This window comes from Mucilaginibacter lutimaris (genome assembly GCF_042676625.1).
GTDB lineage: Bacteria > Bacteroidota > Bacteroidia > Sphingobacteriales > Sphingobacteriaceae > Mucilaginibacter > Mucilaginibacter lutimaris.
Genome location: NZ_JBHTIA010000003.1, coordinates 57,672 through 288,357, shown reverse-complemented (window position 1 = coordinate 288,357; position 230,686 = coordinate 57,672). Strand labels below are relative to the sequence as shown.

General features: G+C 43.3%; 188 protein-coding genes, 1 tRNA gene and 1 riboswitch (2 of these 190 only partly in view). Of the genes, 80 read left to right on the top strand and 109 right to left on the bottom strand.

All coding sequences use genetic code 11. From position 1 onward, the window contains the following. Both ACFQZI_RS01980 and ACFQZI_RS01975 read right to left on the bottom strand, forming a co-directional pair. Positions 1-23 carry the start of a family 20 glycosylhydrolase gene (locus tag ACFQZI_RS01980; RefSeq protein ID WP_377137844.1) on the bottom strand. Its footprint begins 2,527 nt before the window's first position, so the window shows 23 of its 2,550 coding nt (coding positions 1-23); the start codon lies at positions 21-23; its stop codon lies beyond the left edge, outside the window. A 71-nt stretch (positions 24-94) separates the two neighbouring features. After that, positions 95-1,021: a cobalamin-binding protein gene (locus ACFQZI_RS01975; protein WP_377137842.1), complete on the bottom strand. Its 927-nt coding sequence runs from the start codon at positions 1,019-1,021 to the stop codon at positions 95-97. Between the two features lie 682 nt (positions 1,022-1,703). Between ACFQZI_RS01975 and ACFQZI_RS01970 the strand changes: the two genes are divergently transcribed. Beyond that, positions 1,704-2,330, top strand: coding sequence for a LysE family translocator (locus ACFQZI_RS01970; RefSeq protein WP_377137840.1), 627 nt, complete (start codon positions 1,704-1,706; stop codon positions 2,328-2,330). Positions 2,331-2,533: 203 nt separating this feature from the next. Here the strand turns inward: ACFQZI_RS01970 and ACFQZI_RS01965 are convergent, their stop codons facing one another. From ACFQZI_RS01965 to ACFQZI_RS01940, 6 genes are all read right to left on the bottom strand, one after another. Next, positions 2,534-3,601 carry a DUF2157 domain-containing protein gene (locus ACFQZI_RS01965; protein ID WP_377137838.1) on the bottom strand — a complete coding sequence of 356 codons (1,068 nt, stop codon included), beginning with the start codon at positions 3,599-3,601 and terminating at the stop codon, positions 2,534-2,536. Positions 3,602-3,713: 112 nt separating this feature from the next. After that, positions 3,714-4,664 (bottom strand): bifunctional riboflavin kinase/FAD synthetase, encoded by a 951-nt coding sequence (locus ACFQZI_RS01960; protein WP_377137836.1) that lies wholly within the window; start codon positions 4,662-4,664, stop codon positions 3,714-3,716. Between the two features lie 57 nt (positions 4,665-4,721). Next, positions 4,722-5,447: a tRNA pseudouridine(55) synthase TruB gene (gene truB, locus ACFQZI_RS01955; RefSeq protein ID WP_377137834.1), complete on the bottom strand. Its 726-nt coding sequence runs from the start codon at positions 5,445-5,447 to the stop codon at positions 4,722-4,724. Positions 5,448-5,458: 11 nt separating this feature from the next. Continuing rightward, on the bottom strand, positions 5,459-6,253 hold the full coding sequence (locus tag ACFQZI_RS01950; protein ID WP_377137832.1) for an undecaprenyl-diphosphate phosphatase: 795 nt from the start codon (positions 6,251-6,253) through the stop codon (positions 5,459-5,461). Further along, entirely contained in the window at positions 6,253-6,513 is a 261-nt protein-coding gene (locus tag ACFQZI_RS01945) for a DUF3098 domain-containing protein (RefSeq protein WP_377137830.1), read from the bottom strand. The genes ACFQZI_RS01950 and ACFQZI_RS01945 overlap by 1 nt, the downstream gene beginning before the upstream one ends. An 80-nt stretch (positions 6,514-6,593) precedes the next feature. After that, complete coding sequence (locus tag ACFQZI_RS01940) at positions 6,594-7,472, bottom strand: cell division protein FtsX (RefSeq protein WP_377137828.1); 879 nt, start codon at positions 7,470-7,472, stop codon at positions 6,594-6,596. Positions 7,473-7,704: 232 nt separating this feature from the next. On the opposite strand from ACFQZI_RS01940, the gene ACFQZI_RS01935 reads away from it, so the two are divergent. Beyond that, on the top strand, positions 7,705-7,956 hold the full coding sequence (locus tag ACFQZI_RS01935; RefSeq protein ID WP_377137826.1) for a hypothetical protein: 252 nt from the start codon (positions 7,705-7,707) through the stop codon (positions 7,954-7,956). On the opposite strand, the gene ACFQZI_RS01930 is transcribed toward ACFQZI_RS01935, so the two are convergent. Beyond that, positions 7,957-9,765 (bottom strand): ABC transporter ATP-binding protein, encoded by a 1,809-nt coding sequence (locus ACFQZI_RS01930; RefSeq protein ID WP_377137824.1) that lies wholly within the window; start codon positions 9,763-9,765, stop codon positions 7,957-7,959. Between the two features lie 85 nt (positions 9,766-9,850). Further along, positions 9,851-10,603, bottom strand: a complete 753-nt coding sequence (gene truA / locus ACFQZI_RS01925; protein WP_377137822.1) for a tRNA pseudouridine(38-40) synthase TruA — start codon at positions 10,601-10,603, stop codon at positions 9,851-9,853. Positions 10,604-10,682: 79 nt separating this feature from the next. Here truA (ACFQZI_RS01925) and ACFQZI_RS01920 point away from each other — a divergent pair, with 79 nt between their 5' ends. Beyond that, on the top strand, positions 10,683-11,150 hold the full coding sequence (locus ACFQZI_RS01920) for a DUF4293 domain-containing protein (RefSeq protein ID WP_377137820.1): 468 nt from the start codon (positions 10,683-10,685) through the stop codon (positions 11,148-11,150). 332 nt (positions 11,151-11,482) lie between these two features. Here ACFQZI_RS01920 and ACFQZI_RS01915 read toward each other — a convergent pair whose 3' ends face one another. Genes ACFQZI_RS01915 through ACFQZI_RS01905 form a run of 3 tightly spaced genes read right to left on the bottom strand, consistent with a single transcriptional unit; the run spans position 11,483 to position 12,563 of the window. Continuing rightward, positions 11,483-11,734 (bottom strand): hypothetical protein, encoded by a 252-nt coding sequence (locus tag ACFQZI_RS01915; RefSeq protein WP_377137818.1) that lies wholly within the window; start codon positions 11,732-11,734, stop codon positions 11,483-11,485. A 38-nt stretch (positions 11,735-11,772) separates the two neighbouring features. Further along, complete coding sequence (locus ACFQZI_RS01910; RefSeq protein WP_377137816.1) at positions 11,773-12,186, bottom strand: alpha/beta fold hydrolase; 414 nt, start codon at positions 12,184-12,186, stop codon at positions 11,773-11,775. After that, complete coding sequence (locus tag ACFQZI_RS01905) at positions 12,183-12,563, bottom strand: alpha/beta fold hydrolase (RefSeq protein ID WP_377137814.1); 381 nt, start codon at positions 12,561-12,563, stop codon at positions 12,183-12,185. Before ACFQZI_RS01905 ends, ACFQZI_RS01910 begins: the two co-directional genes overlap by 4 nt. Before the next feature lie 389 nt (positions 12,564-12,952). On the opposite strand from ACFQZI_RS01905, the gene ACFQZI_RS01900 reads away from it, so the two are divergent. Beyond that, positions 12,953-14,794 carry a DEAD/DEAH box helicase gene (locus tag ACFQZI_RS01900; RefSeq protein WP_377137812.1) on the top strand — a complete coding sequence of 614 codons (1,842 nt, stop codon included), beginning with the start codon at positions 12,953-12,955 and terminating at the stop codon, positions 14,792-14,794. Positions 14,795-14,908: 114 nt separating this feature from the next. Here ACFQZI_RS01900 and ACFQZI_RS01895 read toward each other — a convergent pair whose 3' ends face one another. From ACFQZI_RS01895 to ACFQZI_RS01875, 5 genes are all read right to left on the bottom strand, one after another. Next, entirely contained in the window at positions 14,909-15,229 is a 321-nt protein-coding gene (locus tag ACFQZI_RS01895; protein ID WP_377137810.1) for a hypothetical protein, read from the bottom strand. Between the two features lie 53 nt (positions 15,230-15,282). Continuing rightward, positions 15,283-15,627 (bottom strand): hypothetical protein, encoded by a 345-nt coding sequence (locus tag ACFQZI_RS01890; RefSeq protein WP_377137809.1) that lies wholly within the window; start codon positions 15,625-15,627, stop codon positions 15,283-15,285. A gap of 31 nt (positions 15,628-15,658) precedes the next feature. Next, entirely contained in the window at positions 15,659-16,666 is a 1,008-nt protein-coding gene (locus ACFQZI_RS01885) for an NAD(P)H-dependent glycerol-3-phosphate dehydrogenase (protein WP_377137807.1), read from the bottom strand. 411 nt (positions 16,667-17,077) lie between these two features. Continuing rightward, entirely contained in the window at positions 17,078-18,412 is a 1,335-nt protein-coding gene (locus ACFQZI_RS01880; protein ID WP_377137805.1) for an efflux RND transporter periplasmic adaptor subunit, read from the bottom strand. A gap of 22 nt (positions 18,413-18,434) precedes the next feature. Further along, positions 18,435-19,817, bottom strand: a complete 1,383-nt coding sequence (locus tag ACFQZI_RS01875; RefSeq protein WP_377137803.1) for a TolC family protein — start codon at positions 19,815-19,817, stop codon at positions 18,435-18,437. An 87-nt stretch (positions 19,818-19,904) separates the two neighbouring features. Here ACFQZI_RS01875 and ACFQZI_RS01870 point away from each other — a divergent pair, with 87 nt between their 5' ends. From ACFQZI_RS01870 to ACFQZI_RS01850, 5 genes are all read left to right on the top strand, one after another. Then, positions 19,905-20,528 (top strand): polysaccharide deacetylase family protein, encoded by a 624-nt coding sequence (locus ACFQZI_RS01870; protein WP_377137801.1) that lies wholly within the window; start codon positions 19,905-19,907, stop codon positions 20,526-20,528. A gap of 265 nt (positions 20,529-20,793) precedes the next feature. Beyond that, positions 20,794-21,912 (top strand): PQQ-dependent sugar dehydrogenase, encoded by a 1,119-nt coding sequence (locus ACFQZI_RS01865; RefSeq protein ID WP_377137799.1) that lies wholly within the window; start codon positions 20,794-20,796, stop codon positions 21,910-21,912. A 197-nt stretch (positions 21,913-22,109) separates the two neighbouring features. After that, the gene (locus ACFQZI_RS01860; RefSeq protein ID WP_377137797.1) at positions 22,110-24,377 is read left to right on the top strand and encodes an aconitate hydratase; all 2,268 of its coding nucleotides are present in this window, start codon (positions 22,110-22,112) and stop codon (positions 24,375-24,377) included. Between the two features lie 225 nt (positions 24,378-24,602). After that, entirely contained in the window at positions 24,603-25,427 is an 825-nt protein-coding gene (locus ACFQZI_RS01855; protein WP_377137795.1) for a glycine-rich domain-containing protein, read from the top strand. Positions 25,428-25,495: 68 nt separating this feature from the next. Continuing rightward, positions 25,496-26,419 carry a TonB family protein gene (locus tag ACFQZI_RS01850; protein WP_377137793.1) on the top strand — a complete coding sequence of 308 codons (924 nt, stop codon included), beginning with the start codon at positions 25,496-25,498 and terminating at the stop codon, positions 26,417-26,419. Between the two features lie 221 nt (positions 26,420-26,640). Here ACFQZI_RS01850 and uvrA read toward each other — a convergent pair whose 3' ends face one another. Further along, positions 26,641-29,610 carry an excinuclease ABC subunit UvrA gene (gene uvrA, locus ACFQZI_RS01845; protein ID WP_377137791.1) on the bottom strand — a complete coding sequence of 990 codons (2,970 nt, stop codon included), beginning with the start codon at positions 29,608-29,610 and terminating at the stop codon, positions 26,641-26,643. A 431-nt stretch (positions 29,611-30,041) separates the two neighbouring features. Here uvrA and ACFQZI_RS01840 point away from each other — a divergent pair, with 431 nt between their 5' ends. From ACFQZI_RS01840 to ACFQZI_RS01810, 7 genes are all read left to right on the top strand, one after another. After that, on the top strand, positions 30,042-30,626 hold the full coding sequence (locus tag ACFQZI_RS01840; protein WP_377137789.1) for an RNA polymerase sigma factor: 585 nt from the start codon (positions 30,042-30,044) through the stop codon (positions 30,624-30,626). 364 nt (positions 30,627-30,990) lie between these two features. Then, the gene (locus ACFQZI_RS01835) at positions 30,991-31,140 is read left to right on the top strand and encodes a hypothetical protein (RefSeq protein ID WP_377137787.1); all 150 of its coding nucleotides are present in this window, start codon (positions 30,991-30,993) and stop codon (positions 31,138-31,140) included. Positions 31,141-31,779: 639 nt separating this feature from the next. After that, complete coding sequence (gene nth / locus ACFQZI_RS01830; RefSeq protein WP_377137785.1) at positions 31,780-32,541, top strand: endonuclease III; 762 nt, start codon at positions 31,780-31,782, stop codon at positions 32,539-32,541. Between the two features lie 117 nt (positions 32,542-32,658). Continuing rightward, on the top strand, positions 32,659-33,666 hold the full coding sequence (recA, locus tag ACFQZI_RS01825) for a recombinase RecA (RefSeq protein ID WP_377137783.1): 1,008 nt from the start codon (positions 32,659-32,661) through the stop codon (positions 33,664-33,666). A gap of 147 nt (positions 33,667-33,813) precedes the next feature. Beyond that, entirely contained in the window at positions 33,814-35,454 is a 1,641-nt protein-coding gene (locus ACFQZI_RS01820) for a DUF6734 family protein (protein ID WP_377137781.1), read from the top strand. A gap of 47 nt (positions 35,455-35,501) precedes the next feature. Further along, complete coding sequence (locus tag ACFQZI_RS01815; RefSeq protein ID WP_377137779.1) at positions 35,502-35,714, top strand: hypothetical protein; 213 nt, start codon at positions 35,502-35,504, stop codon at positions 35,712-35,714. 140 nt (positions 35,715-35,854) lie between these two features. Beyond that, positions 35,855-37,921, top strand: coding sequence for an IPT/TIG domain-containing protein (locus ACFQZI_RS01810; RefSeq protein ID WP_377137777.1), 2,067 nt, complete (start codon positions 35,855-35,857; stop codon positions 37,919-37,921). A 73-nt stretch (positions 37,922-37,994) separates the two neighbouring features. Here ACFQZI_RS01810 and ACFQZI_RS01805 read toward each other — a convergent pair whose 3' ends face one another. The 3 genes from ACFQZI_RS01805 to tsaD all read right to left on the bottom strand — a co-directional run bounded on the left by ACFQZI_RS01805 (position 37,995) and on the right by tsaD (position 39,648). Beyond that, positions 37,995-38,393, bottom strand: coding sequence for a contact-dependent growth inhibition system immunity protein (locus ACFQZI_RS01805; RefSeq protein ID WP_377137775.1), 399 nt, complete (start codon positions 38,391-38,393; stop codon positions 37,995-37,997). A 4-nt stretch (positions 38,394-38,397) separates the two neighbouring features. Continuing rightward, positions 38,398-38,568, bottom strand: coding sequence for a hypothetical protein (locus ACFQZI_RS01800; protein ID WP_377137773.1), 171 nt, complete (start codon positions 38,566-38,568; stop codon positions 38,398-38,400). Positions 38,569-38,646: 78 nt separating this feature from the next. Next, positions 38,647-39,648, bottom strand: coding sequence for a tRNA (adenosine(37)-N6)-threonylcarbamoyltransferase complex transferase subunit TsaD (gene tsaD / locus ACFQZI_RS01795; RefSeq protein ID WP_377137771.1), 1,002 nt, complete (start codon positions 39,646-39,648; stop codon positions 38,647-38,649). A 185-nt stretch (positions 39,649-39,833) separates the two neighbouring features. Between tsaD and ACFQZI_RS01790 the strand changes: the two genes are divergently transcribed. Further along, positions 39,834-44,294, top strand: a complete 4,461-nt coding sequence (locus tag ACFQZI_RS01790; protein WP_377137769.1) for a translocation/assembly module TamB domain-containing protein — start codon at positions 39,834-39,836, stop codon at positions 44,292-44,294. 2 nt (positions 44,295-44,296) lie between these two features. On the opposite strand, the gene ACFQZI_RS01785 is transcribed toward ACFQZI_RS01790, so the two are convergent. From ACFQZI_RS01785 to ACFQZI_RS01775, 3 genes are all read right to left on the bottom strand, one after another. Continuing rightward, positions 44,297-45,502 (bottom strand): bifunctional 3,4-dihydroxy-2-butanone-4-phosphate synthase/GTP cyclohydrolase II, encoded by a 1,206-nt coding sequence (locus tag ACFQZI_RS01785; RefSeq protein ID WP_377137767.1) that lies wholly within the window; start codon positions 45,500-45,502, stop codon positions 44,297-44,299. Positions 45,503-45,604: 102 nt separating this feature from the next. After that, positions 45,605-47,023 carry an LptF/LptG family permease gene (locus ACFQZI_RS01780; RefSeq protein ID WP_377137765.1) on the bottom strand — a complete coding sequence of 473 codons (1,419 nt, stop codon included), beginning with the start codon at positions 47,021-47,023 and terminating at the stop codon, positions 45,605-45,607. A 98-nt stretch (positions 47,024-47,121) separates the two neighbouring features. Beyond that, positions 47,122-47,502, bottom strand: a complete 381-nt coding sequence (locus ACFQZI_RS01775; RefSeq protein WP_377137763.1) for an START-like domain-containing protein — start codon at positions 47,500-47,502, stop codon at positions 47,122-47,124. A gap of 155 nt (positions 47,503-47,657) precedes the next feature. Between ACFQZI_RS01775 and ACFQZI_RS01770 the strand changes: the two genes are divergently transcribed. The 7 genes from ACFQZI_RS01770 (at position 47,658) to ACFQZI_RS01740 (ending at position 57,141) form a co-directional block, all read left to right on the top strand. Then, positions 47,658-47,731: transfer RNA gene (locus tag ACFQZI_RS01770), tRNA-Met, on the top strand. A gap of 390 nt (positions 47,732-48,121) precedes the next feature. Next, the gene (locus tag ACFQZI_RS01765) at positions 48,122-48,721 is read left to right on the top strand and encodes an RNA polymerase sigma factor (RefSeq protein ID WP_377137761.1); all 600 of its coding nucleotides are present in this window, start codon (positions 48,122-48,124) and stop codon (positions 48,719-48,721) included. Between the two features lie 137 nt (positions 48,722-48,858). Continuing rightward, complete coding sequence (locus ACFQZI_RS01760) at positions 48,859-50,022, top strand: FecR family protein (protein ID WP_377137759.1); 1,164 nt, start codon at positions 48,859-48,861, stop codon at positions 50,020-50,022. A gap of 282 nt (positions 50,023-50,304) precedes the next feature. Then, positions 50,305-53,487: a TonB-dependent receptor gene (locus tag ACFQZI_RS01755; RefSeq protein WP_377137757.1), complete on the top strand. Its 3,183-nt coding sequence runs from the start codon at positions 50,305-50,307 to the stop codon at positions 53,485-53,487. Positions 53,488-53,508: 21 nt separating this feature from the next. Next, positions 53,509-55,002, top strand: coding sequence for a RagB/SusD family nutrient uptake outer membrane protein (locus ACFQZI_RS01750; protein WP_377137755.1), 1,494 nt, complete (start codon positions 53,509-53,511; stop codon positions 55,000-55,002). Between the two features lie 40 nt (positions 55,003-55,042). Continuing rightward, positions 55,043-56,047, top strand: coding sequence for a TolB family protein (locus ACFQZI_RS01745; protein ID WP_377137753.1), 1,005 nt, complete (start codon positions 55,043-55,045; stop codon positions 56,045-56,047). Between the two features lie 89 nt (positions 56,048-56,136). After that, positions 56,137-57,141: a hypothetical protein gene (locus ACFQZI_RS01740; RefSeq protein WP_377137751.1), complete on the top strand. Its 1,005-nt coding sequence runs from the start codon at positions 56,137-56,139 to the stop codon at positions 57,139-57,141. A 147-nt stretch (positions 57,142-57,288) separates the two neighbouring features. Here the strand turns inward: ACFQZI_RS01740 and ACFQZI_RS01735 are convergent, their stop codons facing one another. After that, entirely contained in the window at positions 57,289-57,636 is a 348-nt protein-coding gene (locus tag ACFQZI_RS01735; protein WP_377137749.1) for a Crp/Fnr family transcriptional regulator, read from the bottom strand. After that, positions 57,608-57,871: a cyclic nucleotide-binding domain-containing protein gene (locus ACFQZI_RS01730; RefSeq protein ID WP_377137747.1), complete on the bottom strand. Its 264-nt coding sequence runs from the start codon at positions 57,869-57,871 to the stop codon at positions 57,608-57,610. The genes ACFQZI_RS01735 and ACFQZI_RS01730 overlap by 29 nt, the downstream gene beginning before the upstream one ends. A gap of 295 nt (positions 57,872-58,166) precedes the next feature. On the opposite strand from ACFQZI_RS01730, the gene ACFQZI_RS01725 reads away from it, so the two are divergent. After that, entirely contained in the window at positions 58,167-59,030 is an 864-nt protein-coding gene (locus ACFQZI_RS01725) for an SDR family oxidoreductase (protein ID WP_377137745.1), read from the top strand. 102 nt (positions 59,031-59,132) lie between these two features. On the opposite strand, the gene ACFQZI_RS01720 is transcribed toward ACFQZI_RS01725, so the two are convergent. Beyond that, entirely contained in the window at positions 59,133-59,954 is an 822-nt protein-coding gene (locus tag ACFQZI_RS01720; RefSeq protein WP_377137743.1) for a hypothetical protein, read from the bottom strand. A 327-nt stretch (positions 59,955-60,281) separates the two neighbouring features. On the opposite strand from ACFQZI_RS01720, the gene ACFQZI_RS01715 reads away from it, so the two are divergent. From ACFQZI_RS01715 to ACFQZI_RS01695, 5 genes are all read left to right on the top strand, one after another. Next, positions 60,282-61,100, top strand: a complete 819-nt coding sequence (locus tag ACFQZI_RS01715; protein WP_377137741.1) for an AraC family transcriptional regulator — start codon at positions 60,282-60,284, stop codon at positions 61,098-61,100. Positions 61,101-61,145: 45 nt separating this feature from the next. Then, positions 61,146-61,613 (top strand): FAD-dependent oxidoreductase, encoded by a 468-nt coding sequence (locus tag ACFQZI_RS01710; protein WP_377137739.1) that lies wholly within the window; start codon positions 61,146-61,148, stop codon positions 61,611-61,613. Then, the gene (locus ACFQZI_RS01705; protein WP_377137737.1) at positions 61,571-62,293 is read left to right on the top strand and encodes an FAD-dependent oxidoreductase; all 723 of its coding nucleotides are present in this window, start codon (positions 61,571-61,573) and stop codon (positions 62,291-62,293) included. Before ACFQZI_RS01710 ends, ACFQZI_RS01705 begins: the two co-directional genes overlap by 43 nt. 78 nt (positions 62,294-62,371) lie before the next feature. Beyond that, on the top strand, positions 62,372-64,726 hold the full coding sequence (locus ACFQZI_RS01700; protein ID WP_377137735.1) for an alpha-L-rhamnosidase-related protein: 2,355 nt from the start codon (positions 62,372-62,374) through the stop codon (positions 64,724-64,726). Positions 64,727-64,777: 51 nt separating this feature from the next. Continuing rightward, positions 64,778-67,438, top strand: a complete 2,661-nt coding sequence (locus tag ACFQZI_RS01695) for a glycoside hydrolase family 2 protein (protein WP_377137733.1) — start codon at positions 64,778-64,780, stop codon at positions 67,436-67,438. Between the two features lie 39 nt (positions 67,439-67,477). Here ACFQZI_RS01695 and ACFQZI_RS01690 read toward each other — a convergent pair whose 3' ends face one another. From ACFQZI_RS01690 to ACFQZI_RS01600, 19 genes are all read right to left on the bottom strand, one after another. Then, on the bottom strand, positions 67,478-68,515 hold the full coding sequence (locus ACFQZI_RS01690) for a LacI family DNA-binding transcriptional regulator (RefSeq protein ID WP_377137731.1): 1,038 nt from the start codon (positions 68,513-68,515) through the stop codon (positions 67,478-67,480). An 80-nt stretch (positions 68,516-68,595) separates the two neighbouring features. After that, positions 68,596-69,831 (bottom strand): L-fucose:H+ symporter permease, encoded by a 1,236-nt coding sequence (fucP, locus tag ACFQZI_RS01685; RefSeq protein WP_377137729.1) that lies wholly within the window; start codon positions 69,829-69,831, stop codon positions 68,596-68,598. 71 nt (positions 69,832-69,902) lie between these two features. After that, a complete protein-coding gene (locus ACFQZI_RS01680) occupies positions 69,903-72,173 on the bottom strand; it encodes a GH92 family glycosyl hydrolase (protein WP_377137727.1) in 2,271 nt (756 codons plus the stop codon). Between the two features lie 100 nt (positions 72,174-72,273). Beyond that, on the bottom strand, positions 72,274-72,936 hold the full coding sequence (locus ACFQZI_RS01675) for an SGNH/GDSL hydrolase family protein (RefSeq protein ID WP_377137725.1): 663 nt from the start codon (positions 72,934-72,936) through the stop codon (positions 72,274-72,276). 78 nt (positions 72,937-73,014) lie between these two features. Next, a complete protein-coding gene (locus ACFQZI_RS01670; protein ID WP_377137723.1) occupies positions 73,015-74,193 on the bottom strand; it encodes a DUF4185 domain-containing protein in 1,179 nt (392 codons plus the stop codon). Positions 74,194-74,214: 21 nt separating this feature from the next. Beyond that, a complete protein-coding gene (locus tag ACFQZI_RS01665) occupies positions 74,215-75,381 on the bottom strand; it encodes a prolipoprotein diacylglyceryl transferase (RefSeq protein WP_377137721.1) in 1,167 nt (388 codons plus the stop codon). Positions 75,382-75,504: 123 nt separating this feature from the next. Further along, on the bottom strand, positions 75,505-78,621 hold the full coding sequence (locus ACFQZI_RS01660; RefSeq protein WP_377137719.1) for a SusC/RagA family TonB-linked outer membrane protein: 3,117 nt from the start codon (positions 78,619-78,621) through the stop codon (positions 75,505-75,507). 39 nt (positions 78,622-78,660) lie between these two features. Then, positions 78,661-80,367 carry a RagB/SusD family nutrient uptake outer membrane protein gene (locus ACFQZI_RS01655; protein WP_377137717.1) on the bottom strand — a complete coding sequence of 569 codons (1,707 nt, stop codon included), beginning with the start codon at positions 80,365-80,367 and terminating at the stop codon, positions 78,661-78,663. Between the two features lie 26 nt (positions 80,368-80,393). After that, a complete protein-coding gene (locus tag ACFQZI_RS01650) occupies positions 80,394-83,369 on the bottom strand; it encodes a SusC/RagA family TonB-linked outer membrane protein (RefSeq protein WP_377141712.1) in 2,976 nt (991 codons plus the stop codon). Between the two features lie 216 nt (positions 83,370-83,585). Further along, positions 83,586-84,593 (bottom strand): DUF4961 domain-containing protein, encoded by a 1,008-nt coding sequence (locus ACFQZI_RS01645; protein WP_377137715.1) that lies wholly within the window; start codon positions 84,591-84,593, stop codon positions 83,586-83,588. A gap of 21 nt (positions 84,594-84,614) precedes the next feature. Then, entirely contained in the window at positions 84,615-85,052 is a 438-nt protein-coding gene (locus ACFQZI_RS01640) for a DUF5004 domain-containing protein (protein WP_377137713.1), read from the bottom strand. 17 nt (positions 85,053-85,069) lie between these two features. Then, positions 85,070-86,821 (bottom strand): RagB/SusD family nutrient uptake outer membrane protein, encoded by a 1,752-nt coding sequence (locus tag ACFQZI_RS01635; protein WP_377137711.1) that lies wholly within the window; start codon positions 86,819-86,821, stop codon positions 85,070-85,072. A 291-nt stretch (positions 86,822-87,112) separates the two neighbouring features. Beyond that, positions 87,113-87,940 (bottom strand): alpha/beta hydrolase, encoded by an 828-nt coding sequence (locus tag ACFQZI_RS01630; RefSeq protein ID WP_377137709.1) that lies wholly within the window; start codon positions 87,938-87,940, stop codon positions 87,113-87,115. Positions 87,941-87,952: 12 nt separating this feature from the next. After that, positions 87,953-89,377 (bottom strand): SGNH/GDSL hydrolase family protein, encoded by a 1,425-nt coding sequence (locus ACFQZI_RS01625; RefSeq protein WP_377137707.1) that lies wholly within the window; start codon positions 89,375-89,377, stop codon positions 87,953-87,955. Positions 89,378-89,429: 52 nt separating this feature from the next. Then, complete coding sequence (locus tag ACFQZI_RS01620; RefSeq protein ID WP_377137705.1) at positions 89,430-91,571, bottom strand: glycoside hydrolase family 31 protein; 2,142 nt, start codon at positions 91,569-91,571, stop codon at positions 89,430-89,432. A 6-nt stretch (positions 91,572-91,577) separates the two neighbouring features. After that, entirely contained in the window at positions 91,578-93,905 is a 2,328-nt protein-coding gene (locus tag ACFQZI_RS01615) for a GH92 family glycosyl hydrolase (RefSeq protein ID WP_377137703.1), read from the bottom strand. Positions 93,906-94,092: 187 nt separating this feature from the next. Further along, complete coding sequence (locus ACFQZI_RS01610) at positions 94,093-96,663, bottom strand: glycoside hydrolase family 38 C-terminal domain-containing protein (RefSeq protein ID WP_377137701.1); 2,571 nt, start codon at positions 96,661-96,663, stop codon at positions 94,093-94,095. Continuing rightward, positions 96,644-98,068: an SGNH/GDSL hydrolase family protein gene (locus ACFQZI_RS01605; protein WP_377137699.1), complete on the bottom strand. Its 1,425-nt coding sequence runs from the start codon at positions 98,066-98,068 to the stop codon at positions 96,644-96,646. The genes ACFQZI_RS01610 and ACFQZI_RS01605 overlap by 20 nt, the downstream gene beginning before the upstream one ends. Positions 98,069-98,235: 167 nt before the next feature. Next, positions 98,236-99,057 carry an alpha/beta fold hydrolase gene (locus ACFQZI_RS01600; protein WP_377137697.1) on the bottom strand — a complete coding sequence of 274 codons (822 nt, stop codon included), beginning with the start codon at positions 99,055-99,057 and terminating at the stop codon, positions 98,236-98,238. A 257-nt stretch (positions 99,058-99,314) separates the two neighbouring features. Between ACFQZI_RS01600 and ACFQZI_RS01595 the strand changes: the two genes are divergently transcribed. Then, a complete protein-coding gene (locus tag ACFQZI_RS01595; protein ID WP_377137695.1) occupies positions 99,315-99,563 on the top strand; it encodes a hypothetical protein in 249 nt (82 codons plus the stop codon). Positions 99,564-99,568: 5 nt separating this feature from the next. Beyond that, on the top strand, positions 99,569-100,372 hold the full coding sequence (truA, locus tag ACFQZI_RS01590) for a tRNA pseudouridine(38-40) synthase TruA (protein ID WP_377137693.1): 804 nt from the start codon (positions 99,569-99,571) through the stop codon (positions 100,370-100,372). 77 nt (positions 100,373-100,449) lie between these two features. On the opposite strand, the gene ACFQZI_RS01585 is transcribed toward truA (ACFQZI_RS01590), so the two are convergent. Then, the gene (locus tag ACFQZI_RS01585) at positions 100,450-101,250 is read right to left on the bottom strand and encodes a glycoside hydrolase family 16 protein (RefSeq protein ID WP_377137691.1); all 801 of its coding nucleotides are present in this window, start codon (positions 101,248-101,250) and stop codon (positions 100,450-100,452) included. 378 nt (positions 101,251-101,628) lie between these two features. On the opposite strand from ACFQZI_RS01585, the gene ACFQZI_RS01580 reads away from it, so the two are divergent. Beyond that, positions 101,629-102,981, top strand: coding sequence for an APC family permease (locus tag ACFQZI_RS01580; protein ID WP_377137689.1), 1,353 nt, complete (start codon positions 101,629-101,631; stop codon positions 102,979-102,981). Here the strand turns inward: ACFQZI_RS01580 and ACFQZI_RS01575 are convergent. From ACFQZI_RS01575 to ACFQZI_RS01480, 20 genes are all read right to left on the bottom strand, one after another. Continuing rightward, positions 102,969-103,799, bottom strand: coding sequence for an amidohydrolase family protein (locus tag ACFQZI_RS01575; protein WP_377137687.1), 831 nt, complete (start codon positions 103,797-103,799; stop codon positions 102,969-102,971). The genes ACFQZI_RS01580 and ACFQZI_RS01575 overlap by 13 nt on opposite strands. A 133-nt stretch (positions 103,800-103,932) precedes the next feature. Further along, entirely contained in the window at positions 103,933-104,760 is an 828-nt protein-coding gene (locus ACFQZI_RS01570) for an OmpA/MotB family protein (RefSeq protein ID WP_377137685.1), read from the bottom strand. 21 nt (positions 104,761-104,781) lie between these two features. Further along, entirely contained in the window at positions 104,782-105,444 is a 663-nt protein-coding gene (locus ACFQZI_RS01565; RefSeq protein WP_377137683.1) for a DUF2461 domain-containing protein, read from the bottom strand. A gap of 68 nt (positions 105,445-105,512) precedes the next feature. Then, positions 105,513-105,788 (bottom strand): hypothetical protein, encoded by a 276-nt coding sequence (locus ACFQZI_RS01560; protein ID WP_377137681.1) that lies wholly within the window; start codon positions 105,786-105,788, stop codon positions 105,513-105,515. Positions 105,789-105,799: 11 nt separating this feature from the next. Beyond that, positions 105,800-106,375 carry a DUF420 domain-containing protein gene (locus ACFQZI_RS01555; protein ID WP_377137679.1) on the bottom strand — a complete coding sequence of 192 codons (576 nt, stop codon included), beginning with the start codon at positions 106,373-106,375 and terminating at the stop codon, positions 105,800-105,802. A 106-nt stretch (positions 106,376-106,481) separates the two neighbouring features. Further along, positions 106,482-107,162 (bottom strand): SCO family protein, encoded by a 681-nt coding sequence (locus ACFQZI_RS01550; RefSeq protein ID WP_377137677.1) that lies wholly within the window; start codon positions 107,160-107,162, stop codon positions 106,482-106,484. A gap of 17 nt (positions 107,163-107,179) precedes the next feature. Continuing rightward, entirely contained in the window at positions 107,180-107,536 is a 357-nt protein-coding gene (locus tag ACFQZI_RS01545; RefSeq protein ID WP_377137675.1) for a cytochrome C oxidase subunit IV family protein, read from the bottom strand. Positions 107,537-107,555: 19 nt separating this feature from the next. Next, positions 107,556-108,269 (bottom strand): cytochrome c oxidase subunit 3, encoded by a 714-nt coding sequence (locus ACFQZI_RS01540; RefSeq protein WP_377137673.1) that lies wholly within the window; start codon positions 108,267-108,269, stop codon positions 107,556-107,558. Positions 108,270-108,278: 9 nt separating this feature from the next. After that, positions 108,279-108,851: a cytochrome c oxidase subunit 3 gene (locus ACFQZI_RS01535; RefSeq protein ID WP_377137671.1), complete on the bottom strand. Its 573-nt coding sequence runs from the start codon at positions 108,849-108,851 to the stop codon at positions 108,279-108,281. After that, positions 108,851-109,741 carry a heme o synthase gene (gene cyoE, locus ACFQZI_RS01530; protein ID WP_377137669.1) on the bottom strand — a complete coding sequence of 297 codons (891 nt, stop codon included), beginning with the start codon at positions 109,739-109,741 and terminating at the stop codon, positions 108,851-108,853. The genes ACFQZI_RS01535 and cyoE overlap by 1 nt, the downstream gene beginning before the upstream one ends. Beyond that, complete coding sequence (locus tag ACFQZI_RS01525; RefSeq protein ID WP_377137667.1) at positions 109,738-110,799, bottom strand: COX15/CtaA family protein; 1,062 nt, start codon at positions 110,797-110,799, stop codon at positions 109,738-109,740. Before ACFQZI_RS01525 ends, cyoE begins: the two co-directional genes overlap by 4 nt. A 111-nt stretch (positions 110,800-110,910) precedes the next feature. Beyond that, entirely contained in the window at positions 110,911-112,797 is a 1,887-nt protein-coding gene (locus tag ACFQZI_RS01520) for a cytochrome c oxidase subunit I (RefSeq protein WP_377137665.1), read from the bottom strand. 19 nt (positions 112,798-112,816) lie between these two features. Continuing rightward, positions 112,817-114,016: a cytochrome c oxidase subunit II gene (locus ACFQZI_RS01515; protein WP_377137663.1), complete on the bottom strand. Its 1,200-nt coding sequence runs from the start codon at positions 114,014-114,016 to the stop codon at positions 112,817-112,819. 48 nt (positions 114,017-114,064) lie between these two features. Next, entirely contained in the window at positions 114,065-115,321 is a 1,257-nt protein-coding gene (locus ACFQZI_RS01510; RefSeq protein WP_377137661.1) for a quinol:cytochrome C oxidoreductase, read from the bottom strand. Between the two features lie 12 nt (positions 115,322-115,333). Next, the gene (locus tag ACFQZI_RS01505; RefSeq protein WP_377137659.1) at positions 115,334-115,909 is read right to left on the bottom strand and encodes a c-type cytochrome; all 576 of its coding nucleotides are present in this window, start codon (positions 115,907-115,909) and stop codon (positions 115,334-115,336) included. Beyond that, on the bottom strand, positions 115,902-116,438 hold the full coding sequence (locus ACFQZI_RS01500) for a DUF3341 domain-containing protein (RefSeq protein WP_377137657.1): 537 nt from the start codon (positions 116,436-116,438) through the stop codon (positions 115,902-115,904). The genes ACFQZI_RS01505 and ACFQZI_RS01500 overlap by 8 nt, the downstream gene beginning before the upstream one ends. Positions 116,439-116,440: 2 nt before the next feature. Continuing rightward, positions 116,441-117,913 (bottom strand): NrfD/PsrC family molybdoenzyme membrane anchor subunit, encoded by a 1,473-nt coding sequence (nrfD, locus tag ACFQZI_RS01495; RefSeq protein WP_377137655.1) that lies wholly within the window; start codon positions 117,911-117,913, stop codon positions 116,441-116,443. 27 nt (positions 117,914-117,940) lie between these two features. Further along, a complete protein-coding gene (locus ACFQZI_RS01490; protein ID WP_377137653.1) occupies positions 117,941-121,024 on the bottom strand; it encodes a TAT-variant-translocated molybdopterin oxidoreductase in 3,084 nt (1,027 codons plus the stop codon). Between the two features lie 41 nt (positions 121,025-121,065). Next, on the bottom strand, positions 121,066-122,340 hold the full coding sequence (locus ACFQZI_RS01485) for a cytochrome c3 family protein (protein WP_377137651.1): 1,275 nt from the start codon (positions 122,338-122,340) through the stop codon (positions 121,066-121,068). Between the two features lie 372 nt (positions 122,341-122,712). Further along, positions 122,713-123,693, bottom strand: a complete 981-nt coding sequence (locus ACFQZI_RS01480; RefSeq protein WP_377141709.1) for a deoxyhypusine synthase family protein — start codon at positions 123,691-123,693, stop codon at positions 122,713-122,715. 113 nt (positions 123,694-123,806) lie between these two features. Here ACFQZI_RS01480 and ACFQZI_RS01475 point away from each other — a divergent pair, with 113 nt between their 5' ends. Next, positions 123,807-124,943: a polymerase gene (locus ACFQZI_RS01475; protein ID WP_377137649.1), complete on the top strand. Its 1,137-nt coding sequence runs from the start codon at positions 123,807-123,809 to the stop codon at positions 124,941-124,943. Between the two features lie 11 nt (positions 124,944-124,954). Here the strand turns inward: ACFQZI_RS01475 and ACFQZI_RS01470 are convergent, their stop codons facing one another. Beyond that, positions 124,955-125,623 carry a hypothetical protein gene (locus ACFQZI_RS01470; protein WP_377137647.1) on the bottom strand — a complete coding sequence of 223 codons (669 nt, stop codon included), beginning with the start codon at positions 125,621-125,623 and terminating at the stop codon, positions 124,955-124,957. Beyond that, entirely contained in the window at positions 125,623-126,408 is a 786-nt protein-coding gene (locus ACFQZI_RS01465) for an O-methyltransferase (RefSeq protein WP_377137645.1), read from the bottom strand. The genes ACFQZI_RS01470 and ACFQZI_RS01465 overlap by 1 nt, the downstream gene beginning before the upstream one ends. Positions 126,409-126,462: 54 nt before the next feature. Here ACFQZI_RS01465 and ACFQZI_RS01460 point away from each other — a divergent pair, with 54 nt between their 5' ends. The 5 genes from ACFQZI_RS01460 (at position 126,463) to ACFQZI_RS01440 (ending at position 132,156) form a co-directional block, all read left to right on the top strand. Continuing rightward, complete coding sequence (locus ACFQZI_RS01460; RefSeq protein WP_377137643.1) at positions 126,463-127,323, top strand: transglutaminase-like domain-containing protein; 861 nt, start codon at positions 126,463-126,465, stop codon at positions 127,321-127,323. Positions 127,324-127,790: 467 nt separating this feature from the next. Beyond that, positions 127,791-128,147, top strand: coding sequence for an endonuclease domain-containing protein (locus tag ACFQZI_RS01455; protein ID WP_377137641.1), 357 nt, complete (start codon positions 127,791-127,793; stop codon positions 128,145-128,147). A gap of 631 nt (positions 128,148-128,778) precedes the next feature. Next, complete coding sequence (gene dnaG / locus ACFQZI_RS01450; protein WP_377141706.1) at positions 128,779-130,713, top strand: DNA primase; 1,935 nt, start codon at positions 128,779-128,781, stop codon at positions 130,711-130,713. After that, on the top strand, positions 130,713-131,081 hold the full coding sequence (locus tag ACFQZI_RS01445) for a YraN family protein (protein ID WP_377137639.1): 369 nt from the start codon (positions 130,713-130,715) through the stop codon (positions 131,079-131,081). Before dnaG ends, ACFQZI_RS01445 begins: the two co-directional genes overlap by 1 nt. Continuing rightward, a complete protein-coding gene (locus ACFQZI_RS01440) occupies positions 131,056-132,156 on the top strand; it encodes a glutaminyl-peptide cyclotransferase (protein ID WP_377137637.1) in 1,101 nt (366 codons plus the stop codon). Before ACFQZI_RS01445 ends, ACFQZI_RS01440 begins: the two co-directional genes overlap by 26 nt. Before the next feature lie 76 nt (positions 132,157-132,232). On the opposite strand, the gene ACFQZI_RS01435 is transcribed toward ACFQZI_RS01440, so the two are convergent. Next, positions 132,233-133,204 (bottom strand): GlxA family transcriptional regulator, encoded by a 972-nt coding sequence (locus ACFQZI_RS01435; protein WP_377137635.1) that lies wholly within the window; start codon positions 133,202-133,204, stop codon positions 132,233-132,235. Positions 133,205-133,338: 134 nt separating this feature from the next. On the opposite strand from ACFQZI_RS01435, the gene ACFQZI_RS01430 reads away from it, so the two are divergent. From ACFQZI_RS01430 to ACFQZI_RS01410, 5 genes are all read left to right on the top strand, one after another. Beyond that, positions 133,339-133,899, top strand: a complete 561-nt coding sequence (locus ACFQZI_RS01430) for a dihydrofolate reductase family protein (protein ID WP_377137633.1) — start codon at positions 133,339-133,341, stop codon at positions 133,897-133,899. Positions 133,900-133,925: 26 nt separating this feature from the next. Beyond that, positions 133,926-134,468, top strand: coding sequence for a dihydrofolate reductase family protein (locus ACFQZI_RS01425; protein WP_377137631.1), 543 nt, complete (start codon positions 133,926-133,928; stop codon positions 134,466-134,468). Between the two features lie 315 nt (positions 134,469-134,783). Continuing rightward, positions 134,784-135,209 carry a hypothetical protein gene (locus tag ACFQZI_RS01420; protein WP_377137629.1) on the top strand — a complete coding sequence of 142 codons (426 nt, stop codon included), beginning with the start codon at positions 134,784-134,786 and terminating at the stop codon, positions 135,207-135,209. Positions 135,210-135,233: 24 nt separating this feature from the next. After that, complete coding sequence (gene rlmD, locus ACFQZI_RS01415; protein ID WP_377137627.1) at positions 135,234-136,658, top strand: 23S rRNA (uracil(1939)-C(5))-methyltransferase RlmD; 1,425 nt, start codon at positions 135,234-135,236, stop codon at positions 136,656-136,658. Positions 136,659-136,813: 155 nt separating this feature from the next. After that, positions 136,814-138,604, top strand: coding sequence for a response regulator (locus ACFQZI_RS01410; RefSeq protein WP_377137625.1), 1,791 nt, complete (start codon positions 136,814-136,816; stop codon positions 138,602-138,604). 180 nt (positions 138,605-138,784) lie between these two features. On the opposite strand, the gene ACFQZI_RS01405 is transcribed toward ACFQZI_RS01410, so the two are convergent. Beyond that, a complete protein-coding gene (locus ACFQZI_RS01405; RefSeq protein WP_377137623.1) occupies positions 138,785-139,753 on the bottom strand; it encodes an NAD-dependent epimerase/dehydratase family protein in 969 nt (322 codons plus the stop codon). A gap of 156 nt (positions 139,754-139,909) precedes the next feature. Here ACFQZI_RS01405 and ACFQZI_RS01400 point away from each other — a divergent pair, with 156 nt between their 5' ends. The 3 genes from ACFQZI_RS01400 to ACFQZI_RS01390 are packed head-to-tail and all read left to right on the top strand — an operon-like array spanning position 139,910 to position 143,498. Continuing rightward, complete coding sequence (locus ACFQZI_RS01400; RefSeq protein WP_377137621.1) at positions 139,910-141,091, top strand: formimidoylglutamase; 1,182 nt, start codon at positions 139,910-139,912, stop codon at positions 141,089-141,091. 50 nt (positions 141,092-141,141) lie between these two features. Then, positions 141,142-142,314 (top strand): redoxin domain-containing protein, encoded by a 1,173-nt coding sequence (locus ACFQZI_RS01395; protein WP_377137619.1) that lies wholly within the window; start codon positions 141,142-141,144, stop codon positions 142,312-142,314. A gap of 53 nt (positions 142,315-142,367) precedes the next feature. After that, complete coding sequence (locus ACFQZI_RS01390) at positions 142,368-143,498, top strand: redoxin domain-containing protein (RefSeq protein WP_377137617.1); 1,131 nt, start codon at positions 142,368-142,370, stop codon at positions 143,496-143,498. Positions 143,499-143,640: 142 nt separating this feature from the next. Here the strand turns inward: ACFQZI_RS01390 and purD are convergent, their stop codons facing one another. Continuing rightward, positions 143,641-144,915 (bottom strand): phosphoribosylamine--glycine ligase, encoded by a 1,275-nt coding sequence (gene purD, locus ACFQZI_RS01385; protein ID WP_377137615.1) that lies wholly within the window; start codon positions 144,913-144,915, stop codon positions 143,641-143,643. A 190-nt stretch (positions 144,916-145,105) separates the two neighbouring features. Between purD and secA the strand changes: the two genes are divergently transcribed. The 5 genes from secA to ACFQZI_RS01360 all read left to right on the top strand — a co-directional run bounded on the left by secA (position 145,106) and on the right by ACFQZI_RS01360 (position 152,487). Continuing rightward, positions 145,106-148,414 carry a preprotein translocase subunit SecA gene (secA, locus tag ACFQZI_RS01380; protein WP_377137613.1) on the top strand — a complete coding sequence of 1,103 codons (3,309 nt, stop codon included), beginning with the start codon at positions 145,106-145,108 and terminating at the stop codon, positions 148,412-148,414. Between the two features lie 121 nt (positions 148,415-148,535). Next, complete coding sequence (locus ACFQZI_RS01375; protein WP_377137611.1) at positions 148,536-149,006, top strand: SPOR domain-containing protein; 471 nt, start codon at positions 148,536-148,538, stop codon at positions 149,004-149,006. Further along, entirely contained in the window at positions 148,999-150,183 is a 1,185-nt protein-coding gene (locus ACFQZI_RS01370; protein WP_377137609.1) for a M20 metallopeptidase family protein, read from the top strand. Before ACFQZI_RS01375 ends, ACFQZI_RS01370 begins: the two co-directional genes overlap by 8 nt. Positions 150,184-150,256: 73 nt before the next feature. Next, positions 150,257-151,189 (top strand): hypothetical protein, encoded by a 933-nt coding sequence (locus tag ACFQZI_RS01365; RefSeq protein WP_377137607.1) that lies wholly within the window; start codon positions 150,257-150,259, stop codon positions 151,187-151,189. Between the two features lie 77 nt (positions 151,190-151,266). Then, on the top strand, positions 151,267-152,487 hold the full coding sequence (locus tag ACFQZI_RS01360; RefSeq protein ID WP_377137605.1) for an MFS transporter: 1,221 nt from the start codon (positions 151,267-151,269) through the stop codon (positions 152,485-152,487). Here ACFQZI_RS01360 and ACFQZI_RS01355 read toward each other — a convergent pair. The 6 genes from ACFQZI_RS01355 to ACFQZI_RS01330 form a co-directional block, all read right to left on the bottom strand. Then, positions 152,471-152,935: an SRPBCC family protein gene (locus tag ACFQZI_RS01355; RefSeq protein ID WP_377137604.1), complete on the bottom strand. Its 465-nt coding sequence runs from the start codon at positions 152,933-152,935 to the stop codon at positions 152,471-152,473. The two genes, ACFQZI_RS01360 and ACFQZI_RS01355, sit on opposite strands and share 17 nt — an antisense overlap. 77 nt (positions 152,936-153,012) lie before the next feature. Continuing rightward, positions 153,013-154,449, bottom strand: a complete 1,437-nt coding sequence (gene asnS / locus ACFQZI_RS01350; RefSeq protein WP_377137602.1) for an asparagine--tRNA ligase — start codon at positions 154,447-154,449, stop codon at positions 153,013-153,015. A gap of 93 nt (positions 154,450-154,542) precedes the next feature. Then, positions 154,543-155,025, bottom strand: coding sequence for a hypothetical protein (locus ACFQZI_RS01345; protein WP_377137600.1), 483 nt, complete (start codon positions 155,023-155,025; stop codon positions 154,543-154,545). 79 nt (positions 155,026-155,104) lie between these two features. Then, positions 155,105-156,025: an alpha/beta hydrolase gene (locus tag ACFQZI_RS01340; protein WP_377137598.1), complete on the bottom strand. Its 921-nt coding sequence runs from the start codon at positions 156,023-156,025 to the stop codon at positions 155,105-155,107. 119 nt (positions 156,026-156,144) lie between these two features. Beyond that, positions 156,145-157,237, bottom strand: a protein-coding gene (gene prfB, locus ACFQZI_RS01335; RefSeq protein WP_377137596.1) for a peptide chain release factor 2 whose coding sequence is annotated in 2 segments (ribosomal slippage) — positions 156,145-157,176 and positions 157,178-157,237 — 1,092 coding nt in all. Because the reading frame shifts where the segments join, the coding sequence is not laid out codon by codon here. Positions 157,238-157,333: 96 nt separating this feature from the next. After that, on the bottom strand, positions 157,334-157,774 hold the full coding sequence (locus ACFQZI_RS01330) for a hypothetical protein (RefSeq protein WP_377137594.1): 441 nt from the start codon (positions 157,772-157,774) through the stop codon (positions 157,334-157,336). A 264-nt stretch (positions 157,775-158,038) separates the two neighbouring features. On the opposite strand from ACFQZI_RS01330, the gene pgi reads away from it, so the two are divergent. Beyond that, positions 158,039-159,685: a glucose-6-phosphate isomerase gene (pgi, locus tag ACFQZI_RS01325; RefSeq protein ID WP_377137592.1), complete on the top strand. Its 1,647-nt coding sequence runs from the start codon at positions 158,039-158,041 to the stop codon at positions 159,683-159,685. 171 nt (positions 159,686-159,856) lie between these two features. Here pgi and ACFQZI_RS01320 read toward each other — a convergent pair whose 3' ends face one another. From ACFQZI_RS01320 to kbl, 9 genes are all read right to left on the bottom strand, one after another. After that, complete coding sequence (locus ACFQZI_RS01320) at positions 159,857-160,300, bottom strand: hypothetical protein (protein ID WP_377137590.1); 444 nt, start codon at positions 160,298-160,300, stop codon at positions 159,857-159,859. 10 nt (positions 160,301-160,310) lie between these two features. Next, a complete protein-coding gene (locus tag ACFQZI_RS01315) occupies positions 160,311-161,063 on the bottom strand; it encodes a ferritin-like domain-containing protein (RefSeq protein WP_377137588.1) in 753 nt (250 codons plus the stop codon). A gap of 111 nt (positions 161,064-161,174) precedes the next feature. Continuing rightward, positions 161,175-162,530: a cell envelope integrity protein CreD gene (creD, locus tag ACFQZI_RS01310; RefSeq protein ID WP_377137586.1), complete on the bottom strand. Its 1,356-nt coding sequence runs from the start codon at positions 162,528-162,530 to the stop codon at positions 161,175-161,177. A 54-nt stretch (positions 162,531-162,584) separates the two neighbouring features. Further along, entirely contained in the window at positions 162,585-162,890 is a 306-nt protein-coding gene (locus tag ACFQZI_RS01305; protein WP_377137584.1) for a winged helix-turn-helix domain-containing protein, read from the bottom strand. Beyond that, positions 162,887-163,525: a hypothetical protein gene (locus ACFQZI_RS01300; protein ID WP_377137582.1), complete on the bottom strand. Its 639-nt coding sequence runs from the start codon at positions 163,523-163,525 to the stop codon at positions 162,887-162,889. Before ACFQZI_RS01300 ends, ACFQZI_RS01305 begins: the two co-directional genes overlap by 4 nt. Positions 163,526-163,745: 220 nt before the next feature. Then, the gene (locus tag ACFQZI_RS01295) at positions 163,746-164,327 is read right to left on the bottom strand and encodes a TetR/AcrR family transcriptional regulator (protein WP_377137580.1); all 582 of its coding nucleotides are present in this window, start codon (positions 164,325-164,327) and stop codon (positions 163,746-163,748) included. After that, the gene (locus tag ACFQZI_RS01290; RefSeq protein WP_377137578.1) at positions 164,327-164,743 is read right to left on the bottom strand and encodes a Rieske (2Fe-2S) protein; all 417 of its coding nucleotides are present in this window, start codon (positions 164,741-164,743) and stop codon (positions 164,327-164,329) included. The genes ACFQZI_RS01295 and ACFQZI_RS01290 overlap by 1 nt, the downstream gene beginning before the upstream one ends. Continuing rightward, positions 164,743-165,777 carry a phenylalanine--tRNA ligase subunit alpha gene (gene pheS, locus ACFQZI_RS01285; protein WP_377137576.1) on the bottom strand — a complete coding sequence of 345 codons (1,035 nt, stop codon included), beginning with the start codon at positions 165,775-165,777 and terminating at the stop codon, positions 164,743-164,745. Before pheS ends, ACFQZI_RS01290 begins: the two co-directional genes overlap by 1 nt. A 41-nt stretch (positions 165,778-165,818) precedes the next feature. Beyond that, complete coding sequence (kbl, locus tag ACFQZI_RS01280) at positions 165,819-167,009, bottom strand: glycine C-acetyltransferase (protein WP_377137574.1); 1,191 nt, start codon at positions 167,007-167,009, stop codon at positions 165,819-165,821. A 128-nt stretch (positions 167,010-167,137) separates the two neighbouring features. Here kbl and ACFQZI_RS01275 point away from each other — a divergent pair, with 128 nt between their 5' ends. From ACFQZI_RS01275 to ACFQZI_RS01235, 9 genes are all read left to right on the top strand, one after another. Continuing rightward, a complete protein-coding gene (locus ACFQZI_RS01275) occupies positions 167,138-169,618 on the top strand; it encodes a DUF5686 family protein (protein WP_377137572.1) in 2,481 nt (826 codons plus the stop codon). A 121-nt stretch (positions 169,619-169,739) separates the two neighbouring features. Continuing rightward, positions 169,740-170,702, top strand: coding sequence for an oxygen-dependent tRNA uridine(34) hydroxylase TrhO (gene trhO, locus ACFQZI_RS01270; protein WP_377137570.1), 963 nt, complete (start codon positions 169,740-169,742; stop codon positions 170,700-170,702). 202 nt (positions 170,703-170,904) lie between these two features. Next, positions 170,905-173,790 (top strand): ligand-binding sensor domain-containing protein, encoded by a 2,886-nt coding sequence (locus ACFQZI_RS01265; RefSeq protein ID WP_377137568.1) that lies wholly within the window; start codon positions 170,905-170,907, stop codon positions 173,788-173,790. Positions 173,791-174,048: 258 nt separating this feature from the next. Then, positions 174,049-177,084, top strand: a complete 3,036-nt coding sequence (locus tag ACFQZI_RS01260; protein ID WP_377137566.1) for a SusC/RagA family TonB-linked outer membrane protein — start codon at positions 174,049-174,051, stop codon at positions 177,082-177,084. Between the two features lie 68 nt (positions 177,085-177,152). Further along, the gene (locus ACFQZI_RS01255; RefSeq protein WP_377137564.1) at positions 177,153-178,571 is read left to right on the top strand and encodes a RagB/SusD family nutrient uptake outer membrane protein; all 1,419 of its coding nucleotides are present in this window, start codon (positions 177,153-177,155) and stop codon (positions 178,569-178,571) included. A gap of 21 nt (positions 178,572-178,592) precedes the next feature. After that, complete coding sequence (locus ACFQZI_RS01250) at positions 178,593-179,426, top strand: LamG-like jellyroll fold domain-containing protein (RefSeq protein WP_377137562.1); 834 nt, start codon at positions 178,593-178,595, stop codon at positions 179,424-179,426. 92 nt (positions 179,427-179,518) lie between these two features. Beyond that, positions 179,519-181,195, top strand: a complete 1,677-nt coding sequence (locus ACFQZI_RS01245; protein ID WP_377137560.1) for a glucoamylase family protein — start codon at positions 179,519-179,521, stop codon at positions 181,193-181,195. 41 nt (positions 181,196-181,236) lie between these two features. Beyond that, positions 181,237-182,595 (top strand): glucoamylase family protein, encoded by a 1,359-nt coding sequence (locus ACFQZI_RS01240; protein WP_377137558.1) that lies wholly within the window; start codon positions 181,237-181,239, stop codon positions 182,593-182,595. 62 nt (positions 182,596-182,657) lie between these two features. Further along, a complete protein-coding gene (locus ACFQZI_RS01235) occupies positions 182,658-183,458 on the top strand; it encodes a carboxylesterase family protein (protein ID WP_377137556.1) in 801 nt (266 codons plus the stop codon). Between the two features lie 58 nt (positions 183,459-183,516). Here the strand turns inward: ACFQZI_RS01235 and ACFQZI_RS01230 are convergent, their stop codons facing one another. From ACFQZI_RS01230 to ACFQZI_RS01215, 4 genes are all read right to left on the bottom strand, one after another. Further along, positions 183,517-184,047 (bottom strand): hypothetical protein, encoded by a 531-nt coding sequence (locus tag ACFQZI_RS01230; protein ID WP_377137554.1) that lies wholly within the window; start codon positions 184,045-184,047, stop codon positions 183,517-183,519. Between the two features lie 136 nt (positions 184,048-184,183). Further along, complete coding sequence (locus ACFQZI_RS01225; protein ID WP_377137553.1) at positions 184,184-184,816, bottom strand: response regulator transcription factor; 633 nt, start codon at positions 184,814-184,816, stop codon at positions 184,184-184,186. A 146-nt stretch (positions 184,817-184,962) separates the two neighbouring features. Then, positions 184,963-185,232 carry a hypothetical protein gene (locus ACFQZI_RS01220; RefSeq protein ID WP_377137552.1) on the bottom strand — a complete coding sequence of 90 codons (270 nt, stop codon included), beginning with the start codon at positions 185,230-185,232 and terminating at the stop codon, positions 184,963-184,965. Positions 185,233-185,740: 508 nt separating this feature from the next. Continuing rightward, complete coding sequence (locus ACFQZI_RS01215; RefSeq protein ID WP_377137551.1) at positions 185,741-187,144, bottom strand: tetratricopeptide repeat protein; 1,404 nt, start codon at positions 187,142-187,144, stop codon at positions 185,741-185,743. 234 nt (positions 187,145-187,378) lie between these two features. Between ACFQZI_RS01215 and amaB the strand changes: the two genes are divergently transcribed. Continuing rightward, positions 187,379-188,920: an L-piperidine-6-carboxylate dehydrogenase gene (gene amaB, locus ACFQZI_RS01210; protein ID WP_377137549.1), complete on the top strand. Its 1,542-nt coding sequence runs from the start codon at positions 187,379-187,381 to the stop codon at positions 188,918-188,920. A gap of 126 nt (positions 188,921-189,046) precedes the next feature. After that, a complete protein-coding gene (locus tag ACFQZI_RS01205; RefSeq protein ID WP_377137547.1) occupies positions 189,047-190,690 on the top strand; it encodes a S8 family serine peptidase in 1,644 nt (547 codons plus the stop codon). 228 nt (positions 190,691-190,918) lie between these two features. Here ACFQZI_RS01205 and metF read toward each other — a convergent pair whose 3' ends face one another. From metF to murQ, 6 genes are all read right to left on the bottom strand, one after another. Next, positions 190,919-191,875 carry a methylenetetrahydrofolate reductase [NAD(P)H] gene (metF, locus tag ACFQZI_RS01200; RefSeq protein ID WP_377137545.1) on the bottom strand — a complete coding sequence of 319 codons (957 nt, stop codon included), beginning with the start codon at positions 191,873-191,875 and terminating at the stop codon, positions 190,919-190,921. A 35-nt stretch (positions 191,876-191,910) separates the two neighbouring features. Beyond that, positions 191,911-192,273, bottom strand: a complete 363-nt coding sequence (locus ACFQZI_RS01195) for a four helix bundle protein (RefSeq protein ID WP_377137543.1) — start codon at positions 192,271-192,273, stop codon at positions 191,911-191,913. 44 nt (positions 192,274-192,317) lie between these two features. Next, the gene (metH, locus tag ACFQZI_RS01190; protein ID WP_377137541.1) at positions 192,318-196,034 is read right to left on the bottom strand and encodes a methionine synthase; all 3,717 of its coding nucleotides are present in this window, start codon (positions 196,032-196,034) and stop codon (positions 192,318-192,320) included. Between the two features lie 137 nt (positions 196,035-196,171). Continuing rightward, a riboswitch (SAM riboswitch) is annotated at positions 196,172-196,283 on the bottom strand. A 386-nt stretch (positions 196,284-196,669) separates the two neighbouring features. Beyond that, positions 196,670-197,413, bottom strand: coding sequence for a Bax inhibitor-1/YccA family protein (locus tag ACFQZI_RS01185; RefSeq protein WP_377137539.1), 744 nt, complete (start codon positions 197,411-197,413; stop codon positions 196,670-196,672). A gap of 103 nt (positions 197,414-197,516) precedes the next feature. Next, a complete protein-coding gene (locus ACFQZI_RS01180; protein ID WP_377137537.1) occupies positions 197,517-198,083 on the bottom strand; it encodes a hypothetical protein in 567 nt (188 codons plus the stop codon). A 43-nt stretch (positions 198,084-198,126) separates the two neighbouring features. Further along, positions 198,127-198,936: an N-acetylmuramic acid 6-phosphate etherase gene (murQ, locus tag ACFQZI_RS01175; RefSeq protein ID WP_377137535.1), complete on the bottom strand. Its 810-nt coding sequence runs from the start codon at positions 198,934-198,936 to the stop codon at positions 198,127-198,129. 206 nt (positions 198,937-199,142) lie between these two features. Here murQ and ACFQZI_RS01170 point away from each other — a divergent pair, with 206 nt between their 5' ends. Beyond that, complete coding sequence (locus ACFQZI_RS01170; RefSeq protein WP_377137533.1) at positions 199,143-200,729, top strand: S41 family peptidase; 1,587 nt, start codon at positions 199,143-199,145, stop codon at positions 200,727-200,729. On the opposite strand, the gene ACFQZI_RS01165 is transcribed toward ACFQZI_RS01170, so the two are convergent. Then, a complete protein-coding gene (locus ACFQZI_RS01165; RefSeq protein WP_377137531.1) occupies positions 200,726-202,447 on the bottom strand; it encodes a glycoside hydrolase family 3 protein in 1,722 nt (573 codons plus the stop codon). The genes ACFQZI_RS01170 and ACFQZI_RS01165 overlap by 4 nt on opposite strands. 180 nt (positions 202,448-202,627) lie before the next feature. On the opposite strand from ACFQZI_RS01165, the gene ACFQZI_RS01160 reads away from it, so the two are divergent. Then, positions 202,628-203,317, top strand: coding sequence for a porin family protein (locus tag ACFQZI_RS01160; RefSeq protein WP_377137529.1), 690 nt, complete (start codon positions 202,628-202,630; stop codon positions 203,315-203,317). A gap of 56 nt (positions 203,318-203,373) precedes the next feature. Here the strand turns inward: ACFQZI_RS01160 and ACFQZI_RS01155 are convergent, their stop codons facing one another. Then, on the bottom strand, positions 203,374-204,327 hold the full coding sequence (locus tag ACFQZI_RS01155) for a nucleotide-diphospho-sugar transferase (protein WP_377137527.1): 954 nt from the start codon (positions 204,325-204,327) through the stop codon (positions 203,374-203,376). 116 nt (positions 204,328-204,443) lie between these two features. Here ACFQZI_RS01155 and ACFQZI_RS01150 point away from each other — a divergent pair, with 116 nt between their 5' ends. After that, positions 204,444-205,262 (top strand): class I SAM-dependent methyltransferase, encoded by an 819-nt coding sequence (locus tag ACFQZI_RS01150; protein WP_377137525.1) that lies wholly within the window; start codon positions 204,444-204,446, stop codon positions 205,260-205,262. A gap of 4 nt (positions 205,263-205,266) precedes the next feature. On the opposite strand, the gene ACFQZI_RS01145 is transcribed toward ACFQZI_RS01150, so the two are convergent. The 4 genes from ACFQZI_RS01145 to ACFQZI_RS01130 form a co-directional block, all read right to left on the bottom strand. Further along, on the bottom strand, positions 205,267-207,093 hold the full coding sequence (locus ACFQZI_RS01145) for an ABC transporter ATP-binding protein (RefSeq protein ID WP_377137523.1): 1,827 nt from the start codon (positions 207,091-207,093) through the stop codon (positions 205,267-205,269). A 53-nt stretch (positions 207,094-207,146) separates the two neighbouring features. Beyond that, positions 207,147-208,280: a glycosyltransferase family 9 protein gene (locus ACFQZI_RS01140; RefSeq protein WP_377137521.1), complete on the bottom strand. Its 1,134-nt coding sequence runs from the start codon at positions 208,278-208,280 to the stop codon at positions 207,147-207,149. A 93-nt stretch (positions 208,281-208,373) separates the two neighbouring features. Further along, a complete protein-coding gene (locus ACFQZI_RS01135) occupies positions 208,374-209,135 on the bottom strand; it encodes a hypothetical protein (protein ID WP_377137519.1) in 762 nt (253 codons plus the stop codon). Positions 209,136-209,215: 80 nt separating this feature from the next. Then, the gene (locus ACFQZI_RS01130; protein WP_377137517.1) at positions 209,216-209,974 is read right to left on the bottom strand and encodes a glycosyltransferase family 2 protein; all 759 of its coding nucleotides are present in this window, start codon (positions 209,972-209,974) and stop codon (positions 209,216-209,218) included. Between the two features lie 45 nt (positions 209,975-210,019). On the opposite strand from ACFQZI_RS01130, the gene ACFQZI_RS01125 reads away from it, so the two are divergent. Beyond that, positions 210,020-211,135, top strand: a complete 1,116-nt coding sequence (locus ACFQZI_RS01125; RefSeq protein WP_377137515.1) for a glycosyltransferase family 2 protein — start codon at positions 210,020-210,022, stop codon at positions 211,133-211,135. Here the strand turns inward: ACFQZI_RS01125 and ACFQZI_RS01120 are convergent. Together ACFQZI_RS01120 and ACFQZI_RS01115 are read right to left on the bottom strand one after the other, a co-directional pair. Continuing rightward, the gene (locus ACFQZI_RS01120; RefSeq protein WP_377137513.1) at positions 211,120-211,917 is read right to left on the bottom strand and encodes a glycosyltransferase family 2 protein; all 798 of its coding nucleotides are present in this window, start codon (positions 211,915-211,917) and stop codon (positions 211,120-211,122) included. The genes ACFQZI_RS01125 and ACFQZI_RS01120 overlap by 16 nt on opposite strands. 18 nt (positions 211,918-211,935) lie before the next feature. Continuing rightward, the gene (locus ACFQZI_RS01115; RefSeq protein WP_377137511.1) at positions 211,936-212,820 is read right to left on the bottom strand and encodes a glycosyltransferase family 2 protein; all 885 of its coding nucleotides are present in this window, start codon (positions 212,818-212,820) and stop codon (positions 211,936-211,938) included. Positions 212,821-212,920: 100 nt separating this feature from the next. Between ACFQZI_RS01115 and meaB the strand changes: the two genes are divergently transcribed. Beyond that, positions 212,921-213,814: a methylmalonyl Co-A mutase-associated GTPase MeaB gene (meaB, locus tag ACFQZI_RS01110; protein ID WP_377137509.1), complete on the top strand. Its 894-nt coding sequence runs from the start codon at positions 212,921-212,923 to the stop codon at positions 213,812-213,814. A 57-nt stretch (positions 213,815-213,871) separates the two neighbouring features. Here the strand turns inward: meaB and ACFQZI_RS01105 are convergent, their stop codons facing one another. After that, positions 213,872-215,164, bottom strand: a complete 1,293-nt coding sequence (locus ACFQZI_RS01105; protein ID WP_377137507.1) for an aminopeptidase P family protein — start codon at positions 215,162-215,164, stop codon at positions 213,872-213,874. 149 nt (positions 215,165-215,313) lie between these two features. On the opposite strand from ACFQZI_RS01105, the gene ACFQZI_RS01100 reads away from it, so the two are divergent. The 7 genes from ACFQZI_RS01100 to ACFQZI_RS01070 all read left to right on the top strand — a co-directional run bounded on the left by ACFQZI_RS01100 (position 215,314) and on the right by ACFQZI_RS01070 (position 224,137). Beyond that, positions 215,314-216,669, top strand: a complete 1,356-nt coding sequence (locus ACFQZI_RS01100) for an OmpA family protein (protein WP_377137505.1) — start codon at positions 215,314-215,316, stop codon at positions 216,667-216,669. Positions 216,670-216,743: 74 nt separating this feature from the next. Further along, complete coding sequence (locus ACFQZI_RS01095) at positions 216,744-216,887, top strand: DUF6728 family protein (RefSeq protein ID WP_377137503.1); 144 nt, start codon at positions 216,744-216,746, stop codon at positions 216,885-216,887. 21 nt (positions 216,888-216,908) lie between these two features. Further along, a complete protein-coding gene (locus ACFQZI_RS01090; protein WP_377137501.1) occupies positions 216,909-217,289 on the top strand; it encodes a RidA family protein in 381 nt (126 codons plus the stop codon). Positions 217,290-217,301: 12 nt separating this feature from the next. After that, complete coding sequence (gene recG / locus ACFQZI_RS01085) at positions 217,302-219,410, top strand: ATP-dependent DNA helicase RecG (protein WP_377137499.1); 2,109 nt, start codon at positions 217,302-217,304, stop codon at positions 219,408-219,410. 52 nt (positions 219,411-219,462) lie between these two features. Continuing rightward, the gene (locus ACFQZI_RS01080; protein WP_377137497.1) at positions 219,463-220,851 is read left to right on the top strand and encodes a M20/M25/M40 family metallo-hydrolase; all 1,389 of its coding nucleotides are present in this window, start codon (positions 219,463-219,465) and stop codon (positions 220,849-220,851) included. A gap of 68 nt (positions 220,852-220,919) precedes the next feature. Further along, complete coding sequence (locus ACFQZI_RS01075; RefSeq protein WP_377137495.1) at positions 220,920-222,248, top strand: MFS transporter; 1,329 nt, start codon at positions 220,920-220,922, stop codon at positions 222,246-222,248. Positions 222,249-222,376: 128 nt separating this feature from the next. Then, positions 222,377-224,137: a tetratricopeptide repeat protein gene (locus ACFQZI_RS01070; protein ID WP_377137493.1), complete on the top strand. Its 1,761-nt coding sequence runs from the start codon at positions 222,377-222,379 to the stop codon at positions 224,135-224,137. A 536-nt stretch (positions 224,138-224,673) separates the two neighbouring features. Here ACFQZI_RS01070 and ACFQZI_RS01065 read toward each other — a convergent pair. Next, positions 224,674-225,996 carry a polysaccharide deacetylase family protein gene (locus tag ACFQZI_RS01065; RefSeq protein WP_377137491.1) on the bottom strand — a complete coding sequence of 441 codons (1,323 nt, stop codon included), beginning with the start codon at positions 225,994-225,996 and terminating at the stop codon, positions 224,674-224,676. A gap of 160 nt (positions 225,997-226,156) precedes the next feature. Here ACFQZI_RS01065 and ACFQZI_RS01060 point away from each other — a divergent pair, with 160 nt between their 5' ends. The 3 genes from ACFQZI_RS01060 to ACFQZI_RS01050 are packed head-to-tail and all read left to right on the top strand — an operon-like array spanning position 226,157 to position 228,267. Further along, on the top strand, positions 226,157-226,747 hold the full coding sequence (locus ACFQZI_RS01060; RefSeq protein ID WP_377137489.1) for a TetR/AcrR family transcriptional regulator: 591 nt from the start codon (positions 226,157-226,159) through the stop codon (positions 226,745-226,747). Between the two features lie 3 nt (positions 226,748-226,750). Then, a complete protein-coding gene (locus ACFQZI_RS01055) occupies positions 226,751-226,981 on the top strand; it encodes a hypothetical protein (RefSeq protein WP_377137487.1) in 231 nt (76 codons plus the stop codon). A 5-nt stretch (positions 226,982-226,986) separates the two neighbouring features. Further along, positions 226,987-228,267, top strand: a complete 1,281-nt coding sequence (locus ACFQZI_RS01050) for an MFS transporter (RefSeq protein WP_377137485.1) — start codon at positions 226,987-226,989, stop codon at positions 228,265-228,267. 302 nt (positions 228,268-228,569) lie between these two features. On the opposite strand, the gene ACFQZI_RS01045 is transcribed toward ACFQZI_RS01050, so the two are convergent. Then, positions 228,570-229,283 carry a hypothetical protein gene (locus ACFQZI_RS01045; RefSeq protein ID WP_377137483.1) on the bottom strand — a complete coding sequence of 238 codons (714 nt, stop codon included), beginning with the start codon at positions 229,281-229,283 and terminating at the stop codon, positions 228,570-228,572. A gap of 70 nt (positions 229,284-229,353) precedes the next feature. On the opposite strand from ACFQZI_RS01045, the gene ACFQZI_RS01040 reads away from it, so the two are divergent. Further along, positions 229,354-230,686, top strand: partial view of a prolyl oligopeptidase family serine peptidase gene (locus ACFQZI_RS01040; RefSeq protein ID WP_377137481.1) — the 5' portion only. The gene runs 737 nt beyond the window's last position; the window shows 1,333 of its 2,070 coding nt (coding positions 1-1,333); it begins with the start codon at positions 229,354-229,356; the stop codon falls past the right edge of the window.

Here is a 230,686-nt window from a genome sequence, read left to right as displayed (position 1 = left end):
AATAGGGTAAATAAACGGCGCATTAGTTTATATTTAGGTTTGTAACCGTAAATATACTGCTTTTAAGATGTAGTAATACTTTTTAAAAGTTTTTTTAAAGTGCAAACTTGATCCACCCCTCACCCTCGTAGCCAAATATAAATTGCTTGGGATGGATGATCTCGGCCAGTATCTCTACCGAATCCACTATCCTTGGGCCGGGGCGGTTAAAGTAATGGTTGCCATCGGCAATGTAGATGCGATTGTTTTTAACCGCCTTTAAATCCGAGAAAGCGTGTTGCTCTAACAGGATATTAATCTCGCGAATGGTACGCTCAATAGAAAAACCGCAAGGCATCAGCAGGATAATTTCGGGGTCGCTTTCGCGGATATCATCCCAGCTTACATAGGGCGAATGTTTGCCGGCCTGTGCCAATATGGGTGTACCGCCTGCAATCTGCACCAGTTCGGGGATCCAGTTACCCGAGATCATCATTGGTTCCAGCCATTCCACGCAGGCAACGGTGGGCTTGCTTTCCATAAACTTTAGCTTATGGCGAATAATGTCGACACGCTCATTCAGGTCTTCTAACAGGCGTTCGCCATCTGCTTCAACATCAAGGGCTTTGGCAACGGTACTTATATCGTTAAAGATCTCATCGAGGCTGTTGGGTTGCAGGGAAATGATCTGCGCCTGCTTATCTAAATAGTTTTCTAATGCCTGCTCAACCTCAGGCAACGATACCGCGCAAACCTCGCATTGTGCCTGGGTGATCACCACATCTGGAGAGAGTTCTTTTATTACCTCGCGTTTAACCGTATAAACAGATAAAGCATCGGCCAAAATCTCTTTCACTTTTACATCTATATCGGCACTGCTCAAGCCGTTAGGGAAATTAGCCTCAGAACAAACAGGGAGTTTTTTTACACCTTCCGGGTAATCGCACTCATGCGAACGGCCAACCAGGCTGCTTTCTAATCCTAATGCGCAAACTATCTCGGTAGCGGCGGGTAATAACGATACTATTTTGTGAGCAGACATATTGGATGCAAATATGCGAAATATAGCGGAATAGTATCAGACAAGAGTTCCCCTCTTGAGAGGGGTTAGGGGTGTGTTATACGCCATGTCATTATGAACGATAGTGTGGCAATCGCACATAAGATAGGTTTGTGCTGCTATTAACGCCGGCCCGCTCATTCGCCGCGGAGGGCTACTTCTTTTGTCTTGAAACAAAAGAAGCAAAAATCGAGCGATAGCGAGCTCATGAACACCAATAAAAACAGTAATAGTGAATAATTCAAGTCAGCAGAAAGGCTTCTTTGCCGCACAAGCCCTACGCCGCGAACCGCTCAGAACCACGGGCCGGAAATCTTTTGCCCTACCGCACTTTGTCAACCCTTCTGCAAAAGTCCCCAATGCCCCTGCCGCGCACACAGCCGCCATCGTTCTTCACACTTTCGGACGAAGCTGTTCTGCTGACGGCGTAAAATCTTTCAAATTATTTAATTCTGTAACTTAAGGTTATCATTTTTCCTCTTGAGAGGGGTTAGGGGTGTGTTATGTGAGTGTTGTGCTTTTTATTTTAAGTAGCGATGGGTTTTAAACCCATCGCTACGGCTGGCATTTTGTAAATTTTTTAATTCTGTAATTCAGGTTCAGACATTCTCTTTAATTCGCTCAATCCCGTTTGATTTCCCCTTTAAATATTACCTTTACCCTAATGATATTTCTAACCTTTTTTATCGGGATCATCGCCAACTTTATTGGCTACGTCCCTCCCGGTAATATTAACCTTACCTTAATGCAGATAACCATAAACCGCGGCATGAAACAGGCGCTGCAGTTTATTATCGCGTTTAGTTGTGTAGAGTTCTTTTTCACCTATGTGGTGATGCAGGGCGCCAAATGGCTGTCTGAAGAAGTTAGGCTGGATACCATTATAGACTGGGTGATGGTAGTGCTGTTTGGCACGCTGGGTACTATTACCTGGCTTAACCGTAACAAACCGCCCAAAACAACTTACAGCAACCACGCCAGTATTAAATACGGCATACTGCTTGGCTTTTTAAACCCCATGCAAATCCCCTTTTGGATGGTAACGGGCACTTATTTAATAACGCACGAGTGGATCGAAGATGGCAGGTTAGCGCTGGTTATCTTTAGTATTGGTTCGGCAGCGGGCGCCTTCATTGCTTTGTACCTGTACGCTAAGTTTGCCAAATACCTCCAAAAGAAATTTGAGCTGAGCAACAGGGCGGTAGATATAGGCATTTCAATACTTTTCTTTTCGTTTGCTGCTTACCATATTTTTAAGCAGATCTACCTGGTATATTTTAAGCATCGGTAAGGTGTCCCATTCCGTCCCGTTTTTTAACAAGTGGGACACCTCTGCCAAAATATACAAGTCATTACATTAAAGAATTTTCTGTATTTTACTTAAAGAAACGATTTAAATAAAATTTAAATTCTAATTAAATTAACCTACTGATTTTCAATTGATTATCTACAAAACGCTGTTAGTGTCTCAATTAGTGGGACACCCTGAGAAAGTTAAGCGTTCTCTTCTGAGATCTGTGGTTTGGAAGTATTAATGTTCCAGATCTTTTCGGCTTTGCGGCCAACCAACCAGAAAGACAGCGCCAGTATACCAAAGAAAAGCGTTTTATTAGTACCATCCCAAAAATACTCGAAGTATTTGGTGTACAGAAATATAATGAGGAACGTGATACCGAACTCGCGGGCTATAGCGTCTTTAAACTTCAACCCGTACAGCAGGAATAAGCCGGCCACCACAGCCGAAATAATGCCCCAGTAAAACAGGCTGATCTGTTTAATTTGCCACCAAACATCCAAGCTGCCATAATTACCAAAAATGCTTAGCAGCCACAGCGACATGAACAGGTAAAGCATACCTACAACGTAGGTTAACTCCCAAAAGTAGGCGAACCACTTTTTACCTTTAAGCAGGTGGCATGCCCCTACCAGCAGCAACCCGAATAATACAAAGCGCAGCGGGTAGTTCATGCCCAAAAAGTAGAGCGCCCAATTGGTTTGATAACCTGTTTCGGTACCAAACCAGCTGCCTAATGATACCAGCGCGAACAGCCATATTAAACGCGAGCTCATGCGGTAGGCCAAAAAGCCATACACAAATACCGATACCAGGAACAGGATAGAATAATGGCCCGAGCCGTTATCGAACGTTTTGCCCAGATAGGCTATACAGCTTGCGGTGCAAAAAACGCCTAAAAAAATGGTGGCTTCGTTGCTAAAGATTTTCTCGGGGAATAACCGCTCGCGCCTGCGGCCTAAATAAAATAACCCTGCCGCGGTTGCGCCTGATAGGATGCTGATGACAATATCGGGCGTATCGTACAGGTTTTTAATCCAGTTTATAACGGCATCATCTACAATAAGCGAGCCTATGGCGATGGCGCCGCAAAACAGCGCTACCCAAATACTGTATTTGGCCAGACGCATCCAATCGAAACCTTTTACTTCGTAAGAGTTGCGGAGTTTTTCTGCCTGGGCCGCATCAAGCAGGTGGTGTTTTTCCCAATGCGCGATGGTGTCGTTCAAAAACTCACTTTCCTGCTTGTCGATATTCAGTTTAGCCATAATACAGATACACGAATTTAGAAAATAAGCCATAAGAAACAATGTTACTTAACACTTAATTAATAAATAACGGTACGGGAAATTAAGGCGCTATGATGAAAATAAAATGAAACTACGTATTGAATTGCGGGCCGTTGATAACTAATAATGCCTGCACATCTTCTTTATCTTTCCCTAACTGCACCACCAATTGCTCAAGCGATTCAAATTTAATATCGCCGCGCACAAAGTGCAAAAACTCCATCCTGAGCTGCTGGTTGTAGATCTCGGCATCAAAATCAAAGATATTCACTTCGATGTTACGTGTCATGCCGTTAACGGTGGGGCGGTGGCCTATGTATGCCATGCCTGTGTAATCCTTACCTGCAACTTTTACCTTTACAGCAAAAATACCATCGGCAGGGATCAGCTTGTAACCTTCTTCGATAAGCAGGTTGGCAGTAGGGTAACCCAACTCCCGGCCTAACTGATCGCCGCGGATAACCTTACCGGTAATAAAAAACGGGTAACCAAGGCATTCGTTGGCTATGTTAATATCATTATCCAGCAATGCAGTACGGATGCGGGTTGAGCTGATGGCCACATCGTTGATGTCCTGCTCAGGAATTTCAACCACATCAAAATTATATCGAGGGGCAAGGGTAAGCAAGTCATGCAATCCGCCCTGCCTGTCTTTACCAAAGCGGTGGTCGTAACCTATAACAATGGTTTTGGTGCCGATTTTATTCACCAGTACATCGCGGATATACCCCTCGGCAGTTTGGTTAGAAAAATCGCGCGAGAACGGGGTGATGATGAGGTGATCGACACCCAATTGCTCCAGTAGCTCAGCCTTTTCGTTTATGGTGTTGATCAGTTTCAGGCTTTCATCCTCTGGATGCAGGATCATCCTGGGGTGCGGAAAGAAAGTTAGGATCACCGTTTCGCCACCGGTTGCTGCAGCCAGTTCCTTAATACGTGAAATAATTTTTCGGTGGCCAATGTGAACACCATCGAACGTACCAATGGTAACTACCGCGTTTTTAACGGCCGTAAATTCGTCGATATGGTGGTAGATCTTCATTGTTTCGGCACAAATGTAAAAGGAGTACGGGGCTTTTTGTTTATTGAAGTGTAAAATTTACAAAGCAGGCCTGCCTTGCTCACTCGCCTTTAGCTCACGGATGGTATTTACCAGCTCCATAACCTCATGAGCATCCTCTATCCTGTAGTTACCACTTCGAGTGCGCCTTAATGCCAACATGTATGCGCAGTTATCAAGTGCCTTCCCAAAATCATTTACCAACGAGCGGATATAGGTGCCCTTGCTGCAAACCACACGGAAATCAACCTCGGGTAATTCTATCCTTGTTATTTCAAATTCGGAAATGGTTACGTTGCGGAGTTTTAGTTCAACTTCTTCTCCACGGCGAGCCTTTTCGTAAAGGCGCTCTCCGTCAACTTTTATAGCTGAGTGGGCAGGCGGATATTGCTGTATATCGCCAATAAATTGCGTACAGGCGGCTTTTATTTGTTCGTGAGTAAGATGGCTTGTTTCAAATAATTTTTCCGGCTCGCTTTCCAGGTCATACGTGGGGGTAACCGATCCAAGCACCATAGTACCGGTATATTCCTTTTCCTCGGCCTGGAAGGTGTCTATCTGCTTGGTCATTTTGCCGGTGCAGATAATGAGCAGCCCGGTAGCCAATGGGTCCAGCGTGCCTGCATGCCCCACTTTAAGTTTTAAGGGCTTAAAAGAGTTGCGCAGCTTGCCTACCACATCAAAGCTTGTCCACTCTAAAGGTTTATTGATAAGTAGGAGTTGCCCGTCGGCAAAGTCTTGTATGGATGAAAAGGAAGTGCTCAATACGGATGGATTTATATCACCTGTAAATTATGGCCGCTTAGGTAAAGGATAATTATCACACCGCCTACCAATATACGGTACCAGCCAAAAAGCTGAAAGCCACGGCGCTCTAAAAAGGTGATGAATGTTTTGATAGCCAGTAGTGCTACCACAAATGCTATAACGTTACCAATTGCCAGCAGTTTCATTTCTTCGCCGGTAAAAGTGTGGCCTTCTTTATAAAAATCATATAATTTTTTACCTGTAGCGGCAAACATGGTTGGCACGGCTAAAAAGAAAGAAAACTCGGCAGCGGCCTTGCGGCTAAGCTTTTGGCTCATACCACCTACGATGGTTGCAGCGGAGCGTGAAGTACCCGGGATCATGGACAAACACTGAAAGAAACCGATCTTTAAAGCTGTTAAATAGCTTACCTCTTTTTCTTCCTCAACATTGGGTTTATTAAACCATTTATCTACAAAAAGCAAAATAACACCGCCGATAAACAGGGTAATACCAACCGTTAAAGCGCTTTCCATTAACGCGTCGATCTTTTTGCTAAATAGCAGACCAAAAACCGCAGCAGGTAAAAACGCCACAAATAGTTTATAGTAAAAATTTATCGACTGAAAGAAGCGCTTAAAGTATAATACCACTACAGAAAGGATAGCACCTAACTGTATTGCTACCGTAAAAAGCTTTACAAAATCATCAGCCTGGATGCCCATTACTGATGATGCGATGATCATGTGGCCTGTAGAAGATATAGGCAAGAACTCGGTGATGCCCTCAATAATAGCAAGGACAATTACGTGAATGATATTCATTACTTAGCGGCCGGCTTTTTTAAGATAGCATAAAAGCCTAAACCAAAACCTGCCAGCACTACAATTGGTGCAATTACAATTTTGGTAGTACTGTAAATATCGGTAGTACCGCTCATCAGTACAAAACCAAAAGCAACCACAGATATGCTGATGATAAGCCACATGTAATTGTCTTTACCGAATATGAACTGAGAAGGCGCGGTTTCGGCAACCGGGGCCTGTGTTTTGTTTGCAGCTGTTTTTGATTGTTGCAGTGCCATATTTTATTTAGTGATTTATCGAATTAGTGAATTAGTGATTGCTTAGGACTTTAATGACTTAATGACCAATGACACAATGACTACCTGTACAGATCGTATATTTTTAAGCGCAAAAACTTGTTAACCGCCAGGAACGTGCTAAAGGCCGATATAAAGATGCCCAATATCACAATACCTACAAATACCATCCCAAATTCGGCAGGGCTTTGCAGGATCACCAGGTCCGGTATCTGTTTGTTAGCAACGAATAGCGTGCCTATTAATATAACAATAGAGATAAGCGCGCCCAACAAGCCATGCCAGATACCGTAAAGCAAAAACGGCTTGCGGATGAACCCTTTAGTTGCGCCTACCAATTGCATAGATTTGATAAGGAAACGTTGCGAGTAAATGGCCAGCCTGATGGTATTGTTAATTAACGCTACTGACAGGACTATAAAAATGCCGGCGAAAGCCAGTATAATTAAGCTGATAGAGGTAAGGTTAGCATTCATTTGGTCTACCAGTGATTGCTGATACTTAACCTCTTTAACCAGTTTGTTTTTCAGTAGTTCGGCTTTAAATTTTTCGATGCCCGCATTATTGGCATAATCTGCCTTCAGGTAAATATCTAATGATTGAGATAACGGGTTGTACCCTAAAAACTTTACAAAGTCTTCGCCAAGGTCTTTCTGCAAATTGCGCGCGGCAAGTTCTTTACTTACATACTGGGTTTGCTTAACCATGGGGTTGCCATCCAGCTGTTTCTGCAGTTGCAGTACATCTGTCTCGTGCGCCGAATCATCCATAAAAATGTTCAGCACAATATTTTCTTTTACATAGCGCGACAAATTATTGGCATGCACCAATATTAAGCCCAGCAACCCTATCATCAATAAAACCATGGCAATCCCAAAAACGGTAGATATATATATCGTTTTGGTTTTTTTTGCCGATGCACTTGCTTCAAATTCTTCCATGCGTTTTGTAGATAATTTGCGAAATTAACAAACCTGCTCTAAAGGTAAAAGTTTACAGCAGATAATTAACAATTATTAACGTGAGTAACCTATGTGTCATTGCGAGGAGCGTAGCCACGTGGCAATCTCGTAGCCTTACATTGCCGCTCTGCATACTACGAGATTGCCACGCTATCGCTCGCAATGACATGGTTGTAAATAAACAAAACCCTCCCCTAACTGTTATCTCATCATGACAAAGCCAGCAAACGACCACAATAAACCATCACCATCAGACACCCCTACCAACAGGCCTAATGATAAAGGGCACGAAAGTGTAGTGAAAAAAGAAGATAAGCAGTATCATGCTGACGAACCCGAACAGGAAAATGTAGCGAAATACTATGAAAACCGAGAGCAACCGGTAACACCTGTTAAAAACCCGCCGAAGGAAGATCAGCCGGATGCGTCTGACGATGATGCAAGACGCCTGGAATCTAAATAGTTATTCAATAGGTTTGGCTATACCCGCCGAGTTAAATTGCAGATCGTACAATTTGCGGTAGTAACCGTTATCTATTCTTAGCAATTCCTGGTGGGTGCCTATTTCTTTTATCTCGCCATGGTCCAGCACAATTATTTTATCGGCGTTTTGAATGGTTGATAAACGGTGAGCAATAACAATAGCGGTACGGCCCTGCATCAGTTTGTTAATGGCGTTCTGTATCAGCAATTCTGTTTCGGTATCTACCGATGATGTAGCTTCATCAAGCACCAGTATGGCCGGGTTGTATACCAGCGCGCGGATAAACGAGATCAACTGGGCTTGCCCTGCCGACAGCGTCGCCCCGCGTTCCATTACATTATAATCATAGCCGCCCGGCAGGCGTTCAATAAAATCGTGCGCGCCCACATCTTTTGCCGCCGCGATGATCTGCTCGCGGGTTATGTCTGGATTGTTCAGGCTGATGTTATTGCCAATGGTATCGGTAAACAAGAACACATCCTGTATCACGGTGGCAATTTGAGAGCGCAGGTAATCTACCTCGTATTCGCGGATGTCGTGCCCGTCAACTTTAACTTCCCCCCTGCCAATATCATAAAAACGGTTTAAAATATTAATGGTTGATGATTTACCTGCACCTGTAGCCCCCACCAAAGCCAGCGTTTCGCCGGGCTTGATATGAAAGTTAATATCTTTCAAAACCCAGTTCTCCTCGTTATAAGCAAACCAAACGTTTTTAAACTCAATGTCACCTTGTAAGGCTGCAGGTGCAAGTTTGCCATCGTCGGTAGCCACCTCGTCGGTGTCCAAAACTTTAAATATCCGGTCGGCGCCTACCATACCCATTTGCAGGGTGTTAAACTTATCGGCCAACTGGCGTATCGGGCGGAAAAGCATGTTCAGCAATACGATGAAACCTGTAATTACACCAGGTGTAATGCCATTTGGCGATGCCGATAAGGCGTGCATCTGCTGGTCGTTCAGTATCCTTTTACAACCATACCAAACCAACAGGGCGATACATATAGCAAATAAGATCTCTACTACAGGGAAGAAAATGGAATAATACCAGTTAGAGCGAATGTTAGCATCGCGGTACTTCAAATTCACAGCTTTAAATTTGCGCATCTCCTGCTCTTCGCGGGCAAAGTACTGAATGATGCTGATGCCGCTGATATGCTCGGCCAAAAAAGTATTCAATTGCGCCACCTGCGTGCGCACTTCCTGAAAGGATGATTTTATGGCTTCCTTAAATACGTAGGTGGACGCGAAAAGCAGCGGCATAGGAATAAGGGTAATTAACGCCAGTTTCCAGTCCTGCCACAGCATATAACCAATAACGGCTACAACCAATAACAGGTCTCCCATAATGGAGATCAACCCTTCCGAAAAAATATCCGCGATAGTTTCCAGGTCAGACACCGTACGGGTAATAAGCATACCGATAGGCGTACGGTCGAAATATTTTAAACGCAGGCTGGTGATGTGGTTAAAAACATCCTTACGCAAGTCGCGAATTACCGACTGGCCAAGCGAGTTAGTTAAATAGGTTTGATAATACTGCGCAATGGTTTGTACAAACAGTTGCGCTATCATTAGCCCAACCATAAAAACAAGGCCGTTGTAGTCGTTCGCTAAAATGTTTACGTCAAGCGTCCTTTGAATCAGGATAGGTTGTACAATGGCGATAGCAGCCAAAAAAATGGTTAGAAAAGCCGCCACCACAAAAGTGCGATTATAGGGCTTTACGTAGTGCATAACCCTGCCCAATAATTTCCAGTCGAGCGCTTTGCCGGTAACTTCTGCCATTCTGTTTATTTATGTGAAACTTCGAATGTTCAATTTCGAAATTACGTTTTTGTATAGTAGCTTTTTTAAATCCGAATTCGCAATCCTACAAATACGGATACTTCACCTCCGTTAAATATAACCCACATGCCGGTACACTTGTACCTGCCTTGCTGCGGTTTTTACTTTCTATTACCTTACGGATCTCTTCGGGCTGCATATCCCCGCGACCTACCTGCAATAGTGTACCTACAATAGCACGTACCATGTTACGCAAAAACCTATCGGCAGAGATATGAAAAACTATGCCATTCTTTGCTTCTACCCATTCCGCCCTGACAATTTTACAATTATTGGTTTTAACCTGCGTATTGCTTTTGCTAAAACAGCTAAAATCTGTGTATTCCATGACTATTGCCGCCGCCCGGTTCATCAGCTCAATATCGGGCTTGTCGCGTATCAGCCACGAGTAACCGTTTAAAAACGGGTCTTTATCAAAGTGGATATGATATTCGTAAGAGCGCTGCGTGGCATCAAACCGGGCATGTGCATCGGCTTGTACAGGAATAATATTTAAAATGGCAATTGCCGGCGGAAGCAGGGCGTTTAAACTACGTTTGTCCACGGCCACTGGTCTATGGTCTATAGTCGTAACATCAATATGCGCAAAATATTCCTTAGCATGTACGCCGGTATCCGTACGCCCGCAGCCAACGGTTTCTATAGGCTGGCGCAGCAAAGTAGTAAGTGCTTTGTCTAACACCTCCTGAACGGTGATGGCATTTGGCTGTACCTGCCAGCCGTGGTAGTTTGTACCATCGTAAGCCAGTTCAAGAAAGTATCGTTGGATGTTTGCCACAGGGCAAAGTTAACATCATTTAGCATTTTAGTTTTACCAATTACCATTCTATATTTGCTTGTAACTTATAATCAATAAAATGCTACAACGTATCCAATCTATATACCTGCTGTTTGCTTCGCTCGTGCTTTTCGCGCTGTTTGTGTTCCCGCTTGCACACAATATTTTTGTGGATGGCAAACTGGTTAATGTAACCGTTACCGGCGTTTACGAAATTGTGAACGGCGTCGACCATCAGATCCAATCGTTCCTGCCGTTAACTATTGTTACGGTTATTGCGGCTTTGATCCCACTGGTGCTGATATTCCTTTTCAAGAACCGCAAGCAGCAAATAACTATTAGCTATGTGGCCATATTAGTATTAATAGGCTACAGCTTTTGGATGGCCCAAACCGTTAAAAGGGTAGTTGGCCCTATAACCCTCGAATACAAAAATATGGGCATCGGCCTGTTCCTTACTTCGCTAAGCATCATCCTCATCATATTTGCTATAAAGGCTATTCAGCGTGATGAGAAGCTGGTAAGATCGACAGACAGATTGAGGTAACAAAAAACGCCCGGTCGTTAACCGGGGCATTTTTTTATTTAAAATATTCTATTGAGTTTTTCAGGATTTTGTCGTGTATCGAAAACGTCAAGAATTACAATCTCATTGTTATCATCCCTAAAATAAATAACATTTTGCTTTGTTAAAACGCACCTTTGTATTCGTTTCGAAACATTGATAAATGGATATATTTCTGGCGTTTTTATTAAAAAATCGCAAACTTGATGAAATCTATCATAAAACTATTGGCTTCCTTTACACTCCATTCGCTTAGCAAATATTTAACTACTGCTTCGTAACTTTCTTCAGCAAAATCAGTAATAACTAATTTTCTAACCATCTAATCCGAATTTTTCGCGGATTTTCTTAGTAACATCGCCAAGAGGTTTCACTAACCCCGCATCTGCCTGTTCTAAACTTTTATTCAATCTATCCTGCTGATATTTTGGAAGCATATCCCATTCCTCAATATCATTATGCCCATTAAAGTAATTTAGCATTAGCCCATACAGTTGCTTTACTTGCACATCATCAGCATGCTCAATTCTATCTATTAACTCACTTTTAAGTTCGGCCGTGCTCATATCATTATCTCCTCTAAACAAATATAACGGTTTATTTTTTAGTTAAACCTTCCTGTTTTCTCTATCGTACGGAAAGGCTTTGCAAAAAAGTCGCCTACTATCTGGTTAAACATATCTTTATAAAATATCGGTGTAGAGTGGCCCGAGTTTGGCAAGATCCACAGGTAGGCATTCTTAATACCCTCAAAAATTTCCAGTGTATGGCGGGTGGTAATTACGTCATGGTCGCCGCCTATAACCAGGGTTGGGCAAGTTATCTTTTTCAGGTCCGAGGTTTTAATGTTTGGCTCGTAAGATAGCAGGTGCATAAGCTTCAACTGGTTCTTCATCTCGGCAGGCACGTTCTTCATCCTTTTCAGTGAATCGGCACCTTTGATGTTTTCGGCTAATACCATCTTCTGAACAAAGGGGTCAACGGCCGTGGTATCCGGCCTCAGGTTGGCGCCGGTCACGGCAAGTTTTTCACCTTATCCGGGTGGTACATGGCAAGTAATAACCCTTCTATTCCGCCATCGCTCCACCCTATTACATTGGCGTTTTTAATTTTCAGGTGATCGAGTAAACCATTAAGGTCATCGGCAATCATCTCATAACTCAATGAGTCGGCGTTATCAACGGTTTTACCCTGCGCGCGGCTATCAGCCAGTATTACCCGGTACTTTTGCGCGAAGTAAGGGATCTGGTAAACAAAGTTATTGATGGAGCCACCGTTACCATGAATGATCAATAAGGGCTCGCCCTGGCCATAAACTTCGTAATATATTTTTATACCGCGGATGTTAGCGTACTTGCCCACTGCCGTGTTGCGGCCGTAGATGGTAGATGCCATATCTTTTTGGGATCTTGCTGGGCATAAACTGCTATCGAGGTTAATAACAACGCGACTGATAACAGCGCTTTACTCATATATTTCATGATGGTAAGGTTTTACGTGTGCCTAAAGATATGAATTACAGCCGATGTGCAATAACTTTAGTACAACCACTTAACATTTTCTAACTTCTTTTTAAAATCAACCAAAATACAACAAAGTGTACATGTAACACTATCAGCAAAATCAATTGCGTAAAAAAGTTGTTGACTTTTAATAACTTACAGCTAAATAAGGGCTTAAAATTAGGATAATTTTAAATTTAAAAATCAGTGTTTGATTTATAAAGTATTAATTGTACTTTTGCAGCCGATTTGGCGATGTAGCCAAATACGTTATTTTAATTCATGAACCCATTTATCAATCTGGGAATCCGTCATGATATTGTTAATGCCATCTCTGAGTTAGGATTTGAAAATCCTACACCAATCCAGGAACAGTCAATTCCGGTATTGTTAACAGGCAGCAACGATTTTGTCGGATTAGCCCAAACAGGGACCGGTAAAACAGCTGCTTTTGGACTGCCGCTATTAGAACTGCTCGATTTCGAAGAAAATCATCCGCAGGCGCTTGTTTTATGCCCAACACGTGAACTTTGTTTACAGATCACGAACGACATTAAGAACTACGCCAAGCACATGAACAACGTTAACGTTGTTGCCGTTTACGGTGGTGCAAGTATACAAGATCAGTTACGCCAAATTAAACGTGGTGTACAGATAGTTGTTGCTACCCCGGGCCGTATGCTTGACATTATTAACCGAAAGGCGATCAATTTTTCGCAGGTTAGGTACGTAGTATTGGATGAGGCTGATGAGATGCTCAACATGGGCTTCCAGGAAGACATTGACAGTATTTTATCTACCACTCCGGACGAGAAAAAAACCTGGCTATTTTCGGCCACCATGCCTTCTGAGGTTAGAAGGATCGCTAAAAAATACATGGATAACCCTTTTGAGTTAACCATGGGCGAAAAAAACACTGGTAATGTAAATATCGAGCACGAGTATTACGTTGTACGTGCCCGCGATAAATATGCTGCCTTTAAACGCATTGTTGACAATAACCCCGAGATTTTTGGTATTGTATTTTGCCGTACCAAAATAGAAACGCAGGAAATTGCCGAATCGCTTATTAAAGATGGTTATAATGCCGATGCTTTACACGGCGACCTTTCACAGCAACAGCGCGATAAGGTAATGAAACGTTACCGCGAACGCAGCCTGCAATTATTAATTGCTACTGATGTTGCAGCACGTGGTATTGATGTTAATGATGTTACACACGTTATTAACTACAGCTTGCCCGATGAGATTGAGAACTATACCCACCGTAGCGGCCGTACAGCCCGTGCAGGTAAAATGGGTGTATCTATCGCTATCATCAACAGTAAGGAGCTTGGTAAAATTCGCCAGATAGAACGCGTAATTGGTAAAAAGTTTGTAAAAGCCGAAATACCTACAGGTTTTGATGTTTGCGAAAAACAACTCTTTGCCCTGATACATAAAGTACACAAAGTAGAAGTTAACGAAGCGCAAATTGAGCAATACATCCCACGTATTATGGACGAGTTTGCTGAGTTAAGCAAAGAAGATGTAATAAAACGTTTTGCATCGTTAGAGTTTAACCGATTTTTAGATTATTATCAAAATGCACCAGACCTTAACGCGCCTGCAGATGATTTCCGCAGGGATGGCGAAAGGGGCGAGCGCGGTATGCGCGCTTCTGGCGGCAAATCAGAATATACACGTTTGTTTATCAACTTAGGCAGTGTTGATGAATTTAACCGCGGCGACCTGCTGGGTTATATTTGTAACAACTCTAAAATAAGCGGCCGCAACGTTGGTAAAATTGATGTTAAAGGCGTTTACTCGTTTTTTGAAGTAAACAACGGCGATGTTGACCAGGTAATTAATAACTTTAAAGGCGTTGAGTTTAAAGGCCGCGAAGTTAGGATAGAAATATCTGGCGAAGGCACCAGTAGCCCGAGAAGCGGCGGTGGCGACAGACGTGAAGGTGGTTACCAAAGACGCGAAGGCGGCGGCGGTTACAACCGCGATAGAAATAGTGGTGGCGGACGCCGCGACGGTGGTTTTAACAGGGACAGGAACAGCGGCGGTAGCGGCGGTTTCCGTGATTTCTCCGGCAAACCCCGCGAAGAGCGCCCCGAACGCCGCAGAAGATTCTAAGTTTAGTTAGTTAGTTTCATAAGAGCTTTCGGATTAGTTACCCGAAAGCATAGTTTTAGTTTAGTTTTGTTTACAAAGCCTCTCGTTTGTTCATCATCCGGGAGGTTTTTGTTTTTAACGGCTAAACTCAACCAATACAGAATCCGGGTATAGCAGGTGCATGTGTTGCCCGTCAAGCTTTTTTATTACAAATTTGGTATAGGGCTGGTTGCCTTCAAAAGATGTAAAAATGGTGTCGCCTTTTGTGAAATAGTCTTCGGCATTTTGCGCGTCGCCATCTATAATAAATTTTTTATCGGTTATTTTAAGTGTAGTGCTTGCATCTTTCGATTTCCATTCGCCCTGCACTTTTTTATTCGATTCCTTTTTTTCGCAGGCGGATATCAGCATAGTTGATGCGAAGAGCATAGCCAATATTAAAGCATGTTTTTTCATATTGCAGAAAAGATAATAAAAAAGCACCGACTGTAGCCGGTGCTTTTGATATTTTATTTTACAGGCTTATCAACCAGTTTGGCTTTAGGCACATAAATATGGCGGCCTTTTTTATTTACGTAATAGTAATATGAGTTTTTATCGATGTAAATGGTTTGACCTCCCGGCCCTACTTTTTCATCGTACTTTTTATCAGTAACTGCCGATGCGCCTTTTGAGGCAACCTCCGCGGTCTTGTTACCTACTGCGCTACCTGCCTTTTTTGTAGCGTGCCAACCTTTTTTAGCCGTGGTACCAATTTTTTGGCCCAGCGTAGTATCTTTATGTGTTTGCGCGAAAGCCGACGATGCTGCAAATAATGAAGCGGCAAACATGGCTGATTTAAATAGCTTTTTCATCTGAAATTATTTGGTTAAGTATCTGTCTTAACTAACTCAATTTCTCTGCCAGTTTCTGCATTTCAAGCACGGGGTGGCTTTTCTTGTATAAAATAGCGTAAACAGCCTCGCAAATGGGCATATCAACATTGTATTGCCTGTTTACCTGGTGTAGGCAATTTACTGCATAATATCCCTCGGCAATCATATTCATCTCCAACTGGGCCGATTTTACAGTGTATCCTTTACCTATCATATTACCAAACGTGCGGTTGCGGCTAAATTGCGAATAGGCGGTAACCAACAGGTCGCCCAGGTAGGCCGACTCTTTTATATCGCGGTCAATAGGGTGCACTTTATCTACAAAACGCTCCAGTTCACGTATAGCGTTTGATATCAATACCGACTGGAAGTTATCCCCATACCCTACGCCATGGCAAATGCCACTGGCAATAGCGTAAACGTTCTTAAGCACGGCGCCATACTCGGTACCGTATATATCGTCGGATACGATGGTTTTAATATAACGGGTGCTTAGCATATCGGCAAACTCGGCAGCGAGGGCTTCATTCTTTGAGGCGATGGTGAGGTACGACAGCTTCTCTAACGCTACTTCTTCGGCATGGCAGGGGCCGCTAATAACCAGTATATGATCAAACGGAATATTATAATGCTCGTTTAAAAATTCGCCAATTATCTTATTCTCATCAGGCACTATCCCTTTAATGGCCGACACTATTTTTTTACCTTCTAAGTCCGCCGGGGTAATGCCCGCCAGAGCCTCTTTTAAAAAAGCGGCCGGTACATTCAAAAGTATATAATCGGCAGTATGTACCAGTGCTTTAAGGTCGGTTGAGATATTTGCGGCAGGCACTTTTATCTCCACCGAACTTAAGTAGTGCAGGTTATGCCCAAATTTACGAATGTGCTCTACAGCTTCACCGTTACGCATCCACCAAAAAATTTCTTTCCCGGTAGTGTTATCGGTAAGCATTTTGATATTTGCCGTGGCCCAGCTTCCGCCGCCCACAACGGCAATTTTGTTTTTTTGCTTAAGCATTAAGTCAGTAATGAACCAAACGGGCAATTGGTTTTCCCGTGATGCAAATTAATGAAATATTATGCAGAAAGGCTAAGGTGTAAGCAAAGGTTAAAGGCAAACGGCCTTTCCGGGTTGGTTATATAAGTACATTTACGACGTCCTGTGTTCATGTTCACGTTTGCACAACCATGGTCGTTTTTCACAATTAACTCATAATGAATGTATTGAGCCTTAAAATGGTGACACAACTCTGACACCATTTTATATGAAAGAAATGTTATTGAAAAACATATACAGATATTGGCCTAAGCTTGTCGAAGGGTATATACGGTTTGCAGATAGTTCGGCAAGCCCACCTCTGGCAACATCCGTTAAACGAAAAAGGCGAAAGGTGTAACCTCTCGCCCTTAACTTTTTCAGTCTTTAAAATTATTTCTTAGCCTCTCCGGTAAATAGTTTCGATTTATCTACCTTTTCTACTATCATGCCATCGTTTAATGTTTTTGATATGGCCGCGAACGGTGCAGATACTACCTCTTCGCCTCCTTTAAGCCCGCTTAAGATCTGGATGTAGGTATCATCCTGTATACCGGTTGTAACCTGTACCTGTTTTACCTTGTTACCCTGCAACACAAACACATACTCTTTTGATGGTGCAGCGCCTGTCTTTTTAGTATCGTCTTTCTGGTTGTCGGCCGGTTTAACGTCTTTTTTCTCATCGCGGGTAGTTACCGATTGGATAGGTACCGATAATGCTTTCACGTGATTGGTTTGAATATCAACCGTAGCGGTTAAACCCGGGCGGAACGGCGAGTGGTTCGCTGCATTTTTCTTCAACAAATCAATATATGATTGCGCGGTGATACGTACTTTAACAGTGAAGTTGGTTACCTGGTCGGCATTTGTACCTACCACGTTGGCCGAGCTGCCTATCTCAATAACCTCACCAGCAAACTTCTTGCCCAGGAAAGCGTCAATCTCTATCTGAGCCTGGTTGCCAATAGCAATGCGGTTAATATCGTTCTCGTTCACGTCAACATTTACATCCATTTTGCTTAGGTCAGATATGGTCATGATCTCGGTACCGGCAAATTGCTGGGTTCCTAAAACGCGCTCGCCTTGTTCAATAGATAGTTTTGACACTACGCCATCAACAGGTGCGTAGATGGTTGTTTTAGCAAGGTTGTCCTGCGCTTCTTTAACAGATGCCTGTGATTGCTCCAGCCCAAATTTAGACCCTACCACGTTTTGCCTGGCTGCTTCAAGCGCTGCCTTAGCACCGTCATAATCGGCCTTAGCCTTTTCAAATTCAGCTACAGTAAGCACTTTTTTATCAAAAAGCTCCTTGCTGCGTTTGTATATCGATTGCTGGTTGGTAAATGTAGCTTCAGATTGCTTTAACATCTGCGCCGAATTGCCCACCGATGCTTTTTGTGTATTGTAAGATGCCACCGCGCGGTCGTAACCCGATTTTAAGATATCCGGGCGGATGCGGCAAAGCAGCTGGCCTTTTTTAACCACATCGCCTTCTTTAATAGGCAACTCAACCACCTCGCCGGATACTTCGGGGCTAATTTTAACCGCGATGTGCGGCTTTATTTTACCGCTGGCAGATACCGTTTCGTTAATATCGCGGCTATCGGCTTTTTCAACAGCAACCTGCGTTACCTGCGGCTTGCCAATTATGCCTGTGGCTTTGCCCACTATTAATAGCACCACCAGCCCCACAAGGCCAAAAAGAATATATTTAGTAGTTTTTCCCATGATAATTCAGGATTGTTTTTGTTTAAAGTGTTATAGGGTTTCCGAGATAATAGTCAATTACTTTGTTTCTGAACACAACTTCATATTGCGCGTTGATCAAATCGAATTGCGATTTATTAAGGTTGGTTAATGAAGTATTATAATCCAGCGAGTTTACCAAGCCCACATTATAGCGTTGTTGTATAACGTTAAAGGCATCCTTGTTGGCGTTATAGGTTTGCAGCGTACTTTGGTATTTTTTATTGGCGGCTTTAACATCCCATACAGCCTGGTAAATAATTTTACTCAGATTGTTTTTGGCAAGCTGCGATGCTACGATGGCATTCTCATTAGTGATCTTTGCCTTACGCACCGATGTACGGGCGCTAAAACGGTTAAAGATCGGGATCTGTAAGCTTAAACCTACCGATTGGTTAAAGTTATCGCTCAGTTGCCTGAAGAATGGGTAGTTTGAATAAATAGGATCTATACCGTTTGGTGCGAGTGTAACATTTTTTCGCGCATCAGAATAATTAGAGCCCGCCTGCCCAAATAGCACAATCGTTGGGAAATAGTTCCCTCTTGCAACTTTAATATCCTGCTCAGCGGCTTTTTGCCTTGCATCGGCCAGCATCACATCAGGGTTAACGGCTAAAGCTGTTTTTAAAACTGCTTCAGGATCAAGCAAAGCCTGCATATTTTTAAACTTACTGATATCAGGTTTCTCAAAGGTAATATTTGTTGCCGGCGGCATCTCCATATATTGCTTTAGAGTAAGTATAGATAGCTCGAGTTGGTTCTCTGCAGTGGTGTAATTAAGGTCGGCGGTTGACTGCGAAGCCTTAGCCTGCGAAAGATCGGCCTGGGTTTGGTTACCCACATCAAAATTTTTCTGTGCCCTGTCCAAAGTTATTTTAGCGATATCAATTTGTTGCTGGGCTGCTGTCACCAGATCCTGATTGGTAAGTATTTGCAGGTATTGGGTAACTACATTAAGTATAAGGTCATTTTTTACCTTGGCGGTATTACTACGGTCGGCACCAAGTAACAATTTATTTTCTATGATCTGGTTGCGTAACTGCCCTCCCTGAAAAAGTGTTAACTGCGATGATACGTTACCACTTAAGGCAAAAATACGCTGGTTAATGAACTGGTTGGTAGATGGGTCGATGTTACGGCCAAAATTGAATGACGCCTGCGGCCCCGCGGTTAAATTTGGCAGCTGGTTATATTTGGATTGCTTTAAATTCTCTTCAGATATCGCTTCGCTAAACTGCGCTTGTTTGATGGTTAAATTACGTTCGAGCGTTAGGTCTATGGCTTTTTGCAAAGTAATTACCTCTTGCGCTTTAACGGCGAAGTTTGCCGTTAAAATTAATATGAAGCAAGCAATAGTTACTTTTGTGATTGGTAAGTTTAGTTTCATGATAATTGTATACAATTGTAGTAAGGCAATTTACTTTGCAAGCTCTGATTTATTGTTAAAAAAATAAAATACTTAAACGCTTTACGAATGTATTTGGTAAAAACCCCCTGGTGGCTAAAAAAGCTGTATCCTCAATTAATATGGGATACTAAACCGGGTGCCCGTAGCATTTATTTGACTTTTGACGACGGCCCTATACCCATTGTTACACCATACGTATTAAATATTTTAAAAAAGTATGATGCAAAGGCCACATTCTTTTGCATTGGCGATAATGTACGCAAGCACCCCGATGTATTTGCCGATGTTAAAAAAGCCGGCCATGCTATTGGCAACCATACCTATAACCACTTAAGGGGCTGGGCAACGGATAACCAAACCTACCTCGAAAATTTTGAAAAAGCTAACCAGGTTTTAAATACCCCGCTGTTTCGCCCGCCCTATGGGCGTATAAAACGACAACAAATAAAACTACTGAAGCAGGCCCGCCCCGACCTGCAGATAATTATGTGGGATGTGCTTTGCGGCGATTTTGATATGGCCCTTAAAAAAGAAGACGCGCTCAAGAACGTACTAAACAATGTAAAAGACGGCTCGATTGTGCTGTTTCATGATAGTGTAAAGGCTTTCCATAAACTGGAATATGTGCTGCCTTTGGCTATGGAGCATTGGAGTAAGGAAGGGTATAGGTTTGCAGCTTTAAGCTGTTGAAATGGATTTTAATAGGTGGGCAAACCGAAGATGTTGACTCATCCCCTGCCCCTTCTCTGCTGCGCAAAGAGGGGTGGTTATTTCATATATACTTATTGAACGCTTTTTCTCACCCTCTTTGCGCGCAGCGAAGAGAGGGTCACGCACGAAGTGCCGCGGGGTGAGTAAACTATAAGGAATGCTTTTCAGGCCTCCCCTTTGGAGAAGACAACAATTCCCGTCCATCCCTGTTACCTAACTATCAGTACATTAAAACAGCAGGATCATGAGAGCATGGATAGCGTTAGCAGCATTAGCAGGCACCTTATTATTTAGCGCCTGTAAAAAAAGTTCGACCGATAACAACAACGGAAATACTCCCGAAACACCTGGCAGCACGGCAGAACTTACCGATAAAGTTTTGACCGATAAGCTCACTTTCCCATGGGAGGTTTTGTGGGGGCCCGACAATAAGTTGTGGGTAACAGAACGTGGCGGCAAGATCAGCAGCATCGACCCTTCCACAGGTGGCATCACACTGATTAAAAACCTAACCGACGTAGTTTCGCAAGGCGAAGGTGGCCTGCTGGGCATGGTGCTGCACCCCGACTTTGCCAACACGCCCGAAGTATTTGTCGCTTATAACTACAGCAAAGGCGGCACATACACCAAAAAGGTAGTAAAGTTTACCTACAGCGGCGGCACATTGATAAATCCGGTGGTTTTGCTGGACAATATCCCTGCGGCAAGTACCCATAATGGTACAAGGTTGGCTATCTCGCCCGATAAAAAACTGTTTATCACCAGCGGCGACGCGGCCACGTCATCAAGGGCTCAGGATATGAATAACCCCGCCGGTAAAATCCAGCGTATTAACCTTGATGGCAGCATCCCGGCCGATAACCCGTTCCCGGGCAGCCCGGTGTGGACCTTTGGTCACCGCAACCCGCAGGGCCTGGTATTTGTTGGCGACAGGCTTTACAGTTCGGAACATGGTAACGCTACCGATGATGAGATAAACATCATACAAAAAGGCCGCAACTTTGGCTGGCCCAATGTAGAAGGTTATTGTAACACTGCCGATGAAAAAGGCTTTTGCCAGGTAAATCAGGTTGCCGAACCCATACAGGCATGGACACCAACCATTGCTCCCTCGGGCCTGGATTATTATAATAACAATGCCATACCGCAATGGAAAGGCTCGTTGCTGTTAGCCGTGTTAAAGAACAGCGAATTATTACAGCTAAAGTTAAATGCAGAAGGTACAGGCGTAACCACCATCAGTTCATTTTACAAGGGCAAATATGGGCGCATGCGCGATATTGCTATCTCTCCCGATGGCAAGGTTTACATAATTACCAGTAACGGTGGCAATGATAAATTAATTGAGGTGGGCGGGAAGTGAGCGGCAACTTGAATTGGCTGCTGGGAGTTTAAAATGTACTTCAATTAATAACTATTATTAATGAAGGCTTATTTAGAACATATCCAAATAACAATTGTACAAAGGCCTGACTGTGAATAAACTTTATATTTTGTAAATTCGCCGCAAGTCGGCCAATAGGCTGATCTTATTCTATTACCTACTAAAAATCAAACATTATGGCTTTTGATTTAGACATGATCAAAAAGGTTTATGATCGCTACAGCACCCGCGTGGATGCTGCCCGCAAAGCGACCGGTAAACATTTAACACTAACCGAAAAAATATTATACGCTCACCTGTCTGAAGGTGATGCTCAAAAAGCATTTGAACGCGGTACCGACTACGTTGATTTTGCACCAGACCGCGTTGCTATGCAGGATGCTACCGCGCAAATGGCGCTATTGCAGTTTATGCAGGCAGGCCGCCCGCAGGTTGCAGTACCATCAACCGTACATTGCGATCACCTGATACAAGCAAAAGTTGGCGCAGTTGCCGATTTAAATACCGCGGTTGATATTAACCGCGAGGTTTACGATTTCCTTTCATCTGTATCTGATAAATACGGCATCGGTTTCTGGAAAGCCGGTGCAGGTATCATCCATCAGGTTGTTTTAGAGAACTACGCATTCCCGGGTGGTATGATGATAGGTACCGACTCGCACACACCTAACGCGGGTGGTTTGGGTATGGTGGCTATTGGTGTTGGCGGTGCCGATGCATGTGATGTAATGGCAGGTTTACCATGGGAGCTAAAATTCCCTAAGCTGCTTGGTGTTAAGCTAACAGGTAAACTTTCCGGCTGGACATCAGCAAAAGACGTCATTTTACGTGTTGCGGGTATCCTTACCGTTAAAGGTGGTACCGGCTTTATTGTTGAGTATTTTGGCGAGGGCGCACGCTCTATGTCGGCTACCGGTAAAGCAACCATCTGTAACATGGGTGCCGAGATCGGTGCGACTACCTCTATCTTCGGTTACGACGAAAAAGCTGCAGAGTATCTGCGCGGTACCAAACGTGAAGAAATTGCCGCCATGGCTGATGCAGTTGCAGAACACCTAACCGGCGATGAAGAGGTTTACAATAACCCTTCAGCATACTTTGACCAGGTTATAGAAATAAACCTGAGCGAGTTGGAGCCGCATGTTAACGGCCCTTTCACCCCGGATCTGGCATGGCCTATCTCTAAATTCGCGCAGGCGGTTCGCGAGAACAACTGGCCCGAAAAATTAGAGGTTGGTTTAATAGGTTCCTGTACCAACTCATCTTATGAGGATATTACCCGCTCGGCTTCTATTGCCCAGCAGGCTATTGATAAAAATCTGGTTACTAAAGCCGAATTTACCATCACCCCAGGCTCTGAGCAGGTACGCTACACCGTAGAGCGCGATGGTTATTTAGACACCTTCGCTCAAATGGGCGGTGTTGTATTGGCAAACGCCTGTGGCCCTTGTATTGGCCAGTGGGCACGTCATACAGATGATCCTACACGCAAAAACTCTATCATCACATCGTTTAACCGTAACTTCGCTAAACGCCAGGATGGTAACCCTAATACACACGCGTTCGTAGCATCACCCGAGATCGTTACCGCGTTTGCTATTGCGGGCGACCTTACCTTTAACCCGCTTACCGATACCCTGCCAAATAAAAATGGCGAACAGGTAAAACTGGATGAGCCTCAAGGTATTGAGATGCCGGTACGTGGTTATGCGGTAGAGGATGCCGGTTACCAGGCACCTGCCGAAGATGGCAGCCAGGTTGAGGTTTTGGTTAGTCCAACTTCATCGCGCCTGCAATTATTGGAGCCGTTTACCCCTTGGGAAGGTACCGATATTACAGGTTTACGCCTGCTGATAAAAGCACGCGGTAAATGTACTACCGACCACATTTCGATGGCAGGCCCATGGTTGAAATTCCGCGGTCACCTGGATAACATATCTAACAATATGCTTATTGGCGCTATCAACTATTTCAACAATACTGCCGATAGCGTTAAAAACGAACTGACCGGGGAGTACGGCCCGGTTCCCGCTACACAGCGCGATTACAAGGCCGCAGGCATTGGTACCGTTGTTGTGGGCGACGAGAATTATGGTGAAGGTTCATCACGTGAGCACGCTGCCATGGAACCACGCCACTTAGGCGTACGTGCCATACTGGTAAAATCTTTCGCCCGTATCCACGAGACCAACCTTAAAAAACAAGGTATGTTAGGCATCACTTTTGCCGACCCTAACGACTACGAGAAAATACAAGAGGACGATGTTATCGACATTACCGGCTTAACCACCTTTGCCCCGGGCAAACAGTTAACCGTAGTGTTACACCATGCAGATGGTACAACAGAAAGTTTCCCGGTAAACCACACTTACAATGCACAACAAATTGAGTGGTTTAAAGCCGGCGGCGCGTTGAACATTATCCGCAGGCAAATGGCTAACTAAGCTAAAAGCCGAAAGCAAAAAGTAAAAAGCCTTTCCGTTTGGAAAGGCTTTTTACTTTTTATTCGCTATGACGTCTTTGCGGGTGATAGCGTGGCAATCTTCGATATGCGTGTGGTCAATTTCGACGGAGGATTTTTCCATAGCAATGAATATTCGCAATATCTCTTGTATATGTTTTTTATAAACCACTTTGTTTTGTATATCTTTAAGTGATTTATATCTTAAATGACATCGATAGAAAACGAGCTTTGGCTACGGATAGAGCAATTTGAGTTGGATGAGCCGGGAGTGGCTTTCAAATTTTCGGACAGGCTTGCCCGAGAGAACGGCTGGACTAAAGCCTATGCAAAACGGGTTATTGAAGAATACAAGAAGTTCATTTTTCTGTGCTGTGTTTCAACACAGGGCGTAACCCCTTCAGATCCGGTGGACCAGGCCTGGCACCTGCATTTAACTTACACCCGGTCATACTGGATAGATCTTTGTAAAAACACTCTTGAGCGCGAGATCCATCATACCCCTACCAAAGGGGGCAAAAAGGAGGCCGAAAAGTTTGACGACTTTTACACCTCATCGCACCAATTATACGCCGATAAATTTGGAGTTAAGCCCCCTGCAGACATCTGGCAAGACAATCAAACCCGCTTTAGCGATATCAATTTTCAAAGAGTAAACGTATCAAAGTATTGGCTGATTAAAAAGCCGCGTATAACTGTTTACAGCGCCGCTATTATAAGCTTAGTTACGGCATGCGCTATTTTCATACAGGCTACCGATGGGATCTTTTCCGGGATTTTGATAATTGGTATTGTGATAGCCGCAATCGTAGGAGTTTATAAATTAGAATCGAACCCGGATTGGTGGAAGAATAAGGATGGGAGAGGCAATAGCGGGTGCAGCACTGCCGGCGGCGGATGTAGCGGCGGCGATTGGAGTTCGCATCATAGCGGGCACCACGGCGGTCATGATAGCGGTGGCGACAGTGGCTGTGGAAGCGGATGCTCCGGCTGTTCCGGTTCGGGATGTAGCGGCTGTGGTGGCGGCGATTAAAACTTTTCCAATATCAAAATTGTAATCATAAACATTAAAACCATCTAGTCAAAAATCCTGCTCCCCCCATGAAAATCCTAAAACTTACCATCCTTTTCCTACTCTTAACAAGCTCCCTTTTCGCCCAAACCAACAAGAAACTGGCTGCCGAGTTAGCTGCTATCTATAAGGATGACCAGCAGTACCGTGTGGCGGCTATCGCGGCGGCTAAAAAATACGGGCGGGGTTCTAAAGAGGATAACGAGTTGATGAAGAAACAGGATATTGCCGACAGGGCTAACCTGGCTAAGATAGAAACCATCATCAGCGAATATGGTTATCCCGGCAAAACTTTAGTTGGCGCCGAATTGAGTAAGGTAGCTTTTATGGTGATCCAGCATAATGATACCGATGCGCAGGAGAAATATCTGCCCATACTGACCGCCGCTGCTGATAAAGGGGAACTCAATCCGTCGCTGTTACCTTTAATGGTCGACAGGTTACTGACAGGCAAAGGCCAGCCGCAGGTTTATGGCACACAGCTGCATGAAACACCCGGAGTAGGGATACAAATCTTCCCTATTGGCGACGAAGCTTTTGTAGACGTTCGTCGTAAAAAGATGGGGCTGCCGCCTTTGCACCAATATTTAAAGCAATGGGGCATCAATTACAAAGTGCCCTCTTCTACAGATAATCCCAATCCAAAAAGCCTGTATTATGTGGCGGTGCCGAAGGATGAGTCGCCAATTATGCCTGTTGGTGGTAACGATGCCATCTTTAGTAAATTGGTTTATCCGGAGCAAGCTAAAGCCGCCAATATCACCGGCTTTGTAACGGTGGAACTAACCGTTACCGGCAGCGGCGGCACTAAAAATCTTTCTGTTGTTAAAGGCTTAGGCTATGGCTGCGATGAGGAGGCACTCCGCGTAATGAAGGAAGCAAAGTTCACCAATAAAGCAGGTGAGGATGCGGATATCAGGATAAAGGTTCCGTTTCCGTATGTGAAGAAGTAAGATCACAAAATAAATAACCATGTCATTTCGAGGGAAGCGCAGCGACGAGAAATCTTGTTAGACCATCTTGTCGGACGTGCAGGCCGTAAACATTTCATAACTAACAAGATTGCTCCTCGCTATCGCTCGTTCGAAATGACAGAAATTTTTAAATAACAAAGGCGATGAGTGATGCTCATCGCCTTTATTTAACCTAATATTTAATTTCTGTTTTCCAATCTCTAACTCTCAAATCTCTCCGCCAGAAACTTACCGGTAAAGCTGTCTTTAACTTTTATAAGCTCTTCGGGGAGGCCTTCGAAAACCACTTTACCGCCGCGGTCGCCACCTTCGGGGCCGATGTCTATCACCCAATCAGCGCATTTTATCACGTCCATATTGTGTTCTATTACAATGATGGTATTGCCATGCTCCAGCAACGCGTCGAATGATTTTAGCAGCTTCTTGATATCCGCGAAGTGCAAACCTGTGGTAGGTTCATCAAATATGAATAAGGTTTTGTTGGTGTTATTACCCTTTACCAGGAAGGATGCCAGTTTAATACGCTGTGCCTCGCCGCCCGATAATGTGTTCGACGATTGGCCCAACTGCACATAACCCAAACCAACATCAACCAACGGTTTTATTTTGGCCAGGATCTTCGGCTCTTTGGCGAAGAACACGAGGCCTTCGTCAATGGTCATATCCAACACCTCAGATACATTTTTCTCGTTGTAGGTAACATCCAGGATGTGCTGTTTAAACCGCTTGCCGTTACAGGCTTCGCAGGTAAGGAAGATATCCGCCATAAACTGCATCTCTATCTTCACCTCGCCCTCGCCCTGGCAAACATCGCAACGGCCACCCTCTACGTTAAAAGAGAATGCCGATGGTTTTAAGCCCGCGGCCTTGGCAGCAGGTAAACCGGCGTAAAGGTTACGGATCTCATCCCAGGCCTTTACGTAGGTAACCGGGTTAGAGCGTGATGAACGGCCTATTGGGTTTTGGTCAACAATTTCTACCTGCTCAATTTTATTATAGTCGCCCTCAATGCTGTCGAAAGCGCCGTTTTGCTCACCATTGTAGTTACCCAGGGTCTTTTGCAACGCAGGCGCGAAAATACGTTTAACCAAACTGGTTTTACCCGAGCCGGATACACCTGTTACAACGGTAAGCACCCCAAGCGGGAACTTTGCACTGGCATTTTTCAGATTGTTTTCGCGCGCGCCTTTTATCTCAATATAATCGCTCCATTTACGGCGACTTGGCGGAATGGCTATTTCTTCGCGGCCGCTCAAGTATTTCCCGGTAAGGCTATCGTCATCAACAATGATCTGGTCGTACGTACCGGTAAATATCAGGTTACCGCCATGCGTGCCGGCTTCGGGACCAATATCAATAATATGGTCGGCCGCTTTCATAATTTCTTCTTCGTGCTCTACCACTAAAACGGTATTACCTACATCGCGCAGCGATTTTAACACGGTAATCAATCGCTGGGTATCTCGCGGGTGCAAGCCGATGCTTGGCTCGTCCAAAACATATATGGAACCCACCAGGCTACTACCTAATGAGGTTGCCAGGTTAATACGCTGCGACTCGCCACCCGATAACGTGTTGGATAACCGGTTAAGTGTTAAATAGCTCAACCCAACATCATTTAAAAAGCTTAAACGGTTGGTTATCTCCATAAGCAGGCGTTTACCAATTTTAGCGTCTGTCTCGCTCAGTTGCAGGTTGCTGAAAAACTCTAAAGCAGTATCTAAAGGCATCAGCACCACATCAGTTATGGATCTACCCTCAATTTTCACATAAGTGGCATCCTTTCGCAGGCGGCTTCCCTTGCACTCCGGGCAGGTTGTTTTACCGCGGTAGCGCGATAGCAGCACACGGTATTGAATTTTATAGGTTTGCTCCTCCATTTCCTTAAAGAAAGCATTTAACCCACGGAAGTATTGGTTGCCCGTCCACAACAACTCTTGTTGCTGCTCTGTCAATTGATTATACTGGCGATGGATAGGGAAATCAAATTTCAGCGAACTTTTCACCAAAACATCATTCCACTCGCGCATTTTTTCGCCGCGCCACGGGGCAATAGCGCCTTCGTAAATGCTTTTGCTTTTATCGGGGATAACCAGGTCGGCATCGATGCCGATTACCTTGCCATAGCCTTCGCATTTTTTGCAGGCACCGTATGGGTTGTTAAAACTGAAAAAGTTTGGCGTAGGCTCTTCAAAACGGATACCGTCCAGTTCAAAACGGTCGCAGAAGAAACGTTCGGAAGCCCCACCCAAACCCTCCCCGAAGGAGAGGGCTTTAGGATTTGAAGTCTCCCCTATCGGGGGAGATTTAGAGGGGGCTGACGTTGTATCATATTGCACATAGCAATCGCCCTTACCTTCAAAAAACGCTGTCTGGATGCTATCTGCAAGGCGGCTAATGGTTTCGTCGTCCTCGCTTTTGCTGATACGGTCTATTACAATACGAACTACAGAAACCGCAGGCAATGAAGATACTTCCTCTTCGCCCTTTTTGGTTTTTGCTTTTTTGGTTTTAGCAGCAGGCGTTGCCTCTTCGTCCATCACCATAGATGCACCGTCGATGGTTTCGTCTTCCAATAAGGTTTCGATGCGCGATACCTGGCCGTTAAATTCAACCCTTACAAATCCTTTTTGCATTAAAACAGCCAGCTCCTCTTTAATGCTGCGGTTGTTATGCGGATGCAACGGGCAAAGTATGGTTACCTGCGTATCATCAGGCAGGGAAGTTATAAAATTTATAACATCGGTAACGCTGTCCCTTTTTACTACGCCGCCTGATATAGGTGATATAGTTTTACCGATGCGCGAGAAAAGCAGCTTCAGATAATCGTAGATCTCGGTGCTGGTACCAACGGTAGAGCGCGGGTTGCTGGTGATAACTTTTTGCTCTATCGCGATGGCCGGGGCGATGCCTTTTATATAATCTACATCGGGCTTGTTCATACGGCCCAAAAACTGGCGCGCGTATGACGACAGGCTCTCTACGTAACGGCGCTGACCCTCGGCGTAAAGGGTATCAAATGCAAGAGATGATTTGCCCGAGCCCGACATGCCCGTAATAACCACCAGCTTATTTTTGGGAATGGCCACATCCATATTTTTAAGGTTGTGCACCCTCGCCCCTTTTATAATGATATTTTTTTGCGGATCTTTTTCTGCTTCTTTGATCATAACTATAATTGATGGCGCAGGTTGGTAGATCATGATAGGAAATTACGAACATGATTAAACCCTGGCCACAGATGAAAGTCTAACCCTAAAGCGGTTAAACTTGTTTTGATTTTACGCTATCGGACTATGAGCCATGAACTATCATCCATGAACATTTTCCGGCTGCAAAAATCCTAAAATATTTAGCTTAATCCAAATGGGTTTGGGTAATTGTAGAAGTTAATTAGTTATTAATAAAAGAGTTTGCATTCGAGTGACTTATTGGTCTCAAAATAAAACGTACGATACCCGGTTAAAAAATATTTGCTTTTATTTTTTAAGATCATTATATTTGAGGGTAACATTTTTCTTAACCCTAAAAGAAACGCTATCGATAGAACTCTACTTTTAATAACGACAAAAAATTTAATTTAGTTTATTAGTAGCTTTCTATGGATTTTCAATTGAAAAGTGATCAGGATCTAATCCATCTGTACATTGGCGGCGATGAGGCCGGGCTTGTTGAACTCATCAGGCGGTACCAATCAAAAATTTACACTTCTATTTATTTGCTTGTTAAGGACGAAGCCCTTGCCGAGGATATTTTCCAGGATACGTTTATTAAAGTTATTAATACACTAAAAGCCGGTAAATATAACGAGGAAGGTAAGTTTTTGCCATGGGTAACCCGTATTGGGCACAACCTGGTAATAGACCATTTTCGCCGTGAAAAACGCGCGCCTATGGTTAGCAACGGCGACGACTTCGACATTTTTGAAGTACTTGGCAACTATGACGAAAGCGCCGAAGACAAGCTGGTGCGCGAGCAAACGCATAAGGACCTTAAATCGCTTATACAACTTTTACCATCCGAGCAAAAAGAAGTACTCATTATGCGCCACTTTGGCGATATGAGCTTCAAAGAAATTGCCGACGTTACCGATGTGAGCATCAATACCGCGCTGGGCCGTATGCGTTACGCCCTAAACAACCTGCGCAAAATGATGCAGAACAAAGAGCTAAGCCTGAAGAATTAGGTCAATAACCCGTTATCCCGAACTTGTTTCAGTAACTCTCGGGATCAAGGAAATAAGTTATAATAATATTGTTACAAAGCCGCCCCTCATGGGGTGGCTTTTTTTATTACGACCGTAACAATATCCCAATGCTTCCTGTCGTTTAAAACTCGAATTTAAAATGAAATTTCCATTGCCTGAGTTAATATTCTTAATTTGAAACGTACAGATCAAACTAAAATTAACCCCTAAAAAAAATTTCATTTAATTTTCATCTTTATAAAATATTAATAAATAATTCTCGTTACTTTTATAATTAAACAAACAACAGCTTATGGGTGAAACCTTTACTTCAATTTTTAATGCGGTTACTAACAAAGCTCAGGTGAAACAATCAGAGGTAATTCAAGAAAACCTGGATGTGGATGATGTGATGTTTTATCATTCTATCCGTGCAGATCTGGACCTTCTCAAAAAGAAGCCCAAACTGCAAACCATCCACCACATCCTCGATTATTCGAAAAGCCGTCGCTAAGTAGTACTACGCCAAAGTACTGGTTCATAAGTCATCCCACCGGGTATAACGCTCATGGTTTGGTTTATGAACCTTTCTATTTTATAGTGGTTTATTTGTTTATTGGTTCATTAGTTTATTGGTGGGATGGTTTCAGTTATTGGGGGGTTCCCTGCGGGCGGGCTTCTCACTCATACGCCTGCAGGCCTTAGGCTCAAGGCTGGTATCCGTTTCAATCCCTAACGCTTTTACTCACCCCGACTTCTCTACGCTGGTCGACCTTCTCTCCGCAAGCGGAAAGAGGGTAAGAAATTTATTTGCTTTACGATTGTGCAATTCTTTCATTGCCCCCCTTTTAAGGGACGGATAAAAATTATACCAGGCAGGCTTTAGCCAAAAAGCGTCATAGTTTGGCTAAAGCCGGGAATTATATCTCATCAACCGTTGGCTAAGCCAACGGCAATGAATTCTTCAATCCTCTTCCACGCAGTGAAGAGAGGGTGGTCGAGCGAAGCACTGACCGGGTGAGTAAATCGCCACGGTGCTCCCATTATAAACCTGCTATTTTAGTACATTAGTTTATAAGATAGTTAATAATTTTGCACCATTGATATTTACACCACGCAAATACCAATGAACAATTGAACTAATGAACTAACCATGCTTAAAGCCGAACGCTACCGCCATTTTGTAGAATACTTTTCAAAGAACCAGCCCGCGGCCGAAACCGAGCTGCATTATACCAACCCCTATGAATTGCTGGTGGCGGTTATCCTGTCGGCGCAGTGTACTGATAAGCGCATTAACCAGGTTACCCCTGCCCTTTTCCAGCGTTTCCCGGATGTTGCCGCGCTCGCCGCTGCTGATGCCGACGAGATCTTCCCTTATATCCGCAGTGTGAGCTATCCAAATAACAAGGCAAAACACCTGGCCGGCATGGCTAAAATGCTGATGGATGTTTTTAGTGGTGAGGTGCCTTCTGATATTAACGATCTGCAAAAGCTGCCGGGCGTTGGCCGTAAAACAGCTAATGTAATTGCCTCTGTAGTGTTTGATGCGCCGGCCATAGCGGTAGATACACATGTATTTAGGGTTGCCAACCGCATTGGGTTAACTATACGTGCCACTACACCACTGGCTGTTGAAAAACAACTGGTACAAAACTTACCCGAAAATACCCTTGCTATTGCCCACCATTGGTTGATATTGCATGGCCGCTATATATGCGTGGCCCGTACGCCCAAGTGCGAGATCTGCCCGCTTACCTGGTTCTGCAAATACTATGAGCAACAAAACACCGAAACAGCCCTGCTGCGCGCCGAAGCAGCCCGAATACGTAAGACCAAAGACATAAAGAAGAAAAAAGCGCTGAACGCCATTAGTAAGGAACTGGCAAAGCGCAGTGTTGATAAAGATATTTGATTGGATGTAGCCGGTTAGGTAAGTTTACAACACCACTTTTAAAACACTTAAAAATAAATACTAAAAATATTAGTATTTATAAATAATTGTATTATATTTGTTTCACAATAATTTAAGATGAGCAACGCAGATAAATTAAAGGCATTACAGCTAACATTAGATAAGCTGGAAAAATCATACGGTAAAGGCACCATCATGAAAATGGGCGAAACCGCTGTTGAAGCAACCGAAACCATATCAACAGGTTCATTAGGCCTTGATATTGCTTTAGGTGTAGGTGGCTTACCAAAAGGCAGGGTAATAGAGATCTATGGCCCGGAGTCGTCTGGTAAAACTACGTTAGCTATACATGCCATAGCCGAATCCCAACGTAAAGGAGGCATAGCAGCATTTATTGATGCTGAGCACGCCTTCGACCGCTTCTACGCTAAAAAATTGGGCGTAGATGTAGAAAACCTTTTGATATCGCAACCAGACAATGGCGAGCAAGCCTTAGAGATAGCTGATAACCTGATCCGTTCGGGCGCTATTGATATATTAGTTATCGACTCTGTTGCGGCATTGGTGCCAAAGGCCGAGATAGAGGGCGAGATGGGCGATTCTAAAATGGGTTTACACGCCCGTTTAATGTCGCAGGCCTTACGTAAGCTTACCGGTACCATCAGCAAAACCGGTTGCTGCTGTATCTTCATCAACCAGTTGCGCGATAAAATTGGTGTGATGTTTGGTAACCCCGAGACCACTACCGGTGGTAACGCTTTAAAATTCTATGCTTCGGTACGTTTGGATGTACGCCGTATCTCACAAATTAAAGATACCGATGAAGTATCGGGTAACCGCGTTAAGGTAAAGATCGTTAAAAACAAGGTTGCACCACCGTTCCGAATTGCCGAGTTTGATATTATGTTTGGTGAGGGTATTTCTAAAGCAGGCGAGATCATTGACCTTGGGGTAGAGTACAACATCATTAAAAAGGCAGGCTCGTGGTTTAGCTATGGCGAAACCCGCTTAGGCCAGGGCCGCGATGCGGTTAAACAATTAATATTGGATAACCCTGAGCTGGCTGAAGAACTGGAAGCAAAGATAAAAGAGACCGTTACAGGCGAAAGCTTAACTGAAGTTTAAATAAAATCAATACTTGTTTACAAAAAAGCCTTCATGTTTAATACATGAGGGCTTTTTTTGTGTCCGCGCAAATCATAGTAGCAGTTTATCTTAAGGTTTAACTACATTAGATAAAACAAGTCTATACGTATTCCTAAGAATATATTTATGAAGATTTTACAGACCTTTTGGACCGGGCCGACACAAGTAAACAAAAAGGATGTATTAAGTATGAAAGCAGGCTGGCTATCGTGCGAGTATCATTGGATGAGTTGGGCGTTAAGCTGCCTGCAGGCTAAAAGTGTATTTGGTTCTGTTAACCTGGTAACTGACAAGGCTGGAAAAGAAGTTTTGATTGACTTGTTACAATTACCTTATGCCAATGTATCCATAGCTTTAGAAGGCACGCTCAATAATTATCATCCGGAATTGTGGGCGCTGGCAAAAATATATACTTACAGCACCCAAACCGAACCTTTTCTGCACCTGGATGGTGATGTTTATTTATGGCAGATACCTCATCAAGATTTGTTAAATGCCCCACTTATAGCTCAAAACTTGGATAAGGGTCTTCCATTTTATGCCGAGATATTAGACAATATAAATAATCAGCTTTCCTACGTTCCCGAACTGTTTTCACGCGAATATTTTGAGTTTAAAGAAGCCCGGGCAAGTAATGCCGGTTTGTTGGGCGGGCATAACCTGGCTTTTTTTAAAGAGTACTGCAGCAAAGCCTTCGAATTTATTGACAACAATACATCAGATTTAGAGAAAATGAACACCGGCAGCCTAAATCTTATTTTCGAACAATATCTATTCTGTCAGCTTGCCCAAAAATTGAATATTCCAATTACTTATTATAATGCCCCGGTAGAAGACCCGGTATTTAAAGATTACATCAGGTTTGAGGATTACCCCAACCTGAAAATGATACACCCGGTAGGTGGGTTCAAACAATATGCGCATGTGTGCGATCATCTGGCAAAATTGCTTAGAAACGATTATCCCGACTACTACTACCGTATAATCAATTTAATGCGCAATAAAGGTGTTAAAATGCGGTCGGTCATATACAATACACCTGGTTTTAGCTTACACGGCGTATTAAAATCAAACTCATCTGCATCAACAGCGCAGCCCGCATTTCATCGCACACAGGCGGTTGTTAACTATCTGAATAAGAAGTTGCATATTCACCAGCTAATAGATTTCGATAAAAACATCAGGCCACACATCTTTAATAAGCTGGTAAATTTAAGTGCGCTAAATAACGATGATAAAGAACGCCTGCTTGAGGTTTTTAACATAGAAACAAAAAGCAATTATCTGTCAAATAACATCTATAGCGATGCTGAAGCTATAAACAAGCTGTACATACAAAACATTAACGCCTATAAACTCATACGGCAAACCTTTTCGCTACCTAAGCATCTCCTGCTGCAAACACGAGTTGATATTCAGGAACCTTATAAGCAATTTGAGGTTGGCTGGGACTGGAAATACGATTATCATAAAGACATTCCCTCAATTGTTGAAAGAAATTTCGGGCAGGAAAAATTGGCGCTGACAGTAATATTATTACCCGATGTATTGCAGGCAGGTATAAAAGAATATTACCCTGATGGATTAGACCTAATAGTTGTTGAAACGCTTAAAACTTCATTTTCGGTTGAATTACTCTTAACAGAAATGAAACAATACTTTTCTGAAGAAGAAATAGAAGAAGATTATCCTGCTTATGAAACCTTAATAATTGATGTAGTTAAAAGGCTGCTTTACTTTGGGTTACTCAAAATTAATTTGCATTAATGGAAACTATATTCTTAAATTTAATTATAAACCAATAATTAAATATTATGAGCACATCAAAACCAATTGGAAAATTAAGTCTTAAAAAAGAATTATCCAGAAACGAACAGAAAGAGATCAGAGGAGGTGTTGGCACAACCCAAACTTATTGCGATGGCGTTGGTGGTTCAGCATTCCCTGTAGGGGGCAGCACAGCAATTGGGTGCCAGCCTGCTTATTGCAGGGCTGCGGGCCATGGCAATTTCCTGTATTGCGCTTAAACGTTATCAACCGCAAAAGCCCTCCTGTTTAGGGGGGCTTTTTTGTGCGTACCGGCACGTATATAAATATGCCGGGAACGCGGTATTTGGGCAAGGCTTTAATTTATTGAGTTTTATACAAAAATTAATGCCTTACAACCATGAACCAAAACTTACAAAAACTGCTAAAAAAATCGGGCCTTATTTTACTTTTAATGGGGGTTATCTCATCATGTAAAAAAGAGACCACAATAAAGCCCATTCCAACAGAACCGGAGGTAAAAACATCGTCTGTAAAAGGAAAGATTGACGGAAAAGATTTTTCCATTAGTCAGAACAATATTAAATCAACCCTTTACGCCACCAACGGGGATGCGGTGAAATCCTTAGAAACATCGGCCACGCTTGATGCCAACGGCAATAAACTCACATTTTTTATAGATGATCTTAAAAATGGCGCAATTGCCCTGAGCAAAAAAGCAGGTACCTCATTAAACCCGGGTACTAAAACCATAAAATTAAATGCCGCTACCAGCCAAACCTATGTACAATACTATAACGAAGGTAATGCCTACTATGCGCTATCGGGTTCTATAAGCATTACTGTTACCGATACTTACGTCACTGTTAAATGGGATATCAAATTTAAAACTGCGGATGGACGCGAGTTTAGCTCGGCAGGTGAATTTACCATCACCTTCGCCTCGGTGGTAACCAAAGAAAAATCGGAAATTAAAGACCCTACCCCTGTTGCAGACAAACCTACCATTGAAAACATTGCCCCTACTAAAGGCCGCGCGGGCGATGTTATTTCAATTACCGGCGTAAATTACAGTGCCACAACCGCAGATAATATTGTAGAGTTTAACGGCACCAAAGCAGAAGTTGTATCTGCAACTACAACCAAGTTAACAGTTAAAGCACCTGTTGCAGGTACTACCGGTGCTGTATCTCTAAAAGTAAAAAACAGCGAAATTACCACAGGCCCTGCATTTACCTATATACAAGCCGCAACGTTTACTTCGTTTACACCTGCATCTGCCAAGGTTGGCGAAACGGTTACTATTACCGGCAGTAATTTTAGCACCGAAAAAAGCGAGAATATAGTAAAATTTAGCGGGGCCCAGGGTACAGCAGTTACAGCAACGGTAACCGAAGCAACCGCAACCCAAATAAAGGTTACCGTTCCGCAATCAGCTATTACTGGCAAAATAACCTTAAATGTGCTAAACGGCGGCGAGCTTACAAGTCCATCTAATTTTACGCTTCTTAACCCAACAACAAATACCGGCGACTGGCAGGATATGGATTTTACCGCCTCTATACAAGAAAGTAACATCTCCGCTGCAATGGGCAATGGCTTTATGTTTGCAGGTGGTGCCAATTCAACGTATTTATACTATAGCGAAAACGGAACGTCATACACCAACGTTTACAATAAAATGCAATCGGCAAATGGCGCGGCAATTGAAGTACATTTAATAAAAACCGATGGCGTTTACTATTATATAACCACCAACCAGGGTATATTTCGTACTGATGGTACCGTATGGAAAAAACTTTCGCCGTGGCCGGCATCTCCTAACATGAGTGTAACCGGGCTTATAGCAGCACGCGGTGGTAACTTAGCCTGTATGCAGGGAGCCCTGTTATTTACCTCGTCAGATTCGGGCGATAATTGGACCTTATCTCAGGCTACCAAGCCAAACGGGAACACGTTAGATTATCTTACATCAGACAGTTTTGGTAAATACTGGTACGCGGTTGATATGTCAAGCAATTATTTAAGCAGCCCTACGCAACCTAAAATTTATAAATCAGCTGATCAGGGTAAATCCTGGACGGCAGGAGCGGCTACAACAGGTCTGTACTTTTTTGGCAGCGGCAATCAGGATTTTATAACCGCTTCTGGGTATAACATCTTCTGCTTGTTTAGCCCGTCAACCGCATCAATGACAGATCAGCGCCTTTACAAGACAAGCGACCAGGGTGCTACGTGGACAAAACTGAGCGATGATAACGTTTATTACGTCAAATCTTTCGGAGATTTTGTCGTGTACGGCGACGGGCGTTTTAATGTATCGGTAGATGGGGGCGCGACATTTAAAAATTACGACGTACCTACAGGCTATCGGGTTGGTGGTGTAGAAAGATCTAACGGGTACTTTTACATATTTACCTTCAACAGCAATACAGGCCAGCGCCGCATTTTCAGAAAGAAAATCTAACTCAGAGCAGAAAACTGGTTAAATATTTTGTAAGTGTTTTTTTTCTCAATGGCCCTCGCCGCAATGCGGGGGCTTATTGCTGATAATATTGCCCTAATAAATGTACTGGAATTTCTGACTTGAATAATACTTTCTGGTTACTTTTGATCAAATCAATCAATTCTTTTAATAACAAATTATTCTTTGTCCAAAAGGTAATATTAACTTTTAAAATTGCGGTCAATAAATCACCTGGATAATAATCCCCTTCTGAGAGGATGTCGATTTTTAATTGTTCGAGGACTAAAGGAATTAAATAATCTAAACCAAATTGCTGGCCAAGCATAATCCGCATATCTTCAATGGAGTATTCATTTAATGGCTTACCAAAAAGTTGCGTGCAACGCTTAACTACAGTAGTAGAATCTTTGGCTACTGTAACCCGGCGGTTTTCAAGGTTTTCTAAAGACTTATATCTCCAGTTATTTTCCATTTTTTTACTTACCACCCGTTTTCCAGTACATATAAGCAATACAGCCTACAACGGTTATGGCCAATACAATAAGGCCGGTAATGCCTTTACGTTTATCCTGGCGCATCAGCCAAACTAAAAAAGCAACCAGCGGTAGTACAAATACAGCCCAAAATATAAGTGAAGGAATGTTCATAGTAATTAGTTCATGGTTAATAGTTCATGGCGTTTTGCAGATGGCCGTTTGCTATGAACCATCAACTATACGCCCAAACTACATCGGCATTCTTGCCAACGGGGCTATCTCCTGCCCGGCAAACTCGCCTTTTAAATATTTATGGTAACCGGCAATGGCAATCATGGCCGCGTTATCGGTACAGTATTCAAATTTAGGGATGAAAACATTCCAGCCATTATCCACACCCATTTTCGTCAACCCCTCGCGTAAGCCTGTATTGGCAGATACCCCACCGGCCAAAGCAATGTCGGTAATATTATATTCGCGGGCAGCGCGCTTTAATTTATTAAGCAGTATGGTAGCTATACGTTTTTCTACCGAGGCGCAAATATCATTCAGGTTCTCTTGTATAAAATTGGGGTTATTGGCAACGTTATCCCTTATAAAATACAGTATAGCTGTTTTAACCCCGCTAAAGCTAAAATCAAAGCCGGGTATTTGCGGCTCGGGGAATGTATAAGCATCGGGGTTACCAGTGCGCGCGTATTTATCTATCAGCGGCCCGCCGGGATAAGGCAAGCCAAGTATCTTGCTGGTTTTATCCATCGCCTCACCGGCCGCATCATCAAGTGTTTGGCCTATCACTTCCATATCAAAATAGTCTTTAACCAAAACTATTTGCGTATGCCCGCCGGATACGGTAAGGCAAAGGAACGGGAACGATGGCTTTTTTTCGGCAATAAAATGCGCCAGTATATGCGCCTGCATGTGGTTAATGTCAATAAGCGGCAGGTTTTTAGCCAGCGCGAATGCTTTGGCAAAGGATACACCCACCAAAAGTGAACCTAAAAGCCCCGGCCCGCGTGTAAAAGCTACTGCATCAATATCATTTTTATTTACTTTTGCGTTTAATAGTGCTTGTTGTACAGCAGGAACAATATTTTGCTGATGAACCCTTGAAGCAAGCTCGGGTACAACGCCACCGTAAAGTTCATGAATGGTTTGATTGGCAATAACATTGCTCAGTATCTGCCCATCCACGCAAACAGATGCGGAGGTTTCATCACAAGAAGATTCGATAGCTAATATTACAGGCACATTTATAAAGTCAAAAATCAAAAGGTAAAAAGTTAAAACCGGTCGCCTTTTGAATAAGTCATAAATAAATTCAAAAAGTAAAACACTTAGTGCATTTTTGAATTTTTAGTTTTGAATTCTATTTAAAATACAAAGTTATTAAAAAAGTACTCAAAATAGCGTTAAGCATCGTATTGATAATTTTGTTGCTGATAAGCATAACGCTATTGCTTTTTCAGTACAAGCCCGTGCAAACATGGGCTGCAAAAAAAGCTACAGCTTACCTTTCTAAAGAACTTCATACCACTGTTGATATTAAAAGCCTTTATATCAAACCGTTCTCATCGGTGGTGTTAGAGGGTTTGTACATACTTGATAAGCAACAGGATACCCTGCTAAGCACCCCAAAGCTGGCGGTAGAGCTTAGCGAATTTTCAATATTCAACAGCATTAAACAAAAAAAGATAAATTTCGCGTCTATACAGCTGGATAACGGCTCGTTTAACCTTAAAAAATTAAAAGACAGCACCACCAACCTAAAGTTTGTGCTCGATTATTTTAACTCGGGCGATACTACAAAAACCAAGAGTAAACCCTGGACACTTACTTTCGATAAGATAGCTATAAACAATTTCCACTTTAAGTATAAGAACAACCTGCGCACCGAGCTGGTAAAGGGTGTAAATTTTAACGACATCGATATTCGTAATTTCAGCACCATTATCCGCAATATGGACCTAAAGAACCACCTTTTTAAGGCACGTGTTGGTGGCTTAACTTTAAAAGAAAAGAGCGGATTCTTTGTAAGAAATTTCAACTCGAATGTTACGATAGATACCAATCAGATATTACTTCAAAACCTTAATATTCAAACGGCGAATTCAAACGTCAGGAATTTTTTCAGGATGAAATTTAAATCGTTTAATGACTTTGATGATTTTGAGAACAAGGTAAATATGGATGCCGATTTTAAAACATCGCACCTGTCTTCAAAAGACATAGCCTACTTCACCAGTTCGCTTGATAAAACCACTTTTGAATTAGGGATAGATGGCCGGGTACGCGGCCTGGTAAATAACCTTAAAGCCAAAAACGTAACTATTACCGCCGCACAGGCAACTTTTATTAAGGGAGATTTTAACCTTACGGGTTTGCCCGATTGGGAGAACACCTTCCTGCAGCTAAAATTTGACCATATCGCTACCAACAAAAAAGATCTCGATTATTTGTACCAGCATTTTACAGGGAAACCAAACGCTAAAGTACCCGCCATTGTAAGCAAATTTGGCAACGTAAACTTTACAGGGCGGTTTACAGGTGTGCAGAATGACTTTGTAGCTTTTGGAACCTTTAAAACCAAATTGGGCCGCTTTGACCCCGATATAAACCTTAAAATAAACAAGGCAGGTGTACCAAGCTACAGTGGCAAGATAACTACCAATAATTTTGACCTGGGCGCTTTGTTAGATAACAACTCTGTTGGCCGTACTACCCTATCGGCAAATGTTACCGGCCGTGGCGACGATCTTAAAACACTTGACGCGCGCGGCGACGCCAGGATCGCAACCTTTCAGTTTAAAGGTTACACCTACAGCAACATTGTAACCAACGGCACATTCAACCATAAAACGGCTGCAGGTAAATTATCTATTTATGATAAAAACCTGCAACTTGCCCTTGCAGGAAGCGTTAACCTTAACCCAAAGCTGCCAATTTATGATTTTAAGGGTAATATTACCAACGCTAAACTTCGCCAGCTAAAGCTGCTTAAGGATACCATTACCATTAGTACAGATCTCAACACCAATTTTTCGGGCAATAACCTGGATAACCTGGATGGCAGCATACTGTTAACAAAAATACGTATTGTAAACCCGCAGAATAATTATGTGGTAGATACCGTAGCGTTGACTGCAAAAGGCAAAGGCGACGCGAGGGTTATCTCTCTTAAATCCGACCTGGCAGATGGCAGCATTAAGGGCACATATGACCTGGCCACCCTGCCATCTTATTATAAAACCATCGCCAAAAAATATATCCCGTCGCTTAAAACAGATATTACGCCACCTAAGCCGCAAAACTTTGATTTTAATCTTACGCTTAAGAATATTGACCCCTTTACGGCCATATTTATGCCCGACCTGAAGATACCGGAGCAGGGTACTTTTGTAGGCAAATTTAACTCGGGTAATAAAACCGCGACCCTTAACGGATATATTAAAACCATTAAACTGGGTAAAATTGTGTTTCACGATTTTATTATTGATGAAAGCACAAGCGATGATATGCTGGGGCTGAACGTATCCCTTAACCGGATAGACCTAACGGATAGCCTTTACATTAAAAACATCAACATCACCAACTTTTTGAAAAACGACAGCCTGAACTTTAACGTGAAGTTATCTGATAAAGACGCAGCCAACCAGTTAGACCTCTACGGCCTGGTAGAGTTTGGCCGCGACACTACAGCTAAGCTAAAAATCCTCCCATCAGACGTGGTGCTGGAGCGAGAGAACTGGAAAATACAGGAACAGGTGCGTATCCGTTTGCTGGATGGCAAAACACAAATATCAGGCTTTGAACTTTCTAACGGCATACAAAAAGTGCGGATAAACGGCTTTGTGTCTGATAATGCTGCGGATAAACTAAAAGTGCAATTTGAGAAGTTTAGCATGGCCACGCTTAACCAATTGACCAAGGCATCGGGCATTTTACTAAAGGGCTCATTGAATGGTGATGTAGTGCTTACATCCATCACCAAAAAACCAGGCGTGGAAGCCAACCTGGGCGTCGACTCGTTAATGATGAATAAGACGCTGGTGGGCGATGTAAAGATAGTATCCAACCTGGATAACGACCGGGGGCAGGCCAATGTAAAGCTTAACATCAATAACCGGGGTACCGAAACCATGAACATTGCCGGTATTTATACCCTTGGCAAACAAACGGATGATAAGCTGGACTTTGATATAAAAATGGACCATACAGAGGCTATTATATTTGAGCCATTCATAAAAGACCTGGTATCTGATGTAAAGGGGGCGGTATCTGCAGATCTTAAACTCACAGGCACGCCATCAAAGCCCGAATTAAACGGTTCGTTATCATTAGACAATACAGGCATTACTGTAAATTATCTTAAAACAGCCTATACGGTTAACGATAAGCTAACGGTTAGTAACAGCGTTATCAAGATAGATAAAATGATTTTGAAGGATATACGCGGCGGCACAGGTGAGGCAAATGGTACCGTAGACCTCAATAACATATCTAACCCTACACTTAACATAGTGCTGGATGCAAAAAACCTTATGGCGCTTAATACAACGTTTAAAGACAACCACCTGTACTATGGCACGGCTTATGGCAGCGGTACATTTAGTTTTACCGGGCCTATAGATAATATGAACATTGATATTAAGGCCAGTACCCAAGCCGGTACGGTATTTAATATCCCGCTTAATACATCATCAACCGCGGCCGATTATGATTTTATACGATGGATTGACCACAACGATACCACTAAAAAAATAATAGAAAAGAAAAATGCTTTTAATGGCGTTACCCTGAACTTTGACCTGACCGTTGATGAGCAAACCACAGTAAGGATAAGTACTGATTACGGTGTTTTAGAGGGCACCGGGCAAGCCAGGAACTTAAACCTAAAAATAAACAGCTTGGGCGATTTTGAGATGTTTGGCGACTTTGGCATTACATCGGGTAAGTTTGAGTTTACGGCAAAGGACTTTATCAGTAAAAACTTTGTGGTGAACCAGGGCGGTAACATCAGGTGGACCGGGAACCCTTCAAACGCCGAGATTGACCTGAAGGCAGTGTACGAGGTGCGCACCAATATAGCGCCGCTTTACACGGCAGCAGGTTTACAGGCGCCACAGCCTAAGCAGGTATTGGTACAGGCTGAGTTGATCCTGACCAAATCCCTGTTACAGCCAAACATTGATTTTAACTTCAACTTCCCTGTTGATCCGTCCATTAAGGATGATTTGAACACTTACCTTGCCGATAATAACAACCGCAGCCAACAGGCACTAAGCATTATTGTAAGGCGAAGCTTTGCATCCGGCACGGGCAGCAATTTAACTAACCAGGTATTGGGTACAGCCGGCGAGGCCGTTAGCGAATTTGCCTTTAATAAGCTTAATAGTTTCATCTCCCAGTCCAACATCAAATATTTCGATTTGAACATACGATCTTTTAATGACGCGAGTGCATCTTTAAAATTCCTGAACGATCGGTTGATCATCAACGGTAGTTTATATTCTAACAGCGGCACCAGCGACCTGTTCAATAACCGCCAGAGTTTACTGAATACCGATTTCAGGACGCTGACAAAAGATTTCGAGATCCAGTACCTGATCCGCAAGGATGGCAACTTAAGGGGCCGCTATTCGTACCGAGCGCTAAACAGCACCACGTTAAACAGCATTAACGACCAATTGGGGGTACAGTATGTAAATGGTATTGGTTTAGTTTACCAGCGGGACTTTGACACCTTTGGCGAGTTCCTGAGAAACATTTTCAGGCAACGCCGCCGCGACAGGACACCAGCAAATACACCTCCGGTGCCGGCAACAAGCACACCAACGCCCACCCCGTCTAAACCGTCAGACGATAAGAACAATGAAGATACAGAAGGTGACGACTGAAATTAATGTTCGCGCATAATGGCGTGGTCCATCTTGTCGCGTTTGGTACGCAGGTACGCCTCGTTATGTGGGTTTGACGCTATCTCTATAGGCAGGTTCTCAACTACCTCTAAACCATAGCCAATAAGGCCCGCACGCTTTTTGGGGTTATTAGTTAATAAGCGCATTTTGGAGATACCCAGGCTGCGTAAAATTTGCGCCCCTATACCATAATCACGCTGATCCATCTGGAAACCAAGTTTGATGTTGGCCTCAACCGTATCCAAGCCGTTTTCTTGTAAATGATATGCCTTAAGCTTATTGATAAGGCCAATGCCACGGCCTTCCTGGTTCATGTAAATAATAACGCCTTTACCCTCTTTGCTGATGATCTCCATAGCTTTGTGCAGCTGCGGGCCGCAATCGCACCGGCACGACCCAAATATATCACCTGTAACACAAGAGCTGTGTACACGCACTAAAACAGGCTCATTTGGCCCCCATTCGCCCTTAACCAGGGCAAGGTGATTTTCGCCAGTATCCAGTTGGGTGTAGGCTATCATATCAAAATCGCCCCACTCGGTAGGCATCTTTACAGATACTTCCTTGCGCACCATCGATTCGGTATTCAAACGGTAAGCGATAAGGTCTTTTATAGAAACTATCTTAAGGTCTAACTCTTTAGCCATTACCAATAACTCGGGCAGGCGGGCCATGTCGCCGTTCTCCGTCATTATTTCGCATATAACGCCCGCCGGCTCAAAGCCCGCTAATACAGACAGGTCAATTGCTGCTTCGGTATGGCCCGAACGGCGTAAAACGCCACCCTCTTTAGCTATTAATGGGAATATGTGCCCCGGTCTGCCTAAATCTGCCGGTTTGGTTGCCGGGTCAATTAAAGCTAATGTAGTTTTTGACCTGTCGGTTGCCGAAATACCGGTTGTACAACCATTGCCCAGCAGATCTACCGATACCGTAAAATTAGTTTCGTGCGATGTGGTGTTATGGCTTACCATTGGCTCAAGCTCAAGCTCGTACGCGCGCTGTTTGGTTATAGGTGTACAAACCAGCCCACGGCCATATTTAACCATAAAATTAATGGTTTCCGGGGTAGCATTACGGGCGGCAGTTAAAAAGTCACCTTCATTTTCGCGGTCTTCGTCATCAACTACAATAATGGTTTTACCAGCTTTAATGGCTTCAATGGCTTCCGGTATAGTATTTAGCATCTTAGTTTTTCTTAATGGAGGTCAGCTGAGGTAATAATACCTGCGCTGATGCAGTACAAATTTATACGATAATAAGTTTAATACAGTCGGTATTTTGTAAAACTATGCCGGCTTGGTTTTACGCAGACTAAAGCGCTTAAAGAAACGTCTATACAGGTCCGTATCAAACAAGGCCGAGTCTGTTGCTGCTTTGTAACTCAGGAACAGGCCTATCGGGAACAAAATAACAATAGAGATCCACGCTCCTACCAACGGGGAAAGATCGCCCTCCTTGGCAGACTTTTCGCCAATGGTGCCAATAATATAATATATAAGGAAAAAGATAACCGACACCACCACAGGCAGGCCAAGCCCGCCTTTACGAATAATTGCCCCAAGCGGCGCACCTATTAAAAACAATACGATACATGCCGCGCCAAGGGTAAACTTTTTTTGGTACTCCAGCACGTAGCGGCGTATGCCTCGGTTGGTTTCCTTATGCATTTCGGCACGGTTCCTTAATACATCGAGTATCTGGTGTACCTCGCTCGACGCGTTATTTAGCATGTTGATCTTATCGCTTTGGCTGTTCATTTTTACACTATCGGCCGGCAGTGCCTTAACTTTTGATTTAGCCGGAACGGTAGTATATTTCATATAGGCCGATAGCAGGGCATAATTTATTTTAACATTGCTGTCAACAACCTTTCTTGTAGAATCTACATAATGCTGCAATTGCCGCAGGTTCATCATCTGCGATGCATTCCTAAACTCGCTTTGATCGGTGCGGGTCATTTTAAAGTCGGAAAGGTCGAACTTGTACTCGGTTTCTCCAAACCTGAAGCGCCTTAAACGCTGCCTTGGCATACTGTTGCCCTGGTCGCCGGGTTCTTCCTGATACATTATGCCATCTTTTAGTTTTAGTATCAGAAAAAGATCGTCTTTAGAACGGTACATTAAGCCCGATTTTGCAAAGGTAACGTTCATGTTGGTCTCGGGTATGCCCTTTTGATATATCATAATATCGTGCAGGGTCTGGCCATCGGGGTCTTTGTGCTTTACGCGGATAGTGTACCCCGGGAAGCGGTTACTAAAGATATTTTCGGGAAGTAAGTCGGCCGATTTTTGCTTACGGGCATCGTACAGCAGCGAATAATATTTAAGGTTAGCTACCGGGAGCATATAATCTGAGAAGGCGAAGGCGGCGATGCTTAACACAAAAACCACCACAACCATTGGGTACATAGCCCTGCGTAATGATATGCCTGCAGATTTTATTGCCACAAGCTCGTAGTTTTCGCCGAGGCTGCCGTACGTCATGATAGAAGAAAGCAATACAGATAGCGGCAATGCCATTGCCAGATTGGTGGCCGAGTTGTACATCATCAACTCCAGGATAATATACCATTGAAAACCCTTGCCAATAAGGTCATCGATGTATTTAAACAAAAACAACATCAGCAATACAAACATCACTATTAATAAGGTCACTATAAAAGGCCTTATAAATGATTTAAGCAGTAACAGATGTATTTTTTTCATCAGGGCAACTGTATACAGGGACAGAAACGTTTACGCGCGTAAATAATTGCATACGCGCCGCGCAGTTTCGGGATACAAAAATAAGGAAATATAAATTCTTAAGCGCCCAGTGTACTTATCAGGTAATCGATCTGGTTATCCCATATCTGCTTACGCTCTGCAATGGTTTCTTCGGTAGCAAAATCGGTAATGCTAAGGGCTACATCATTGGTTAACTCGTCCTGTATAATTTCCATTTCAAAATAACATTGAGGCTCGTCGTCAATCCATTTAAAACGCACCAGCTTGTTCTCTTTTAAGGCTACCAGTTTGGCATTTTGCTTCTCATCATCCCAGGTAAAAGTGTAGATCTGGTCGCGAACGCTTACATCATCTGCAAACCATTGGGTAAGGCCGTTTGCTTCATTCAGGAAAGTGTATAGTATTCTGGGTGACGATTTTATCTCGTACTCAATATTAAATTTCTTCTTCTCGGACATAGGGGTTCAACAGTTACAAAAATCAATCGGGGGTAAAAGTTAACATTTTTTCTAAAGGAAGCGAATTTCTACTATATTTGCAAACCTTTTTCGGAAGTATCATTGATACGACTGCAAAAGACAGCTAAAGTAAATTTAGTTAACCATATTTTTCCGGCGGGGTAGCTCAGATGGTTAGAGCGTAGGATTCATAACCCTAAGGTCGGCAGTTCGATCCTGCTCCCCGCTACTTGAAAATCAGCCTGTTACGAGAACCCGTAGCAGGCTTTTTCTTTTTGTTAACGGTTTCTTAGCTGCACTTGCTTGCTTATAGATAAAAAAGCAACTAAAGCTTGCAAGTTAAATAATGGTAAGTGGATTAATTTCAGTTGAAGTTAGCCATGTCAAAAGCCATTCTCGGGCTCATAACCCGAAGGTTGCAGGTTTGAGTCCTGCTCCCGCTACCTAACAAAGCCTATAAACTCGAATATTTAAGTAGCAGGAGTCGAATCATATAATTGACCAGCCAATTTCTTTAATTCTTCCAGGAAAGGGTTCGAGAGCTTCCTTCATTTCTTATCATCCTAAATATGCGTTGAGTTCACAGTTTTTAATTAAATTAGCTCTAAATATTTCTATTTTGGCAATTAAAAGCGTACATAATGAAAGTGAATTACTAGTAGAGATTGGTAAAGGTAATGAAAAAGCCTTCGCATCACTTTTTTATGCTTACCATAACCAAATTGCTGAATACGTGGTGTTACTTACTGCCTCAACAGAATTGGCAGAGGAAATTGTGCAGGATGTATTTGTTAAGATATGGCAGAATAAGCACAAGCTGCATGAGGTAGAAAAATTTACGGCTTATTTATTTATACTTACCCGCAACTATACGCTAAACAGTATACGAAAAAATGTTGGCGACAAAAAAAAACAGGATGCCTATAATTTATCGATAGTGAATGATGAAGAGGTGATAGCTTTGGATGACCCATTATCAGATCCTGAAAACCAAAACTTAATCGAAAGAGCCATCGCTCAACTGCCTCCCAGTCAACATCGAGTTTTTCTACTCAAGCAAGAAGGCCGAAAAAACGCCGATATAGCGAATGAGCTTGGGTTATCTGCCGAATCTGTAAAAAAATACCAGCAATGGGCTATTAAATCTGTAGCCGAATTTGTGCGGGCCCATAAAGAACTTTCCGCGATTTTTATTGCTATCGGCATTATGGGAAAGTAGCGGGGCTAGCTGCTTAATAATGAGTAAATAAAAAGTTCACATTTTTTTATTTCTATATCCCCTTTTTACAAATTCTGTGTCTTTAGTGCAAATAACGCTTTGGTAAACACACCGGGCGCTGCTTGTAATCTAATAAAATGCCGAATTTAAGACTGACTTATTTGTTTGATCTGCTAAACTCAAACAAAATATCTGCGGAACAACGTGCCGAGCTATTATCATTAATGGCCGACCCGGCGAATGAACCGCAGGTAAACAACTTGCTAAAAGATAAATGGGAACTATTTAAACCCGATAAAGCACCTTTCAACGAAGATGAAAGCGAGAGCCTTTTAAATCGAATCAATACAATATTAGCGGTTGAAAGACCGCGGAGCCTGTTCAGCATGTGGCAGCGCATTGCAGCAGCAGCATCTATCATGTTGATGCTTGGCGTGGGTGGTTATATCTTTTACAATAAAACATCGACTAAACAACTTGCTGTTGCCGTACAGCGCACCGTGCCTAAGCAACAAGGTATTGAGCTGACCCTTGCTAACGGGAAGAAAATAACAATAGATCCGTTAAAACAGGATGCTACCTATAATTCAGACGGTATACAAATAGATCAACAAAAAGGTGGGCTTGTTTACGAAGCTCAAAGCAGCACAGACACGGCGGTATCAATGCATACCTTGGCCAACAACAGCGGTAACAAATACAAACTAATTTTATCTGACGGGACAGAAGCTTATCTGGATGCGCAATCATCAATCTCTTATCCCGTGCAGTTTGCAGGCAAACAACGTAAAGTAAACATAACCGGGCAAGCTTATTTCAAGGTAAAACACAACGCCGAAAAACCATTCATAGTAACAGCCAGGGACCAGACCATAGAAGATATAGGGACCGAGTTTAACATACGCGCCTATGATGATGTGGCTACAACAACATTGTTAGAAGGGGCGGTGCGCATCAATTCCGCAGGTGTCAAAAAAAGCGTTTTACTTAAACCAGGCGAGCAGGGTGCGCTTGTTGGTCATGAGTTGGATGTTAAAGCCGGCGATCTGGAAGAAGTAACTGCATGGTTGCAGGGCAAACTGGTGTTCAATCACCAATCATTAGAAAGCGTGTTAACCCACGTTTCGCGCATATATGATGTAAAGTTTACCTGGCAAAATGATGATCTCAAAAATATCAAATTTACCGGGGCGGTAAGCCGCACGAGGCAATTAAACACCATCATTAACTTTTTCCGTGCCACAGAACGGGTCGATTTCAAATTCGAAGGAAATTCAATCAAAGTGATCAGGCATCAATAAGATAAAACTAATTCCTAACCTAAATAACTATTATATGAGAAGAATTTTACGCTGGTAGCTATACGCTGAGGTGAACGAATAAAAAACGTACCCCGACTTGGACCTCGGGATACGTCACTCATTCAGGTCACCCTTTCTTTGCGGCAAGGCCGCATAAGGAAAATCAATTCGTGTGTGAAAACAAATTATTGACCCGAACAATTCAAACTTATGAATTTTAATGCACTATGCATAAACGCGCACCGTTTATACCCTCCGCGCATAATTATTTTAGTCATGAAGATGACCACATTACTGCTGCTTATCTCAGTTATGGCTGTTAGCGCAGCAAGCTACGCACAAAATATCACCATTAAAGAGGAGAAAGCGAGCCTCGACCTTATCCTGAAAAAGATCAGGCTGCAAAGCGGCTACGATTTTGTTTACAGCGACGATATTTTACGCCTTACAACACCTGTAACTATAGATTTGAATAACGTTTCGATAGAAGAGGCGTTAAGGCAATCGTTAAAAAATCAACCGCTGTTATACCGTATAGAGGACAGATCTGTTATCATTAGAATTGACCATGCTTCCGGTTCAACGGTTACCAGTCAAAGCATTGATCTGCGCGGTAAAGTAACCGATGAAAATGGGCACCCATTACCAGGCGCTACAGTCACCCTGAAAAATAAACCTGCAAAAACTACTTTAACTAATGCACAGGGAGAATTTTTGCTAACGGATGTTAATCCGGGTGATGAGATTATTATCTCTTATGTTGGCAAAATATCCCAAACAATTATAGTAGGAACCAACCAAAACATATCCGTTTTTTTGCAGTCCGACTCAAAAGAGTTGAACTCGGTGGTAGTGGTAGGTTATGGCACGCAGCGCAAAAAGGACCTTACCGGAGCGGTTAGTATTGTAACTTCAAAAGACCTGGAAAATCGCCCGGCCACAAATTTTGGATATTCATTGGAAGGAAAGGCGGCGGGTGTTGAAGTTATCCGGCCATCGGGTAAACCACAGGCAGGAATCTCTATCAGGGTTCGTGGAACAACTTCTATCACAGCAGACAGCGAGCCGTTATATATAGTTGATGGCGTGCAAAGCGCTACAACATATGACCTGAACCCGGCAGATATAGAATCCATCACGATACTTAAAGATGCCTCTTCCGCAGCAATTTACGGAGCATCGGGCGCTAATGGTGTAGTTTTGATCACTACCAAGAGAGGAAAAAATCAAAAACCAACCTTAACACTCTCAACGTATGGCGGGGTGTCAAAAGTTGTCAAAAAATTGAATGTTCTGGACAGAAGCCAATATATCGACCTGATGACTGAATTGAACGAGGTGGCTGATTGGAGCAAGTACAAGGCCAATACCAACTGGCAGGATGTGATCTTCAGGGATGCCTACGCGCAAAATTATCAAATGGCATTAAACGGCGGGAACGAGAATACGCAGTACTATATGTCGGGCGGGTGGATAAAAGAAGATGGCGTGGTACGCAATAATTCTATTAACCGCTACAACTTTAAGGTGAACTTAGACCAAAAGGTAGGCAAGATAGTAAAGGTAGGTACAAGCGTACTCTTTTCAAGATGGTTTGACAGTAACATTGTTGATAGCAGATGGTCCGGCAAAGGTGGTGTAATCATGAACCTTTTAACATCATCACCGGTCATCGATATCTTTAACCCCGACGGTTCGTTCACAGCTAATCCTTTACGTTTATCATTCAACAACCCTGCAGCTTATACTGATGGCTCGGTTAACGGGTATAACAATTCAAGATTTTTTGGAAACGCCTATGCAGAAGTTAATATCCTGAGCTCTCTTAAAGCCAAATCTCTCTTTGGTTATGACTATGCAACTAACCGCTACAACTATTTCCTTGATCCGTTTAAAACAGATTACGGACGGGTAAATAACGGGTTGGCCAATTTAAATATTAACCAAAATAATTACTGGCTTAACGAAAATACGCTGACCTTTAAAAAGTTAATCGGCAAGCATTCCATTGAGGCTTTTGGCGGTTTCTCCATGTCCAGATCGGCTGCTGAAAGTTCGGCAATAGAAACAAAAAACTTCTCTTCATCAACGGTAACAACCGTTAACGGCGGCTCAGTCATCAATTCCGCAACAGGCTCAAGAAGCGCGAGAACAAACCAAGCCATCATTAGCCGCATTAATTACGCCTTCGACGACAAATACCTGGTAACAGGAAACTTCCGCGCCGATGCTTCATCTGTATTCGGGCCGGATAACCGATGGGGTTATTTCCCGTCATTCTCTGTTGGATGGAGGCTGTCGCAAGAAGATTTCCTAAAGGACATATCTTTTTTGAGCGACCTTAAGATAAGATATGGCTGGGGTAAGGTAGGAAATGACCGAATTGACGCTTATTCATATTTTGGGCAGGTTGGCGTTGGGTATAACTACGTTTTAGGCGGCGTGCTTAGTTCTGGTACCGGCCCCAATACACCGGAAAACAGAAACCTGAAATGGGAAACAACTATTCAAAATAACCTGGGTATAGATATTTCGCTATTTAACTCAAGAGTTAACCTATCTGTTGATGCCTATAAAAAGCAAACCCGCGACCTTTTATTTGATAAGCCTGTGGCATTATCAAGTGGTTTCAGCGGCGCTTTGCAGAATGTGGGTAACCTCGAAAATAAAGGAATCGAATTTGCCCTGGGCACAAAAAACCTTGTTGGTGATTTGAAATGGGAAACCAATTTAAACTTATCTGTTAACCGCAATAAGGTTGGTTACATAGCAGACCAGGTGTTACCTGTTGGCGCAATTGAGCAACGCGAAGAAGCCTCTATCATTAAAGAGGGATACCCTTTAGGAACCTTCTTTGGATATGTCGCCAAGGGTGTTGACCCACAAACCGGTATGGAGCAATATGAAGATTTTGATAACAACGGCGTGTTGAACAATGATGATAAACGGGTTATAGGAAACGCCAATCCGAAGTTTACTTACGGCGTAAGCAATTCCTTAACTTATAAAAATTTCAACGTCAACATCTTCTTCCAGGGGGTGCAGGGCAATCAGATTTTTAATGCAACCCGGATAGAAACAGAGAGCTTAAATGATTTCAGGAACCAGTCCTCAGTCGTTTTAAACCGCTGGACTACCCCCGGCCAAATTACCAATATTCCCAAAGCTGTTGCTGATGATGTAACCAACACCAGGATCTCATCAAGGTTTATTGAGAATGGCTCGTACCTGCGCCTTAAGTCGGCCACTATCGGGTATTCGTTTTCACAGGCAATCACCCAAAAACTGGGTATTCAAAAGCTGGGCTTATACGTAACTGGTGAAAACATTTTCACATCATCTAAATACAGTGGGTTCGACCCGGAAGTAAGTGCTTTTGGTGGCCGAAACGGTGTGTCCGGGATCGATTTCGGAACGTATCCACAGGTGAGGGCCTTTATTGTTGGATTAAACGTCACACTATAACATCATTAAATTTTCAAGAAAATGAAAAATATAAGAAAATACTTTACCTACATGATGTGTATAGTGCTATGCGCATCATGCAAGAAATTCCTGGATGTTAAGCCGGAATCAAGCGCTACTACAGGCAATGCTTACCAAACTGCAAAAGATATGGAGGCAGCGCTTACAGGTGTGTACAATACCTTGTACCAGGAATATTTTATCTGGGATAGGGTTTTACTGGGCGATGCACGATCTGATAACGCCTATTCAGGCGGTGATGATCAGGAGATCAATCAGTATGACGCGCTAAATATATCCTCTTCAAATAGCCGCGCAACGTTTGATTACAGGCAGCTTTTCAACGGTGTAGCCCGCGCAAACTTGGTTATCGATAAGATACAAGGGGTAAACGACCCGCAGCTAACCGCTGCCAGGAAGGCGCAAATTACCGGAGAAGCGAAATTTTTAAGAGCTTACTATTATTTTGAGCTGCTTAAGCTATTTGGTAACATCCCGCTTGTAACTGATTTTGGCTCTGTCGACCCATCTAAAGTAAATGTCCCGGCAGCACCCCGTGATGCAATATACAAGCAAATTATTGCTGATTTGAACGACGCGCTTGTTTTGCCGGACGATTACGGTCAGGGTGCTTCTTTAAACAAATCAAGGGCTACTAAAGGTGCAGTAAATTCACTTTTAGCGCAGGTGTACGCCCAAATGCCTAATCCCGATTATAGCAAAGTTGTGCAGTACTGCAACGCGGTTATTAACAGCCCGGCCGGTTACGATCTGCATCCTATTTATAACCAATTATTTGATGGAGCGCATTACATCAATTCCGAAGCCATCTTCGAGGTGCAGTTTATTGCTAACACGCCCCAGGCTAACTGGGGGCCGCAATTATTCTTACCACCATCACTTACCGGGGACGACTGGAGAAAATATTGTACTCCATCTGTAGACTTGGTTAAAGCTTATGACAACGAAGGCGATAATGAGCGGAAGAATACCAATATTTTGATGGCCAACGCTGAGTGGGCTGATGAGTATTGGAAGCCATGTGCCTCTGCAGGTCAACTACCTTTCGTTTTCAAATGGGAGCATGCTAACGCCTATGCAAGCGGTGATTATACCTACCTGATCCGCCTGGCTGATATTATATTATTAAAAGCCGAGGCACAAAGTGAATTGGGCAATATTTCAGGAGCCGATGGCGCGGTTGCACTTTTAAATAAAATACGCAGCCGTGTCCATTTAGCCGGCAAAACCATCAGCGATAAGGAGACCGTAAAAAATTACATCCTGAATGAGCGCCGTTTAGAGCTTGCTTTCGAGGGTACAAGGTTTAACGACCTTGTGAGAACTGGGAAATTCACCAGCACGATGAACGCCTTGAAGGAGTACAAACTAAACTGCGGAAACGCCAACCGCGAACTGGTTAATTACGCAGCCAACAACGATAAAATGTTACTTCCTATCCCCGCAAGTGAACTTAACAGAAACAATCAATTGAAGCAGAACCCCGGCTATTAAAGTAACCGTTCATCTGTAAACTTTATTAAACTTAAGTAAAATGAAAAAAAATTTAATAATGGCACTGGTTTTAATAACCGGGGTACTGGGTGCTTGCCAAAAAGAATTAAAAAACAGTATACCCTTTGATCCTGAAGATCTGAAACCGGCGATTGATACACCTTTAAATAGCACAAACCCGAAACCTGCTATTACCGGTAAACTGGTGTATCATAGCTACTCTTGCTATGCGTGCGAAGGCACAAAGATGTATATATACAATTTTAATAATAATACCGTAACCTGGATTAGCCAAAACTGGAATATCGATTACCCAATGAATGCCCATTTCAACCCGGATGGTACTAAGATCGTATTTATGGGCCAGCCGGCAGGCTCCGGCGACTGGGATATTTACCTTTGGAGGGTTGGGGATACAGATGCTCCAACAAATCTTACTGCCGGTAATGGCTTAAAAGATGAAGACCCCAAATTTTCACCTAACGGTTACAGGATAGCGTTTAAACAAGACGGCGACCTTAAATTATTAGACCTTGATGCTAATATAACAGATGTTATCACCAATACGCCATCAATCGAAGAAGGCATGCCTTACTACAACGATGACGCTACAGGCTTACTTTTTGCCCAGGGGGCAGGCAGCAATTCTGATATTTTCCATATTAATCTCGATGGTACAAATAAAACTGCTTTGGCAAATGTTGCCAATGTGCAGGAGTATTACCCTATAAAGCGCGACCAAAACACTTTCTTATATAGCAGGTGGTATAGCGCCGACGATCATCACGATCAGATTTATATGGGATATTTTGCAAATAATACCCGCACCCGCCTTCCATTCAATAATAACAATGCAGAATATGCCGATGCTTATCCCTGCGGAACAGGCTACGTGATTCTTTCCAGCACCCGGGCAGGGACCTCTGGTGGGTACGATCTGTACATAGCAGATATCACAAGTAAAAATATATGGTCGTTGGCAAGTTATAATGCCGGTATCAATTCGTCTTTAAACGAGTTGGGTGCAGCCTATACCCCTAATTAACGTGATCTGAATTACTTTTTTAAAATAGTCATAACTAAAATCAAGAGCTACACATCATCTTAATTAAACCATATTAAAATTTATATAACATGAAAAGAATTGCAATATTAACCCTTGTTTTCTTAACAGGAATGCTTGGCTCATGCAAAAAAGATTCCAAAAGCCAAACTGTTGCTGAGAAAACACAAAGCGCGATAGTTACGCATCCAAAAACAAATGCTGTACAGGCGCAACCTACCATCTCCGGAAAACTTGTCTACCACAGCTACTCTTGTTATGCTTGTGCAGGTACTAAGATGTACATATACAACTTTAATACAAACACCTTAACATGGGTTAGCCAAAATTGGAATATTGATTACCCAATGAATGCTCATTTTAGCCCGGACGGGACTAAGATCGTGTTTATGGGCCAGCCGGCGGGTTCTGGCGACTGGGACATTTACTTATGGACGATAGGGTCTTCCAGCGCGCCAACAAATCTTACTGTGGGCAATAATATAAGGGATGAGGATCCTAAGTTTTCCCCTAACGGATACAGGATAGCTTTTAAGCAAGCGGGCGATCTTAAATTAATGGAACTTACGGGTAATATAACCAATACCGTAACAAATACACCGGCTATTGAAGAAGGCATGCCATATTACAATGATGATGCTACGGCCCTTATATTTGCTCAGGGAGCAGGAAGCGCGTCAGATATTTACAAGATCAATATTGATGGAACGAACAAAACCGCATTGGCAAATGTAAGTGGCGTGCAGGAATACTATCCAATTAAACGCGACCAAAATACCTTCCTATACAGCAGGTGGTACAGCAGCACTGACCATCATGATCAGGTTTACCTGGGATATTTCGCAAATAGCACCCGTACCCGTCTTCCGTTTAATAACAACAATGCCGAGTATGCCGATGCTTACCCTTGCGGTACTAATAATGTGATCCTTTCCAGCACCCGTTCCGGAACTGTTGGAGGATATGATTTGTATATAGCCAATATTACAAGCGGCGCAATCTGGTCGTTAAGTAATTACAATACAGGCATAAATTCATCTGAAAATGAATTGGGCGCTGCATATACGCCCAATTGATTTGTTTTGTATGATGTAGCGTTGATTTTAGTTGATTATAAGAGAGCGTATCCAACTCGGTGAGTCGGTGCGCTTTTTATAATTACAGATTTTTGCCCTATAATATACAAAGGGAAGCCCCTTTCTTTTATGCGATACACTTTCTTATTATTTTTTATACACATAATGATTTCTGACTCGGCTTAGGGTTTCTCTTGAAAAGCCCAGGTAGGAAGCAATCATATGGTGAGGGACTCGGTTAAAAAAATCAGGATAAGTCTCAATAAAACTTTGATATTTTTCTTCAGCTGAAAGACTAATATTGTTTAGTATTCGCCGTTGACTAGCTTCGAAACTACGGGCCTTAAGCTTTTCAACCAATTGACGGAACTTTGGAATATCCTGTTGTAAAGTTAGGTAATTGGTTTGACCGATTAGGATCACTTCCGAATCCTCTAATGCATCTATATTGTTCTTAGAGGGCTTGTTATTGTTTAGGCTCTCTTGATCGCTCATCCACCAATTCTCTATCGCAAACCCTCAACATATGCTCATTACCGTCTTCCCCTACGCTATATAAGCGCAAGCACCCTTTTACGACGAAACAGTTGTTGATGCAAATATCCCCTTCCTGAAGCAGATAATGTCTTTTGCGTAGCTTTCTGCTTACACTAACCGCTTTCACAGTGGCAAGTTCCTGCTCATTTAAGCCGGCTTTTTCGATCAGATATTGTTCAAATACTTCAAACATAATTTGCGCTGATCAAAAATATTCTAAATCACGATTCAATTTGTGTTTTTAAAGAAAATGCAAATATTATGACAGTTATAACCACATGTGATCAATGTATTTGCTTTGGTACAAACAATCCAAAAACAGTCATTTATAATTGGCGCCTAGGCCTCGCTATATATTATATATTTATCATCACCTGTGATATTTATCACAGGTATTTTGCTTCAAATGTCATCGTCTGTAACCCGTTAGATATGCCAAATTTGCTTAATAAATTTAATAGCAAAAATATAAATAAGGATCACAGAAGATGTCAAAAACAATTTTAATAACCGGCACAAGTGCTGGATTTGGGAAGATAATGGCCATTGACCTGGCTAAAAAAGGCTATAACGTTGCAGCAGGAATGCGCAATGTAAGCAGCAAAAATGCAGAAGTAGCAAAAGAATTAAGCGCGTTGCCGAATGTTATCGTTGTTGAAATGGATGTAACTAGTACAGATTCGGTGAATACTGCGGTAGAGCAAACAGTAGCTAAGTTCGGAGGCATCGATGTGCTGGTAAACAATGCGGGTATCGCCGGATATGGGTTATTTGAAGCTTTTTCCGTGGAACAAATGAAACGCTTATTTGAAGTCAACCTTTGGGGTACTGTTCGGGGTTATCTGGCAGTTTTGCCTCTTATGCGTGAGCAACGTTCAGGATTGATCATTAATATAACCAGCGGCCTGGGTATTATCTCCGCACCATATATAGCTCCCTATACAGGAACTAAATACGCTATTGAAGGCATGACTGAAACGATCCGTTATGAAGTTCAGAATTTCGGCATTGAAACTGTTACGCTACAGCCAGGGCCATTCCGGACCGGTATTACTGAAAAGGAAGGTGCCCAGCCGGACCGCACAGAGATCTACGAAGCTTACGGGGAAGGCTTCACTGATAAACTTCAGAAATTAGGCGGGATCATGTCAGGTAAAATGGATGAATATGCTATGGATCCTCAGGAAGTTTCGGATGCTACAATTAACCTGATCGAAATGGAACCGGGAACCAGGCCGTACTATACGGTGGTCAACCGGGTAACTGATAACCTGGAACAAGAATATGCCGATTCAAAAGATCCGATCAGAAAGGAATGGATGAAACGCATGGGCTGGGGAGAATGGTTATAAAAGCTCTATTCCTGCTTTTAATAATAATTTCAACGATCGGCAGCACAGTTACCCCAAGTAAAAGCCCCTGATATTCAGGGGCTTTTATTTAAAATATATTCCTTAAAGTTCTTTGGTTTCGCCGGTTAAAAGGTTTGTTTGAAATACTTTATAACTGCCATTTTTAAGGTCGAAAAATGCTTTCATGGTGTCATTAGAATAAAATTCCATATAACCATTATAAGCATTTGCTACGCCTTTAGCGCCGGTAGAAGAATCTGTATCCAAAGTTTTGGTAGAAAAGTACACCCTGCCATCAACATATTTTGGGTTCCATGCGGTGCGGAACGCGCTAATTCTTAAAAGGCTGTAAACAGTTTCCATCTTATGCGATTCTGTGACAACACCGTTACTTATTTTAGATTTGTAAGAAGATGTTGTAGTAACGCCGTTTATGCTGATTTGCCTGTAGCCATAATCAAGCGCCCTTACGTCGTAATTTAAGGTTACATCGTAAATGTTGCTAAAGCCGTTACCCTTTTCTGTTGTTTTTAAAGTATCGGCTAATAAATACGCGTCAACATTCCAGTTGTTGTTATATACACCATTGCACATACTTGTAAAAATAGTTTTGCCCTTGTAAGCGCGTGTTGTATCGCCATGTACACCTGTAGAATCTGTAAAATAAACAGATGGCAAACCACATTCCTGTGTGGTATTCACCGCCGTTTTGCCTTTTTGTGAGGCATCTGTTTTAAGTATGTTATTGTTTTTAACACCGCCGCTCACAGAACGGTATAGGTCCATCGCAAGCTGTTTACCCAACGCGCTGCTAATGGTTTCTTTAGCTGTTACAAATTCTTGTGTAGTACTTTTTTTGCAGGATAAGCTGGTAACGGCTGCTAAAACCAAAGCCGTTGCTGTAATTTTAAAGGAGAATTTCATGAATGCTTAGTAAATTTTTTTTCAGATTGCGATTTGCCCTGTAAAGACAAATACAATACCAGTTCAATTACTTGCTTATAAAGCAAACATCAATATTTTTTGCGAGGTTATAATTCCCCAAAGTGTAGAGTTCCTGCCGCCGGGGTTTTAAATCAATCGATTTAAAATAAAAATAAAAAATAATGTTACGATTAATCTTGAACCGCATCTTTTAGATAAAAATGTTTAACTGGTCTTCAGAATAGCCGAAACTTTAAAGGGTCGCTTTTGCTACTCTCTTAACACTATAACTTAAATAGTATCAACAAAAGAATTGTATCTTTAACTATGTTCCATCAAGAATTTGCACCTCCTGAAGAGTTACGGAATACCATTAAATGCTTTTGGCATAACATAAGAGAGGCCAATGAACAACAACCGGCATTTGAGGTTGTGCCTGATGGTTACGCTGAAATTATTTTTTATTTCGGGGGCGATCTTAGCATAGTGCTTAACGGCGAACCGCAGCCATTGCCATCGCCTTTTATGATGGGCCTTATGGACCAGCCTGCTCATTTTTTTGCAAAAGATCGCTTAGAGATCATTGGTGTAAGGTGCTACCCATGGACGGTATTTAACGTACTTGGGTTGCCGCCCGCTAAAGATGGAATACGCTTATTAGAACACCCTGTCGCACAACATCAGGGTGCATTAAAGAAATTGACAGAGGCTAACAATGTAGCCGATGCGATAGCCCTGGTTGTAAAATATTTTGTGGACGCGAGGATAGGCATTGCCCCTAACAATTTGCTTTTAAAAGCCGGGGCGGCCATGAGCAGGGCAAACGGCACTATACTGGTAAGCCAGGTGGCGGAAGCGGCACATGCAACAGTGCGTACGCTCGAACGTAATTTTAAGTCATCATCCGGCTATAGCGTTAAAGATGTATCTGGCCTAATGCGTTTTGAACAGGTGCGAAATCATTTATGGCAAAACCCCGGTGTTAACCTGGCGGGCCTGGCGCACGAGTTAGGCTACTCAGATCAACCTCACTTAAGCCGTGAATTTAAACGGTACAGCGGCACTACCCCATCGGCATTTGCCCGGCAGGCAAAAAAACAAAAGCCTATGATAAGCAATAATTTCGTCGCGTTTATACAAGCGTAGCAGCCCGGCATTACTGAATTTTGTACTCAACATAAAAATTCAATTATGCTGATACAAAATAAACATATAGCCATTGTTGGCGCAGGCCCTGGCGGGTTAACATTAGCGAGGCTTTTACAGCTTAAAGGCGTAAACGTAAAGGTGTATGAAAGAGATATAAATAAAGATGCGCGTGTACAGGGCTCTCCGCTTGATATGCACGAAGGTTCGGGCTTAACCGCGATTATTAAAGCGGAATTATCAGATCAATTCAGGAAGAATATCCACCACGGTGCCGATAAAAAGATAATCGTGAACGAACAGGCCGAAATCATTTTCAGCGATCATGGTATTGAACCTACAAAAGAAGCCCCTAATCCCGAGATAGATCGGGGTGTGTTACGAAAGATATTTTTAGACTCGTTACAACCCCAAACTGTTGTATGGAACAGCCAATTTATTAGTTTAGAAAACAGGATAACGGCTGGTTATTGCATTTTAAGAACGGTTCGACTGCATACGCAGATCTTGTAATTGCAGCTGATGGCGCAAATTCCAGGATAAGGCCATACGTTACAAACATTAAAGCTTTTTATACAGGCATTACAATGGTTGAGGTAAACGTTTTTGATGCGGCAAAAGCAATACCTCATATCTACACGCTATTAAATGGTGGTAAAGTAATGGCGTTTGGCAATGGTAAAAACATTTTAGGCGGCCAAAAGGGCAATGGCCACCTGGGGTTTTACTTGAGCATAAAAGCGAAAGAGCATTGGACAAAGGATGGCGGCCCGGATTTTACGGATAGAACGCAACTGCTTGTATGGTTTAAAAAAGAATACAGCGAATGGAGCAGCGTTTGGCACCAGCTTATTAAAAACGCGGCAATGCCCGCTATACCACGCTTGATCTACTGTATGCCGCCGGATCAAACCTGGGAAGCCCTGCCTAATATAACATTACTTGGCGATGCCGCGCATGTGATGCCGCCCTTTGCAGGCGAAGGGGCCAACACAGCTATGTTTGACGCGCTGGAACTGAGTGAAAGCTTAACATCCGGCAAGTACAACACCATACAGGAGGCCATAAGCAATTACGAAATAAATATGTGTAAAAGGGCAGCAACAGCAGCACAACGATCTTTAGAGAACGGCGAAAGGATGCATAGTGAAGGTGCTCTCCAAAAGATAATGGCTGTTTTTAACAAGAGGTAAGTAACTGATAATATATTTTGCTAAATCGATTTATAAAACTAAATTACACCCGCAAAACCAATTGTAAACACATTCTTAATGAAACAAATTTTCGCTGTAATATTAGTAGTTGTCGGCATGTTATCGGCAAAAAGTAGTTATGCCCAGGCTACAAACGGTACTATTACCCGCCCATGGAACGCTAACTGGATCGCTGCCGCATTTGACGGCGGTAAGGAATATGGTGTTTTTTACTTTCGTAAAAGTGTTAATCTGCCATCTAAACCGGCAAATTTCCGCATCCATGTATCGGCAGATAACCGTTATAAATTATATGTGAACGGTACGCTGGTATCCCTTGGCCCGGCGCGTGGCGATACTTATTTCTGGAATTACGAAACGGTTGATATTGCGCCTTATCTTACCGCTGGTAAAAACGTGGTATCGGCACTTGTTTTTAACGAAGCGGATTATCGCCCGGAAGCACAAATTTCTGTACGGACTGCATTTATAGTACAGGGAAATTCTGCTGCAGAAGAGATACTGAATACTGATAATACATGGAAAGCCGCGCGGGATGTTGCTCACCAGCCTGTTCCGGGCTACTTTTTTGCCGCTACAAAAGGCGAAATGGTAGATATGAATAAAACCATTAAAGGTGACTGGCGCGCTGTAGATTATGACGACAGCAAATGGCTTGCCGCAGGCAAAATAATGGAGGGAAAACTTAAAGGTATGGCCTGGGGTATCGACTGGGCTTTGGTACCCTCATCGCTGCCACAAATGGAAATGACCTATCAGCGCATACTTAAATTACGCAAAGCCACAGGCATTAAAGCCCCGCAGGGTTTTCCCGAAACTAAAAGCCCGGTAACAATCCCGGCCAATACTACTGCTACCTTATTGCTCGATCAAACTTTTGAAACCAACGCTTACATAACATTAAATTTTAGCGGCGGTAAAGATGCGGGCATATCCTTAGGTTATGCCGAATCGCTTTATGAAAAGGGGCGTACCGATAGTCGCAAAGGCAACCGTGACGTGATAGAGGGTAAAGATTTTATTGGCCGCATAGATAGCCTTATCTCTAACGGCGATAAAGGGCAATCGTTTACAACCCTAAATTTTAGAACGTTCCGCTATATTAAGGTAACCATACAAACCAAAGATGAGCCGATTACCATTGATGACCTTTACGGTACATTTACTGGTTATCCGTTTAAACAAACCGCGGTGTTTAATACGGATAATGCCGAAATAAAAAAGATATTGGAAATAGGCTGGCGAACAGCAAGGCTCAACGCGTGGGAAACCTATACAGATTGTCCTTATTACGAACAATTGCAATACATTGGCGATACCCGTATACAGGCCATGGTATCGTATTTTAACACCAATGATGACCGCTTACAACGCAACGCCATCAATTTAATTGATCATTCCCGCTTAGCGGAGGGTATCACCAAAAGCTGTTATCCTACTAAAGGTACGCAAATAATTTCTCCGTTCTCGCTATGGTACATCGGCATGCTGCACGATTATTTTATGTACCGCAACGATATGGCCTTTATTAAAGATAAGCTGGTTGGCGAAAGAACCGTTTTAGATTTTTTCAGCAAATACCAGCAGGCCGATGGCTCGTTAAAAGATACGCCATACTGGGCCTTTGTAGATTGGGCCGGTAATTTATGGGGCGAAGTGAAAGGCCCGGATGGCAGCGCGGCCATATATGACCTGCAACTGCTTTGGGCATACCAATGGGCTGCAGAAATGGAGGCTAAAGCAGGTATGCAGGGCTATGCCGATTTGTACATGAAAAAAGCCGCGCAGTTAAAAGCGACAATCCACCGCAAATATTGGGATCCGGTTAAAAAATTATATGCCGATACCAAAGAGAAAAAAGGTTACTCGCAGCATGTTAACGCGTTAGCCATACTTACGGGAATTGTAAGCAAGGCTGATATGCCTGCGGTAGCCAACGGCATGGCTAACAATAAAAGCTTAACCCAATGTTCAGTTTATTTTAAATATTACCTGAACCAGGCCATGGTAAAAGCAGGCCTGGGGAACGATTATATGAGCTTAATAGGCATATGGCGGGAAAACATCGCCATGGGTCTTACCACCTGGGCCGAATATTCTGATATCGCCACCTCCCGCTCGGATTGCCACGCATGGGGCAGCAGCCCAAATGTTGAGTTTTACCGCACCGTTTTAGGTGTTGACAGTTATGCACCGGGTTTCGCTAAAATTAAGGTAGAGCCTCATTTGGGCACCATCAATAACGTAAGTGGCGAAGTACCCCACCCTAACGGCAAAGTGATAGTGAAGTACCTTACACAAGGCAGCAAGTGGAAGATAAACATTAGCCTGCCGGCAAAAACCCCGGGAATATTTGTATGGAAAGCCAAAACGCATCCGCTTAAGCCCGGCGCAAACACTTTTGTAATTTAATATTTACCTAAAACAAGCCTAACGGGCTTTATCCGCCTCGATGATATTGAAATGCGATCTACTTTAAAACTTTTATTCAGCTCCTTATTTTTATTACTTATACATGCTGCAAGCTTTGCACAATCTGTAAACCTTAATTGGAAGCTATTTCCGCAGGATGATATCCGTTTTAAGCTAAAACAAATTGCAGCCCCGGGCTTTAAAACCAATACATGGATTAATGCAATTGTTCCGGGAACGGTATTCTACTCATATGTAAAAGCGGGCAGAGAGAAGAACCCGGATTATGCCGATAATATTTATAAGGTTGATAAAGCTAAATACAACAAGCCGTATTGGTACCGTGCCGAATTTTCGGCCGCGGCGTTTAAACCCGGAAAAACAGTATGGCTTAAGTTTAACGGCATCCATAAACGCGGCGAGCTTTATATAAATGGCGAACATATTGGCACTGTTAAAGGCATTGTGGAACGTGGCATCTACAACATCACTAAAAACCTGAATAAAAAAGCGCCCAACGTAATTTTGGTATTAGTGGTACCTCCGCGTAACGACCCCGAACATAACCACCCTATGGCCAATTGGGAAGCCCCTACCTATATTAGCAGCGGTAGTTGGGACTGGATGCCCGAAATACCCGGTTTAAATAGCGGCCTTACCGATACGGTTAGCCTAACCACCACAGGCCCGGTTGCTGTGTCAGATCCATGGATCCGCACACAGATGAAAAATTTAAATGCAGCCGACGTATCACTGAAGGTTAGCCTGAACAACACATCCGCTAAACCGGTAACAGGCTCGGTTAAGTTTGTGATAAGCCCGGGTAATATATTAGTTAACGGGCCGCAAATAACGCTAAAAGCCAATAGTAATGAAACAGTTAGCTATGATAAAGAACAATTTGCACAACTGCATATAAAAAACCCAAAGCTATGGTGGCCAAACGGCTACGGTGGTAAACCTGATGGAACACAAAACATCTACACCTGTAAGGTAAGTTTTGAAGTTGCAGGCATGGGTGTTTCAGACAAGGTTATTAAAACATTTGGGATAAGAAAAATAAGCTCGGACACCACATCGGTTAACGGGCCATTAAGGGTTTACGTAAATAATGTACCTATACTATTAAAAGGCGGTAATTGGGGCATGAGCGATTATATGCTTAAAGTACGCGGCAAGGATTATGATACCCGCATCCGTTTTCATCAGGATATGAATTTTAACATCATAAGGAACTGGACGGGTGAAGTTACCGACGAGGCCTTTTACAACTATTGCGACAAATATGGCATAATGGTTTGGGACGACTTTTGGTTGAACAACTTTGGCCAGATAGATAGCCTGGGAATTTTTAAAAGTAACGCTATTGAAAAAGTTAAAAAATACAGGCATCATCCGTCTATCGTAATATGGTGTGGTGCAAACGAGGGTGTGCCGGGCGGTGACCCCAACGGGGTGTTAAACAATACCATTAAAGCCGCAGTAAAGGATAATGACGCCGACGACAGGTTATATCTGGCCCGCTCTAATGCCGGCGAAACTAACCCCAACTTTTCTATCCACGGCGGCAGCAAAATGCTATCGGGCAGCGGCATATGGAGCAATGTAGACCCGAGAACTTATTTTACTGACCCGCATAACAGCTATCTCTTTTCAAAAGATTCATACGGGATGCGCAGCGAACTGGGCACTGCAACGTTTGTGAATGCAGAAAGCTTTAAAAAATTTATGCCGAAAGAATATTGGGTGGCCCCTACCCCCGAAGCCGTGAACAGCAAAACCAACATGTGGGCAAAGCATTACTTTAGCACTGATGGCGCGCTGGGTGGCGGCTCAGACCCGGTTAAGTATATCAATACCATCAGCAATAGTTATGGCAAGGCAATATCCCTGGAAGATTTTACTAAGAAAGCCCAGATGTTGAATGTGGAAACCATGAAAGCCATGTTTGAGGCCTGGAACGACCATATGTGGAAAGACGCCACCGGTATGCTCATCTGGATGAGCCAATCGGCCTGCCCAAGTATGATATGGCAAACGTATGATTACTATTACGACTTAACAGGCGCTTACTTTGGTGCCAAAACCGCCTGCGAACCGCTGCATATTCAATGGAACGCCGCTACAAATTCGGTTAAAGTAATTAACAATTATCCACACGATATAAATGGACTTACTGCCGAAGCCAAAGTTTACAACATAAATGGACAGGTAGTATCCGGCTATACTCAGACCAAGAAACTGGATGTAAAATCTACTTCCCTTGCCGAAGCGTTTGTGGCATTCTCTGATGACAAATTGCCTAAATTATCCGACATTCATTTCCTTAGACTGAAGTTGTACGATGCTAAGGGGAATATCGTATCTGAAAATTTTTATTGGATAGGTAATACTTATTTAGATTATACCGCCTTAAACAGAATGCCCGTTGTAGGCAAAAGCTTGCAGGTAAGCAAACCCAAAATTAGTTTAGCTAAGAATGGCGTAAACAAGCTGCTTACTTATAAAATCACCAACCACTCTAAAATTACGGCGGCCTTTGGCATCAGGGCGCAAATGCTAAACAATAAGGGGGAACAAATTTTACCGGCTTTATACAGCGACGGCTACTTTTCTTTAATGCAGGGCGAAACTAAAACACTTGTTGTGGAGGTTGACCCTAAACTGCTTGGTAAAAGATATAGCTTACAGGTAAAAGCTTACAACAATTAATATTAGCGCAGTGCGGTTAAAATTGCACTGCTCAATTAATTATTTGGTAATAGCTACTTTAAGCATACTCCTCGATGAATCCCGGGTGTTAAGCGTGGTAGACAACGTAATTTTTTGTGTGGTTTGGGTATGGTTGGCATCAAGCTTTTTCAAAAGCAAACTTATAACGTTGTCGGCAATTGCTTCTATAGGCTGGGCAATGGCCGTAACAGGCGGCGAATAAAGCTTAAATACATCGTAATCATCAAATGATACTACAGCCAAATCGGCAGGTACCTGGAGACCTAAATGCTTAATAACTTTTAAGCCACAGGTGCCAATATGGTCGGTTCCGAATAGCACGGCGTCAAAGTCTGGGTTCCTTTTAAGATACGCGGTTAAGGGCTCTATAATCAGTTCCTCGTTGCGGTTAAAATCTATCTCTCTCAGGTATGGTTTTAACCTGGCCTCCTTCAGGGCATTCTTGTAACCTTCAACACGGTCGAGCATTTGCGTTTGCTCGGATGCGAATGTTATAAATGCTATTTTACTGTACCCCTGCTCTATTAAATGGCGGGTAGCATTGTAAGTACTAAACTGGTTATCAACAACAACGTAATCGGTATCAACATTGGGAAGGTAACGGTCAAACATCACTACAGGCAAGCCGCTTTTTATCAGGGCGGCTACATCATCCTCAATATTTTTAGGCGGAGCAATAATGTATCCATCCACATGCCTGTCCTGAAACATGGTTAACAGGTCCTGCGTTTTCTCGGTATCGTTATCGGTGCTGCAATAAATTATACGGTAGCCTTTTTCGTAAGCACGGTCCTCAATCAGGCGGGCTATATTGGCAAAGAACGGGTTAGAAATATCCTCAACCATTAAACCAATGATGTTTGATTTACCGGTTCGCAAACTTTTGGCCAGTGAATTTGGCTTATACCCCACCTCTTTCACCAATTTCAACACACGTTTAACTAATTCTTCGCTTATTCTTTTTTCCTGGGCACGGCCGTTTAATATGAACGAAACAGTGGTTTTTGAGATATTTAAAGCGTTTGCAATATCAACTATGGATATTTTCTTATTCATTACTAAACCGATTTATTACAAATGCAATGTAAATATTAAATTTTTAAAAACGGCAATGGGTATTAAGGCAATAATAATACTTATGATGCGCGTTTCCTCAACTTACTATAACTATAAGCAAACGTAAATATAACGGCGTAACAAATTATAGGTAAAAGGTACGAAGTGGCTACATTTTTATTAGCTATTAACCCCATAAGCGGGGGGAACAAAGCGCCGCCCACAACCCCCATCACAATAAATGACGAGCCCTGTTGCGTATGTTTGCCAAGATCTTTTAGGCCAAGGCTAAATATGGTTGGGAACATGATGCTAAAGAAGAAATTGATCATAATAAGCGCGCCGAACGATATCCAGCCTAAACCTTGTGATACGATAATACACATTGCTATGTTGCAGGCTGCAAATATGGCCAGCAGTTTATTAGGGGCAATATAACGCATCAGGAAGGTGCCCGTAAAGCGCCCTATCATCATCATAAAAATGCTTAAGGCGAAATAATTAGCGGCATGTGCATCGCTTAAATGCATAACCTCGTGCCCGTAATTGATAAAGAAGGCCCACGTACCACCCTGTGCAGCAACGTTAAACAATTGGGCAATGGCAGCAAATACAAAATGCTTGTGCTGAAAAAGTTTTTTATCGGCATAAGGCATCTCGCCTGTTGCGTAGGTATCAGTAGTTGTTACATGCGGGTCTGCAAGCGCGGGTACTTTTACAAACGCGAATGCTATACCAACAAGTGTAATAACCGCTCCTATGGCAATGTACATGTGCTTTACAGATACCAGATCGTTGGAGTGCCCGGCCTCGGCCCTGAGAATAAAATAGCTCCCTAAAAGTGGGCCAACAATGCCACCTACCCCATTAAAGGCCTGTGCAAAGTTTATACGTTGGTCGCTGGTACGCTGATCGCCGAGGGAGGCCACAAATGGATGGGCAACGGTTTCTAAAGTGGCTAAGCCACAGGCCAAAATAAATAATGCTATCCTGAAAAAACCAAACGACTCGGCATCGGCGGCGGGCACAAATAAAAACGCGCCGCACGCGTATAAAAAAAGCCCCAGCAATACACCTTTTTTATAACCAAACCGTTTCATGAATAAACCCGCGGGGATACCTACCACCCCATAAGCCCCAAAAATGGAAAGCTGTACCAACCCCGAGCTTGATTTAGAGATATGTAATACGTTTTGGAAATGCTTGTTCAGCACATCGCCCATTGTCATGGCTACGCCCCATAATAAAAAAAGGAGGGTAACAAAAGCAATAATTACATAATACTTTTTCTCGGTGAATGCGGGTTTAATGTACATTACGAGGGTTTAATTAATTGGTTCACAATTATACCATAATAAGCCCTCCATAACAATACCCTACTGTTTCATTATTTTGCTGTGGATACCGAAAATGGCTTATCAGCCTGTGTAACACCTCTTTTATAATTTGGCTTGCTCCCCATTTTAAAATGTAATGTACCGCCATTAGTTATGGCTGAATGACTTAGCCAGTTATGTGTGTAAGGTTTGCCGTTTAGTGTTGCCGACTGGATATATACGTTTTGCTTACTGTTATTATCCGCCTGTATCACAAATTTCTTCCCGTTCTCCAGCGTAATGGTCACCTTTTTAAATACCGGGCTGCCAATTGCATATTGCGGTACACCGGGGGTAACGCTGTAAATGCCCAGGGCGCTAAGTACATACCACGACGACATTTGGCCCTGGTCTTCATCGCCCGGGTATCCGTTTTGGGTAGAATTATAGATCTTCTCCATAATATTACGGGCATGGCATTGTGTTTTCCAGGGCTCGCCGGCATAATTGTATAAATATATCATGTGCTGTATGGGTTGATTACCGTGTGCATACTGCCCCATCTTTATCAGAGCCATCTCGGTCATCTCGTGTATAACCGAACCATAGCCGCCCGGCACAATAGTAGATGGTTGTGAAAATACCGAATCTATCTTAGCGGTAAAATTTTTATTGCCACCCATCAGGTTTATCAGCCCCTGCACATCATGAAAAACCGACCATTGCCAATGCCACGCGTTACCCTCTGTGTACGGCCCGCCCCACGATAACGGATCGAAAGGTTCTATCCATTTACCGTTCTCATCCTTAGCGCGCATAAAGCGGGTGCCCGGGTCGTAAAGGCTTTTGTAGTTATACATATTTTTACCGAATTGCGACATATATGGTTTATTGCTAATAGCCTTGGCGAGGTTATAGCCGCAAAAATCGTCGTAAGCATATTCGAGCGATTGCGCTGTTGCGCCCTGCGTACGTTCGGAGTACGGTACATAGCCATTCGTGTTATACTCCTTAGCATTTCCGCGGCCATTCGCGCTGCCCCATGGGCCTTTGTTGTTGGCTTCATGATCATAAGCCTTGAGGGCCTTTTGCGGGTTGAACGTGCGGATGCCTTTTACCCAGGCATCAGCCAATAGCGATATGGCGTGGTTGCCGATCATCCCGCCGGTCTCCGCCGGAAACGACCATGACGGCAGCCACCCGCATTGTTCTTGTGCGGCTAACAATGCCTGCATATATTGCCCCTCCATTGTTGGATGCAGTATGGTATTTAGCGGGAATTGCGCGCGGAAGGTATCCCAAAAGCCGTTATCGGTATACATATAGCCATCATGGATCTTGCCATCATACGGGCTGTAATAATAGGGCTTACCCTGCTTATTGTACTCAAACACCCGGTGCGAAAATAAGTTAGCCCGGTAAAGGCACGAGTAAAAAGTAGCCCTTTGCTCTTCGGTACCACCCTCTACCAATACACGGTTAAATAGCTTGTTCCATATTTTGGTAGATGCCGCTTTGGTATCTTCAAAAGTTTTAAATTCCCCCAACTCGGTAGTTAGGTTTAATGTTGCCTGCCCGGGGCTGATGTATGACGATGCCACCTTTGCCTGCACAACCGTGCCCGGTGCAAATTCAATGTAAGCGCCTTTGCCCTCCCCTTCGTCAGTTTTGTTGTTGGGGTTTATAACGCCCTTTTTATTCTCCCAGGTACCGTAAGCTTTAAACGGCCTGTCAAATACTATCTCAAAATAATTCTTAAAGTTTTCTGGCGCCCAGCGGCAGTTATTTACCCAACCTGTAATTTTACGCTCTGCCATATTGATACTAACCCGGCTCATTTTGGTGTAACCATCCAATACCAGATAGGCCGGGGCCGATGCCGGAAAACTAAACCTCAAATGTGCGCCACGCTCGGTAGTGGTCATCTCGGTTACAATGTTATTATCCAGCTTTACACGGTAATAGTTTGGCTGCGTAATCTCGTTCTTGTGCGAAAAACTTGTAGCGCGGTCGTCATCGGTCACCACTAATTTGCCTGTTACGGGCATTAACGAAAACACCGCGTAATCGTTAACCCACGAGCTGCACTGGTGCGATTGCTGAAACCCGCGAATTTTATTTTCAAAATACTGATATTTCCATCCTTCGCCATTTTTACCTGTTTGAGGTGTCCAGGTGTTCATGGCAAATGGCACACTGGTGGCCGGGTAAGTATTACCGTATGATAGTTCGAATTTGCTGTTTGTACCTTGTAAAGTATTGGCATAATGCACCAGGTTGGCGTGCTGGCCATGTGCAACACCGGCAATAAGCAGGGTAAGAAAGACTAAAGATCTTTTCATTTTAAATTAGCGGATGAATGTTGCGGGAGACGGATTTGAAAAAGGGGGCACACACCCCCTTTTTACTCTTAACTCAAATATAAAACCAAAAACCAATCTCCTATTTAATAAGGGCATCATAAAACGCATCGGCTACAAACTTGTTCCCGGCTACGTTTAAATGCACCCCATCCCCGGTCAGGATATTTTTATCAAGATTCTGCGGATTGTTCTTCAACCCATATTCATGAAAAGTTTTTCTGAAATCTACAAGTCCGCAATTATTTTGTGCGGCAATGTCCCGTATTATCTGCGAGTATTTATTGAGGTCACCGTCAAGCTCATTACTGTAATCGGTTTTTTCGCCAACAGCTGCCGGTGTACAAATGGTAACCTTTATGCCCTTAGCCTGAAACTTTTTGATGAGCGCGGTATAAAACTTACCAAATTTATCCCAATCGGTACCGGTGCCAAAAAGGCGTTTGTGCCAAACATCGTTCACGCCAACCCATATTACAACAACATCCGGGTTTTTAGATAATACATCTTCCTCGTAACGTAAGTACAAATCGTAAATTTTGTTGCCGCCTATACCTGCGCCCGCTACCTCATAATTTGCGGCTTTGTTATTATCCTTTAACTTTTGCTGAAACAGCGTAATATAGCCATCCGGCCTTACACCGTACTCGGTAATTGAGTCTCCGAAGAAAACGATCTTAACAGGTTTTTGCGCCTGAAAAGAACACATTATGATAATCAATATCAACAATAAATACTTTTTCATAACCGGTTTATCAGCAAGGATGCTAAATTGATTTAGCTAATGTAGTTATTATTTCTAAATAACCAAATAGCATTTACATTAATTAAATTTTACGCGAATAAAACGTGGCCTGTATAGGTTAGGGTGCTTTTTAAGATCTTTATCAAACTCAACCGAATTGATGTTGTAACTTATTATCAACTCGCCGGGTTTAGATAAAGTTGGATGGGCTTTAGCGTTGTACACCACAAATGTTTTCTCCGTTAGATCGGGTTGGCAATCCCAAAGTTTTATGATGGGGCCAAACGGGCCTATGGGGCTTGCTCCTATACGCATGCCAACTGTTGTACTCATTCCGTTTTGTTGGAAAACAAGCGCATACCGCCCATCAGGAAGAGCGGAGATACTCAGTTCGTTTGATACACCTGTAGTAAGTACAGCTGCTTTATCTATTTCTGCAACCCATGCCTTCCCATCCCAAAACCTCCATTTTTTAAAGTTCTCAAAATCGGTTGGCAACACACGTGCAGCATATAAGTTTTTTGCAAGTCCGCGCACACCATATATATATATATACCCATCAGGAGTAGCCGCGCCGGCAGCTTTGGTATTTACATAAACAGCGGCACCATATGAGCCTATATCATCTTTACCATCTGTAAGGTAAAACGGGGTATCCATTTGCTTATTTGCTTTGTACGGCGGATTAGTACCCGGGGTAAGTTTAATAAGCGTATTGCCCACCTCTCTAAAACCAAACGGCCCCTGGTACATGTTGCGTACCCTGTAACCAAATATGTATGTAGCCTTATTTGCCTGGTTTACAAAACCATCGCCCAGCCAGTAATAATCGGTACTGTCGGCTTTTGGTGTGGCTGGTACAAACAGCGATTCTGCTCCATTCTTTTCATCTGTATTCCAGTAAAACTTCATGTTACCGGTAACAGGCTTGTTACCGTTTAATACCGCTGCCGAATTATGGATCATTCTATACCCTGGCATTAAGGTATTTTCCCTTATCTCCCCTACCATACTATCGCTAAATATAAAAAGGGTTTTACTATTTGGCCCGGTATATTTCCCCTCAACCCCATTCATGGGAATGGTGTAAATACCATCGCCGCCAAACCAGCCCGAATTACGCTTTAACAGTGCCGACCATTCAGGCGCTTCCGCTACTGTAAACTTAACGTCAGTAAGGTTTACCGCTTTTTTTTGGGCGATGCTTTGCGATAACGCAGTACAAAGGCATATGCAAAACATCGCAAATCTTTTCATCAAAATAATTATTAAACAGGTTTAACGGATATTACGGGCAGGTTTATAGCGCTTGTATGCAATGGAAATTATTCCGGCTATGCCGCCAAGCAGCATAAGTACGCCAATTAATTCTGCTTGTGTAAATGTAATACCTAAAAACCTGTAATTAAAATTTATACGGATATGTTCTATTAAAAAACGCTCGCCACCGTTAAGGATCAGGTATATGGAAAACATTAAACCCGGTGTCTTTATCTTTTTCCGGAATGCCCACATCAACCCAAACATAGCCAGGCAAAGTACCAACTCGTAGAATGGCGTTGGGTATACGCCCTGTAGTAATTGGTTACAATAGTTGCCCGTGCAGCCAGGTATAGGGATACCCGCGTTAATAGCATTATGCGGGTATTTAAAACTCCACATCCAATCGGGTAACCAGGTAAGTGCTGCTGGCTTGGGGTGTATGTTAACCCTCCCCCAATCGCCATCACCTGCAAGCTGGCAACCTATGCGGCCTACACCATAAGCCAGCATCATACCCGGCGACCCTATATCTGCCAGGTGTACCTGTTTCATTCCGTAGCGGTAACCAATATACAAATAAGTAAGCGCGCCAAATATTAAGCCACCATAATAAGCAAAGCCATTTGATGAAAAGAACACGCCTATCGGGTCGTGTACAAATAGGTTAAAATTGTCGGCCGCATCAAATAACTTTGCCCCTATAAACCCAAAGAAACCTACACTAAACACAATAAGGCCCATTAGCTGGTATGGGTGTCGGGTTTCTTCAACAACCTTTGGTTTATTTAACCGGTGGCTTTTTCTGTCGATATAGATCCACACGGCAAAGCAAATACCCGTAAGCAAACCTATAAAAAGGTTGCCATTTGCAGATAACAGATAGGCACGCGGGTTCTTAGCAAACAGATCGTAGTTAAAAAGCGCGCCGAAAGTTTTAAAGCCAAAAAGAAACCCTAAGATAAAATTAGCCGCGATGTCTAACATCGATGCCGGCCGGCCAATTACTATTTTACGTTTAAAAGCATGTATCTTACCATTGGCTTCGTACCTTTTAAACTCGGCTGTAAAAACAATGTACGCCCCAAAAAAAGCCAGGGCCACAAAAAAGCCGAAAGTTTGTATGGGGAATGCCAGCCGGATGTGGAACAGGTATTCAACCAGGTGACCAATGGTAGGGAACATACTACTAATGTATAAAATACGTGGTGAATGAAGGCTGGTTTAGGTTGAAAGCCGCATAAACATTCATAAAAAAGGCAGGGATAAACACGTATTTGCGTTAACCCTGCCTCTTAAATAGTTTACTTAAAAGCCCAGTTGTACACCTAAGTTTATAACACGCTGGTTGATGTAAGCGTCACCGGCGGTATTTGTAGATATTTCGGGGTCTTGCTGGTACTTATTGTAGTTATTCCAGGTAAACAAGTTGTAAGCGCTCAGGTAAACCCTGGCATTATTTATTTTGAAAGGCAATAACCTGGTAGGCAACTGGTAACCAACATCAATCGTTTTTAAGCGGATGTAGTAGGCATTAACCAACCAGTAATCGCTAAAGTATGATGTTGGGCTGTTTACTGATGTTGGGTTAAGCCCTAACCTTGGGAAATTGGCAGTAGCCGCGGTTGCCGGCGTCCATCTTTCCTGGTGTATTGGCTGAAACTGGCTCTGGAATGGTTCGATACCTGTGCCAAGTACAGCAAAACTGTAATTGAACGACCCCTGCAGTAATACGCTTACGCTAAACCCTTTGTAAACACCTTGTAATGAAAGCCCCAGGATAGTGTTTGGCAGGTTTGGATTACCTATGGCGCGTTTATCAAATACGTTTATTACACCATCACCATTAAGGTCCTGGTAGCGCAGGTCTCCGGGTTGCAATTGTATACCATTATCGGGTATGGCAATTGAATTACCCGCGTTTGAGCCGTTAACTGACTGGTAGGCATTGATGGCTGCGATATCCTGTGCGGTGTAGTAACCCAGGAAATGGTAACCATATTGCTGGCCAATAGAGTAGCCGGTTTGTGCAAGCCATGGGTACGCGGGGGCGGCTTCGTCTTTAAACAATATTTTGTTTTTGGCATATGAGAAAACCAGGCCTGTATTGTATTGGAACTTGCCAATATTGCCATGGTAACTTATTTGCCCGTCGAAACCCCTGTTTTGGGTTTTACCAAGGTTAACGGCAGGTAAGTCAACACCTAACACTAACGGTATACTGCCCGGGGTTATCAGCTGTTTGTCGCGCACATCCCTGAAATAATCAAACGTTACCGAGATCTTATCGTTAAATAAGTTCATATCCAAACCAATATCAAGTTTGCGGGCGCGTTCCCAAACAACGGTTGGGTTGCCCAACGAACCTTCATAAATGGTAGTATAAGGCTGCGGCGATTGGCCAAAGTTGTAACCACCACCATTATTATAAACCTGATTATATACATAACGGTTACCCGGTGCAGCATCAGAACCTACTAAACCGTAGCTGGCCCTTAATTTAAATAAGCTAAAGAATGGCAGCGCTTTGTTAAAGAAATCTTCCTTTACAAGGTTATACCCCAAACTTACTGCCGGGAAGATACCAAAGCGGTTGCTTGCGGCGAAACGGTCGGTTCCGTTATAAGCCACGTTAAAATCTATCAGGTATTTTTGTTTGTAATCATAACCTAACTTACCCGATACACCCCTGAATTTTTGAGGTACACCAACCAGATCTCCTGATAAAGAATTGGCCGCGTATAATGTATTGGCTGTTTGATTAAACAACACCAGGCCCGAGAAGTGATGCGTATTGCTGAATGTACGGTCGTAATTTAAAAATAACTGTAAGTTGTAGTTATTCGTATTCTGATCGGTATTTCCGGTTAAACCATAGTTTTGATACACATATGTACCACCCGGGCGTAACGAATATTGGTCGGTAACGGGATCGTAATGGTAGGATGGGATGCCCTCGTTAAATATTTGTTTAGTGTACTGCTCGATGCTTGAGTAAGCGATACGGCCTGTAAGCGATAAACCATCTGTTATGGCATCTAACTTTTGTGTAGCCCCAAATAAAAAGTTAAAGTCTGTTCTGCGTGAGTGCTGATAACCGCCTGTTGCCAGCCTTGCATTTAGCGTAGGCAGGTGATCGGGGTTAAACGGCGAATAAGCGTAACTATAACTGCCATTAGGGTTTAAGTAAGGCGATGTAAACGGAGTTTGCTTTGCAAAATTATATACCTCGCCCACTGCATTTTGGTTATATGGCTGGTTAAGGTCAGAGAAGCGGGTGGTTACATCTAAACGCAGATCAAGTGTTTTGTTGACCTTAAGATCCAGGTTAGAGCGGAAGTTGTACCTGCGGAAATAGTAGTTAGTATTTACAAGGCTTTGCGGGTCGGCAAAATCGCGTACCAAACCAGTCTGGTTTAACGCACCGCCAGATATAAAGTATTTTAAAGCGTTGGTACCGCCAGATATATCCAGGTTGGTATTCGCCTGGTAACTCTGCTTTTTAAAGATCTTTTCGTACCAGTTCACGTTAGGGTGGCCATATGGGTCGTTACCATTTCTAAACGCATCAAGATCGGCCTGGGTAAAGCTTTGTGGTATGCCATCATTTAATTGCGCTTCGTTTATTAGCAAAGCCGAATTATAAGCATCTAAAAATTTAGGCGTTCTTGTAGGCTGCTGCATACCGCCTTCAACCCTAACATTTACCTTTGGCGCGCCGCCTTTACCACGGCGGGTAGTAACTACAAGCACACCGTTGGCACCTTTAATACCATACACCGCTGTTGATGATGCATCCTTTAAAATAGAGATGTTTTCAATCTCGTTAACGTTAATTTGCTGTAACTGGTCATAGTTGTACTCAATATCGTCAACAATAATAAGCGGCTGGTTACCCGCAGGGTTTAACGAGCTTACACCACGGATATAAAAGTCTGATGCATCTTTACCCGGCTGGCCCGACCCTTGCTGCGAGAAAAAGCCCGGTAATTTACCGGTAAGCGCGTTCTGTACATTCGCTGTTGGCACAGTACGTATTTCGCCGGCCGATATGGAGCTTACAGCGCCTGTACTGGTGATACGTTTACGCGTGCCGTATGCAACTACCGATACTTCGTCCAAACCATTAGTACTGGTTTGCATGGTTATATCAACCGTTGTTTTATCGCCTATTTTTACTTCCTGGCTGGTGTAACCAATAAAACGTACTATAATAGTTCTGGACTGGCCTTTTAATGTGATAGAAAACCTGCCGTTTACATCAGTAATACCTCCATTGGTGGGGATGCCTTTTTCTACAACCGATACACCCGGCAAAACCCCGGTTATATCGCGCACCCTACCCGTAACCACTGTGTTTTGTGCAAACAAAGCCCCCGGTAGCAACATGAATATTATTTGAAAGAAAAGTATTATTTTTCTCATAACTGCTTAATTAATTGGTTTAAATTGCCGTTCTGGTAATTACCATCCGGGGTTTTGTTTCATATTAGGGTTCTTTTGCACTTCGTCGTACGGTATAGGGTACAAATACATCTTGGGCGTAACAAACTTTGTTGTAAGCACATTAACAGGATTGTAATTGAGAGCAGTACCTGCTTTTACGATGCTTAAGCCTGTGCGTGGCTGGTTCATAGTGTTTTCCGCAAGTTTCCATCTGCGTATATCCCAATAGCGGTTTTCTTCAAAGGCAAGTTCAATACGGCGTTCATTTTGTATTACTGTACGCATCTCATCTTTTGTGATACCTGCTTTTAAGCCGTATAGGTTATCGGCGCCGGCATTAATACCCGCACGCTTGCGTATGCTTATTAAAGTATTGTAAACATTGGTTGTTGGACCCTCAAACTCGTTTAATGCTTCAGCGTACCCTAATAAAATGTCGGAATAGCGCATGATCACCCAGTCGGTACTGTGCGCGGTATAGTTGTTGGTGCCTTCAAAATTGCCCATGAACTTACGCATGTAGTAACTGGTTTTGGTTTGCTGTAGCGAGCTGTTTGGTTTACTTAGCCCGCCCTCAAATGTTTGTATCTGAGTGTTTAACCATTGCGCGCCGTTGTAAAGAATGGTTTTAGCAAGCCTTGGGTCGCGGTTATTATAAGGGTTGTTGATATCGTAGGTGGATGATGCGTTGGTAATAGGTAAACCATTAGCCATTGGGAACGCGTTAACCAGATCTTGTGTGGGACTGGTTTGACCTTTGCCATTTGCTCCAGGGAAGCCAACCGGGCCGTTTGCAGATTCTACACTGTTACTGTTATCGCCCTGGCGAATAAATAATACCTCGGGGTTATTTTGCGTTAAAAACACATCCTTAAACTCAGATACTAACGAGTATGTGCCCAGGTCTATCACATCCTTAGCGGCATTAGCAGCAGCGGCCCATCGCGAAGACTGGAAATCGGTATATCCCGTTAATGGATTTGATGCGTCGATGTTGCCGCCGTTAAACAGCGGGCTTGCAGCGTATAACAACACCTTTGCCTTTAATGCTAAAGCAGTTCCTTTGGTAACACGATGGCTGTCGGCTTCCGGGTCGGCTATCGGGAATGTTAACAGGCTGTCCTGTACAGCATCGCACTCGCTTACAATATATTTTATACAATCGTCGAACGAGTTGCGTGGTAATGTGAGGTCGTTGGTAATGGTATAAACCTTATTACCCATTAATGGTACACCGCCATAACGCTTTACCAATTCAAAATAAAAGTATGCTCGTAATAACCGGGCTTCGCTCTTCCATACATATTTCATGGAGTAGCCCTTGTACTTGGCAAGTACAGGTACAACATCAATATGTGTAACAAACTCGTTTGCCTGGCGGATGCCCGCGTAATAAGCGCCAAAAAGGTTTTCTTCGTTAGGCAAATTATAAGAGTTGTACGAGCCTGTGGATAGTATAGTAACTATATTAGAGGGGCTGGATGCAGAAGATACAGCATCATCAGACGCTGCGTCGAGATAATCACCGCCAACGCGGTTGTGGCCGTTCTTTAATACAGAATATATCCCGTAAAGGTATTTCTGCGCGTTTGTACCTGCCGAGTCGCGCGGGTCAAATATCTTATCTATCCCAACTTTATCAACAGGGAACTGCTCATATTTTTTGCACCCTGCAATAGCCAGTATTAGCGCTATTGCCGCTATAATATTTTTTTGATGTTTCATGATCATAATTTTACGATGGCCAAAAATTAAAGCTTAACAGTAACACCTGCATTTATTACCCTTTGTATCGGGTAAGCGCCGTTGTTTACTTCAGGATCTATCTCTTTGTAGCCGTATAACGTTACCAGGTTTTCGCCATTCGCAAACAGCCTTACGCCTGCTAATTTCAATTTACGAACCCATTGGTATGGCAGGTTGTAACCTATTTCTGCATTTTTAAGCCTTAAATAGTCGCCTTTGCGCAGGTAAAGTGTTGAACTTGGCGAATTATTGGTATTACCTAACGACAGGCGTGGAAGCGTAGCTGTTTCAGCGGTTTCAGGTGTCCATCTGCCGGTTAAATTATCGTAAGCCTGGCCTACGTAATTATTACCGAATAAACCCACACCTACAAAGCCGGTCAGCATAGAGTTGTTAAACATAACCTCGCGGTTTTTAACACCCTGAACAATCATGCTGAAGCTAAAGCCCTTATAGTTAAAACCCATTGACGCTCCATAAAACAGCAGCGGTTTTTTATTGCCAATGGCCGAAATGTCAAACTGGTTAATTACGCCGTCATTGTTTAGATCCTTATACTTTACATCACCGGCCTGTGCTGTGTAACCTGTTGTGGTAGCACTTGTTGCCGCTTCCTGTGCATCCTTAAAAAAACCCAGTGCTGTGTAACCGTATATAGCACCGGTTGACTGGCCTGTGCGGCGCAACCATGGGTAAGGTGTTGGGGTTTCATCGCTATATACATTTTTTGAATATTGCAACGATGCATTACCGGATATAAAGTAGTTAAAGTTATCAACGTGGTTTTGATAGGTTAATGTAAGTTCTTCGCCCTGGTTCAACACTACGCCAATATTTTCAACCGAGTAAGGCGTACCCAGCAATAAGCTGCTTCGGCCACGCACCTGTAAAAGGTCTTTATACCTGTCGCGGTAATAATCGGCGGTAATTTTAAAGTGGTTATCAAACAAGGCAATATCCATCCCCACATCAATCTTGTCGGCCTTTTCCCAACTAATAAGCGGGTTAGCCAACTGATCGGCAAAAACACCCTGCACACCGGCGCGCAGTGTACCTGTAGCATATTGATAGCCATTTGGCGAGCTGTAGGTTTGCAGGAAGTTATAGTAACCAAAGTTATCTACGTTGGCATTACCTGTGCGTCCATATGTGGCGCGCCATTTCCACGAGTTAATCCAGCTTGCGTTATCTTTAATAAAGCTTTCGTTAGCCATTTGCCAGCCTAAGCCTCCGGCATAAAACAACCCAAATTGTTTATTTGGCGGGTACCTGTCGTAACCGCTGCGGTTTACCGCACCTTCAATAAAGTACTTACCATCGTAGTTGTAACCTGCTTTAAAGGCTTCATTTGTAGTAGTGCTGGTTAAATCGAAATTCAGGTTAACCGAACGGGTATCATATAACAACATACCGGTAACGTTATGTTTACCAAACGTCCTGTCGTAATTAAGTGATAGTTGCGCGAACGAATAGCGGGCGCTCGATACGCTGTTAAACGTATTTATTTGTGCTACTGATGAACCTACAGGTGCGTAACCATCATCGGCTTTTAATGCGAACGTATTATTTTGTAATGATCTGTTTAAAACCCCTTGTGATGAAAGCGCCATGTTACCTTTTGCTTTGCCGGAAAGGCCCGGGGTAACACTACTCATATCATAAGTAAGATCAAGGTTTGCCAATACATCGTTACTTGTTGTACGCTGGTAGCCAGAATATTGCGCCTGCGCCAAAAGGTTATTTGCAAATGTTGTTGAACCACCAAAAGAGTTATCGGGGTTATAAACAGGATAAGCATTATTTGGCGTAGAGTATAATTGGGCGAGTATGTTACCATAACCCGCGCCCGGCTGTGTGCCAGATTGGATGCGGCCAAACAATTGCAGATCTACCACAAATTTTTTGGTAACGTTAACTACCAGATCTGAGTTGATGATGTAACGGCTTAGGTTGTTGTTTGTATTGTATGGCGATTCTGATGCTGTTTTAAACATCCCATCCTGGTTAAGGTAGTTTAACGATACATTATACCTCGCTATCTCGGACCCTCCGTTCACATTCAGCTTGTAACTGTTCATAGGTGAATTTTTACGGAGTAATGTGTTATACCAGTTCACATCAGGGTGACGTATCGGGTCGGAGTGGTCGCGGTAGGCGGTAATGTCAGCACCGCTGTAAATAGGTAGCTTGCCATCATTCTGCAATGCCTCGTTATATAGGTAAGCGTATTGATAAGCAGGTAAAACTGTTGGCAAACCCAGTGGTGTTTGCAAGGCGGTTTGCGCGGTAAACGAGATGCGCGGTGCGCCGGCAACAGCATGTTTGGTAGTAATTAACAATACCCCTCTTGAGCTGTTTACACCTAAAAGGATGTTAGAAAGCCCGTCTTTTAAAACCGATACAGATTCGATGCTCTCCGGGTCAAGCGAAGCAATCTCGCGCTGCACACCATCAATAATGGTTATAGGCGACTGACCACGCAAGGCTAAGCCAAACTCAGTATTATCATTTGCCGAATAGTTATTGTGCAACACAACGTTACCAATAAAATCGCTCTTGGTTTGCGGGGTAGTTTGTGGAGCTGCAAAACCACTGAACTGCTGCGTGTACAATCCCGACAGCTGGCCTGGTAACGCATAAGTATAAAGCGTAGCAGGCGTAGTTGTTAGTTGGTTTGTATAAATTGTAGATATGGCGCCAAGGTTTTTGCTTGCATCGGCAGTACCGTATAATACGTCAATCTTTTCCGGAGACTTAATATAGGTATCAATCAGCCTAACCCTAATTTCGCGGTTACCTTTTACTGTAACTTGCTGTACGTTATAATTAGGATGCATAAATACCAATACCGCGTTATTTTCGGCAGTAATTTCAAAGCGGCCCGCGGCATCGGTGGTTACCATATCGGTTTTACCCTTTACAGATACTTTTACACCTTTAAACGGCTTGCCGTATTCGTCAAGCACAACACCGCCGGCCATCCCGGCCCGGGCAACATACATTGCCGTAGTATCCTGCTGCATGGCGCGGCCGGTTGTTACCAGCGCCAGCATCAGTATTACTAAGGCCGTAAAATATTTACTTAAGTAGCATTTAGCCATTGTATAAAGTTTAAATTGTTGGCAAAAATTAAAATATCGTTTTAGCAACGCGTTAATTGCTTATCATAAACGCGTTGATGTGTTATTATAGGCTGTTTATTGGCACTTAAAGGTGTAAACAAATGGGTCTTTTGTGTTACCATACCCAACGCTTTTCGCGCCCGATTTATCGGTAACGAAGTACTCCATCTTAGTTATGGTTTGCGTATCGCTTGTATTAAAGAATGCCTTAGGCCAAAACGTAATACGGAACCTTTTACTGTTTGCCGGTGATTGCGACATGCGGGTTTTATCGGTTTGCTCGCATACCTTTATGGTTTTACCATCGTTGGTGTAAGCGGTGGCACATAAGTATACTTCTGAGAGATTGCTAACTTCGGTATCCACAACTGTACCATCAAAGGTTAGCGTTACAAAATCATTGTCTAATGACTTTGGCGGATCCACAACTGTTAGCTGAGGGTTACAAAAATCTATCAGATCTCCTGTCCCGCCTGTAACTTCAAAACATGACGGAGAATCTTTTTGGCTGTAATAAGTACCAAACTCGTTGCTTGTGTAGGCGTTATTGGTATCAGATATTACATAGCTCAATTTAACTATTGTAGGGTTATTGTCTGCGGCAACTTTCATGTTTACCGTTACGTTGCCTTCAAATGTATAGCCGTTGGCATAATCATACTTATTCGACGATTGGTAAACTACCCACTCCAAATCGTCGATAAGGTTACCCGCGTTGCCAAACATTTTTTTGGTATACGCCGGCCAGTTTAATCCACCACCATTTTTAGGAAGGTTATTAGCAGGTATAAGATCCATTGTACCGCCGCCTAAAGCCTGGCTATTATAAGTAACCTTGGCATTTTCGGCCATTTTCCATCCCTTGGGTACCAGCATGGCAAATATGAGGTAGTTGTTTGTACCCTCGCCGGCGGTAGGGATCCTAAAGTTAACCTTAAAGGTTACATTCTGTCCAACTGTGGCGGTACCAGGCATTTCAACTGTAGTTATTTCCTCGCCGCAGCAAGCAAGCATAATGCCTATTACAAGGCAGGCACATGCCCTCCATAAGCTTTTACCTTTTATATGTAAATATGATATCATAGTATATTTTTTGCTGGTGTATTAATTAGTTTGTTGCAACACGTACACATATGTGTTGTTGGTACAGCCGGGGCTAAAGGTTAAAGTAAGTTGCCTTTTACCATTTACAATAGGGTATGTAAATGCTGTTGACAATGGCTCGGCCCCCGCAGCAGTAAATGTTATTTTAAACGGATACATGGGGTCGTCAAGCGCGAAGGCACCATCCTTGTTCACTATGAACGGCAGCTTATCTATCAATTTGTAAGTACCGTTTTGAAACTGGATCCTGAACTGACTAAAATCAACCAGGCCGGCCAGGTCAGTACCGTTACGGGTTGCCTTAATAACCTGCCAGCTTCCGCTTATGTCCTTTAGCGCTTCCTGCTTTGGAAACACCTTTTCTGTTTTGCAGGATGCGGCCATTAGCACCACAACAAGCAGCAAAAGTATTCTTTTTATAGTATGATTATTTTTCATTAAATTATGTATAAACATTAATAACCAGGGTTTTGGATCATTTCGGGCGATTTAGCTACCTCTGCCTGTGGTAAAGGCCATAAGTACATTGCCGGGCGGAAGTTGCGCTTACGCACATCAAAAATTTTGTAAGTAACGTTACTGCCATCGCGGTTTACCTCCATGCCTTTGGTTTGGATGTTATCGGTTTGTTCGGCAATTTTCCAACGGCGTACATCCCAAAAACGGTGCTCTTCAAAGGCAAGCTCAATACGGCGCTCATTTTGGATCACCTGGCGCATTTCCGTTTGGCTTAAGCCCGAGGGTAATTTAAACGGCGACAAGCCTGCTCTCTCCCTTATCGATTCAACTGCCTGGTACACTGTAGCATCAGGCCCGCTATATTCATTAGCCGCCTCGGCATAGTTTAGTAATACTTCGGCGTAGCGTATCAAAGGCAAACACCTTTCTGTACGGTGCATAAAATCATTAGCAACCGCGTTTGGCGATAACATTTTGTTAGTGTAATACCCTGTTGATGTGCCAACGTGTACCGCATCAGGCCCGGTTTTTAAGTTATTGTAATTGCCCTGAAAGATATTCACCGGAGAAAAGCCCGATATAAGCCTGTTTTGCATAGGCGTTTGATCGCGCACTACAGTATAATCTAACCGGGGATCGCGGCCTGCATATGGGTTTTGCGGGTTATAGCCCGAAGATGGGTCGGTAATTGGTTTACCGTTCCTCATCGGGAAAGCATCAACCAGCCCCTGTAAAGGGAAGGCACCATTTTTACCTGTACGCGATGGCGGCTGGAATAAGTTTTCCAGGTCCACGTTATCATTCGGCCTCATTAACTGGAAAATATACTCGGTATTATATCGCTTGGTAAACAGGTCGCGGAAACCAACACCGGGGGTAGAATTATCGGTGTTTAACGAGTAAGCGCCAAGGCCAATTACTGCAGCAGCCGCATCTCTTGCAATTCTCCATCTTTCTAAACTATATTCTTTGTAGCCTACTAATTCAACGTTTTTAATGTCTTTTAATGGAGATTGGTTAAATAACGGGCTTGCAGCATATAGCAATACGCGAGATTTCAGCGCTAAGCACGCCCCTTTAGATGCCCTGCCGTAGTTTACGCCACTCTGTGCATTTGGCAGGTCCTGGGCTGCAAGGTCACATTCGGCCAGAATGTAGTTAACACATTCCTCGTATGTATTACGCGCGGCCGGTATTTTATCGGTATAGTTATATATACTATCGCCAACCAGATGCACCCCGCCATAATGTTTTAATAAAATAGCGTAATACCACGCCCTTAAAAAATGCGCTTCGGCTGTCATTTGTGTTTTAACAAAGGCTACTATGGGTGCTTTGGGCAAATTTTTAAGCAGCTGGTTAACCGCCCTAATATTGTTGTATGAAGTTTTATAAGCATCATCGGTAATTACAGCAGCATTAACAGTACCCGTTTCCCAGGCTAAAGCTGTAGAACCGCCCGAGCTAAAAACCTCTGCCTCGTCTGACGAGGCATCAAGCCCGCCGTTAGGCGTTTGATGGAATATGTCCGGCCCGTAAGTAAAACGGCTTGCAGACGCGCTAAACCCAACATTTGCATAAATGCCGGCCAAAAAACGTACCGTATTGGCACTATCTTTAAAAACGGTTTCTTCTGTTAAGTTAGATGTGGTTGTTTGCCCCAGGAAACCGTCCTTTTTGCACGATGCAAGTAAAAACAGCGCCAGAAAGAAGGAATAAGCAACCACCTGAAAGTAAATTTTTCTCATACTATAAGGTTAAAACATTAAAGGCGCAAAAGCCCCCGATATTGTAGTTAGCCGTAAAATCGTTTTAGCATTAGCAATGACTACTCCGAACTTAACTGCCTTAAAATTTAATAATTGGTTATAACTGTTGGTTTATAATTATGTGCTAATATAACTCATAAAAACGATTTAGCAAAGTTTTTATGATATTTTTTTTATTTTGACAAAAAACGCTCCGCGCGTTCATATATTTAACATTTTAATAAGTTTTATAGCCGAACTTAACAATGTTTTTAAAAGTATGGCACCCGGTTACTTTTGGTTATTAAAATATCTGCTAAAAAACAACGCCTGGTAGTTTACAGAGTTACCCCAATACTCCCATGTATGGCCACCCGGCCTAACCGTGTAATCATGCGGGATTTTCCGTTCAATTAATTTTTCATGTAACTCCTGGTTGCCGCTATACATGGCGTCGTCATAGCCGCAATCAAATGTTAGGGCGAGTGCATTAGGTTTTATTAAATGTATAAGGCTAACAACACAATGTTGTTCCCAAACATCTGGATGTTCGCTGTATTTACCCAAAACCTGCTCTATGCCATAACTATCGGCAAATTGGCGTATATCAACCACCCCGCTCATGCTGCCCGCGGCACCAAATACATCCTGGTGCTTAAAGGCCAAAAAGAATGCGCCGTGGCCGCCCATGCTAAGGCCTGTAATGGCCCTGCCCTTTCTATTGGCTATAGTAGCATAATGTTTATCTATGTAACTAACCAGTTCGTTTGCCACGTAGGTTTCGTACATCCACTCCTTGTTCATTGGGCTATCAAAGTACCAGCCGGCAAAATTGCCGTCGGGACAAACTATAAGCATATGGTAGGTATCGGCCAGTTTGGCAATAGCCGGTATTTTTTTGATCCAGTCGCTATAATTTCCGCTAAACCCATGCAATAAATACATTACCGGGTATTTTTTTGCAGCAGAATAGTCGGCAGGTTTTATAACTACCGCTTTCATATCTTTATTCATGGCTGCACTATGGGTTAAGGCGGTATCAACCGTACCGGCGGTTGCTTTTAGCCAAAACGAACCGGCGCAGATCAATAGAAGTGTACTAAGCTTTTTTGTGTGCATTTTATAGTAGTATTATTTTGAGGCGACAATCTGTATACGGTGGGTTTGCGGTTTGTTAATAGCGTAGATCTGGTCAGTTAGTACGTCCATTTGTTTTTGCCATGCGTCGCGCACATTTTTATAGCGGGCACGTGTATAATTATCTTTATTGCCGTTCACAAAAATATCTTTCAAGGCGTACTTTTTAACCGTATCCATAGCCGCGTTATTATCTTTATATAATAATCCCTTACCTTTTAAAAGGTCATATTCCATCCACATGTAGTTACGCAGGCGGCGTTCGATCTCCCAACGTTCTTCGTTCAATTCACGAATTTGGATAGCCTGCTGGTATTGCGGCGTAGTGGTTATTTCGGCAAGGTTTATCCCGTTTGAAAACTCCGTTGCCGACCAGCTACCCATGCGCTCGCCATCTATTAAAAGATCGTAACGGCCGTTTGACAGGTTTTTTACAGTTAACATTTCGCGGTTAAACTCATCATTAAAGGGTACTACCTTTAAAGCGTCGGATTGCTTTTTGATGTTACCCCAACCGCGCGGAATGGTATCCAGCGGATAAGGCAAAGATTTTGACAGATAATTAAAGGATAATGATTTGGCACTACCCACTAAATTTAAAACCGTGCAGTTTGCAGCCTTTAGCACCTTTTTGTTTGAGGCGTTGATATTAACGTCGGCCACTACCTTGTTGCTTAGCCCCTGTGTTTTTAGAAATATATAGGCCATTACCAGGTGCCCGTTATTATCCGGGTGGATGCGATCACTTGGGGTTAAACTAAATGTGCTGTCTTTTAACTGCTCACGTTTGTTAATGGCATCCATTGGGTGAAAGAAATCTACAAAGTCCCAGCCATTCTTCCTGGCCGATTCCTGCTGATGGGCTATTACTTTTGCAAGGGCTTCGCCTTTGTGCGGGTAAATATTTTTCTTGGTAAATTTTGTTGTTTCGTCATACGGCGAGCCGCCAATCAAGATCTTACGGATCCCGGTTTGCTTTTTCAATTTCTGTTCGAGATCAGCGTATGTTTTATAGCTGTTTACCAGGCGCTTATCAATAAAGTCTTGCGCATCGCTGCGGTACCATTCAAAATACCCGGTATCGTTCATTCCCCAGGTAAGGGTTAGTACGGTAGGTTTTCTTGCAATTGCGTCAGCGTCAATACGTGCTGCTATCTGGTTAATATCGTCGCCGCCAATACCTACGTTATAACAAGTCATACGTTGGTTGGGGAAATGCGTCATATAATATAGCCAGATGTAGGAGTGGTAATGGCCCCCATCGGTAATGCTATTCCCTACAAAGGCAATACGATCGCCGGTTTTAAAAGGTGCTATTTGCTGCGCTTTAACGGTAGATTTTAAACCCAACGCGGTAAATAATATGGCAGCAAACGCAAAACGTTTTGTTGCCGATGTTGATCTGATATGGTTATTCACTTTCTTGTTAATCGATTTAGTTGTTAGTCAGTATTGAATATTTCTAAGATTTTTAATTGATTTTAGACCAGCTTTTAATGCGGTACCTGATCTGTTTGTAATTGCCCGAACGCTTGATCTTTCCCTTACCATTTTCCCAGCTGAGGCTTATGGTATTATACGCACCCTTTTCAAAATTGAAGGACAGGCCGTCGTCCTCAAAAAGATTTGCTGTTTTGGCATTAGCGCCATATACTTTGCAATCTACATCAAACACGGTGGCAGCGTTAGTAAACTGCACAGGCTTAGCTAATGGTAAAATTGCACCTTCTTTAATAAAAATAGGAAGTTGGTCTACCTTATTGGTGATGGTATATTCCTTGCCACCAGCGTATTTTTGATCAGTATTATAATCGTACCAGTTACCGGCAGGCAAATAAACCTTGCGCTGGTTGGCGTCGCCCGTAAGCGGTGCAGCCAACACGCTTTCGCCTATCATATATTCGTTATCGATGTTGTATACATTCTTATCTGCCGGATAATCTACCACCAGCGCCCTGAACGGCGGCACTCCTTTAAACTTGTATTGGGCGAAGGCATTGTATAGGTAAGGTATAAAGCTCATCCTAAAGTTGAGCAATTGTTTAACTGTTGCTTCAACTTCTTTAGCATCAGCCATAAATTCGTTGCGGTTATTTTTTTGTTTATCAAACTGCAGCCACGGCGGGTTTTGCAAATACCAGCTATTAAATAAGGTTTGTGCCGATAATACCGCGGTTTGTGTGCGCCTTAACAATTCTGTAGAAGAAGATGATTCCCTTACCTCGGGCGACCATAGCAATCCCGAAAACCCGGCATTGGGTATCATCTGGATATAATTTTGATGCCCGTAGATATCGCTGTATAAAGATGCAGCGTAAGATGATGCAAAGGCGTTAGACGATCTTACATCCAATAATGTGCGGGTGTTATTTTCCCGGAACATCTTCAACATTGTTTTTTGATACAGCAAGCCGAATAACTGGTGCATCTGCTCACCATCAATGCCCGACGGGAACTCGCTCAACTCAGGAAAACTCCAGGTAGCATCGCCTGTGGTAAGATTTGAGTTGTCGCACTCATCCAGCTTAAAACCGCTTATCCCTTTATCAGCAAAAGTGGTTTTATGATACGCCGCAAATTGGTTGCGTGTATTCTCGGCAGCAAAATCGGGCACCAAACCGTTCCACACCGCGTAGTTACCGGATGCATTTTTCAAGGGGCTGTACAGCGGGCTTTTCTCATTCACAAACGCGTGCTCCCACAGATTGATATGAAAGTTGTTGTTCTTTAAACTATCGATCAGGTTTTGCGGATTGGGGAATAGCTTATTGTTCCAAACATACGAGCAGCTATAAGCGGCCGTTTGCCATTGCGGTTCGAGGCCTAAAACATCGCAAGGGATCTGGTTATCTCTAAAATAGTTGGCCATTTTATAAACCTGCCCGGCATTAAAATCGGCCTTTACCCTATATTTCACACCCAAAGCCCAAAGTGGCGGAATAACGCCACCACCCGAAAATAGATTATAACGCTGAATAGCGGTACGCAAATCGGGGCCTTCAAAAACAAATATCTCCGCGCCTTTTGCACCTGGTATATCAATTGTTACATAACTGCCTGCCGCATTATTGCTGTACAATTCATTGGTAGACTGGGCATTTTTAGGACCGTTTGAAGTAAGCCCGCCTTTAACTTTCTCGGTTGTGCCGCAGTAGAATGTAGTATAGCGGGACGTGTTGATAAGAATGCCGTAGCCACCTGTAGAAACATAGTAGGGCATTGGGGCATGGCTGTAACCTACGTCGTTCAACGGATTATCATTTACAATCGGCCTTTTACGCAACCCGCGCTGGTTAAACGAGCCTATTTGCATACCAAAGCCGTAAAGCTGCTCGCTATCCTGTAGCGGAATTTCTACTACAGTGCCACGCCCGGTTACATGAATTCTAATGTCACCTACTTTAAAGGGAATGCTCCCTGCCGGTAAATTCAAGAGGGCTTTGCTATCCGGCGGTGCCGCACAAAAGCTGTAGGGCGAAAATTTATCGGGCACACCAAACGAGATCTTTTTTACCCCTGATGCGGCATCAGCTAACTGCAATTGCTGCGCAAAGCACATCATTGCAAGCAGGTTAAAAATTATTAAAAGAGTAAGGTAACGTTTGGTTTTCATAGGCTGTTAATTTACAATCCCCCAATTTTTGTTTGGCTGAGCGCCCATGGTTAACTCCAGGGTACCGCCAGCCGCTACATCTTTGTAATCGAGGTAACATTTGTTATACGCTCGGCCATTTAGCTTCGCGCTTTGAATGTAAATATTTGCAGCCGAATTATTCTTAGCAACTATTGTAAATGATTGTCCTTTGGCATATTTAGGGTCGAGCTTTAAGGTAACTTTATCAAAAACAGGGCTTGTGATCTCCTGACGGGTATCGCCCGGGGTTACCGGATGCAAGCCTGCTGCTGCCAAAACGTACCAGGCCGACATTTGGCCAACATCCTCATTCCCCACTAACCCTTCAACCGAATTTTTATAGGCACGGCGGCAGATCTCGCGCGTCCATTTTTGGGTAAGCCATGGTTGGCTTAAACGGTTATACAAAAACGGGACATGATGCACAGGTTCGTTAGCATGGTTATAGTAATCGTTCCACATCATGTTATCTGGCGTTTTGGCAAACAGGTTATCCAGGTCGGCTAATACTTTTTCTTTGCCGCCCATTAGCTTTACCATTCCATCCACATCATGCGGTACAAACCATCCCTGCTGGTAAGGGTTGGTCTCAAAGGTGCCGTACCATTGTGTCATCCGGCCAGAATCCGGCCAGGCAACCCATTTACCGGTTTCATCTTTAGGGCGGAACCATCCTTTATCCTCATCAAAAATGTTTTGGTATGATAAACTGCGGGCGGCGTATTTTTGCTCGTCTGCCGGATGATTTAACCATTTGGCTAATTGCGAAACGCACCATTCGTTATAAGCATACTCTAAAGTTTGGGCTATGCCTATACCGCCCGGGGTATAGCCTTTCTCCCCATTACCAAATTTTTCTACCGAACCTACCGAGAGCGCATAAGCCTTATTCACATCATAATTACGAATGCCTTTTGCATAAGCATCGGCAAAAACGGATGTCATGGGGTTGCCCAGCATACAGCCGGTATAGGCATTTAACAGTTCCCAACGCTCAAAATAATTCTTCTGCTTTTGATCGGCCAGTGTCACCATCGAGTTCATCAGATCGTTCACCAATGATGGATTAATGATGGTTTGCAGAGGCATCTGGCTGCGGAAAACATCCCAACCGCTAAAAATTGTGCGTTTTTTAAACGCTGTAGTGTAATGTGCTTTGCCATCACCTCCGGGATATTTGCCGTCTACATCGCTGATGATGCGCGGGTCTATCATGGTATGATACAGCGCGGTGTAAAACACTGTCTTTTGATCTGTAGTCCCGCCTTGTATGTTTACTTTGGCTAAAGCCTTATCCCATAAGGCCACGGCACGCTGATAGGTAGCTTCAAAGTTCCAGTCTTTGATTTCGGTCAGCAGGTTATTTTTTGCACCGGCAATACTTACGAATGAAATCCCCGATTTCATCAGCACCTGCTCGCCTGCTTTGGTGGCAAATTGCGTATAAAAACCAAGGTGTTTGCCCTGCTTTTCTTTAATACCCTTTAAAATGGCCGCGCTGGCTATCCTATCCTGGTACTTATCGCTGCCAACCTCTTCGCGCTTGCGCACCCAGTCGTTAGGTATATCGGCACTCCAAACGCCAAAATCCTTTAGCGGCTTACTAAATTTGGCATAAAAATAAACCATATAATCTGCATGACCATCGCCATTACCCCAGCCCCCGCCGTCAGGCGTACACTTCATCCAGCCTTGTATGGTATAATTATCAACCACCTTTACATATTGCAAGATTGAGGTACCTCCTACCCTGCGCGCAAGATCTATCTGGATGCGCGACTGATCATTTTTTGGGAAGGTGAAACGCAGCATACCGCTGTGCGGAGCGGCTGTCATTTCGGCTTTGATATTATAGTCGGTTAGTTGGGTGCTGTAATAGCCTGCCGAAGCCTTTTCGGTTTTTTTATCGTATTGAGAACGGTAGCCGCCTTCGGGATGAGCTATGGTTCCGGCTTTTGTTTTTAGCCTGCCTGTGGTTGGCAGCACCAGGAAGTTACCCAGATCTCCGTACCACCCAATGCCGCTCATTTGAGTAAATGCAAACCCTTCGATGCTTTTTTGTTCGTAACTGTAACCTGAGCCATTATCGCCCCCTGTAATGGTATTTGGGCTTACCTGCACCATACCATAAGGCGTGGTTGCACCCGGGAAAGTTTTACCAAGGCCGTGGTAAACCCCTGCATCGGCAGTACTGGTACTGGCACCTATAAAAGGGTTAACGTATTTTGCCAGGTTTTGCGCATAAATGGGTTGCACCGCGGCAAGGCCGAGCGCAACACTTGCTGCAAAGTATTTTTTTATATAACGAAACATTGTTAGAGCATAATTTGGTTGCCCGAAATTATAAGGCAAATAGCTTTAATACTATTTCCTATTCCTGCCATCAAATTTCAGAGATGATGAGGTTTAAAATCCGGTTGTTATTAATTGGTATTAATACGCCAAATTATGGAAGAAAAAACGATTTAGCAAATTTTAGGAATTTTTTTTATAAACTACGCTATTGCTTTAAACCGCGTGCATTAACTAAACGGATGGTACGGAAGCCAAATTTTGGCATAGTTACATTTACTCTCGTACCGCCATTTTTTGTTTCGGAAGCAGCAAGCGCTTGTTTAACCCTGCCATCCAACTCACATAAAACAACTTTATCAGCCTGGCAATTAATAGTAACCGTGCTGTTTTTATTATCAACACCTACATTAAACAGGCGCACGATCAAATCCTTGCCGTCAAAATTTAGGGCAGAGATTTCATATCCGGTGGGTACTGTAATTAACGACCTGACAGCTAATTCTGGAGCAGACGAATTTGTTGATACCAGTAGCGGCTCATTCCAATTGGTACTTTGCTGTTGAATAGCGGCCTTGTCCCATTTACCTGCATGCGGTACCAGTGCATAATTAATGGTTGTTGGGCCGGTAATAGTATGGTCGCGGTTCCATAAGCCCATGCCCGAGTATTGGATGTTTAGCCCCAAAGGAAAATCCTCGCCATGCGCATAACTGGTGGTATGATCGGTAAATAAGGCCATGCCGTATTTATTATCTCTATCGGTAACGTCTACCCAGTTTAAAATAACATTGTTTTTAATGCTGTCCCAACGGGTAAAAAAGGTATTCTTCAACTTGCTTTCTGTAACATCAAATGGGGCATTCTTGTAAACTTTTTGCTGCGCGAGGCTAAGCGGGAAATAAGCCAGCAATTTTTCGCGGTCGTTGTAAAAGGCCTTTTTAGGATTATCGAGCCTGTAGGTGTTTGGCAAGGTTGGCTGACCTATACCAGGGTTGCCCTTCCAGTTAATAGTTATCCTGAGCTCAATACGTGGCTGCCCCTGTGCTACGGTAAGTAATTGGGTACAATCGCTGCCATTAATAGTACCCTTTATAGCGAGTTTTATTTGCAGCGGGCCTTGCTCCAAGATCTCGACTTTTGCCGGATTGTCAGTAGTAGATTTGAACCCGCCTTCGTTGTAAAAATTACCCCTAAGTTCGTTAAAGGCACGCGCGTTATTCTGATCTACAAATTCTTTGTTATTTAAGGCTTTGGCTACAATGCTCTTTACAGCTCCCCCCCGTGCAGGGTCGATAATTATTTTATACAGATCGGTTTCGAGCACATACTTTCCGTCTACTAAGGCAATTGCTGCCCCTTTTGCTGTTGCCGGTGCCTGTTCTTTTATGCTGTAAACAGCATATCCCATAGGTGGCACCTGCGCATTAAAAAGGATTTTAGTTTTATCGCCATTTAACTGTGCCGGCACGGGAATGCCTTTATTATTAAAAACCACGTACTGTTTGCCGCCAGCGGGGATGTTAACAGAAACCGTTTCGTTACGGGCCACCCCCGTAGTGTTGTAAACGGTAATATATTTGCCATCGCCGCTTTTGTTTATGGCGCTAACCGCCCCGCTAATTATGCTATCGCAAATGGCATTGGTGCTGGCTGTCCAATTCGTTACTTTATCTGCCCATGTATCGCCTTTTTTTCCATTGTAGGGTACTATCCAGCAATCGTGGTGTTGAGACAGCATCAATGTGCGCCATGCCGAATCGAGCTGGGCCTGCGGCCACATATACCCTGCATATAACCGGGCCATGGCCGCCATTTTTTCGGCTTGGGCCAATTTATTTTCAGACACCCGTACTTCCCGGGCTATTTGCTGCATAACCTGCGAACCCCAAACCAGGCTTACCTGTATGTCTTCCTGCGATAGCTTCCAGTCCTGGCGCGCGTCGTTTTTTGCTATGTTGCCAAAGTAATTGCGCCATGTGGTGTAAATGCTGGTTATACCGTTTTTTACACCCTTGCCTATAAATGGGCCGTTCTTCCACCCGGCATCCTGCAGGGTCATCCCAACCGGGTGCTGCATACCGGCTGCAAAGGCGGCATTAACGTATTGGGGCGAATTATTCCAGGCTATCGTTTGCCATGTAGATTTTTGCGCAAAATCCTCGCCCTCATATCGGGGAGATGTGATAATGGCGCTGCCATCGGGCCCTATCCAGTTTACCAGTTCGCCACGGTGACCGCGGGTATAGCCGCCCCAGCAGGTATTAGGGTTTTTTAATGACGCGTATTTAAACCCGAACGATTTTAAGATCTGCGGTAATGCGCTTGTAAAACAAGGTTCTTCTGAGGAGTAAGTGCTAAACACAGCCGTTGGAAAATGTTGTTTTACCAGGCCTATACCGTAACTAAACTGCCGGATAATGCTCTCGCCGGATATGTTATAATTATAGCTTTGCGCATAAGCTGGGTTTACATACTCGATACGCCCATTAACGGATTGATCTGCAAACAATGCCTTAAAATCGGCATATGCAGCCGGGTCTACCGCCCGTGCCCTCGCCCAGGTTTCGGGTTCCAGCTCAATGTTTATTTTCCATTTAGGTTTGCTCTTGAGCAGGTCGGCCATGAAGCGGGTGTTCCAATCGGGGTAATGGCCCCAGATCCCGCCATGATAACCATCAATATAATATGCCGTTTGAGCCAACGCATTGTTGCCGATAAATAATGCCCCGGCGGCTGTTGCAATAAATTTTACGATCTTATTTTTGAGTGAGTACATGCTGGTTTGTGTTAGCCGCCAGTATCTCTACTTTGCGGGCCACCGGGCGGTTTATAAGGTAAATTTGATTGGTGAGCAGGTCCATTTCTTTTTGCCATGCATTACGCACGGTTTTAAAGCGAGCCTTGTAATATGTATTGAGCACGGCACCTACAAAAAAATCTTTTTGAGCGTAGCGCTGTACCGAATCTATAGTTGCCTCGCCATCATTATGCAGCAAGCCATGTGGTTTTAATATCGAATAATGCAGCCACCAATACTCGCGCAGGCGGCGTTCTATTGCCCAGCGCTCTTCATTTAAGTGCATTACGGCAAGGGCTTGCTGGTATTGCGGGGTGGTTTTTACCTCGGCCAGGTTAACACCTTTTTGCAGCTGGCTGGCTGGCCAGGTTCCTATTAGCTTTCCGTCGATCTTTACGGCATAATTGTTCCCCGGCAGGTTTTGTACCTGTAATATCTCCTGGTTAAATTCCTGCTGAAAAGGGACCAGTTTTAGCCCATCTGCTTGTGAGCGCCCCTGTTTACCAATATTTTGTACAATAGTGTCTATAGGGTAAGGCAAAGCGTTTGCTTTATAAGTATAGCTCACCTCATTTTTGGTAGATACCAAGTTTGTTATTACACAATTCTCGCTTTTTACAGCTGCATTTTTTTCGAGGTTGATATTAACAGCGGCAACTTTTTTATTTGCAAAGCCTTGTGCCTTTAAAAATAAGTAGGCCATTACCATGTGGCCATCTACGGTTGGGTGGATCCTGTCGAAACTTTGCATCGAAAAGGTAGAATCGTGCAGTTGTTGCTGCTCGTTTATGGTTATCATAGGTTTGCTAAAATCTACAAACTCCCATGCGTTTGCCTTAGCCGCATCTTTTTGAAAACTTACAATGCGCTGCATAGCCTCATTTTTATTGAAAATAATGCCCGGCTTAATTTTAGCAGTACCATCATAGGGCGACGAGCCTATCATGATATTACGCACGCCGGGGTGTGCCTTCAAGTGTTTCTGTATCTCTAAAAAGCTATTGTAGGATGCAGCCACTTTTATCTTGTAATTTGAATCGGCCTTAGCGCCGGTAAGCCATTGGTACCCCGTGTCATTCATGCCGAAGGTTAACGTTACCACTGTTGGGTGCTTATCAAATACATCCTCCTGCAAGCGTTCATCAATTTGTCTGGCAACATCGCCGCCTATGCCGGCGTTAATAAAATCTACCCGTGTATAAGGCATGCGAGTCATATAATACAACCATATGTAAGAATGGTAATGGCCGCCATCAGTAATACTGTTACCTACAAAGGCCACTTTATCCCCCGCCTTAAATGGCTTTACCTGCTGCGCATGAACAAGAAATGATTGTGCAAAGCAAAGAATTACAGCAAGTAGCCTGAATATATAGTTGGACATTTAAAATCGTTTTAGCGACAAGTTGTAAAAGTATATAAAGCTTTTGTAATTAACTAAATCAATTTAGCAAAATTGAAAAATTATACTATCTGCTATACCCTAAAAAACAAAAACGCCTTGAAAATTAATTCAAGGCGTTTTATGTAACTAAGTTGGTTTGATCCTCTTTAGCTCTTTATAAATGCTAACAGATCTTTATTAATAGTAGCCGCCTCGGTTGTTGGCATGCCGTGAGGGAAACCAGGGTAGGTTATAAGTTTACCATTCTTAACCAGTTTCGCCGCTTTTAGAGCGGTAAGTTCATACGGAACAATCTGGTCGTCTTCGCCATGTAAAATAAGAACCGGTACGTCAACACTTTTAAGATCTTCAGTAAAATCTGTTTCCGAAAAAGCCTTTACACAATCATAATGCGCTTTAATACCGCCCATCATTCCCTGTCGCCACCAATTATCCCTCACCCCTTGCGATACCTTGGCGCCTTCGCGGTTAAAGCCATAAAATGGCATTGTAAAATCCTGGAAGTATTGCGGCCTGTTATAAGCCGTCCCCTGGCGTATCTCATCAAAAATTTCCATTGGTATACCATCAGGGTTACTGTCGCTTTTGGCCATGGTTGGCGTAACAGCGCTTATTAGAACAGCTTTTGCAACACGCCCTTTACCATATTTGGCAACGTAACGGATCACTTCGCCGCCGCCGGTAGAGTGGCCAACATGTATGGCATCTTTTAAATCAAGTGCCGCTGTTAGTTCGGCTACATCAGCCGCGTAGGTCTCCATATCATTCCCTACTGCTGTTTGGCTCGACCGGCCGTGACCGCGGCGGTCATGGGCTATTACGCGGTATCCTTGCTCCAGGAAAAACATCATCTGGCCGTCCCAATCATCACCGGATAGTGGCCAGCCATGATGGAAAACGATAGGTTGCCCTGTTCCCCAATCCTTGTAATAAATTTCGGTTCCGTCTTTTACTTTGATCGTGCTCATTTTTAAATTTTTTTAAGGTGATTGATGTAGATAAATGTCCAAAGCCCTAAGGGCAATTCTTTTTTCATTTGGCTAATTATCCAAGTGTACTTTGGACACATAAATATACTATACAAACACCAACAACCATATTTTAATTACCTACAATTGCTCAAAAAATAATATTAATTGACAATATCGCTTAATCTGCCATCTCAATGTTGTGCTTAAAAAGATGGCATTTCTTATTGCTATCTTTGTGGCTATAATTAATACTTATGAAGCACGAAGAAGTGGTTGCAGCCCTAAAGGTTATTGCCGAAAAAGGCATGGCCATAAACATAGCCAAGCCCGACCTGCAAGACCTCAAAAAATATAACCTTATAGAAATTGGCAAAGGCGAAGAAACCAAACGTTCGCCGGCGTGTACGCTTACTAAAAAGGGCCGGGTGATGCTTAAGGCTAACCTGCCTAAGCCGGATAAAGCTAATGAGGCAGAAACTGGGGCCAACGAAATAACCGATTGATACCTTTGCGCTATTTTTTTCACATCGGTTATCACGGCACAAATTACAGCGGGTGGCAAATTACGCCCAATGGTATTGGCGTACAACAAATTCTTGAGCAGGCTTTAAGCCGTATTTTTAAACGGCCAATTCATATAGTAGGATGCGGACGTACCGACGCCCATGTGCATGCTAGTCAGTTCTTTTTTCACCTGGACATTAATGAGCCCTGGGACTTTGACCTCGTGTTCCGCTTAAATAATGTTTTGCCAGACGATATTGCAGTTTTCGACATTATCCCGGTTGATGATAAGCATCACGCCCGTTTTGGCGCCACCTCCCGCAGTTACGATTATTTTATCCACTCGTATAAGGATCCCTTCTTAAGTCGGTTTAGTTCGATGTATATCGTAGATAACTGGGATGTTGACAGTATGGGCCGCGCCGCGAAACTGCTTTTAAATTATAACGATTACCGTGCTTTTTGTAAAATGCCCGACAGGAACCTGCACAACCTTTGTGAAATAAGCGAAGCAGGGTTTTTTATAAACGATGCCGGCGACAGGCTGCGCTTCCGCATATCAGCAAACCGTTTCCTGGGTAAAATGGTGCGCATTATTACCGGTAAGCTTATTGATATTGGCAGCGGCAAATTAAGTGTTGATGAATTTGAATCTTACCTGATAGACCCTCAACTTCCACAGGTTATTAAACCGGCCTACCCGCAAGGCTTATACCTTAGCAAGGTTACATATCCATACCTAAATATACCGGCTCGCAGCAAATTTACGCATATACTTGCCGATTATTCAATGCAGAACAGACCATAATTAAATTGAAACATCACTATAATTAAAATGCCGCCTATTGTTTAGCGGGCGGCATTTTAATCAAGAGATTTATGATGTTAGTTTGCTGTGAAGGTAAAACTATGTATCACTACTTCTACGCTTTGTCCGTTTGATGGGGCAAGGCCATTGTAGCACCATAGGTTTAGCAATACCGGCATGCTTTTATTGCTGATAGATGTGCCGGGGCTGTTGAATGTTTTGGTGAGGAACAGGTTGGTATCACCATTCTGGAAACCATACAAGCTTTTAAACACTACGCTGGTTGCCGTGCGTTTAAAGCGATGGGTGCTGTATGTGCCCCCCGGTAGAGAAAACTCCTGCGAGTAACTTGCCGGTGCAGGCGCATCGCCCACTTTAGGGAAAATGGTGTAGTTTAAGTTTGGCCATGCCGAGTTTCCCCATCTTGCAAACTCAATATCTATCTCGTCGCGGCCATCAATGCCCGAGTAATCAAACAAGCCTAAAACAATATTCTTATCGAGGTTGGCAATTGGTCCGTCAATTTGCCATTGGTAAGTACCATACCCAAAGTTGGTGGTGCTTGAAATTTCGGCACACTCCCAATGGTTGTTTGACGGGTTTTTAGAAACCCTTAAGTGCAGCCACCCGTTGGCATCAACCCAAACGTTGTTACCACTCCAGTAGTTGGGGCCGGGCCCCTGCGTTCCGGTTGGTGCTTTAACATTCCAGGTGTACCCGCTCCAGGAAATGGTGGCCTGGTCGCGTTGGCTGCCCTGTGTTACAGAAGCGGTGCTCTCGGGGGCTTTTGCGCTTTGCGGTGCAATAGTCGCCGTTTTTTCTTTGGTACATGCCGCCGCAAATAGCGCTGCAAATACAATGCAATAGATTTTTTTCATGGTTATGAATGATTTAAAGGGTGAAAAATTCAAATGCAAAAAAATCAGAACATGCAAACCAATATCGTTTACACCGGCACTTTGCGTTATTTATAAGTTTAATACATTGCTTTGCAAGGCAAACAATATTATATTGATTAACTTATATTTAATACTTTTTCTAACAAGTGCAGCAATGCAGATGCTTTTACCAATAGTTTTTAAATTATTTTTTAATGTCTAAATACTTATCCCAATTGTTTAATAAGTGTAACGTATACACCTTTGTATGTACGCGCTTAAAACTCCTTACAAATAACTGACCCAATAAATTTTGCACCTTGATGCTTAAGAGTACTTTTGTATTATTAACTGAATTATCCGCGTAGATAAACACGCATGGCTGAAAACTCACTGGTACGCCGCCTTGGCCTTGCACAAGCCACCGCGATAAATATGACCGATATGGTTGGCATAGGCCCGTTTATAACATTGCCAATGGTTATCAGCATGATGAACGGGCCATATTTTTTATATGCCTGGCTTGCCGGCGCACTCCTCTCCTTTATTGATGCCATGGTTTGGAGCGAGCTGGGCGCTGCATTCCCCATGGCGGGAGGATCATACAATTTCCTGAAAGAAACCTATGGCAAAAATGGCCCGGGCAAGCTCATGAGTTTTTTATTTGTGTGGCAAACCATGATACAGGCCCCGCTGGTTATTGCTTCGGCGGCCATTGGTTTCGCGTCTTATTTTTCGTACCTCTTCCCGCTAAATAACATTGAAGCTAAGATGATGAGCGGCGGTGTAGTAATATGCATTGTAGCATTGTTGTACCGCAAAATAGAATCGATAGGTAAAATAAGCGTGATGCTTTGGGTAGGCGTTTTGCTTACCATGGTGTGGATAATAGCCGGAGGTTTGGCACATGGCAATTTCTTATCCCCCATTAAACACATTAATGATAGTTTAACGGTAAACTACGCCTTTGTGGCAGGGATTGGCTTTGCCAGTGTAAAAAGCGTTTACAGCTATTTAGGCTACTATAACGTTTGCCATTTAGGTGGCGAAATTGTTAACCCTTCCAAAAACATACCAAAGAGTATGTTTATTTCAATAGCGGGTATTGCCATACTTTATATGCTCATGAATGTAAGCGTTGTAAGTGTGATACCCTGGCAACACGCTAAAGACAGTAAGTTTGTTGTAAGCGAATTTATGGAGCAATTATCCGGCGATACTTCGGCAAAAATTGTTACCTGCTTGATACTATTGGTCGCGTTCTCTTCGGTGTTTTCGGCTACACTGGGCTATAGCCGTATCCCCTACGCGGCAGCTGCCGACGGCGCATTTTTTAAGGTGTTTGCAAAGTTGCACCCCACCGGTAATTTCCCATATGTATCGTTGCTGTTCCTGGGCGGGGTGGCATTCGTTTTTAGCTTGTTGTTTAAACTGAGTGACGTGATCAGCGCTATATTGGCAATGCGGATACTCATCCAGTTTATATCGCAGGCTTTAGGCTTATACCTGCTGCGCCGAAAAAAAAGTGAGACCAACTTCCCCTATAAAATGCCCTTGTTCCCTATACCTATCTTTTTGGCGATATTGATGTGGGTGGCCATATTAATATCAACGGGCTTCCACATGGTATTGGGTGGGTTAAGCGCTATTGCTTTAGGTACTGTGGTTTACCTCATCAAAGCCAATATGAAAAAAGAATGGCCCTTTAAACCGGTTAATTATAAACCGTAAAAAGCTACGGCGTTTTTTCCCCAGAATAATTCCTGCTCGTTTTGGGCTAAACTGTTAATATAGCTTTCCACACTTTTTATCACCCCTGCGTAACCGCCAGCTAAGTTACATACCGGCCAGTCGGAGCCAAACATCACGCGTTTAGGCCCAAATGCGTTAAAGACTACATCAAGGTAAGGTATAAAATCCTCGGCTTTCCAACCGGTCCAATCGGCCTCGGTTACCATCCCCGATATTTTGCAGGATACATTAGGATGGCTTGCGATCGCCTGTATATTTTTATCCCACCCCTTTATATCACCAGCCTTTATGTTTGGTTTGGCAAGATGATCTACCACAAACCGCTGTTGGGGGAAAGCCTTAACAAATGTTTTAGCGTAAGGCAAGTGGTTTTGCTTTATCAGGAGATCATAAGTGCAATTATATTTATTTAGCAGGCTAATGCCATGCATAAATTGTTTATTCAGCATATATTGCTCGTCAGGTTCAGCTTGCAGGATGTGGCGGAAACCTTTTATAAGTTTTATATCACTATAGTATGCTAACCGCTCCTCTATATCTCGCGCGTTAAAATCTACCCAACCTACAATACCTTTTATAAAATTGTGCTTTTCGGCCAATCCCAATAAAAAGTCATTTTCCGCTTCCGATTGATCGGCCTGCACAGCTACACATCCTGAAATGTTGTATTCCGGTAATATCGGTTCTACATCATTTGGCAGCAGGTCGCGCTGAATAACTTTTAGGTCATCAGTTATCCAGGCATCTTTTACAGGGTGATATTTCCAAAAATGCTGATGGGTATCAATTTTTAACATGGCTTGTATCGATACCTCCCAATATCGAAATAATAAGGCAAAAAAAATCCCCCAATAAGCCTCACCTAAATCCTCTCCAAAGGAGAGGACTTTGTTGTCCCTCTCCTTTGGAGAAAGGTTTGAAATAGGATCCTTATTTGGTTATCAAATTATACAGTTCGTCCAGTTTGGGCGTAAGCACAATTTCAATTCGCCTGTTCTTAGAAAGCGCTTCGGGTGTATTGGCGGTATCGATAGGTTGAAACTCGCCTTTACCTGTAGCGGTTAAACGTTTAGGATCTATATTTTCGGTCTCGGTAAGGTAACGGGTTACCGATGTGGCACGCAACACGCTAAGGTCCCAGTTATCTTTTATCTGGCCAAGGTTTTTTATCTTCTTGTTATCTGTATGGCCTTCAACGGCAATGTTAATATCGGCTTCTTTGTTAAGCACCGCGGCCAATTGTTTAAGGGCTTGCTTACCCTTTTCATCAATCACAATACTGCCCGAAGGGAATAACAACTTATCTGTCAACGATACATATACCTTGCCGTTGCGGATATCGACCGTTAAGCCGCTTTGCTGAAAACCCAGCAGGGCTTTTTGCAGCTTATCTTTCAACGCATTAGTAGCTTCATCGCGCTTGCGCAATATTTCTTCTACCTCCTTAAGGCGCGCTTCGCGTTTTTGCAGATCTGTAGATAGCTGGGTTACTTTTGATGAACTCGCGTTGTAATTTTTGTCGAGCGCGTTATACTTATCGTTAAGGCCGCTATAATTACCTTTTAGCGTGGCCAGTTCCTGGCGTATGCGGGAGGTATCGGCTATCAGCTTTGATACTTGTTCTTCTAACGTGGCTGTGCGGGTAGCTAATGAATCGCGCTCGGCCAGCAAGGCCTTATGCTTTTTGGGCGACATAACCACACATGATTGCAACGCAGACGCAAACAGGGCTATTATAAGCAGATGTTTAAGTTTCATATTATATAGGGTTTAAGGGTACTAAGCAATCGCATTCTTCAGGAACACATTCAGCGGGTATAATTTACTGCATATATCCACAATATCCTGTGCCGCACTTGCAGCCATCACTTCTTTATCTTTTAATTGGTGTGCTACTATAAAACTCTTTAGTTTTAGCAGGTCGATGTTTTCGTTATCGGCATCGTAACCTTTGGGAGTGGTTTTTAGCTGGTCCTGTTTCCTGAAATCGCCAAATAGCTTCACAAACTTTTTATTGTCAATTATCTTTTTCAGGTCGGCCGCGTTGTAATCGATTTCCTGGCGGATAGCTTTCAGATGTGCGGCTTCTGGCATCCAGTAACCACCGGCTATAAATGATTTTCCCGGCTGTATCTGCAGGTAATATTCTACCCCACCCAGCTTAGAACCTAATGTTGGTAAACTAATGCCAAAATTATTTTTGTAAGGTGTTTTGTTTTTGCTGAAGCGGATGTCGCGGTAAATACGCATCACGCATTTTTTGGGGTCGAGGTCGGCGCTAACGGTGGGGTCTATTTTGTGCAGTTTCTCAATCACACTCGCGGCAAACTCAACCATGTTTTCGCGTGCCTTGTCGTAACGCCCCTTATTAGCCTGAAACCACTCGCGGTTGTTATTATCAACAAGCTCTTTTAAAAAATCAAGCGTTTTAGCCTCTATCATTCAATAAAATCTATTTTACTTTTAGCACATAGCAATTCTACTATGAACTATGATCCATGAACAATTAACTAATTCAAATTAAGCTTTTGCGGATGTATGTTCAGATCAACATTTTTACGGCGATACTTTTTGTACCAGATATATCCTACCACTGCAACAGCCAGGTATGGCGCGGCCAGCAAATACATAATCCCGTTATTTAAGCCCTTGGTTTTATTATCGCCGCTTTTGCTGTTGGTTTCTACATTGGCGCTACACATAGCACACTGGGCACGGGCAGGCACAACGCTCATCACCATTAAACCAAAAGCTAATACGAAGTATAAATATTTTAACTTTTTCATGTTTTTAACCTTTAAAAGTGGTAGTAAGGTTTGATCATCAAATATACAACAACACCCGATAATGTAACGAACAACCATATAGGAAACGCCCATCTTACCAGTTTCTTATGTTTTACTACCTGCATTTGCAAACCACGGTAAAAGCTTAGCAATATTAAAGGCAAAACACCTGCTGCCAATATAATGTGTGGGATCAATAATGATAAATAGATAGTGCGTGAACTTCCTGCGGCTGCGCGCTCATCGCCAGATAAAATACCATCGCCATTAAGATCGCCATAGATGGTGTCGTGCTGCATCAGGTAATGGAACAGGATGTACGATACCAGGAATAACGACGACAAGCAGAACGTTAAAATATTTAACCTTTTGTGTACGGTTATATTACCCTGCTTAATAAAGTATAATGATGTTAACAGCAACACACTGCATGTACCGTTCAATATGGCATTAAGCAACGGCAAATAAGGTGTAAAGGCAGGTGGAGTTGCCGGGCCGGGTATAAGATGGCGGTTTAACACTATTACTACGGCAATAACAAATATGGTTACGCCGGCTACGAATCGGAATATGAATTTATCGGTCATTTTATTTGGGAGTCGAGAATCAAGACATTAGCGTCAAGATCCTGTTTTATTGTAATTGTTTGAGGCAAGCATCCCTGTCCTGTCTCTGATTTCTCATTCCTTAAGTCTAATAAAGTGCTTTATCAACCTTACGCAGCTCTTCTGCTATCAGCACTTTTATTTCGTCGTTAAGTTTGGTGATATCGGCTGCTGACGTGCCTGAGTAATACCCGCGGATGCGTTTTTCGGCATCTATTAGTATTAGTTTATCGCTATAGATAAAATCGTCGTTACCGGCTTGTACAGCGTTTACCAAAAAACCATTGCGTGCCAGGTTATAAGTGGTTGAAGTGTCACCCGAGAGAAATAACCATTTCCGGGTTTCCTCAAATCTACCCGCGTATTTTTTTAAAGCCTGCGGCGTATCGCGTGTTGGGTCAACCGTTATACTGGTAAAATATATCATGGGGTTTTTACGATAAGCATACACCAGTTCGCTTATGTTCTTATTTACTTCGTTACAAACACTTGGGCAGTTGGTATAAAAAAAACTGGCCACAAAAATCTTTTTATCAAAGTTTTTTAATGATACCTCTTTGCCGTTCTGATCGGTAAGTGTAAAGTTGTTTAGCTTATGATAAATGGTATCGGGTATGTAATTACCATGAAACTTGTGCCCTGTTTTAGCCACCTGTTTAGGCCCAAAAAACGACAGCGGTTTATACCTGTTCTTACCCTTTGCAGTTAGTAAATAATATAAAAATCCCGGTAGCGCTAATATGGCTACCAGGATCAATACTTTTTTCAAGAAAGAAGTGTTACGCATTATCCTATTTTCGGTCTCAGGTCTACCCAGTAGTGGCTTTCGTTGGTAAGCACCAATATTAAACCAATAATAAATAATATAGGTACAATGATGCTTAATGCTAAACCTATCTTCTCGAACTTTAAGTGCATAAAGTAAGCTACAATGTAAAATGCTTTTGCAAGTGTTAAAATTATATAGATGGGGTTAGCCCAATGCAAAGGCACTTTACCGGTAGGTACTAACCAAAGCGCTATAATAAACTCAATTACAGTAATACCTAAAAGTACCAGGAAAACCTGTACAATTTTTTTGCGGCTCATGCCTTCGCCATGCTCGTGGTCGTCGTGGTGAAGTTCTGTTGATTCTGATGACATATATTTATCAGTTAATTTTTTAAACTAAGTAAAAGAATGTAAATACAAATACCCATACAAGGTCTACAAAGTGCCAGTAAAGGCCTACTTTTTCTACCATTAAATAGCTGCCGCGTTTTTGGTAAGTACCGGCCAATACATTTATGGTAATAATGATATTGATGATAACCCCGCTAAATACGTGGAAACCGTGGAAACCTGTAATAGTGAAAAATAAATTTGCAAACTGTTGGGTATACGTGGTAGAAAGCGCATCGCCATGGCGGAAATACTCTCCTAATTCGTGAGGGATGCTGCCCCACCAAAAACCTTCGTGGTGCAGGTGGCTCCACTCAAGCGCCTGGCAACCCAGGAACATAAAACCACCAATAATAGTGGCTATCATCCATCCAACTACTTCTTTTTTAGCCATACGGTGACCGGCCTCTACAGCCAACACCATGGTAACAGAACTTAGGATAAGGATGAATGTCATTAAACCCACAAATACAAGTGGTGCGCCGTGGTTAATAGATGTACCCGGTACAGATTGGAAAATAAGATCGGCAGCAGGCCAGCTGTTTGAGCTGAAACGCAGCGCGCCATAGGCAATTAATAACGACGAAAAGGTAAAGGCATCTGATAACAGGAAGAACCACATCATCATTTTACCATACTCAACTTTAAACGGCGATCTGCCACCAGACCACGGCGTTGTCTTTACTTCATCAATAGGTGATACTTGTACACTCATGAGTTTTTATTATTGGTTCAAAAGTAAAAAAACATACAGATAAATCCATATAATATCGACAAAATGCCAAAATATTGAGGACATCTGCATACTGTATAAATTTTTAACCTGCTCTATGCTGCGGGTACTACGCCAAAGCGTATGGGCCAACAGCAGTAAGCCGGCAAAAATATGGAGTAAATGCATCCCGGTAAATACATAAATAAAAGATTGGGACGCATTAGGGTTGCTAAAGTAAACGCCATTCTTTATCAGGTATGACCAGGCCGATAGCTGGATGATAAAAAAGGCGATGCCTAAAATAATTGTTAAAGTCAGGTAAATCTGCTGCTTACCACGATCAAGGGCCTTAGCTGCGCGCGATGCTAAGAACATGGTAATGCTGCTTAATACAATTACACCGGTGCTGTACATAAAGGCATCGGGCAATTTAATATTTAGGCCGCGTGCCGCGCTACCGCCCGCGTAAACGATAAAACCGCTGGTTAACGCCGCAAAAAACATAAACGATGTGAATATAAAGATCCACATGTTGAATTTTTTGGGTGCCAGGTTATATCTGTCTTCTTGTAACTGGGTCATCATTTTCCTATAAAATCAAATAAAAATATTAGTTGCACAACCGGCAAATAATAAAAAGAGCCGAACATTAATTTACGGGCACTGCTAATCTCTAACGTACGCATTAAATTAAAGGCCTGGTATATAAAAATAAGGCTCATTATTACCGAAACTACGGCAAGAACAATGCCGCCATTATGGTTAAAATAAGGGAGCAGGCTTACCGGCAGTAATATAACAGTGGCTGTAAATGTAATAACAGCGCTTGTAAGGTTCCGTTTACCTGTTGGCAGCAGCCTAAAATCTGCCAGTTTATAATCATCATCCAGCACCCAGGCAATTGCCCAAAAGTGCGGAAACTGCCAAACAAATTGTATGGCAAATAATGTCAAGGCTATCTCGTCTATCCGGCCATGCGGCTGTCCTGCTACATAACCTATTAAGGCCGGTAAAGCGCCCGGTATCGCCCCCACAAAAACCGCAATTGGCGATTTGCGCTTTAACGGAGTGTAGGCAAACGCGTATAGTATAATTGAGAATACCGATAGTAAGCCGGTAAGGATGTTTAAACTTCCCAATAAATAGGTGCCGGCCATACCCATGCCCAAACCTAAAACCAAACCCTGTCCATTGGTCATCCTGCCTGCGGCCATTGGGCGGTCCATTGTGCGCTTCATTAATTTATCAAGGTCAACCTCTATAACTTCGTTAAAGCAGTTTGCCGCCGATGTAACCAAAAAGCCTCCAACTACCAGCTTTAACCAGTTTATCCACATGGTTGTACTGTAAAGTGATCCCCATGTGTTGCCACCATTTGCCTTTACCGCTATGATAAATGAAATAGACGCCGAAAATACAACTAACAGCGTTAGCCGCATTTTTACCAGCTTAGAAAAATCACTCCATTTCATTTGCCTGCCCCCTGCACGTTAACCGAACTAAATAAATTCAACAATAAATAAAACTGGGCGCCAAATAATAAACTTGCCAAAACAATATGTGTTGCCTGTGCAAAAGGCGGTAAAGCCCAATAAGATAACAGTATACCGGTCACTATTTGCAGCATGATCATTAAAAAGGTAAAGCTCATTAACTGCTGCTGTATAGAGTGCTTATTAAAGCCTTTTCGGATAAGCGCGTATAAAACGAGGTTCATTACCAAAACAATTAAGGCTACATCGCGGTGCTGGGCGAAGATCTCGCCGGCGCGCTGTACCCAACTATCGCGGTAGCTACCTTCTAAATGGCTTGCCACCGCGTCTATTTTTTCCCGCACCTCGGTACCAAATGTTATTTGTAAAATGCTCAAAGCTAATACCAGCAGGGTAACTATGGCTATAAATGGTTTGCGTTCCACTTTATAGCGGCCCTGCACCTTTGCCATGTGGTATGTTGTGATACTAATGGCCAAAATTGCCAAAGCAATAAGCATATGCACGGTAACTATCCATGCCACCAAATTGGTTGATACCACTATAGACCCTAACCAGGCCTGGAAACCTACAAGTATTACGTTAAATATGCTCAGGAAAACAATAAGCTTGTTGGTTTTCCTGTATTTAAGAGAGTATACAACGCATAACAGTAAAAATAAACCCGATGCCGCGCCAATCAAACGGTTAACATACTCCGTCCAGGTGCGGGCGGTATTAAATTCCTCTGGCACCAAAATAGATTTATCATTACGGATACGCATTGCCAGCTGGCTATATCCAAAAATATCCAGCATTTTGGCAAACTTTTGGTTTTTGGCCAGTCGCTTGTCAGCGTAAGTTTTTTTGTAGTTAACCGGTAGTTCTGATATGCTGGTTGGGGGTATATACCTGCCAAAACATTTTGGCCAATCGGGGCAACCCATACCAGAGCCTGTGCTACGCACTACGCCACCTGCCAGTATCACTAAAAACAGCAGGATTATGGTTATGAGGTTAAACTTTAGAAACTTATTCCCGGGTGCCTGTATGCTCATCTTTTAAATTAAACAATTTGAAAATTTGACGATTTGAAAATTTGAGAACTAATTGTTTTCAAACCGTTTAATTTTCAAATTTTCAAATTGCTTAATCTTCAAATTGAAGAGTTATTTTACTTCTTCGTTGCTTTTTTGAGTACATGCCCATTTAGTGTGCTCCTCCAAACCTATTGGGTTGTCCTCAAAGTCGTGCGGAAGGTTAGAACTCATTGTTTCAGAAAGCGGAACCGTCTGTGGTATAAAGTCGTGCTCGGCACCCGGCTTGCTGTAATCGTATGGCCAACGGTAAACGGTCGGGATTTCGCCCGGCCAGTTACCATGCAGGTGCTCAACAGGTGTGGTCCATTCCAGGGTATTTGATTCCCATGGGTTTTGAGGCGCTTTCTTACCCCAGAATATAGAGTATACAAAGTTAAACAGGAAGGCTAACTGCGCTACCGCCGACATGATTGCCGCCCAGGTAACGAATGTATTTACAGACAACCACTGTTTCATTGATTCGAACTCAGTGAACGCGTAGTAACGGCGTGGTACACCATCCAGGCCCATAAAGTGCATTGGGAAGAATACCAGGTAAGCGCCTATAAAGGTTAACCAAAAGTGCAGGTAACCTAAACGCTCATTCATCATGCGGCCAAACATTTTAGGGAACCAGTGGTAAACACCTGCAAGCATACCAAATATAGCTGCCGAACCCATTACCAGGTGGAAGTGGGCTACCACAAAGTAAGTATCGTGCAGGTTAATATCCAGTGCAGCGTTACCCAGGAAGATACCTGTTAAACCGCCAGAAATAAAGAATGACACCATACCGATAGCGAACAACATACCCGATGTAAAACGGATGTTACCCCGCCATAATGTAGCCAGCCAGTTAAATGTTTTTACCGCCGATGGTACCGCGATGATCAATGTAGTGATCATGAACACACCGCCCAGGAACGGGTTCATACCCGTAACAAACATGTGGTGACCCCATACAATGAATGATAGTACGGTGATACCTATTAGTGAGTAAACCATCGCGTGGTAACCAAAGATAGGTTTACGCGAGTTTACCGACATTACCTCTGATGAGATACCCATCGCAGGCATAATTACGATATATACCTCGGGGTGACCCAGGAACCAGAATAAGTGCTGGAACAGGATAGGGCTACCACCCTCGAATGGCTGAACCTGTGAACTGTTCAGTACAATTTCTGACAAGTAGAAACTTGTACCGAAGCTACGGTCGAATATCAATAGTACAACACCTGCAACTAATACAGGGAAAGATAATACGCCCAGGATAGCAGTTAGGAATAACGCCCAAACTGACAGTGGCATTTTCCAAAGGTCCATACCTTTGGTACGCATGTTAAGGATGGTACTTACGTAGTTGATACCGGCCATTAGCTGCGATGCGATGAACAAGGTCATACTGATGAGCCACAACGTCATACCCAAACCGGAACCCGGCATGGCTTTAGGCAATGCTGATAATGGCGGATATATCGTCCAGCCACCGCTTGCAGGGCCTTTTTGTATGAAGAATGATGATAACATGATAACACTGGCAATAAAGAAGAACCAGTAAGAAAGCATGTTCATGAATGGCGATGCCATATCACGTACACCTAATTGCAATGGTATAAGTAAGTTGGCGAAGGTACCGCTCAAGCCTGCTGTTAATACAAAGAATACCATGATGGTACCGTGAATGGTAACCAATGCCAGATAAAAGTTAGAATCTAAACGGCCACCCGGTGCAAAACGTCCTAATAATGTTTCCATTAAAGGGAATGATTTTTCTGGGTAAGCTAATTGGATCCTGAACAGGATAGAAAGGATCATAGCGATGAAAGCCATAGCCATACCTGTAATAAGGAATTGCTTGGCGATCATTTTGTGATCCTGGCTGAATATGTAGGTATTCAGGAAAGTTGCTTTATGGTGTCCGTGATCGTCTTCGTGATGTGCTACTCCGTGATCGTGAACTGCTAATGTTGACATACTCGCTAATCTTTTTGTATTAATTGTTTAACGCTAACCTGTTTGGTTGTACTTCTTTTTTCTCTGCGGCAAATTTAAGGTCTTTCTTAATCGCGTCAGTCAAATATGGTTTCTGCTGGCTTAACCACGCCTGGTATTCGGCCTCAGTAACCACACGTACAATCTTTTTCATGTTATAGTGGGCACCACCACAAATTTTGTTACAAAGTATCTCGTATTCAAAATTTGGTTTATCCAGTTTGGTACGCATCTCTGCGGTAGTAATGGTTGGTTTAAATTTAAAGTAGGTAGGTAACCCCGGTACCGCGTTCAATTGTACACGGAAGTGAGGGATATACACACTATGGATAACATCCTGAGCATGTATGTTCAATCTGATAGATTTACGTACAGGTAGGTACATGGTATCAGCCTGCAGATCATCGTAAGCATCTTTATCTTTAAAATTGATCCCTAATTTATTTGAACCGCTAACAAGCCTGTAATCCGTTTTACCCAACTTGGCATCTTTGCCCGGGTAACGTAACTCCCATGCAAACTGGTGGCCGGTAATATCAACATTGATAGAAGCAGGCTCGCCTTTAGCATCAACATTATCGGTAATTGATTGCCAGGTAAAGAAACCAAATATTACCAGGATAGTTAAAACGATTGCCGGTGCAATGGTCCAAACCTTTTCTATAGTATTGTTATGCGGCAGGAAATGGCCACGACGGTTTTTATTGTAACGGTATTTGAAGAGGAATGTAAACAGCAATATCTGTGTAACCACAAATACAATCATCGTTAATGTGGTAGTTGTCCAAAACATCTGGTCTATCTTAACCCCATGTTCTGATGCTGCACCTGGCAAGATCATGCTGCCATGTACGCTAAACTCCCAATAAGCTCCGTATGCACCTGCAACAAGGAACACAAGGCATAAAATACCCATTACATTGTTCCAGTTAATAGGCTGCTTATTTTGGATCTGCTGGGTTAGGTCGTACACGCGAAGTATCTTACCAACAATACCAACAACAAAACAAACGACAACGAAAAGCAGGATGTAATAACCTGCAGTAGCTAAGCCGTTGTCTTTAACTGCATCTGCAGCAGGAGAAGCGGCAGCGCCGGCTGATTCGGTACCCTGGGCAAAAAGCATGCTGGTGCCCAAGAGCATAAACACAGCTAAAAGCGAAAGTATTTTTTTAGAATTGAATAAATTTTTGAATCCCATTTTATTGGTTATTTGAATTGCTGTATCCGGTTGCAAATTTAACAATTATTATATGTGATGATGCAGACTCTCTTGCAAGAACGGATGTTTTTTAGGTATAAGCGATGTAAACCTGCTTAGAGCAGTTAATACCGAGAAGGTAAATAAACCTGCAAAACCTAAAAATATACCTATCTCCTCAACACCAAAACCTGGTTTTTCAACCGTGCCCGGCATAATCATTATATAGTAATCAAGCCAGTGGCCGGCAACTAATATTAAACAGGTCCACATCATACGGTTGGTAACACGTTTAGCATCACGAGACATTAAAAGTAACAATGGCGCTAAAAAGTTCATTACAATGTTAACCCAGAACCAGAATTTGTACTCAGGCTCCCACCTTTTATAAAAATAAACAGACTCCTCGGGGATGTTAGCATACCAGGTAAGGAAGAACTGCGCGAACCATACATATGTCCAGAAGATAGAGAAACCGAAGATAAGTTTACCTATGCTGTGCATATGATCTACATGTAACCACTGCATGTAACCCTTCTTTTGCAGGTATATCATGATCAGCGCAATAATAGCTAAACCACTTACGTGCATTGCTGCTAAGTTATACCAGCCAAACATGGTAGAGAACCAGTGTGCTTCTAACGACATGATGACACCAAACGCGAAGATGGGGAAGGTGAAACCAAAGATGGTTAAGAAGATACAAGCCAGTTTAAAGCTTTTATCGTAGTTACGCATGCCGCCTTCAGTATCTTCATCAACCGAAGATTTTGTTAAGGCCCAGCCAAAGTAGCTGTAAGCGCCTAACAGGATGATAAGCATGGCATAAAAGAATTTGATGGTTAAGAAAGGCGCTTTACCTGCTATAATAGCGTCGTAGTTTTCGCTGCCCGGCGTAGTTAAACCATGTGTAGCCCAGTGAGCATACAGGTATGGTACCATTTCTTTTTTACCGTGTTCAACAACTTCGTGCTCGTTAAATAAGCCAAAGGTAACAACGGCTATTAATATAAGGCTTGCTAAGGGCAATACCTTTGCAAATGCCTGAGGTATCCTGATAAGGGATGCCGACCAGCCTGCTTGTGCGGCGTACTGGTAAGCGCAAAAGAACACACCTGCTGTACAAACACAAACAAAGTAGTAAGACATTAGCAACAAGTTGCTATAAGTGTGTTGTACGTGTTCACCACCAGATATGAAGCCAAATGCAATTGCTATGATACCAATTACAATACCAACCAAACTCAACGTTTTGGTTGTGCCGGTGAATTGAAAACGTTCTTCTATACTATTATGAGTCTTCATTAAAAATTAATCTTATAAAGTTTGTAAATGGTGTACATACATAACTATCTTCCAGCGCTCTTCCGGCGAAACCTGTGATGCGTAAGAACCCATCGCGTTTACACCATAAGTTATAGTATGATATATTTTGCCGTCTGTAAGATCTTTCATTGCACCACCACGTGATGACTGGCCTTTTGAATAAGATGGCGGCGCCGGATAACCGTGCTGCACAACTAAACCATCACCCTGCCCGGTTACGCCGTGGCATGGCGAACAAAAGGTTGTGAAGAGTTTTTTACCATCGGCCAGGTTCTTAGGGGTATTCGCTATAAGGTTGGTAACCTCAAGGCTGGCTTTATCGTAGCCCTCGCGGGTATTCGGGCAATCAAAGCGTTTAAAACCTACTGGTATAGTACCTGCAGGCGGTACCTGCGCTGTTTTGCCATCCTTAAAATTAGGATTAGCCTGATCTGCTTCAAATGCTTTATGCTCGTACATATTGGGAGCATATTCCCAACCGGTACTACGCTTATCCTTGCATGATGTAATAACGATCGATGCAGCAATAACGATAGCCGTTGTGCCCAATATTCTAAGTTTATTCATAGCTAACATATTTTCTCTCGTTATGCTTTACTTCTACTGCTCCTGCTTGTTTTAATAAATTGGTTATATCCTCGTGCGGCACATTTCCTTTAGCATCAATAGCTATAACAAAACGGTCGTCAGTTGCACGCAGGTCCATTACACGCGGCGCACGGCCGGGGAATAAATGCGTTGCTGCAAAAAACGTGAATGTCATACCAAACGCGGTGAAAAGGATGGTCCACTCAAAGGTAAACGGTACAAAGTTTGGTATCGCAAAACTTGGTTTACCACCTACGTTCATTGGCCAATCGTGCACAAGGGTGTAGTAAATAATGCTGAATATTACTGTAGCGCCAAGGCAGCCAAAGCAAAATGCCGCGTAACCTAATCTCGAATCTTTAACGCCCATTTTATCCTCAATACCGTGGATAGGCATTGGCGTATATACATCATAGATAGGGATACTATTCTTCTGCAAGTTATCAATGCCCTGCATCATATCATCCGGGTCATCAAATAAACCCAATATCATTTTAGTCTTGCTCATTTTTATACTTTTTCGTAATCAGCCAAATCAACACTATCGTATTTAACCAACGATTCTTTGTAATACTGAACCTCAGCCGCATCAAGGTGGCCTTCGTCAATAAGTCTCTTCTTAGCCTGCTCGCTTGATGTTTTAAGCAATAGTTTTACCTCGGCAATAGCTACTGATGGTAATACCCTTATAAATAACAGGAACATGGTAAAGAACAAACCGATAGAACCGATGAACACGCTTACGTCAACCCAGGTTGGGTAGAACATAGCCCAGCTTGATGGGATATAATCGCGGTGCAGCGAGGTTACGATAATTACGAAACGCTCGAACCACATACCTATATTCACGATGATAGAAAGGAACCATGAGAATTTAATATTGGTACGCAGGTATTTTGACCAGAACAGCTGTGGCGAAATTACGTTACAGCTCATCATGCTCCAGTAAGCCCACCAGTATGGCCCGGTTGCCCTGTTAATGAATGCGTATTGCTCATATTCAACACCAGAGTACCATGCGATGAAAAACTCGGTAATGTAAGCCACACCCACAATAGAACCTGTTAATAAGATGATCTTATTCATCGATTCGATGTGGAACATGGTGATGTAGTTCTCTAAACCTAATACCTTACGGGTTACCAGCAATAGTGTTTGCACCATCGCGAAGCCCGAGAAGATAGCACCCGCAACGAAGTATGGAGGGAAGATGGTGGTGTGCCATCCCGGCTCTAACGATGTAGCAAAGTCAAAGGATACAATGGTGTGTACCGATAGTACCAGTGGTGTGGATATACCTGCAAGTATCAGTGATACGGTTTCGAAACGCTGCCAGGTTTTTAATGAACCTGTCCAGCCGAAAGATAGTATTGAATAAATGCGTTTACGTAAGCCTGTTGCGCGGTCACGAATTGAAGCGATATCAGGCAATAAGCCTGTGTACCAAAACAATAATGAAACCGAGAAATAAGTTGAGATCGCGAACACGTCCATCATCAGCGCCGAGTTCCAGTTTACCCAAAGTGAGCCGTACTGGTTTGGAAGCGGTAAGGTAAAGTATGCTAACCATGGGCGGCCCATGTGTGCTACAATGTAAGTAGCGGCACAAATTACCGCGAAGATGGTCATCGCCTCGGCAGAACGGTTAATGGAGTTACGCCAGTTTTGACGGAAAATCAATAGTACCGCCGAGATCAGTGTCCCCGCGTGACCAATACCTACCCACCATACGAAACCGGTAATATCCCAGGCCCATCCTACAGTTTTATTAAGTCCCCAAGCGCCTAAGCCAAACCAAAAGGTGTAGCTGATAGACACTACCCATAACAATGCCCCTAATGATGAGAAGGTAAAACCTATCCACCAAGCTTTGTTGGGTTTATTCTCTACAGGTAACAATATGTCATTAGTGATCTTGGCAAAGGTGATGTCTTTACCCGTCATTAACGGTTCCCTGATTATTGATTCATGCTGATGAGCCATATGTTGTTATATATCTCGATGTAAAAATTAAGCCAAAGATTCAGTTCCGGTGTTTCTAACTTTTACCTGGTATCCAATACCCGGTTTTACGTTAAGCTCTTCAAGTACGTAGTAAGTACGCTCGCTCTTCAAAGCTTTTGAAACTTCAGAGTTAGGGTCGTTCCTGTTACCAAACACGATAGCGTTTGCAGAACAAGTTTGCTGACAAGCAACTTTAACTTCGCCATCCCTAAGCGGGCGTTTTTCTATTTTAGCCTGTAACTTACCTGCTTGTATACGTTGCACACACATCGAGCATTTTTCCATAACCCCACGGAAACGTGTAGTAACATCAGGGTTAAGTACTAATTGTGTATGCTCGTTGTTAAGGTAGTTATCAAAGCGAGAGTCGTTCCAGTAGTTAAACCAGTTAAAGCGGCGTACTTTGTACGGGCAGTTGTTTGCACAGTAACGTGTACCTACGCAACGGTTGTAGGCCATCTGGTTTAAACCTTCGCTTGAGTGTACGGTAGCTAATACCGGGCACACGGTTTCGCAAGGCGCGTGGTCACAGTGCTGGCAAAGCATTGGCTGGTGAACAACGGTAACGTTGCTAAAATCTTCAAGTTTAGCTATTTCTTTTTCCTGGGTTACTTTACCGGAACGTTTGTCAACCTGTGCTTCACCGTTCTTCTCAAAACTGTAGTAGCGGTCAATACGTATCCAGTGCATCTCGCGGCGGCGGCCAACCTCATCTTTACCAACAACAGGTATGTTGTTTTCTGCACTACAAGCAACAACGCAAGCGCCGCAACCTGTACATGCATTTAAGTCGATAGCCATCACCCAGTCATAAACAGGGCGCGCGTGGATATGATCTTCGTTGGTGTTCTCCCAAAGGTCAAACATCTTTTCTTCTTCACCCTCTTTACCGCTGCCCGCACGGGCATCTTTCTTGTACTCGGTAAAGGTTGCTTCGCGGATAACGTTACGGCCCTCAAAAGAGTGGTGCGTTTGTGTTTGCGAAAGCGGGAATACATCGCCTGTAGGTTTTACAGTTGCCGATGCGTTTGTTTGGAACGTACCGTTAATAAAGCTAAGGAAAGGATAAGCGTTTTTACCTACGTTGTTACCAACAAGGCCTGCCGCAGTACGGCCGTAACCAACAGCTACCGATACGGTGCCCGGCGCCTGGCCCGGCTGTGATAATACCGGCAATGTTACGGTGTAACCATTAGCGGTTATTTCAACAACCTCAAATTCTTCAAGGCCCATCTTTTTAATATCAGACGGCGACATTGCTGCAAAGTTGTCCCAGGTAACTTTAGAAACCGGATCCGGTAACTCCTGTAACCATGGGTTGTTTGCTTTTTTACCATCGCGCATGGCTGTGTTCTGGTAAACCTGCAGCTCTACTTTATTACCTTCGGCAAGTTTAGCGCTTTGGTTTAACACGGTTTGCGCAACGGCGTTAAGGTCGTAGTTAAAGGTGTATGAACCGGCTGCAACGGGTGCTGCCAATACAAAACCTGTTTGTAACAAGGTTTCCCAACCAGCCTGGCCGCTTAAACCGCCTTTAGCTAATAAGTTGTTGTTCCAATTATTTCTTACAAAAGTGTAGTAATCTTTAGTAGCGCTGTCGGCCCATACCAAAAGGCTTTGCTCGGCCTGGCGGGTGTTGTTAACCGGGTTAATGGTCGGCTGCATTACCGTGTAGTAACCTTCTACAGAGCTATCATCACCCCACGACTCTAAGTAGTGGTGGTTTGGTGCAATAACGGTACAAAGCGCCGCGGTTTCATCTGCATGGTCGCTAAATGAAACTTTAAGGCTTACATTCTTTAACGCGTCAACAACTGCTGCCGCGCTGTGATAATCATAAGCCGGGTTTGCATCAAGGAATAATGCCGCGCCCACTGTACCTGCTTTAGCCTGGGTGATAAAATCAACTATAGCGCCATCATTACCTGCATATTGGCGAGATGGGTTATCCAGATCAATTGTAGTACCGTAGCTGCCTAATAAAGAGTTAATAGCATTTACTAATACTTGTGTAGCAACATCATTTGAACCACAAACGACAAGCGCTTTGCCTTTTGCTGCTTTAAGTTCGGCCGCTACTAAAAGGATCGCTTTATCTGCGTTTGCTGTGGTTAATTTTCTTGAACCCGGTAACGTTGTGCCCGATATGGCATTGTAAAGGTTAACCAATGCAACACCTTCTTCAGATGGTTTGATGGCGATACGCACATCGGCATTGGTACCTGTAAGGCTCATACCGCTCTCGAATTGGATGTGACGCGACATCTTCTTCTCTTCGAGCGATTTATTGTTACGGTTTGATACGTACTGGCGGGTAAACTCTTCGCCCGAAATCCATGTTCCAAGGAAATCTGCGCCGAAGCTTACAATTACGTCAGCCTTATCAAAGTTGTAGTGAGGTAATACCGCCTTACCAAAACTGTTTTGGTTAGCCTTAATAATACCTGTATATGATACTGCATCGTACTGTACGTGTTTTGCAGTAGGGTATTTTGCTATAAACTCAGCTATTACGGCCTGTGTAGACGGGCTGTGTACTGTTGAAGATACGATGCTGATAGTTTTACCACTTGCCGCAACTGCTGCAAGTTTGTTTTTTACAAAAGCGTCGATCTCTGCCCAACTGCTGTCGGTACCGTTTAACTGAGGGTCTTTAATACGGGTAGTATCGTAAAGCTCAAGCACCGATGCCTGCGCCTGCGCGCTTAAACCACCTTTTGATAAAAGATCGTTAGGGTTACCTTCAACCTTAATAGGGCGGCCTTCGCGGGTTTTAACCAATATAGCGCTACCATCATAAGTAGATGAGTAGTAGTTGGCTACACCCGGTGTAATTTCTTCGGGCTTTATTAAGTAAGGGATCGATTTGTGTACAGGTACTTTTTGGCAAGCCGCTAATGTAACCGCACCCACACCAAAGCCTAATGCCTTTAAAAAGTCGCGGCGGGGGGTTTTGCCCATAAGGCCACCTCCGCTTAAAACCTCTTCAATAGGAATTGGCTCGGCAAATTCGTGTTTATTTTTCTCAACAAATTCTGGCGTTTTGTTCAGTTCTTCTAAACCTTTCCAGTATTTTTTATTGCTATCCATTTATAGTTATATAAACTGTAATGTACTGTTCTTGATAATTATTAATAGTGGCACTTAGCACACTCAATACCGCCTAACACTGCTGCAGTAACTTTCTCACCTTTTTTAATTTTATCGTGAGCAGCAAGTATACTATCGTAGTAAGCGTTGCCTTTACCGTTAACCTCGGTACGTTTGTGGCACTGGATACACCATTTCATGGTAAGCGGAGAGTATTGGTATACCTCTTTCATTTCCTGGATCTGGCCGTGGCAGGTTTGGCATTTAATTGCGCCAACTGTAACGTGTTGCGAGTGGTTAAAGTAAGCCAGATCGGGCAGGTTGTGTATACGCACCCACTGAATTGGTTTTGCTTTAGTGCTATCGTATTTAGCGGTGTTAGGGTCGTAACCCAAAGCATCGTAAATTTTGTGTATCTCCGGCGATTCTGTTTTAACAGATTTGTGGCAGTTCATACAAACGTTTAACGATGGGATTGAAGCGTTTTTAGATTTGAACGCGCCGGTGTGGCAGTACTGGCACTCTATCTTCATGGCGCCCGCGTGTAACTCGTGCGAGTATTTAATAGGCTGTACCGGCTGGTATCCCTGGTGAACGTTGGTGTTCCACATGGTTACCCAGCTAAAGCTGCCTAAAGCTATAACACCGCAAAGTACTATAAAGAATACAAGTTTTTTGTTTTTAAGAAGCTTTTTAACAGTGGCTAACTTATCTACAGCAACTTTCTCTTCTTCGGCTACAACCTCTTCTTCAAATACGCCTTTTTTGTTTAGCAGCAAACGCTCAAGCGTTGCAATAACTTTATTTAATACCAGGATAACGATGAAAGCGATAACAATAACGCCTAATAAACCCCAGATAACAAGGCTGCTTGGGCCTTTATCTTCGGCAACAGCAGCACCGCCGCCACCCGGTTTATTTTTTTCTTCCTGTATCTTTTTCCAATCGGCACGGATGTAGGTAATAACGTTACCAACATCAGCATCGCTCAACTCGGCAAACACTGTCATACCCGCCTGGTTGTACTCATTAAAAATTTTAAGAGCCTTTGGGTTTTTGGCAGCAATTAATGCCTGGTTGTTCTGGATCCATTTGGTTAGGTAAGCATCATCTGTTTCAGACGTTAACTGCGGACCTAAGGCCGGGCCGGTCATACGCGTATCTATCTTATGACAAGCGGTACACTTGGCCTTAAATATAGCTTCACCTTTTGCTGCATCTGTTTGTGCATGGGCTGTTAAGCCTACCACAACCAAACCGGCAATAAGTAAAACCGACCTTGAAAACTGTTTAAAAATCAATGAGATATTTCTCATAAAAGGTATTTATGCTAAATAATTTTTTATTTATAAGTGTTAAACTGACGTAGAGCTGTATGATTTAGCCACTTTTTCAGGCACAAAAGTATAATTTATTACACTATCGCTGACAATATAATGACACCAATATCTAATTTATAATCGTTCTAAATTGCCTATAATCCCCCTAAAATTTGCTTAAATAGCCGTTTTGATATCGTGCTGATTTTTAACCCCAAAAAGTATGATATTACTCATTTGCATAAGCCATTAATATTTTTTGTTATTAAGAATGGGCTAAGGGAGCAACAAAAGGGTTGCACCTGGTTAAATCGTTAACTGCTATTTAGCAATAAAGCCCTTAAAATTTAAGGGCTTTATTGCTTTTAATTATTGTCCCAGTATCCAGGCAAATATCAACGGTACAACAATAGTAGCGTCGCTTTCTACAATAAATTTAGGGGTGTTGATGTCCAGTTTACCCCAGGTGATTTTTTCGTTTGGTACGGCACCCGAGTACGAACCGTATGAGGTTGTAGAATCGCTTATCTGGCAAAAATAGCTCCAGAATGGTATCTCGGGCATCTCCATATCCTGGTAAAGCATTGGCACAACACAAATAGGGAAATCGCCGGCAATACCGCCACCTATCTGGAAAAAGCCCACGCCTTTACCACCCGAATTTTTAGGGTACCAATCGGCCAGCCACGCCATATATTCTATACCACTTTTCATGGTGGTAGCTTTTATTTCGCCTTTTATAACGTATGATGCAAATATGTTACCCATGGTGCTATCTTCCCAACCCGGTACCACAATCGGCAGGTTGCGTTCAGCCGCTGCAAGCATCCACGAGTTTTTAGGATCTATCTCGTAATATTGTTCAAGCTCACCGCTTAGCAATATCTTATACATAAATTCGTGTGGAAAGTAGCGCTCACCGGCAGTGTCGGCATCTTTCCAAATTTTGTAGATATGTTTTTGCAAACGGCGAAATGCTTCTTCTTCGGGTATACAGGTATCGGTAACACGGTTGTAGTGGTTCTCTAAAAGGTCCCACTCATCCTGCGGACTCAGGTCGCGGTAGTTTGGTACACGTTTGTAATGCGAGTGTGCCACAAGGTTCATAATATCCTCTTCGAGGTTTGCACCTGTACATGATATAATGTCAATTTTGCCCTGGCGGATCATTTCGGCAAGCGATATGCCCAATTCTGCGGTGCTCATGGCACCTGCAATGGTTACCATCATTTTGCCACCTTCGGTTAAATGTGTTTCGTAACCTTTTGCTGCATCCATTAATGCCGCTGCATTAAAATGCAGGTAGTTTTTCTCGATGAACTGAGATATAGGGCCTTTTGCTGTACTCATCATATTTTACTGTTATTATTTCGCAAAAGTAGGTATTTTGCGCACATCAGAATTTTAAATTACAAATTCTATAAAACAAGTGCTATAAAATTACCTTTATTGCACTACAGCGCATGAAAAAACTCATACTCGTTATATTATTATCCGTACTTGTAATACCCGTTTTCGCGCAGGTAAAGATCCTGCCAAAATTTATCCGCAAAATGTATTTTGAAAAGGATACCAGCAAACGGGGCAGCTTTGTGGTACTGCCGGTAATAAGCTCGGCGCCCGAAACCGGTTTAGAGGCAGGCGGTTCGGCACTTTACTCTTTTTATACCGATACGCTAAGCAAAAACACCCGCGTATCAAATATTTTTGCTTACGCCACCTTAACCACCAAAGGCCAAAGCCGTTTAAATTTAAGCAGCAGCTACTGGGCGCCGAACAACAACTACCATTTCACAGGCGCTGTGGGTTATATTAATTTTCCGTTCGATTTTTATGGCATAGGCAACAATACCGCTAAAGCAGATGCCGACCGCCTGGGCCAAAAACGCGTACGTGTTACTTTTACCGGCGAGAAAAAAATTGGCAACAATATTTATGTGGGCTTAGTTGCCGGTGGATACGACTACCGTTTTCAGGACCAGCAGCCCGGGGGCATCTTTACTACCAACCCGGCCATTGAAGATAAAAACGGCGGCACAATACTATACTACGGCCCGAGCTTTATTTTTGATAGCCGCAATAATAACACCTATACCACCAGCGGCACTACCGTTACCAGCTATTTAAATATTATGAATGGCGTTAGGAGTAACAGCGGCTACAGCGGCGGTTTCTTAAATATTGAACTTACCCATTTTATAGCCTTAAGTAAAAAGTTTGTTTTAGGGTTTGATGTGCAAAGCCAGAACCTAACGGGCAGCCAGTCGCCTTTTTACCTGCTCCCCACCCTGGGCAGCGACGAGATGATGCGTGGCTATTACAACGGCCGTTTCCGCGACCGTAACCTGTTGGCCGGCCAAACGGAATTACGATACCGCATGAGCGAGCGTTTTGGGATAGTAGGTTTTATAGGAGGAGGCGAAGTGTTTCATAAGGATTTTAAGTTTGATGAGCTAAAACCAAACTACGGCGGCGGCCTGCGCTATTTCTTTGATGTGCAAAAGGGCCTCAGCGTACGTGTAGATTACGGCGTTGGCGAAAAACGCCCCGGCGAAAGCAGGCAAAGTGGCGTGTATGTGGGGTTAGGAGAAGCGTTTTAGTGGATGTGCGACTATTTGTATTTAAATGTGCGGTATTCACCCTTGTAAACGTAATCTTTAAAAGAATCTTCGTTCGCTTTCTCTTTAAAAATGGCGTCAATTGCCTTCGATTTGAAATTATAATGCCTTTTATCTAAAAATCCAACACTTTTTAGATTGGGATGCTCAATTAAAGGAGTAAGATCTCCGCTTAATATATTTGTACCTACAAATCTAAAGTCAATTAAATGGGGCAATAATTGTATAAAATTTAAACTTTCTATTGGCCCGCAATTATTCAAACTTAGCACTTTTAAATTACTTAAAACCGATATCTCATTTATCGATGTAAGCTTTTTAGATTGTTCTATATGTAACCATTCAAGGGTGTCTTTCAAATCTGCCAAGCCGCGGTCGCTTTCAAGTTTCAAACAATAATCAACATGCAGCCTTTTAAGATCTGTAAATCTTTTTATTCCACTAAAGTCCTTTATGTTAGAAAAAGTAATATCAAGATACCTACAATCATTAGCTTCAGGTATTTCGTTAAAATTTCCTTCTGTAACTTTATAATGCCACAAGAATAAATATTCTACACCTGTCAGTACTGGAGTTTGAGTGATTTTTTTTTTGGAGTCCCAAATGAATCTTTTATGTGAATCAATCTGATCGAACCAAATGGTATTATATTCCCAGTTCATCACACCCTTATCTTAAAATCCTCTTTCGCCTGCCCCGGTTTAAAAAACACCAGGCCTATCCAAAACAAGTCTACAGTGGCAGTCACCTGCGGGTGTGCTTTTATTTGGGTCCAGGCTTCCTTCATCCCTTCGCTCCAGTAAATATCGTCGAATATCAGCATGGTATCTTCATGCACTTTTGGCAGGCACCACTCAAAATATTTCAGGGTGGCATCACGCTGGTGGTTGCCATCTATGTAAACAAAATCCAGTTTATCTAACCCGGCAATAACACCCGGCAGGGTATCATCAAAATTCCCGGTTATTACGTTTATATCATTTGCCCCGGCCCTTTTAAAAACATCTTTGGCAACACCCGCGGTTTGCGGGCAGCCCTCTAAAGTATATACTTTGGCATTTGGCGCGGCTGTCTGTAAGTACAGGGTAGTAATACCAAGGCAGGTGCCTAATTCAATAATACTGGCAGGCTTTGTTGACGCCGCTAAACGGTAAAGCAGTTTGGCCAGCTTGGGTGGTTTAAGCGCGTTCATGGTAATGTCGCTTACCTTTTTCTGCTTGTTGTTGTTTACATGCGAGCCTGCGCCAAGGTCGGTAACGGTAATATAGCGGTCGTCGGTAAGCAGTATATCACGTTCATGTTCTATCTTATCATATACAGGCTTCTGTGCCTTGTCATAAATAACCTGGTCTGCCAGGCGGTACACAAAGGGCGAGTGCAAACCATGACGGTTTTTTGACGTAAGCCTGTGCAACAGAAAATCTTTCGCGAACGTTAAATTGAACATAGCCGTAAAACTATTAAAATATTAAAAGGTTTAGTATTTTAGCATGAGAGATATATGATAAATCCGACAGAAGTAAACTCTTTAATACGACTGCTTGATGATACCGACGCCGAGGTATACGAACATGTGCATCAAAAGTTGCTTTCTTTTGGCAACGAAGCTGTAGAATACCTGGAGAGCGCCTTTGAGCAGGCTTTTGACCCTATACAACAGGAACGCATTGCAAACCTGGTACACGAGATACAATTTGGCGCGTTAAAAAACGACCTGAAACTTTGGCACCAAAGCGGCGCATTCGATCTGCTGCAGGGCATACTTATCATAAACCGTTACCAATATCCCGATTTGGACGAGCAAAAGGTGATCAACCAAATCGAATCCATCAAGCGGGATATATGGATCCAGATGATGAACGAGGCAAGCCCTGTAGAACAGGTGAAGCTGATGAACCATGTATTTTACAGCATACACGGCTTTAGCGGCAACACCGCCAACCACCGCGACCCGCAGAACAGCTACATAAGCCAGGTACTTGAAAGTAAAAAAGGCAATCAGATCTCGCTGGCCATTATTTACTCTATTATAGCCCAAAAGCTGGATATACCGGTTTATGGTGTCAACCTGCCGCAGCACTTTATTTTGGCCTACCTTGATGAGAGCCGCGAAACAGAGTTTGAGGGCGGCATCCTGTTTTACATTAATGCCTTCAATAAAGGCTTCATTTTTGGCCGCAGAGATGTAGACATGTTCCTGAAACAGCTTAACCTGCAATTCGACAAGCAATTTTACGAACCCTGCTCTAACTCTGATATTATTAAACGTGTTATACGTAACCTCATTAGCGCCTATGAACACCTCGGCTCATCAGAAAAAGTTGATGAGTTGAATGAGTTGCTGGCGATAATGGGGGAATAAGTTGACTCACCCCCTGCCCCTCTCTGCTGCGCAAAGAAGGGGTGACATATTTTCTATTTTCTTCATCTTCTTCCCGCGTAGCGGAGAGAGGGTCGACGAGCGTAGCGATGTCGGGGTGAGTTAATATCGAGGGAGATAGTAGATTACAAAGCTTGTGAGTTGACTCACCCCCAACCCCCTCTCTGCTACGCAAAGAGGGTGTTCATTTTAATAACAACTTCCTCACCCTCTTTCCACGCAATGGAGAGAGGGTCGCGCACGAAGTGCCGCGGGGTGAGTAAATGTCGAGGGGAGATAGTAGCTTGCCAAGCTTGTGAGTTGACTCACCCCCTGCCCCTCTCTGCTACGCAAAGAGGGGAGAGCAATTTTAAAAAACCTTCCTCACCCTCTTCCCGCGTAGCGGAGAGAGGGTCGCGCACGAAGTGCCGCGGGGTGAGTAAATCGCCGATATTTTGTTACCTTCCCTCATGCCATCCATCATTCAATTATGTCGTGAACTGCGTCAAAAACAAACGCCGGCTGAAAACAAGCTTTGGAATATGTTACGGAACCGGGAGTTTATGGGCAGGAAGTTTTTAAGACAACATCCCATCTGTATAAAATCGGTTATGGGGAAGTACGAATATTACATCCCCGATTTTTATTGCGATGAAGCAAAGTTGGTTATTGAAGCCGACGGCCCTGTTCATCTTTACAAAAAAGATTATGATAAGAACAGGGATGCGGTTTTGAAGGGTTTGGGCTTAACTGTTTTAAGGTTTACCAATGAGGAGATTGAAAAGGATTTGATAGCGGTGTTAAATACTATAAGGGCAAGCTTGTGAGTTGACTCACCCCCTGCCCCCTCTCTGCTACGCAAAGAGGGGTGTTCATTTTAATAAGAACTTCCTCACCCTCTTTCCACGCAGTGGAGAGAGGGTCGCGCACGAAGTGCCGCGGGGTGAGTTAATGTCGAGGGGAGATAGTAGCTTGCCAAGCTTGTGAGTTGACTCACCCCCTACCCCTCTCTGCTGCGCAAAGAAGGGAGAATACTTCTATTTTCTTCACCCTCTTTCCGCGTAGCGGAGAGAGGGTCGCGCACGGAGTGCCGCGGGGTGAGTTATCGCCGCCACCCAACAAAGTTTTCACCACAGTACCTCATCCTGATATAGCTTTACACAGGGTGTCCCATTCCGTCCCGTTTTTAAAAAAGTGGAACACCTGGCTAAAAAATATAACGCACTATCAAACAACCGGTTATTATAAAAATACAAAGCAATACATTACATAAAAAGTAATTTCAATACAATACAAATAACTCATTATCAATAAATTGAGTTTAAATTACATATAGTGTCTCAAATAGTGGGACACCCTTGTTTTAGGCCTGTAAACCACCATTAATAAAACAATTACTTTTTTATATCTTTAGAACAAGACGTGGAAACCACTATTTTTGTGGTTCGCTTTATTAATATGATCACCAAACCCACCGTAGACCGTATAATGGAAGCCACAGATATTGTGGAGGTGATTGGCGAATTTGTACAATTAAAAAAACGCGGGGCCAATTATGTGGGCCTTTCGCCCTTTGTAAACGAACGTACACCGTCGTTCACGGTATCGCCGGCTAAGGGTATTTTTAAAGATTTCTCGTCGGGCAAAGGGGGCAGCGCCGTTACTTTTTTAATGGAGCTGGAAAGGTTCACCTACCCCGAAGCGCTGAAATGGCTGGCCAAGAAATACGGTATAGAGGTTGAGGAAACGGTTGAATCTGTAGAAAACCTGGAGGAACAGAACCGACGTGAGAGTTTGATGATCGTATCTGGTTTTGCAGCAAAATTCTTCCACGAAAGTTTATTGCATACCGATGAGGGCAAAAGCATAGGTTACAGTTATTTTAAAGAGCGCGGCTTTAGCAACGATACCATCAAAAAATTTGAGTTGGGCTATTCGCCCGACCAATGGGAAGCATTTACAGGCGAAGCCATCAAACAAGGCTATAAAGAAGAGTTTTTGGTGGAAAGCGGCCTTTCGGTTAAACGGGACAACGGTTCGCTTTACGACCGTTACCGCGGGCGGGTGATGTTCCCTATCCATAGTTTTACAGGCAGGGTTATCGCTTTTGGCGGCCGTACGTTAAAGAGTGACAAAAACGTACCCAAGTACGTTAACTCGCCCGAGTCGGAGATATACCATAAATCTAACATCCTTTACGGGCTGTACTTTGCCAAGAAAGCCATTCGCGATGAAGATAATTGCTATTTGGTAGAAGGATATGCTGATGTGATCTCGGTACATCAGGCGGGTATAGAGAATGTGGTGGCGTCGTCAGGTACATCTCTAACTGTGGAGCAGATCAGGCTTATCGGCCGCCTAACCAAAAACATCACCATTTTATATGATGGCGATGCGGCAGGTATTAAGGCATCCCTGCGTGGTTTGGACATGATATTGGAGGAGGGCTTAAACGTAAAGGTAGTATTGTTTCCCGATGGGCACGACCCGGATTCGTATGTGCAAAAGTTTGGCACCAATGCCTTTAAAACCCACGTAGATAAAAACAAGAAAGATTTCATTCTGTATAAAACCGAGATCCTGCTGAAGGATGTTGGTAACGACCCTATAAAAAAAGCAGAGATCATTCGCGAGATCGTAGAAAGCATCGCCAAGATACCCGATTCTATCAAGGCATCGGTATTTTTGAAGGAATGTAGTAACCGGCTGGAGATTGATGAACGCGCGCTGCTATCCGAACTAAACAAAATGCGACAGGCAAAGGCCAAAAAGGATAGCCAGCAACAGCAAAATCAAAACCGCAAGCAAGAGCCTTCGCCCGAAGATCTTTTGTTTTTTGATGAGCCACAGGAGCATGTCGCTAAAGAATCAGACACACAGGAACGGGAAATAGTGCGCCTGCTGTTGCATTACGGCAATAAAATGATCGATTGGGATGGTATCGCCAATACCTATATCGGCCCGTTTATGATAGCCGAGTTAAGCGATGTGGAGTTTGAGCAGCCCGAAACCAAAAAATTTATGGAGATCTACCGCCAGGAGGTAGAGAACGGCGTGCTACCCGAGGAACAGCATTTTATCCACCACCCTGATAAGGGCATTGTTGACCTGGTTGTAACCATGCTCGCTACAAAATATATCCTGAGCGAGAACTGGTATGAGATGCACAAGATACTGGTACCCGATGAACAGGCCAACATGAAGGCCACTATTCTTGGTGCTATCTTCCACCTTAAAAAACAAAAGGTGGGCAAGATCTTGCAAAACCTGCGTAAAGAACTGCAAACCACCACCGGCGAGGCCGACCAGGAAATTCTGCTGAACCAATACATGCACATGAAAAAGGTGGAGAAAACCATATCTGATTACTTAGGCTCAGTAATTATAAAATAATGGCATCCCACAACGATCTGGGCCAAAAAGGCGAAACAATGGCTAAAGCCCACCTGGAAGCAAATGGCTACGAGATAATGGACGAGAACTGGGTTTTCGGCAAAGCCGAGATTGACCTGGTTGTCTATAAAGCCGGGATCATTATATTTACCGAAGTTAAGACCCGCACCGGCAATGCCTTTGGCGAACCCGAAGATTTTGTTGACGCCCGCAAGCAACGTTTATTGGTAGAGGCAGCCGACGAGTACATATATTTGATGAACCACCAGGGAGAAGTGAGGTTTGATATAATATCTATCCTGTTTGACCGTAATAATAACCACACATTAAAACATATTGAAGATGCCTTTTGGCCTTCTGCCATTTAAGATGAACAAACGTATAGCACTTTTCGCCATTATAGCGCTGCTGGCCTACAGCTGTAGAACTGATAAAAAAGAAGACGAATTTACCATCAGCCCCGATGCGGGCAGCAACTATAAAAGCGGCGAGCAAATTGCCTTGAAAATTGGTTACGGCAAAGATGTTAAGATAGACTCTGTTGTGTATTTACTGGACGCCACACGGGTAGGTGCAGCCAAAGATTCATCGGCAGTAACGGTTAAAACAGATAGTATTGCACTTGGTGCCCGGGTAATAACCGCCAAAGTTTATCAGGGGGGCAAAAGCCAGGACCTTACTACCAATATTAACCTGCTTGCACCAAAAGCGCCGGAAGAATTGGGCTTTGTGGTTGAAAAGGTATTTCCGCATGATACAAGCCTTTATACCGAAGGCTTGATATATGACAACGGCGGCTTTTACGAGAGCGGAGGCGGTTATGGCGAACCTATTGGCGGTAACCCTGTAGACGGGCCATCTAAATTGGTTAAGACAGACTTGGCTACAGGCAAAATACTGCAAAAACAGGATATAGATAAAAAATACTTTGCCGAAGGTATTGTGGTGGTTGGGGATAAAGTTATGCAGCTTACCTGGAAAGAAAAGGTAGGTTTTGTGTATGACCGTAAAACGCTGAAGCTTCTTAGTAAATTCGACAACAATGTTGGCCTTGAAGGTTGGGGAATGACCTTCGATGGTACAAAAATTTATATGGACGATAGCACCAACCGCATTTGGTTCTTAGATAAAAACACCTATCAGCAAAAGGGCTTTATTGATGTTTACGACGATAAAGGCCCGGTAAACGAGATCAACGAACTTGAATATATCGATGGAAAGATCTATGCCAACGTTTATCACCAGGATTATATTTTGGTAATAAATCCTAAGACGGGCGCTGTTGAGCAAAAAATAGATCTAACCAGCCTTTATCCTGAAGCCCAGCGTAATTCCGGAGCCGATGTATTGAACGGCATTGCTTATGATAAAGCAACCAAACGCATTTTTATTACAGGTAAGAAATGGAACAAGCTATATCAGGTTAAGTTTGTGAAAAAGTAATTTCTATGAATTGTTTATCCTGACAAATACAATGCAAAAGCCGCGGGTTATCGCGGCTTTTCTTTTTAATCAGCGTTCAACTCGCTTTATTATACTTATTCTTATACTCTACCGGCGATAGCCCGGTTATCTTTTTAAACACGGTTCTAAAGGCTTTGGTGTCCGAGTATCCAACATCGTACATAACCTCATTTACATTTTTGCGGCTGCTTTCCAAATGTTTTTTAGCGGCTTCTACCTTTACACGCTGTATATATTCCAGCGGGCTATTATTGGTCGCCTTTTTAAAGCGGCGCTCAAAATGGCGCTTGCCAATGGCATATTTTAGGGCAAGGTCCTCTACCGAGATCTTTTCGGTAATGTTGGCCTCTATAAATTCCTGCGCTTTTTTTATTGGCTCATCCTCATGTGTTTTTTGCCCGTTAAACATAATAAACGGCGACTGGCTCTTACGGTCTATCTCCAGGGCAAACATCTTTGCCGCCATTATAGACATATCCCGCCCGGCATATTTCTCTACCAGGTACAATAGCAGGTTCCAGTATGATGTTGCCCCGCCGCTGCTGTAAAGGCCCTTCTGCTCGGTAACAATGCGGTCATCCACCAACGTAACCTGCGGGAACATCTTTCTAAATTCATCAGCAAAGCGCCAGTGGCTCGATGCTTCTTTGCCATTTAACAATCCGGTAGCTGCCAGCAAGAATGCCCCAACGCACAGGCTGGCAACCTCGGCACCTTTATGGTGCTGGTCTGTTATCCATGGAATAAACGCTTCGTTACGTTTAATAGTAGTTGCCATATCCCCGCCAAATGCAGGCACAATAACCAGGTCTGTTTTCTCTACCTCGCTAATCAAAGCATCGGTATGTACCGAAAATAAACCGCCATGCAGCCGCACCTCCCTCTCCAACCCTATCAGTTGCACATTAAACATAGGCGGCTTCCCTGCTGCTGCTAAAAAATCGTTAACACCGGTAAACATAATACGCGGGTCGGCAATACTGGCTAACACAGCCTCATTGGTAATCAGGATAGACACATGTTTCATACAGAGCAAAGCGTTGGTTTATAAAATATAAATGTAGTGAAGTACAAAGTCGTAAACAACCTCTTATTAGTCCTTTTTGCACCTTACCCTCTGTTTTTGCACGCAATACATTTGTATTATTAAAATGATAGCAAATGAGAAAGTTAAAATTACAAATGCAGGTTAGCCTTGACGGCTATGTTGCCGGCCCCAACAACGAAATGGACTGGATGACCTGGGATTGGGATGATAGGTTGAAACAGTACGTGCAGCAAATTACCGAACCTGTAGATACTATTATATTGGGCCGCGTACTGGCCGAGGGCTTTATACCGGTATGGAAAGAACGTTCTGCCGACCCATCTGCAGATGCCTTTACCCACAAAATGGTTAATGCCCCAAAAGTGGTGTTCACCAAATCCCTTACCGGCAACTCATGGGAGAATACCACCCTTGCAACGGGCGATATTGTTGAAGAAATTAATAAACTTAAAAACCGGGCGGGAAGGGATATTATAGCTTATGGCGGTGCAACCCTGGCCTCGGCATTAATAAAACACAATTTGATAGATGAATACCACCTTTTTGTGAACCCCGTTGCCATAGGCAGGGGCAAAAGTATTTATAATGAATTAGATAGCAACTTGCCACTTAAGCTTGTTAAAGCAACGCCATTTAAATGCGGCATTACGGTAATGTGCTATAACCCGGCGTAAATACAGTGCGCAGGTTAGTTGTATCTATGAATATAACCCTTAACGGTTATATGGCCGGGCCAAAGGGCGAACTGGATTGGCATGAACCGTATTGGGACCAAGAGATGGGTAACATTATTACCAAACAGTTGGGTGATGCCGACACTTTGCTGATTGGCCGCAAAACCTATGAATGTATGGCACCCTACTGGCAGGCGCAACAGGTCAATATTTCGGCACCGCGGGATGTTTTAGATTTTGCAGACCTGATGAACCGCTACGAAAAGGTTATATTTTCTAAGTCGCTTAGAGCAGTAAGCTGGCAAAATGCACGACTGGCAAAACGACCCATAGCTAAAGAAATCAGGACTTTAAAAAACATGCACGGGAAAGACATAATAGTTTATGGCAGCGGCAAATTGGTTAAACAGCTCATCAAATTAAACCTTGTAGATGAATATCTGATATGGATATACCCTCTGGCCATTAAAAGCGGGCGGGCTTTATTTACAAGCCGTTTATACATGGCCCCTTACAAAACCACTATTTTCAACAGCGGCGTGGTGCTGCTTTGTTATAAAATCTCTTAAAATCTTTACACTTAAAGATCTAAAAAATAATCAAAATACCGTTTTGGTTTTTGGTATATATTTTATTATGTTTGCATAGTAAGTTTTAGTCTATATTGCTATGAGCCAGGAACTAATTGAATTTTCGGAGCTTATTGATGAGCAGTTTGAAATAGATATGGATTTAGGTAATATTGAACCGGATAATTTCTGGAACAATATCCTGAACATGTTTATTTGAACTCCTTTGTATTTGCATTTATCTGCCGGTAATAACAGCGGAATGGAAAATTTTTGTGCCCGATTTATAACTGCCGATGGTTTTTAAAATTCGATATGAATAACTTATCCCGTATAAAAATTATAACCCTTTCAGCAAGTATCATTGTTTTTGTAATCTCATTACCCCAATATGGGTTTTGCACACAAAGTAGTTGCGTGTTAGCTGGTGGTGCTTTGCTAACTGGGTGGGCTGCTATGTACATGGGTGGCGTTATGTTATCGTGGTTTGCAAATCCGCTATTATTAGTAGCGTGGGTAACTCTTTATAGCAAATCAAGGCTATCTTTCGTGTGTAGTATTGTAGCAACTATCATGATGCTTTCGTTCTTATGTTATAAACAAATATATAATCATCAGGACGAATGGACGAGCGATATTGTACGTTATGGGCTTGGATATAACTTATGGGTAATAAGTGGATTTACCATGGTTACGGGTAATGCACTTATAGAATGGCATAAACAAAAGTTGAAAAATTAATAAATACTTTAACTTTGCAGCCTAATGAGTAGATCTGCAAAAAAACCTAAGTTCTTTGAGAACGTAACCGTTATTGATATTGCCGAAGAAGGCAAGGGTGTAGGCAAGGCCGAAGATTTTGTGCTTTTTATTGAAAAGGCGGTTCCCGGCGATGTTGCAGACGTAGAAGTTTACCGAAGCAAAAAAAGCTTTGGCGAAGCTAAGATCACCAGACTCATTACCCCGTCAGAATACCGCGTGCCTGCTTTTTGCGAGCATTTTGGCACCTGCGGCGGCTGTAAATGGCAGCACATGACCTATGATGCGCAGCTAAAATTTAAGCAAAAGGCCGTGCACGATGCACTTACCCGCATAGCCAAAATAGATGTGGAACATATGGATGCCATTGTACCATCGCCTGCTGACAGATACTACCGTAATAAACTGGAATATACTTTTTCTAACAAACGCTGGCTGTACGATGGCGAGAACCGCGAGGACGAAACGCTTGATATGAATGCCCTGGGTTTCCATATCCCCGGCCGTTTTGATAAGATCCTGAATATTAACCACTGCTACCTACAGGCCGAGCCATCAAACGACCTGCGTAACAGCATCAACGCGTTTGCCAAAGAGAATGGCATTAGCTACTACGATGTAAGGCAGCATACAGGCGCCCTGCGTAATTTGATCATACGCACATCATCTACCGGCGAGATCATGGTTATTGTTGTTTTTGCCCATGCGGAGCAGGAGCAGGTAGATCTGCTGATGAACTATGTAGACGCAGCCTTCCCGCAAATTACATCGCTCCTGTACATTCTTAATCAAAAAATGAACGATACCATTTTTGACCAGGAGGTTATTGCGTGGAAGGGCCCCGAATTTATTCACGAGGAAATGCCTGCGGCAAATGGTAGCGTAGTGCGCTTTAGGGTTGGTCCAAAATCATTCTATCAAACAAATTCTATACAGGCGCTTCGCCTTTATGAAATAACCCGCGATTTTGCCGGCTTTAAAGGCGACGAACTGGTTTATGACCTTTACACCGGCGCGGGCACCATAGCCAACTTTATTGCCGGGCACGTGCGCGAGGTGGTTGGGGTAGAGTATGTGCCATCGGCTATAGAAGATGCTAAAGTAAACTCGCAGATAAATAACATCACCAATACCAAATTTTTCGCCGGCGACATGAAAGATGTGCTGGTGCACGACTTTGTGTTGGAACACGGCAAACCCGACTTAGTTATTACCGACCCGCCCCGCGCCGGTATGCACGCGGATGTAGTTGCCCGCCTGATGGAAATTGAAGCGGATAAAATTGTTTATGTAAGCTGTAACGCTGCCACCCAGGCCCGCGACCTGCTGATACTGAAAGAAAAGTATGATACGGTGAAAATTCAACCGGTAGATATGTTCCCGCATACACAACATGTAGAGAATGTAGTGCTGCTAAAACTTCGCAAATAGCTACTGCGGGTTAATTAAATTACCCATTACTTTACCTGTATTAATTATTACCACAAAAAGCTATTTATTGCTTATTTACAGCGATATAGAGCTAATATTTATAGAATGTTTTGGTAAATTAGCGTTACAAAGCATATGCTTCCTAATTGCATTACATGGATACTTATATACCTTTTTTCAATTTTTCTATAAAAAAGGTTTTATTACGCGAGCCAAATAACCTAAAGCGCGCGAGGATAAAAATAGTTTATACCACGCTTTTACTTACCCTGCTTAAAATTGTGATAGTGCTGCCCCTTGTATATGGCGCAATACAGGGCCATCAGTTGTATCGTATCGCTTTTATTTTTGTACTGTATATAGGGCTTACTAAGTACTTGTTATATAAGCCCGGCAGTATTAATATGATATCGCATGCCATAATCTTATCTGGCATTGGAGGCATTTGGTCTAATCTCATCATCCTTAGCCAGCATCTAAACCTGGTTACCTTACAATTTGTATTTATGGTAACCTTTGTAGGGTATTATCTCATTAACAATCGTTTTGCCATTGTATATAGTGTATTTGCCATTGCGCCGGTAATGTACAGCCTTATGGTTACAAAACGAAGCGACTGGCATTTGGATGCGGTAACAAATGAATTGCCTTCGCCGGGTTTTGAGGTAATTGTTTTTCTTAATTTTATTACCATTGTACTTATTCATTACCTTTTTTACCGCGCTTTTCAGCAGAATGTGAATGAAAAGGAAGAACTGAATAAAAAGCTACAGGCAACCGTTGCCGAAACAAAAGCGCTGGCAGATTCGCGCTCTGTATTCCTGTCTACCATGTCGCACGAGTTGCGTACGCCGCTTAACGCGGTTATAGGTATGACAGGGCTTATAAAAGACACCGCCACCAAAGAGCAGACAGAGAACCTGGATATACTGGAGTTTTCGGCCACCAGCCTGCTCACCCTTGTAAATGACATTCTTGATTATAACAAAGGCGAAAACGATAAAATAGAATTAGAGGCCATCCCGGTACACTTGCCGGGCATGCTGAATAAGGTATGCTCCGGGCTGCAGCATAAAGCCGCCGAAAAGGGGTTTCAACTGGTTTTAGATGTTGACCAACAGTTGAGAGATCAATGGATAATAACCGACCCAACCCGCCTTACTCAAATTATATACAATCTTGCAGGTAATGCCATAAAATTTACCGAAAAAGGCGGGGTTAACGTTAAGGCTTTGGTAGAAGAAAGATCGGAGGAAAGTATAACCGTTAATTTCTCGGTATCAGATACGGGCATTGGTATCCCTGCAGACAGGCAGGCTGTGATATTTGAACCCTTTGTACAGGCATCTGCAGATACCACACGCCATTATGGCGGTACTGGGCTGGGCCTTGCCATAGTGAAACGCCTTTTAAAGTTATTTAACAGTGCTATAGAACTTAAAAGCGAAAAAAATAAAGGTTCGGTTTTCGCATTCCCTATCCAGTTTAAAACGTACAGCGGCGGCGTAAACACGGTTTCCTTACATACGGTAACGAACAGCAACCTCGAAGGGCTTAACATCCTTATTGCCGAAGATAACGCGGTAAATTCGTTATTGCTGGTGAAACTGCTATCTAAATGGAACATAAATGCTGCAGTAGCCGGCAATGGAATGGAGGCTGTTAAAAAGCTTAAGGAAAATACGTTTGATGTGATATTGATGGACCTGCATATGCCTGTAATGGATGGCTACCAAGCCACACAAGTTATACGGCGCTTAAAGGACAGGACTAAAGCGCAAACCCCTATTATCGCACTTACCGCGTCTGTTTCTCATAATATTTATGAAAAGATAAAAGATGCCGGTATGACAGATTATTTGTCTAAGCCGTTCCAGGCTGCATCTTTATACCAAAAGTTAGAAGCGCTGAGTGCCGCAAAAATGAGTAAAGCGCTGGCAGGATAAGTTTAATATTTGATATGGCAGAGGTTTACCATCACTAATAAAAAAAGCATGCATATTGGTGGCACTATCTTGTCAGTAAATTAATTGTAAGTGGCTTTTTATAAGTTATTTACAAAAATATGGCTGCTTGTGCAAACGTGAACGTGAACACAGGGGCTCAAATATTTTGGGATTAATCACTTAATTAATCAGTGTCCGGCAAACCTCTTTTATAGTTTCGCTAACCGGTTTAAATTTAAAACCAATGGCCTGCTTTATTTTGCTGTTATCAAACTCGCGGGTGTTTGATGCGGCGCGTGCGCTGGTTTTATCTAAAGCCGGGGCCTTACCTGTTAAAAACCCAACAAGGGATGCACCACGCCATGCCAGCTCCATCATCCATGGGGTGGCTAATGTTTGGGGGGCGCGTACCTGCATGCATGCGGCAATTTCTTCAAAAAGTTGTTTGTATTGGCGGTTCTCGGCATTAATAATATAACGCTCGCCGCTAATGCCGGTTTGCATCAACGCGATCATGCACTTTGCAACATCCTGTACATCTACAAAGCCAATGGTACCTTTGGTGTAAAATTTAAGACCGTTACGCACCGTCTCAAAAATTTGTCCGCTGCCGGCCGTGCCCGCGCTTGCACCGATAATAATAGTGGGGTTCACAATAACCGCGTCCAAGCCTTCGGCAATGCCACGCCACACCTCCATTTCGCTTTCCAGCTTTGATATCGCGTAACCATCTGTTTCGGTTGACGAATCCAGGTGATGGTTCTCGGTAATTAACTCGCCGGGCTTAGCCTCGCCTACCGCGGCTACCGAACTGGTGTGCACCATGCGAATGCCCTTTTCGTTACAAAGATCAACCAAGTTAGCTGTACCGCGTACGTTGGTGCGTATCATCGGTTCTTTATCTGCCTGTTTTAAGGATACAAAGGCAGCACAATTGTAAACCTGTGTAATACCTTCAAGTGCGTCTTCTAAAGCGGCGGCATCCATCAGATCAGCTTCCACCCACTCGGTACTACCGGCATAAGGCACCAATATTTGAGGAATAGTAGATGATTCACGCTTGCTGCAACGGATCCTGTTTCCGCGCAGGATGAGTTCCTTTGCTAATTCGGCCCCTAAAAAACCTGTTGCACCCGTAACAAGAATCATTATTTGAAAATTTGAAAATGAGTTAAATTGAAAGTGTAAAAGTGCACAAAAGTAATTTGAAGATTAATCAAATTCGGAATTTGAAAATTAATATGTTTGTTGAGCGTATTGAAAGGCGTTTCAAATTGCCAGATCCATACATTTTCAAATCAAAAAATGTCTTTAGCCGATTTTTTTACACCTATCGATCTTAAGAAGATCACGCCTAAGAATGGCTATTTCACCAGCCAGCTTGGTGATAGAATCAACCATTATTCGGTCGACTTTCCGGATCTGGAAGAGAAAACGGATATCGCCATTATAGGTGTGCTTGAGGACCGCAACGCTACTAATAACCCCGGATGCGCGTTAGGCCCCGATTACGTGCGTGAGAAACTATACTTGTTAAACGAGGGTAGTTATAACACCCAAATAGCCGACCTGGGTAACATTGCCCGCGGCGAAACGGTTGTAGATACATACTACGCCTTAAAAACCGTTGTAGAAGAACTGATCAAGAAAGACATCATCCCACTTATTATCGGCGGCGGACAGGACCTCACCTACGCGCAATACTTGGGTTACGAAAATCTGGAGCAAAAAGTAGATATGCTGGTGGTGGATTCGCAATTCGATTTGGAAGACGATGGGTTTCAGGAAACTATCGAAACCACCTCGGCATCGTACATGAATAAAGTATTTCTGCACGAGCCTAATTATCTTTTCAATTACAGCAATATGGGTTATCAAACCTACTTTGCCAGCCAGGAAAGTTTACGTGTGATGGACAAGCTTTACTTTGATGTACACCGCCTTGGCGAGCTCACCCAAAACATAGCCGTGGCAGAACCTATTATTCGCAATGCCAATATGGTAAGTTTTGACATGGGCGCCATCCGTTCGTCAGACGCGGCAGGTAATGCCAACGCTAAACCCAACGGGTTTTACGGCGAAGAGGCCTGCCAGATCTGCCGCTACGCCGGTTTTAACGATAAGCTTACCTCTATAGGTTTTTACGAATTTAACCCTGCTTTTGATAACAACGGCCAAACCGCCATGCTGCTATCACAAATGATATGGTATTTTATTGATGGCGTTTATAACCGCAAACGCGATTTCCCGCTTAACCCCAAATCGCAGTACCTTATCTACAAAACCAGCCTTACGCATGATGAGCACGAACTGGTGTTTGTAAAAAGCAAAAAAAGCGACCGCTGGTGGATGCAGGTGCCTTACCCAACCGGCGGCTCAAAAAACGAACGCTTCCATTTAGTGCCCTGCCGGTACGAAGATTACAAAACAGCCGTATCCGGCGAAATGCCCGACCTTTGGTGGCGCACCTTTCAGAAATTGAATTAACCCGCAATTGATTAGGCATTTACACGTTATTGTACTTTAGTAATATTTAAATGAAGAAATTTCTTTTCGCTTTAGCGGCATTTTTTCCGGCTTTAACCATGGCGCAAAATGCGCAGCCCTTTACAGTTAAAAGCAAGCTGACAAACATAACCAGACCTGCTACGGCTTATTTGGTTTACTACCTTGGCGCCAACAGCCAAACAGATTCGGCCACTATTGTTAACGGCGAATTTAAGTTTGAGGGTGTAATTATGGACCCGGTAACGGCTTCGTTATTTATAGATCATAAGAACCTGGGTTTTGCCAAATATGTGGAGCAAAACTTCCCGGATGGAGGCCCGTCGAAAACAGCCGATGGCTTAAACTTTTTTTTGGAAAAGGGTACAATAAACATCAGCGGTAAAGATTCAATTGCTACTGCTGATGTTGTAGGATCGCCCATAAACGATGATAACAAAAGCCTGAAGGCCCAACTAAAGGTAATTATCGACAAAGCGAAAGTAATTACCGAAGAAGGCAAAAAAGCAAGCGCGGAGCAACAGCGTTCGCCTGCTTTTCAAAATGCGATGCAGGCCAGGTATAAGGTTTTGCAGGACGAACAAAAGAGCGTTATTAAGAACTTTATAACCGCGCATCCGTCAAGTTATATCAGCTTATTGGCACTGTCGAGCGTTGCGGGTCCCAACCCTGATGTTGCCGAAGTTGAACCACTATACAACCTGCTCTCTGCCGATCTTAAAAATTCTGAAGGCGGCAAGCAGCTTAAAATGTCTATAGACGCCCTAAAAATAACAGCTATTGGCGCCCTCGCGCCCGATTTTTCTCAAAACGATGCGAACGGTAATCCCGTGCGTTTATCATCATTTCGTGGTAAGTATGTATTGTTAGATTTCTGGGCGTCATGGTGCGGGCCCTGCAGGCAGGAAAACCCCAACGTTGTTAAGATGTACAATAAGTATAAAGGCAAAAACTTTACAGTTCTTGGCGTATCTCTCGATAAAGCCGACGGTAAATCGGCGTGGCTTGCTGCAATTAAAAATGATGGCCTGACATGGACGCAGGTTTCCGACCTTAAATTTTGGAATAACCTTGCCGCGAGTTTATACGGTGTGCAATCTATCCCTCAAAACTTCCTGATAAGCCCCGAAGGTAAGATCGTAGCCAAGAACCTACGCGGAGACGACCTTGATAAAAAGCTGGAGCAAATACTTGGAAAAATTTGATTTTAAGCATAATAACCGCATATTAGGCCTAAACAAAACTGACTGTTACAATTATGAAAAAAATAACCTTAAGCGCACTTGCGCTTTTGCCTGCGCTGGCTTTTGCGCAAGGTGGTAAATACACCGTTCAGGGTAAATTAGGCACCTACAATGCTCCTGCCAAAGCTTATATCCAATACCGTAAGGATGGTAAAACCATTATGGATTCGGTTGAGCTGAAGAACGGCGCTTTTAAATTTGAAGGCGACGCTGCTGCCGCACCTGTACAGGGCTATTTATTACTTAACCCTAAAGGCAACGGTATGAATGCTTCAAGAGATTATAAATCTATTTATATTGAGCCCGGAACCATTACGGTTAACACTGCAAGCGAACTGGACAAAGCAACTGTTACCGGCACAAAAACCAACATCGAAAATGAACAATACCAGGTAGCTTTAAAGCCGGTTAACGACGGTTATAAAGCCATGGAGGCTAAAGAAAAAGCCACTCCGGAGGCCGACCAGAAATCTGAAGCTTATTTAAAGCAGGCAAAGGCAGCCGAGAAGGCTATTGAAGCGCAGGAGAAAACTATCAACCAACAATTTATTAAAGATCACCCGGACTCTTATGTAAGCATGAACGCCCTGCAATCGCTTGCCTACAGTTTAGATTACGTAGATATCGAGCCACTATACGCTTCCCTTTCGCCGGCTATCAAACAATCGGCAGCAGGTAAATCTTTTGGCGAATTGTTGCCAAAAATGAAGGCCGTAGCGTTAGGCGCTATAGCGCCCGAAATTGCCGAGGCTGATACAGCCGGCAAGGTGGTAAGTCTGTCATCGTTTCGTGGCAAGTACGTGCTGATAGATTTTTGGGCATCATGGTGTGGCCCTTGCCGCCAGGAAAACCCAAATGTGGTAAAAGCATACAATGCTTACAAAAATAAAAACTTCACCATTTTAGGTGTATCGTTAGACAGGCCGAATGCTAAAGATGCCTGGTTAAAAGCTATCCATAAAGACGGCCTTACCTGGACACAGGTATCTGACCTGCAATTTTGGAAAAGCCGCCCTGCCGGCGAATACGCCGTGCGCGCCATCCCTCAAAACTTCTTAATTGACCCTAACGGTAAAATAATAGGTAAAAACCTGCGTGGCGAAGACCTGGAAGCCAAACTTGCCGAGTTATTTGGAAAGATATAATTGGTGGATTAGTTCGCTGGCTCAATAGTTCATTAGGTTGAACTGATATAAAAAGGCCTTCTGTAAGATACAGAAGGCCTTTTATGTTTTATATATTTATGACTATATCACCAATAAACTAATGAACCAGTTAACAAATGAACTACAGCAGATCAAACCCGATATCCTTACGGAAATAAACTCCATCATAATAAATGCGTGCCGCATCGGCGGTGGCTTGCTGTAGGGCATCAAACATATTATCCTGTAAACTGGTAACTGCTAATACACGTCCCCCTGTTGCCTGCACATCTTCGCCAGCCAGGCTGGTGCCGGCATGGAACACATATGAATCGCGCACGTTTTCAATTCCGCTGATAGTTTTATTTTTCAGGTATTCGCCGGGGTAACCGCCTGCAACGCAAACTACAGTAGCGGCGGTTTTTGGCGAAATAATAAGCTCCTTCTCGTTCAGGTTGCCTTCGGCAACGCCCAAAAGTAGGTCTACAAAGTCGCTTTCTATACGTGGCATAACGCTTTCCGTTTCCGGGTCGCCCATGCGGCAGTTGTATTCTATAACCCATGGTTCGCCGTGGGTATTCATCAGGCCAATAAATATAAACCCTTTATAAGGGATGCCTTCTTTTTTTAATCCTTCGATGGTTGGGATGATCACCCTCTGCTCTACCTTCTGCATAAAAGCCTCATCGGCAAAATGCACAGGCGATACTGAGCCCATACCACCTGTATTTAAGCCGGTATCGCCCTCGCCAATGCGTTTATAATCTTTGGCCTCAGGTAAAACTTTATAACTGGTGCCATCGGTCATCACAAAAACCGAAAGCTCAATTCCCTGTAAAAACTGTTCTATTACCACCTTAGAGCTGGCATCGCCAAACTTGGCCTCAGTAAGCATTTCTAAAAGTTCCTGGCGGGCTTCTTCAAGGGTTAGGCATATTAAAACACCCTTACCTGCTGCCAGTCCGTCGGCTTTTAAAACAACGGGCAGGCCTGTGGTAGCCAGGTAATCAAACCCTTCCTGCAAGGTATCGCGGGTAAATGTGCGCGATGCCGCGGTTGGCACGTTATGCCGCTGCATAAAGGCCTTTGAATAGTCCTTGCTGCCTTCCAGTTGGGCGCCTTCCTGCTGCGGGCCAATAACCGGGATGCTTTTCAGTTCCTCATCGGCCAGGAAAAAATCGTGGATGCCTTTTACAAGCGGTTCCTCGGGGCCAACCAAAACCATTTTAACATCATTAGCCAGTGCAAATGCTTTAATACCTTCAAAGTCGGTAACCTTTAGGTTTACATTGGTGCCATACTGGCCGGTGCCGGCATTACCCGGTGCAATAAAAAGTTTATCGCATTTTGGGCTTTGTGAGATTTTCCAGGCGAAGGCGCTTTCCCTTCCGCCCGAACCAAGGAGCAGGATGTTCATACGAACAAATATAGGGTTTTTAAGGGTATCGAGTGTTTAGTATCAAGTAACAGGATTTTTTTGATTTTAGGGCGATGTACTTCTACATGATACCTGCTACTTGATACTATTTTCTTACCTTTGTATGTCAAAATGACTTTAAAATTGCACTGGCGCAGTTATTGAGTTTGGTGCATTATATAAAATTAATATGTTAGATTTTTTCAGTAAGCTTTTTGGAAGCAAATCAGAACGAGACGTTAAGGCCATAATGCCTATAGTTGAGAAAGTTAAAGCTGCCTATGCTAAACTCGATCAATTAAGTAATGATGAGTTGCGGGCCAAAACCATACAATTTAAAGAAACCATTGCTGCCGGCCTTGCCGGTATTGACAGCGAGATACAGGCTATAAAAACCCGTACCGAAACCGAACTGAATATGGAGGTGAGCGAAAAGGTTACCTTGTATACGCAGTTAGATAAACTGGAGAAAGACCGTAATAAAGAGCTTGAAGAGATACTGATGAACATTTTACCGGAGGCTTTTGCCGTGGTAAAAGAAACATCGCGCAGGTTTGCCGAAAATAAAACCATTGAGGTTACTGCTAACGAGTTTGATCGTGAACTTGCTGCAAAAAAGAGCAACGTAATCATTAAAGGCGATAAAGCTATTCACCATAACACATGGTTGGCTGCGGGCAACGAGGTTACCTGGAACATGGTACACTACGATGTTCAGTTGATAGGTGGTATTGTACTGCACCAGGGTAAAATATCTGAAATGGCAACGGGCGAGGGTAAAACACTGGTAGCCACGCTGCCTGCCTACCTTAACGCGCTTGCAGGCCAAGGCGTACACATTGTAACTGTGAACGATTACCTGGCACGACGCGATAGCGAATGGATGGGCCCGTTGTACGAGTTCCACGGTTTGGCGGTTGATTGTATTGACAAGCACGAGCCAAACTCTGAAGAACGCCGTAAAGCTTACTTGGCGGACATTACCTTTGGTACCAACAACGAATTTGGTTTTGACTACCTGCGTGACAATATGACACGCAGCCCCGAAGAGCTGGTACAACGCAAGCTGCACTACGCCATGGTAGATGAGGTGGATTCGGTATTAATTGATGACGCCCGTACACCGCTTATCATTTCGGGCCCTATACCACGTGGCGACGAGCATGAGTTTTACGAATTAAAACCACGCATAGAACGCCTGGTTAACGCGCAAAAGGCTTATGTAAATACGGTACTGAACGAAGCCAAAAAAGCTATTAACGAAGGCAATACCGGTATTGATGATGGCGGTTTAGCGTTATTACGTGCGCACCGTGCATTGCCAAAAAATAAAGCGCTTATAAAATTCCTGAGCGAAGGCGGTAACCGTACTGTTCTGCAAAAAACAGAGAACCACTATATGCAGGATCAGGGCAAAGAAATGCCTAAGGTTGATTCTGAATTGTTCTTTATTATAGATGAGAAAAGCAACTCGGTAGAATTATCTGAAAAAGGTATTGAACTGATCACAGCATCGGGCGAAGACCCTCATTTCTTTGTGATGCCTGACGTAGGCACAGAGATAGCAAATATTGAAAAGTCTGACGCCCCTGCCGAAGAGAAGATAGCGCGTAAAGATGAACTAATGCGCGATTTCTCTATCAAATCAGAGCGTATCCACTCGGTAAACCAATTGCTTAAGGCTTACACCTTATTTGAAAAAGATACCGAGTACATTCTTGACGAGGGTAAAGTAAAAATTGTTGATGAGCAAACCGGCCGTGTATTAGATGGCCGCCGTTACTCTGATGGTTTGCACCAGGCTATAGAGGCTAAAGAAAACGTTAAAGTAGAGGATGCTACACAAACCTTTGCTACCGTAACGCTGCAAAACTACTTTAGAATGTACCACAAACTTTGTGGTATGACGGGTACAGCGGTTACAGAAGCCGGCGAGTTTTGGCAGATCTATAAGCTGGATGTGGTTGAGATACCAACCAATACACCAATAAGCCGCGATGACAGGCAAGACCTTGTTTACCGTACCGTACGTGAAAAATACAATGCCGTTGCCGAAGAGATTGTTAGCCTTACTCAGGCCGGTCGCCCGGTGCTGGTGGGTACAACATCGGTAGAGATTTCGGAGTTACTGAGCCGTATGCTTAAGCTGCGCGGCATCAAACATAACGTGCTTAACGCAAAAATGCACCAGAAAGAAGCGGATATTGTTGCCGAGGCTGGTCAGTCCGGTACCGTAACCATCGCTACCAACATGGCAGGCCGTGGTACGGATATTAAGTTAGGCCCTGGCGTTAAGGAAGCAGGTGGTTTAGCCATTGTAGGTACCGAGCGCCACGAAAGCCGCCGTGTAGACAGGCAGTTACGTGGCCGTGCAGGCCGCCAGGGAGACCCGGGGTCTTCTCAATTCTTTGTATCGTTAGAAGATAACCTGATGCGTTTGTTCGGATCCGAGCGTATCTCTAACCTGATGGTGCGTATGGGTATCGAAGAGGGCGAAGTTATTCAGCACTCTATGATCTCAAAATCTATTGAGCGTGCGCAGAAGAAAGTAGAAGAGAACAACTTTGGTATCCGTAAACGTTTGCTGGAGTATGATGATGTGATGAACTCGCAGCGTACCGTTATTTACGCTAAACGTAAGAACGCGTTATTTGGCGAGCGCCTTGATGTAGATTTGAGCAACACCATTTACGATGTAATTGAAGATGTTGTTACCGAATATAAAGATGGCAACAATTACGAAGGTTTCCAGATGGAAATCATCCGTTTATTCTCGGTAGACACCCAGGTAAATGCCGACGAATTTAGCGCAACCCCTGTTGCCAAACTGGTAGAAAGCACCTTTATTGAGGTAACTGATTTTTACAAACGCAAAGCAGATGCTGTTGCACAACAGGCCTACCCGGTTATAAAAGATGTTTACGATACCCGCGGCCAGTATGTAGAGAATATAGTGGTGCCTTTCTCTGATGGCATCCACGGTTTACAGGTATCTGTACCGCTTAAAAAAGCGGTAGAAAATCATGGTTTAGAGGTGTTTAAATCTTTCGAGAAAAACGTCACCCTTTACCTTATTGATGATGCCTGGAAAGAGCATTTGCGCGAAATGGACGAATTAAAGCAATCGGTACAGAATGCCGTTTACGAACAAAAAGACCCGCTGTTGGTTTACAAATTCGAGGCTTTTGAATTGTTCCGTCAGATGTTATCAAACGTGAACAAAGAGCTGGTTAGCTTCCTGTTCAGGGGAGGTATCCCGGTTCAGCAAGAGCCCGAGCAGGTACGTGAGGCAAAACCTCAGCCAAAACTCGATCTGAAAAACATGCGTACTTCCAAACCCGAGCTGGTGAGCGAAGCTAACGGCATGCCAATGGAAGATACCCGCGAAATACAAAAGCCAACACCTGTAAAGGTTGAGCAAAAAATAGGCAGGAACGACCCATGCCCATGTGGTAGCGGCAAAAAATACAAAAGCTGCCACGGCCAAGGATTAAATTAAGGCCTTAGGTTGAACAAACGTTAGTCTGAGCTTGTCGAAGACTTAGCACGTTTATGGTTCCACAGGCTCACCATGACATAATAAATAACCGCGCAATGACGGTTAATAGGGAATTTAAAAAATGAAAAAAGCAATGTTTGATTATAAAGCTCCGGTAAGCCTCATCAAATATTGCTTTTTTTTTGTGCTGATAATTGCCTCGTTCAAGGTATCGGCACAAAGTAACCGGGGCAAAGTACAAGTGGTAGCGCCGCCGTTATTTGATACACTGCTTGCCAAACGCGCCATACTTAACAAAGGTGGCGGCGGCGGTACCTCAGGCTACTCGTCATCTTATGGCTACAGGGTGCAGATCTATAGCGGCAGTAACCGTTCGTCGGCATTTAACGCGCAGGCAAAATTCAACAAAGAGTTCCCGGAAATGCGCACCTATATCGTATACCGCGAGCCCAACTTTAAGGTACGTGCCGGTGATTTCCGCACCCGCATAGAGGCCGAACGCATGAAGGAGCAACTAAAGCCCTGGTTCCCGGTAATGTTTATCATTTCAGAAAAGATCAACCCACCCAAAACCGTTATCAGTAATGATTAAGGAAAAGATACAGCAAACAGCGAAAAATATTTTTGAGGATGTAGTGGCTAACCGCAGGCATTTGCATTCGCATCCCGAGTTATCTTTCCACGAGGTGGAAACATCGGCGTTTGTAGCAAGGAAACTTGAAGAACTTGGGTTAGAGTATCATAAAATGGCTAACACAGGTTTGGTGGCCTTGTTAAAAGGCGATAAACCGTCTGACCAAGTGGTGGCCTTGCGTGCCGATATGGACGCGCTGCCCATATTAGAAGCTAATGATGTACCGTACAAATCGCAAAACCCGGGTGTAATGCACGCCTGCGGGCACGATGTGCATACCTCATCGCTATTGGGTGTAGCTAAAATATTAACCGGCCTGAAAAGTGAATTTGGCGGTACAGTTAAATTTATTTTTCAGCCTGCAGAGGAGAAACTGCCGGGCGGTGCAAGCCTTATGATACAGGAAGGCGTATTAGAAAACCCAAAGCCGGCAGCTGTAATAGGCCAGCATGTAATGCCGCTTATTGATGCGGGTAAGGTAGGTTTCCGCGCGGGTAAGTACATGGCATCCACCGATGAGCTTTACGTTACTGTAAGGGGCAAAGGCGGCCACGGTGCGCAACCGCAACAAAATGTAGACCCTGTTATTATCACAGCGCATATCATCACAGCCCTGCAAACTATCGTTAGCCGCTATGCTGATCCAAAGAGCCCGTCGGTGTTATCTTTTGGTAAGGTGATCGCCAATGGTGCTACCAATGTTATACCAAACGAGGTTTACCTGGAAGGCACGTTCCGTACTATGGACGAAAAATGGCGTTCTGAAGCCCATATAAAGATCAAAAAAATGGCTGAGGGTATTGCCGAAAGCATGGGCGGCAGCTGTGAGTTTAATATTATGAAAGGCTACCCCTTCCTTATAAACGAAGAAAAATTAACTGCCAGTACCCGGGCCCATGCCGAAGAATACTTAGGCAAAGAGAACGTTCTTGACCTGGATATATGGATGGCTGCCGAAGATTTTGCATACTATTCGCAAGCCGCAGATTCTTGCTTTTACCGACTGGGTACGCGTAACGAAAGCCGTGGTATTACGTCATCTGTACACACGCCAACCTTTGATGTGGAAGAAAGCGCGCTGGAGCAAAGCGTAGGTCTGATGGCTTACCTTGCGGTAAAGCAGCTGGGGAATTGACTTAGAAGTTCATAGTCAATGGTTCATGATCATAGCAGATCGGGGCCTATACATGAACCATCGCCTATGAACTATGAACAAAAAAATTCTAATCGCTTTCTGTTTTCTTTTCTCCGCTTTCAGCTCGCACGCGCAGCAGGTCCCCCGTTTTAATCCCGATACAATTCTTACAATCGTAATCGATTCGGCAGTTAACATCCGATCGCACCGCTTAAATACCCAAGATTTTATTGACGCTGTGATGAACGATACCAGCTTTTATAAGGCGTTTCAAAACATGAAAAGCTACGCCTTTACTGCCGAGAATCGCATTTATACCTACGATAAAAAGAACAAGGTTAATGGCAAGGTTTACCGCAGGTTATTGCACAGTAACATCGCCGGTAAACATCATATTGAGTACACAGCAAAGCGCGATAGCGGCAATGTTTTTAAAAAGAATGGCAAGTACCAATTATATACGGCAGAGATGTTCGACTATATTTTTATGAATGCCTACAACTCCGATTTTGTAAAGAGCGAAGGCACATCAGCTGAGAATAAAAGTAAGAACGAAGGCTACAAAGCCAAATTAAAAACCCTTGTATTTACACCAGGCAGGAAAGTGCCGGGCATACCGTTCATCAGCAGTAAAACAGAGATCTTCGGGCCGGAGCTAAGGCAGTTTTACACCTATGAATTTGCACGAGGGAAATATCTGGACAGCATACCTGTGTACCGTTTTAAAGTAAAGCGCAAGCGAAGCACCAGCGCTGATGATGTGATGATACAGGAAATGACCACCATTTTCGACGTCAATAACTTTGAGATATTGGGTCGATACATCGATATGAAATACAGCAATATGCTGTTTGATTTTAATGTGCAGATGAATATTGAGCTAAACAGGTTTAACGAGCAACTCCTACCTGTAAAAATTAGCTATCAGGGTAACTGGGACATTCCATTCCACAAAGAAGAACGCGCCAGCTTCCTGATCGTGCATAAAGACTATAAAAAGGAGTGATATCGCATTATCACATCAATCTGACAATCGCACGGAATTAGTTCCTAATTTTGCCACCTCCAAACAAGGGACGCTAAATGAGATACGTAACAGACAAAAACCGCGGCATTAGCGCCATACTGGCGTTCATGATCATCCCTATTTCGGGCTTTGCGATGGATGTTTATGTGCCTTCGTTCCCATCTATGGTTCAGGACCTGCATATACCCATTTCAAGCGTCCGCCTCACCATGACTATCTTCCTGATCAGCTATGGCGTGTCGCAGCTATTTGTGGGGAGTATCAGTGATAGCTATGGTCGTTACAGGCTTTGCCTCTGGTCATTAGTCGCGTTTATAATCACTAACATCGTAATAGTGCTCACCAAAAGCATCGAAGTGATATTTGTGATGAGGGCTGTACAAGGCGTGGTAATTTCCATCATTATGGTATCCAAACGGTCGTTATTTATTGATGCCTTTACAGGTGATAAGCAAAAGCATTATACCAGTTTGCTCTCGGTAGTATGGTCATCAGCGCCGGTTATAGCGCCTTTTTTAGGCGGATATTTGCAACATAGTTTTGAATGGCGGGCCAACTTTTACTTTCTGGCTATTTACGCGTTTGTGATGCTACTTTTAGAGCTACGTTACAGTGGCGAAACGCTTAAGGAGATGAAAGCATTTCACTTAAGCAGCGTTGCCGATACCTATAAGAAGATGATCGGCACGCCGGATTTTGCTTATGGTATTGTGGTGCTGGGCTTAAGTTACTCTATGGCTATCATCTTTGGCATGTCGGCCCCATTCCTTATTGAAAATGTATTCCACTACTCGGCAGTTGCCACAGGCTATGCGGCACTAAGTTCGGGGGTGGCTTTACTACTTGGCGGGATGTTAAGCAAATACCTCATAGCCCGCAACTTTATGGCTAAGCTTACCATAGCCAATTTTGTGCAAGGCGCCTTTGCCGTGGCGATGTTTATTACGGCAGGAATGTTCAATAGCATCTTCCCTATCATGTTTTTTGTGGTGGCATTACACTTTCTGATGGGTTTTATCTACAACATTTACTTCACCTATTGCCTTACCCGCTTCCCCGAGAACGCTGGCATATCCGGTGGTATCACCAGCGGCGGCGGGTACATTGTTACATCCATTTTTAGTTACGCCATTGCCAGCAGTATCAACATTAACAGTCAGCGTACTTTTGCTATCAGCTATATGATCCTCATTGTATTGATAGGTGTGATGTTGTTGTTTTTAAGAAGATATTTAAATAAGCCTAAGCCGGTAAATACGCTTATGCAAGAAGCTTAGCCCTTTCTGCTACCTTCTTTATCACCTCATTTCTTTTCAACAACAAGGCTGTCATATATCTTTTGAGAAAGAGCCAATTAGCCAGTTTTCCTAATAAGCCTAATGGGGACGCGAAGATAAATTCATCCCGCATGATGGTTTGCTTATCATCGCCGATAAAATAGTGTTTGTGTGTGAAGCTTTTGAAAGCACCCTCGATCATTTCGTCGGCAAAGTAATTGGGCGAATCAAACTCGGTGATTTTTGACGTGAGGTTTTGCCACACCCCAAAATGCTTTGCCCGCCAGGTAACAGTTTCTCCCGCTCCTATCAGTCCGCTGGTGCGGCCTGCAATGGCGCGTTCCCCCGTGTGGGCGGTTGATGCTACATGCACATCAATATCTCGCGATACATCGAAACACCTTTGCGCCGGAGCGTTTATGATTGTTGTTAAGACTATTTTGGACATCGAAAAGCAAATTAAAAAGCAAAAAACGCCGATTATAAATAATCGGCGCAATCTTTAGAATCATTTAAATCAGCGATTTAAAATTCCGCGTTCTTCGGGAACCTTGGAAAAGGGATCACATCGCGAATGTTGCCCATGCCGGTAACAAACAGCACCAAACGCTCGAACCCTAAACCGAAACCGGCGTGCGGGCACCCCCCAAAACGGCGTGTATCCAGATACCACCATAGTTCGTCTTTAGGGATGCCTATCTCGTCCATACGTTGTTCCAGCTTATCCAAACGCTCTTCACGTTGCGAACCGCCTACAATTTCGCCAATACCCGGGAAAAGGATATCCATTGCGGCAACGGTTTTGCCGTCGTCGTTCTGGCGCATGTAAAATGATTTTATTTCTTTCGGATAATCTGTAAGGATCACCGGTTTTTTAAAGTGTTTCTCCACCAAATAACGCTCATGCTCAGATTGAAGGTCGGTACCCCAACCCTCTATCAGGTATTGGAATTTCTTCTTCTTGTTAGGGGTAGATTCTTTTAAGATCTCGATAGCCTCGGTATAAGTAAGGCGCTCAAAATCGTTATCTAAACAAAACTGTAATTTCTCTAACAAAGTAAGTTCCGAGCGCTCGTTCTGAGGTTTTTGTTTTTCCTCTTCAAGCAGGCGTTGGGTTAAAAATTCAATATCATCCTTATTTTTATCCAACGCGTACCGGATAACGTATTTTAATAAATCTTCGGCCAGATCGGCATTGTCTTTCAGGTCATAGAATGCCATCTCCGGCTCTATCATCCAAAACTCCGCAAGGTGGCGGGTAGTGTTTGAGTTCTCGGCACGGAAGGTAGGGCCGAACGTATAAATATCACTCAGGGCCATCGCGCCAAGCTCACCCTCAAGCTGACCGGAAACAGTTAAATTTGTAGATTTTCCAAAGAAATCTTGTTTGTAATCAACCTCGCCGGTATCGGTACGTGGTACGTTGGCCAGGTCAAAGTTGGTTACGTGGAACGCTTCACCTGCACCTTCAGCGTCAGACTGCGTAATAACCGGCGTATGCAGGTAAACAAAGCCACGCTCCTGGAAGAAAGTATGTATAGCGAAAGATAGCGTATTGCGTACCCTGAAAATAGCGCCGAAGGTATTGGTGCGAAAACGTAAATGCGCAATTTCGCGCAAAAATTCGAGACTGTGCTTTTTAGGCTGTAGCGGATATTTTTCCGGGTCGCTGTCACCTAAAATTTCAATGCTTGTTGCCTTTACATCAACACTTTGGCCTTTACCTAATGATGCTACCAGCCTGCCGCTAACGCTAAGCGCCGCGCCTGTGGTAATGCGTTTTAATATTGCAGGATCGGTGTTTTCAAAATCAACAACAATTTGCAGGTTGTTATTGGTAGAGCCATCGTTTAAAGCAATAAACTGGTTGTTACGAAAAGTACGTACCCAACCTTTAACAGTTACATCAATGTCTACTTCGCCGCTTTCAAGCAGTGCTTTAATTTTTGTACGAGTGCTCATGTAATAATTATTAGAGCGACAAAAATACAATTATTTGCTAAAAAGCCCCTCCCGTAAGGGAGAGGCTTTAAAAATTCTTGATTTGTTATTTAATTATCTTGGCAGGTAAATTAAAAAATTGCCTTTTGTAAATTTAACGCTATCAGGATAAATGCTGGATGCTGTAGGGAATGTGCGCTTAAATTTTAAAGTGAACTTACCGGCAATAGCCTTCGCGGTAGAATCCACTTCGGTTACTTCAAGCGTGCTGCCTGCGGCAACGCCGGCACTATAACGGCTTACAGTATCGTTGCCTATAATTTGATAGTACTTTGCCTGATTGCCGGTTAATGCATAAGTACCTTTACCGGTGTATTTAATGTGCATTTTAATACCTGCATCGCGGCCAAGACCTAAAATGGATATCGAATCGGTTCCTACCTTTTTGCTGAAAGGCTCGCCGTAAACAGATAAGCCATTACGCTCGGCAACAAAATACTGCTGGTAACCTGTGCGGCAGCAATTGTCGTCGTTTTTTAAGCAGGCGCTAAATAAAAGTGTTATAAGAGCCAGTGAAGTAAATGTTAACTTTTTCATGTCGGTATTTTTAATGTGTTAGTTTATACTATACGTTAAAAATATTACCTATGATACAGTCGATAGAAAAAATTGGATCTTATTGGTTTCTAGTGAGCCACCCATTATCATCCATCCAAATCTTAGCCCAGTCAAACCATTTGGCTTTGCTGGTTGAATTGATGAGCCCAAAGCCATGCCCTCCAGCGGGGAACAAGTGCATTTCGGCTTTTACTTTGTTTTTTAAGAGCGCCTCATACATCAGTAAAGCGTTTTCTACAGGCACTACATTGTCATCTTCGGCATGTACAATAAATGTGGGTGGAGTATTGGCCGTTACCTGCTTTTCGTTAGAATAAAGATCTATAAGATCCTGGCCTGCATCTTTACCTACCAGATTCTCGCGCGATCCAACGTGGGCTTTTTCGCCGAAGGTAATCACCGGATAAATGAGCATCATAAAATCCGGGCGAACGCTGATGTTATCTTTGTTATAAATAACAACTTTATTGAAATGCGTCCCCGCTGTAGCCGCGAAATGCCCTCCCGCAGAAAAGCCAATAATACCTACACGATTGGGATTTACGCCCCACTTGGCGGCATCCTGCCTGACTATTTGTATGGCACGCTGTGCATCTTGTAGCGGACCTATGGTTTTATCAACCATAATACTATCACTTGGCAGGCGATATTTTAGCACGAATGCTGTTACGCCTATTTTATTAAATTCCTTCGCGATATCTATCCCTTCATGCCCCGATGCAAGGCCCAAGTAGCCGCCACCCGGACATACAATTACCGCAGTGCCGTTAGCGGTGCCTTTTTGAGGTAAATATGGTGTTAACGTTGGGTTTGTAACTTTAAAGATCCAAAACTTGTCGTTCTTTTCTGCATAGGTAGCTGGTGCGGTTTTACTGTTGGGTACACCTTTAGGATACAACGGAAATGGCTTCTGCTCCTGGCTAAAGACTGTAGTTATAGTGGCGGTCAAAATTAGCGCGGTTAAAATATGCTTTATCATTACAGTTGAAATTGATACAGGCAAGTTACAATTTACATCAATAAAAACGATGCTGTGGTGTGCAGCATCGTTTGATATATATTGCGTTATTCCCTCTTAAAGAAGGGATATTATATTATTTACCCTTTCGGCCCGCCAAACTCCATCAGGTAGGCTTTTAGGAATTCATTCAGGTCGCCATCTAAAACGGCGGCGGCGTTTGATGTTTCATGATCGGTACGCAGGTCTTTAACCAGTTTGTAAGGATGCAGCACATAGTTGCGGATCTGCGAACCCCATTCAATCTTCTTCTTACTCCCCTCAATGGCATTGCTTGCTTCCTGGCGCTTGCGCATCTCTATCTCATATAACTGAGATTTAAGTAAACGGATGGCATTTTCTTTATTTTGTAACTGCGAGCGCGACTCCTGGTTTTTTATAATAATACCCGATGGTTTATGGTATAAACGTACCGCAGTTTCTACCTTGTTTACGTTTTGCCCGCCCGCACCACCCGCGCGGAAAGTTTCAAATTCGATATCCCCGGCGTTTACCTCTATCTCAATGGTATCATCAACCAGCGGATAAACATAAACCGAGGCAAATGATGTATGGCGTTTGGCATTTGCGTCAAACGGAGAAACACGTACCAGGCGGTGAACACCATTTTCGCCTTTTAAGTAGCCGTAGGCAAAGTCGCCCTCCAGTTGCAGGGTAACCGTTTTTACACCAGCAACATCGCCCGGCTGGTAATCCTGCTCAGTTACTTTGTAGCCATTTTTTTCGCCCCACATAATATACATGCGCATCAGCATACCGGCCCAGTCGCAGCTTTCGGTACCGCCGGCGCCTGCCGTAATTTGTAGTACCGCGTTAAACTGATCTTCCTCGGCGCTAAGCATGTTTTTAAATTCAAGCTCTTCTACCGCGGTAACCGCCTGCGCATACTGCTCGTTCATTTCGGCCTCGGTAGCATCGCCACTCTGGAAAAACTCGAATAATACGTTGGTATCTTCTACAACCGAAACAACTTTCTGAAAAGCGTCGGTCCATACTTTTTTTGTTTTGATGGATGCCAGGACTTTTTCGGCTTCCTTAGGATGGTCCCAAAAATTTGGCCCTAAGGTTATGTCCTGTTCTTTCTGCATAGCATCGAGTTTGGTATCGATGTCAAAGATGCCTCCTCAGGGAAGTTGTTCTATCCCTTAAATCCTGCATGTTCTCTTTTGTCATAATGGCAAATATATGAAAAGAGGCCCAATGCAAGAAGCTGAAAGCCGAAAGTGAATTATCGCTTACGGTTTCAGCTTTAGTCTTTTTGCTTTTATCTTAGGCTATACGCATTTGGTTTAATAGCGTACCCATATCTGCCACATTGTTACCACTAACGTTTGATAATATGGTACTCAATGCAAACTCTTTGTTCTGCCCGGCTTTTGACTGTTCCATTAGTTCGTGCATTACTGTAGGTATCAACTCGTCGGCAATTTTCAAAGCTTCGGTGGTGCCAATGTTATAAAAATTGTTAAGCTTATTTGCAAAACGGTTAACCGTGCTGTGAATAAGCGGGTTTTCATATATGGCCGAAAACTGAAAGTATTTCACCAGATCTTTTAATTTACCACTATCCATCTGGTTTTTTAATACCTCAATGATAGAGCTTGACGCCTCGTTTATCACCGCCTCGCGGTGCTCTGCAGGCACTACCGGGTTGTTCATAACAGATGCACCGGCGTTGTTTTTTACGAGCAAAAAGAGTTTTTCGAACATGGTATATGTATTTAAAAAAAACGAATTAAGGAAATGATGAAAAAAGCCTGGTTTATTTACTAACCACTCAAATATATCGAATATTTATTTTCAGTTTCTAAAAACTAATAAATATTTGTTATTAAAATGACAATTATATAAGTGTAAAACAAACACTATGTAGGGGTTGTTAATAACTGTCTAAATAACACCAAACTGTCCTTTTTTCACATTTAATACCGGGCTCAGTTTTAACTTGTTATTTTTACAGAAAACATCACAACTATGCTGCCAAATATCGATTTTACAAGCACCCAGTCGTACAAATACTTAACCGATCATTATATTGATATCGTATCAAAAAGCCTGAAGGAATTATTTGAAACTGATAATCAGCGCTTTGAAAAATTCTCACTTCAGTTTGAGGATATTTTGGTGGATTACTCCAAAAACCGTGTTGATGAGCAAACGCTTGCGTTATTGCAGCAATTAGCACGTGAGTGTGGTGTAAACAAGGCAATTGAAGCCATGTATTCCGGCGAAAAGATCAATGTTACCGAAGACCGCCCTGTGCTGCACATTGCCCTGCGTAACCGCAGCAATACCCCAATTTTGGTTGACGGTAAAGATGTAATCCCGGATGTGAACCGCGTGCTTGATCATATGAAGGAATTTACCGAAGCCATCATCAGCGGCAGCTGGACCGGTTATACGGGCAAAGCTATAACAGATGTTGTTAATATTGGTATAGGCGGCTCTGACCTTGGGCCGGTAATGGTTACCGAGGCGCTAAAAGCATACAAGAACCACCTTACCATGCACTTTGTATCTAACGTGGATGGTACGCATATAGTAGAAACATTAAAAAAGGTTGACCCCGAAACCACGTTGTTTTTAATTGCCTCCAAAACATTTACCACGCAGGAAACAATGGGCAATGCGCACAGCGCCCGCGACTGGTTCATTAAAAATGGCGGTAAGGACGAGGACGTGGCCAAGCACTTCGCGGCACTATCTACCAATAGCGAGGGTGTTGCCAAATTCGGTATAGATACTAAGAACATGTTTGAGTTTTGGGATTGGGTTGGCGGCCGTTACTCTTTATGGAGCGCCATAGGCTTATCTATCTCTTTAAGCATTGGGTTCGATAATTTTGCGGCTTTGCTTGATGGGGCACACGCTATGGATAATCACTTTAAAGATGCGCCCCTTGAGCAAAACATACCAGCTATTTTAGCGCTGATAGGTATTTGGCACAATAACTTTTTTGAAGCAGAAACAGAGGCCATTCTCCCATACGACCAATATATGCACCGCTTTGCGGCATACTTCCAGCAAGGCGATATGGAGAGCAACGGTAAGCATGTAGACCGTAACGGCAAACATGTAGATTACCAAACCGGGCCTGTTATTTGGGGCGAGCCGGGTACCAACGGTCAGCACGCTTTTTATCAACTGATACACCAGGGTACAAAACTCATCCCGTGCGATTTTATAGCGCCGGCACAATCGCACAATCCGCTTGGCGAGCACCACAACATGCTGCTATCAAACTTTTTTGCCCAAACCGAAGCTTTAATGAACGGCAAAAGCGAAGAAGAAGTGATTGCCGAATTGAAGAAAGCCGGTAAAAGCGACGAAGAAATTAAAAAGATAGCGCCATTTAAGATTTTTGAAGGTAACCGCCCTACAAACTCTATACTGGTTAAAAAAATAACCCCGCGCACATTGGGTAGCCTGATAGCCATGTACGAACATAAGATATTCGTACAAGGCATCATCTGGAATATCTACAGTTTTGACCAATGGGGTGTTGAGCTGGGCAAGCAGTTAGCAGGCAAAATACTACCGGAATTGAAAGACGATGCTGAAGTAACCAGCCACGATTCGTCAACCAATGGTTTGATCAATCAATACAAAGCCTGGAGATAAACTTTTAGGTTTTATCAGGAAGTAAATAACCTGTATTTTAAGAGGAGAAATCTTCTGCGAGTGATAAGCTTTAAACTTACATTACGTAGAAGGGTTCTCCTTTTTTTATTTAAACGCAAACAAAACATTTATAAAGTTGGCCGGATAAATTGTTGTTATTACATATTGTGACTACATATCTAATTGCAAATCATCGTGCTCTTCCGGGGCATGTAATTGATAATATAAAGAACCCGCTGCAATGCAAATGCAGTTAGATACCATCAAATAAAAAAACTCGTTATAAACATCAAAAACAGGAAAGAATACTGCGAAAGTTCCGAATGTTAATACTACGCCAATGGATGCTATAATGTATTTCATCCACCGGTTTACAGGGAAATTAGATGTTATGGTTGCAATAAGCAAAAAGAAAAGCAGCCAGGTAATTATGGAGAAGATACCGCCAAACACTACACATATTGCATACGTTTCAATTTGTTGATCAAAAAAGGTTTCAATAGTCCGGTAACTTTTGCCAAACATAGAAGCCTCAACAACGAGGAACATAAGTGGCGCCAATGCAACACTGGTTAACCATATTTTCAGGCTATAAAGGAATGGATTTGCTTTCATCTGCTTGTGGTTAATTTCCGTAATTAAAAATCATGGTCTTATGATTTGCCGGGGCCGCGGTTATGGCTTGGATGGTTTTCTTGTACTTATACTGCATCTTTTTCACATACATATCAAACGTTACCCCACCGGCTATAAACAGCTTTTTGTGAGCATGCCAAACTAACAGGGATGTAGCATGGAAGAAGTGCTTGTAAGCCACCTTTCGCCAGCTTTTAGCAAAATTTGATTTGCCTTCAAAAATGATAGCCAGCCGTTCCGTCTGGAAAGTGATGTGCGGGGCTTCGTCTATCAGAATATCGGTACAAATGTCCTTAAGCAACCGGCATTGAGTGGCATCTTTAAGGGCCTGGTAAAAGATCTGTGCGGTACTTTCTACTACAATAACGGCAAGAGTCCATATCTCCATACTGGTGTTCATGTAACGCACTTTTCTGAATAGCGTATCGCCCCAATCTTTTTTTACACGCTTTTGGCCAATCTTATCAATGTAACGCCCTAGGTTGTTGCCATGCTTTTGCTCTTCTTTAATAAATAACCCAACTGCATCCACATAATCAGGGTCGCCAATGCGGTAAGCGTATTTGATTGATGCGGCTATAAGGTGCTCGCCTTCGGATGTTTCGCCCAGTTGCCAAGCCTGTAATGATGGTAGGATGGCGGCAATCTCATCCTGCGTAATAGTAGGCGCGATTGTCCAGTTCACTCTCTTTTGGCGGGCATTTGCCTGGAAATACCCTATCCAGTAATAACTTGTATGCATAAGATTTGATGTTTATGTTTTTGAACCCGAAACAAAACGGATCAAGGAATGAAAAGAATGGTTAGACATCCTGAAAATTCTTTGATTCGTTTAATGCGGTTCTATGATTTGTTAATGCTTGTCCCAGTTAATTTTGCGCGAGAAATACATGAGCAGGGCTGTTATAATGAACAGAGCTATACTTCCTATCATTAAGGCCAGTTCTTCCAGTTGAATGATAACAAAAATGAAGATGTAGATAATGGACAGGATGAGGCCGAACAAGGCCGCCGCCCCTTTATTTTTGAGTAGCGATGAGATGAATACCGACACCAGCCCAATGGTTGCTACGGAAGCAATAATATAAGCGGTGTTGTAACCTACCTGCTCCGAAAACGACAGCAGCAGGATATAATAAATGATCATAGCCGCACCAATGAGCACATAATTAAAAGGGTGGATACGTTGCTTGCGAATGATTTCGGTAAGAAACAACGATACAAAGGTTAGCAAAACTATAAGTATGGCGTATTTGCTTGTACGGGTAATTTTTTGATACTGGTCCACAGGTAATATCAGCTTCACACCAATCGAGGCGTCGTTCTGTTTTTTCTCAGCACGGAACATGGTATTATCTGCCACCCATTGCTGCGGGTATGGGCGGTTATAATACAGCATCCGCCATTTCCCAAAAAAGCCATTTGCATCTACCTTGCTATCATCAGGCAGATTACGGCCCTGGAAACTTGGGCTTTCCCATTTGCCGCTCACTTCTACATCGGTAGTTTTACCCAGGTGTAAAAAGTTTAGAGATTGGCTTCCTTTAAGTTCAAGCGTGTAATTAAAATCAAAAGCACCATCCGCTATCGCGCTTAAGTTTACGGTGGCCTGTAAACCATTGTTGAACAGGTCACTATCGGTAAATGATGGCTGAGCGGTTAATTTCATCCCACCCGCAGTAATTACCGGGTTGGTCTTTAACCCTTTCAGGTCGGATATGCTGAACAGCAAGCGGGCTTTATCTAATAGTAACCTGTCGGGCGAAATAGAGAACATCCCCAGGTCGGCCTTGGCAAAATTCCCTTTGATGTTAATGGTTGAATTGTAAATAACAGTTTCGAACATGCCGCGATGGCGCTTTTGTGGTTGCAATACGGCTTTGATATTCAGGTTTTCAGGCAATATGTAAAGGTTTTCCACCACCTCTTTAGTAACTGGTTTATTATCGGTTCCGTTGTAGTTTACCGTCTTGCGGTAAGGTATCATTAATACGGGGCCTTTAACGGTTTGCGCGCCCGACCATTGGCTGGCAATATCATCTGCCACCTCCTGCTGCCGGCCGGCGCGTTCGCGGATGAGGTCGTCTATTAATGATGATGGTATGAGCAACACCAATATTAAAAAGCCAATAAAAGCTAATTTAACCGTGATTGATTCCCTGAACCAATCCATTACACTTGTTAAAGCCGATTTTTGTTCTTGTATCATTTTATTTAATTAAAAGTACTTTGAATTACAAAGTGATTAGGTAAAAAAATATAGTTATAACGTTTTTTGATTTTTGATGATCTGCTCCAAAGCGTCAAGGTGCTGTTTGAAAGCTTGCTTACCTTTGGCGCTGGCCTCGTAATTGGTATTTGGCTTGCGGCCCAAAAATGACTTATGTACCATGATGTACTCCTCTTTTTCTAAAGCTTTAAGGTGCGATGCCAGGTTACCGTCTGATGCATCAAGCAATTCCTTAAGCGAGTTAAAATCGTAGCGGTCATTCACCACCAGCACACTCATTATTTGTAAACGCAGCCTGTTTTCAAAGGCCTTGTCGAGTTTTTCAAATGGAATCTTCACCGGTCATATTTTAAGTACATAATGCTGCCGTAAACAATGTGTAATACGCCAAACCCTATGGCCCAAAACAGCAAACCATAGCCCGGCAGTAAAGCAGCCAGCAAACCTAATAAAATATCTATGATACCTAAGTACTGTACATCTTTATAAGTAACGTTACTTGCGTTTACCAAAGCCAGGCCGTAAAATATAAGCGTGGTTGATGCAACTACACTAAAGTAACCTCTGGCGATTAGAATAAGCACCAGTACAGCTCCCGTTACCAATGGCACTGCGAGGTTAAACAGCAATTGCTTGCTTGCCTTGCCCCAAACGCTTTGCCCTTTTTGCTTTGCCTTGCGTAAGGTTAATACAACACCTGTAACAATTGATGCTATAAAAACGATAATACCTGTTATTGCAAGCTTTTGCCAGTTACTATACAATGGCCCATCAACCATGTCGTTATAAGCATTGTAATTAAGCTGATCGAAGCGGTCGGCTCCAAAAGTAATCCACCAAGCCACACCCGCCCCTATCAAAGCGTAAACACCCGCCATTACACCGCTAAGGCCGCTAAGCGAGATAAATTTTGAAGAGCGCTCCATCATACTGCGGATGGATGTAAGCTCGTCTTGTATTTCGTTTTCTTTCACTTAAAAGTACTTTGTTATTCAAAGTAAGTTATAAAGAATGAGATGTGCAAAAAAAATATTAGAAATAATGCAAGTTTTAATTCCCTCCCTGGGGAGGGGTGTGAGTGGGTGCGTTGTGGCAGGGAGGGGTTTGGTAGACAGAGGCGATTAAACCCCTCCCTACACCCTCCCGTTGGGAAGGAATCGCACATGCCCTTTGCTTTATAATTCCGGTTATTAATTACACCAATATCGCCGCCTTTACCAAATAAGGCAGTATCTCTTTCTGAAAAGACACAAAATTCTTGCGCACATCGCTATCGCTTACGGATGTGAACGCAAAACTGAATACGATGCTTTTACTGCACTTGATGAGGAAACGTACACGCTGATGGTAACCCTCGTGTTTGCGGATGCCGGGTAACTGTGTAAATGATTGTACCAGCAGTTCTTCTAACTCGTTTGACAGGTTTTTTAGAAACTCCTGTGAGTTGGTGCTTTCGCGAATAAAATCCCAACCAATAAATTCGTTGCAAACGGTGTATGACAGCCGGCAGGTTTTCATAATAAGACTGCTCAGGTGGGCCTCCTCGTCCATATCGGCAGTGTTAGTGTTGATCAGTTCATCTACACTTACTTTGATATAGTCCATCAGCAACACGTGCAAAACGGCTTCCTTGCTATCAAAATACTTGTAGATGGTAGCCTTCGCAATTTTTGCGCGCTTGGCAATTTCGTTTACACTCGTTTTATGGTAACCGAATTTACGGAACAGATCTTGCGCTGCCCGCTTAATACTATCTTTAATTTTATCGGCTTCCATTAATTAGTTTGAACAAATATCTCAAATTGCGTGGTATTTACAAGGTACGACCTTAGATATTTGGTGGCGGGCGCTTTTACGGGGCTCCCATCTGATAAGGAAAATTTAGACCCGCTGCATGGGTCGGTGGCGGTAAAGCCAGTATCATCAACCGTAACAGCACACAATTTTTCGGGCTGGTAACTACTACAGCGATCATATGCAACATAAGAACCATCTACCTGCCGGTATATAATTATACCCGCAACGCCCGCGCCCGAAATATAAGCATACCCTCCCGGTGCATTAAGCGCCGTATACCTGGGGTCGGTCTTCACGATCTTTACATTTACCGGAACACGCGGCACTACGTTTTCGGCTTTGCCACAGCCTAAAAACAGCAGGCAAATAATAAGTAGTGCCGGTAAATTCCTCATTATATAATATCTGTTGTAAACTGTTTCAGGAAACGCACGTCGTTCTCAGAGAATAAACGCAGATCGCGGATCACATATTTAAGGTTGGTAATGCGCTCGATACCCATCCCAAATGCAAAGCCGGTATATTTTTTACTGTCGATGCCGCAATTCTCTAACACATTAGGGTCAACCATACCGCAGCCTAATATCTCTACCCAGCCGCTGTATTTACACATGTTACAGCCCGAGCCTTTGCAAATAGTACAAGATATATCCATCTCTGCAGATGGCTCGGTGAACGGAAAGTACGATGGGCGGAAACGCACTTTAGTACCTTCGCCGTAAAGCTCCTGCACAAAATGATACAGCGTTTGTTTAAGATCTGAGAACGATACATTCTCATCCACATACAAACCTTCTACCTGGTGGAAAAAGCAATGCGCACGTGCCGAAATAGCTTCGTTACGATAAACGCGGCCGGGCATAATAGCGCGGAACGGTGGTTTGCCATTCTCCATCATGCGCACCTGTACCGATGAGGTATGCGTACGCAAAGCAATATCATCGCTACCATCACCCTTGCGGATAAAAAAGGTATCCTGCATATCCCTTGCGGGGTGCTCCTGCGGGAAATTCAGTGCTGAGAAGTTATGCCAGTCGTCTTCAATTTCCGGGCCTTCGGCCACCACAAATCCAAGCCTTTTAAATATATCGATGATCTCGTTACGCACTAAAGATAAAGGGTGGCGCGAGCCTACCTCAAAACCATCACCGGGAAGTGTTAGGTCAAGCCCTAAGTCCTGAGTCTTAGGTCCGGAGTCTAAAGATTCTTTGATCTCGTTGTACTTAACCTCAGCAAACTGTTTAAACTGGTTCAGTACCTTACCAAAGGTGCGTTTCTCCTCTGGACCAACGGTTTTAAATTCCTCAAAAAGGTCTTTTATTAAACCTTTGGTTCCTAAATATTTAATACGGAACGCTTCCAGTTCATCGGCTTTGGCAGCTGTAAAAGCTTTTATCTCGGCAGTATATTGATCTATTTTAGATTGCATTATAACCTCTATTCAAAAAATTCAATTACAAATATACGTAACTATTTAATCACCCCTAATTCCTTACCCACCTTGGTAAACGCGGCTATAGCCTTGTCTAAATGAGCCACATCATGCGCGGCCGAGATCTGTACACGGATACGGGCTTTGCCTTGCGGCACGACCGGGTAGTAGAAACCTATAACATAAATGCCTTCTTCCAGCATCTTAGCGGCAAACTCTTGCGCCAATTTGGCCTCATAAAGCATAACAGGCACAATTGGGTGCACACCCGGCTTAATATCAAAGCCTGCAGCCGTCATTTTCTCGCGGAAGTACTGCGTGTTGCTTTCCAGCTTATCGCGCAGGTCGGTGGTTTCGCTTAGCATATCCAATACCGCTATAGATGCGCCGGTAATTGCAGGGGCCAACGTATTACTAAATAGGTACGGCCTTGAGCGCTGGCGAAGCATATCAATGATCTCCTTACGGCCGGATGTAAAACCGCCCGATGCACCACCCAGGGCCTTGCCTAAAGTACCGGTGATAATATCAATTTTACCCATAACGTTATGATGCTCGTGTGTGCCGCGGCCGGTTTTGCCCATAAAACCACTACAGTGGCTTTCATCTATCATTACCAAAGCATTGTACTGTTCGGACAGGACACAAATTTTATCAAGCTGGGCAATGGTGCCATCCATGCTGAACGCGCCATCTGTTACGATGATGCGGTGGCGAAGGTCCTGCGTAGCTTTCAGCTGCTCTTCCAGGTCGGCCATATCATCGTGCTTGTACCGCTTGCGCTGGGCTTTACAAAGGCGCACACCATCAATGATAGACGCGTGGTTCAACTCGTCAGAAATAATAGCATCCTGATCGTTGAACAAGGGTTCAAACACACCGCCATTCGCATCGAAGGCGGCGGCATATAGTATGGTGTCTTCGGTACCTAAAAATTCCGAGATCTTTTGCTCCAGTTTTTTATGTATGTCCTGCGTGCCACAAATAAAACGCACCGACGACAGGCCGTAACCGTGGGTATCCATGGCATCTTTAGCGGCTTGTATTACCCTTTGGTTACCCGACAGGCCAAGGTAGTTATTGGCACAAAAGTTTATTACTTCCTGCCCACCCTGTACCGTAATATCCGCACCCTGTGGCGATGTTATAATCCTTTCGCGTTTATATAGGCCGGCATTTTCAATATCGGCAAGTTCCTGCTGTAAAACCGGTTGCAATGTGTTATACATAATGTAAGTGTTAAGGCCTCAAAATTAAACATAAACAAACAATTGTACCGGGTATGTAAACAATTAATGTAAATTACGTGTATACACAAACATTTTTGGCATAAACAGTATTAACCGTAAAACACACTATGAGAAGATACCTACCCTTTATCTTGTTTATACTCGTTGCCTTTACCACTTCGGCACAGCAATATACTTTATCGGGCCGTATAACGGGTCAAAAAAACGAGATGGTGCCGTTTGCATCGGTGTATATTCGCAATACCACATATGGCACAACTGCTAATGAGGAAGGCCATTATCAATTAAAACTCAGCCCCGGCACATATAATGTTATTTACCGCGCTACAGGTTATGCAGAGCAGGTACAAAAGTTAACCATTGCCGACCAACCCGAAACGCGCGACATACAATTAGTTAACGAGGCCTTTAAGTTTAGCCAGGTATCTGATAAGTGGAAACAAAATATGGACCCGGGCGATACCATCATGGCGAAAGTGATAGCCAGGCGTAAACAACATTTAGAAGAAGCCGGATCTTACTCATGTGCCGTGTATGTTAAAGGGGTACAAAAACTTTTAAGTTCGCCAAAATCCTTAACCAGCAAGGCGGTTAGGCAGGCCCTCGATTTGGATTCTAACGGCCGTGGTATACTCTATCAAACCGAAATACTATCGAACCTTAATGTTGCCCTGCCCAATAAAATGCACGAGGTTACCATTGCGTCAAAGCAGTCGGGTATCAATACGGCTTTTGACTATAGTAAGGCATCAGACCTGCAGGTGAATTTTTATAACGATGTTTTTAAAATAAACGGCCTTAGCACCCGGGCCTACCTTTCGCCAATTGGTACCGATGCGGCGAGGCATTACGATTACAGGCTGGTGGGCAGTACCGTGCAAAACGGGCTTACCGTTGATAAGATTGAAGTGATACCTAAACGCGAGAACGGGCAATACTTTCAGGGTAATATGTACATTGTAGAGGGCGACTGGCGTATTTACAGTGTAGACCTGATGCTTACCAATAAACATGCATCATTAAACCTTGTAGACACTTTAAAGATAAGCCAGCAGTACATTCCAATAACCGATAGCGTATGGATGCCTTCCGCTGTACAAATAAATTTTAAAGGATCGGTATTAGGGTTTAAGTTCGGCGGATATTACCAGGGAATATATAACAACTATAAAATAAACCCGGCTTACCCTAAAGGCTACTTTAATGGTGAGATATTAAAGATAGATACTGCCGCTAATCTTAAAACAGCGGCATACTGGAACGCCACACGCCCCTTACCCCTAACCCGGCAGGAAACGCGCGACTATCAAAAAAAGGACAGCATAGCCGCATACCAAAAAACCGATGCCTACCTGGATAGCATACAGCATACTAAAAACAACATCAATTATTTTACTTATACCATATTTGGTTACCGCGCAAGCAACCGCGCCGAAACAGATTCGCTTTACATTTTTCCGTTCCTGCAAACGTTTTATTACAATACGGTTGAAGGCTTTGGTATAAATGCCAAGGTACGTTATTCTCATAAGATAGACGATCTGCATTCGTACAGTATTACACCTGCGTTACGCTATGGCTTTGCCAACAAACTTTTTAGCGCCAATGTGCATGCCGAGTACCTTAATGACCCGTTCCATAACCAAAAATCTTATATAGAGTTTGGCAGCGATGTGCTGGACCTCAACAATGTTGGTACACGCTCTCGATACTTTAACACACTAAGTACCATACTTTACGAGAATAACTACGTAAAATACTACCGCTCGCAGTACGGTGGCTTTGGGTTTCAGCGCGAATTAAAGAACGGTATATTGTGGTCCGCAGCATTACAATATGCCAGCCGCACCCAAATGTACAACAACGCCTTTGGGCACGTTGTAGATGTAAAAAACAAAGAATTTACATCCAACAACCCTTTAGCCCCGCCGGGCACACCGGCAGATGACCGCTCTTTCCTGTTCCCAAAAAATCAGGCGCTAACATTTGCTACATCGGTAGCGTTCACATTCGATCAGCAATATGTTACCAGGCCTACGGGTAAATTTAATCTACCCTCTAAATATCCAACACTAACGGTTAATTACCGTAAGGGTATAAAAAGTGCGTTTGGGTCTGATGTGGACTACGATTTCGCATCGGTAGATGTATCGCAATCCAATATCAGGATAGGCTTATCCGGTTTCTCATCATTTAAACTAACCGGCGGCGATTTCTTCAGGAACAACAACCTGTACTATATGGATTATTATCATTACTTAGGTAACCAGGGCACCACTTTCGACCCTACCTACATCGGCAGTTTCCACTTCCTGCCGTTTTATACATATAGTACAAACGGGGCATTCTTTGAGGCCCACTACCAACACAATTTTGCAGGTTCGTTATTAAACAAAATACCGTTTATAAGAAAACTAAAACTCGAAGAAGTAATTGGCGCCAATTACTTGACCACTAAGGGCAACCCTAATTACAAAGAGTTTTATGTAGGTATACAGCGCCTTATTTTCCGGGTTGATTATGGTATCTCCTACGCGGGCGACAAAAAATACATTCAAGGCATCAGAATATTTTATGGGTTGAGGTAGAAGTTGAAAGTCAAAAGTTCAAAGTCAAAAGTTAACCTTACATACTTTCGACTTTGAACTTTCAACTTTTCACTATATTTGCGCTTCATTTAACACCGTTTGCAGCGGTATCAATGTTGTCATGATAAAATATAATACACTACTTTACTATTGTTATTCAACAATAGCCGATGGCGAGCAATTTGCCGCCGATCATCTTAAATTTTGTAAATCGCTTGGGTTAACGGGGCGCATTATAGTTGCCGACGAGGGTTTAAATGGCACCGTATCAGGTACCGAACAGGCTTGTAAAACCTATATGGATACTCTGCATGCCGATGAACGCTTTGCCGGTATTGATTTTAAGGTTGATGTAGTAGACGAGCCATCGTTTGTTAAGATGCACTGCCGCTATAAATCAGAAATAGTACACTCGGGTCTGCGCGACCCAAACATTATTAACCCGCAACAAAAAACAGGCAAGCACCTGGAGCCAAAGGAGTTTTTGGCCATGAAAGACCGCGACGATGTGGTGGTGCTTGATGTGCGTTCTAACTACGAGCACTCTCTTGGTAAATTTAAAAACGCCGTAACGCTGGATATAGAGAATTTCCGCGATTTCCCGGCCATGATCAACGAGCTTGCCAAATACAAGGATAAAAAAATACTTACCTACTGCACCGGAGGCATCAAATGCGAAAAAGCTTCGGCCCTGTTGTTGCACGAGGGATTTAGCGATGTTTACCAGTTGCACGGTGGCATCATTAAATACGGTAAGGAAACCGGCGGCGAAGATTTTGAGGGCAAATGCTATGTATTTGACAACCGCCTTTCGGTTGATGTGAACAGCGTAAACCCGGTTGTAATATCAACCTGCCGTAACTGTGGTAAAACCACACCAAAAATGATAAACTGCGCCAACCCCGAGTGCAACGAACACTTTACACAATGCGATGAGTGCGGCGAGGCTATGGATGGTTGCTGTAGCGATGCCTGTAAAGAACACCCACGCAAGCGTGTTTATGATGGTACGGGGTATTATGTAAAAGTGCCTCAGCCGGTAAACACAGCAAAAAAAGTCGCGGTTCAACTGGCTGGCGAATAATTAGGGCTACAGCAAAAATTCATCCGTCCCATAAATAGGGCGGCAATGAATTATTCCGTCGCTCTGGCAAATCAAATCATTCCCGGTACCGTAGGCTTTAGCCGACTGATAAGCAATACGCCCTGGCTTTAGCCAATGTCGTCTACTATTTTATTCAAAGCCAATTTGTACTTTTGACACACTAACATGTGCGGCTACACCTATGCGTAAACAACTCCTGTTTGCTTTTCTTTTCCTAATAAACACTTGCGCTTACGCGGCGGATATTAAAAGCATTGGTGTGCCTTATGTACAAAATTATACAAAGGCACAGTACCAATCGGGCAATCAAAACTGGTCGGTAACGCGCGATGAGCACGGCATTATGTACTTTGGTAATGACGAGGGTCTATTATCATTCGATGGCAAGTACTGGCAGTTGAACCGCATGCCCAACGGCCTTATTGTACGTTCTGTAGCAGCTGACGGAAAGGGGAAGATCTACTCCGGCGGTTTTGGCGAATTTGGCTACTGGGAAAACAACAAAAAGGGATTTCTTAAATACAACTCACTTACCCACCTTGTCCCTCAAAAATATCAGCCGGTAAAAGAAGAAACATGGAAGATATATGTGGATAAGGATAAAGTTATTTTTCAATCTTTTGGCTCCATTTATATTTACGCCGCCGGTAAAATTGCCGTAGTAAAAGCACCAAAGCCATTTCTGTTCCTTTTTAAAACAGGCAGCCGATATTTTGTCGAACAGGTTGACGCCGGTTTATTTGAATTAAAAAACAGTAAGCTGGCCTTTCTAAACGGCAGTAATATTTTAGGGAGCCGGGTATTATCAATTCTTCCGTTCGCTAATAACAAATACCTTATTGGTACCGCTAAAAATGGTTTATTTATATACGATGGCATTACCATAAAACCATGGCAAAGCCAGGCGAATGATTTTCTTAAAAACTACCAGCTAAACAATGGCGCTATTATACCGGGCAAGTACTTTGCCTATGGTACAATTTTAAACGGTATTGTTATTATTGATACTGCCGGTAACGTGGTACAGCACATCAATAAATCAAGCGGACTGCAAAACAACACGGTATTAAGTTTATACACTGATGCCGAACAAAACCTTTGGGCCGGGCTGGACAATGGCATCGACCGTATTGAAGTAAACTCACCTCTGTACTTTTACTTTGATAAAACCGGGCGTTTTGGTACGGTATACTCCAGTATCATTTATAACAACAAAATTTACCTGGGTACCAATCAAGGGCTTTTTTATAGCGATTGGGTAGTACCCGGCAACAAGCGGCTGTTTCAATCATTCAATTTTCAATTGATCCCCGGCTCGCAGGGGCAGGTTTGGGAACTATCGCTGCAGGATGGTAAGCTGCTTTGCGGCCATAACGATGGCACTTTTCAGGTAACCGGCAATACCATAAATAAAATAAACCCGCTAAGCGGCGGCTGGACCATAAAAAAATTCAATCCCGGCCAGCTGATACAGGGCATCTATAACGGGCTTGTTATTTACCGTAAAGATGCCGCCGGCAACTGGGTTTTTGATCACAAAATCGAAGGCTTTAGCGAACCCTCACGTTATGTAGAACGCGATAATAAGGGCCAGATCTGGGTAAGCCATGCTTATAAGGGCATCTATAAAATAACGTTAAGTGCCGATAACAAACGCGTTGCATCGCAAAAGTATTATGATAAAAGCTCGGGCCTGCCCGATAGTTATAACGTGGGTGTTTTTAACCTCGATAACCGCATAGTATTTTCATCCGAATCAGGATTTTATGTTTATGATGACATTACCGACAGGTTTTACCAATATCAACAGCTCAATAAAAAATTAAATACATTTTCGTCATCAAATAAAGTTATAGCTGCAATCGGTAAAAAATACTGGTTCATAAATCACGGGCGCGTGGCCCTGGCAGATCTGTCGGTTTCGGGCAGGTTAACTATAGATTCTAACCGTTTCAGTATGCTCAACGGTCAGATGGTGCAAAATTACGAGAACATTAGCATGATCAATAACCAGATCTATCTTATAAGTGTAGACGATGGTTTTGTGATTTTGAACGATGAGGATGCATCGCGGCAGCCAAATTTTAAATTACCTCCTGTATTAATAAGGCAGGTAGAGAATATTACCGACAAAACACTGGTAATAACGGATATGAATATTGATAATAACGAGATAGCTATCCCATATAATCAGAATAACATCCGTATAGCGTACTCACTGCCCTATTATAAGCAATCTAAAATAAAATACCAGTATTTCCTGGAAGGCTACTCGCGGCAATGGAGTGAGTGGAGCCCGCAAAGCCAAAAAGAATTTACAAACCTTAACCAGGGTACTTACCATTTTAAAGTACGCGCCAAAATTAACGACGAAAACGTAACATCCATAACCACCTTTAGCTTTGAAGTACTATCGCCATGGTATGCCGGGAAAATAGCCCTTACCTTATATGTATTGCTAGCAATTTTAATTTACTATGCCGGCAGATATTACTACAAATTAAAACTGGAGCGCCATCAGCAGGAAATTCAGGAAAAATTACAACAGGAGAAAGAAGAATTTTTAAAGCGCGAAGCCATAGCAAACGAACAGCATATTGTAACCATTAAGAACGAACAGTTACAAGCCGACCTGGCAAGTAAAAGCCGGGAGCTGGCTAACTCGGCCATGAACATTGTTTATAAAAACGAGTTGCTGCAAAAAATAAGCGACGAGATCGACCACTTTAAAGATAGCAATGGCAAAAAGCTATCGGACGACCAACTGAAAAAGATCCACAAGGTTATTGAGGAGGGCATGAACGACGAGCGTGACTGGAATGTTTTTGAGAACAGCTTTAACGAAGCCCACGAAAACTTTTTTAAGAAACTTAAACAAGGCCACCCAGACCTGGTACCAAACGACCTGAAGCTTTGCGCATACCTGCGCATGAACATGAGCAGCAAGGAAATGGCATCGTTATTGAATATATCTTTACGGGGTGTAGAGATAAGGCGTTATCGCCTGCGTAAAAAGCTCAATTTAGAACATGATAAAAACCTTGTAGAGTTTCTCATCGAGCTATAACACTACATCATTACCTCTCATGCCCCATGTACGCAGTTAGTATGCACGCATAATATTTGTAGTATAAAAAACACTTAATTAGCTTTTTCAATTATCTGTTTATCAATAGTTTATATTTCATTTTTAAAATATTTGTGAAAGTATTTTGAAGCTGATGTATTAATGTAGTGTAGCATTATTTGCTTAAAATGTATTATCTCCTCAACTTCGAACCCACAATTACCAATTAAACCAGTACTTAAAAATTAATTAACCACTATGAAGAGAATTTACAAAATCTCAGGGTTATTACTATTGTTTACTTTTTTCTCAACAGCACTTTTTGCACAGAACATCACCGTTAAAGGTAAAGTTACTGATGCTACAAGTGGCGAAACGCTGATAGGCGTAACTGTAGGCGTTAAAGGTACAACAACGGGCACCCAAACTGATGCTAATGGTACATATACATTAAGCGCAGCATCAAACGCTATCTTACAAGTATCTTATATAGGATACACAACACAAGAGGTCCCTGTAAACGGCAGAAACAGCCTCGACATCAAATTACAATCATCTACTAACCAGCTACAGCAAGTAGTGGTTGTAGGGTATGGTACACAGCGTAAATTAGATGTTACCGGTTCGGTATCTACCGTAAAGGGCGAAGATATTGCTAAACAATCATCAACAAATGCTGTAAGTTCATTACAGGGTAAGGTTGCCGGTGTACAAATTTCAAACGCAGGTGGTCCGGGCTCGTCTCCACAGATCAGGATACGAGGCCTTGGTACTGTATACGGTAACGCTAATCCGTTATACGTTGTAGATGGTGCCTGGTTTGATGATATTAGCTTCTTAAACCCTAATGATGTAGAAAACATTAGCATTCTTAAAGATGCTTCAAGCGAATCTATTTATGGTGTTAGGGCGGCAAACGGCGTTGTTTTAATAACAACCAAAAAAGGTAAAGGTGCACCAACCATTAATTACAATGCATACGCAGGCTGGCAAAAGGTTACTAACCAGCCAAAATTGGCCAATGCTACAGAATATGCTACCCTTATTAACGAACTTAATGCAACCCAGTTCCCTACAGACCCAACTACTTTCCCTGATGTAAATAAGTTTGGTAACGGTACCAATTGGTTAAATGTAGTGCTACGCGATGCGTTTACCATGAAACATGACCTGACTGTTAGCGGAAGCACAGATAAGTCCACCTACTCTTTTTCTGCAGGTTACTTAACACAACAAGGCGTTGTTACAGGCAACAACTATGATCGTATGACCGCGCACCTGCAACAGGATGTGCAAGCTACCAAATTTTTAAAATTGGGTTATAACGCAGTTTTGCAGAGTAGCAAATCTCGCGATGTGCCCGGAGATGTTATCTATAAAGCATTTACCGCATCGCCTGTAGTACCTGTTTACTATAATGACGGTGCTTACGGAGACCCTAATGATTTTCCTATTGGTACTGCTACCAATAACCCCAAAGCGCAGTTAGATTTCTTTAACCAGCGCTCCAACGGTTACCGCATAACAGGTAATATGTTCGCTGATATCAAATTCACAAACTATTTAACTTTCCGCACCAGCTTTGGCGGCGAATTTGGACAGGCGGAAGTATTGGGCTATGTACCTGCTTACAAAGCCACTGCAACACAGTTAAACGACTACAGCACCCTTAATGTATCAAGAGGAGAAGTTAGAAACTGGATATGGGAGAACACGCTGACCTTTGATAAAACTTTTGGCGATCACCATTTAACAGTTTTGGCCGGTCAGTCATCGCAACGCTATAAATCTTACAACATTTCAGCTTCGGCACGTAATGTACCTTTTACAAGCGATGGCGACCTTTACTTACGTTTGGGCAGTACAACTACCGATCCAAACTTCCCGCGTACAATTGATGACAGCGGCGCTTTAGCAACTTACGAATCTTACTTTGGCAGGGTTAACTATGCTTTTAAAAACAAGTACCTGTTAAATGCTTCATTCCGTGCAGATGGATCGTCAAAATTCATAGGCAACCAACGTTGGGGTTACTTCCCTTCGGTAGGTGCGGGCTGGGTTATCAGCAACGAAGAGTTCATGAAGGATCAGCACATATTTGATAACTTAAAAATTAGAGGCAGCTGGGGTAAAATAGGTAACGCATCAGTACCTGCCAACCTTTCTACTTTAGTTGTTAACAACTCTGCCGGCTTTACCGCTATTTATAATGGCCAACCGGCAACAGGTGCAAACATTACACAAATTGTCCCTCCAATTACTTACTGGGAGCGTGGTGTAGGTACGGATTTTGGTGTTGAGATGGCCTTCTTAAATAACCGTTTAACATTTGAGGCCGATTACTACGAAAAGAAAACAGAACAAGCCATTTTCGCCATCCCTGTTTTAGGTTCGTTAGGAACAAGCGGCGGTACTGTTATTGGTAACCAGGCTACTTTCCGTAACAGGGGATTTGAATTTGCTGCCAGCTGGAGAGGTACAATCACAAGCGACTTTACCTATAACCTAAGTGGTAACTTCAGCATCAACAATAACAAAGTATTATCAACCGTTACCGGCGCTAACCCAATATATGGTGGGGGCGCGGCAGCAACAGGCGGCCAGTTGGCTACCCGTACAGTTGTTGGACAGCCAATTGGCGAATACTATGGTTTAGTGGTTGACGGTGTTTTCCAAAATGCTGCCGAAATAGCGGCCTCATTACAGCCTGATGCAAAACCGGGCGACTTTAAATATAAAGACCTGAACGGCGATAAAGTAATTGATGCCAAAGACCGTATGCCAATTGGTAACCCTAACCCTAAATACCTTTACGGCTTTAGCGCTAACCTTGCATACAAAGCATTTGACTTAACGGTTGACTTACAAGGCGTTGCCGGGGTTGATGTTTATAACGCCAACAAAGGCTTACGCTATGGTTCAGAAAATTTTACAAAAGATTTTTATGACAACCGCTGGCATGGAGAAGGTACTTCTAATACCTACCCATCGGCAAACGTAGGCGGTGGCAACAACTACAAACCCAACACCTTCTTTGTGGAAAGCGGCGCTTACTTCAGGGTAAGGAATGTGCAGTTAGGTTATACCCTGCCATCTGCCGTTGCGTCAAAAATATTTATGAAAAGGGTTAGAATTTTTGCCAGCGGGCAAAACGTATTCAATTCATTCTCTTACAAAGGTTTCAATCCTGAGATTGGTGGCCAGGGCGACCAGCCGGGCATAAATGCCGGTATTGATAATGGGGCATACCCGCTATACGCCACTTATAACTTCGGTGTAAATGTTACATTTTAACAATTAAAATATTTAAAGTCATGTTTATAAAAAACTTTAAAAGTGCATTTGCTTTAAGCACGTGCGCAGTGCTGCTAATATCACAGGGATGCAAAAAAAGCTTCCTTGATGTACCGCCGCAGGGCCAGCAGCCAAGCCAGGAATTCTTTAAGACCGCAGACGATGCTACAAAAGCCGTAAACTCAATATATGCCAACTTACGTGTATGGAATAATACGGCGTTTGCCCCAATGGCTATTGAAAGCTTAGGGTCTGATGAAGCAGAAAAAGGTAGCACCCCTGCAGATGCTTCTTATATGAATGCTTTTGATAATTTTACCGTAACTGCAACAGAAGGCCAGATACAGGATTTCTGGAACGGGCAGTATCAGGATATTCAGCTTTGTAACCAGGTATTAGATAACGTGCCTAATATCGCTATGGACGCTACGCTTAAAAGCCGTTACCTGGCAGAAGCTAAATTTGTGCGTGCCTATGCATACTTTAGGCTTGTGCGTGCTTTTGGGGATGTACCACTGCGTTTGCATTTACCAAAAGATGCCAGCGAATATAACCTGCCACGCACGCCAAAAGCTGATGTTTGGGCTGCTATAGAAACCGATTTAACAGATGCTGCCGCGGTTTTACCACAAAGTTATGGTTCAAGTGATATTGGCCGTGCTACAAAAGGGGCAGCTTTATCATTACATGCAAAGGTTGCCATGTATCAGAAAAAATGGGACCTGGTTTTAAGTTTAACCAATACAGTAAAAGGGCTTGGCTATAGCTTGTTCCCTAATTTCGAAGAATCATTCAGGATTCCAAATGAAAATAATTCAGAATCGGTTTTTGAGATACAGGCACAAAGTTTAGGCGGAGGCGCTGCAACAAGCCAGTATTCGCAAATACAAGGTGTACCGGGTAACCTTAACCTGGGCTGGGGCTTTAATACCCCTACGCAGGCGTTGGTTGATGCTTTTGAACCAGGCGACCCTCGTATGGATGCTACTATTATTTTCCGTGGCGAAACCACACCGCAGGGCGATGCTATTGAAGCCACAGGGCCAAACCCAAGGTATAATCAAAAATCATATGTACCTAAAAGTTACCCATTCATTCAAAACCAGGGCGAGGACCAAAACGTAAGGGTTTTACGCTATGCCGAAGTATTATTAATGAACGCGGAAGCTGCTAATGAATTGGGTGATGCCGGAACCGCTTTAGCCGATTTGGAATTGATTAGAGCGCGTGCGCGTGGTAACAATAACGCCATTCTGCCTAAAATTACAACTACCGATAAAATTGCTTTGCAACAGGCAATATGGCATGAACGCCAGGTAGAATTGGCTATGGAGTTTGACCGTTACTTTGACGTTATACGCCAGGGCCGCGCGCAAACCATATTTGGCCCTAAAGGCTGGAAAGCAAACAAAAATGAAGTTTGGCCTATCCCTCAAAACGAGATCGATCTTTCTGCCGGTGTTTTAACTCAAAACCCGGGATATTAATAACCATTAATACTTAATGTTATGAAAAAAAATAATCTATATATATTGATGGCTGCACTTGTTGGTGTTGGCCTGTCGTCATGCCAAAAAAAGTTCGATCCATCAACTTATGCACCGCCTTTAGATATTAACGGCTATACAGCAGCTAACCAGGTTGCTAAAGAAAGTTTAGTTGGCTATTGGGCTTTTGACGGTGGGCTGGTTGATAGCGTATCAAACACGCAGGGAACAGCTACTGGTACAACCTTTGCCGGTGGCGTTAAACGCGATGCCATGCAGGGTGCTTTAAACAGCTATGTATTAGCTGCCCCGTCTGCGGCAGTAAGCGGCCTTAAAAGCTTTACCCTTACAGAGTGGGTAAACACCCCTCCGCCATCTGTAGGTATCATCCCTCTATTCTCACTTGCCAATAAAGCAGGCTTTTGGGGCAACATCGAGATCTTTTTTGAAAACGGAAGCACAAATGATAACGGATTGCTACGTTTCCACTTATTTAACGGAACCGACGACAAAGCACTGGAGGTGAATGGGGTTAAAAACCTGTTCAATAAATTTGTGAACATTGCGTTTTCTTATGACGAGAAAACCTCAATATGCAAGGTTTATGTGAATGGTTCAAGGGTTTTTAACGGCGCGTTCCCGGGTGTAACAGGTCCGCTCAATTTTAAAAACCAGGGTAACATTGTTTTTGGGGCGCCTCAGTTCATGACCACTCCAAGCCAAACCTCAACACATGGTGCCGAGGGCTGGGCAAGTTTTTTACCAGGTAAATTAGACGAAGTAAGAATTTATAATAAAGCGTTAACCGACATAGAAGTTGGCTCTATTGCCAAACTCGAAGGTCGCGGAAAGTAAACATTTGATTGAGTATGAGGTTGTCTGGCGTATGCCGGGCAGCCTCTTTTTTTGAAATTTAATTGCAGGTAAAGCTGCCAAACAGGATGCTGATGAGAGATTTAAAGATTTTTGCCACACTAAGTTTATTGATGTTGCTTTTTGCCTGCAGTAAAAGCGATACAACACCATCAAAACCGGTAACCCCACCCGTTACTACCCCTTCATCATTTAGTTTTAATGCACTAAAGGTTAACGGGCTAACCAATGGCTTTACTTATACCAATATTGATAAAACCCCGGTTATTAAGATCAGTTTTTCGGCTGCGCTTAGCAGGGCATCGGTAGCTACGGCTGTTGTTATTAAAGATAAGGCTGGTTCCAATGTTACTTACACTACCACTTACGAGGATAATGACAACACTGTAGTTATAAAACCTGCTTTAGCTTTTATAACTAAGTACACTATTGACGTAACTACCGGCTTAAAGTCTACAGAAAATGGCAACTTGCAATCGGCATTGACCATAAATCTCACTACAGGTATAGATTCGACAGATAAGTTTGCGGCCATAACAGATAACCAGCTGCTTGACCTGGTACAGAAACAAACCCTAAAATATTTTTATGACTTTGGGCACCCCGTAAGCGGCCTCGCTTTAGAACGCAATACATCTGGCGATGTGGTTACTACCGGCGGCTCGGGCTTTGGTATCATGGCCATGGTTGTTGGTGTTAACCGCAATTTTATAACCCGTGCCGAAGGCCTTGCACGCATGCAAAAAATTGTAGGTTTCTTAAAAACTAAAGCTGTAACATTTCACGGTGCATTTCCACACTGGTTAAATGGCACGTCGGGTGCTGTACAACCTTTTAGCGCGCAGGATAACGGCGCCGATTTAATTGAAACGTCCTTACTAATGCAGGGTTTGTTAACGGCACGCCAGTATTTTAATAGCTCAAACGCAGACGAAACTACGCTAAGGTCAGATATTACCACCCTATATAAAAATGTGGAGTGGGACTGGTTTAGGCAAGGCAACCAAAATGCACTTTACTGGCACTGGAGCCCAAACAACGGCTGGGCCATCAACATGAAAATAACCGGCTGGAATGAAGGACTGATAGCATATGTATTAGCAGCATCATCTGCCACCCATAGTATACCAAAAACCGTTTATGACGAAGGCTGGGCAGGAAGCGGGGCTATGAGGAACGGCGCAACTTATTACGGAGTAAAATTACCATTAGGTCCTTCGCAGGGAGGCCCGCTGTTTTTCGCGCATTACTCGTTCCTGGGTATAAACCCAAACGGTTTGGTTGATGCTTACGCTAATTACTGGGAACAAAATAAAGCGCACTCCGAAATAAACTATAATTATTGCGTGGCAAACCCTAAAAACTATTACGGATACAGCGACGATAGCTGGGGATTAACCGCAAGCGACGTTGAAGGTGGCTATACTGCCAGTTCGCCAACCAATGATATTGGTGTAATTGCACCTACCGCAGCTATATCATCAATGCCTTACACACCTGCACAATCAATGGCGGCTTTAAAGTTTATGTACTATAAGCTTGGCGATAAACTATGGGGACCTTACGGCTTTTACGACGCCTACAATTTAAACAACCCTTGGTTTGCTAATTCATACCTGGCTATAGACCAGGGTCCTATTATTGTGATGATAGAAAATTACCGTAGCGGCCTGCTTTGGAACTTGTTTATGAGTTGCCCCGAGATAAAAACCGGTATGAAAGGGCTGGGCTTTACAAGCCCCTCGCTATAAAAAGCATTGTGTAACCTATTTTAAGTTTGAACAACAACCCAATGAAGAAAATATTATTAAGCGCCTGGCTTATTATTGCATCAATACATGCAATGGCGCAAAAGCCTGCCGTAAAACAGGATGGCATTAAACCTATAGGCATCATCAAAAACCTAAGCGACAGCGCCCTGCTTGATGTGGTACAACGCCAAACCTTCCGTTACTTTTGGGATTTTGGGCACCCGGTGAGTGGCCTTGCCCGCGAGCGTAGCAATAAATCGTTTGACTATGGCGACGAGGTAGTTACTACCGGCGGTTCGGGCTTTGGTATTATGGCCATGATAGCTGCTGATCACCGCAAATTCATCACCCACGAGCAATCTGTAGACAGGATGCTGAAGATAGTAGAGTTTTTATTCCGTGCCGATTCTTATCATGGTGTTTTCCCCCACTGGCTAAATGGCGAAACAGGCAAAACCATCCGCTTTGGCCGCAAGGATGATGGCGGCGACCTGGTAGAGACCGCGTACCTGCTGCAAGGCCTTATCTGCGCAAAACAGTACTACACTGCCAATACACCAAAAGAACGCCGCATACGCGACGTAATCAGCTGGATTTGGGGCGAAACTGAATGGAGCTGGTACACCCGGGATGGCCGCGACAACCTGTACTGGCATTGGAGCCCAAACAACGGTTGGGCCATGAATTTCCCTATCCGCGGGTTTAACGAGTGTTTGATCACTTACATCCTTGCAGCATCTGCCGACCGCTACCCGGTTAGCGCCGAGGTTTACCACCGCGGCTGGACACAAAGCGACTTCTTTAAAAACGGCCATACATATTATGGCTACAAACTGCCATTAGGTTTTGCCTATGGCGGCCCGCTATTCTTTTCGCAATACTCATTCCTGGGGCTCAACCCTAAGGGCCTAACAGACCGCTATGCGGATTATTGGGAGCAGAACCGCAACCATACCCTTATTAACCGCGCATACTGTATTGATAATCCTAAAAAGTTTAAAGGCTATGGCGAAAACTCATGGGGATTAACAGCAAGTGATAATTATGAAGGTTATAACGCCCATTCACCCGATAATGACCTTGGTGTTATTACACCAACCGCCGCCTTATCGGCTTTCCCGTACACACCAGAGTACTCTATGAAAGCGCTACGCCACTTTTATTATGATCTGGGCGACAAGATATGGGGCGAATATGGGTTTACCGACGCTTTCAGCGAATCGAAGGACTGGTACGCAAAATCATACCTGGCTATTGACCAGGGGCCAATTATTGTGATGATAGAGAATTATCGCTCGGGCCTGTTATGGAACTTATTTATGAGTGCGCCTGAAATTCAAAACGGCCTTAAAAAGCTCGATTTTAAAAGCCCGGATATAGTAGCAGCAAAAAATAAATAATTCGATTTAAATCGAAATCGGATTTTTTACGTTTAGTATCATAACTACACTAAACGTTTACCATGATCATTAAAAAATTACGAATATTGGCAATGCTGGGTATGCTTTACCTGGCATTTCCTTTTTTTGCCCAGGCACAAATTAATTCGGCGTTTGATAAGGGCCTGTATAGCTCCAAGACAGATACCCTGCCCTACCGCATCCTATTCCCCAAACGTTTCGACCCTTCAAAAAAATATCCGCTTATAATTGTATTGCATGGCGCAGGCGAGCGTGGTAAGGATAACGAAGCGCAGATAAAATATGGTCCTAAACTGTTCCTTAACGATACCATCCGCCAAAATTACCCGGCAATAGTGGTGTTCCCGCAATGCCCGGCAAACGGTTATTGGTCTAATGTAAAGATAGATACCAACGCCATGGGTAAGCGCGCGTTCCATTTTCAGGAGGGCGGCGAACCTACGCCGCCTATGAGCGCCTTACTGGGGCTGGTAGAGCAAATGCTTGATAAACCTTTTATCAACAAAAAGCAGGTTTACATAGGCGGCCTATCTATGGGTGGTATGGGTACATTTGAGATATTGAGACGCAAACCCAATACGTTTGCCGCTGCCTTTACTATTTGTGGCGGCGATAACACCAATAACGTAAGCAAGTATGCTAAGAAGGTGCCGCTCTGGATCTTCCACGGGCAAAAGGATAGTGTGGTGCCTTTCGATCATTCGCAGGTGGTGGTTGATGCCCTTAAAGCCGCTGGCGCCAACCCTAAATTTACCATTTACCCAAATGATGATCATAATAGCTGGGACGATGCCTTTGCTGAACCGGGACTAATACCGTGGTTATTCTCGCATAGTAAATAATAAAAAGATCGGCCCTTGAATTAAGGGCCGATCTTTTCATTATGGAATTAGTTGATTATTACTTTTTATTTAAAGCACCTTTGAATGTACCCTGCTCAACAAAGGCTTCTTTACCGGCACTGTTGTGTGCAACTATGTAAAACGTACCTTCTGTTTCGGTGGCGGTTAATTTGGTGATCTTCACCTCGCCGCCACCTGTCATACCGCCTGTTGCAGGTAAATCGGTACTGTATGCGCCTTCGCCTGTTGCGGATTTAAAATCCTTTAGCATAATTGCTCCGTTACCGTCGTTGTTGCCCTGGTCTAATTTGTAGGTGCCGGTTGCAGTTACATTGCCCAGCACAATGCTAATAGACTCGTTACTGCCATCTTTAATAGCGCTAAGCGTCCATAAATTACCTACCTGCACAATTCCTGCTTTAGTGCTTTTAAATGAAGCACCTGCAGTTCCGTCGAAACCATAGTTGCTTGCAGAAACGGTAGCCGCGCCACCCGTGTTATTGTCGGTTTTAGCATCATCCTTTTTACATGATACTGCTGCAACCGCAATTAGCATTGTTATTATAAATGCCCCTTTAATTTTTTTCATCGTTTTAATGTTTAAGTGTTTGTTTATTTAAAACAAAGTTGCTTAAACTCTTAACCCGCTACAATCACGTTAAAAAGGCATATTTTACTACGTACTAACCGCAATTGGTATTGGAGGGATTATAAAAAGCGAGGTTTTAGATGATCTTACGCTCGTAGGCATATTTAAGCAGACCTACAACGGTTTGGGTATTTGTCTTGCGAAGGATGTTTTTGCGGTGGGTTTCAACCGTGCGCTCGCTGATAAACAGCATATCGGCAATTTGCTTGTTGCCAAAATCCTGCTCTATCATCCTGATGATCTCTATTTCCCTGTCGGTAAGGCGCGATGACTCATCCTGATTGCGTTTAAAGGACTTCATGAGTTGCAGGGTAATATCCTGCCCAAAATAGTTCTGGCCCGATGATACCTTGTTCAGTGCCTCAATCAACTCCTGCTTACCGGTATTTTTAAGGATATAGCCGGAGATACCCGCGTCTATCATTTCGGCAACTACCTGGCTCTCACTAAACATCGATAGCGCGATGATCTTAATATGCGGGAATTTCTTTTTTACCAACCGTGTAAGCTCAATACCACTCATTTCGGGCATGCTTACATCGGTTAACAAAATATCGGTGTGGGTATCAGCCAGCATATCTAATGCCTGGTGGGCGCTGGTACTTTCGCCAACAATATCAAACCCGTTAATGGTATCAATTATCAATCTTAGCCCATCAATAACCATTTGATGATCGTCAACAATAAAAATACTTTTAACAAGTTCCATTGGTTTAGGGGTGTTAGGTGTGATAATTTTATGTCCGTATTGATGATTGTCAACCGGTTAGCAAACTAAATATATAGTAAATAAAAATAACACCTCAAAATCTTAAAAAAATACCATTTATTGGGTATTTAAGCATGCAACAAAATCTAAAAACTTTCATCGGCTTCCAGTTTGGTACCTGCGCTATCGTTATTGGTAATCTGGTTGTCAGCGTTCAGGTCCGTGGCAGGTTCGCTTTCGCTCAAGGTTTCGGTAATGCCATCAGTATCGGCAACCACCCCATCTTTGTTGGTTATTTTATCGGTATCATCCTTGTTGGTTATGGCATCCTGTTCGGCAGCGTTCACTTTCGGGTCGCCGTTTTCGCCTTCTATAGGAAAATTGCTGCCGGGAGTCGGGTTATCTGGAGTATTCATAACTATTCGGTTTTTAATATCAACGGATGAATGTCGGGTATTGTTTTCCGCCCCCCGGCGGGCAGGATATGTTCACGTTCACGTTTGCACATGCAGGTGCGTTTTTCACAACACACTCATAATCAAACATCAAAGCGTTAAAATGGTGACAAGGTAGCGACACCATGAACATCAATTATTTTATTATCGCCTGTATGGCTTGCAAGACGCCATCTTACTTCATTGCCGTCCCTTTCAAGGGACGGAATAGGAACATCCATTATCGGCTTAGCTAAAAGTCGGCTGGTTAAATTGGCTAAAGCAAGTACTATTTTCTTATGTTATCCGTTGGCTGAAGCCAACGGCAATGATAGTTTATTAATGCTCTGAATTATGTCGCTTGTAGAAACCCCTCCCTAACCCTCCCTTGGGGAGGGAATTAAAAAAATATTCTTCTACAAAAAAGCCGAACGTTTATTCGTCCGGCTCTTAACATTTGATTGGTTTATAACTGGTTGGATTTGATTGCTTATTTACAATACCTGTTTATAATATCAATGATCACCTTGTTCTCCTGCAACTGGGGCAGGTAATCAAACAGGATGTAGTGTTTCTCCGGGTCCGACGCGAGGGCCATTTCCAGGTAATTCAGCGCTTCATTATATTCTCCCCTGGCAAACAGGTAGGCCACCATACGGTAGTACAGTTCTGCCGCGTCGGGGTTGTTCTTAATAGCCTGCGATATTACCTCAATGGCATTAACCAGCCGCTTTTGCTCATACATGATAGACGAGTAATCCAGCCATGCGTCTACATCAAGCGGGTTTAACTCAACTACTTTTTCGTAAGCATCTTCGGCCTCTTTCAAATGACCAAGTTTGTATTCGGCATCCGCGATAGCAAACCAGTAATCGGCATTGGCAATATCAAGGTCCAAAGCTTTTTTGTAGAAGTGCAGGGCCTCAAAATAGCGTTCTTCAAAATCGAGTGTTACCCCTATCCCGAACCAGGCATCGGCCAGCTTAGGATCCATCTTAACCGATTTTTTATAGAACGAACGGGCCTCGTCCATCTGCTCCAGCTTTTCATAACACTCGCCTATGGCGCAATAGGTATCAGCATTGGGCTGCTCGTACTCAAATGTTTGGCGGTACACTTCAATAGCCTCGGCATATTTCTCGAGGTTAACCAGCGCGTTACCTTTGTTAAAGTAGGCCGATGCAAAGCTGTCCTTGATCAGGATGGCATAATCATATGCGTCTATAGCTTTCTCAAACAGGCTTAATTTGGTGTAGGCGTTGCCTAAATTATACCATGCGGCATAGCTGTAAGGCTCGTTATCAATATACTGCTGATAGAACTGTACGCTCTCTTCCTGGTTGTCTAAAACATCATAGCAAAATGCAAGCTCGTAAAGTGCATCCTGGTTTTCCATGTTTTGTTTAAGGCACAGCTTAAGGTAAGTAATGGCCGTTTCATAATCGCCCATGTTCTGGTAAACGTAGGCAATGTGCAGTAATATCTCGTCGGTTTCTTCGGCAAGGTCAAGCGCTTTTTCGTAGTTCTCTAAAGCCTCGGTGTTGCGCTCCATGCTCTCGTACAGGTTTCCGCGTATAATGTAAATATCAGCGTCGCTGGCTTCCAGCATGGCGGCCTTATCTAACGCGGCAAATGCTTCGCCGGCGCGATTGGTTACTACTAATAACTGGGCTTGTTTGATCAGGAAAACGGCCGCGAAGGGGTGCTGGTTGCGGGCATATTCAGATACCTGCAGGGCTTTTGCCGGGTCGTTCTTTTCTATGTAGTAGTCTATAATGTTCTCAAACGCCTGCGCGTCAAAAAAGTACTGGTCATGATTTCGGATCATTTCTTCGTACCGTTCTACCGAAAACTTTGGATCTTCGGTAAAACCAAAATCAAATTCTTCTTCCATTCAAGTTTTTTTGCAGAACACCATATTTCCCCTGCGGATGTTTATCCGGAAGGCTTAAACATGAGTTCAAATTACAATAATAAGCCTCTATAAGTCAATTAAGTTTTCAACATACAAACATTATTAACACGTGTTAATACAAGTGGCTGATAATAAATGAAAAGCATTTATGCCGGCAGTTGATGAGTTGAGGAATTGCCCTAAAGATTTTTACCTTTGACAAAAGTACCAATTATGAGCTTAGCAATAAAAGATATTCTTGATCATTTACATATTAACGATATAAACCATGCCTTTAGTACGGGTAGCAACTGGGGCAGCAGCGCCGGTGCGCAGGTAAAAGACATTATATCGCCAACTGATGGAAAGAAAATAGCAACAGCCACCTTTGCTAATGCTAATGAGTATAATGCCGTTGTAGAAACCGCCCAAAAAGCGTTTAAAACATGGCGTACCATCCCCGCGCCAAAACGTGGCGAAATTGTGAGGCAAATTGGCGAATCGCTGCGCGAAAATAAAAAGGAGCTGGGTACCCTGGTATCTTACGAAATGGGCAAAAGCCTGCAGGAAGGTTACGGCGAGGTGCAGGAGATGATTGACATTTGCGATTTTGCAGTGGGGCTTAGCCGCCAGCTTTACGGCCTTACCATGCACAGCGAACGCCCCGAACATCGCATGTATGAGCAGTATCATCCGCTGGGCATTGTTGGGGTAATATCTGCCTTTAACTTCCCGGTTGCCGTTTGGAGCTGGAATGCTATGCTGGCCTGGGTTTGCGGCGATGTTTGCATCTGGAAACCGTCCGAAAAAACACCTTTAACGGCCATCGCCTGTCAGCACATAGCGCAGGAAGTATTTAAAAGAAACAATGTTGATGAGGGGGTTAGCTGCCTCATTATTGGCGACCGCCAGATAGGCGAGATAATGAGTAACGATACCCGTGTACCCCTGGTTTCGGCTACAGGCTCTACCCGTATGGGCAAGGCTGTTAGCGCTGCTGTTGGAGCGCGCCTTGGCAAAAGCCTTTTAGAGCTTGGGGGTAACAACGCCATTATCATCACCGAAAATGCCGACCTTGACATGTCGCTTATTGGCGCTGTATTTGGCGCGGTGGGTACTGCCGGTCAACGTTGTACCAGCACCCGCAGGCTCATCATCCACGAAAGTGTGTACGACGCTTTTAAACAGAAACTGGTTAGCGCTTATGGCCAGATAAAAATTGGCGACCCGCTGGATGAGATTAACCACATGGGCCCACTGATAGACCAGGACGCGGTTGCGTTGTATCTCGATTCTATCGAAAAATGCAAAGCCGAAGGTGGCAAATTTGTGGTTGAAGGCGGCAAGCTGGAGGGCGATGCTTACTCATCGGGTTGTTATGTAAAGCCTTGTATTGCCGAAGTAGAAAATCATTATAAAATTGTACAGCACGAAACCTTTGCGCCAATACTTTACCTTATTAAATACAAAACCATTGAGGAAGCCATTGAACTACAGAACAGCGTTCCGCAGGGTTTATCATCGGCCATCATGACCAACAATTTACGCGAGGCAGAAACTTTCCTTTCGTACGCGGGTTCTGACTGCGGCATTGCCAACGTTAACATCGGCACATCGGGCGCGGAGATAGGCGGTGCCTTTGGCGGCGAAAAAGAGACCGGCGGCGGCCGCGAGAGCGGAAGTGACGCATGGAAAGTTTACATGAGGCGACAAACCAATACTATAAATTATTCTAAAACGTTGCCATTAGCGCAGGGCATTAAATTTGACCTGTAGAACAATTAAGGAAACCGAAAAGCAATAATATCGAATAATGAATATCGAATTTCGAACGCCGAATTTTAACTTCATCATTCGGCATTCGGTGTTCGATATTAAAATTTAAAACACGAATATCCCTTTATGAATAAATTTTGTAAGACCATTACCGGCGCATTAATAAGCGCCGCCCTGTTAATAAGCATTGATGTTACCGCACAGGTTGCACCAAAACCGGCTGCCGAACTGCCAAAGAACTGGCATCTGATGGACCTTAAAACCGACGGTTACTACGGCATCAGTTTAAACCAGGCGTACCAGTTTGTTAAAGGCAAAAAAAGCAAAACAGTTGTTATTGCCACTATTGATAGCGGGATAGATACCGCCCAGGCTGATCTTAAACCTGTACTTTGGACCAACACTAAAGAAATTCCCGGTAACGGAATTGACGACGACAAGAATGGCTATGTTGACGATATACACGGCTGGAACTTTTTAGGCGGCCCGGGCGGCAAGTGCGATTTTACCGAAACTACCGAAGAGGTACGCGAGTACAACAGGCTTAAAATCAAATACGAAAACCTTACCAGCGCACCTGCCGGCAGCGAAAAGGAATTTGCTTACTGGGAAAAGGTAAAGCTACAGCATAACGAAACCTACAACAAATCTAAAACCGAGATACAGCAGCTACAACCCGTAATGAACGCGCTGATGGCCACCAGCGGTTACATTAAAAAGGCGCTTAACTTAAAAGCGGGCGCGTCATTTAAAAAAGCCGACCTTGCTAAAATAACAGCTGCTACCGATACTGTTAAACAAAGCAAAAATGTGTGGGCATCTGTTTTTGAGCAGCAAGGTGGTGATGAAACCAGCGCCAAGATCATTAACGACCTGAGCGAGTACCTTGCCAAGCTTAACAATGATGTTAACCCAGACCTGGATGCACGCAAACGCATTGTAGGCGACGACCCTAATGTAAACGATGGCAAGCCATATGGCAGCAACCTGCTTAAATTTGCCGATGCTGAGCACGGCACAGGCGTTGCAGGCCTTATAGGCGCTGTACGTAATAACAAATACGGTATTGATGGCGTTGCCGATAATGTGCGCATTATGGCTATTAAAGCCGTGCCAAACGGCGACGAGTACGATAAAGACATTGCCAATGCCATACACTACGCTGTTGATAACGGCGCACGAGTAATTAACATGAGCTTTGGTAAAAAGATCTCCCCGCATAAAGCTTGGGTAGACGAGGCTTTTAAATACGCGGCCGCTAAAAATGTATTGCTGATTCAGGCATCCGGTAACGATAACCTGGATGTAGATACCAAACCCGAGTTTCCAAATGACATGTTTGAAGACGGATCAGCCCTTGATGCCGATAACGTGATCAGCGTGGGTGCATCTGCCGATAAGGCCGACGCGAACCTTGCAGGATCGTTCAGCAACTATGGTAAAAAGAAAGTGGATGTATTTGCTCCCGGCGTTAAGGTAACATCAGTAAACATGGATGCCGAATTTAACACTGCCGATGGCACCAGCTTTGCATCGCCAATTACCGCAGGTGTTGCCGCATTGATATTAGAGTATTATCCAACACTAACAGCCAAACAAGTTAAGCAAGCCATCTTAGAATCGGCCACACCGGTAACCGGCCTTATGGTTTTGAAACCGGGCAGTCAAACCGAAAAAGTTGATTTTACAACCTTATCAAAAACAGGCGGTGTGGTTAACGCCTACAAAGCAGTAGTTGCAGCATCAAAAATGAAACCGCAAGGGATATAAGTATGGTCATTTGATGTAAAACAAGTAAGGCCCGACGATTAGTCGGGCCTTACTTGTTTTTATTGTTTGTCATCCTGAGCGATAGCGAAGGATCTATTATTGAACTTTGCAATCACCGAATGCATGCCAGCGATTAGATGCTTCGCTATCGCTCAGCATGACAAAACATACGGCTATACATAATTCGGAGATTGCTTCGTTCCTCGCAATGACTTGCTTTTATAGTAGTTAAAATATCGCCTCGGCGATCCTTTTTGTAGGGCCGGGATTACCCATAGTGTAAAAGTGCAGTACCGGCGCGCCGAATTTAACCAGCTCTTTACACTGCTCTATCATCCATTCGATACCTATATCTTTTACATTCTTTTCATCTTTGCAGTCGTGTATGGCATCACTTAATGCCTCGGGTATATCGATATGGAATGTTTTTGCCAGGTTGATCAATTGCTTTGAAGTGGTAATAGGTTTTAGTCCGGGTATTATCGGCACGTTGATACCTTCGGCCCGGCAGTTATTCACAAAATCGAAATACTTTTGGTTGTCAAAAAACATCTGGGTAACAATAAAGCCTGCACCCATATCAATTTTTTGTTTCAAATACTTAAAATCCGTTTTTAGGTTTGGCGCCTCAAAATGTTTTTCGGGGTACCCGGCAACGCCAATACAAAAGTCGGTTTTCATGATACCTTCGTAATGTTCGTGCAGGTAAATACCATTGTTCATGTTTACCACCTGTTGTAGCAGTTCGGTAGCATAGCAGTGGCCGTTTGGTGTGGGCACAAAAGAAGCGTCGCCGCGGCGCGCGTCACCGCGAAGGACCAATACGTTATCGATACCCAAAAATTGCAGGTCGATGAGGCCGTTCTCGGTCTCGTCTTTAGTAAACCCGCCACACAGCAAATGCGGAACGGTATCTACCTTATACTTATTCATGATAGCCGCGCAGATAGCTATTGTGCCGGGGCGCTTACGGTACGCCAGTTTCTCCAGCAAGCCGGTCTCGTGCTGCTTGTAAATATAATCTTCGCGCAGCGATGTTACATCAATAAACGGCGGCTTAAACTCCATCAACGGGTCGATAGCGTCATAGATTCCCTGAATGCTTTGACCTTTTAAAGGTGGTATTAGTTCAAAGGAAAAAAGTGTTTTCCCTGCTGCATTTTGAATATGCTCTGTTATCTTCATGTTTGTGGGTGCGAGTGTGAGTTATGAGTGTGGGACTAATCTTTTATCTTAGATTTCTGATGATTGATTAAGCCAGCGAGTAACATTCTAACCCTTATAAGTTTATCTAAAAGTTGTTTAAGTATAATATCGTCAAGAAAGTTTAGGTCAAAAGAAAGATATAATTGTGTTTCTAATTCATAAGCTGAGCCCCTTGCTATAAAAAAGAAGCGCATCGAATCTTTTGGATGGCTTCTTCCACAGCCTTCAGCGATATTGGATGGAATCGAAATTACCGATCTTTTGATTTGAGACTGCAAGCCATATATCTCTTCTTTAGGAAAGGATGCTATATGGCTGCAAACCTGCTTCACTAAAATTCGAGCTTCTTTCCAAGCTTCCAAATCGGTATAATTCATTATATCTTATTTATGTCTCGCTCTCGCTCTGGCACCCACACCACTTAATAATTCAAATTCGGCCCAAGCCAACGCTCAACTGTATCAACCGATAAATTCTTACGATGTGCGTAATCTTCTATCTGGTCTTTACTTATTTTATTTAGTCCAAAATACCTGGCTTGAGGGTGCGAAAAATAAAATCCGCTTACGGATGCTGCGGGTGTCATGGCCAGGCTTTCGGTAAGGTGCATGTGGGCGTTATCTTCCGCTTTCAAGATCTCAAACAAAGTTGTTTTCTCGGTGTGATCCGGGCAAGCGGGGTACCCCGGTGCCGGGCGGATGCCCTGGTATTCCTCCTTGATCAGTTCGTCTGTATCCAGTTGCTCATTTTTAGCATAACCCCAATATTCTTTACGTACCAATTCGTGCATCTTTTCGGCAAAGGCTTCCGCAAAACGGTCGGCAATGGCTTTGGTCATGATGCTGTTGTAATCGTCGTGGTCGGCCTCAAATTCGGCAACCAATTCGTCGCATCCAATACCTGTTGTTACTGCAAAGCCGCCAAAGTAATCGGCTACACCGCTATCTTTAGGCGCAATAAAATCCGACAGGGCATAATACGGTTCGCCCTTAACTTTTTCATTTTGCTGGCGAAGTGTATGAATACGCGTCAACAAATGCTGGCGGCTCTCATCCGTATATAACTCAATATCATCACCCACACTGTTAGCCGGCCAAAAACCGATAACACCACTCGCGCGCAATAATTTTTGGTCGACTATGCGTTTCATCAATGCCTGTGCATCGTCAAAAAGTTTTTTGGCCTCGTCGCCAACAAACTTGTCGGCAAAAATTTTAGGGTAGCTGCCGCGAAGCTCCCAGGTGTGGAAGAATGGCGTCCAGTCTATATACGGCACTAACTCTTCCAACGGGAAATTTTCAAAAACCTTTGTGCCTAAAAATGCAGGAGCTTGCGCAACCGTTTTAAGATCTATTTGAAACTTCTGCTCACGCGCCTGTTCAATGCTTACAAAACGCTTGTCGTTTTTCTTATTAGCATGCGCTTCGCGGGCTTTGGTGTATTCATCCTTAATACCCTGTATATAACTGTCGCGGGTATCGCGGTTCATCAGGCTGCTGCAAACCGTTACGCTGCGCGATGCATCCAGCACGTGTATGGCAGCACCCGAGTAATGCGGGGCTACCTTTACCGCGGCATGAATGCGCGAGGTAGTTGCGCCGCCGATGATCAACGGAATGCTAAATCCTTCGCGCTCCATCTCTTTAGCGAAATGCACCATCTCATCTAGCGACGGGGTGATCAAACCACTCAGGCCTATAATATCTACTTCCTGTTTCTTTGCTTCTTCTATAATTTTTTGCGCGGGCACCATCACCCCAAGGTCAATCACCTCGAAGTTATTACAGGCCAATACTACGCCTACTATGTTTTTCCCGATGTCGTGTACGTCGCCTTTTACGGTAGCCATTAACACCTTACCGGCATTGGCGCGGCTGCCGCTGCTATCTTCACCGGCATCTATAACACGCTGTTTTTCCTGTTCGATGAAGGGCAGCAGGTAAGCCACCGCCTTTTTCATAACACGGGCGGATTTCACTACCTGCGGCAAAAACATCTTGCCGGCGCCAAACAAGTCGCCCACTACATTCATGCCGTCCATCAGCGGGCCTTCGATGACTTCCAGCGGTTTGGCAAATTTTTGTCGTGCCTCTTCAACGTCATCATCCAGATACTCGATGATACCTTTTACCAGCGCGTGCGACAAACGTTCTTCTACCGGGCCTTTGCGCCATTCCTCATCACGAACCACTTCTTTGCCTTTGCTCTTTATGGTATCGGCAAACTCTACCAGGCGCTCTGTAGCGTCTGGTCGGCGGTTTAACAGTACGTCCTCAACCAGTTCCAGCAGATCTTTAGGTATTTCCTCGTATACCTCCAGCATCCCGGCGTTTACGATACCCATATCCAATCCCGCTTTAATGGCGTGGTAGAGGAATGCCGAGTGCATGGCCTCGCGCACCACGTTATTACCACGGAACGAGAATGATATATTACTTACCCCGCCACTTACTTTTGCCAACGGCAGGTTTTGTTTTATCCAGCGGGTAGCTTCAATAAAGTCTACCGCGTAGTTATTATGCTCTTCGAGGCCGGTTGCTACGGTTAATATATTCGGGTCGAAGATGATATCCTGCGGCGGGAAGCCAACCTCATCAACCAATATCCTGTAGCTGCGCTCACAGATCTCTTTACGGCGCTCCAGTGAATCGGCCTGTCCTGTTTCGTCAAAGGCCATCACTACGGCTGCAGCGCCATAGCTTAAGATCTTACGCGCATATTCTTTAAATTTTTCTTCACCTTCTTTCAGCGATATAGAGTTTACTATGCCTTTTCCCTGCAAACATTTTAAGCCTGCTTCAATAACCGTCCACTTGGACGAATCGATCATGATGGGCAACTTGGCAATATCGGGCTCGCTGGCAACCAGATTCAGGAATTTCACCATCACCGCTTCCGAGTCTATCATCCCCTCATCCATGTTAATGTCTATGACTTGCGCGCCGCCTTCTACCTGCTGCAGGGCAACAGTAAGGGCAGCCTCGTAATCTTCGGCCAAGATGAGTTTGGAGAATTTGGGCGACCCGGTGATATTGGTACGCTCGCCTATGTTTACAAAGTTTGTTTCGGGAGTAAGGGTTACTGCTTCCAGTCCGCTTAATCTTAAATAAGGCTCTATTTGAGGAATTTGTCTTGGCGGATATTTTGCAGCCTTTTCGGCAATGCATTTAATGTGGTCGGGCGTGGTGCCACAACAACCACCTACAATATTTACAAGCCCGGCTTTTATAAAATCATCCACCTGGTGGGCGGTTTCGTGCGGTGTTTCATCATAAGCGCCAAATTCATTCGGCAAACCGGCGTTAGGATAAGCCGAGATAAATACACCTGCCTTTGCAGAAAGCTCCTCTAAATGGGGCCTCATTTCTTTAGCGCCCAAAGCGCAGTTCAACCCTACCGATAACAGGTTTGCGTGACTGATAGAGTTCCAGAAAGCCTCTACCGTTTGCCCGGAAAGGGTACGACCCGATGCATCGGTAATGGTACCGGAGATCATAATCCCCCCTGTCTCACGGAACGCAGGGTAATCTTTACCTGCGGCTTTACACTCGTCTTTATATCGTTGTATGGCAAACAGCGCTGCTTTGGCGTTCAATGTGTCAAATATGGTTTCGACCAGCAACACGTCCGAGCCGCCATCCACCAAACCACGCACCTGCTCATAGTAAGCCTGCGCGAGGTCATCAAACGTAACGGCGCGGTAACCGGGGTCGTTCACATCCGGCGATAAAGAAGCCGTGCGGTTTGTAGGGCCAACGGCGCCAGCCACAAAGCGTGGTTTCGACGGATCTTTTTTAGTGTATTCGTCGGCCACTTCACGGGCAATGCGCGCGCCTTCGTAACTTAATTCGTAATCAAGTTCTTCGAGGTGATAATCGGCCAGTGATATTTTTTGTGTACTAAAGGTATTGGTCTCTATGATATCCGCACCGGCGTCCAGATATTCGGCGTGAATAGCCTTGATCACATCCGGGCGGGTTATATTTAGCAGGTCGTTATTGCCTTTAAGGTCCGACGGATGATCACGAAAACGCTCCCCGCGAAAGTCCTCCTCACCAAGTTCGTACCTTTGGATCATGGTACCCATAGCACCGTCAATAACCAATATGCGTTTTTGTAGTTCTTTTCTAATATCCATGTTTATGATTGCACCGATTTTTTTTTGATGATTGCACCGATTAAAAATGATCGCAACCGAAATCGGTGTAATCAAAAAACTATCTATGAAATCTCAAAACTCAGCTTACTCGAAAAGTCGGGTGTTGAATTGACTTTCACTTATCTGTCTCAAGCCATTCATTTGGTTTGAGTAGAATGTAGCACCTTGTTAAGTAACAGGTTGCTAAGACATCGCAGGGTCTAATCCCTCCGTCTTTCTCCATAAGCAATGCAAAGATGAATAATAATGTTGTAAAGTGCAAGCGTATAAATTACACGCAATTGCCTGCTATCCGTTGGCTGAAGCCAACGGCAATGATTTTTGCCGTGTTTCAATTTTTACAAGATAAAACATTTAATCAAGCTAACTGCAAATTCATTGCCGTCCCATAAATGAGACGGATGGCAAACAAGCAAAACTGGCTTTAGCCAAAATCTTTAACGATTAACTCACCCCCTGCCCCTCTCTGTTGCGCAAAGCGGGGATTATTTTGGACCCCTCTTTCCGCGAAGCGAAAAGAGGGGTCGAGCGAAGCAATGACCGTGTAAGTAAACTCTTTAAAAAAAAAAAGCCGCCTGTTATTGCAGGCGGCTCTTCAATATGGTTTAAACCTATTATCTCCTGTTACCGCCAAATATGCGCAGCAATAAAAGGAACAGGTTAATAAAATCAAGATAAAGGGTTAAAGCGCCCATTATAGCAGTCTTTTTACCTTCGGCGCTACCGTACTCTAAGCCTGCACCAATGCGTTTTAATTTCTGCACATCGTAGGCGGTAAGGCCTACAAATACTGCCACCAATACGTAGCTAATTAATAAACTAAAACTTCCGCTGTGGAAGATGAATAAGTTTAACACGGTGGCGATGATACCGCCAATTAACAGCATGATAAGGATAGAGCCAAATTTTGTCAGATCCTGATTGGTTGTATAACCTCCAATGGCCATTACGCCAAAAACAATGGCCGATGTAATAAATGCTGTCGAGATAGTGCCAAAACCATAAATATAAAATATATAGCTAAGGCTTATCCCCATGATGGCCGAAAAGGCTATAAACATGATGGACGCAGTTACAACACTCATTTTATGCAACCTGCCCGACATGATAAGCACTAACACAAAAGGCGCAAACATGGTAACAGTACCTAAAATGTTATTACGGCCTGTTTCCGGGTCGCGCAGTATACCTGATAGCTCGGGAACGAAAGCAAATGTGTAGGTACAAAGGGCAGAAATCCCTAAAGCCACAAACATCCAAACAAAAACATTTGCAATGAATTTACGGGATGCTTCGGGGTTTTCAACGTAGCTTACGTTGTCGTAAACGTATTCGAAATTATTAGTTTTAGTTTCCATTTATCTTTAGAAAATTATTTATACGAATATAATAATGTTTGAACGCAAAGTAACACCTATTGTTGTTAATGTTTCGCAAAGGTTGCTCAACTATGGCAATTGATTAGTTTAGCCTTTTTGTTAATTGCTCTTCAACTTTTTTAAATACCTGCAAAGGTTTTAACGCGCGCCAGTTTAATTCATCCAGCTGGCCTCCAAAGTTAATGTAGTAATCGATATTAGCGCTCTTAAACTCCCGGATAACGTGTTCCTGAAAATTAATCCCAGCTATCCATCCATCCTCCACTTCCTGAAACCACTCTTCATAGTAGCTATCATCAGAGTAATGGAAGTTTAAAACATTCTCTCCAATTAACACAAATTTGTTTACACCTTGATCAACCATAAGGTCATACAACTCACGCTTCATCAGCATAATATCGTTATTAATGGCATCGTTCCATTCGCCAATAAATTCTATAATGCTGTAACCCCGGTCGTAATCCACATACAAAACCTTTAAGTACAACGTGTTCGACCCAAAAGAATCCCACTGCGGGTGCAGTAAATAATTATACACCTGCTTGTCAAATTCAAACTCGCTATACTGTGTAGCGTAAAACGGCGAATTCTCATCCTCCGATGCTACGTAATCATCCCGCCAGCGGTAATATGGTTCTATTTCGTGCATGTAGCGCCCTCCAAACCTCCCCTAAGGATGAGGCTTAAATTCTTTATTTATTTTTTAAACTTTCCACTGCTTTACGCACACTCCCGTATTGGTTTAACAGGGCCGCGGCTTCGGTTTCGGACAAGCCTGTTTCGGCCATTACCATATTGGTTCCCCTCTGTATCAGCTTATCATTTGATAACTGCATATCAACCATTTTATTACCCTTTACCTTACCCAATTGTATCATAACACTTGTGCTGAGCATATTCAAAACCAGCTTTTGCGCGGTGCCCGCCTTCATACGGGTGCTGCCGGTCACAAACTCGGGGCCGGTTACTACTTCTACGGGGTATTGGGCTGCCGCGGCTACCGGGCTGCCTGCATTGCAAACTATACATCCCGTGGCAACGCCATGCTCGTTGGCCGTTTTTAAGCCGCCAATAACATAAGGCGTAGTGCCAGATGCTGCTATGCCCACTACTACGTCGCCCTCATTTATATTAAACTCCTGCAGGTCCTTCCAGGCCTGGGTGGTGTTATCTTCGGCAAATTCTACCGCTTTGCGTATGGCGGTATCGCCCCCGGCAATGATGCCCACCACCCAATCAAACGGAACACCAAATGTTGGCGGGCATTCAGATGCATCAACAACGCCCAGCCTGCCGCTGGTACCCGCGCCAATATAAAACAGGCGGCCACCTGTTTTCATTCGGTCGGTAGTTATTTTTGCAAGTGCTTCTATCTGCGGTAAAGCTTTCTCTACGGCCAATGGTACAGTTTTATCTTCGTTATTAATGTTCTGCAAAAGCTCATGCAGCGGCATGTTCTCCAAGCCGTTATATTTCGAATCTTTTTCGGTGCTTCTTTCCATTTTTTGGCATTAAAGTTACGCCTCACCTAAATCCTCTCCAAAGGAGAGGACTTTAAGCTTCACTTGTTTGGACCCTCTCCTTTGGAGAGGGCAGGGTGAGGCTGATATTTTTTAACAAAATTGAATAAAAAACATCAAAGCAACGAAGGTGATATAAATTATAAGCAATAGCTGCTATTTATTAGCTTTGCGATGGCCATTTACACATGAAAAAAACTGCGGGAATAATTTTCAGGACGCTTATATTGATTTTGATAGGGATAGGTATCGGCATATTACTTAGTAATGGCGATATGGTAGGGCAAAGGCTTGGCCTGAGCGCCCGCCCCGATAAAATCTCGCGTGTGCTATCACTAGTCACTAATAAGTATGTAGATTCGGTAAATACCGACAGTATTGAAGGCGTAACTGTTAACGACCTGCTGCAAAACCTCGACCCTCATTCGGTTTACCTGCCCGCACAACAGGCCCGCTCTATTAACGAGCGGTTAGAGGGTGGCTTTACCGGCATTGGCTTAGAATACCAGTTGCTGCGCGATACACTTGTAATTACCCAGGTTAACACCAATGGCCCCGCGGCAAAAGCAGGCGTTAAGGTTGGCGACAGGGTGATAACTGTTGATGGCAAACTTTTTTCGGGTACGGGGCTGGATATAGCACACATCAGCAAAACATTCAGGGGCGAAAAAGATACGCAGATAAGCCTTGGCATTAGCCGTGATGGGGCTCACACAATAAAAAATTTCCAGATAAAACGCGACCGTGTTGCCCTGAGCAGCCTTGACGCCGCTTATAACGTTGGCGGCGCCGGGTATGTTAAAATAAGCAAATTCGCGTCAACCACCGATACTGATTTTAGGGATGCCCTTAGAAAATTAAAGGCCGATGGCATGCAGAAACTGGTGCTTGACCTTCGCGGCAATGGTGGCGGCTATTTAAATACAGCCACCAGCCTGGCCGATGAGTTTTTACCGAAAGGCAAACTAATAGTTTATACCAAAGGCAGCCACGAGCCGCGTACCGATTATTTTGCTACCGACTCGGGCAGCTACGAAAAGGGTGACCTAACCGTAATTATCGATGAGTATTCGGCATCGGCCAGCGAGATCCTGGCAGGCGCCTTGCAGGACCTTGACAGGGCCACAATAGTTGGCCGCCGGTCATTTGGTAAAGGCCTCGTGCAGCAGCAGTTTCCGTTTGGCGATGGTACGGCTATAAACCTAACGGTTGCAAGGTATTATACCCCATCGGGCAGATCTATACAAAAATCCTATGCAAACGGCCTGGCCAGCTATCGTAACGAACTGCTTAACAGGATGCATAAAGGCGAGTTTATGAATGCCGGCAGTAACTTAAACGACAGCGCTTTTTTGGGGGCGGCAACCTACCACACTACTAAAGGCCGTAAAGTACTTAGCCGCGGAGGAATTATGCCCGACATTTTTGTACCTGCAGATACCACTCAAAACACCAATCTGGTTGATCAGCTTGCTCAAAACCAGCTTTTTACCGCTTATATTATTGACAGGCTACAACCTGTGTTATCCAGATACCCTACTGCCGATAATTTTATTGAGCAATACAACCTTAGTGATGATGGGCTAAAAAATTTTATGGGTTATGCCTCACAAACCATTAAACAAGTTAACCCTTTGGAGTTGCAGCAATCTAAAGAAAGCATAAAAACGCTGGTAAAAGCCAATGCCGCCCGTTTTAAATGGGGCAATAATGCGTACTACCGCGTACTTAACGCCAATGATACTACGTTTAAAAAAGCCCTGGCAAGCAATTAAAAACTTACCCCTGTACCTGTAGGGAAAAACGTATTTACACTTACGGGTAATTTGCCAGCCGGTTTCATTAATCCGGTTATTACTTTTACGGCCGAGCGCTGCATGGCATCATCTTTTTGGTAGCCCACTAAAATACCGGCGCTTTTTTCTATCCCCGGCAGGCCGGCAAGCGTATATGGGTTAGCAAAAACACTCATTACTACGTTTGGTTTAGCAGCCAGTTCAGATATTAAAAGCTTTACGTTATTGCTGTAATCGAGTTTGCTGGCGGGGCGGGTGCGGGTGTCATGTATGCTTACAAAAACCTGCGGGTATTGCTTTAACATTTGCAGCATCCGGTTCATTTCGGGTACGCCCATGTTTTTATCTACGTGGAAAATCATGCTATTAGCATACCATTTTGATAGTTCCATTTGAAAAACCGTTGGCCTGTCTAACCCAATGCTGATGATTGCCGTTTTTTTCAAAGGGTCCTGCCGTATGGTTCGGCTATCCCCCTTTAATACCGTAATGGAGGCATCTGCCAGCTGCTGTATCAGTTCGGCGGCGGCAGGGCGGTTTATATCCTGCGGGATGCCTGCCGGGATGGTCGGCTTATATTGATTTAAGCCTGCCCAGTATTTGGCTGCCAGTAACTTCTTGATCTTTGCTTCAAACTCCTCTTTGCTTATCAGTTTCTTCCTGATAGCTTTCAGAATAAGTTTAGCCCCGTTTTTTGAGTTAACGGATAGTTCTATCAGGTCGTTACCTGCAAGAAATGCCTTTACGTCGGCCTGGCCATTCGGGAAGTTTTTTACAACACCCTGCATTTCCATAGCATCTGATGCTACAATACCTTTAAACTTCAATGAATCTTTAAGAACACCCGTAACTATGGGGCGCGAAAGGGTTGACGGCAAATTCTTAGTACTATCAAGCGCCGGGATGTTCATATGCGCTATCATCACACCGCTTATGCCCGCGTTAATGGCTTCGCGAAAAGGGTACTCTTCCAACGAATCCAGCCTGCCGCGGGTAAATGGTAACTGAGGCAGGGCAAAGTGCGAATCTACGTTGGTATCACCATGGCCGGGAAAGTGCTTGGCAAAAACTATAACACCTGCATCCTGCATACCTGTAAAATAGGCTATCCCCTTTTTTGCTACATTGTATTTATTATCACCAAAAGAGCGGTAATTGATCACCGGGTTATTTGGATTATTGTTGATGTCCACATCGGGCGCGAAATTAATGTGCATGCCCAGGCGCTTAAAATCATAAGCTACCATTTGCCCCATTTTATAAATAAGGTTATTATCCTGTATAGCGCCCAGGGTCATTTGGTAAGGGTACGATACCGATGAATCTAAACGCATACCCAGGCCCCACTCACCATCCATCGCTATCAGCAGTGGCACCCTTGATTGTTTTTGATAAAGGTTGATGAGATTGGCGTGCCTAACAGGCCCGCCCTGAAAGAATACCAGGCCACCCACATGTTCATCGCGGATAATAGCAGCGACAGAATCTTCATAAGCCTTGCCTTTGTTGGTATGCGCCCGCACATAAAACAGCTGGCCAATGCGTTCTTTACGGCTCAGCTTTTTATATACCGAATCTACCCAGCGGTTTTGTTCGGTTATGGTGGCTATAAAGCTTTTATTTTGAGCGATGCCTGCCCGGCTAAACAGGCAAAACATTAAAAGAAGACAACCGGCAGTGTAAATTCTTTGTTTCATTATTATCCAAATGTAGCTTAAATCTCAATTACGGCTAATTGTTTTACCCCGCTAATGATTTATATCGCATATACGAATAAACCTTGGCCAGGAATTTCACTCTATACGTTATAAAATTAACAAACAAGAAATATTGCGGCCAAAGCTGCAGTAACAACCAACAATTAAAAAACGTAACCGATGAAAAAATTTCTAATGATGACCATTTGCCTGATTGCCGTTGCCGGATCAGTTAGCGCGCAACGTTACGACCGCCGTTACCCCCGCCGCGTTGTTAGGCGCCCACCACCCGTGCAACGTTATGAAAACCGGCGCGGAGGCGACGACTTTTATACGCCAAAAGTTGGCCTTGCAGCGGGCGTAAACTTTTCAAATACTGTTGATGCCTATAACTCCGATTTTAGCACCAGCACCATTGCAGGCTGGCACACAGGTTTAACTTTTGAAGTGCCTATTGCCTATCCGCTATCGTTCGCACCGGAGGTTTTGTTTTCGCAAAAGGGATATAAGGCCGAAACTATCGACGGTACATTTAAGCAACGCACCAATTATGTGGATATCCCGCTGTTAGCTAAATTTAGGTTGGTGCCGGGTTTTAACTTTGTGATCGGTCCGCAATTAACCTTCATTACATCTACCCGCAACACTTTTGATGACGGCTTTAATACCATTAGCCAGCCAGAGTACACGTACCGTGGCGATAAAAGCTATATATCGGGCGTTATTGGTGTAGGTATCAACCTAAACCGTAATGTTGAGTTAAGGGGCCGCTACGCTATCGATCTTGATAAAAATTATTCTAACAGCGATTTCGCACCCGATTACCGCAACCAGGTGTTCTCGTTGGGCTTAGGGTTTAAGTTCAACTAATAAAAATTTAACTATTGATCTTATGAGCCATTCACCCGGTTGGGGTGGGTGGCTTTTTATTTGAACAAACCCTGTACCCAGCGCTTTAATTTACGTTTGGTTTTATTATGCCTGCGCCACCGGTAGTCGAGGTTAAAATCGTGGCTTAAGGTATAATAGTCGGCTTGTTTTTGAGGCAGTACATAGAGTGGGTGCGTTATATCGCCAAATTCCTGCAGGGGTATGTTTGCGTTGGGGTTGCCTACATCAGTGGTATGCGTGGAGTTTTCGCCAAACCCTATGTTGCTGATGAGGTTGTAATTAGGGATAACGGACAAGCTGTTATTGAAAAAGTTTAAAAACCCGTATTGATAATCCCAGGTATCGATCTCTCCTGCCTTTATCTTAATAAATATTTCCATCCACGTATCAATGGCAAAACTATCATCAAAAATGGTTTCCAACTGAGCGCGCACATCAGTAACATGGTATGGGCTTAGTTCTTTATCGTAATCTTTCCAAACCCTGCGCCAACCGGCCCATCCCCAAACGTGGGTCATGTTTGAGTAATAGTAACTCGCTTCACCCCGCTTATTACCTTGCTGAAGGTTTGCGCCGCCTATGTGCCTTATGCGCGTATCGTGCCGGTAGCGCTCCAGCATAACATCGCAAAACCTAAAAAAATCATTATTTGGCAGGCAATCGTCTTCTAAAACAATGCCTTCTTCCTCGTTATTAAAAAACCATGTAACTGCTGATGATACAGCCTCTTTACACCCTAAGTTCACATCTCTAAAAAGCGTTTTTACCTCGCAGGGCCAGTCAACTTTTGCTGCAATGGTGCGGGTTTGCCTGCATAGCGCATCCTCGCCGGGCTTTTGTGGGCGCGGCCCGTCAGCGGCAATGTAAAGGCGCGGTGGCCGGGCTTCGCGAATGCGGGCAAAAACACGTTCGGTAGTATCGGGCCGGTTAAATATGATAAACAATACCGCCGATTGGGTTTGATAAGCTGAGTTGGCTAACGCTTCCATAATGCAAATATGTTTATTTAAACTATAAGCTACAGTACCTTACAGACTATTTATCGCAACCAACCGTTTTCAGATAAAATCACTTCTCATATTATCAAAAATTTGCACCTTTAGAAATGCTAAGCAAAATAACAGGAGGCGAAACCACCTACCTTTTTACCGCCCGCTTATTGGGAAAGTATGATGTAAAGTATTACCGTTGTAACCAAACAGGTTTTATACAAACCGAAGAGCCCTACTGGCTGGATGAAGCCTACTCATCTGCCATAACCAAGCTTGATGTTGGGCTACCATACCGTAATATCAATTTAAGCGAACGGGTTAGTAAACTGCTTGTAAATAACTTTGACAAAACGGGCACTTTTTTAGATTACGCCGGTGGCTACGGCTTATTTACCCGCCTTATGCGCGATAAAGGTTTTAACTTTTACCACACCGACCTATACGCCCAAAACCTTTTTGCCGAATATTTTGACTTAACCGACCTACCCCCAAACATAAGTTTTGAAGTAGTTACCGCTTTTGAGGTTTTTGAGCACCTGCCCAACCCCATACCTGAGATAAAAAAGATGCTCGAATATTCGGATAGCCTTTTATTTAGTACCGAACTGCAGCCAGCTAAGATAGAAAAGCCGGAGGACTGGTCTTATTTTTCCACCGAGACCGGCCAGCACATAGCCTTTTACAATGAGGCCGCTTTAATATACATTGCCGACCAGTTAGGCTATAATTTTTATAGCGACGGGCGCTTTTTACATTTGTTTACAAAGGTTAAGCTTGGCTATAACCCCTTTGCAGCAGTTAAGGATAGCTTTTTACTGCGCAAGGCCAAAAAGTATGTTGCCAAAAAAGAAAAGCAAAATAACCCCATGCCCGAGGGATTACTGATGCGCGACTGGCAGTATATTAAGGATAAGCTTAACAAGAAGGCCTGATACCCTACCCCTCGTTAAAGGTTTGCATATCTATCAGTTTGCGATATAAGCCGTTCTTATTAATGAGCTCCTGGTGGTTACCTTGTTCAATTAGTTTACCATTTTCTAATACCGCTATTATATCGGCATTTTGTATGGTGCTGAGGCGGTGGGCAATAATCAGCGAGGTACGGTTCTTCATGAGGTTGTTCAACGCGTCCTGCACCAGTTTTTCAGATTCGGTATCCAGGGCCGATGTAGCCTCATCTAACAGCATAATAGGCGGGTTATTCAATACCGCGCGGGCTATACAAATACGCTGGCGCTGCCCTCCCGAAAGTTTTGTCCCCCTATCACCTACGTTGGTATCATAGCTATTCTCCGTCTCGATAATAAAATTATGAGCGTTAGCTACACGCGCGGCAGCTTCCACATCCTCTCGTTTGGCATCGGGTTTCCCAAAGGCTATGTTATTAAAAATAGTGTCGTTAAATAATACCGATTCCTGGTTAACCACCCCCATTAAACTGCGCAATGATGTAGCCTTTATTTCTTTTATATCCTTACCATCAATAGTGATACGGCCATGCTGCGGGTCCATAAACCGTGGGATAAGATCCATCATGGTGGATTTACCCCCTCCCGACGGGCCAACAAGAGCGACTGTTTTCCCTTTGGGTATTACCAGATTTATATTTTTCAATACATCTTTTTCGCCATAGGCGAATGAAACATTTTCAAAACTTAAGGCCTCATTAAAATCACTCAGGTTAACAGCATCAGGTGCATCGGTAACCATTGGCTTTTCATCAATAAGGCTTAGCACGCGCTCGCCGGCTGCAATACCCGAGTGGATATTACTAAACGAATCGGATATAGCCTTAGCGGGGCGCATTACCTGCGAAAACAGGGCGATAAAGGTAACAAACTCCGGCGCTGATAACTCGGTTGATTTATTTAACAGCAGGTATCCGCCGTATAATACAATTCCTGCAACCATGGTTACGCCAAAAAATTCGGAAACCGGGGAGGCCAGTTGTTGCCTGCGCGCCATTGATTTTACAATGCGCGAGTATTTTTTATTCTCGTTATCAAAGCGGTCTTTTATAAATTCGGTAGCATTGAATGCTTTTACAATTTTGATGCCCGACAGCGCTTCGTCAAGATAGCTGATCATGTTACCATAGGTTTGCTGCGATGCCACGGCTTGTTGCTTGAGCCTTTTTACAATACGCGATATTACAAAGGCCGAAACAGGGATAACCAGGAAAGAATATAAGGTAAGGCTTGGCGATATTAAAAATAACATCACCAAAAAAGCTATTAGCGTTAGCGGTTCTTTAAATACCACCTGTAACGTACCGGTAACCGAAAATTGTACTACTTGTACATCTGATGCAACCTTAGAAATTATATCGCCCTTACGCTCGTTGCTGAAAAAGCCCATGTGGAGGTTCATTACATTGCTGAACAATGTGCGGCGCAGGTTTAATAAGGTATGCACACGCAGGTTTTCCATAATGCGCTGCGATAAGTATTTAAAAAGGTTACCCAATAAGGCCGATATAATAATTGTTCCACAAACAAATTGTAATGCGCCCCATGTACCATATTCGTTCATGGCGTAGGTAACATAATAGTTAAAATTGCCCATTATATCCAGGAAAGCGGGCTTTGGACCAAGTGGGCGTATACCAACGGCTTTGTCAGAGAATAAGGTTTGTAATAAAGGGGCAAGCAGCGCCAGGTTAAGCGTGCTGAATATGATGGACAGTAGGGTTGTTAAAATATAAGGGATTGCAAATTTTTCGATAGGTTTTGCAAAGGCCAATAGCCGTAAATAAGTCTTCATTCAAAAAAATAATGGTTACAAAGTTAACGGTAATTAATTAATAACTATTATGGTTATAAAAACCGGCTTACGGCCTGCCAAACCTCATCGATATTTACGGCTGATATGCAAGGGTGGGCTTGCTGCTCGTTTGTTTTGTAGATACAAAGCCAGTTACAATAGTAACAGGGCATTTTTTCATATATACAAACTGGCTTATGCGTAACATCATCGGGGTATGGGGCAAAGCGTTCGAAATGCCCACCGCCCAAAATACAAACCGAAGGCGTTTGGGTAGCTGCCGCTATATGGGTTGCGCCTGTTTCGTTAGATATAAGTAATATCGAACTGCCTATCAGTTCAATTAGCTGTGGCAGCGATGTTTTATTGATACGGTTATCAACACTTCCGGAAGGCAGGTTTTGCAATAGATAATTACCGTTCTCCACTTCGCCGGGGCCACCTATCACGTAAATTGGCTGCGCGGTTTGGCTGCGCAGGCGTATGATCAGTTCTAAAAACTTTTCCTTTTCCCAACCGCGTTTAAATGCACCTGCACCGGGTAAAATAGCGATACCTTTACGGCTATTATTTGGGATGGATATTGATGGTTGCTTAACGGTCAATGCACTGTCTAATACCGTTTCAAAAAAATAGCGGTTACGATGGAACTCGAAATATACACCATTGGGTAATGGCAGCAATTGGGTATAAAATTTGTCGGTTTTATTTTTATAGCGTGGGGTTATTCCTTCGTTATCGCTTTGATAACCTATTATATATTTGGCTGCTGTTAAGGCGGCCAGTCCGTCTGTTATAAAAACCCTGGTGTAGGTGGGCTGCAATACAACTTCGTAGTTATTGGTAAAAAGCTGCCACCCCAGTTTAAGCGTTTTTAGCGGAGCTTCGTAATAACTACCCGGGCGTATAAAGTAACTCTCGTGAAGATAACGACCATCGTACTGTAGGGCAACGTCCTGCCAAAGCTGGTTACCTAATAGGTCAATTTTATAATCGCTGTACTTTTCAGATAATTTTGTGGTCTCAATAAAGTTCCGGAAAAGGATGTAATCGCCAATAGCGTCAGCTTTGATCAGCAGCAGGCGTTTTGCAGGCTTCCTGAATTTGGCAAAAAACCGCAGTATTTTAGGCAGCGTAAGCAGTACAAGACGGGTAAGCCTGAATAAATTGCGGTTTTGGATTTGCATTAAGGCAATAAAATTACAAATAAAAAAGAACCACAAAAATGGTTCTTTTTTATTTGTAATTGACTTAACGAACGAACAATTAGCCAATAGATATTAGTTATAATCAAGGCTACCCGGGCCAAATGGCTGAGGAATAGTTGCATTATAAGTTAAAAAGAATGAACCAATATTGGGGCTTTTTGCCCCCCCGGCAGTTCTGGATATAGCGAGTATAGCCCTGCAAGGCTCTCCAAATGCATTTGTTGCATTTGCAACTATTTCGAGATCCCCATCGTTGGTTAAAACAAGCATGGTATTACCAGGCAGTTTTCCGAAGTTAGGGCCACCACTTGGAGGGCATTCATAAGGTTGTGTTCTGCTACTCCATACAGCGGTATTAACATCGTACTCAACCATGTTTAAGTCTGTTTGTAACTTAAACCATCTATTAGTGGTGCCATTGACAGAATTAGAGGCGCTTTTCCATATAAGGTTTGCCTCAGAAGGTGCCCCTTTATATAATATTAAGTTACCGTCTGCCTGGTTTACAAGCCTATAGTTACCGTTTATCCATTCCTGGCGGGGTAACGTAACATTTGGGTCAGCCTTGGTGGCGGGGAAACGGCCAATAATGATATAATCAGTATATGCTCTATTTACTAAAAAGCTTGAATGAAGCGGTGTACAAGTAGTGTTGACTGCTTTGGGCCGTTGATACACTCCCGTATCGTTTTTAGACAATGAATCAGCTTTTACATTGTTGATAGCAGACAATGTTTTTTGATCGTTTAAAGATGAGTTTTTGTCTTTCTGACAACTTATGAATAAAGCTGTAAAAATGGATGTAATTAATAAAAAGTAAGCTGTTTTTTTCATACTGGTAAATAATTAATTTTTACGCAATATAAATCTTTTTATTAAAGTCACAGTTAATTTAGGGTAATTAAAATATTAACTTAGAAAAAATTACTTTCAGGTTTACTTTGCTCCTTCAATCGCTTATATAAAAAGCGTATGTACATTAGTAAACCCATACTTTGTTGAATAAGCATAGGCTTTTCCTTTTTAAAAAGCTCGTCATTATTAGTTGCGGAAAATCCCCCAAGGTCGTACCATACTACCTTTATTGGGTAATATTCTTTTTTTATTTGCCTATCACCCCAAACCTGCAAATTAAGCGCATAATCAGCATAAACTTTATAACGCATGCTATAAGTGTACTTTTTAAAAACCCTTGCCGGATAAAAAATTGTTTGATGATTCATGCAATATTTAGCAAGCCTATAATTAGAAAACGGTCCTTGAAGCATTTCACCGTTTGAGGCCACATCTCCATAATATAATGTATCTTCATCTGTAAACAAGGCGGCCATTTCACTAAAACCATGCAGCAGCCTGTCATCGGCACCCATAAAATAAACCCACTTACCGTTGGCAATTTTTGCACCTTTATTCATAGCATCATATATACCTTTATCTGGTTCGCTTACCCAGTAGCTAATATGCTCCTGATGTTTTTTAATTACATCAAGAGTACCATCGGTGCTACCACCGTCAATAATAATTATCTGGATTCTTTTTTCTTTTTGACTAAATATAGAAGTCAGGCAATCTTCTAATATTGTTGCTGAATTGTATGTAGGAATAATGATGCTAATAAGCGGGGGTATACTACCCTGCTTATTATTTAAATTTACTTGCTTGCTTTTCTCCATTGGCGAGGTTTGTAAAATTAAAGTATTTTTGCCCAAACACCAACCATGTCTGTAAGCATTGATGTTATTATACCATCCTATAGATTAAACCCGGCAACATTATTGCCCATTCTTAACCTTAAAATACCCTCAGGCGCACTGGTTAAATTTTATCTTATTGCCGACAACCCTTCTATTAAACCTGATGAAGCTATACTACAGCTGGTGGATAATCAAACTGTATTTCTGCTTATAAACGAACAAAACATAGGTGCATCTGCAACGCGTAACCGAGGTATCGAAGCAGGAGCAGCCAGTTGGATATTATTTTTAGATGATGACATTAGTGTAAATAACAACCTATTAACAACCTATGTCAATGCTATAAAGGGGTGGCCTTATGAAACAGGTTTTATTGGCGTGGTATTAATGCCGCCGGAACCTACCCTGTTTGCAAAAGCAGTTAGTGTAAATGGCTCAATGGGAATATTTACCGTTGCACAGCAAAAGCCCGATTTTGCATGGGGCGCAACAGCTAACATTATGGTGAACCGTAAGGCTGTAGGCAACATTCGCTTTTCTGATGCTTATCCTAAAACCGGCGGAGGCGAAGAAGTAGAGTTTTTTTTAAGGGTAAGGCAAAATAATAAATTTAAAAATTATAAGAGCTTGCCCGCGGCCGAAGTCACACACCCGTGGTGGGGTGACGGGTCGACAGATTTTTTACGTTTTTACCGCTACGGAAAAGGCAACAGCTATCTGGCCCAGCGCAACAACACTTACCGCTGGTATGATTTTTTGAACACGCCCGAAACTTTGTTGATCTCTCTTATCGGACTTATTTGCACCCTGCACCAACGCTTGCATATGGCCGTTTTCTTTTTTTTAATTGCTACTATTATAATTGAGTATATAGTAAATATTGTACGGGTGCATCGGAGTATCAAAAAATTTGCCCCTGTGCTATCGATATATGTAATGTTACTCCGTAATATTTATGAAACCGGCATACTGCTCGGCAATATTTCGCGGGGCCGTTTACAGGGCCTCGGCGAACGTTTTAATTACGAAGGAGGTATAAAGCAACATCACTTTAGAACCAACCGATTTAAAATTATTAAGCTGTTACTTTATGCCATTGCCATGTTTCTAATTTATCGCTTTGTTTATACTTCGGCATAGCCGCTATCACAGTAGGTTAGCTTTTCTGCCACGGTACGGCGGTATATTACCTCGTTAGAAAAGTAGCTGGAGCGTGAGGTTTGCTTATGAAACAAATGGTACATAATAGCCACCATCTTTACGCGCTTTTTATACACTCCCGAATTTATTAAGCGGGCGGCAAACTCATAGTCCTCCCATCCCCAACCTTCAAAATCATTATAATAACCATTTACTTTAATGTAATCCTTGCGCCAAAAAGCCAGGTTACACCCCTTTACGTTAAATGGGTCAAGTGGTTTAGTGTCGTAAAATTTTGCCAGCGAGGGTATCCTGTACGAGTTAAAGCGTGTGTATAACCCTTTAGATAACGGGTTAAGATTAACATCCTTGTTCTTTAAAAGCTCATTTGTTTTCGGCTCATTTATCATAGCACGGCTACCCTGTACAAAAAAGCCTTTTGCGGCTTGCTTTACATGGTCGGCAATAAAACGCCGGTCCAATATGATATCGCCATCGATCTCTATAATATAATCAGCTTCGGCAAGCTTAACGGCCATGTTAAGCACCTCGCTTTTACGAAAGCCTTTATCTTCATGCCAGGCATGCTTAACAGGAATATTAAACTTTTCTCTGTAACTATCAATCAACTCGCGGGTTTCTTCTCTTGAACCATCGTCGGCAATTAATATTTCATCGGGCATTTCGGTTTGCCGCAGTACGCTCAAAAACACAAGTTCGAGCGCATCAGGCCAGTTGTATGTTGAAATTAAAAGTGCTATTGTAAAGTTTCTGTGTGCCATGTAACGTTGTACTGTGTGCTATTTAACAATCTTATAATTCCGGTATTCGCTAACGCGCCAGCCTGTAAGGTCTTCTATTTTTTGCAGCACCTTTCGGCGGAAACTCATTTTCTTATCCAGTTCGTTCAGGTCGATATCTAAACTCCAGTTGGTAGCGGCTAAACGCTTTTTCATTACTGCCGGGTGGGTACCGGTAAAGCGTACCAATCTGTCGGGGTTTTTGTGGCTATAATCAAACGTAAAGGTTTCGGGCAGGTTTTGTTCCATCCATTCGTCATTATGATAAAACGTATTAAAGTTACGCAATTTATTAGCCAGGCCCGATGGTGGTTTTACCCACCCGTAATGATATATGTAAGCGTCTATCAGCTTCACTTGTATCTTTCTGCCACTCAACCTAAACCCCTGCGCATCGCGGTAAGAGTGGATGTTTTTGTTATTGCGTACTATCCGTATTTCGCGGCGGTACCACCTGCGCGAGTGCCCGTAGTAATCGTATGACCCATAAAAATGCAAATATTTAAAAAGCAGGCCCTCTACCTTATTATCGGCAAGGTTATCTTCCATTTCCTGTTTTATGAGTGGCAGGTACTTTTCATGCACCACCTCATCGCCCTGTATATAAAAGGCCCAATCGCTATCAGCTGCTATGGCATTAAACGCTTTATCGGTTTCATCGGCAAAAACCTTCCCACCTTCGCGTACGGTGGTGTCCCATACAGTATTAATGATCTTTATTTTGGGCGAGTTTATGCCCTGTATCAATTTTTCGGTATCGTCGTCGCTATTGCCAAGGGCTACAATAAACTCATCGCAAACGGGCAGAATAGACGTAATGGCCTCAACCACCGGATAATCGTTTTTAACTGCATTACGTATAAATGTAAACCCCGAAACCTTCATTATATATAATGGGTGTGTGCTGCAAATATAATTAACTAAGCCTGCCCATTTATATTATTATGGGTTGATTAATTAGCGTGTATTTTTGTTTCTTTGATCAATGGCTGCATCCACACCTTATAATATGCCCACCTGTACCGATTTCAGATCGGTTGCACGGGCATTAACCATTGTGGAAAACAACCTTACCGCCAGCGCCCAACTTTTACAAAGCCTTACCTTTAATATGCACACACCTATTATAGGTATAACCGGCCCGCCGGGTGCAGGCAAAAGCACGCTGGTAAATGCAATAATAAACAACCTGGTGCAGCAAGGCAAAAAGGTAGCGGTACTGGCTATTGACCCTACTTCGCCATTCAACTTTGGTTCGTTACTTGGCGACCGTATACGCATGGCATCGCATTTTAACCACCCGGATGTTTTTATCCGGTCGCTGGCTACGCGAGGTTCGCTGGGTGGCTTGTCGGCTAAAACTATCGAGATGACAGATGTGCTGAGGGCATCGGGCTTTGACCATATTATTGTTGAAACCGTTGGCGTGGGCCAATCGGAAGTGGAGGTTGCAGGCCTTGCCGACCTTACCTTTGTAATGCTGGTACCCGAGGCTGGCGATGAGATTCAAAACATTAAATCGGGCCTGATGGAAATTGCCGATGCTTTTATCATTAACAAAGCCGACCGCGATGGCGCCGACCTATTCATCAATAACCTAAAAAAGATATTGCAGCAAAATAAGGATAGTAAGCTACCCATATTTAAAACTGTGGCATCAAAAAACGAGGGAATAGGTGCTATAACAGATTTTATATTATCTAACCCCAAACCTAAAAATACCCGCCGCGAATTGCTGCTAACCCAAAAGGTTTACAACATTATCCGGCAAAACAAAATGGCGGGGATAGACAAACAAAAGCTGCAGCAGGATATTGCTAAAGCCCTAAAAAATGATGACTTTAATATCTACAGGTTCGCGGCGGCGTACGCGAAGTGATCAGAGATCAGTTAATTAGAGATTAGGTGCAATTCTCTAATCTTTGGTCATTAATCTCTAACGCTCATTCATCAATTCCTCAATCTCTTCGGCCTCTATCGGGATATGTGCCATAAGATCGCGGTTACCATCTTTGGTGATCAGGATATTGTTTTCTAAACGGACACCCAGGCCTTCTTCCGGAATGTAAATGCCCGGTTCGCAGGTTAAAATATTACCTACCTCAAATGGCTTATAGCGGCTGGCAAAATCGTGCACATCCAAACCCAGGTGGTGCGATGTGCCATGCATAAAGTATTTTTTATATAAAGGTGCTTTAGGGTCTTGCTTATCAACTTCGTTTCTTGATAATAAGCCAAGGTCTATGAGTTCGCCTGTCATTATTTTACCCACCTCATCATGATACTCGTTCCAAACTGTGCCGGCAACCAGCATTTTGCTCGCTTCGCGGAATACACGCAGCACAGCATCATATACCTGGCGCTGGCGTTTGGTAAAACGGCCGTTCACCGGGATAGAGCGGCTCATGTCGGCATTGTAATTTGCGTACTCGGCGGCCCAATCAAATAATATAACGTCGCCATCATTACAAACCTGGTTATTATCGATATAATGCAGCACAATAGCGTTTTTGCCCGATGCTATAATTGGGCTGTAGGCATGGCCGGTTGCGCGCTGCCTTAAAAACTCGTGCGTTATCTCCGCCTCTATCTCATATTCGGCTACACCGGGCTGTACAAATTTTAGTACGCGTATGAATGCATCTCTGGTAATATCACAAGCTTTTTGCGTGAGCTCTACCTCAATTTCCGATTTAACTACACGCAGATCGCGCATGATAAGGGCCGACCTCTCATAATGGTGCAGTGGATATTTCTGGCGCAGGGTCTCCAAAAACCTTAGGTCGCGATACGGAACGGTATGTACATACCTGTCATTCTCATTAGTATTAATATATATATTATCGGCGTAGTTTATTATACCGTGTAATATAGTTTCATATTCGTGCAGCCAATATATGTTTTGTATGCCCGATGCTTTACGAGCCTCTTCCTTGGTATATTTGTGTCCTTCCCAAACAGCAATATGCTCGTTGGTTTGTCTTAAAAAAAGTACTTCTCTGTATTGCAGATTAGGACAATCGGGGTATAAAACCAGTATACTTTGCTCCTGATCAATGCCTGTGAGGTAGTAAAAATCGGGGTTTTGCTTAAAAATAAAAGTTTGGTCGCCATTTCTGGGATACTCATCATTTGAGTGAAAAATAGCTATAGAGTTGGGTTTTATTCTTGAAACGAAATTTTTTCTATTATTTGTAAATAACTGTTCGTTAACAGGTAGATATTTCATAGACTATAAAATATTAATTTTTATAAAAACAAATTATTTCTACTGATTGTAGTAGATATTGTGAATTTTGGAACAAGATTTGGTATTTGTTTCAAACATAATTACTAATTTTGACAAAAATCACAATTAAATCGTTTAATCTTAAAACTATGAATTACTCTACATTAAAGAAATCAGCAGCATTATCATTTGCTTCTCTGCTGGTTGCTGGTGTGGTTAGCGCGCAAACAGACAGCGTTAAAACCGTTACCACAACAACCATGGCAGACACTACAACTACCGCTACTACCGCCAAAGTATTTGGTGGCAGAGGCCAGTACAGAACCTGGAGCATTGGTATCAACGCCGGTGCAACATCAGCAACAATGGCAACAGGCGGTAGCTTAAATGATTACCAAAAAAACAAAATCCAATTAGGTTACGGTATCTCTGTACGTGATCAATTAGGCCACAACTTCGGTCTGCAATTAGACGTACGTGGTGGTAAAGTAGCCGGCGAAAACACTATTAACCCAGCTTCTTACTCAACCAGATTTTACCAGGCTACTTTAAGTGGTGTTGTTAACGTTGCAACTATCGACTTCATCCGTCGTAAAAACTCTGTTAACTTCTTCATTAACGCAGGTGCTGGTTTGGCTATGTACAACCCAACAGGTGTTAGAGCTGACGGTACTGCATTTAACTTTAAAGATGGTGCAGCTGGTACTGCCGGTACCGACAAATGGGTAAAAGAATACGTTATCCCAGTTGGTGCAGGTGTTAAATTCCGCCTGAGCGATGCGGTTGCCCTTAACTTAGGTTATACCGAAAACTTTATTGACGGTGGTAACTTTGACGGTAGAACAACCGGTAACAACAAAAAAGACCACTACTCTTACGGTTACGGTGGTTTAGAGTTCACTTTAGGTTCAAAATCAAAACCGAGCTTAGAGTGGGTTAACCCGGTAGCTATGATGTACGACGAATTGTACGATGCAGCTTTACGCCAGGAAGTTGAAGCTCTTAAAGGCCGTGTAACTAACGTTGAAAACGCAGTTACTGATCTTAAGAAAGATTCTGATGGTGACGGTGTATCTGATCAATTTGACAAATGCCCTAACACTCCTGCTGGTAGCGTTGTTGACGGTTCTGGTTGCGTTATCGTATTCCCTAAAGCTGATTCAACTGCTGCAACAGCTGCTGCTTACTCAAACATTCAGTTTGAATTTGATAGCTCAGTATTAAGAACTTCTTCTTACCCTGTGTTAGATGCTACTTCAGCTGACCTACGTTCATCTGGTAAAACTGTTGAAATTGGTGGTTACGCTTCATCTGAAGGTACTGCTGCTCACAACTTATCATTATCACGTGACCGTGCTAACTCTGTAAAAACTTACTTAGTTAACTCTGGTGTTGCTGCATCAAAATTAAAAGTTAAAGCTTACGGTGAAACTAACCCGATTGCTGATAACTCAACTGAAGAAGGACGTGTTGCTAACCGTCGTGTTTCTTTCAAACAAAGATAATATCCGAATAATTATTATTTAAGAAGCCCCCCGAATAACTCGGGGGGCTTTCTTTTTTTTATTAATTTTGTTTTATGTACTTCTTTAGAAAAAAAGACCCAAACAGGCCAACCAGCTTCAACCTAAAGGTAATGCATGTTATTAATGCTACTGCTATTATTATGTTTTTAGCCGGCATTATTTACAAGCTTATACAATGGTTCATTCTAAAAAAGTAACCGCCATATACAACCCACATCATGAAAAACATCATTAATACCAACAACGCACCTGCGCCAATAGGCCCATACAGCCAGGCTGTTGCCGCCAATGGCTTACTATTTGTTTCGGGCCAGATCCCGTCTAACCCAAAAACAGGCGAAATAGTTACCACAGGTATAACCGATGAAGCTACCATGGTGATGGAGAACCTTAAAGCAATACTGACAGAGGCCGGCGTTGGTTTCGACAGTATTATTAAGACCACTATTTTTCTTACCGACATGCAAACCTTTGCGCAGGTTAACGAGGTGTATGGTTCATATTTTACCGCTGATTTCCCGGCGCGCGAAACCGTGCAGGTATCGGCCCTGCCAAAAGGTGTTAATGTAGAGATCTCGGTAATTGCCTTAAAACCCTGATAGGTATAAAAGTTGAACAATCAGCATTTTCAAACACCCATTGAGTATTTAAAAGGTGTAGGCATAGCCCGTGCGGATGTGCTTAAAAAGGAATTGCAGATAAACAATTTTGAAGACCTGCTAAGGCACTTCCCTTATAAATATATAGACCGTACCCGGTTTTATAAGATAAAGGATATACAGCCAGATATGCCCTATGTGCAGGTATTGGCAAGGGTAAACAAAAAAGAAATTATTGGCGAAAAACGCACCAGGCGTTTAGTAGTACAGGCTAATGACGATACCGGCACAATAGAGCTGGTGTGGTTCCAGGGCATTAAATGGGCCGAGAAAATGATAGTGCCCGGTAAAGTTTATATCATATTTGGTAAGCCAGGATTTTTTAACAACAAGGCGCAAATGGCCCACCCCGAAATGGACCCTTACCTGCCCGGCCAGCAACAGCAAAAGGGTAACCTTACCCTGCAACCGGCATACAATTCTACCGAAAAGTTAAAGCAGTTTAGCCTGGATAGTAAGGGCCTGCAAAAACTTATAGCATCCCTGCTTGAGCAAACCGCTAAGGACATTCACGAAAATTTACCGGCTTATATCCTTAACCGTTTTAAACTGGCAGGCAGGCAGGAGAGCTATCGTAACATCCACTTCCCTAATGATGCCAACCAGTTGAAGGAAGCGCAATACCGCTTAAAATTTGAGGAACTATTTTTCCTGCAACTAAAACTCCTGAAAACCAAACTTACGCGTACACAAAAGTTTAAAGGCAGCATCCTTGATAAAGTTGGCCCTTACTTTAACGAGTTTTATCACCATAAACTGCCCTTCCCGCTTACCAACGCGCAGAAACGGGTACTAAAGGAGATCCGCCAGGATACCCAGCGTGGTGTGCAAATGAACCGGCTGTTACAAGGCGACGTAGGCAGCGGCAAAACTGTGGTAGCCCTAATGAGCATGCTGATAGCTATTGATAACGGTTTTCAAACCTGCATCATGGCCCCTACCGAGATCCTGGCCAACCAGCATTACCAAACTATAAAAAGTTTAGTGGGCGATGGATTTATAGAAGTAGCGCTGCTCACCGGGTCGGTGCCAAATAAGGCTCGCAAAGTTATCCACGAAAAGCTGGAAGATGGCTCACTAAATATCCTCATCGGTACCCATGCGCTCATTGAGGACAAAGTACAATACAAAAACCTTGGCATGGTGGTTATCGACGAACAGCACCGTTTCGGGGTAGAACAAAGAGCGAAATTGTGGCGAAAAAATGTCATTCCGCCCCACATTTTGGTGATGACGGCCACGCCAATTCCCCGTACCCTGGCCATGACCATGTACGGGGACCTGGATATTTCTATTATTGATGAACTGCCTGCAGGGCGTAAACCTATCGAAACAAAACATCTTTACGAAGCACAGCGCCTGCGCATGTTTGGGTTTATGAAGCAGGAAATTGCGAAGGGCAGGCAGGTTTATGTGGTTTATCCTCTGATAAAGGAGAGCGAAAAACTCGACCTGAAAAATCTGGAAAGCGGGATAGAGATCATGTCGCGCGAGTTTCCGTTGCCGCAGTATCGCATCAGCATAGTACATGGTAAACTAAAGGCTGCCGAAAAGGAGTTTGAAATGCAGCGTTTTGTAAAAGGCGAAACGCAGATAATGGTAGCCACCACCGTAATAGAGGTTGGGGTGAACGTGCCCAACGCCTCGATAATGATCATTGAAAATGCCGAGCGGTTTGGCCTGTCGCAACTGCACCAGCTGCGTGGCCGCGTTGGCCGTGGCGCAGAACAATCGTTTTGTATTTTAATGAGTAACGAGAAGCTTAGCCACGACGGGCGCATCCGCCTGAACACCATGGTAAAAACCAACAACGGGTTTGAGATAGCCGAAATTGATATGCAGCTGCGCGGACCCGGCAACATAGAAGGCACCCAGCAAAGCGGTGTATTAGACCTTAAAGTTGCCGACCTAACCACCGATCAGGAGATACTACAGCAAGCCCGCAACCTTGTGATAGAGATATTTGAAAAAGACCCGCAACTGGCCGCGCCCGAGAACCAAATCCTGAACCTGGCCTTCCGGGCAAAAAATGCCGGTTTAAGCTGGGATAAAATATCATAAGCGCCCCATTAAATGCTGGGCAAATATTACATTTGCTAAAACGCGTCTTATTATGAAAAAAACCTTACTTCTTTCCGTTGCATTACTGGCAACAGCTATATCATCTAACGCACAAGATTCGGTACAGATCCGCAAGTTTTATGACGAAGCCCTTGTTAACGGCCAATGCTATGAGAACCTGCGCTACCTGTGTAAAAAAATTGGTCAGCGTTTAAGCGGCTCGGCAGGTGCTGCAAAATCTGTTGAGTGGAGCAAAAAACTGATGGATGGTTATGGCTTTGATAAAGTTTACTTGCAGGAAGTAATGGTACCACATTGGGTACGCGGAACTAAAGAGCAGGCGTATATTATTGATGGCAACAAAAAGATAGCCGTGCCTATTGCGGCATTGGGCATGTCTGTAGCTACACCGGCGGCGGGCATTACTGCCAATATTATTGAAGTACGCAGCATTAAAGAATTGGATGCCCTTGGCGAAAGCGTTATAAAGGGTAAAATAGTTTTCTTTAACGGCCCGTTCGATCAACGTTTTATCGAGACCGGTGCAGGTTATGGCGCGGCAGGTGTTCAGCGTTTTGCAGGCCCGGCTGCGGCTGCCAAATATGGTGCCGTTGGCGCCATAGTACGTTCTATAACCCCCGCTCTTGATGATTACCCGCACACGGGCGGCACAGTTTATGACGAAGGCGGCAAAAAGATCCCGGCGGCAGCTATATCTACTTTAGCTGCAAACAAGTTGAGTAACATGCTAAGGTTACGCAAACTGCCTCTTATAAAGTTCTATTTTAAACAAAGTTGCCAAACCCTGCCCGATGCAAGATCTTACAATGTTATTGGTGAAATTAAAGGCAGCGAACACCCTAATAAATTTATTACCGTTGGTGGCCACCTCGATTCGTGGGATCTGGCTGAAGGGGCACATGATGATGGTACAGGTGTAATGCAATCGGTAGAGGTTTTAAGGATCTTAAAGGCAACAGGTTACAAACCCAAAAACTCTATCCGCGCGGTGTTTTTTATGAATGAAGAGAACGGCCACAAGGGCGGTTTAAAATATGCCGAAATTGCTGCCGCTAACAAAGAGGAACATATTGCTGCTATAGAAACCGACGAAGGCGGCTTTACGCCACGCGGTTTTAGCTTTGAGGGAGCCTCTGCATCTTTCTTAAAAGACCTTAATAAAAAATGGAAACCATTATTAGAGCCCTACGAGGCCGACAGGCTTATTGCAGGTGGCAGCGGAACCGATATTGAGCCATTGAAAGAAACGGTACCGTCGATAATGCTAATCGGTTTCAGGCCAGATTCGCAACGCTATTTTGATATTCACCACACCCCTAACGACGTGTTCGAGAATGTGAATAAACGCGAACTTGAGCTGGGGGCAGCTTCCATAACATCGCTGGTTTATTTGATAGACCAGCACGGGTTAAATTTTTAACCGATATTGCTTTGAGGCCGCATCTTACAGTTGTAAATTGCGGCCTCACTATTTAATATATCACCACAGTGCCAGACGACGGAACCCCCACTCCCAAAATCGATTCATTTGCCGCCCTTAAATACAAGGATTTCAGATCGTACCTGGGCATGCGCTTTTGTTTTACGTTTGCCTACCAAATGCAAACTGTTGTACTGGGTTTTTACATCTATCAATTAACACACAGCAAAATTGCACTTGCTTTTATTGGTTTAAGCGAAGCCATACCTGCAGTAGGCATAGCCCTGTATGGCGGTTACGTTGCCGATAAATACGAAAAGCGCAAAATGCTGCTTATTATATTTGCCGGCGTGTTTTTATCATCGCTGGTGATGTTTATTACAACGCTAAGCAATGTGGAGTCGCGGTTGCACATCAATAGCATCCTGGCTATACTTTACGCCATGATCTTTTGCAACGGCATAGCCCGCGCTTTTTACGGCCCGGCAACTTTCAGCATCTACGCGCACAGCATCCCCAAAGAACTTTACCCCAATGGCAGCACCTGGAGCAGCTCCAGCTGGCAGGTTGCATCTATACTTGGGCCCCTCACCGGTGGTTTTATATATGGCTTTGCACATCATATTATACCGGGACTAACGGGTATTACAGCAACATTTGGATTAACATTGTTATTTATGCTTGTATCGCTCGTGCTGGTTTATATGCTGCGCGAGTATCCGCCGGTATTTATCCCGAAAGAGAATATATGGGTTAGTTTAAAAGAGGGGCTAAACTTTGTATTTACGAACAAAATGATGTTTTATGCCATGAGCCTCGATCTGTTCTCGGTATTTTTTGGTGGCGTTGTAGCATTGCTGCCGGTTTTTGCGCTGGATATTTTAAAGGTAGGTGCCGAAGGATTAGGTGTTATGCGTATGGCATCATCGTTGGGTGCAGCCCTAACTATGCTTGCCATGATCCGTTTCTCGCCCATGAATAAACCCTGGCGCAATTTGTTAATAGCTGTTGCGGGTTTTGGGGCATGTATCATTGGGTTTGGTTTATCAACAGTGTTTTATTTATCGCTAACATTCCTGTTCCTGCAAGGGGCTTTTGATAGCGTAAGTGTTATTATCCGCGGTACCATCATGCAGCTTTTAACACCAGATCATATGCGCGGCCGGGTATCGGCTGTAAATTCCATGTTTATTGGTTCATCTAACGAGATAGGTGATTTTGAATCGGGCATGGCTGCGAAACTTTTAGGTACCATCCCCGCGGTTTTGTTTGGTGGCAGCATGACGCTTTTGATAGTTACACTTACATTTTTAAAAACCCGCAAGCTGGTGCCACTCTCATTAAGCCAGATCCACGAACCCAATAGTGAAAATAGCGCCCTAATAAATGGCGAATAACCGCTTGTTAAAAGGTTAGATTTATCTGCTTTAATTTGGCATAATATTTTGACCTTTGGTAAATTTAATGAGTAATTACCCCCTGCTTATAACTATTAACTAGCTTGGCTGCAAACCATTTACCCCGAATGCCCCAAGGGCTATTAACTATGCTGGCGTTATGGTTAATATTCTTTACGCCCGCACCAGGTTACGCGATTAATCAGCAACAAAAACCAATATATAAGGCCAATATGTTTGTTAGCCTTAAAGATACCGCCATGAACAGGCGGGTACAGGCTGCCCGCGCCATGTACAAGGTTTGCCGTAAAATGACTGAGGCAGATGCCATGCATGCCGTTGATGACCTTGTACGCATTTCTGATGACCTGAGCGATATGCCGCTTATGTGCGCTACCTATGATTTTCGTGCCGATTATTACTCGGTTAACCGCGGCTATAATGAGTTAAGTAATAAATATTTTGACCAGGCCATTGCCCTGGCGCAAAATAAAAAAATGCAATTAGAGGCCGGTATTTACCAGCATCGCAAAGCGAACTACTATTTCCTGTATAAAAAAAATACCGAGGCTTGCAGATACTATCTCTTATCTGAAGAGAACTTTCGTGAGGTAGGGTTTGATAAAGTACCGGGTATGGGTAACCTGTTCTCGGAAACGGCGAACTTTTACTATTCGCTTGGCGAGTTTGAAAATGCACGTCAGAACCTTAAGCAGGCGTTAAAATACAATCCCGAAGTATCACGCACCCGTATTAACATTTTTAACACCATTGGGCTTACCTATCGCAACGATGGCCAGTACGAAAAAGCGTTACCTTATTTTAACCTGGCCCTTAATATGGCGCGCAACACAAAAGATACCATCTGGATAGGTATTGCAACCGGCAATATTGGTTCAGTCTATTTTATGCAACACCAATATGCTAAAGCCCTGCCGCTAATAAGAGAAGATTACAATACATCTTTAAAATACGATGAAAAGCAAAATTCGGCTATAGCTATGCTAAGGCTGGTTCGCATTAATGTAGACCAGGGCAAACTTAAAGAAGCGGCGTTACAGCTTGATACGATAAATAACACGCTTGATAAATGTACCGAAGATGTACTTGGTCAGAAAGTATTGTACTACGAATTACGGTCGATAATTGCAGAACGGAATGATAATGTTAGAGAAGCGATACAATACCGCGACCGATCAGATAAGTTACGCGAAATAATAGCAAAGCGCGATAATATTGCGGCAATAGAACGTATAAGGTTGCAATGGGTGACACAAAAGAGCCGCGAAGAATTTAATAACCTAAAAAAAAGTTCGCAGATAGACACCTTTAAACTTACAAGCGTAATTGTTTTGCTTGTACTTAGCCTCATTATTATTGCATTAATATACAACCGCCGGATATATAAGGCCCAAAAAGAGCAGCAACTGCTGGCTTCAGAGAAACGGCGCGTTGATGAAGAATTAAAAAACGCAACATTGGCCCTGAACGGCTACACCGAAAATCTCACCCAAAAAAATCTTTTAATTGAAGAGATAAAGGCGGAACTGGAAAACATTCAATCTAAAAACAGCGTATCTGAAGTTGCCGCTAATCTTGATAAGATGATGCAGGCCCACATCATGACCGAAGATAACTGGGAAGAATTTAAAAAGTTATTTTCTAAAGTTCACAACACCTTCTTTTACAACCTGCGCCAGGCCTATGATAATTTATCTGGTACCGATGTACGTTTGTTGGCATTAATTAAATTAAAACTTAATAATCGCGAAATAGCAGGCATGTTAGGCATTACAGTAGACGGTGTAAAAAAAGCCAAGCAACGCCTCCGCAAAAAAATGGGTTTATTAAAAGAAGAAGACTTTGAAAAAATAATAAATAAGCTCTAATACAACCAAAAGCTATATTTCTTAATTTTGTCCACCCCTTAAATATGTGAAAGACGCGGTTTTTAACACATATTTGGCCTATTGAATGCGATGGGGTAACAGTTAACCCGCCAATCGCATTAATTAAACATCAGCCATAATAATTAATTGTTACGCAAAAGCATGTATGTGCTAACAGATGTTTAAAACAGTATTTTTAATATAAATTGTTATTGTTTGCAAATACCCCTAAAATGGAAACAAGAAGAAAGAAGCCCTGCCCTCATTGTGAGAAAGGTAAATTAACCAACAGGGCCCGAAGGCCCGCGTGGATGAAAACACTACTGTTTTGGTTACCTATAAAAAGATACTCATGCAATATTTGCGATAAAAAATCATACGTGTACGGCTCTGCCTGGGAGAACGCGTAACTAATCTCAATAACTCAGATTATACGGTTTAGAAGGGGGATTTCTAAATCAATTGTGTGCATCGGCCTATCGGGTATATTACATACCTGATATGGTTACGGTGCCTGCACCTCGCTATCTTTTCCCTTAATTACTATTACTTAGCGTTACAGCCCCCCTGTTTGGCCGGGCACGATACAGCGCGTAAGGCCCCTTTTCTCCCGGGTTAGTTATTGGCTTAATAGTTTTCATGATGCCATCCTGTACCATTTTAACTTTCTTCCATTTTAGTGGAATATACGTTTTAAGTGTAAGTGGTATATCATACATAGCCTTATTTAAGGGGTGCAATAATTTAACGGTTATACTATTTGCAGTTTGCTTGGTGCTTACTTTAGCGCTTTGCCTTTGGCGCATATAGCGGGTTACATCGCCAAAGGTGGCTACCCATAAGTTTTGTTCGCGGCTTTTGATATAAGCAAAATATTCGTTAAGTTCATTAGCGGGCAAGGCTTCCCAGCCAATTCCTTCAACACCGTGAATGGTTAATACAAGCCAGGTGTTATTTCTATTTACCGTAGTATCTACCCACGCTTTCATCATAGCCAACGGCGTTTTAGTTGTAGCACCGCGCTGAAACTGGACATATTCTTTAACCGTATTGCCCGGGTTACTTTTATCGCCCCTGCTTATCTCTTTTAGCCATGGCTCGGGCATACGGTTCCGCAACGCGGGATAAACTTTATAGGCGTACTGCATTACCCTTTCGTTCTCGGTACCAAACGGCCCCTCGCCGGAGAAAGTGTACCGTGCACCAAGGTGGTTTAACATCTCCAGCTTGCTTTTCTCCAATTCGTATTTCATGTTCACTTCATTCAATATAGCCAGCCGCGGGTGCGTTATCATGTGGCTGGCAAATTCATGCCCCTGCGCTGCATAATCTTTCATTTGCGCCCAAGTAGTACCATGCGCATCCATATACTCCGGGTTATGTTGTATGCCGGGCTTAAACTCACCATTCCGCACCTTGCGGTAAAGTTCATCAATCACTTTAATGGCTTCATCGGTTTTGCCGTCATCAACAAGTGCACCTGCTTTATAATAGTAATCCATAGGGCCAACCAAACCCAGGTAACTTGCAGCCGATGCGCGTTCATACAAATTTTTTTTATCAGTCGGGATACTTTTAGTTTCGGTTATAATCTCTTTAACGGGCCTGCCAATAAATTTGCCCTGGTATTGCGAGCCTGGTATTTGCCCGGTGATAATGAAAAACGTACCGGGAAACTTGTACCGGTTAAGCATTGGTAACGCCACTTTAAACTGGTTTATAGATCCATCATCCCAGGTAATAGAAACCGCGCCTGCCTTACCATCCTGCCAGCGGGTAATTTCTGTTTTACCAACCTGCCCGTGGCAAAGGCTTGCAGCAAAACATACCGCTATTAACGTTAACAACAAATTTTTCATGGCTTACAAATATTGGTTTTAGCTAATATAAAAAGTTATGGGCAGTTAATCGTCTTATAGTTATAAGGTCACAATATTGTTAGGGAGGAGGCGAAATAAATACAAATAATTTATAAATGAATGAATATTCATTTATATTTGTGCCGTCAAATAATTAAAAATGCGCATCAGAAACATAGATAAGGTACAGCTGGTAAAGCAAAAAGCGATTGAACTGATCGTAAAGGATGGGCTGGAAGGCTTTAGCATGAACAAACTGGCTAAGGCCTGTAGTATTTCGGTAGCTACGCTGTATATCTATTATAAAGACCGGGATGACCTGATCCTGAAAATTGCCATGGAAGAAGGAACAGCAATGGCAGACGCGATGTTAAAAGACTTTGCACCCGATATGCCGTTTAAAGACGGCTTGAGAACGCAATGGAAAAACCGCTTTCAATACACCAGGGACAGGCCACTGCTGAATTCGTTTTTTGAACAATTAAGAACATCAAGCTACCAGCAAGAATTTTTGAGTAATTACCTGAGTGATTTTAAAATTATAATGGGCAAATTCATGACCAACATTATTGAGCGGGGCGAGATAGAACACATGCCTTTTGAAATATACTGGTCTGTTGCTTTCGCCCCATTATATAACCTTATCCGTTTTGATAATGAGGGGCAGAGCCTGAGCGGGCAGCCATTTAAATTAACAGATGAAATACTTTGGAAAGCATTTGACCTGGTTGTAAAGGCCTTAAAAAAGTAACTTATGAACACAGAAAATTTTGACCACATACTGCTCTTTAAAACCAACGTTAACTGCGAGGGCGATAAAAGTTTTTTGCACACCATACTTGATGGAAACCCCGCCGTGCAGTGCTGGAGTGTGGATATGGAAGATGAGGATTGCGTTTTGCGGATAGTATCATATACGCTAAAGCACCCCCAGGTAATTGAATTAATGAACAGCCACGGCTATTACTGCTGTGAACTAACCTAAACAAAATGGAAAATACCCAACAGGCAGTACCTTTTACGGGCTACCAAAAATTTGTAATATTTATACTGGCTATCACCCAGTTTACAGTGATATTAGATTTTATGGTGATGTCGCCCCTGGGCGATATGCTTATGAAATCGCTCAACTTACAACCCAAGGCCTTCGGTTTCGCGGTATCAGCTTATGCTTTTAGCGCAGGTATTTCGGGCTTATTAACAGCAGGCTTCGCAGATAAGTTCGACCGTAAAAAATTGCTGCTGTTCTTTTACATTGGCTTTATTGTGGGTACCATCTTCTGCGGTATGGCGCATTCTTATGCTGCGCTGGTAGCAGCCCGTATTATAACAGGTTTGTTTGGCGGGGTAATCGGTTCCATTTCTATGGCTATCATTACCGACATATTTGCCCTGCAGCAACGCGGCCGTGTAATGGGCTTTATACAGATGGGCTTTGGCGCAAGCCAGGTATTAGGTGTACCTATAGGCATTTACATTGCTACATTATGGCAATGGGAAGCACCCTTTTGGATGATTGCCGGGTTAAGCGTATGTATAGCGGCGGCTATTGGCTTTTACCTAAAACCACTAACAGCCCACCTTGCTATTCAAAGGGACCGGTCGGCGCTGGCGCATTTATGGCATACGGTATCTAAGGCCGATTACCGGGTAGGCTTTACCGCTACCGCATTGCTATCAATAGGAGGCTTTATGATGATGCCTTTTGGCAGTGCCTTCGCGGTAAATAACCTGGGGGTTAACTACAATCAATTAACCATGCTGTTAATGGTATCGGGCCTGAGTTCTTTATTGATAATGCCCATGATAGGTAAATTGAGCGATAAGGTAGATAAGTTTAAGATCTTCGCGGTGGCATCCGTTTGGATGATGATCATGTGCGTGGTTTACACAAATCTTAGTGTAACGCCTTTATGGTTGGTAATGGCGCTTAATATATTAATGATGATGGGTATCATGAGCCGTATTATCCCGTCGTCGGCATTAACCAGCGCCATTCCCGAAATGAGCGACCGCGGCGCCTTCATGAGCATCAATTCATCGCTGCAGCAAATTGCAGGTGGTATTGCCGCAGCCGTAGCAGGTTTAATAGTATCTCAGCCGGGCAAAGGCGCGCCTTTACAGAACTATAATGTGGTTGGATATGTAATTGTAGTTATCTCTATCATCAGTACACTTTTAATGTGGCGGGTAGATAAAATGACCAAAAGAAAATTGGATAGCACAAAGGTTGTGATACCCGAAGAAGCAACTATAAGTGAAGGCTTTTAAAATCAGGTGTCCCACTTTGTGAGACACTACATTTATAAATTCACAAATATCTGATTATCAAATATTAACAAAGCAAGGCATTTCAATTTTACATCAAGTGCTTCTATATATAGAATACAGAATATTCTGTAGATAAAGATATTGTTGATTTTTGTTGGGGTGTCCCACTTGTTAAAAAACGGGACAGAATGGGACACCCTGTTTTTTTGCGTGTAATCCTATATGCTGTTTACACTTTCATTTTAAATACTATGGTTAATTTACACATGCCGGTCATCCCCAAAAAACGGTTATATTTCCATTTATTTCCCTCTCGCATACCAGTCCATCGCGTCTTTCCACCACGGCCAGCCGCTTACCAAATTCATAGTTAGGTGCAGCAGGGCAAATATGGCCATCGCAACAAAATACGGCGCGCGGAACTTTCCCGATCTTTTATCATCCCAAATCAAGATAAATAAAATCAGCTCAACTATAGTAAAGCTGCCGTTAAGGGTTTTGTTAAAATTATTAAACCACGGGATAAAGAATAATAGCCGGGTTATTGCAGGCGGCAAAATAGTTAGCACCGTACAAGCCATATACCGTGCATGGGCATGAATATGTTTAGCGTTGTAAATACTCAGCACATAAAACAGAATGAATTGGATGAGCGAATAAGCATCAATAAACGACAAGCGATAGATGACACCCGGCGGGTACGATGCCTGGTTAATAATACCCAACTGCATCATTTTCAATCCGCCTAAAACCATAAGCGGCATCAGGGTTAATGACCCTATCCACCCCAACTTTCGGTGTAATTTTAACTTACCACGATTATATAAGATGGGTTGCACTACCATTAAAGCCAACCAAAGCCCGGCTGTTGCACCGTGGATATGATGATAAATGGTTACCTGCTCAAGCCGCGCAAAATACGACATGGAGAAACCCACCCACGTAGTGATGATGGCTAAAGCGAAATACCATTGGGCATTAGGGTAAAGAATAAATTTTTTTGTGCTGACTGTCATATAGTTAAGGTTTTTATAAATGTATAAAATATCTGCCTATATTTAGCTCATTATCCCTATCCATATTTCAATGAAACGCACCCTGTTGCTCACCCTAATTACTACCGCCACTATGGCTGCAAATGCACAAGTGAAATTCGATCCGCCTAAAACCAAAGCCATACCCGTTGTTGATACGCTCCACGGCGTGCAGTTAACCGACAATTACCGCTGGCTGGAAGATAAAAAGAACGAAGACGTTATTGAATGGACCAAAAAACAGCACGATTACGGAGTTGAATACCTTAAGAAAACCCAAAAAGTACACCCCGATCTGAAAGAAAAGATTGCCGCTTACCTTAATATGGATTATGAGGGCCCGCTAAACACGGTTGGTAAGCGCGTTTTTCAAACCGTAAAGAAAAAGGGCGACAAGCAGTATAAGATCTACACCATTATTGATGGCAAAAAGATCTTGATATGGGACCCTGTGGCGCTCGACCCTGATGGCAAGATCTCTACCAGCGGCACCAACTATACTTACGATGGCGAACGCGCGGCCATCAGCGCGCAAAAAAGCGGTGCCGAAGTGAACACGGTTTACTTTATTGATACTCGCACCGGCAAGCAGATCCACGCTCCTGTCACCAACACCAGCGGGTTCGATTGGGCGCAGGACCAGCAGCACGCTTACGTTACCCTGCGCAGCCAGGAAGATGTGGACAAGCAACGCCCGCTTAAAACCTACTACCTAAAAGTTGGCGACCCGATCGAAAAGGCCACATTTGTTGGCACCACTGCCGACGCCAAAAACAGCTACTTTATTTACGATAACCGCTACAGCGATGTAACCTTTAGCGGAGAGGGCGATTTTTACTCTAGCAGTTTGCGTATGCGCCCTACCGGGAGCTTGAAGGAAGGAAAGTTGATCTTCAGCAGCAAAAAATCGCAGGCTTATCCCGAGGCCATTGGCAACCGTTTGTACATAAAAACCAACGATAAGGCCCCAAACAGCAAGCTGATGGTGGCCGACAAGGCACATCCCGAATTTAAGAACTGGAAGGTGCTTATCCCCGAAAGCAGCACGGTGATGGAGGCTTATGTGGTCACTAAAAACAGCATCATCATACAGGATAAAAAGGACATTGAAAGCCGTTTGACCATATACGACCTGAACGGCAAAAAGCTACGCGCCATGCCCCTGCCCGAGAAAGGCAGCATTGGCGGCGTAAGTTACGACCGCGAGGAGGATAAGATCTATATATCGCTGGTAACGTTTACCTCTACCCCAAAAACGTACGTGGCCTCGCCAAAGGATTATAAATGGAAGCTGTTTTACCAGCGCCAGTTGCCTGTGGATATGAGCGAGATAACAGGCGAAATTAAATTCTACATCAGTAAAGATGGCAGCCGTGTGCCCGCCT

Coding starts and splice junctions, on each gene's coding strand:
- pgi (WP_377137592.1), top strand. CDS start 158,039: ATGCTGCCAAATATCGATTTTACAAGCACCCAGTCGTACAAATACTTA.
- ACFQZI_RS01155 (WP_377137527.1), bottom strand. CDS start 204,327: ATGGAAGCGTTAGCCAACTCAGCTTATCAAACCCAATCGGCGGTATTG.
- ACFQZI_RS01145 (WP_377137523.1), bottom strand. CDS start 207,093: ATGAAGACTTATTTACGGCTATTGGCCTTTGCAAAACCTATCGAAAAA.
- ACFQZI_RS01565 (WP_377137683.1), bottom strand. CDS start 105,444: ATGATAGAGGCTAAAACGCTTGATTTTTTAAAAGAGCTTGTTGATAAT.
- ACFQZI_RS01125 (WP_377137515.1), top strand. CDS start 210,020: ATGTCTGTAAGCATTGATGTTATTATACCATCCTATAGATTAAACCCG.
- ACFQZI_RS01150 (WP_377137525.1), top strand. CDS start 204,444: ATGCTAAGCAAAATAACAGGAGGCGAAACCACCTACCTTTTTACCGCC.
- ACFQZI_RS01585 (WP_377137691.1), bottom strand. CDS start 101,250: ATGAAAAAAATCTATTGCATTGTATTTGCAGCGCTATTTGCGGCGGCA.
- ACFQZI_RS01500 (WP_377137657.1), bottom strand. CDS start 116,438: ATGAGCAAGACTAAAATGATATTGGGTTTATTTGATGACCCGGATGAT.
- ACFQZI_RS01180 (WP_377137537.1), bottom strand. CDS start 198,083: ATGCACGAAATAGAACCATATTACCGCTGGCGGGATGATTACGTAGCA.
- ACFQZI_RS01865 (WP_377137799.1), top strand. CDS start 20,794: ATGAGAGCATGGATAGCGTTAGCAGCATTAGCAGGCACCTTATTATTT.
- ACFQZI_RS01610 (WP_377137701.1), bottom strand. CDS start 96,663: ATGTACTCACTCAAAAATAAGATCGTAAAATTTATTGCAACAGCCGCC.
- ACFQZI_RS01535 (WP_377137671.1), bottom strand. CDS start 108,851: ATGACCCAGTTACAAGAAGACAGATATAACCTGGCACCCAAAAAATTC.
- ACFQZI_RS01555 (WP_377137679.1), bottom strand. CDS start 106,375: ATGACCGATAAATTCATATTCCGATTCGTAGCCGGCGTAACCATATTT.
- ACFQZI_RS01455 (WP_377137641.1), top strand. CDS start 127,791: ATGCCATCCATCATTCAATTATGTCGTGAACTGCGTCAAAAACAAACG.
- ACFQZI_RS01090 (WP_377137501.1), top strand. CDS start 216,909: ATGAAAAACATCATTAATACCAACAACGCACCTGCGCCAATAGGCCCA.
- ACFQZI_RS01515 (WP_377137663.1), bottom strand. CDS start 114,016: ATGGGATTCAAAAATTTATTCAATTCTAAAAAAATACTTTCGCTTTTA.
- ACFQZI_RS01520 (WP_377137665.1), bottom strand. CDS start 112,797: ATGTCAACATTAGCAGTTCACGATCACGGAGTAGCACATCACGAAGAC.
- ACFQZI_RS01245 (WP_377137560.1), top strand. CDS start 179,519: ATGAGAGATTTAAAGATTTTTGCCACACTAAGTTTATTGATGTTGCTT.
- ACFQZI_RS01130 (WP_377137517.1), bottom strand. CDS start 209,974: ATGGAGAAAAGCAAGCAAGTAAATTTAAATAATAAGCAGGGTAGTATA.
- ACFQZI_RS01750 (WP_377137755.1), top strand. CDS start 53,509: ATGAAAAATATAAGAAAATACTTTACCTACATGATGTGTATAGTGCTA.
- ACFQZI_RS01485 (WP_377137651.1), bottom strand. CDS start 122,340: ATGAGAAATATCTCATTGATTTTTAAACAGTTTTCAAGGTCGGTTTTA.
- ACFQZI_RS01480 (WP_377141709.1), bottom strand. CDS start 123,693: ATGAGTACAGCAAAAGGCCCTATATCTCAGTTCATCGAGAAAAACTAC.
- ACFQZI_RS01895 (WP_377137810.1), bottom strand. CDS start 15,229: ATGAAAAAACATGCTTTAATATTGGCTATGCTCTTCGCATCAACTATG.
- ACFQZI_RS01800 (WP_377137773.1), bottom strand. CDS start 38,568: ATGAACATTCCTTCACTTATATTTTGGGCTGTATTTGTACTACCGCTG.
- ACFQZI_RS01195 (WP_377137543.1), bottom strand. CDS start 192,273: ATGAATTATACCGATTTGGAAGCTTGGAAAGAAGCTCGAATTTTAGTG.
- ACFQZI_RS01580 (WP_377137689.1), top strand. CDS start 101,629: ATGGCTGAAAACTCACTGGTACGCCGCCTTGGCCTTGCACAAGCCACC.
- ACFQZI_RS01170 (WP_377137533.1), top strand. CDS start 199,143: ATGAAAAAAACTGCGGGAATAATTTTCAGGACGCTTATATTGATTTTG.
- ACFQZI_RS01435 (WP_377137635.1), bottom strand. CDS start 133,204: ATGAAACATGTGTCTATCCTGATTACCAATGAGGCTGTGTTAGCCAGT.
- ACFQZI_RS01290 (WP_377137578.1), bottom strand. CDS start 164,743: ATGAGGAATTTACCGGCACTACTTATTATTTGCCTGCTGTTTTTAGGC.
- ACFQZI_RS01840 (WP_377137789.1), top strand. CDS start 30,042: ATGGATTTTCAATTGAAAAGTGATCAGGATCTAATCCATCTGTACATT.
- ACFQZI_RS01525 (WP_377137667.1), bottom strand. CDS start 110,799: ATGAGCATACAGGCACCCGGGAATAAGTTTCTAAAGTTTAACCTCATA.
- ACFQZI_RS01660 (WP_377137719.1), bottom strand. CDS start 78,621: ATGAGAAAAATAATACTTTTCTTTCAAATAATATTCATGTTGCTACCG.
- ACFQZI_RS01710 (WP_377137739.1), top strand. CDS start 61,146: ATGCTGATACAAAATAAACATATAGCCATTGTTGGCGCAGGCCCTGGC.
- ACFQZI_RS01095 (WP_377137503.1), top strand. CDS start 216,744: ATGTACTTCTTTAGAAAAAAAGACCCAAACAGGCCAACCAGCTTCAAC.
- ACFQZI_RS01275 (WP_377137572.1), top strand. CDS start 167,138: ATGAGAAGATACCTACCCTTTATCTTGTTTATACTCGTTGCCTTTACC.
- ACFQZI_RS01810 (WP_377137777.1), top strand. CDS start 35,855: ATGAACCAAAACTTACAAAAACTGCTAAAAAAATCGGGCCTTATTTTA.
- ACFQZI_RS01370 (WP_377137609.1), top strand. CDS start 148,999: ATGATTAAGGAAAAGATACAGCAAACAGCGAAAAATATTTTTGAGGAT.
- ACFQZI_RS01605 (WP_377137699.1), bottom strand. CDS start 98,068: ATGTCCAACTATATATTCAGGCTACTTGCTGTAATTCTTTGCTTTGCA.
- ACFQZI_RS01935 (WP_377137826.1), top strand. CDS start 7,705: ATGACAAAGCCAGCAAACGACCACAATAAACCATCACCATCAGACACC.
- ACFQZI_RS01240 (WP_377137558.1), top strand. CDS start 181,237: ATGAAGAAAATATTATTAAGCGCCTGGCTTATTATTGCATCAATACAT.
- ACFQZI_RS01160 (WP_377137529.1), top strand. CDS start 202,628: ATGAAAAAATTTCTAATGATGACCATTTGCCTGATTGCCGTTGCCGGA.
- ACFQZI_RS01250 (WP_377137562.1), top strand. CDS start 178,593: ATGAAAAAAAATAATCTATATATATTGATGGCTGCACTTGTTGGTGTT.
- ACFQZI_RS01740 (WP_377137751.1), top strand. CDS start 56,137: ATGAAAAGAATTGCAATATTAACCCTTGTTTTCTTAACAGGAATGCTT.
- ACFQZI_RS01775 (WP_377137763.1), bottom strand. CDS start 47,502: ATGTCCGAGAAGAAGAAATTTAATATTGAGTACGAGATAAAATCGTCA.
- ACFQZI_RS01575 (WP_377137687.1), bottom strand. CDS start 103,799: ATGTTAAAAATTGATACCCATCAGCATTTTTGGAAATATCACCCTGTA.
- ACFQZI_RS01395 (WP_377137619.1), top strand. CDS start 141,142: ATGAAGAAATTTCTTTTCGCTTTAGCGGCATTTTTTCCGGCTTTAACC.
- ACFQZI_RS01315 (WP_377137588.1), bottom strand. CDS start 161,063: ATGCATACAAGTTATTACTGGATAGGGTATTTCCAGGCAAATGCCCGC.
- ACFQZI_RS01470 (WP_377137647.1), bottom strand. CDS start 125,623: ATGAACTGGGAATATAATACCATTTGGTTCGATCAGATTGATTCACAT.
- ACFQZI_RS01860 (WP_377137797.1), top strand. CDS start 22,110: ATGGCTTTTGATTTAGACATGATCAAAAAGGTTTATGATCGCTACAGC.
- ACFQZI_RS01475 (WP_377137649.1), top strand. CDS start 123,807: ATGAAAAAACTCATACTCGTTATATTATTATCCGTACTTGTAATACCC.
- ACFQZI_RS01540 (WP_377137673.1), bottom strand. CDS start 108,269: ATGAGTGTACAAGTATCACCTATTGATGAAGTAAAGACAACGCCGTGG.
- ACFQZI_RS01405 (WP_377137623.1), bottom strand. CDS start 139,753: ATGATTCTTGTTACGGGTGCAACAGGTTTTTTAGGGGCCGAATTAGCA.
- uvrA (WP_377137791.1), bottom strand. CDS start 29,610: ATGATCAAAGAAGCAGAAAAAGATCCGCAAAAAAATATCATTATAAAA.
- ACFQZI_RS01940 (WP_377137828.1), bottom strand. CDS start 7,472: ATGGAAGAATTTGAAGCAAGTGCATCGGCAAAAAAAACCAAAACGATA.
- ACFQZI_RS01225 (WP_377137553.1), bottom strand. CDS start 184,816: ATGGAACTTGTTAAAAGTATTTTTATTGTTGACGATCATCAAATGGTT.
- ACFQZI_RS01140 (WP_377137521.1), bottom strand. CDS start 208,280: ATGCAAATCCAAAACCGCAATTTATTCAGGCTTACCCGTCTTGTACTG.
- ACFQZI_RS01595 (WP_377137695.1), top strand. CDS start 99,315: ATGAAGCACGAAGAAGTGGTTGCAGCCCTAAAGGTTATTGCCGAAAAA.
- ACFQZI_RS01695 (WP_377137733.1), top strand. CDS start 64,778: ATGCGATCTACTTTAAAACTTTTATTCAGCTCCTTATTTTTATTACTT.
- ACFQZI_RS01915 (WP_377137818.1), bottom strand. CDS start 11,734: ATGAGCACGGCCGAACTTAAAAGTGAGTTAATAGATAGAATTGAGCAT.
- ACFQZI_RS01920 (WP_377137820.1), top strand. CDS start 10,683: ATGCTACAACGTATCCAATCTATATACCTGCTGTTTGCTTCGCTCGTG.
- ACFQZI_RS01975 (WP_377137842.1), bottom strand. CDS start 1,021: ATGTCTGCTCACAAAATAGTATCGTTATTACCCGCCGCTACCGAGATA.
- ACFQZI_RS01950 (WP_377137832.1), bottom strand. CDS start 6,253: ATGAATATCATTCACGTAATTGTCCTTGCTATTATTGAGGGCATCACC.
- ACFQZI_RS01355 (WP_377137604.1), bottom strand. CDS start 152,935: ATGTCCAAAATAGTCTTAACAACAATCATAAACGCTCCGGCGCAAAGG.
- ACFQZI_RS01560 (WP_377137681.1), bottom strand. CDS start 105,788: ATGAAAAAGTTAAAATATTTATACTTCGTATTAGCTTTTGGTTTAATG.
- rlmD (WP_377137627.1), top strand. CDS start 135,234: ATGAGTAGATCTGCAAAAAAACCTAAGTTCTTTGAGAACGTAACCGTT.
- nrfD (WP_377137655.1), bottom strand. CDS start 117,913: ATGGCTCATCAGCATGAATCAATAATCAGGGAACCGTTAATGACGGGT.
- ACFQZI_RS01600 (WP_377137697.1), bottom strand. CDS start 99,057: ATGAGCACGATCAAAGTAAAAGACGGAACCGAAATTTATTACAAGGAT.
- ACFQZI_RS01665 (WP_377137721.1), bottom strand. CDS start 75,381: ATGTTCCCTACCATTGGTCACCTGGTTGAATACCTGTTCCACATCCGG.
- ACFQZI_RS01655 (WP_377137717.1), bottom strand. CDS start 80,367: ATGAAACATCAAAAAAATATTATAGCGGCAATAGCGCTAATACTGGCT.
- ACFQZI_RS01720 (WP_377137743.1), bottom strand. CDS start 59,954: ATGAAATTCTCCTTTAAAATTACAGCAACGGCTTTGGTTTTAGCAGCC.
- ACFQZI_RS01375 (WP_377137611.1), top strand. CDS start 148,536: ATGAAAAAAGCAATGTTTGATTATAAAGCTCCGGTAAGCCTCATCAAA.
- ACFQZI_RS01425 (WP_377137631.1), top strand. CDS start 133,926: ATGAATATAACCCTTAACGGTTATATGGCCGGGCCAAAGGGCGAACTG.
- ACFQZI_RS01510 (WP_377137661.1), bottom strand. CDS start 115,321: ATGAAGACTCATAATAGTATAGAAGAACGTTTTCAATTCACCGGCACA.
- recA (WP_377137783.1), top strand. CDS start 32,659: ATGAGCAACGCAGATAAATTAAAGGCATTACAGCTAACATTAGATAAG.
- kbl (WP_377137574.1), bottom strand. CDS start 167,009: ATGTATAACACATTGCAACCGGTTTTACAGCAGGAACTTGCCGATATT.
- creD (WP_377137586.1), bottom strand. CDS start 162,530: ATGATACAAGAACAAAAATCGGCTTTAACAAGTGTAATGGATTGGTTC.
- ACFQZI_RS01900 (WP_377137812.1), top strand. CDS start 12,953: ATGAACCCATTTATCAATCTGGGAATCCGTCATGATATTGTTAATGCC.
- ACFQZI_RS01615 (WP_377137703.1), bottom strand. CDS start 93,905: ATGTTTCGTTATATAAAAAAATACTTTGCAGCAAGTGTTGCGCTCGGC.
- ACFQZI_RS01460 (WP_377137643.1), top strand. CDS start 126,463: ATGATAAATCCGACAGAAGTAAACTCTTTAATACGACTGCTTGATGAT.
- ACFQZI_RS01185 (WP_377137539.1), bottom strand. CDS start 197,413: ATGGAAACTAAAACTAATAATTTCGAATACGTTTACGACAACGTAAGC.
- fucP (WP_377137729.1), bottom strand. CDS start 69,831: ATGTACATTAAACCCGCATTCACCGAGAAAAAGTATTATGTAATTATT.
- ACFQZI_RS01055 (WP_377137487.1), top strand. CDS start 226,751: ATGAACACAGAAAATTTTGACCACATACTGCTCTTTAAAACCAACGTT.
- ACFQZI_RS01780 (WP_377137765.1), bottom strand. CDS start 47,023: ATGAAAAAAATACATCTGTTACTGCTTAAATCATTTATAAGGCCTTTT.
- ACFQZI_RS01725 (WP_377137745.1), top strand. CDS start 58,167: ATGTCAAAAACAATTTTAATAACCGGCACAAGTGCTGGATTTGGGAAG.
- ACFQZI_RS01465 (WP_377137645.1), bottom strand. CDS start 126,408: ATGTTCAATTTAACGTTCGCGAAAGATTTTCTGTTGCACAGGCTTACG.
- ACFQZI_RS01785 (WP_377137767.1), bottom strand. CDS start 45,502: ATGCTAAATACTATACCGGAAGCCATTGAAGCCATTAAAGCTGGTAAA.
- ACFQZI_RS01855 (WP_377137795.1), top strand. CDS start 24,603: ATGACATCGATAGAAAACGAGCTTTGGCTACGGATAGAGCAATTTGAG.
- ACFQZI_RS01120 (WP_377137513.1), bottom strand. CDS start 211,917: ATGGCACACAGAAACTTTACAATAGCACTTTTAATTTCAACATACAAC.
- ACFQZI_RS01850 (WP_377137793.1), top strand. CDS start 25,496: ATGAAAATCCTAAAACTTACCATCCTTTTCCTACTCTTAACAAGCTCC.
- ACFQZI_RS01165 (WP_377137531.1), bottom strand. CDS start 202,447: ATGAAACAAAGAATTTACACTGCCGGTTGTCTTCTTTTAATGTTTTGC.
- ACFQZI_RS01420 (WP_377137629.1), top strand. CDS start 134,784: ATGAATAACTTATCCCGTATAAAAATTATAACCCTTTCAGCAAGTATC.
- ACFQZI_RS01930 (WP_377137824.1), bottom strand. CDS start 9,765: ATGGCAGAAGTTACCGGCAAAGCGCTCGACTGGAAATTATTGGGCAGG.
- ACFQZI_RS01340 (WP_377137598.1), bottom strand. CDS start 156,025: ATGATAAAGCATATTTTAACCGCGCTAATTTTGACCGCCACTATAACT.
- ACFQZI_RS01105 (WP_377137507.1), bottom strand. CDS start 215,164: ATGAAATATCTACCTGTTAACGAACAGTTATTTACAAATAATAGAAAA.
- ACFQZI_RS01970 (WP_377137840.1), top strand. CDS start 1,704: ATGATATTTCTAACCTTTTTTATCGGGATCATCGCCAACTTTATTGGC.
- ACFQZI_RS01400 (WP_377137621.1), top strand. CDS start 139,910: ATGTCTTTAGCCGATTTTTTTACACCTATCGATCTTAAGAAGATCACG.
- ACFQZI_RS01640 (WP_377137713.1), bottom strand. CDS start 85,052: ATGAAAAATAATCATACTATAAAAAGAATACTTTTGCTGCTTGTTGTG.
- ACFQZI_RS01815 (WP_377137779.1), top strand. CDS start 35,502: ATGAGCACATCAAAACCAATTGGAAAATTAAGTCTTAAAAAAGAATTA.
- ACFQZI_RS01965 (WP_377137838.1), bottom strand. CDS start 3,601: ATGGCTAAACTGAATATCGACAAGCAGGAAAGTGAGTTTTTGAACGAC.
- ACFQZI_RS01050 (WP_377137485.1), top strand. CDS start 226,987: ATGGAAAATACCCAACAGGCAGTACCTTTTACGGGCTACCAAAAATTT.
- ACFQZI_RS01065 (WP_377137491.1), bottom strand. CDS start 225,996: ATGAAAAATTTGTTGTTAACGTTAATAGCGGTATGTTTTGCTGCAAGC.
- ACFQZI_RS01235 (WP_377137556.1), top strand. CDS start 182,658: ATGATCATTAAAAAATTACGAATATTGGCAATGCTGGGTATGCTTTAC.
- ACFQZI_RS01360 (WP_377137605.1), top strand. CDS start 151,267: ATGAGATACGTAACAGACAAAAACCGCGGCATTAGCGCCATACTGGCG.
- trhO (WP_377137570.1), top strand. CDS start 169,740: ATGATAAAATATAATACACTACTTTACTATTGTTATTCAACAATAGCC.
- amaB (WP_377137549.1), top strand. CDS start 187,379: ATGAGCTTAGCAATAAAAGATATTCTTGATCATTTACATATTAACGAT.
- ACFQZI_RS01080 (WP_377137497.1), top strand. CDS start 219,463: ATGAAAAAAACCTTACTTCTTTCCGTTGCATTACTGGCAACAGCTATA.
- ACFQZI_RS01620 (WP_377137705.1), bottom strand. CDS start 91,571: ATGAAAACCAAACGTTACCTTACTCTTTTAATAATTTTTAACCTGCTT.
- ACFQZI_RS01070 (WP_377137493.1), top strand. CDS start 222,377: ATGCCCCAAGGGCTATTAACTATGCTGGCGTTATGGTTAATATTCTTT.
- ACFQZI_RS01545 (WP_377137675.1), bottom strand. CDS start 107,536: ATGTCATCAGAATCAACAGAACTTCACCACGACGACCACGAGCATGGC.
- ACFQZI_RS01440 (WP_377137637.1), top strand. CDS start 131,056: ATGCCTTTTGGCCTTCTGCCATTTAAGATGAACAAACGTATAGCACTT.
- ACFQZI_RS01215 (WP_377137551.1), bottom strand. CDS start 187,144: ATGGAAGAAGAATTTGATTTTGGTTTTACCGAAGATCCAAAGTTTTCG.
- ACFQZI_RS01230 (WP_377137554.1), bottom strand. CDS start 184,047: ATGAAAAAAATTAAAGGGGCATTTATAATAACAATGCTAATTGCGGTT.
- nth (WP_377137785.1), top strand. CDS start 31,780: ATGCTTAAAGCCGAACGCTACCGCCATTTTGTAGAATACTTTTCAAAG.
- ACFQZI_RS01690 (WP_377137731.1), bottom strand. CDS start 68,515: ATGAATAAGAAAATATCCATAGTTGATATTGCAAACGCTTTAAATATC.
- ACFQZI_RS01905 (WP_377137814.1), bottom strand. CDS start 12,563: ATGGCATCTACCATCTACGGCCGCAACACGGCAGTGGGCAAGTACGCT.
- ACFQZI_RS01870 (WP_377137801.1), top strand. CDS start 19,905: ATGTATTTGGTAAAAACCCCCTGGTGGCTAAAAAAGCTGTATCCTCAA.
- ACFQZI_RS01490 (WP_377137653.1), bottom strand. CDS start 121,024: ATGGATAGCAATAAAAAATACTGGAAAGGTTTAGAAGAACTGAACAAA.
- ACFQZI_RS01960 (WP_377137836.1), bottom strand. CDS start 4,664: ATGAAGATCTACCACCATATCGACGAATTTACGGCCGTTAAAAACGCG.
- meaB (WP_377137509.1), top strand. CDS start 212,921: ATGGCTGCATCCACACCTTATAATATGCCCACCTGTACCGATTTCAGA.
- ACFQZI_RS01220 (WP_377137552.1), bottom strand. CDS start 185,232: ATGAATACTCCAGATAACCCGACTCCCGGCAGCAATTTTCCTATAGAA.
- ACFQZI_RS01390 (WP_377137617.1), top strand. CDS start 142,368: ATGAAAAAAATAACCTTAAGCGCACTTGCGCTTTTGCCTGCGCTGGCT.
- dnaG (WP_377141706.1), top strand. CDS start 128,779: ATGATCACCAAACCCACCGTAGACCGTATAATGGAAGCCACAGATATT.
- ACFQZI_RS01630 (WP_377137709.1), bottom strand. CDS start 87,940: ATGCACACAAAAAAGCTTAGTACACTTCTATTGATCTGCGCCGGTTCG.
- ACFQZI_RS01320 (WP_377137590.1), bottom strand. CDS start 160,300: ATGAAAGCAAATCCATTCCTTTATAGCCTGAAAATATGGTTAACCAGT.
- pheS (WP_377137576.1), bottom strand. CDS start 165,777: ATGCAATCTAAAATAGATCAATATACTGCCGAGATAAAAGCTTTTACA.
- ACFQZI_RS01875 (WP_377137803.1), bottom strand. CDS start 19,817: ATGAAACTAAACTTACCAATCACAAAAGTAACTATTGCTTGCTTCATA.
- ACFQZI_RS01945 (WP_377137830.1), bottom strand. CDS start 6,513: ATGGCACTGCAACAATCAAAAACAGCTGCAAACAAAACACAGGCCCCG.
- ACFQZI_RS01675 (WP_377137725.1), bottom strand. CDS start 72,936: ATGAAAAAGTATTTATTGTTGATATTGATTATCATAATGTGTTCTTTT.
- secA (WP_377137613.1), top strand. CDS start 145,106: ATGTTAGATTTTTTCAGTAAGCTTTTTGGAAGCAAATCAGAACGAGAC.
- ACFQZI_RS01805 (WP_377137775.1), bottom strand. CDS start 38,393: ATGGAAAATAACTGGAGATATAAGTCTTTAGAAAACCTTGAAAACCGC.
- ACFQZI_RS01760 (WP_377137759.1), top strand. CDS start 48,859: ATGCCGAATTTAAGACTGACTTATTTGTTTGATCTGCTAAACTCAAAC.
- cyoE (WP_377137669.1), bottom strand. CDS start 109,741: ATGAAATGGAGTGATTTTTCTAAGCTGGTAAAAATGCGGCTAACGCTG.
- ACFQZI_RS01265 (WP_377137568.1), top strand. CDS start 170,905: ATGCGTAAACAACTCCTGTTTGCTTTTCTTTTCCTAATAAACACTTGC.
- ACFQZI_RS01820 (WP_377137781.1), top strand. CDS start 33,814: ATGAAGATTTTACAGACCTTTTGGACCGGGCCGACACAAGTAAACAAA.
- asnS (WP_377137602.1), bottom strand. CDS start 154,449: ATGAGCACTCGTACAAAAATTAAAGCACTGCTTGAAAGCGGCGAAGTA.
- metF (WP_377137545.1), bottom strand. CDS start 191,875: ATGAAGATAACAGAGCATATTCAAAATGCAGCAGGGAAAACACTTTTT.
- ACFQZI_RS01345 (WP_377137600.1), bottom strand. CDS start 155,025: ATGAAAAAGTTAACATTTACTTCACTGGCTCTTATAACACTTTTATTT.
- ACFQZI_RS01745 (WP_377137753.1), top strand. CDS start 55,043: ATGAAAAAAAATTTAATAATGGCACTGGTTTTAATAACCGGGGTACTG.
- ACFQZI_RS01430 (WP_377137633.1), top strand. CDS start 133,339: ATGAGAAAGTTAAAATTACAAATGCAGGTTAGCCTTGACGGCTATGTT.
- ACFQZI_RS01645 (WP_377137715.1), bottom strand. CDS start 84,593: ATGATATCATATTTACATATAAAAGGTAAAAGCTTATGGAGGGCATGT.
- ACFQZI_RS01410 (WP_377137625.1), top strand. CDS start 136,814: ATGGATACTTATATACCTTTTTTCAATTTTTCTATAAAAAAGGTTTTA.
- murQ (WP_377137535.1), bottom strand. CDS start 198,936: ATGGAAAGAAGCACCGAAAAAGATTCGAAATATAACGGCTTGGAGAAC.
- ACFQZI_RS01445 (WP_377137639.1), top strand. CDS start 130,713: ATGGCATCCCACAACGATCTGGGCCAAAAAGGCGAAACAATGGCTAAA.
- metH (WP_377137541.1), bottom strand. CDS start 196,034: ATGGATATTAGAAAAGAACTACAAAAACGCATATTGGTTATTGACGGT.
- ACFQZI_RS01205 (WP_377137547.1), top strand. CDS start 189,047: ATGAATAAATTTTGTAAGACCATTACCGGCGCATTAATAAGCGCCGCC.
- ACFQZI_RS01755 (WP_377137757.1), top strand. CDS start 50,305: ATGACCACATTACTGCTGCTTATCTCAGTTATGGCTGTTAGCGCAGCA.
- purD (WP_377137615.1), bottom strand. CDS start 144,915: ATGAACATCCTGCTCCTTGGTTCGGGCGGAAGGGAAAGCGCCTTCGCC.
- ACFQZI_RS01650 (WP_377141712.1), bottom strand. CDS start 83,369: ATGGCCGGCGGTGTTGTGCTTGACGAATACGGCAAGCCGTTTAAAGGT.
- ACFQZI_RS01735 (WP_377137749.1), bottom strand. CDS start 57,636: ATGAGCGATCAAGAGAGCCTAAACAATAACAAGCCCTCTAAGAACAAT.
- ACFQZI_RS01885 (WP_377137807.1), bottom strand. CDS start 16,666: ATGCTTAAGCAAAAAAACAAAATTGCCGTTGTGGGCGGCGGAAGCTGG.
- ACFQZI_RS01295 (WP_377137580.1), bottom strand. CDS start 164,327: ATGGAAGCCGATAAAATTAAAGATAGTATTAAGCGGGCAGCGCAAGAT.
- ACFQZI_RS01100 (WP_377137505.1), top strand. CDS start 215,314: ATGAATTACTCTACATTAAAGAAATCAGCAGCATTATCATTTGCTTCT.
- ACFQZI_RS01115 (WP_377137511.1), bottom strand. CDS start 212,820: ATGAAGGTTTCGGGGTTTACATTTATACGTAATGCAGTTAAAAACGAT.
- ACFQZI_RS01700 (WP_377137735.1), top strand. CDS start 62,372: ATGAAACAAATTTTCGCTGTAATATTAGTAGTTGTCGGCATGTTATCG.
- ACFQZI_RS01505 (WP_377137659.1), bottom strand. CDS start 115,909: ATGAATAAACTTAGAATATTGGGCACAACGGCTATCGTTATTGCTGCA.
- ACFQZI_RS01135 (WP_377137519.1), bottom strand. CDS start 209,135: ATGAAAAAAACAGCTTACTTTTTATTAATTACATCCATTTTTACAGCT.
- ACFQZI_RS01730 (WP_377137747.1), bottom strand. CDS start 57,871: ATGTTTGAAGTATTTGAACAATATCTGATCGAAAAAGCCGGCTTAAAT.
- ACFQZI_RS01670 (WP_377137723.1), bottom strand. CDS start 74,193: ATGAAAAGATTTGCGATGTTTTGCATATGCCTTTGTACTGCGTTATCG.
- ACFQZI_RS01890 (WP_377137809.1), bottom strand. CDS start 15,627: ATGAAAAAGCTATTTAAATCAGCCATGTTTGCCGCTTCATTATTTGCA.
- ACFQZI_RS01045 (WP_377137483.1), bottom strand. CDS start 229,283: ATGACAGTCAGCACAAAAAAATTTATTCTTTACCCTAATGCCCAATGG.
- ACFQZI_RS01060 (WP_377137489.1), top strand. CDS start 226,157: ATGCGCATCAGAAACATAGATAAGGTACAGCTGGTAAAGCAAAAAGCG.
- ACFQZI_RS01260 (WP_377137566.1), top strand. CDS start 174,049: ATGAAGAGAATTTACAAAATCTCAGGGTTATTACTATTGTTTACTTTT.
- ACFQZI_RS01570 (WP_377137685.1), bottom strand. CDS start 104,760: ATGAAACTTAAACATCTGCTTATAATAGCCCTGTTTGCGTCTGCGTTG.
- ACFQZI_RS01635 (WP_377137711.1), bottom strand. CDS start 86,821: ATGAGAAAAATTTACTTTCAGGTGGTTGCTTATTCCTTCTTTCTGGCG.
- ACFQZI_RS01365 (WP_377137607.1), top strand. CDS start 150,257: ATGAACAAAAAAATTCTAATCGCTTTCTGTTTTCTTTTCTCCGCTTTC.
- ACFQZI_RS01330 (WP_377137594.1), bottom strand. CDS start 157,774: ATGTTCGAAAAACTCTTTTTGCTCGTAAAAAACAACGCCGGTGCATCT.
- ACFQZI_RS01880 (WP_377137805.1), bottom strand. CDS start 18,412: ATGGGAAAAACTACTAAATATATTCTTTTTGGCCTTGTGGGGCTGGTG.
- ACFQZI_RS01715 (WP_377137741.1), top strand. CDS start 60,282: ATGTTCCATCAAGAATTTGCACCTCCTGAAGAGTTACGGAATACCATT.
- ACFQZI_RS01680 (WP_377137727.1), bottom strand. CDS start 72,173: ATGAAAAGATCTTTAGTCTTTCTTACCCTGCTTATTGCCGGTGTTGCA.